This is a genomic window from Obesumbacterium proteus (assembly GCF_001586165.1).
Classification (GTDB): Bacteria; Pseudomonadota; Gammaproteobacteria; order Enterobacterales; family Enterobacteriaceae; genus Hafnia; species Hafnia protea.
Map to the genome: position 1 here is coordinate 1,784,099 of NZ_CP014608.1, position 227,057 is coordinate 2,011,155.

General features: G+C 47.3%; 236 protein-coding genes, 3 tRNA genes, 13 pseudogenes and 1 riboswitch (2 of these 253 running past the window's edge). Of the genes and pseudogenes, 133 read left to right on the top strand and 119 right to left on the bottom strand.

All coding sequences use genetic code 11. From position 1 onward, the window contains the following. The 5 genes in view from DSM2777_RS08165 to DSM2777_RS08185 are tightly spaced (at most 1 nt apart) and all read right to left on the bottom strand, a layout consistent with a single transcriptional unit that may run on beyond the window. Window positions 1-1,149 carry the 5' portion of a lipopolysaccharide biosynthesis protein gene (locus tag DSM2777_RS08165; protein WP_046458329.1) on the bottom strand. The gene continues 66 nt to the left of window position 1, outside the view, so only the first 1,149 of its 1,215 coding nucleotides appear in the window; it begins with the start codon at window positions 1,147-1,149; its stop codon lies off the left edge, out of view. Beyond that, window positions 1,146-3,269 (bottom strand): GumC family protein, encoded by a 2,124-nt coding sequence (locus DSM2777_RS08170; protein ID WP_064645367.1) that lies wholly within the window; start codon window positions 3,267-3,269, stop codon window positions 1,146-1,148. Before DSM2777_RS08170 ends, DSM2777_RS08165 begins: the two co-directional genes overlap by 4 nt. A 1-nt stretch (window position 3,270) precedes the next feature. Then, a complete protein-coding gene (locus DSM2777_RS08175; protein ID WP_061553641.1) occupies window positions 3,271-3,828 on the bottom strand; it encodes a polysaccharide biosynthesis/export family protein in 558 nt (185 codons plus the stop codon). A gap of 1 nt (window position 3,829) precedes the next feature. Continuing rightward, window positions 3,830-5,122 (bottom strand): outer membrane beta-barrel protein, encoded by a 1,293-nt coding sequence (locus tag DSM2777_RS08180; protein ID WP_061553642.1) that lies wholly within the window; start codon window positions 5,120-5,122, stop codon window positions 3,830-3,832. Beyond that, window positions 5,106-6,512 carry an undecaprenyl-phosphate glucose phosphotransferase gene (locus tag DSM2777_RS08185; protein ID WP_046458326.1) on the bottom strand — a complete coding sequence of 469 codons (1,407 nt, stop codon included), beginning with the start codon at window positions 6,510-6,512 and terminating at the stop codon, window positions 5,106-5,108. Before DSM2777_RS08185 ends, DSM2777_RS08180 begins: the two co-directional genes overlap by 17 nt. An 805-nt stretch (window positions 6,513-7,317) precedes the next feature. On the opposite strand from DSM2777_RS08185, the gene ahr reads away from it, so the two are divergent. Continuing rightward, window positions 7,318-8,337 carry an NADPH-dependent aldehyde reductase Ahr gene (ahr, locus tag DSM2777_RS08190; protein WP_040044383.1) on the top strand — a complete coding sequence of 340 codons (1,020 nt, stop codon included), beginning with the start codon at window positions 7,318-7,320 and terminating at the stop codon, window positions 8,335-8,337. A 55-nt stretch (window positions 8,338-8,392) separates the two neighbouring features. Here ahr and DSM2777_RS08195 read toward each other — a convergent pair whose 3' ends face one another. Beyond that, window positions 8,393-9,580 (bottom strand): MFS transporter, encoded by a 1,188-nt coding sequence (locus DSM2777_RS08195; RefSeq protein WP_061553643.1) that lies wholly within the window; start codon window positions 9,578-9,580, stop codon window positions 8,393-8,395. A 99-nt stretch (window positions 9,581-9,679) separates the two neighbouring features. Between DSM2777_RS08195 and DSM2777_RS08200 the strand changes: the two genes are divergently transcribed. Further along, entirely contained in the window at window positions 9,680-10,393 is a 714-nt protein-coding gene (locus DSM2777_RS08200; RefSeq protein WP_061553644.1) for a MurR/RpiR family transcriptional regulator, read from the top strand. Window positions 10,394-10,435: 42 nt separating this feature from the next. Here DSM2777_RS08200 and DSM2777_RS08205 read toward each other — a convergent pair whose 3' ends face one another. Together DSM2777_RS08205 and DSM2777_RS08210 are read right to left on the bottom strand one after the other, a co-directional pair. Next, complete coding sequence (locus DSM2777_RS08205; protein ID WP_061553645.1) at window positions 10,436-11,815, bottom strand: family 4 glycosyl hydrolase; 1,380 nt, start codon at window positions 11,813-11,815, stop codon at window positions 10,436-10,438. Window positions 11,816-11,828: 13 nt separating this feature from the next. Next, window positions 11,829-13,400, bottom strand: a complete 1,572-nt coding sequence (locus DSM2777_RS08210) for a PTS transporter subunit EIIC (RefSeq protein WP_061553646.1) — start codon at window positions 13,398-13,400, stop codon at window positions 11,829-11,831. 283 nt (window positions 13,401-13,683) lie between these two features. On the opposite strand from DSM2777_RS08210, the gene DSM2777_RS08215 reads away from it, so the two are divergent. Further along, window positions 13,684-14,004: a YnfA family protein gene (locus tag DSM2777_RS08215; RefSeq protein WP_346222046.1), complete on the top strand. Its 321-nt coding sequence runs from the start codon at window positions 13,684-13,686 to the stop codon at window positions 14,002-14,004. A 68-nt stretch (window positions 14,005-14,072) separates the two neighbouring features. On the opposite strand, the pseudogene DSM2777_RS08220 reads toward DSM2777_RS08215, so the two are convergent. From DSM2777_RS08220 to exbB, 6 genes and pseudogenes are all read right to left on the bottom strand, one after another. After that, window positions 14,073-16,336: pseudogene (locus DSM2777_RS08220) on the bottom strand (TonB-dependent receptor domain-containing protein). A gap of 53 nt (window positions 16,337-16,389) precedes the next feature. Continuing rightward, window positions 16,390-18,483 carry a S9 family peptidase gene (locus tag DSM2777_RS08230; protein WP_061555357.1) on the bottom strand — a complete coding sequence of 698 codons (2,094 nt, stop codon included), beginning with the start codon at window positions 18,481-18,483 and terminating at the stop codon, window positions 16,390-16,392. A gap of 141 nt (window positions 18,484-18,624) precedes the next feature. Continuing rightward, a complete protein-coding gene (locus DSM2777_RS08235) occupies window positions 18,625-19,407 on the bottom strand; it encodes a TonB family protein (RefSeq protein WP_061553648.1) in 783 nt (260 codons plus the stop codon). A gap of 10 nt (window positions 19,408-19,417) precedes the next feature. After that, entirely contained in the window at window positions 19,418-20,299 is an 882-nt protein-coding gene (locus tag DSM2777_RS08240; protein WP_061553649.1) for a ChaN family lipoprotein, read from the bottom strand. 77 nt (window positions 20,300-20,376) lie between these two features. Continuing rightward, window positions 20,377-20,811 carry a TonB system transport protein ExbD gene (gene exbD, locus DSM2777_RS08245; RefSeq protein ID WP_061553650.1) on the bottom strand — a complete coding sequence of 145 codons (435 nt, stop codon included), beginning with the start codon at window positions 20,809-20,811 and terminating at the stop codon, window positions 20,377-20,379. A 4-nt stretch (window positions 20,812-20,815) separates the two neighbouring features. Then, on the bottom strand, window positions 20,816-21,682 hold the full coding sequence (gene exbB, locus DSM2777_RS08250) for a tonB-system energizer ExbB (RefSeq protein ID WP_074399223.1): 867 nt from the start codon (window positions 21,680-21,682) through the stop codon (window positions 20,816-20,818). Window positions 21,683-22,157: 475 nt separating this feature from the next. Between exbB and yddG the strand changes: the two genes are divergently transcribed. Beyond that, window positions 22,158-23,069: an aromatic amino acid DMT transporter YddG gene (gene yddG, locus DSM2777_RS08255; protein WP_046458317.1), complete on the top strand. Its 912-nt coding sequence runs from the start codon at window positions 22,158-22,160 to the stop codon at window positions 23,067-23,069. Between the two features lie 66 nt (window positions 23,070-23,135). Here the strand turns inward: yddG and DSM2777_RS08260 are convergent, their stop codons facing one another. The 12 genes and pseudogenes from DSM2777_RS08260 to DSM2777_RS08315 form a co-directional block, all read right to left on the bottom strand. Beyond that, window positions 23,136-23,648 (bottom strand): 4-hydroxyphenylacetate 3-monooxygenase reductase subunit, encoded by a 513-nt coding sequence (locus tag DSM2777_RS08260; protein ID WP_061553651.1) that lies wholly within the window; start codon window positions 23,646-23,648, stop codon window positions 23,136-23,138. A gap of 19 nt (window positions 23,649-23,667) precedes the next feature. Then, window positions 23,668-25,230, bottom strand: a pseudogene (hpaB, locus tag DSM2777_RS08265) (4-hydroxyphenylacetate 3-monooxygenase, oxygenase component). 209 nt (window positions 25,231-25,439) lie between these two features. Further along, window positions 25,440-26,327: a 4-hydroxyphenylacetate catabolism regulatory protein HpaA gene (gene hpaA, locus DSM2777_RS08270; RefSeq protein WP_046458316.1), complete on the bottom strand. Its 888-nt coding sequence runs from the start codon at window positions 26,325-26,327 to the stop codon at window positions 25,440-25,442. 155 nt (window positions 26,328-26,482) lie between these two features. Then, window positions 26,483-27,859, bottom strand: a complete 1,377-nt coding sequence (gene hpaX / locus DSM2777_RS08275; RefSeq protein WP_061553652.1) for a 4-hydroxyphenylacetate permease — start codon at window positions 27,857-27,859, stop codon at window positions 26,483-26,485. Window positions 27,860-27,882: 23 nt separating this feature from the next. After that, window positions 27,883-28,686 carry a 4-hydroxy-2-oxoheptanedioate aldolase gene (gene hpaI, locus DSM2777_RS08280; RefSeq protein WP_061553653.1) on the bottom strand — a complete coding sequence of 268 codons (804 nt, stop codon included), beginning with the start codon at window positions 28,684-28,686 and terminating at the stop codon, window positions 27,883-27,885. 10 nt (window positions 28,687-28,696) lie between these two features. Continuing rightward, window positions 28,697-29,500, bottom strand: a pseudogene (gene hpaH, locus DSM2777_RS08285) (2-oxo-hept-4-ene-1,7-dioate hydratase). A gap of 25 nt (window positions 29,501-29,525) precedes the next feature. Further along, window positions 29,526-31,004 (bottom strand): NAD-dependent succinate-semialdehyde dehydrogenase, encoded by a 1,479-nt coding sequence (locus tag DSM2777_RS08290; RefSeq protein ID WP_061553654.1) that lies wholly within the window; start codon window positions 31,002-31,004, stop codon window positions 29,526-29,528. A gap of 77 nt (window positions 31,005-31,081) precedes the next feature. Further along, window positions 31,082-31,465: a 5-carboxymethyl-2-hydroxymuconate Delta-isomerase gene (locus DSM2777_RS08295; protein WP_046458312.1), complete on the bottom strand. Its 384-nt coding sequence runs from the start codon at window positions 31,463-31,465 to the stop codon at window positions 31,082-31,084. Between the two features lie 9 nt (window positions 31,466-31,474). Further along, window positions 31,475-32,332, bottom strand: a complete 858-nt coding sequence (gene hpaD, locus DSM2777_RS08300) for a 3,4-dihydroxyphenylacetate 2,3-dioxygenase (protein WP_061553655.1) — start codon at window positions 32,330-32,332, stop codon at window positions 31,475-31,477. 63 nt (window positions 32,333-32,395) lie between these two features. Next, the gene (gene hpaE / locus DSM2777_RS08305; protein WP_061553656.1) at window positions 32,396-33,862 is read right to left on the bottom strand and encodes a 5-carboxymethyl-2-hydroxymuconate semialdehyde dehydrogenase; all 1,467 of its coding nucleotides are present in this window, start codon (window positions 33,860-33,862) and stop codon (window positions 32,396-32,398) included. Then, complete coding sequence (locus DSM2777_RS08310; RefSeq protein WP_061553657.1) at window positions 33,859-34,623, bottom strand: fumarylacetoacetate hydrolase family protein; 765 nt, start codon at window positions 34,621-34,623, stop codon at window positions 33,859-33,861. The genes hpaE and DSM2777_RS08310 overlap by 4 nt, the downstream gene beginning before the upstream one ends. Next, window positions 34,620-35,264 carry a fumarylacetoacetate hydrolase family protein gene (locus DSM2777_RS08315; protein WP_046458308.1) on the bottom strand — a complete coding sequence of 215 codons (645 nt, stop codon included), beginning with the start codon at window positions 35,262-35,264 and terminating at the stop codon, window positions 34,620-34,622. Before DSM2777_RS08315 ends, DSM2777_RS08310 begins: the two co-directional genes overlap by 4 nt. Window positions 35,265-35,617: 353 nt before the next feature. Here DSM2777_RS08315 and hpaR point away from each other — a divergent pair, with 353 nt between their 5' ends. The 5 genes from hpaR to yjjG all read left to right on the top strand — a co-directional run bounded on the left by hpaR (window position 35,618) and on the right by yjjG (window position 39,740). Continuing rightward, entirely contained in the window at window positions 35,618-36,061 is a 444-nt protein-coding gene (gene hpaR / locus DSM2777_RS08320) for a homoprotocatechuate degradation operon regulator HpaR (RefSeq protein WP_061553658.1), read from the top strand. 395 nt (window positions 36,062-36,456) lie between these two features. After that, a complete protein-coding gene (locus DSM2777_RS08325; RefSeq protein WP_418009236.1) occupies window positions 36,457-36,987 on the top strand; it encodes a hypothetical protein in 531 nt (176 codons plus the stop codon). A 459-nt stretch (window positions 36,988-37,446) separates the two neighbouring features. Continuing rightward, complete coding sequence (cspE, locus tag DSM2777_RS08330) at window positions 37,447-37,659, top strand: transcription antiterminator/RNA stability regulator CspE (RefSeq protein WP_004095506.1); 213 nt, start codon at window positions 37,447-37,449, stop codon at window positions 37,657-37,659. A gap of 312 nt (window positions 37,660-37,971) precedes the next feature. After that, window positions 37,972-38,916, top strand: coding sequence for a kdo(2)-lipid IV(A) palmitoleoyltransferase (gene lpxP, locus DSM2777_RS08335; protein ID WP_046458306.1), 945 nt, complete (start codon window positions 37,972-37,974; stop codon window positions 38,914-38,916). 149 nt (window positions 38,917-39,065) lie between these two features. Beyond that, on the top strand, window positions 39,066-39,740 hold the full coding sequence (gene yjjG / locus DSM2777_RS08340) for a pyrimidine 5'-nucleotidase (protein WP_061553659.1): 675 nt from the start codon (window positions 39,066-39,068) through the stop codon (window positions 39,738-39,740). A 362-nt stretch (window positions 39,741-40,102) separates the two neighbouring features. Here yjjG and nqrE read toward each other — a convergent pair whose 3' ends face one another. The 3 genes from nqrE to DSM2777_RS08355 all read right to left on the bottom strand — a co-directional run bounded on the left by nqrE (window position 40,103) and on the right by DSM2777_RS08355 (window position 41,554). After that, the gene (gene nqrE / locus DSM2777_RS08345) at window positions 40,103-40,702 is read right to left on the bottom strand and encodes an NADH:ubiquinone reductase (Na(+)-transporting) subunit E (RefSeq protein ID WP_025800077.1); all 600 of its coding nucleotides are present in this window, start codon (window positions 40,700-40,702) and stop codon (window positions 40,103-40,105) included. Between the two features lie 158 nt (window positions 40,703-40,860). Further along, window positions 40,861-41,286: a GNAT family N-acetyltransferase gene (locus DSM2777_RS08350; RefSeq protein WP_061553660.1), complete on the bottom strand. Its 426-nt coding sequence runs from the start codon at window positions 41,284-41,286 to the stop codon at window positions 40,861-40,863. A 64-nt stretch (window positions 41,287-41,350) separates the two neighbouring features. Beyond that, a complete protein-coding gene (locus tag DSM2777_RS08355; RefSeq protein WP_004095514.1) occupies window positions 41,351-41,554 on the bottom strand; it encodes a hypothetical protein in 204 nt (67 codons plus the stop codon). Window positions 41,555-41,852: 298 nt separating this feature from the next. Between DSM2777_RS08355 and DSM2777_RS08360 the strand changes: the two genes are divergently transcribed. From DSM2777_RS08360 to DSM2777_RS08370, 3 genes are all read left to right on the top strand, one after another. Then, window positions 41,853-42,179: a DUF2623 family protein gene (locus tag DSM2777_RS08360; protein ID WP_025800073.1), complete on the top strand. Its 327-nt coding sequence runs from the start codon at window positions 41,853-41,855 to the stop codon at window positions 42,177-42,179. A 191-nt stretch (window positions 42,180-42,370) separates the two neighbouring features. Beyond that, window positions 42,371-42,799 carry a TOBE domain-containing protein gene (locus DSM2777_RS08365; protein WP_025800071.1) on the top strand — a complete coding sequence of 143 codons (429 nt, stop codon included), beginning with the start codon at window positions 42,371-42,373 and terminating at the stop codon, window positions 42,797-42,799. A 4-nt stretch (window positions 42,800-42,803) separates the two neighbouring features. Continuing rightward, window positions 42,804-43,274, top strand: coding sequence for a GNAT family N-acetyltransferase (locus DSM2777_RS08370; RefSeq protein WP_061553661.1), 471 nt, complete (start codon window positions 42,804-42,806; stop codon window positions 43,272-43,274). Between the two features lie 79 nt (window positions 43,275-43,353). Here the strand turns inward: DSM2777_RS08370 and DSM2777_RS08375 are convergent, their stop codons facing one another. Continuing rightward, on the bottom strand, window positions 43,354-44,715 hold the full coding sequence (locus DSM2777_RS08375; RefSeq protein WP_025800068.1) for an APC family permease: 1,362 nt from the start codon (window positions 44,713-44,715) through the stop codon (window positions 43,354-43,356). Between the two features lie 728 nt (window positions 44,716-45,443). Between DSM2777_RS08375 and DSM2777_RS08380 the strand changes: the two genes are divergently transcribed. Continuing rightward, entirely contained in the window at window positions 45,444-45,986 is a 543-nt protein-coding gene (locus DSM2777_RS08380; protein ID WP_025800066.1) for a DUF1003 domain-containing protein, read from the top strand. A 38-nt stretch (window positions 45,987-46,024) separates the two neighbouring features. On the opposite strand, the gene yegD is transcribed toward DSM2777_RS08380, so the two are convergent. Then, window positions 46,025-47,377: a molecular chaperone gene (gene yegD / locus DSM2777_RS08385; protein WP_061553662.1), complete on the bottom strand. Its 1,353-nt coding sequence runs from the start codon at window positions 47,375-47,377 to the stop codon at window positions 46,025-46,027. A gap of 194 nt (window positions 47,378-47,571) precedes the next feature. Here yegD and alkA point away from each other — a divergent pair. Beyond that, window positions 47,572-49,007 (top strand): annotated as a pseudogene (gene alkA / locus DSM2777_RS08390) (DNA-3-methyladenine glycosylase 2). Then, the gene (locus DSM2777_RS08395; RefSeq protein ID WP_237087824.1) at window positions 49,004-49,489 is read left to right on the top strand and encodes a methylated-DNA--[protein]-cysteine S-methyltransferase; all 486 of its coding nucleotides are present in this window, start codon (window positions 49,004-49,006) and stop codon (window positions 49,487-49,489) included. Before alkA ends, DSM2777_RS08395 begins: the two are co-directional and overlap by 4 nt. Here DSM2777_RS08395 and DSM2777_RS08400 read toward each other — a convergent pair. The 3 genes from DSM2777_RS08400 to DSM2777_RS08410 all read right to left on the bottom strand — a co-directional run bounded on the left by DSM2777_RS08400 (window position 49,486) and on the right by DSM2777_RS08410 (window position 54,456). Next, window positions 49,486-52,473 carry a diguanylate cyclase domain-containing protein gene (locus DSM2777_RS08400; RefSeq protein ID WP_061553663.1) on the bottom strand — a complete coding sequence of 996 codons (2,988 nt, stop codon included), beginning with the start codon at window positions 52,471-52,473 and terminating at the stop codon, window positions 49,486-49,488. The two genes, DSM2777_RS08395 and DSM2777_RS08400, sit on opposite strands and share 4 nt — an antisense overlap. A 228-nt stretch (window positions 52,474-52,701) precedes the next feature. Next, the gene (gene mgtE / locus DSM2777_RS08405; RefSeq protein ID WP_061553664.1) at window positions 52,702-54,138 is read right to left on the bottom strand and encodes a magnesium transporter; all 1,437 of its coding nucleotides are present in this window, start codon (window positions 54,136-54,138) and stop codon (window positions 52,702-52,704) included. A gap of 93 nt (window positions 54,139-54,231) precedes the next feature. After that, window positions 54,232-54,456, bottom strand: coding sequence for a YfgG family protein (locus DSM2777_RS08410; RefSeq protein WP_046458296.1), 225 nt, complete (start codon window positions 54,454-54,456; stop codon window positions 54,232-54,234). A gap of 544 nt (window positions 54,457-55,000) precedes the next feature. Between DSM2777_RS08410 and DSM2777_RS08415 the strand changes: the two genes are divergently transcribed. The 3 genes from DSM2777_RS08415 (at window position 55,001) to proY (ending at window position 60,707) form a co-directional block, all read left to right on the top strand. Then, window positions 55,001-57,205: a sensor domain-containing phosphodiesterase gene (locus DSM2777_RS08415; protein ID WP_061553665.1), complete on the top strand. Its 2,205-nt coding sequence runs from the start codon at window positions 55,001-55,003 to the stop codon at window positions 57,203-57,205. A 642-nt stretch (window positions 57,206-57,847) separates the two neighbouring features. Beyond that, window positions 57,848-59,167, top strand: coding sequence for a branched-chain amino acid transport system II carrier protein (gene brnQ, locus DSM2777_RS08420; RefSeq protein ID WP_046458294.1), 1,320 nt, complete (start codon window positions 57,848-57,850; stop codon window positions 59,165-59,167). 145 nt (window positions 59,168-59,312) lie between these two features. Beyond that, on the top strand, window positions 59,313-60,707 hold the full coding sequence (gene proY / locus DSM2777_RS08425) for a proline-specific permease ProY (protein WP_046458293.1): 1,395 nt from the start codon (window positions 59,313-59,315) through the stop codon (window positions 60,705-60,707). Window positions 60,708-60,796: 89 nt separating this feature from the next. Here proY and DSM2777_RS08430 read toward each other — a convergent pair whose 3' ends face one another. Then, the gene (locus DSM2777_RS08430; protein WP_046458292.1) at window positions 60,797-61,039 is read right to left on the bottom strand and encodes a hypothetical protein; all 243 of its coding nucleotides are present in this window, start codon (window positions 61,037-61,039) and stop codon (window positions 60,797-60,799) included. 202 nt (window positions 61,040-61,241) lie between these two features. Next, a complete protein-coding gene (locus tag DSM2777_RS08435) occupies window positions 61,242-62,492 on the bottom strand; it encodes a mechanosensitive ion channel family protein (protein ID WP_061553666.1) in 1,251 nt (416 codons plus the stop codon). A 216-nt stretch (window positions 62,493-62,708) separates the two neighbouring features. On the opposite strand from DSM2777_RS08435, the gene malZ reads away from it, so the two are divergent. Further along, window positions 62,709-64,538, top strand: coding sequence for a maltodextrin glucosidase (malZ, locus tag DSM2777_RS08440; RefSeq protein WP_061553667.1), 1,830 nt, complete (start codon window positions 62,709-62,711; stop codon window positions 64,536-64,538). Window positions 64,539-64,599: 61 nt separating this feature from the next. On the opposite strand, the gene DSM2777_RS08445 is transcribed toward malZ, so the two are convergent. Next, the gene (locus DSM2777_RS08445) at window positions 64,600-65,202 is read right to left on the bottom strand and encodes a peroxiredoxin C (RefSeq protein WP_004847724.1); all 603 of its coding nucleotides are present in this window, start codon (window positions 65,200-65,202) and stop codon (window positions 64,600-64,602) included. A gap of 222 nt (window positions 65,203-65,424) precedes the next feature. Beyond that, window positions 65,425-66,006 carry an ACP phosphodiesterase gene (locus DSM2777_RS08450; protein WP_061553668.1) on the bottom strand — a complete coding sequence of 194 codons (582 nt, stop codon included), beginning with the start codon at window positions 66,004-66,006 and terminating at the stop codon, window positions 65,425-65,427. A gap of 187 nt (window positions 66,007-66,193) precedes the next feature. Here DSM2777_RS08450 and queA point away from each other — a divergent pair, with 187 nt between their 5' ends. Then, the gene (queA, locus tag DSM2777_RS08455) at window positions 66,194-67,267 is read left to right on the top strand and encodes a tRNA preQ1(34) S-adenosylmethionine ribosyltransferase-isomerase QueA (RefSeq protein ID WP_061553669.1); all 1,074 of its coding nucleotides are present in this window, start codon (window positions 66,194-66,196) and stop codon (window positions 67,265-67,267) included. Between the two features lie 188 nt (window positions 67,268-67,455). On the opposite strand, the gene DSM2777_RS08460 is transcribed toward queA, so the two are convergent. The 17 genes from DSM2777_RS08460 to DSM2777_RS08545 all read right to left on the bottom strand — a co-directional run bounded on the left by DSM2777_RS08460 (window position 67,456) and on the right by DSM2777_RS08545 (window position 76,546). After that, entirely contained in the window at window positions 67,456-68,502 is a 1,047-nt protein-coding gene (locus DSM2777_RS08460; RefSeq protein WP_061553670.1) for a tyrosine-type recombinase/integrase, read from the bottom strand. Window positions 68,503-68,701: 199 nt separating this feature from the next. After that, window positions 68,702-68,920, bottom strand: a complete 219-nt coding sequence (locus DSM2777_RS08465) for a hypothetical protein (protein WP_061553671.1) — start codon at window positions 68,918-68,920, stop codon at window positions 68,702-68,704. Between the two features lies 1 nt (window position 68,921). Continuing rightward, on the bottom strand, window positions 68,922-69,488 hold the full coding sequence (locus DSM2777_RS08470; protein ID WP_061553672.1) for an MT-A70 family methyltransferase: 567 nt from the start codon (window positions 69,486-69,488) through the stop codon (window positions 68,922-68,924). Next, window positions 69,485-69,724: a DUF4060 family protein gene (locus DSM2777_RS08475; protein ID WP_004091512.1), complete on the bottom strand. Its 240-nt coding sequence runs from the start codon at window positions 69,722-69,724 to the stop codon at window positions 69,485-69,487. Before DSM2777_RS08475 ends, DSM2777_RS08470 begins: the two co-directional genes overlap by 4 nt. Beyond that, a complete protein-coding gene (locus DSM2777_RS08480; protein ID WP_035502976.1) occupies window positions 69,702-69,986 on the bottom strand; it encodes a DUF5405 family protein in 285 nt (94 codons plus the stop codon). The genes DSM2777_RS08475 and DSM2777_RS08480 overlap by 23 nt, the downstream gene beginning before the upstream one ends. Before the next feature lie 46 nt (window positions 69,987-70,032). Then, on the bottom strand, window positions 70,033-70,206 hold the full coding sequence (locus tag DSM2777_RS24420; RefSeq protein WP_156088383.1) for a hypothetical protein: 174 nt from the start codon (window positions 70,204-70,206) through the stop codon (window positions 70,033-70,035). Then, complete coding sequence (locus DSM2777_RS08485) at window positions 70,207-70,698, bottom strand: hypothetical protein (protein WP_061553673.1); 492 nt, start codon at window positions 70,696-70,698, stop codon at window positions 70,207-70,209. 393 nt (window positions 70,699-71,091) lie between these two features. Next, window positions 71,092-71,661, bottom strand: a complete 570-nt coding sequence (locus tag DSM2777_RS08500) for a hypothetical protein (protein WP_061553676.1) — start codon at window positions 71,659-71,661, stop codon at window positions 71,092-71,094. Window positions 71,662-71,671: 10 nt separating this feature from the next. Beyond that, on the bottom strand, window positions 71,672-72,076 hold the full coding sequence (locus DSM2777_RS08505) for a hypothetical protein (RefSeq protein WP_156088276.1): 405 nt from the start codon (window positions 72,074-72,076) through the stop codon (window positions 71,672-71,674). A 9-nt stretch (window positions 72,077-72,085) separates the two neighbouring features. Then, window positions 72,086-72,670, bottom strand: coding sequence for a hypothetical protein (locus DSM2777_RS08510; protein ID WP_237087825.1), 585 nt, complete (start codon window positions 72,668-72,670; stop codon window positions 72,086-72,088). Continuing rightward, window positions 72,670-73,497 carry a PD-(D/E)XK nuclease-like domain-containing protein gene (locus tag DSM2777_RS08515; protein ID WP_061553678.1) on the bottom strand — a complete coding sequence of 276 codons (828 nt, stop codon included), beginning with the start codon at window positions 73,495-73,497 and terminating at the stop codon, window positions 72,670-72,672. The genes DSM2777_RS08510 and DSM2777_RS08515 overlap by 1 nt, the downstream gene beginning before the upstream one ends. Continuing rightward, on the bottom strand, window positions 73,494-73,781 hold the full coding sequence (locus DSM2777_RS08520; RefSeq protein ID WP_061553679.1) for a hypothetical protein: 288 nt from the start codon (window positions 73,779-73,781) through the stop codon (window positions 73,494-73,496). The genes DSM2777_RS08515 and DSM2777_RS08520 overlap by 4 nt, the downstream gene beginning before the upstream one ends. Window positions 73,782-74,035: 254 nt before the next feature. Continuing rightward, window positions 74,036-75,070 carry a hypothetical protein gene (locus DSM2777_RS08525; protein WP_061553680.1) on the bottom strand — a complete coding sequence of 345 codons (1,035 nt, stop codon included), beginning with the start codon at window positions 75,068-75,070 and terminating at the stop codon, window positions 74,036-74,038. A gap of 172 nt (window positions 75,071-75,242) precedes the next feature. Next, complete coding sequence (locus DSM2777_RS24890) at window positions 75,243-75,620, bottom strand: hypothetical protein (protein ID WP_061553681.1); 378 nt, start codon at window positions 75,618-75,620, stop codon at window positions 75,243-75,245. A gap of 32 nt (window positions 75,621-75,652) precedes the next feature. After that, the gene (locus DSM2777_RS08535; RefSeq protein ID WP_061553682.1) at window positions 75,653-75,847 is read right to left on the bottom strand and encodes a hypothetical protein; all 195 of its coding nucleotides are present in this window, start codon (window positions 75,845-75,847) and stop codon (window positions 75,653-75,655) included. 47 nt (window positions 75,848-75,894) lie between these two features. Next, window positions 75,895-76,248 (bottom strand): hypothetical protein, encoded by a 354-nt coding sequence (locus tag DSM2777_RS08540; RefSeq protein ID WP_061553683.1) that lies wholly within the window; start codon window positions 76,246-76,248, stop codon window positions 75,895-75,897. Between the two features lie 10 nt (window positions 76,249-76,258). After that, window positions 76,259-76,546 carry a hypothetical protein gene (locus tag DSM2777_RS08545; protein ID WP_061553684.1) on the bottom strand — a complete coding sequence of 96 codons (288 nt, stop codon included), beginning with the start codon at window positions 76,544-76,546 and terminating at the stop codon, window positions 76,259-76,261. Between the two features lie 343 nt (window positions 76,547-76,889). On the opposite strand from DSM2777_RS08545, the gene DSM2777_RS08550 reads away from it, so the two are divergent. Beyond that, a complete protein-coding gene (locus tag DSM2777_RS08550; protein WP_046450308.1) occupies window positions 76,890-77,081 on the top strand; it encodes a hypothetical protein in 192 nt (63 codons plus the stop codon). Between the two features lie 35 nt (window positions 77,082-77,116). Here the strand turns inward: DSM2777_RS08550 and DSM2777_RS08555 are convergent, their stop codons facing one another. Beyond that, window positions 77,117-77,884 carry a LexA family transcriptional regulator gene (locus DSM2777_RS08555; protein ID WP_061553685.1) on the bottom strand — a complete coding sequence of 256 codons (768 nt, stop codon included), beginning with the start codon at window positions 77,882-77,884 and terminating at the stop codon, window positions 77,117-77,119. 83 nt (window positions 77,885-77,967) lie between these two features. Here DSM2777_RS08555 and DSM2777_RS08560 point away from each other — a divergent pair, with 83 nt between their 5' ends. From DSM2777_RS08560 to DSM2777_RS24900, 46 genes and pseudogenes are all read left to right on the top strand, one after another. Further along, entirely contained in the window at window positions 77,968-78,204 is a 237-nt protein-coding gene (locus DSM2777_RS08560; protein ID WP_020303617.1) for a helix-turn-helix domain-containing protein, read from the top strand. 105 nt (window positions 78,205-78,309) lie between these two features. Beyond that, window positions 78,310-78,603 (top strand): CII family transcriptional regulator, encoded by a 294-nt coding sequence (locus DSM2777_RS08565; protein WP_061553686.1) that lies wholly within the window; start codon window positions 78,310-78,312, stop codon window positions 78,601-78,603. Window positions 78,604-78,672: 69 nt separating this feature from the next. Beyond that, on the top strand, window positions 78,673-79,668 hold the full coding sequence (locus tag DSM2777_RS08570; RefSeq protein ID WP_074399222.1) for a replication protein: 996 nt from the start codon (window positions 78,673-78,675) through the stop codon (window positions 79,666-79,668). Next, window positions 79,665-80,372: a replication protein P gene (locus tag DSM2777_RS08575; protein ID WP_061553687.1), complete on the top strand. Its 708-nt coding sequence runs from the start codon at window positions 79,665-79,667 to the stop codon at window positions 80,370-80,372. The genes DSM2777_RS08570 and DSM2777_RS08575 overlap by 4 nt, the downstream gene beginning before the upstream one ends. Before the next feature lie 84 nt (window positions 80,373-80,456). Continuing rightward, window positions 80,457-80,948 (top strand): hypothetical protein, encoded by a 492-nt coding sequence (locus DSM2777_RS08580; RefSeq protein ID WP_156088275.1) that lies wholly within the window; start codon window positions 80,457-80,459, stop codon window positions 80,946-80,948. Window positions 80,949-80,957: 9 nt separating this feature from the next. Beyond that, the gene (locus DSM2777_RS08585; protein ID WP_061553689.1) at window positions 80,958-81,242 is read left to right on the top strand and encodes a hypothetical protein; all 285 of its coding nucleotides are present in this window, start codon (window positions 80,958-80,960) and stop codon (window positions 81,240-81,242) included. Further along, window positions 81,235-81,462, top strand: coding sequence for a hypothetical protein (locus DSM2777_RS08590; protein ID WP_061553690.1), 228 nt, complete (start codon window positions 81,235-81,237; stop codon window positions 81,460-81,462). The genes DSM2777_RS08585 and DSM2777_RS08590 overlap by 8 nt, the downstream gene beginning before the upstream one ends. Continuing rightward, complete coding sequence (locus tag DSM2777_RS25225; protein ID WP_061553691.1) at window positions 81,449-81,745, top strand: phiTE_015 family protein; 297 nt, start codon at window positions 81,449-81,451, stop codon at window positions 81,743-81,745. Before DSM2777_RS08590 ends, DSM2777_RS25225 begins: the two co-directional genes overlap by 14 nt. Next, on the top strand, window positions 81,745-82,185 hold the full coding sequence (locus DSM2777_RS08600) for a recombination protein NinB (RefSeq protein ID WP_061553692.1): 441 nt from the start codon (window positions 81,745-81,747) through the stop codon (window positions 82,183-82,185). The genes DSM2777_RS25225 and DSM2777_RS08600 overlap by 1 nt, the downstream gene beginning before the upstream one ends. Beyond that, the gene (locus tag DSM2777_RS24425; RefSeq protein WP_096080455.1) at window positions 82,182-82,349 is read left to right on the top strand and encodes a NinE family protein; all 168 of its coding nucleotides are present in this window, start codon (window positions 82,182-82,184) and stop codon (window positions 82,347-82,349) included. The genes DSM2777_RS08600 and DSM2777_RS24425 overlap by 4 nt, the downstream gene beginning before the upstream one ends. Further along, the gene (locus tag DSM2777_RS08605) at window positions 82,342-82,770 is read left to right on the top strand and encodes a phage protein NinX family protein (RefSeq protein WP_061553693.1); all 429 of its coding nucleotides are present in this window, start codon (window positions 82,342-82,344) and stop codon (window positions 82,768-82,770) included. The genes DSM2777_RS24425 and DSM2777_RS08605 overlap by 8 nt, the downstream gene beginning before the upstream one ends. Then, window positions 82,763-83,449, top strand: coding sequence for a metallophosphoesterase (locus DSM2777_RS08610; protein WP_061553694.1), 687 nt, complete (start codon window positions 82,763-82,765; stop codon window positions 83,447-83,449). Before DSM2777_RS08605 ends, DSM2777_RS08610 begins: the two co-directional genes overlap by 8 nt. Beyond that, entirely contained in the window at window positions 83,442-83,732 is a 291-nt protein-coding gene (locus DSM2777_RS08615; protein ID WP_025796672.1) for a DUF1364 domain-containing protein, read from the top strand. Before DSM2777_RS08610 ends, DSM2777_RS08615 begins: the two co-directional genes overlap by 8 nt. Further along, the gene (locus DSM2777_RS08620) at window positions 83,729-84,091 is read left to right on the top strand and encodes a RusA family crossover junction endodeoxyribonuclease (protein WP_061553695.1); all 363 of its coding nucleotides are present in this window, start codon (window positions 83,729-83,731) and stop codon (window positions 84,089-84,091) included. Before DSM2777_RS08615 ends, DSM2777_RS08620 begins: the two co-directional genes overlap by 4 nt. Beyond that, entirely contained in the window at window positions 84,088-84,291 is a 204-nt protein-coding gene (locus DSM2777_RS08625) for a protein ninH (protein WP_061553696.1), read from the top strand. The genes DSM2777_RS08620 and DSM2777_RS08625 overlap by 4 nt, the downstream gene beginning before the upstream one ends. Window positions 84,292-84,407: 116 nt before the next feature. Then, a complete protein-coding gene (locus DSM2777_RS08630) occupies window positions 84,408-84,902 on the top strand; it encodes a hypothetical protein (RefSeq protein ID WP_156088273.1) in 495 nt (164 codons plus the stop codon). 380 nt (window positions 84,903-85,282) lie between these two features. Continuing rightward, window positions 85,283-85,498, top strand: a complete 216-nt coding sequence (locus tag DSM2777_RS08635; RefSeq protein ID WP_061553698.1) for a class II holin family protein — start codon at window positions 85,283-85,285, stop codon at window positions 85,496-85,498. After that, window positions 85,498-86,041: pseudogene (locus DSM2777_RS08640) on the top strand (lysozyme). The gene DSM2777_RS08635 and the pseudogene DSM2777_RS08640 overlap by 1 nt, the downstream one beginning before the upstream one ends. Further along, on the top strand, window positions 86,038-86,487 hold the full coding sequence (locus DSM2777_RS24430; protein WP_043494640.1) for a lysis protein: 450 nt from the start codon (window positions 86,038-86,040) through the stop codon (window positions 86,485-86,487). The pseudogene DSM2777_RS08640 and the gene DSM2777_RS24430 overlap by 4 nt, the downstream one beginning before the upstream one ends. A gap of 42 nt (window positions 86,488-86,529) precedes the next feature. Continuing rightward, window positions 86,530-86,718, top strand: coding sequence for a hypothetical protein (locus tag DSM2777_RS08650; RefSeq protein ID WP_061553699.1), 189 nt, complete (start codon window positions 86,530-86,532; stop codon window positions 86,716-86,718). Between the two features lie 306 nt (window positions 86,719-87,024). Beyond that, window positions 87,025-87,567 carry a KilA-N domain-containing protein gene (locus DSM2777_RS08655; RefSeq protein ID WP_061553700.1) on the top strand — a complete coding sequence of 181 codons (543 nt, stop codon included), beginning with the start codon at window positions 87,025-87,027 and terminating at the stop codon, window positions 87,565-87,567. After that, window positions 87,564-87,968: a hypothetical protein gene (locus DSM2777_RS08660; protein WP_061553701.1), complete on the top strand. Its 405-nt coding sequence runs from the start codon at window positions 87,564-87,566 to the stop codon at window positions 87,966-87,968. Before DSM2777_RS08655 ends, DSM2777_RS08660 begins: the two co-directional genes overlap by 4 nt. Then, window positions 87,955-88,140 (top strand): hypothetical protein, encoded by a 186-nt coding sequence (locus DSM2777_RS08665; RefSeq protein ID WP_061553702.1) that lies wholly within the window; start codon window positions 87,955-87,957, stop codon window positions 88,138-88,140. The genes DSM2777_RS08660 and DSM2777_RS08665 overlap by 14 nt, the downstream gene beginning before the upstream one ends. A 299-nt stretch (window positions 88,141-88,439) precedes the next feature. Further along, on the top strand, window positions 88,440-88,634 hold the full coding sequence (locus tag DSM2777_RS08670) for a hypothetical protein (RefSeq protein WP_061553703.1): 195 nt from the start codon (window positions 88,440-88,442) through the stop codon (window positions 88,632-88,634). A gap of 2 nt (window positions 88,635-88,636) precedes the next feature. Next, a complete protein-coding gene (locus tag DSM2777_RS08675; RefSeq protein WP_061553704.1) occupies window positions 88,637-89,149 on the top strand; it encodes a terminase small subunit in 513 nt (170 codons plus the stop codon). Window positions 89,150-89,182: 33 nt separating this feature from the next. Beyond that, entirely contained in the window at window positions 89,183-90,643 is a 1,461-nt protein-coding gene (locus DSM2777_RS08680; RefSeq protein WP_061555361.1) for a terminase large subunit, read from the top strand. 12 nt (window positions 90,644-90,655) lie between these two features. Continuing rightward, window positions 90,656-92,120 (top strand): annotated as a pseudogene (locus DSM2777_RS08685) (DUF1073 domain-containing protein). Further along, entirely contained in the window at window positions 92,053-93,060 is a 1,008-nt protein-coding gene (locus DSM2777_RS08690; protein WP_061553705.1) for a phage minor head protein, read from the top strand. Before DSM2777_RS08685 ends, DSM2777_RS08690 begins: the two are co-directional and overlap by 68 nt. A 46-nt stretch (window positions 93,061-93,106) precedes the next feature. Beyond that, the gene (locus DSM2777_RS08695) at window positions 93,107-93,301 is read left to right on the top strand and encodes a hypothetical protein (RefSeq protein ID WP_061553706.1); all 195 of its coding nucleotides are present in this window, start codon (window positions 93,107-93,109) and stop codon (window positions 93,299-93,301) included. A gap of 70 nt (window positions 93,302-93,371) precedes the next feature. Next, window positions 93,372-94,745, top strand: coding sequence for a hypothetical protein (locus DSM2777_RS08700; RefSeq protein ID WP_061553707.1), 1,374 nt, complete (start codon window positions 93,372-93,374; stop codon window positions 94,743-94,745). Continuing rightward, window positions 94,745-95,206 (top strand): hypothetical protein, encoded by a 462-nt coding sequence (locus tag DSM2777_RS08705; RefSeq protein WP_061553708.1) that lies wholly within the window; start codon window positions 94,745-94,747, stop codon window positions 95,204-95,206. Before DSM2777_RS08700 ends, DSM2777_RS08705 begins: the two co-directional genes overlap by 1 nt. After that, window positions 95,203-96,252, top strand: coding sequence for a major capsid protein (locus tag DSM2777_RS08710; protein ID WP_061553709.1), 1,050 nt, complete (start codon window positions 95,203-95,205; stop codon window positions 96,250-96,252). Before DSM2777_RS08705 ends, DSM2777_RS08710 begins: the two co-directional genes overlap by 4 nt. A gap of 32 nt (window positions 96,253-96,284) precedes the next feature. Continuing rightward, window positions 96,285-96,554 (top strand): hypothetical protein, encoded by a 270-nt coding sequence (locus DSM2777_RS08715; RefSeq protein WP_061553710.1) that lies wholly within the window; start codon window positions 96,285-96,287, stop codon window positions 96,552-96,554. Window positions 96,555-96,556: 2 nt separating this feature from the next. Beyond that, window positions 96,557-96,937 (top strand): DUF7370 family protein, encoded by a 381-nt coding sequence (locus DSM2777_RS08720; protein ID WP_061553711.1) that lies wholly within the window; start codon window positions 96,557-96,559, stop codon window positions 96,935-96,937. After that, window positions 96,937-97,107, top strand: a complete 171-nt coding sequence (locus DSM2777_RS24660; protein ID WP_061553712.1) for a hypothetical protein — start codon at window positions 96,937-96,939, stop codon at window positions 97,105-97,107. The genes DSM2777_RS08720 and DSM2777_RS24660 overlap by 1 nt, the downstream gene beginning before the upstream one ends. Window positions 97,108-97,266: 159 nt before the next feature. After that, a complete protein-coding gene (locus DSM2777_RS08730; protein WP_061553713.1) occupies window positions 97,267-97,611 on the top strand; it encodes a hypothetical protein in 345 nt (114 codons plus the stop codon). Window position 97,612: 1 nt separating this feature from the next. Continuing rightward, window positions 97,613-97,984 carry a hypothetical protein gene (locus DSM2777_RS08735; RefSeq protein ID WP_061553714.1) on the top strand — a complete coding sequence of 124 codons (372 nt, stop codon included), beginning with the start codon at window positions 97,613-97,615 and terminating at the stop codon, window positions 97,982-97,984. Beyond that, window positions 97,981-98,361, top strand: a complete 381-nt coding sequence (locus DSM2777_RS08740; RefSeq protein WP_061553715.1) for a phage tail termination protein — start codon at window positions 97,981-97,983, stop codon at window positions 98,359-98,361. Before DSM2777_RS08735 ends, DSM2777_RS08740 begins: the two co-directional genes overlap by 4 nt. A 68-nt stretch (window positions 98,362-98,429) precedes the next feature. Next, window positions 98,430-99,182, top strand: a complete 753-nt coding sequence (locus tag DSM2777_RS08745) for an Ig-like domain-containing protein (protein WP_061553716.1) — start codon at window positions 98,430-98,432, stop codon at window positions 99,180-99,182. A 55-nt stretch (window positions 99,183-99,237) separates the two neighbouring features. Continuing rightward, complete coding sequence (locus tag DSM2777_RS08750) at window positions 99,238-99,945, top strand: DUF6246 family protein (protein WP_061553717.1); 708 nt, start codon at window positions 99,238-99,240, stop codon at window positions 99,943-99,945. Window positions 99,946-100,035: 90 nt separating this feature from the next. Next, window positions 100,036-103,371 carry a tape measure protein gene (locus DSM2777_RS08755; RefSeq protein ID WP_470381983.1) on the top strand — a complete coding sequence of 1,112 codons (3,336 nt, stop codon included), beginning with the start codon at window positions 100,036-100,038 and terminating at the stop codon, window positions 103,369-103,371. A gap of 1 nt (window position 103,372) precedes the next feature. Next, a complete protein-coding gene (locus DSM2777_RS08760; protein WP_061553719.1) occupies window positions 103,373-103,870 on the top strand; it encodes a hypothetical protein in 498 nt (165 codons plus the stop codon). Then, complete coding sequence (locus DSM2777_RS08765; RefSeq protein ID WP_008813133.1) at window positions 103,870-104,340, top strand: DUF1833 family protein; 471 nt, start codon at window positions 103,870-103,872, stop codon at window positions 104,338-104,340. Before DSM2777_RS08760 ends, DSM2777_RS08765 begins: the two co-directional genes overlap by 1 nt. A 3-nt stretch (window positions 104,341-104,343) precedes the next feature. Next, window positions 104,344-104,775 carry an NlpC/P60 family protein gene (locus DSM2777_RS08770; protein WP_061553720.1) on the top strand — a complete coding sequence of 144 codons (432 nt, stop codon included), beginning with the start codon at window positions 104,344-104,346 and terminating at the stop codon, window positions 104,773-104,775. Then, window positions 104,723-107,188 carry a host specificity factor TipJ family phage tail protein gene (locus DSM2777_RS08775; protein WP_061553721.1) on the top strand — a complete coding sequence of 822 codons (2,466 nt, stop codon included), beginning with the start codon at window positions 104,723-104,725 and terminating at the stop codon, window positions 107,186-107,188. Before DSM2777_RS08770 ends, DSM2777_RS08775 begins: the two co-directional genes overlap by 53 nt. 57 nt (window positions 107,189-107,245) lie before the next feature. Next, the gene (locus tag DSM2777_RS24900; protein WP_061553722.1) at window positions 107,246-109,231 is read left to right on the top strand and encodes a tail fiber/spike domain-containing protein; all 1,986 of its coding nucleotides are present in this window, start codon (window positions 107,246-107,248) and stop codon (window positions 109,229-109,231) included. Window positions 109,232-109,258: 27 nt separating this feature from the next. On the opposite strand, the gene DSM2777_RS08785 is transcribed toward DSM2777_RS24900, so the two are convergent. The 4 genes from DSM2777_RS08785 to DSM2777_RS08800 are packed head-to-tail and all read right to left on the bottom strand — an operon-like array spanning window position 109,259 to window position 113,717. Further along, entirely contained in the window at window positions 109,259-110,785 is a 1,527-nt protein-coding gene (locus DSM2777_RS08785; RefSeq protein ID WP_061553723.1) for a hypothetical protein, read from the bottom strand. A 3-nt stretch (window positions 110,786-110,788) separates the two neighbouring features. Continuing rightward, window positions 110,789-112,429: a YfhO family protein gene (locus tag DSM2777_RS08790; protein ID WP_061553724.1), complete on the bottom strand. Its 1,641-nt coding sequence runs from the start codon at window positions 112,427-112,429 to the stop codon at window positions 110,789-110,791. A gap of 14 nt (window positions 112,430-112,443) precedes the next feature. Then, window positions 112,444-113,355, bottom strand: a complete 912-nt coding sequence (locus DSM2777_RS08795; protein WP_061553725.1) for a glycosyltransferase family 2 protein — start codon at window positions 113,353-113,355, stop codon at window positions 112,444-112,446. Then, on the bottom strand, window positions 113,352-113,717 hold the full coding sequence (locus DSM2777_RS08800; RefSeq protein ID WP_061553726.1) for a GtrA family protein: 366 nt from the start codon (window positions 113,715-113,717) through the stop codon (window positions 113,352-113,354). The genes DSM2777_RS08795 and DSM2777_RS08800 overlap by 4 nt, the downstream gene beginning before the upstream one ends. 241 nt (window positions 113,718-113,958) lie before the next feature. Here DSM2777_RS08800 and DSM2777_RS08805 point away from each other — a divergent pair, with 241 nt between their 5' ends. Beyond that, a complete protein-coding gene (locus tag DSM2777_RS08805; protein WP_061553727.1) occupies window positions 113,959-114,336 on the top strand; it encodes a HumD family translesion DNA polymerase in 378 nt (125 codons plus the stop codon). A 110-nt stretch (window positions 114,337-114,446) separates the two neighbouring features. Here the strand turns inward: DSM2777_RS08805 and glpQ are convergent, their stop codons facing one another. Then, the gene (glpQ, locus tag DSM2777_RS08810; protein ID WP_418009252.1) at window positions 114,447-115,517 is read right to left on the bottom strand and encodes a glycerophosphodiester phosphodiesterase; all 1,071 of its coding nucleotides are present in this window, start codon (window positions 115,515-115,517) and stop codon (window positions 114,447-114,449) included. A 721-nt stretch (window positions 115,518-116,238) separates the two neighbouring features. Further along, window positions 116,239-117,402, bottom strand: coding sequence for an acyltransferase family protein (locus tag DSM2777_RS08815; RefSeq protein WP_061553728.1), 1,164 nt, complete (start codon window positions 117,400-117,402; stop codon window positions 116,239-116,241). A gap of 343 nt (window positions 117,403-117,745) precedes the next feature. Between DSM2777_RS08815 and DSM2777_RS25230 the strand changes: the two are divergent. Next, window positions 117,746-118,123 (top strand): annotated as a pseudogene (locus DSM2777_RS25230) (S24/S26 family peptidase). Window positions 118,124-118,420: 297 nt separating this feature from the next. Here the strand turns inward: DSM2777_RS25230 and DSM2777_RS24915 are convergent. Then, the gene (locus DSM2777_RS24915; RefSeq protein WP_061553729.1) at window positions 118,421-118,729 is read right to left on the bottom strand and encodes a hypothetical protein; all 309 of its coding nucleotides are present in this window, start codon (window positions 118,727-118,729) and stop codon (window positions 118,421-118,423) included. Between the two features lie 349 nt (window positions 118,730-119,078). Between DSM2777_RS24915 and DSM2777_RS25235 the strand changes: the two genes are divergently transcribed. Both DSM2777_RS25235 and DSM2777_RS08825 read left to right on the top strand, forming a co-directional pair. Next, the gene (locus DSM2777_RS25235; RefSeq protein WP_428838734.1) at window positions 119,079-119,186 is read left to right on the top strand and encodes a DUF7661 family protein; all 108 of its coding nucleotides are present in this window, start codon (window positions 119,079-119,081) and stop codon (window positions 119,184-119,186) included. 411 nt (window positions 119,187-119,597) lie between these two features. Next, window positions 119,598-120,161 carry a DUF4760 domain-containing protein gene (locus DSM2777_RS08825; protein WP_237087827.1) on the top strand — a complete coding sequence of 188 codons (564 nt, stop codon included), beginning with the start codon at window positions 119,598-119,600 and terminating at the stop codon, window positions 120,159-120,161. Between the two features lie 520 nt (window positions 120,162-120,681). Here DSM2777_RS08825 and DSM2777_RS08830 read toward each other — a convergent pair. From DSM2777_RS08830 to DSM2777_RS08845, 4 genes are all read right to left on the bottom strand, one after another. Further along, entirely contained in the window at window positions 120,682-121,128 is a 447-nt protein-coding gene (locus DSM2777_RS08830; protein ID WP_046457884.1) for a VOC family protein, read from the bottom strand. A gap of 598 nt (window positions 121,129-121,726) precedes the next feature. Further along, on the bottom strand, window positions 121,727-121,987 hold the full coding sequence (locus DSM2777_RS08835; protein WP_046457883.1) for a YfdY family protein: 261 nt from the start codon (window positions 121,985-121,987) through the stop codon (window positions 121,727-121,729). 118 nt (window positions 121,988-122,105) lie between these two features. Further along, the gene (locus tag DSM2777_RS08840) at window positions 122,106-122,450 is read right to left on the bottom strand and encodes a GlpM family protein (RefSeq protein ID WP_046457882.1); all 345 of its coding nucleotides are present in this window, start codon (window positions 122,448-122,450) and stop codon (window positions 122,106-122,108) included. Between the two features lie 128 nt (window positions 122,451-122,578). After that, window positions 122,579-122,803: a DUF2594 family protein gene (locus DSM2777_RS08845; protein ID WP_004094789.1), complete on the bottom strand. Its 225-nt coding sequence runs from the start codon at window positions 122,801-122,803 to the stop codon at window positions 122,579-122,581. A gap of 607 nt (window positions 122,804-123,410) precedes the next feature. Between DSM2777_RS08845 and uvrY the strand changes: the two genes are divergently transcribed. The 6 genes from uvrY (at window position 123,411) to DSM2777_RS08875 (ending at window position 126,955) form a co-directional block, all read left to right on the top strand. After that, window positions 123,411-124,067, top strand: coding sequence for a UvrY/SirA/GacA family response regulator transcription factor (gene uvrY, locus DSM2777_RS08850; RefSeq protein WP_025801666.1), 657 nt, complete (start codon window positions 123,411-123,413; stop codon window positions 124,065-124,067). Then, window positions 124,060-125,892, top strand: coding sequence for an excinuclease ABC subunit UvrC (uvrC, locus tag DSM2777_RS08855; RefSeq protein WP_061553730.1), 1,833 nt, complete (start codon window positions 124,060-124,062; stop codon window positions 125,890-125,892). Before uvrY ends, uvrC begins: the two co-directional genes overlap by 8 nt. 57 nt (window positions 125,893-125,949) lie before the next feature. After that, window positions 125,950-126,498 (top strand): CDP-diacylglycerol--glycerol-3-phosphate 3-phosphatidyltransferase, encoded by a 549-nt coding sequence (gene pgsA, locus DSM2777_RS08860; protein WP_046457880.1) that lies wholly within the window; start codon window positions 125,950-125,952, stop codon window positions 126,496-126,498. Window positions 126,499-126,656: 158 nt separating this feature from the next. Beyond that, window positions 126,657-126,732: transfer RNA gene (locus DSM2777_RS08865), tRNA-Gly, on the top strand. Window positions 126,733-126,784: 52 nt separating this feature from the next. After that, window positions 126,785-126,858: transfer RNA gene (locus DSM2777_RS08870), tRNA-Cys, on the top strand. Between the two features lie 10 nt (window positions 126,859-126,868). Further along, window positions 126,869-126,955: transfer RNA gene (locus DSM2777_RS08875), tRNA-Leu, on the top strand. Between the two features lie 244 nt (window positions 126,956-127,199). Here the strand turns inward: DSM2777_RS08875 and DSM2777_RS08880 are convergent. The 26 genes and pseudogenes from DSM2777_RS08880 to DSM2777_RS08995 form a co-directional block, all read right to left on the bottom strand. Then, window positions 127,200-127,418 carry a DNA-binding transcriptional regulator gene (locus tag DSM2777_RS08880; RefSeq protein ID WP_061553731.1) on the bottom strand — a complete coding sequence of 73 codons (219 nt, stop codon included), beginning with the start codon at window positions 127,416-127,418 and terminating at the stop codon, window positions 127,200-127,202. A gap of 122 nt (window positions 127,419-127,540) precedes the next feature. After that, the gene (locus DSM2777_RS08885) at window positions 127,541-128,701 is read right to left on the bottom strand and encodes a phage late control D family protein (protein WP_061553732.1); all 1,161 of its coding nucleotides are present in this window, start codon (window positions 128,699-128,701) and stop codon (window positions 127,541-127,543) included. Next, window positions 128,698-129,174: a phage tail protein gene (locus DSM2777_RS08890; RefSeq protein ID WP_061553733.1), complete on the bottom strand. Its 477-nt coding sequence runs from the start codon at window positions 129,172-129,174 to the stop codon at window positions 128,698-128,700. Before DSM2777_RS08890 ends, DSM2777_RS08885 begins: the two co-directional genes overlap by 4 nt. Before the next feature lie 21 nt (window positions 129,175-129,195). Next, entirely contained in the window at window positions 129,196-131,652 is a 2,457-nt protein-coding gene (locus tag DSM2777_RS08895; protein WP_061553734.1) for a phage tail tape measure protein, read from the bottom strand. Beyond that, complete coding sequence (locus tag DSM2777_RS23690) at window positions 131,645-131,764, bottom strand: GpE family phage tail protein (protein ID WP_071889881.1); 120 nt, start codon at window positions 131,762-131,764, stop codon at window positions 131,645-131,647. Before DSM2777_RS23690 ends, DSM2777_RS08895 begins: the two co-directional genes overlap by 8 nt. 32 nt (window positions 131,765-131,796) lie before the next feature. Beyond that, on the bottom strand, window positions 131,797-132,078 hold the full coding sequence (locus DSM2777_RS08900) for a phage tail assembly protein (protein WP_061553735.1): 282 nt from the start codon (window positions 132,076-132,078) through the stop codon (window positions 131,797-131,799). 64 nt (window positions 132,079-132,142) lie between these two features. After that, window positions 132,143-132,661: a phage major tail tube protein gene (locus DSM2777_RS08905; RefSeq protein ID WP_061553736.1), complete on the bottom strand. Its 519-nt coding sequence runs from the start codon at window positions 132,659-132,661 to the stop codon at window positions 132,143-132,145. Between the two features lie 14 nt (window positions 132,662-132,675). After that, window positions 132,676-133,863 (bottom strand): phage tail sheath protein, encoded by a 1,188-nt coding sequence (locus DSM2777_RS08910; protein ID WP_061553737.1) that lies wholly within the window; start codon window positions 133,861-133,863, stop codon window positions 132,676-132,678. Window positions 133,864-133,999: 136 nt separating this feature from the next. Then, complete coding sequence (locus DSM2777_RS08915) at window positions 134,000-134,413, bottom strand: tail fiber assembly protein (protein ID WP_061553738.1); 414 nt, start codon at window positions 134,411-134,413, stop codon at window positions 134,000-134,002. A 16-nt stretch (window positions 134,414-134,429) separates the two neighbouring features. After that, window positions 134,430-136,343, bottom strand: a complete 1,914-nt coding sequence (locus DSM2777_RS24925; protein ID WP_082790868.1) for a phage tail protein — start codon at window positions 136,341-136,343, stop codon at window positions 134,430-134,432. A gap of 4 nt (window positions 136,344-136,347) precedes the next feature. Next, on the bottom strand, window positions 136,348-136,887 hold the full coding sequence (locus tag DSM2777_RS08925; protein ID WP_061553739.1) for a phage tail protein I: 540 nt from the start codon (window positions 136,885-136,887) through the stop codon (window positions 136,348-136,350). After that, window positions 136,880-137,788 (bottom strand): baseplate assembly protein, encoded by a 909-nt coding sequence (locus DSM2777_RS08930; RefSeq protein ID WP_061553740.1) that lies wholly within the window; start codon window positions 137,786-137,788, stop codon window positions 136,880-136,882. Before DSM2777_RS08930 ends, DSM2777_RS08925 begins: the two co-directional genes overlap by 8 nt. Window positions 137,789-137,791: 3 nt before the next feature. Further along, window positions 137,792-138,139, bottom strand: a complete 348-nt coding sequence (locus DSM2777_RS08935) for a GPW/gp25 family protein (protein WP_061553741.1) — start codon at window positions 138,137-138,139, stop codon at window positions 137,792-137,794. Continuing rightward, window positions 138,136-138,774, bottom strand: a complete 639-nt coding sequence (locus DSM2777_RS08940; RefSeq protein WP_061553742.1) for a phage baseplate assembly protein V — start codon at window positions 138,772-138,774, stop codon at window positions 138,136-138,138. Before DSM2777_RS08940 ends, DSM2777_RS08935 begins: the two co-directional genes overlap by 4 nt. Window positions 138,775-138,873: 99 nt before the next feature. Further along, window positions 138,874-139,341, bottom strand: a complete 468-nt coding sequence (locus DSM2777_RS08945; RefSeq protein ID WP_061553743.1) for a phage tail protein — start codon at window positions 139,339-139,341, stop codon at window positions 138,874-138,876. After that, a complete protein-coding gene (lysC, locus tag DSM2777_RS24785) occupies window positions 139,328-139,594 on the bottom strand; it encodes an Rz1-like lysis system protein LysC (RefSeq protein WP_218917632.1) in 267 nt (88 codons plus the stop codon). The genes DSM2777_RS08945 and lysC overlap by 14 nt, the downstream gene beginning before the upstream one ends. Then, window positions 139,518-139,862, bottom strand: a pseudogene (gene lysB, locus DSM2777_RS24930) (Rz-like lysis system protein LysB); the annotation flags it as partial. The pseudogene lysB and the gene lysC, both read right to left, overlap by 77 nt. Further along, window positions 139,859-140,368 (bottom strand): lysozyme, encoded by a 510-nt coding sequence (locus DSM2777_RS08955; RefSeq protein WP_061553744.1) that lies wholly within the window; start codon window positions 140,366-140,368, stop codon window positions 139,859-139,861. The gene DSM2777_RS08955 and the pseudogene lysB, both read right to left, overlap by 4 nt. Continuing rightward, window positions 140,352-140,573, bottom strand: coding sequence for an HP1 family phage holin (locus tag DSM2777_RS08960; RefSeq protein WP_061553745.1), 222 nt, complete (start codon window positions 140,571-140,573; stop codon window positions 140,352-140,354). Before DSM2777_RS08960 ends, DSM2777_RS08955 begins: the two co-directional genes overlap by 17 nt. Further along, window positions 140,564-140,767, bottom strand: coding sequence for a tail protein X (locus DSM2777_RS08965; RefSeq protein WP_061553746.1), 204 nt, complete (start codon window positions 140,765-140,767; stop codon window positions 140,564-140,566). The genes DSM2777_RS08960 and DSM2777_RS08965 overlap by 10 nt, the downstream gene beginning before the upstream one ends. Beyond that, entirely contained in the window at window positions 140,767-141,249 is a 483-nt protein-coding gene (locus DSM2777_RS08970) for a head completion/stabilization protein (protein WP_061553747.1), read from the bottom strand. The genes DSM2777_RS08965 and DSM2777_RS08970 overlap by 1 nt, the downstream gene beginning before the upstream one ends. 327 nt (window positions 141,250-141,576) lie before the next feature. After that, window positions 141,577-141,762, bottom strand: a complete 186-nt coding sequence (locus tag DSM2777_RS08975) for a hypothetical protein (protein ID WP_061553748.1) — start codon at window positions 141,760-141,762, stop codon at window positions 141,577-141,579. A gap of 101 nt (window positions 141,763-141,863) precedes the next feature. Then, window positions 141,864-144,161, bottom strand: coding sequence for a replication endonuclease (locus DSM2777_RS08980; protein ID WP_061553749.1), 2,298 nt, complete (start codon window positions 144,159-144,161; stop codon window positions 141,864-141,866). Beyond that, a complete protein-coding gene (locus DSM2777_RS08985) occupies window positions 144,158-144,376 on the bottom strand; it encodes a TraR/DksA family transcriptional regulator (RefSeq protein WP_061553750.1) in 219 nt (72 codons plus the stop codon). Before DSM2777_RS08985 ends, DSM2777_RS08980 begins: the two co-directional genes overlap by 4 nt. A gap of 69 nt (window positions 144,377-144,445) precedes the next feature. Continuing rightward, window positions 144,446-144,958 carry a hypothetical protein gene (locus tag DSM2777_RS08990; RefSeq protein WP_061553751.1) on the bottom strand — a complete coding sequence of 171 codons (513 nt, stop codon included), beginning with the start codon at window positions 144,956-144,958 and terminating at the stop codon, window positions 144,446-144,448. Between the two features lie 100 nt (window positions 144,959-145,058). Beyond that, window positions 145,059-145,208: a hypothetical protein gene (locus tag DSM2777_RS08995; protein ID WP_237087828.1), complete on the bottom strand. Its 150-nt coding sequence runs from the start codon at window positions 145,206-145,208 to the stop codon at window positions 145,059-145,061. A gap of 178 nt (window positions 145,209-145,386) precedes the next feature. On the opposite strand from DSM2777_RS08995, the gene DSM2777_RS09000 reads away from it, so the two are divergent. Together DSM2777_RS09000 and DSM2777_RS09005 are read left to right on the top strand one after the other, a co-directional pair. Continuing rightward, entirely contained in the window at window positions 145,387-145,845 is a 459-nt protein-coding gene (locus DSM2777_RS09000; RefSeq protein WP_061553753.1) for a helix-turn-helix transcriptional regulator, read from the top strand. Between the two features lie 165 nt (window positions 145,846-146,010). Then, complete coding sequence (locus tag DSM2777_RS09005; RefSeq protein WP_061553754.1) at window positions 146,011-147,015, top strand: phage integrase; 1,005 nt, start codon at window positions 146,011-146,013, stop codon at window positions 147,013-147,015. Window positions 147,016-147,787: 772 nt separating this feature from the next. On the opposite strand, the pseudogene DSM2777_RS24935 reads toward DSM2777_RS09005, so the two are convergent. Continuing rightward, window positions 147,788-148,036: pseudogene (locus tag DSM2777_RS24935) on the bottom strand (site-specific integrase); the annotation flags it as partial. Window positions 148,037-148,053: 17 nt separating this feature from the next. Between DSM2777_RS24935 and DSM2777_RS25165 the strand changes: the two are divergent. The 5 genes and pseudogenes from DSM2777_RS25165 to DSM2777_RS09020 all read left to right on the top strand — a co-directional run bounded on the left by DSM2777_RS25165 (window position 148,054) and on the right by DSM2777_RS09020 (window position 150,248). Continuing rightward, window positions 148,054-148,487, top strand: a pseudogene (locus DSM2777_RS25165) (C40 family peptidase). A 128-nt stretch (window positions 148,488-148,615) separates the two neighbouring features. After that, window positions 148,616-149,032 carry a hypothetical protein gene (locus DSM2777_RS09010; RefSeq protein WP_061555365.1) on the top strand — a complete coding sequence of 139 codons (417 nt, stop codon included), beginning with the start codon at window positions 148,616-148,618 and terminating at the stop codon, window positions 149,030-149,032. A gap of 94 nt (window positions 149,033-149,126) precedes the next feature. Further along, complete coding sequence (locus tag DSM2777_RS09015; protein WP_156473624.1) at window positions 149,127-149,381, top strand: tail assembly protein; 255 nt, start codon at window positions 149,127-149,129, stop codon at window positions 149,379-149,381. 148 nt (window positions 149,382-149,529) lie between these two features. Continuing rightward, window positions 149,530-149,730 (top strand): S-type pyocin domain-containing protein, encoded by a 201-nt coding sequence (locus DSM2777_RS24440; protein WP_071889883.1) that lies wholly within the window; start codon window positions 149,530-149,532, stop codon window positions 149,728-149,730. A gap of 80 nt (window positions 149,731-149,810) precedes the next feature. Beyond that, window positions 149,811-150,248, top strand: coding sequence for a VOC family protein (locus DSM2777_RS09020; RefSeq protein WP_061553756.1), 438 nt, complete (start codon window positions 149,811-149,813; stop codon window positions 150,246-150,248). Window positions 150,249-150,328: 80 nt separating this feature from the next. Here the strand turns inward: DSM2777_RS09020 and DSM2777_RS09025 are convergent, their stop codons facing one another. Both DSM2777_RS09025 and DSM2777_RS09030 read right to left on the bottom strand, forming a co-directional pair. Next, window positions 150,329-150,793: a GNAT family N-acetyltransferase gene (locus tag DSM2777_RS09025; protein WP_061553757.1), complete on the bottom strand. Its 465-nt coding sequence runs from the start codon at window positions 150,791-150,793 to the stop codon at window positions 150,329-150,331. Window positions 150,794-150,919: 126 nt separating this feature from the next. After that, on the bottom strand, window positions 150,920-151,687 hold the full coding sequence (locus DSM2777_RS09030; RefSeq protein WP_061553758.1) for a Crp/Fnr family transcriptional regulator: 768 nt from the start codon (window positions 151,685-151,687) through the stop codon (window positions 150,920-150,922). A gap of 233 nt (window positions 151,688-151,920) precedes the next feature. On the opposite strand from DSM2777_RS09030, the gene DSM2777_RS09035 reads away from it, so the two are divergent. From DSM2777_RS09035 to DSM2777_RS09050, 4 genes are all read left to right on the top strand, one after another. Further along, entirely contained in the window at window positions 151,921-152,880 is a 960-nt protein-coding gene (locus tag DSM2777_RS09035; RefSeq protein WP_237087829.1) for a nucleoside hydrolase, read from the top strand. Continuing rightward, the gene (gene add, locus DSM2777_RS09040; RefSeq protein ID WP_061553760.1) at window positions 152,880-153,893 is read left to right on the top strand and encodes an adenosine deaminase; all 1,014 of its coding nucleotides are present in this window, start codon (window positions 152,880-152,882) and stop codon (window positions 153,891-153,893) included. The genes DSM2777_RS09035 and add overlap by 1 nt, the downstream gene beginning before the upstream one ends. Window positions 153,894-153,970: 77 nt before the next feature. Then, window positions 153,971-155,119: an MFS transporter gene (locus tag DSM2777_RS09045; RefSeq protein ID WP_162270904.1), complete on the top strand. Its 1,149-nt coding sequence runs from the start codon at window positions 153,971-153,973 to the stop codon at window positions 155,117-155,119. Window positions 155,120-156,058: 939 nt separating this feature from the next. Continuing rightward, window positions 156,059-160,423 carry an autotransporter outer membrane beta-barrel domain-containing protein gene (locus DSM2777_RS09050; protein ID WP_071889885.1) on the top strand — a complete coding sequence of 1,455 codons (4,365 nt, stop codon included), beginning with the start codon at window positions 156,059-156,061 and terminating at the stop codon, window positions 160,421-160,423. An 83-nt stretch (window positions 160,424-160,506) separates the two neighbouring features. Here the strand turns inward: DSM2777_RS09050 and DSM2777_RS09055 are convergent, their stop codons facing one another. Further along, window positions 160,507-160,986, bottom strand: a complete 480-nt coding sequence (locus DSM2777_RS09055) for a hypothetical protein (protein WP_061553763.1) — start codon at window positions 160,984-160,986, stop codon at window positions 160,507-160,509. A 355-nt stretch (window positions 160,987-161,341) separates the two neighbouring features. Then, a complete protein-coding gene (locus DSM2777_RS09060) occupies window positions 161,342-162,307 on the bottom strand; it encodes a saccharopine dehydrogenase family protein (RefSeq protein ID WP_156088269.1) in 966 nt (321 codons plus the stop codon). Between the two features lie 113 nt (window positions 162,308-162,420). Here DSM2777_RS09060 and DSM2777_RS09065 point away from each other — a divergent pair, with 113 nt between their 5' ends. Both DSM2777_RS09065 and DSM2777_RS09070 read left to right on the top strand, forming a co-directional pair. Continuing rightward, a complete protein-coding gene (locus DSM2777_RS09065) occupies window positions 162,421-163,308 on the top strand; it encodes a LysR family transcriptional regulator (protein ID WP_061553765.1) in 888 nt (295 codons plus the stop codon). A gap of 188 nt (window positions 163,309-163,496) precedes the next feature. Beyond that, the gene (locus DSM2777_RS09070) at window positions 163,497-163,781 is read left to right on the top strand and encodes a YciI family protein (RefSeq protein WP_061553766.1); all 285 of its coding nucleotides are present in this window, start codon (window positions 163,497-163,499) and stop codon (window positions 163,779-163,781) included. 49 nt (window positions 163,782-163,830) lie between these two features. Here the strand turns inward: DSM2777_RS09070 and rcnR are convergent, their stop codons facing one another. After that, window positions 163,831-164,103 (bottom strand): Ni(II)/Co(II)-binding transcriptional repressor RcnR, encoded by a 273-nt coding sequence (gene rcnR / locus DSM2777_RS09075; RefSeq protein ID WP_046457826.1) that lies wholly within the window; start codon window positions 164,101-164,103, stop codon window positions 163,831-163,833. 121 nt (window positions 164,104-164,224) lie between these two features. On the opposite strand from rcnR, the gene DSM2777_RS09080 reads away from it, so the two are divergent. Next, a complete protein-coding gene (locus DSM2777_RS09080) occupies window positions 164,225-165,058 on the top strand; it encodes a nickel/cobalt efflux protein RcnA (protein WP_061553767.1) in 834 nt (277 codons plus the stop codon). A 614-nt stretch (window positions 165,059-165,672) separates the two neighbouring features. Next, complete coding sequence (gene brnQ / locus DSM2777_RS09090) at window positions 165,673-166,929, top strand: branched-chain amino acid transport system II carrier protein (RefSeq protein WP_418009263.1); 1,257 nt, start codon at window positions 165,673-165,675, stop codon at window positions 166,927-166,929. 59 nt (window positions 166,930-166,988) lie between these two features. Here brnQ (DSM2777_RS09090) and DSM2777_RS09095 read toward each other — a convergent pair. Then, window positions 166,989-168,173, bottom strand: a pseudogene (locus DSM2777_RS09095) (multidrug efflux MFS transporter). A 274-nt stretch (window positions 168,174-168,447) separates the two neighbouring features. Between DSM2777_RS09095 and DSM2777_RS09100 the strand changes: the two are divergent. Further along, complete coding sequence (locus DSM2777_RS09100; RefSeq protein ID WP_061553770.1) at window positions 168,448-169,020, top strand: hydrolase; 573 nt, start codon at window positions 168,448-168,450, stop codon at window positions 169,018-169,020. A 74-nt stretch (window positions 169,021-169,094) separates the two neighbouring features. Then, entirely contained in the window at window positions 169,095-169,799 is a 705-nt protein-coding gene (locus DSM2777_RS09105; protein ID WP_061553771.1) for a DUF2461 domain-containing protein, read from the top strand. Window positions 169,800-169,806: 7 nt separating this feature from the next. On the opposite strand, the gene DSM2777_RS09110 is transcribed toward DSM2777_RS09105, so the two are convergent. The 3 genes from DSM2777_RS09110 to ftsI all read right to left on the bottom strand — a co-directional run bounded on the left by DSM2777_RS09110 (window position 169,807) and on the right by ftsI (window position 175,428). Then, window positions 169,807-171,171, bottom strand: a complete 1,365-nt coding sequence (locus DSM2777_RS09110) for a GGDEF domain-containing protein (protein WP_061553772.1) — start codon at window positions 171,169-171,171, stop codon at window positions 169,807-169,809. A gap of 513 nt (window positions 171,172-171,684) precedes the next feature. Then, window positions 171,685-173,292, bottom strand: a complete 1,608-nt coding sequence (locus DSM2777_RS09115) for a phosphoethanolamine transferase (RefSeq protein WP_061553773.1) — start codon at window positions 173,290-173,292, stop codon at window positions 171,685-171,687. Between the two features lie 363 nt (window positions 173,293-173,655). Then, window positions 173,656-175,428, bottom strand: a complete 1,773-nt coding sequence (gene ftsI / locus DSM2777_RS09120; RefSeq protein WP_061553774.1) for a peptidoglycan glycosyltransferase FtsI — start codon at window positions 175,426-175,428, stop codon at window positions 173,656-173,658. Window positions 175,429-175,807: 379 nt separating this feature from the next. On the opposite strand from ftsI, the gene DSM2777_RS09125 reads away from it, so the two are divergent. Further along, window positions 175,808-176,311 carry a DUF2501 domain-containing protein gene (locus tag DSM2777_RS09125; protein WP_046457818.1) on the top strand — a complete coding sequence of 168 codons (504 nt, stop codon included), beginning with the start codon at window positions 175,808-175,810 and terminating at the stop codon, window positions 176,309-176,311. Window positions 176,312-176,368: 57 nt separating this feature from the next. On the opposite strand, the gene DSM2777_RS09130 is transcribed toward DSM2777_RS09125, so the two are convergent. The 4 genes from DSM2777_RS09130 to DSM2777_RS09145 all read right to left on the bottom strand — a co-directional run bounded on the left by DSM2777_RS09130 (window position 176,369) and on the right by DSM2777_RS09145 (window position 178,453). Next, window positions 176,369-177,274: an alpha/beta hydrolase gene (locus tag DSM2777_RS09130; protein ID WP_061553775.1), complete on the bottom strand. Its 906-nt coding sequence runs from the start codon at window positions 177,272-177,274 to the stop codon at window positions 176,369-176,371. 85 nt (window positions 177,275-177,359) lie between these two features. Then, complete coding sequence (locus tag DSM2777_RS09135) at window positions 177,360-177,632, bottom strand: GNAT family N-acetyltransferase (RefSeq protein WP_046457816.1); 273 nt, start codon at window positions 177,630-177,632, stop codon at window positions 177,360-177,362. 10 nt (window positions 177,633-177,642) lie between these two features. Next, entirely contained in the window at window positions 177,643-177,873 is a 231-nt protein-coding gene (locus DSM2777_RS09140) for a (4Fe-4S)-binding protein (RefSeq protein WP_046457815.1), read from the bottom strand. Window positions 177,874-178,033: 160 nt separating this feature from the next. Next, on the bottom strand, window positions 178,034-178,453 hold the full coding sequence (locus tag DSM2777_RS09145; protein WP_046457814.1) for a universal stress protein: 420 nt from the start codon (window positions 178,451-178,453) through the stop codon (window positions 178,034-178,036). Between the two features lie 1,104 nt (window positions 178,454-179,557). Between DSM2777_RS09145 and flhD the strand changes: the two genes are divergently transcribed. From flhD to cheZ, 12 genes and pseudogenes are all read left to right on the top strand, one after another. Next, entirely contained in the window at window positions 179,558-179,908 is a 351-nt protein-coding gene (flhD, locus tag DSM2777_RS09150) for a flagellar transcriptional regulator FlhD (protein WP_025801692.1), read from the top strand. A 2-nt stretch (window positions 179,909-179,910) separates the two neighbouring features. Beyond that, window positions 179,911-180,492, top strand: coding sequence for a flagellar transcriptional regulator FlhC (gene flhC / locus DSM2777_RS09155; RefSeq protein ID WP_061553776.1), 582 nt, complete (start codon window positions 179,911-179,913; stop codon window positions 180,490-180,492). A gap of 186 nt (window positions 180,493-180,678) precedes the next feature. Continuing rightward, window positions 180,679-181,572, top strand: coding sequence for a flagellar motor stator protein MotA (gene motA, locus DSM2777_RS09160; RefSeq protein ID WP_061553777.1), 894 nt, complete (start codon window positions 180,679-180,681; stop codon window positions 181,570-181,572). Continuing rightward, on the top strand, window positions 181,569-182,558 hold the full coding sequence (motB, locus tag DSM2777_RS09165; RefSeq protein ID WP_061553778.1) for a flagellar motor protein MotB: 990 nt from the start codon (window positions 181,569-181,571) through the stop codon (window positions 182,556-182,558). Before motA ends, motB begins: the two co-directional genes overlap by 4 nt. A 9-nt stretch (window positions 182,559-182,567) precedes the next feature. Continuing rightward, window positions 182,568-184,613: a chemotaxis protein CheA gene (gene cheA / locus DSM2777_RS09170; RefSeq protein ID WP_061553779.1), complete on the top strand. Its 2,046-nt coding sequence runs from the start codon at window positions 182,568-182,570 to the stop codon at window positions 184,611-184,613. Between the two features lie 77 nt (window positions 184,614-184,690). Next, complete coding sequence (gene cheW, locus DSM2777_RS09175; RefSeq protein ID WP_040046929.1) at window positions 184,691-185,185, top strand: chemotaxis protein CheW; 495 nt, start codon at window positions 184,691-184,693, stop codon at window positions 185,183-185,185. Between the two features lie 242 nt (window positions 185,186-185,427). Further along, entirely contained in the window at window positions 185,428-187,092 is a 1,665-nt protein-coding gene (gene tsr, locus DSM2777_RS09180) for a methyl-accepting chemotaxis protein (RefSeq protein WP_061553780.1), read from the top strand. 251 nt (window positions 187,093-187,343) lie between these two features. Then, a complete protein-coding gene (locus DSM2777_RS09185; protein ID WP_061553781.1) occupies window positions 187,344-188,975 on the top strand; it encodes a methyl-accepting chemotaxis protein in 1,632 nt (543 codons plus the stop codon). A gap of 67 nt (window positions 188,976-189,042) precedes the next feature. Then, on the top strand, window positions 189,043-189,918 hold the full coding sequence (cheR, locus tag DSM2777_RS09190; RefSeq protein WP_025801700.1) for a protein-glutamate O-methyltransferase CheR: 876 nt from the start codon (window positions 189,043-189,045) through the stop codon (window positions 189,916-189,918). Then, window positions 189,915-190,966: pseudogene (locus tag DSM2777_RS09195) on the top strand (protein-glutamate methylesterase/protein-glutamine glutaminase). The gene cheR and the pseudogene DSM2777_RS09195 overlap by 4 nt, the downstream one beginning before the upstream one ends. Window positions 190,967-191,001: 35 nt before the next feature. Beyond that, window positions 191,002-191,391, top strand: a complete 390-nt coding sequence (gene cheY, locus DSM2777_RS09200; protein WP_025801702.1) for a chemotaxis response regulator CheY — start codon at window positions 191,002-191,004, stop codon at window positions 191,389-191,391. A 9-nt stretch (window positions 191,392-191,400) separates the two neighbouring features. Further along, window positions 191,401-192,045, top strand: a complete 645-nt coding sequence (gene cheZ, locus DSM2777_RS09205) for a protein phosphatase CheZ (protein WP_025801703.1) — start codon at window positions 191,401-191,403, stop codon at window positions 192,043-192,045. A gap of 93 nt (window positions 192,046-192,138) precedes the next feature. Here cheZ and DSM2777_RS09210 read toward each other — a convergent pair whose 3' ends face one another. Then, window positions 192,139-192,573 (bottom strand): Rrf2 family transcriptional regulator, encoded by a 435-nt coding sequence (locus DSM2777_RS09210; RefSeq protein ID WP_061553782.1) that lies wholly within the window; start codon window positions 192,571-192,573, stop codon window positions 192,139-192,141. A gap of 524 nt (window positions 192,574-193,097) precedes the next feature. On the opposite strand from DSM2777_RS09210, the gene phoH reads away from it, so the two are divergent. Continuing rightward, entirely contained in the window at window positions 193,098-193,886 is a 789-nt protein-coding gene (gene phoH, locus DSM2777_RS09215; protein WP_025801705.1) for a phosphate starvation-inducible protein PhoH, read from the top strand. A gap of 153 nt (window positions 193,887-194,039) precedes the next feature. Next, window positions 194,040-194,882, top strand: coding sequence for a DMT family transporter (locus DSM2777_RS09220; RefSeq protein ID WP_061553783.1), 843 nt, complete (start codon window positions 194,040-194,042; stop codon window positions 194,880-194,882). A 77-nt stretch (window positions 194,883-194,959) separates the two neighbouring features. On the opposite strand, the gene chaA is transcribed toward DSM2777_RS09220, so the two are convergent. Beyond that, complete coding sequence (gene chaA / locus DSM2777_RS09225; RefSeq protein WP_025801707.1) at window positions 194,960-196,069, bottom strand: sodium-potassium/proton antiporter ChaA; 1,110 nt, start codon at window positions 196,067-196,069, stop codon at window positions 194,960-194,962. Between the two features lie 291 nt (window positions 196,070-196,360). Here chaA and DSM2777_RS09230 point away from each other — a divergent pair, with 291 nt between their 5' ends. Next, window positions 196,361-196,933: a DedA family protein gene (locus DSM2777_RS09230; protein ID WP_061553784.1), complete on the top strand. Its 573-nt coding sequence runs from the start codon at window positions 196,361-196,363 to the stop codon at window positions 196,931-196,933. A 47-nt stretch (window positions 196,934-196,980) separates the two neighbouring features. Here DSM2777_RS09230 and DSM2777_RS09235 read toward each other — a convergent pair whose 3' ends face one another. From DSM2777_RS09235 to DSM2777_RS09265, 7 genes and pseudogenes are all read right to left on the bottom strand, one after another. Next, on the bottom strand, window positions 196,981-197,955 hold the full coding sequence (locus tag DSM2777_RS09235) for a FecCD family ABC transporter permease (protein WP_061553785.1): 975 nt from the start codon (window positions 197,953-197,955) through the stop codon (window positions 196,981-196,983). A gap of 116 nt (window positions 197,956-198,071) precedes the next feature. Further along, the gene (gene hutX, locus DSM2777_RS09240) at window positions 198,072-198,569 is read right to left on the bottom strand and encodes a heme utilization cystosolic carrier protein HutX (RefSeq protein WP_061553786.1); all 498 of its coding nucleotides are present in this window, start codon (window positions 198,567-198,569) and stop codon (window positions 198,072-198,074) included. Between the two features lie 45 nt (window positions 198,570-198,614). Then, on the bottom strand, window positions 198,615-199,451 hold the full coding sequence (locus DSM2777_RS09245) for a heme/hemin ABC transporter substrate-binding protein (protein WP_061555366.1): 837 nt from the start codon (window positions 199,449-199,451) through the stop codon (window positions 198,615-198,617). 2 nt (window positions 199,452-199,453) lie between these two features. Further along, a complete protein-coding gene (locus tag DSM2777_RS09250) occupies window positions 199,454-201,607 on the bottom strand; it encodes a TonB-dependent receptor plug domain-containing protein (RefSeq protein ID WP_061553787.1) in 2,154 nt (717 codons plus the stop codon). A 300-nt stretch (window positions 201,608-201,907) separates the two neighbouring features. Beyond that, window positions 201,908-202,255: a nitrous oxide-stimulated promoter family protein gene (locus DSM2777_RS09255; RefSeq protein ID WP_046457801.1), complete on the bottom strand. Its 348-nt coding sequence runs from the start codon at window positions 202,253-202,255 to the stop codon at window positions 201,908-201,910. 89 nt (window positions 202,256-202,344) lie between these two features. Beyond that, window positions 202,345-202,866, bottom strand: a complete 522-nt coding sequence (locus tag DSM2777_RS09260; RefSeq protein ID WP_061553788.1) for a DedA family protein — start codon at window positions 202,864-202,866, stop codon at window positions 202,345-202,347. 22 nt (window positions 202,867-202,888) lie between these two features. Next, window positions 202,889-204,356 (bottom strand): annotated as a pseudogene (locus DSM2777_RS09265) (MFS transporter). A 119-nt stretch (window positions 204,357-204,475) separates the two neighbouring features. Here DSM2777_RS09265 and DSM2777_RS09270 point away from each other — a divergent pair. Then, window positions 204,476-205,048 (top strand): TetR/AcrR family transcriptional regulator, encoded by a 573-nt coding sequence (locus tag DSM2777_RS09270; RefSeq protein WP_061553789.1) that lies wholly within the window; start codon window positions 204,476-204,478, stop codon window positions 205,046-205,048. Between the two features lie 200 nt (window positions 205,049-205,248). Next, a riboswitch (M-box (ykoK) riboswitch) is annotated at window positions 205,249-205,433 on the top strand. A 57-nt stretch (window positions 205,434-205,490) separates the two neighbouring features. Beyond that, complete coding sequence (locus tag DSM2777_RS09275; protein ID WP_061553790.1) at window positions 205,491-206,504, top strand: magnesium transporter; 1,014 nt, start codon at window positions 205,491-205,493, stop codon at window positions 206,502-206,504. Between the two features lie 88 nt (window positions 206,505-206,592). On the opposite strand, the gene DSM2777_RS09280 is transcribed toward DSM2777_RS09275, so the two are convergent. The 3 genes from DSM2777_RS09280 to DSM2777_RS09290 all read right to left on the bottom strand — a co-directional run bounded on the left by DSM2777_RS09280 (window position 206,593) and on the right by DSM2777_RS09290 (window position 209,106). After that, on the bottom strand, window positions 206,593-207,042 hold the full coding sequence (locus DSM2777_RS09280; RefSeq protein ID WP_237087830.1) for a hypothetical protein: 450 nt from the start codon (window positions 207,040-207,042) through the stop codon (window positions 206,593-206,595). A gap of 162 nt (window positions 207,043-207,204) precedes the next feature. Next, window positions 207,205-208,194: an aldo/keto reductase gene (locus tag DSM2777_RS09285; protein WP_061553791.1), complete on the bottom strand. Its 990-nt coding sequence runs from the start codon at window positions 208,192-208,194 to the stop codon at window positions 207,205-207,207. 60 nt (window positions 208,195-208,254) lie between these two features. Then, window positions 208,255-209,106, bottom strand: a complete 852-nt coding sequence (locus DSM2777_RS09290) for an aldo/keto reductase (protein ID WP_061553792.1) — start codon at window positions 209,104-209,106, stop codon at window positions 208,255-208,257. 455 nt (window positions 209,107-209,561) lie between these two features. Here DSM2777_RS09290 and mqo point away from each other — a divergent pair, with 455 nt between their 5' ends. From mqo to DSM2777_RS09390, 21 genes are all read left to right on the top strand, one after another. Beyond that, the gene (gene mqo, locus DSM2777_RS09295; RefSeq protein WP_061553793.1) at window positions 209,562-211,214 is read left to right on the top strand and encodes a malate dehydrogenase (quinone); all 1,653 of its coding nucleotides are present in this window, start codon (window positions 209,562-209,564) and stop codon (window positions 211,212-211,214) included. A 200-nt stretch (window positions 211,215-211,414) separates the two neighbouring features. Further along, window positions 211,415-212,728 carry a serine hydrolase domain-containing protein gene (locus tag DSM2777_RS09300; RefSeq protein WP_082790870.1) on the top strand — a complete coding sequence of 438 codons (1,314 nt, stop codon included), beginning with the start codon at window positions 211,415-211,417 and terminating at the stop codon, window positions 212,726-212,728. 618 nt (window positions 212,729-213,346) lie between these two features. After that, window positions 213,347-213,937: a winged helix-turn-helix domain-containing protein gene (locus DSM2777_RS09305; RefSeq protein ID WP_046457793.1), complete on the top strand. Its 591-nt coding sequence runs from the start codon at window positions 213,347-213,349 to the stop codon at window positions 213,935-213,937. A gap of 173 nt (window positions 213,938-214,110) precedes the next feature. After that, a complete protein-coding gene (locus DSM2777_RS09310) occupies window positions 214,111-214,347 on the top strand; it encodes a Flp family type IVb pilin (RefSeq protein ID WP_046457792.1) in 237 nt (78 codons plus the stop codon). A 142-nt stretch (window positions 214,348-214,489) separates the two neighbouring features. Continuing rightward, window positions 214,490-214,927 (top strand): A24 family peptidase, encoded by a 438-nt coding sequence (locus tag DSM2777_RS09315; protein ID WP_061553794.1) that lies wholly within the window; start codon window positions 214,490-214,492, stop codon window positions 214,925-214,927. A 19-nt stretch (window positions 214,928-214,946) separates the two neighbouring features. Further along, window positions 214,947-215,768 carry an SAF domain-containing protein gene (locus DSM2777_RS09320; protein ID WP_082790871.1) on the top strand — a complete coding sequence of 274 codons (822 nt, stop codon included), beginning with the start codon at window positions 214,947-214,949 and terminating at the stop codon, window positions 215,766-215,768. Between the two features lie 47 nt (window positions 215,769-215,815). Beyond that, complete coding sequence (locus DSM2777_RS09325) at window positions 215,816-217,168, top strand: type II and III secretion system protein family protein (protein ID WP_418009274.1); 1,353 nt, start codon at window positions 215,816-215,818, stop codon at window positions 217,166-217,168. Window positions 217,169-217,203: 35 nt separating this feature from the next. Further along, window positions 217,204-217,659: a CpaD family pilus assembly protein gene (locus DSM2777_RS09330; RefSeq protein ID WP_237087831.1), complete on the top strand. Its 456-nt coding sequence runs from the start codon at window positions 217,204-217,206 to the stop codon at window positions 217,657-217,659. A 12-nt stretch (window positions 217,660-217,671) separates the two neighbouring features. Next, window positions 217,672-218,286 (top strand): hypothetical protein, encoded by a 615-nt coding sequence (locus DSM2777_RS24945; RefSeq protein WP_237087832.1) that lies wholly within the window; start codon window positions 217,672-217,674, stop codon window positions 218,284-218,286. Window positions 218,287-218,291: 5 nt separating this feature from the next. Then, the gene (locus DSM2777_RS24950; protein WP_237087833.1) at window positions 218,292-218,798 is read left to right on the top strand and encodes a hypothetical protein; all 507 of its coding nucleotides are present in this window, start codon (window positions 218,292-218,294) and stop codon (window positions 218,796-218,798) included. Continuing rightward, a complete protein-coding gene (locus DSM2777_RS09340) occupies window positions 218,799-220,079 on the top strand; it encodes a TadA family conjugal transfer-associated ATPase (RefSeq protein WP_061553798.1) in 1,281 nt (426 codons plus the stop codon). Window positions 220,080-220,082: 3 nt separating this feature from the next. Beyond that, window positions 220,083-220,955, top strand: a complete 873-nt coding sequence (locus DSM2777_RS09345) for a type II secretion system F family protein (RefSeq protein WP_046457786.1) — start codon at window positions 220,083-220,085, stop codon at window positions 220,953-220,955. Further along, window positions 220,955-221,794, top strand: a complete 840-nt coding sequence (locus tag DSM2777_RS09350; protein ID WP_061553799.1) for a type II secretion system F family protein — start codon at window positions 220,955-220,957, stop codon at window positions 221,792-221,794. Before DSM2777_RS09345 ends, DSM2777_RS09350 begins: the two co-directional genes overlap by 1 nt. Beyond that, window positions 221,781-222,518 carry a tetratricopeptide repeat protein gene (locus DSM2777_RS09355; RefSeq protein ID WP_046457784.1) on the top strand — a complete coding sequence of 246 codons (738 nt, stop codon included), beginning with the start codon at window positions 221,781-221,783 and terminating at the stop codon, window positions 222,516-222,518. The genes DSM2777_RS09350 and DSM2777_RS09355 overlap by 14 nt, the downstream gene beginning before the upstream one ends. Beyond that, window positions 222,518-223,009 (top strand): TadE/TadG family type IV pilus assembly protein, encoded by a 492-nt coding sequence (locus DSM2777_RS09360; RefSeq protein ID WP_046457783.1) that lies wholly within the window; start codon window positions 222,518-222,520, stop codon window positions 223,007-223,009. The genes DSM2777_RS09355 and DSM2777_RS09360 overlap by 1 nt, the downstream gene beginning before the upstream one ends. Then, complete coding sequence (tadF, locus tag DSM2777_RS09365; RefSeq protein WP_061553800.1) at window positions 222,972-223,559, top strand: tight adherence pilus pseudopilin TadF; 588 nt, start codon at window positions 222,972-222,974, stop codon at window positions 223,557-223,559. Before DSM2777_RS09360 ends, tadF begins: the two co-directional genes overlap by 38 nt. Then, window positions 223,560-223,931: a hypothetical protein gene (locus DSM2777_RS09370; protein WP_046457781.1), complete on the top strand. Its 372-nt coding sequence runs from the start codon at window positions 223,560-223,562 to the stop codon at window positions 223,929-223,931. It begins immediately after the preceding gene. Further along, the gene (locus DSM2777_RS09375; RefSeq protein WP_061553801.1) at window positions 223,907-225,157 is read left to right on the top strand and encodes a TadE/TadG family type IV pilus assembly protein; all 1,251 of its coding nucleotides are present in this window, start codon (window positions 223,907-223,909) and stop codon (window positions 225,155-225,157) included. Before DSM2777_RS09370 ends, DSM2777_RS09375 begins: the two co-directional genes overlap by 25 nt. Window positions 225,158-225,522: 365 nt before the next feature. Next, window positions 225,523-226,065 (top strand): hypothetical protein, encoded by a 543-nt coding sequence (locus DSM2777_RS09380; protein WP_046457779.1) that lies wholly within the window; start codon window positions 225,523-225,525, stop codon window positions 226,063-226,065. Between the two features lie 53 nt (window positions 226,066-226,118). Beyond that, entirely contained in the window at window positions 226,119-226,634 is a 516-nt protein-coding gene (locus DSM2777_RS09385) for a hypothetical protein (RefSeq protein WP_046457778.1), read from the top strand. A 16-nt stretch (window positions 226,635-226,650) separates the two neighbouring features. Further along, window positions 226,651-227,057: the beginning of a TcfC E-set like domain-containing protein gene (locus tag DSM2777_RS09390; protein ID WP_061553802.1), read on the top strand. 2,158 nt of this gene lie beyond the right edge of the window; the window shows 407 of its 2,565 coding nt (coding positions 1-407); its start codon is at window positions 226,651-226,653; the stop codon falls past the right edge of the window.

Genomic DNA, 227,057 nt, shown 5'->3' on the forward strand with positions numbered 1-227,057 from the left:
ATAACGCAGCAGCGTCAGCAATGAGAAGGTAAGCACCGCAACGGGGTAAGTCTGCCCGAAGTAGGGGAGCGCCAAGAAGGCCAATAGCGTAATCGCCAACTGTTCCACTTGAATTCGCAGAAAATAAAAATGCGAGCCAAAGACCAGTTCGATAACGGTTAATGGGCTAATCGCCAGCGCCAAGAACAGATACGGCAGGATATAGCGAGAGGAAGGGATGGAGGCAATCCACTCTTCGCTAAAGCCAAATTTCATCACCAGTGGATAGAAAATCAATACTCCCAGCGCGCAGACAATGGCGAGCACGAATAGCAATCGGCGTACTTTTTTATACTCAGGGTAGTTGAAAACGTGGTTGCGAAAATCCATCGACCACTTAGAGAAAATAGAGTTACGCACCGCATTGCCAACAATAGTGACCGGCGAGAGACAAAAGCGCATCACCACCGAAAAATACCCAGCCGTTAGCGCCGAGAACCAGAAGTTGATCAGCATGATCGGCAGGTTGTTATTGACCATGGCCAACACTTCCGCGCTGCCGACTTTGCTCAGATGGTGGCGATGTTCGCGAAAGAAACCGAGGTTACTTTTGAGCCCCCAGTGGGATAAACGTAGCGTGCTTAAGCGGAAGGTTTTGATAATGCAGCTAATAATCAGCACCAGCATCGCCGCGGTCCACAGCCAATAGAAGGCCGTGGTATTCGAGGTTAGCAGCAGCGCGGCAATTACCACCACCGACACCATCATGCGTTGGAATACTAAAAAACGATAATTACCGGTACGTAGCGACAGGTTTTCCGCGACCAATACCAGCGCATAGCTGAGCGTGAGCAGATACAGGAACAGCACATTCTGATGAAATAGCCATGCGGTTAACGCAGCATAAGGTGCGGCGATAATCAGGCTTTGTATCAGGCAGAATGCCACGTTACGCGCTAGCTGTTCATCATCAGGCTGGCGCGGAATAAGTAATTGAGAGGCAAAGGTACACACCTGCGCGCCAACCAGCACAATGCTGTAAATCAGTGAGTAAATCCCCACTTCCGCCATGCCATACTTGTGTGAGATAAACCAAATCGACAGCGCGCCAATCAGCTGTGAAACCACCGATGAACTGGCAATCGTCGTAATACTACGCAGAAGATTCATCGTGATTTCACCGGCGTGATGAGTTCACCCACGTGCTGGTGGATCAGGCGGTCGCCTTCTCGGCTTTCAAGATTGTTATCGTTAACCTTATTCAGCACCGCGCCGACTAAGTGGATCTGCTCGCGTTTGAGCGTTTCCAGCATCGCCAGTAATTCACTGGCCTGCGAACGTTCAGCTTGTGCAATTAGCACCACGCCGTCGGTTTGTCGTGCGATGAGCTGGCTATCCTGCGCCTGACTCAGCGCAGGAGTATCGATAATAATGCGCGCATAGCGCTGGCGCAGCGTTTGCAGCAGCGTGACGAAAGCGGATGACGTCAGCATCAACAGCGTTGAGCCGCTCAGTTTACCGCGAGGTAATAGCGTTAAATGAGCTCCCTGTTTGATAAGCACCTCATCCAGCGTTTTGCTGCCTTGTAAAACTTCGGCCAGCCCCGGTGCACTGGCCGTCGATAAACCGCCATTGTTGACATAGTCCATATCGATCAGCAGCGTCGGCTGATCGATAGCGAACGAGAAGGCCAATGCTTCTGCGACCAGTGAGCGTCCTTCACCGGACTCAGCCGACGTTAGGGTTAACACCGTCGGAGACGGAGAGGCCAATAGCAGTTGGGTGCGGATGGCGTGGATCATATCGGCCCGTAGCGGGTCGTTGAGGAGCTGTTGCACCGTTTGACGGCGATCGGTCGATTCGCCGAAGAGCGGCAGTTCACCCAGCGCTTTGAGGTTCAAGCTTTTTGCCAGCTGACTCATGCTGCTCAGGGTATTGTGCAGAGCGGCACCAACAATGAGCCAAACCAAATAAATCAACGTCACCAGCACCACCGAGATGATCCACAGCAGGGCTTTATTCGGTTTTGCTGGGCGTTCTGGCGGTACGGCAGGATCAGAAATAACGGCGTCAGGCTGGTCAAGCGATACGGATAAGGCTAACTCGTGGGCTCGCTGATAAAGCGTTTGGTAAAGCTCCTGCGTTTTGTTCAGCGCCGTCATCATAGTGTTGTATTGATCGCGCTTGCCGGCTAGCTGCTGGAAGTTACCTTTTTGCGCGTCGAGCATCGCCTGATAGCGATTTTCTTCGTCTTGAGCCGTTTGGAATTGCTGGCGAGCACCGCGCGCCAGCTCGCCGATCACCAGACCGATTTGGCCGTTAACCGTGTCAACCTGCGCTTGAGCTTCCAGAATTTTATCGTGCTTAGGCCCATAGCGTTTCCGCAGCTCAGCGAGGCTGCGTCGTGTTTGGGTCAGGGCAATGCGCAGATCTTGAATTTGCGCGTGGCCTGAGAATTCGGGCAAAGAAATGATCTCTTCTGGCGCGTGATCCGCGAGCGCTTTTTGCACTTCATCGTATTGGGATTGTGCCGCGATCCGGCGTTGTGTCGCGTCAGCGAGGCGGTTGGTAATGATCCCCAACTGTTCGGTTTCATAGCCGTCTACACCACGAAACGTCAGCATGTTTTCCTTTTTCAGGAAGGCATCAATGGCCGCTTTCTGATCGACCATCTGCTGCTGCACGCGCTCCATCTGCTGCTGATTCCAGTGCAATGCGTCTTCAGTCGCTTTATGTTTTTGCTCTACCGAATAGTTGATATAGGCCCGCGCGACACCGTTAGCCACGTTAGCGGCCATTTCTGACGACGGTGACTGGAAGCTAATATCAATCAGTTGAGTATTGCGCACGCCGCTGACCGACAAATTATTAACCACGTTCTTGAGCGTTTTTTCCATACGCAGTGCGGCATTATCGGGTGTGATTTGGCTGGCATCAAAGCCGCCGTTGAACGTTGGTTCCTGATCCAATTTCAGATCGGTAATGGCCTTTTGGATCACCACTCGCGATTGCACAATGGCATATTGCGTTTCGTAAAAATCACTGCGAGTCGCATCGTAGCGGCTCAGCTGTGGCAACGGCGTGGTGTCGTCCTGTAGCGCTTTGATCATCACCGCTGACGTCGCAACATATTTTGACGGGATCAATTTGATCAGCGGATAGGCAACCACCGCGGTGACAATCACCACCGCCAGAAGACGCCAGATTTTGCTGCGGATCCGTCGAGTGTATCTGGAAAACTCAACCACGTTTTCCAGCTTTTTCCCTTGTTCAACCATAGATAGTTTCATATCAGAAGAAGCTCATGCCAACGATGACGGTGTCCCCAGGACGTAAAGAATGACGCACATCGACGTTTTCCAGCAGCTCATTGCTGCCTGAAAGACGGATGCTAAGGTCGTGTTTGTCGGCGCGATCGGTAAATCCACCGCCCAGCGCGAGGGCTTTTTCAACCGTTAGGCCAGGCTGCCAAGGATAAGCATCTGGTTTTTCCACTTCACCCAGAATGAAGAAGTTACGGAATTGGCTAACGGTAACGGTAACGGTAACCATCGGGTTATGGAGATAGTCGCCTTTTAGGCGTTGAGCGATCTCGGCGCTAACCTCTTCAGGCGTTTTGCCGATTAAGCGCAGCTGGCCGATGTACGGGAAAGTAATCGTACCGCCGTTATCAAGCATAAAACGCATGGTCATATCAGGCTCACCCGCGACGGCGATATTGATTTGATCGCCTTCTCCAAGCCAGTAGCGGTTATCTTTCGACGGCGTGTCCATCAGCGGCGTAGGCGTGCTGCAAGCGGTGAGAATGCTGCATAGAAATATGAGAAGCGCTGGTATTAAGTTTTTCACGTTAAATTTGTACCCTAGCCGTTAACATAATCAGTTGGTTGTCATAACCCAGCGTTCTGTCTACTTCGCGATCGAAGTTTGGCCCGATAAAGAACGCATCGGTTTTCTTATTTGAATGCAGTGTATCTATCTGATATTTCAGCTCGAAATTAATCGAGGGCCGAAAATCATAGCTGGTGCTCAGCGTCAGTATGCCGTTACGGTCTTTTCGATTATTGACCTGTTTCTTATAATCTTCAGTGACATAAGCGTAATCCACGGTGGTCGAAAAGCGGTCTACCCACCAGTGATGCGTCCAGCCCAATCCATTATCTGTTACCAAGATATAGCCGCCGATCTCAGAAGGATCTTTAATCCGTTGTGCGCTGTGAAACGCAATGGAGGATTGTTGCAGCGGTTTCCATTCCAGTTTGATATCCCAGTTCAGCCCGCTAAAGTCCTGCGCGTTAGGCTCGTTGATAAACTGCTTATAAAGCCAAGAGACGTTGGCATCGACGCTGGTTTTGCCCGTCACTTGAGCCTTATAGCCGTACAACAAATAATATTCGTTGCTGTCTTTGAGCGAGCTGGTTTCATAGCGACGTTGGTTGGTGATGAAGCTGTAGCGAAAGCGGCTTTTCTTGCTGTACATATCAAACAATTCCACCACGAGGCTCGGTTCATGCCATTCCTGATCGCGGATGTACTGATAAAAATCGCGATCGGCCTCGTTAACATCGCCCAGTTTAGTGAAGCGTAATTGTTTATAAAGCAGGGCCGTTTCGACTTTGCCACGTCCTTCCGGAGCCCCAAAACTGTAGCGGAGCTCGTTGCTTAAAAAGCGGGTATTGAGCGGTTTATCAATTCCGAACGCGGTGAACTGCTCTGGTAAAAAGCCTTCGGTGATGCCGCGCCCGCGATTTTCGTGCCCCAGCGTATCTTGTACGTCCAAACTCAAACCATGCATTTGACCGTAGCGCCATTGGCCGGTGAAACGGAAAAAGTGATTGGCATAGTTGTCTGCACTGTCCTGAGTGTAAGCACGGTAGTCACCGGAATACATCAGCAGATAGCGATCTTCATTACGCTCACCGATGGCGCGCAATAACGGACTCACGTTGTAAAACGTTGAGCTGATTTCGTTACGCGACCATGGTTGGTAGGTCACGTTACTGACCTGACCGGTGTCCACGCCTACCTGACTTTGGAAATCGATACCCGCCACACCGACGTGCGATTTCGGCGTGGGAAGCGCCCACGCCGAGGGTATGATAGCCAGCCCCGCGAGCAAGAGGGCGCTAGTAGGCGTTTTCACCGGAAAAACCTTTTGTGATGGTTTGAAAGATGATTTTGATATCCAGCCACAAAGACCAATTCTGAATATAGTTAATGTCGTATTGAATACGTTTTTCCATTTTATCCAGAGTATCGACTTCCCCACGATAGCCGCTAATTTGGGCTAAGCCTGTGATACCGGGTTTTACTTTATGGCGAATCATATAGTTATCAACAAGCTGGCGGTATTCTTCGTTGTGCGCGATCGCATGAGGCCGCGGGCCAACAATCGACATACGCCCTTGCAGCACGTTGATAAACTGCGGAAGTTCATCGAGTGACTTACGGCGCAGGAAGGAGCCGAAGCGGGTGACTCGCGGATCCTTTTTAGTCGCTTGAATCACAACGTCGGCATTTTCCATGACCCGCATGGATCGGAATTTATATACCGTAATTTTCTGGCCGCTTAGGCCATAGCGATCCTGTTTAAAAATAACAGGGCCACGAGAGGTGAGTTTAATACCTATCGCAATCAGCAACATCAGTGGCGCAATGAGCAGCGTGATGATGCTTCCGAGTATTAAATCTTCCGCACGCTTAATGATGGCACCGCCATCGTCAAACGGTGAACTCAGAATACTCACGGCTTGCATATTACCGATCATGCGAACTTCAGTGGTGTACGTACTGTAGGAATAGAGATCGGGGATAATAAACGTATCGACGGTAGTATCTGACATCATAGAAAGAAAATGACGGATCCGCTCTACCGCAGCCATCGGTAGCGCAATATAGATTTCGTCTAAATCGCCTTTGCGCGCCCGCTCTAATAAATCATTGACCTTGCCGAGATAGGGGGCATGAGTGAGGTAACCAAAGCGACTTTCTTCACGATCGTCGTAATAGGATAAATCAATTTTTTCCCAGCTGTATTCTTTCAATAGTTCTCGTTCAGCGGCTAACCCTGCGGGTGTCATACCGACAATCGCGATGCGAATTTTCTTCTGTTTGAACTGCTTGAGTAATATTAGCCTGATAATAAATACGGTCAGCAACGGAACCAAATAGGGCCAGATTAGCGGTGGGAAAAGGTCATATTCCCAAAGGCCGGGAAGACGGAATTTACCGAAGTAGGTTAATAAAAGACGGAGGCATTCCATGAAGACAAAAGCCAGCAGGCAGGTACCCGCAAGGCGGTAAAACTCAGAGAAGCGCAGAGACTTAATGCGGTAGTTATATACGCCGGTATATTCAGCAAACCAGAGAAAAACAATAGAAAACAAAACGCTAAAGATGATTCCACTGTAAAGAATTTGCTGCGAAAATAAACAGAAAAACAAAATGGATGCGAAATTCATTAAAAAAAAGTCCATGAATTTCGCGATGATAGGGTAACCGCGCCTTTTAATTCTGATTCGATGGCTAAGCATTTTTTATCTTATCCCTTAATGAGATTATTCTGTATTTCGTGTGATTTAAGGTGATTTTTTCTATTCTACTGAGCGCTAATCTACCATTTTTTGTGATGAAATTATGTATCAGATAATTCTGGCGTAAATTTATCACACTGAAAATCAGCCTCTATAATCTAAAATATCTAAGATTTTCCAGCGTTAAAGAACCGCGATATTTTTAAGGTGGTTAGAATCCTTATAATTAGTGCGTGAATTGTAACGGGCACCTTGGTGATGTTTTTTTGAGTATGTAAAAACACCAGAGACGGGCATGGATTCATATACAGTGCAGCCTGAGCAGTAGCGTGAAATGTATCTATTATGGTAGTTGATAATGAGATATTTTACACGGCTACAGGCGTGTGATGAGAGCGGGAAATCATCATGGTTACTGTTGTGATTGAATGAGGTTGCGAATAAAAAAATCAGTGGCTTGCATAAACATAGAATCAATAATAAAAAAGCTAAAACCTTATAAAATATGCAGCCTTTAATCATGACTAAGTGCAATTTGGATTGGCTTAAAATATATGATGCCAATAAAGAACATGTTCTCTTTTGGGGGGAATTAATGTTTTCCGAACGCTAATGAGTGACAAGATGTTGGCTTGTATTAGCTCCATTACTCAAACACGCCGCCATGAATATTCTTAGACGTTTTATCTCTGTGCGTACTCGATGTGTGATTTTTAAATTTGCACGGTAAAACTGCCTGCGCAATGTATCGATTTTCATTCGGGTGGCGTAGTCTTGAGTGGGTACTTTCTCAGAGGTCATCAACATGTCAAAAATCAAAAGCTATGCTGCGCTGAAACCCGGAGCAGATCTGGAACTTTATGAGTATGACGCTGGTGCGTTACAGCCAGACGACGTTGAGGTTAAGGTTGAATACTGCGGTATCTGTCATTCAGATCTATCGATGATCGATAACGAGTGGGGATTCTCTGACTATCCTCTGATTGCAGGTCATGAAGTGGTAGGGCATATCCATGCGCTGGGTGATGCTGCAAAAAATAAAGGCCTGAAAGTCGGCCAGCGTGTGGGTGTGGGCTGGACGGCAAACAGCTGTCAGCACTGCGATGCATGTATTAGCGGCAACCAAATTAACTGCCAAAACGGTAGCGTGCCGACCATCATGAATAAAGGTGGTTTTGCCGACAAGCTGCGTTGTAACTGGCAATGGGCTATTCCGCTGCCAGATGATATCGATATGGCAACGGCTGGACCGATGCTTTGCGGCGGTATCACGGTGTTTAAACCGCTATTGATGCATCACATTACCGCAACCAGCAAAGTTGGCGTGATTGGCATTGGCGGTCTGGGTCATATCGCCATTAAATTGCTCCATGCCATGGGCTGTGAAGTGACGGCATTTAGTTCTAATCCAGCGAAAGAGCAGGAAGTTTTAGCCATGGGGGCCGATCGTGTGGTCAATAGCCGCGATCCTCAGGCGTTGAACGCATTGGCAAAACAGTTTGATTTGATCATCAATACCGTCAATGTGTCACTAGACTGGCTGCCGTACTTTGAAGCATTAACCTACGGTGGTCATTTCCATACGGTGGGTGCCGTAATGAAACCGCTCGAAGTGCCTGCGTTTACGCTGATCGGCGGCGATCGGAGTATTTCTGGTTCGGCAACGGGCTCTCCAAATGAGCTGCGTAAGCTCATGAAGTTTGCGGCACGAACAAAAGTTGCACCAACGACCGAGCTATACCCAATGTCGCAAATTAACCAAGCGTTGAAACATGTGCGTGAAGGCAAAGCTCGCTACCGTGTGGTGCTTAAAGCCGATTTCTAATTGCTATTATCTTAGCCACGGGCTTTATCCTGTGGCTAAAAACTAGTGCTAATATTTACTCTAAAACAGAAATAGGCGATGAAGCAGATTTGAGGTGTTTGACTCCCCAACATGCTAACAAGATATAAAGTGCTAATGGCAGTAAAAAGCTAAAGCGCAGTGTCAGAATATCAATCATTAACGCTTGAATATAAGGAATAATCGCGCCCCCAATCCCGGCCATAATCAATACGCCAGCCGCGAAATTTGCGCTATGAGGCACCGTTGCCATGCTTTGGCTAAAAATAATAGGGTACATAATCGAGTTGGCAAAGCCTATTAACAGCAGCAAATAGCCACCTATTGCGTTGTTTAATAGAATGGATAACACAATGAGGAGTGCGGAGATTAACGTCACTGTCAGAAATGCAAATTTTAAACTGATCCGATGGGCAAATACGCCAAAGATAAAACGACCTATTAATGCGCCACCCCAATACAGCGAAATTAATGATATTGCGGTTTCTGTATTCCATTTTCCAATGGTTGATAGATAATTGATGGTGTTCGTTCCTAATGATACCTCCACGCCAACATAGATAAATATCGCCGCCACAGAATAAATAAATTTCCTATTACACCATAGCGATGATGGATATTTTGCCGTTTTTGTATTTTGGGCAATATCCGGCAGTTTGATTAAAATTGTTATTGTGAATAGTCCCGCCGAAAAGAGGGCTAAGACAAGCCAAATCCATTTTATTGGCTCGTTATGATTAACATAATCAATCGGCGATGCGCGTAATGCTAAGGCAATCAGCAGTGGTGCTAGCGTGGTGCCTAATGAGTTAACGGCAGAGGCTAAGGTGAGGTTGCCTACGCGTTTATGTTCTTGGCTGAGCAGCGTGAGATAAGGGTTAGCGACAACCTGCATGGCAGCAACGCCGGTTGCAATCACGAATACGGCAAACAGGGCACCGATAATCGAATAATATCCCAGCGCTAGGCTTAACAGCCCACAGCCGCTCATTGTGAGAAGCAAGGCGCTGCGTAAGAGAGTGCGGTAACCAAATAATGCGATAAGTTTGGAGCAGGGTAGGCAAGTCAAAAAGGGGGCAATATAAAACAGAACATTTACGAGCATCGCCTGAGGCCATGAAAGCTGAAAGTAGTGATAAAAAAATAAAATTAATGTGCTGTTGAAAGCCGTTATTAATCCCCATAAAAAGAATGTTGCGCCAACGGTCGTAAGATGTTTTTTCATATCCCTATTTTCCATTGCGAAGTGAAATAAATTTGACTGATTACTCAGTTATTAATAAATGCCTGTGTTAATATCAAATTTGCTTAACAGGGGCTTATCATGGATATTCAAAATCTATTTCGTAATATTAAACTGAGCAATATTGAAATTGGTGTTCTTCAATATATACAGGCCAATCCTGAACTATGTATTCAGCAAGGGATACGCAGCGTTGCTGAGAAGTGCTGTAGTAATCCCTCATCATTGGTTCGTTTAGCCAAAAAGCTTGAGTTTAGCGGCTGGCTTGAGATGGTTTACTTTATTAAGTTTAACATCACGCTGCCGAAGCTCGATGTTACCAACGATGTTGATTTCATGAATATTCAACCGCCAGAGAAAGTGGATATCCTGCTAGAAAGGCTACAAAACGAACGGATCCTGATCCACGGTAGCGGTTTTTCGCAGCTTATTGCCCAATATATTTATAACAAGTTTTTGGTTACCGGCGTCAACGCCAGCTTAGCGCTATGGCCAGACTATGAAATTCTGGAACAAAAGAATGCCAATAAATTCGATTCGATTTGGTTAATCTCTAAATCGGGTCGGAGTTCATCGGCATTAAGCTGGGTAAAGGCATTAGAGAATAAAAACATTAACCTTGTTTGCTTTACCGGCGATCATCAAAGCCCGTTAGCACAGGCTGCGGACCTGTCATTTATTATTCACGATCCACAAAAATATGATGATGATATTTATTGGTCCAATCCGTTCTTTGGCTACTGCATTCTCGGGTTCGAACATCTTTTGAAACTGTGGTTTATGCAGAAGAAATAATAAAGGGCGTCCTGCGACGCCCCAGAATTTCAATGCTGGGATCTAGTGCCAGTTTTTAAACTGTGGGCCCTGCAAATAGGCGGAAACCAGCTTTTCAGCCAATGACCACGACCCAACCAACGGATGTGCCATTAATGCCTTAACCGCGAGCGTTCTGTCCTGATTCAAAATGGCCTGTACCGCGAGACGTTCATACTCTTTCACGCAGGAAATCATATTTTTCTGCGCCTCTGGTACATGAATCGGCTTAACCGGTTTTAATCCCTCTTTGCTGAGATCGCAGCTGATTTCAATAACATCGTCCGGATGCAGGAAATCCAGCGTATCGTTGTTGGAAAGCGATACCACAATACGCTTAGTGGTATTGCTGTTGACGGCTTCGAGAATATCTAAAGCAACGCCCGCGTAGCCGCCGCTGTCGGGTTCTTCGATGAATTGCTGCAGCGTCAAAGGTTCCCTGGTGTGGAATTTTTCCTGCTGAGATTCATTTTGCATGTAGCTATTTTCACGACGTAGATAATGCTTCATCCAAATATCAAACGCGGTGGCTGGGTTTTCTTTAACGTCGATGCGGCTAAGCTCTTCACGCATATCATGGTTAATACGTGCGATTTGTTCGCCTCGTGTTTCACCTGAATCTTGAATAGCTTTTAGCGCCTCTTCTTTATAGTAATAATAATATAAGTATTCATTTAACAGCTGGTTATCACACAGACGTACTAATTCTGGTGAGAAGTATTGCATGGCCGTTTTTTTATACAGCTCAGGCGAATTAACCAATTGTTCGGTCACATCCTCTCCGCGCACGGTGAAATGCGTGAACCAAGAGAAATGATTGAGCCCATAGCACTCAACCTGCAGTTCACTTTCGTCGCAGCTAAGAATGTCAGGTAGTTCACGGATCAGCTCTGATGGTGCATCGCAGATACCGTACACGCGGCGTTTAAAGCCCGATTTGATAATTGCTTCGGTGACTAAGCCTGATGGATTGGTAAAGTTAAATAAGATGGCATCGGGTGCCGCATGTGCTTCGATTAATTTGCAGTAGTCCAAAATAGCGGGAATAGAGCGCATGGCCATGGCAAAACCACCTGCACCGGTTGTTTCCTGGCCTAAGGTATTGTGGTCCAGCGCAATGCGCTCGTCATGAATACGGCTTTCATCGCCACCGACGCGCAGTGTGGTAATCACATAGTTGGCGTCTTGTAAGGCCGAGACGGGTTCGGTGGTTAAGCTAAATTCAATATCAGGGCGAATAGTATTAAATATATAACGCGCAATTTCGCCAAAGATGGTCAGGTTCTGAGCCGAATTATCCAGAAAAACGACCTGTTTTAATCCGATACGGTGGGCATTATAAGCCAGAGATTTTGCCAGAAATGCGGAACGTACTCCGCCGCCACCTAATACTGTTAGTTTCATATGTACTCCCAATTTAATTATTAGCCAGCCAGGTATCAACTTTCGAGCGTACTTGTCCAACTTTGACACCGTAAATAACCTGAACTTCATTGCTATTACGTACCACGCCGTTCGCACCGGTTGCTTTTAAAGCAGCGTCATCGACGATAGTTAAATCATGAATAGCCACGCGTAAACGGGTAAAGCAATTATCGACAGAAATAATGTTATGTTTTCCACCGAGTCCTTTAATAATTTCATCGGCCTGTGAGCCCGTGTTTCTCTTTTCCTGCTGAACTTTTTCTTGATAGTCTTTTTTGTTATACAGCTTCACATCATCATCGTCTTCGCGACCCGGTGTTTTAAGCTTTAATTTCACAACCACGGTGCGGAATATCACGTAATAAGCAACAAACTGTCCGATGCCAATCACGATATAAAGCGGCCAGCGTGTCAGCGAAACGGGGAGCGGTAGGTTATAGGCTAAAAACTCAATTAATCCTGATGCGCCCCATGGTCTAACCTGTAGCAGATCGCAAATAGCCTGTGATGCTGCGGTCAATGTGGCGTGAATAACCCACAGAAGCGGTGAGATAAACAGGAATGTAAATTCAATAGGTTCAGTAATTCCGGTCAGAATTGAGGTAATAATGGCCGGTAATAAAACGGCTTTCGCGAGCATTTTCTTTTCTGGCTTCGCGGTGTGATAAAACGCCAGCGCAGCGCCAGACAGACCGAAAATAGTGGTCATGCCTTGCTGAGAGAAACGCAGAGCATCGTTCATCACCGGTGTTAAATCGGGATGGCGCATATACGCAAGGAAGATGGCCTGAGTGCCTGAAACCGTCTGCCCATCCACCGTCAATGAACCGCCGATTTGCGTGAGCTGGAATGGTGACCAGACGAAATGGTGTAGGCCGGTAGGAATTAAGAATTTCTCGAAGAAACCATAAACAAATACCCCAGCAACGCCTGCGTTTTTCATAAAGCCGGTTAACGCCGCAATACCGTGGGTCATAAATGGCCAGAACCAGGTGAAAGCCATGGCGTAGATAATCACAACCGGCGTCATGGCGATAAGCGTTAGCTTTGCGCCGCCATACATTGATAACGCGCCAGGGAGTTCTATTTGCGAGACTTTATTGTGTACCCATGCAATGGTGCAGCCGAGAATAATACCGAGGAATATCCCCATATCAACAACCACAAACCCTAATATTTGAGTTTGTCCTGTTCCGTAATATTCGCCGTTTATTTTATTAGCAATGCCGTGGGTATATTCCAACCAAGAGTGGTTGGCACCTAAAAACATAATGAAGCACATAACGGAAACTAAGGCGACTTCCGTTTTTTTGTCCTTTGCTAATCCATAGCTAATACCGACGCAAAAGAGTAAGCCTAAATTACCAAACAGTGGCCAGAACGTGTCTCCTAATAACTGACCAAGTTGATGAAGAAAGCTCGTTTCAGAAATAAGCGTTGGGTTAGTTAAAATTGAACTTAATGCCAGAATTAAACCTATGACTGGCAAAAACAGCACTGCACCGATCATCGCCCTAGAGAATTTTTGCATACTCTCCAGAGTACGTTGCCGTATTCTAGACATAGCTGTTCCTTTATTATTAGTAGGGGGTGTTTGTTATAATAAATTCACTTCCAGTGATGACGTTATAGCAATGGCCTTGGCGAAAAGAAACACGTTGCGAAAAATAGGTACAAATAGCCACAAAATGCATACCTGTTTCAAATTAATGCGTTAAAGGCCTTTATAATAGTGCGGCTAATCAGTTGGGAGAAATGGATGAGACGTGGATCAAATATATTTTTCAGGGCAAAATAGGTTAACTGCCTTGTGTATCACGACTTTTGGTAAAAATACCCTAATGTTAATTGTTAAAGCATTCTTATTATTTAGCCTGACGGCAGTTGCAGAGATCGTGGGGTGCTATCTGCCTTATTTGGTTTTGAAGCAACATAAGCCGCTATGGTTATTGCTGCCGGCTGCGTTGAGTTTGGTTATTTTTGCTTGGTTACTGACCTTACATCCCACGGCGGCGGGTCGAACCTATGCGGCCTACGGTGGCGTATACATTGGCGTTGCGTTACTTTGGCTGCGCTTTGTTGACGGTGTTGAATTAACCCGTTGGGATATGGTTGGTGCCTGCGTTGCGTTGATAGGTATGGCGGTAATTGTTCTGCAACCTTCATAATAAATGAGAGGGTTGTATGGTGAAATTAATGCCGTCATGCCGAAATATTCAGCATGACGGCGTAGTGATTAGAAGCGAATTTCCCCACCAAAGATATAAGTTCTGCCGCGTGCCGTATTGGCCGCGGTGCTGTCATCCCCCTGCATTGGCATCATATTGAGTTTATTCAATGCCTCAGAATAGTTTTTATTCATCAGGTTTTGTACGCTGAGTTTGAGCATCACGTTGCGGTTGATCTCATAAGTGCTGTAGAGATCGATGATGGTTGGGATCTGTGGGAGATCTTCCTTCACCACTGCGCCGGTTTTCTCGTCAAAATCAAAGTTAGGCGATAGGCGACGTGATTTTCCGGTGTATTTAATAATGCTGCCAACGGTTAATGAATTGTCTAGGAATCTGACACCGGTATCGAGCGTCATATATTTTCTTGGCAGCTCGGTAATATCCCCTGCGCCAAAATAGGTGCTGGCAATCGACGTTGGTTGGTCGGTGTGTTGCTGGCTATAAGCCAAACGCGCAAATGCGTAGCCCGCGTCGTAATCCATTTCTAATTCGAAACCGTGAGCACGTACCAGTGATTGGGAGTTCACGTAGATGTACATATTGTCGGTGTAGTCGCTAACGTCGGCCCAGTCATTGGCGTTAACTTCGGTCATATTACATTTACGTCCGTTGGTGCAGACCAGATATGACTCACTGAATATGTAGTTTTTAATCTTGCTACGATAGACCAAGGCTTTTAAGCGCAGTAAATCTTCATCAACCAATAGGCTGTGAGCCTTAATATTAAAACCGGCCTGATAGGTTTCGGCACTTTCTGGTTTTAAGAACGGGTTCATTGACGCGCCGCCGGAGTTCGAGAAAAACATCTCCTGAATATTGGGGGCACGCATTGATTTGCTGTAGCTTACGAACGGCTGGAGCCACGGCGTTACCTGTGCAGAGAGCTCTACAGAAGGATTATAACCACTCTCTTTTTGATCAACATTGTATTCACCCTGTGGAATACAGATAACCCGTGGATCGCAGGCGGGCTTGAAGCCGCTAATCTTATTCTGAGTGTAGTTAAGATTAAAATTAGCCTGATAGATTCCGCGCTTTATCTCAAGGCCGGTATACAGCGCTGAAATATCCTGATCGCCCGACGGGGCAAAAGGATTGTTTTCAATTGATTCTTGCGAAGACTGTGGATCGCCAGCGTTGGATTTGATCAGTTTGTCATAGCGGGTACGCATCAGTTTGCTGCCGATGGTAAAGGCCAGATCGTTATTACCCCGCGTGAAGCGGCTGGTGTTATTCACATCCAGCGCATTAGAACGGTTACGCGCTGACGTGCTATAAAACGTGTACAACGATCCGTCTTGATATTTTTGGTCGCTGCGGCCGGTACTCGCTGTGACGTTGAAATCAATTAATTCAGAAAACGGCGTGTAGTGATACTTGATGTAATAATCGTCGCTGGTGATATCGCGGCGTGAAAACTTATTTTGATAAGTTCGGGCGGAGAGTTCAAAGCTATTAAACTCATTCGGTTTGATATCCATTTTATACAGCTGTGACTTTGGATTCTGTTTCATGAATTCGTCGTAGCCGAACTCTTCGCTATTAATTCCATCGCCGTTGTTAAAGTTGGAATAGACCGAGCTGCCGCTGATTGCGGCCATGGCACCAAAACTGCCGGTGTCTGTGAAAGCATCGGTTTTCCCTGCGGCGGCAATCATTCCGCTGCGCCCAATGCCGTTGCTACCGACGGAAAAGCGTGAGCGCACGCCGAAAGGATTTCCAGCAAACACCACGTCATCAACGCCAATCGTGCGCAGATTGGCACTGCCCGCGAGGGCGTTTACCCCTGAAGAACCGCTGCTGTCGCCGCGAGTCACGTCAACGCCAACGAGGAAGTTGGGGTCGATAAGCACGCCAGCCTGACTGTTGGTAGAACCGTGCACGGCGGTGCCGGAGGTTGAAGTGCCGTAAAAGCTTTGCGTGATGCCATCGACCATGGTGTTTACGCGGCCAAAACCGCTCATCCCACGGATATTCACGCTAACCGAGCCTTGGCCGGGATCGATTTGGGTATAGGTCCCGGGCATGCTGCGTAACGTTGCGTCGAGAGATTCTAAGTTTTTATTGGTGTCGCGTGAGCTGACGGCCCCTGTTTTTCCAAGGCTTCTTGCTCGCTGGTTATTTTACCGGCCGAGACATTGAGTGGAGAAAATACCGCCGAGCCTTTTTTGTCTCCGCTGCTTTCTTCACTGGCTTGTTGTGCGTAACTGCTTGCGCTGAGCAATAGCATGCCCGAGCCGATCACGCCGGCTATTTTATTGAGTTTCATATGTCCCCTTAAAGGTATTAACAGTCTATTTTTATTTTCTTTGCTCGGTTATCTCAGCGTTGATTATCTACGGCCAGAATAAAGTTATATTCCAGCGCGGTATTTTCTACTCGCTTGAGCCGACCTGATTTACCGCCGTGTCCTGCCTGCATATTGGTCAGTAATAATAGTTTTCCGGTTCCTAATTGATTCTCTCGCAGTTTGGCAATCCATTTTGCAGGCTCCCAATATTGCACCTGCGAATCGTTGAGGCCGGTGGTCACTAATAAGTTGGGATAGCGCATAGGCTTTATATTGTCGTAGGGGCTGTAGGCCTTCATTTGCTGATAATCTGCCAGCCGATGTGGATTTCCCCACTCATCATATTCACCGAGCGTGAGGGGAAGGGTGTCATCAAGCATGGTGGTGACGACGTCGACAAAAGGAACCTGTGCAACAATGGCGTTAAATAGCTCCGGCTGTTGGTTCATGACCGCGCCAACCAATAACCCTCCGGCGCTGCCGCCCATGGCATACAGCCGACCGGGCTGACCAAAACCGCGTTCCACCAAGCCGCGTGTTGCATCGATAAAATCATTGAAACTGTTGGGCTTATTCGCCAGTTTTCCCTGTTCATACCATTGCTGACCGAGCTCGCCACCGCCGCGAACGTGGATCATGGCGAAAACGAAACCGCGATCCAGCAGGCTAAGACGATTTGCGCTGAAGGCGGGATCCATGCTCATACCGTAGGCGCCGTAGCCATAAACCAGTAACGGGCTTTGTTTGGCCTTGAACATTTTTTTGTTGTAAACCAACGACACCGGTACTTTCACACCGTCGCGTGCGGTGATCCACATTCGCTCGCTGTGATAGTCCTGTGGCTGCGTGTTTTTAACTTCCTGACGCTTAAGCAGCGTGCGTTTGCCGCTGGATAAATCCCATTCGTAGGTGCTCGTTGGCGTCGTCATCGACGAATAACCGTAGCGTAAACGATCGGACTGTGGCTCAGGGTTATAGCCTAACCATGCCATATGGCTGGCATCGTCGAAGGGCAAGGTGTCTTCGGCGTGAGATTTCCAGTTGATTTTGCGTATCTGGCTCAGGCCATCACTGCGTTCAGCTACGACTAGCCAATCTTTGAATAAGGTAAAACCTTCGATCATTTTATTAGGCTGCGGGGCAACTAAAGGCTGCCATGAATGACCCATCGCGTTGGTTTGGTATAAACCAAAATTGGCATTTTCACGGTTGGAGCGCAGATAAAACGTGTCGTTGAAGTGATCCAGATAATATTCAACGTTTGGCTGGCGTGCGGTAAATAATACGGGCGGCGCATCCGCTTGGTCAGCATCTAATAAACGCACCTCAGACGACGTGTTGGCGCTTAGGGTTATCAGCAAGTAGCGGTTAGATGCCGAGCGTGACAGGCTAAGATAAAAACCACCGTCGTTTTCCTGATAAACCAGTTGGTCTTGTGCCAGCGGCGTGCCAACGCGGTGGCGGTAAACCTGATACGGCACCAGCGTTTGTGGATGATTGCGGACATAAAATAGGGTACGTCCATCATTTGACCACAGCATATTGCCAGATGTGTTTTCGATAACGTCGCTGAGCCACTGTCCGTTGTGTAAATTCCGCAGCGAAATGCGGTATTGGCGTCGGCCTTGGGTATCTTCGGCAGCGGCCATCATCTGATTATCTTGGCTAATCTCCAGACCGCCTAAGCGATAGTAAGCTTGGCCTGCCGCACGCAGATTTCCATCAATCAGTGTTTGCCACACGGCGCAGCCCGCCAGCGGCTGGCGCTGAGTCACGGCAAAATTTTTACCTGACAGATACACGTCTTGGTAGCGATAACCGTTACGTTGGTAAGGCACCGAGCGATCTTCAGGGCTCATGCGGCCGACCATCTCGCGATATAGGGCGTCGTACTGCGCGGAGTACGGTTTTAACACCGCGTTGGCATAACGGTTTTCATCTTGCAAATAGCGCAAAACTTTTGGGTTGGCGCGGCTCTCATCGCGCAGCCAAAAATAGTTGTCGATACGTCGATCGCCATGTTCGATAAGCGCTTTGGGGATTTTCTGCGCCTGCGGCGGCTGTAGATTGGCCGCTAGTGGCTCAGGAGAAAATAATTCAGCAGCAGATACGTGCCAAGAGCACATCGCCGTGAGCGTCATTAATAACAAAAGTTTTTGCCACAATTCACGCATGGTGCGTCCTTTTGGTTTTTTGGGCGAATAGCGTGCCCTGCCAGAAAATTTCAGCATGAAAATAAGTGATTTATTAGTGCCAGCCGCGATGACTTACTGCTGTTTTAATTCCGCTAAATCAAAGTTGATCGGCATTCTTACGCTATAAAGTCCGCCGTTTAATATTTCCGCCGGTGGTTTGGGTAGCGGCTGGGCTCGCTCTAAAACTTCGACCGCTTCACGATCCAACGAAATGGTGCCGGATGAGGCGTAGAGCTGATTACCCTGCACGAAACCTGCCGCATTTACGGTGAACGTTACCACTGCGAGACCAGTACGGGCGCGTCGGCGGGCATCAAGGGGATACTTTTTGTATCGGTTTAGATGACCCTTAACCAAGCTTTCCCACGAGACTCTTTCGCTATTACGCTTGGTGGCATCGCTGTTGAACGGTGCCGCAATGTTTGGTGATAGCGTATTTGCCTGAGGTGCTGCGTTGCTGGCTATAGCGGCATGGCTGGCATCGCTGGTTTGATCTTTAATCTTATTGATCGGGCGCGGCTTTTTCTTTTCCCCGTCAGCCGACTTTTTCTGTTTCGCCACCTCAATGACGGCTTCTTTGGCTACCACCACCTTTGGCTGCGCTTTATCCTTAACCTGTTGTTTTTCCTCTGCTGCCGCCGACTGCTGTTGCGCGATGCCAATCGGCAACGGCGTCGGGGAGGCCGGTGCTTGGATGGTTTCAGACCATTGCAGCATTACCGCCGGAGGGGGCTCATAGAGCGGTGTGGCATCCGATGGATGCCAAACTAATGCTGCTAAAAGTGTGCCATGAACCGCCAGCGCGAAGATAAACCAGCGGCCCCATTTAGGCTGTGCGTTATAGAGAATATCCATAGTGGTTTACTTACTGCTCAGTTTTTGGCTGAGGGACGTACCAAACGTAATCAGCCTGCGCCAAGGTAATATTCATACCTGTCTCAGCCAGCATCAAAACGATCGGGCGCGATGAAGGGGCGAGATCTTGCATATGCAGCGGAGCGCCCATGGTTTTCGCTGCGTGGTAGCCACCGGCAATCAGCATGGCTGGTGCTGGAGCTGCAAGTAGCTGCTGCGCCATAAACCGATCGCGCTGCTGTTGAATGGCGAGCATTGCTTTTAACTGCGTGGGTTCGATTTTCCCATCATGCATCGTGACGATGGTTTCACGAATCGCGTTTTGTACCTGTGGTGCGGTGGAGATTTTCCCAGCAGGAAGCTGTGGGTTTTTATATAAAGACTGCACCTGTTCGCGGGAGAGGTTCGCCACCAGCAGAGGATAGGGGGCACGCAGGGTTTGCATCACTACGCCGTGATACATCTCCCAAGGCCAGCCTTGTTGCCAGTTTATCAAGGTCTGAATACGACCTTCGCGCACCATCGGATCGTCTTTTAACCATTTTTTGAGCTGATCGACGCGCGGCTGTTGATCGATGGTCAGCATTTCTAGCAGTACGCTGCCCTGTGGGCGCTGCTGAGGAAGATTTTTGATTAACCACATTTCAATCAGGTGATGCTGCGCGTTATCGTGTTTTTCTCCGACGATAAGCCGTGGCTGCGGTGCGACACGCGTGAGTAACTCCTGGCTGGTTAGGGTTTCACCGTTGTGCAAATCGATGATGGTGCCCAAGGTGTTTACATCGTTCAACGCGGATGCGCGTGATGGTCGAGTCAATGTTGGTTGGCTGCATGCACTGAGTGCTAATGTGGCTAATATAATCAGAGACTTAAGGCTAAATAGTGTGCTCATGTCTTTGGCCTAAAGGCGGCCGCTTGGCCGCTATATCATAAAATGTTTAATAACGAGTAGGGGTTGCTCAACGCAGGTTAGGGCGCGACCGATTCCATACTGACTAATCCCACCTTGAGATAACCCGCCGTGCGCAGCGTATCCATCACCGTCATTAGTGTGGCGTAGTCCACCGCTTTGTCTGCTTGCAGAAAAATGGTGGTGTCCTTGTCTGCTTTGGTTTGCTCATTGAGCTGCTCGCTGAGCTGATCGCTGGTGGTTAGCGCATCACCGAGATAAAGCTGTTTATCTGCTTTAATGGTCAGATAGACCGGCTTATCTGGGCGTGGCTGCGGCTGGGCCGAGGATGCCGGTAAGTTCACGCGAATATCGACGGTAGCCAGCGGCGCGGCGACCATAAAAATAATCAGCAAGACCAGCATGACGTCGATAAAAGGCGTGACGTTGATGTCGTGAATCTCACGGCTTTCAGCGGATTCGCCAGCGGAATAATCATGAATGTGCAGTGCCATACCGCTATTCCACCTGCTTTTGGGGCGCGTTGAGGTCCAGATCGCGGCTTAGCAGCAACAGAATTTGTGCGGCTGCATCTCCCACCTGTGCGCGATGTTCGTTAATCATGCGGCTGAACAGGTTGTAAATCACCACGGCTGGGATCGCGGCAATCAGCCCCATAGCGGTAGCCAGTAGCGCTTCGGCGATGCCCGGCGCAACGACGGCCAGATTGGTCGTTTGCGAGTGCGCAATGCCGATAAAACTATTCATGATGCCCCAGACGGTGCCGAATAAGCCGATAAACGGTGCAACGGCACCAATGGTGGCGAGATAGCCGTTGCCTTTGGCAAGCTGACGGCCATAGGCCGCAACGCGACGATCGAGGCGGAAATTGGTTCGGTCTTTAATACCGTTGAGATCGGATGCGTGTGCTGAAAGCTGTTTTTCATCCTGAGCATCGCGTAATAGGGCTGCGCTTATGCTGTTCTCGGCGAAGGACTGCGATAATTCACAGGCCGTGGATAAAGAATTAGATGGAAACAGTAAGCGATATTCGCGACGTAATTGTTGTTTAGCGCGTAGCAGCGCAATGCTTTTGGCAAATAAGATGGTCCAAGTGATAACGGATATAACGATTAATCCAATCATCACGCTTTTCACCACAATATCAGCCTGCTGATACATGCCAAAAATAGAAAGATCCAGCGATGAAATTCCACCGGTAGAAACGTTTTGAACGGTGCTTGCCTGCTCGCTAATAAGGGGGGCTGCGCCGGAATATCCAGCTATACCAAAGCTCAGGAATAGCGCCAGAGATTGTTTTAGCATCCTGCTGAACTTGCCGTTAAAAAGGGTGAACTGTGCTAAAAAGTTTTCCGCTAATGCCATGCGGAGCCTCCGTTTTATTTTTTTCATTGGATTGAACTGCATTTATTGCGGACAGGATGCTAGCAAAGATTTAGATCAAATGATACTCATTATCATTCTCATTTAATTAGGTGGGTAATTATTTTTACAATTAAGAATAAATTTAGGTTAATTAATCATTTTGGCGTCTAAGTCTATTTTTCTAAGTCGTATAAATTGTATGGATATTGTCTTTTTGTGGCTTGCTCTTTGGGTGAAAATAAATTTTCAATTTAACATATTGTGCTTAATACCTTTTTTCCCTGAGGTTAGACGATAAATCGGCTGATTTTATGTGTGCCACTGCACCGCCGTTTATGGCTATTTAGATAATATCCATGCTGATGTTGTTGGATTTATCTAACTGAATACGTGAGAATGCTTAACTTGAGCCGCCCAATCAGCGCTATCTTTTTGGGCCAAATTTTTCTCTCTCTTTTATTCACTGCGAGGCAGTATGGATAGCAGTAGCAGAACGAAAGCAAACGCCTGTGGGATCTTGGCCATCTTGCTTTGGAGCACCATCGTTGGCCTTATTCGTAACGTTAGCGAAGGCGTTGGGCCAGTGGCAGGTGCCGCATTGATCTATACGGCGGGTTCTATATTTCTTTTCATTCTGTTGGGTTCTCCCAAACTGCGAGCCTTTAAACCGGTTTATTTGTTAGCTGGGGGCGCTTTGTTTGCCAGCTATGAAGTCTGCCTCTCTTTGGCGCTGGGTTATGCCACCACGCGAGCCCAGTCGATTGAAGTTTCGGTGATTAACTATTTATGGCCGAGTTTTACCGTGCTGCTCTCTTTTTTATGCAGCGGTGGTCGGTTAAAAATCAGTTTATTGCTGGGCGTGTTGCTGTCTTTATTAGGCGTAACGGTGGTGATAAGCGGCGGTTCATTAGCCTCACTTTCTGGAATGGCTGAGAATATCGTTGCTCATCCGGTTAGCTATGTATTGGCCTTTGTTGGCGCTATCCTGTGGGCGGTGTATTGCGTTGTGACGAATAAATACGCCAACGGACAAAATGCAGCGGCGCTGTTCTTCGCGCTCACCGCCGTCTGTTTGTGGATTAAATGGTTATTAGGCGGAGCTGAGAGTTTTACTATCTCTTTGCACAGCGCGTTTTATATCGCGATGGCCGGTGCGGCGATGGGCTTTGGTTACGCCGCGTGGAATATCGGTATGATTCGCGGGGATATTAATCTACTCGCGACGCTCTCTTATTTCACGCCTATTCTTTCGGCGTTATTTGCCTCGCTAATTTTATCTTCTTTGCTGCCGCCAACGTTCTGGCTAGGTGTTTGCGCCGTTACCGCAGGTGCTATTATTTGTTGGCTGTCGACCAAGCCGAAGCGGGTGAGTAAAACAGCTAAATAACAGGCCAAAAAAAGCCAAGCAAACGTGATGTTGCTTGGCTCAATATGTGATTAGCCTAGGGTGAGTTTATACCGCGACGGCTTCGAGCATCACCGGATGAAAATGGCGCTTGAAGTAAATCAGCCCGTGGCCTGCTTCACTTAGCGTAATCTGCTTGATCTGCACCAAATACACCAGATGTGTGCCAATAGTTTGCACCTGTTCAATTTCACCTTCGAGGCTGGCTAAGGTTCCGCGCAGCATCGGTTGGCCGAGCATGCCTTTGGTCCAGATATCCCAGCTAAAGCGTTCTTCCATGCTGGTTCCCGTCATCCCCGCAAAATGTCGTGCCATTAGCTCTTGCTCATGGCTCAGAACGTTGACGCAGAGTTTGCCGTTCTCCTGAAAAACAGGGTTCATCGCGCTGTTACTGTTGATGCATACCATCAGCGACGGCGGTGTATCCGTTACCGAGCAAACGGCGGTGGCGGTGATCCCACAGCGACCTGCAGGGCCATCGGTGGTGACGATGTTGACCGCAGCCGATAGGCTGGACATGGCATCACGGAAACGTAGACGGTGTTCATTTTCTAAAGACATGCTGGCCTCCCGCTACTGGTTATTTCAGCAGCTTGTCTAACATATTAATATCGTTGTTATTGTGCAGGTGTGGAACGGTCCAACCGTGCTGGTCATATTCCGACAGACAGCGATCCACCATAGCCATCATGCGATCCATATTGCCGGAGGTTTGTGCCTGACGCAGACATTGCAGACGGATTTCATCTTGGCTGCCTGAGTAGTTGATTTCATAAAGCTCATGACGACCGCCGAACTCACTGCCGATGGCGTCCCACATCAGTTTTAAAATCTTGATGCGTTCAACGTGATCCATGCCGTTTGAGCCGCGTACATAGCGGGCGAGATATTTATCTATCTCTGGATTGTTGAGATCGCGCGCGCTGGAGGGCAGATAAATCAGGCCGCTGGTGACGTTGCGCTCGATAATGTTTTTGATTTTGGCATAGGCCATTGGAGCCATGACGCGGTAGGTTTGTAGCGCGGCGTGATCGGGTAAATAAGCGCCGTTTACCCACGGAGTGGCTTCTGAACACATTGAATCGCTCAGCGCCCAAAACATATTGCGCCACGCGACGACTTCACCGAGATCGGCCTATACGCCGCGGAACTCAGAAGTTCCGGTACATTCCAGACTCTTTTTCAACAACGCGGTGATGAAGTCGAGCTTAACCGCCAAGCGCACACAGGCTTGAAGGGGATACATGCGCGCAAAGCCACCTTCCATTGTCCAACGGCGACAGCGGTCGAAGTCACGATAGATCAGCACGTTCTCCCATGGAATGAGGACCTTATCCATCACCAGAATCGCATCGTTTTCGTCGAAGCGGCTAGAGAGCGGATAGTCGTAAGGAGAGCCGGTTGCGCCAGCCACCATTTCGTAAGAGGCGCGTGAAATGAGTTTCACGCCGTCGGCGTCCATCGGTGCGACAAACATCAGCGCGAAATCCGGGTTTTCACCCATGACCTGAGCAGAACCAAAACCGATCATGTTGTAGTGAGTGAGCGCCGAGTTGGTGGCCACTACCTTGGCACCGCTGACGATAATGCCGGCATCGGTTTCTTTTTCGAGTTTGATATAGACGTCTTTCACTTCGTCAGCGGGCTTGTGGCGATCGATTGGCGGGTTGACGATGGCATGGTTGAAATAGAGCCCGGTTTCCTGAATACGCTGATACCAGTGACGGGCGTTGGCTTCAAACTGCCCATAAAATGCCGGGTTTGCACCTAATGCGCTGCCAAATGCGGCTTTGTAATCAGGGGTGCGCCCCATCCAGCCATAGCTTAATCGTGACCATTCAGCGATAGCATCGCGCTGCTGGCGTAAATCATCGCTGCTTTTCGCAAAGCGGAAGAATTTGTGGGTGTAGCCGCCGCTGCCGGTGTCGGTTCCCCAGCACAGTTTGTCTTGCATCTCTGGTTTGTGCAGCGCGTCATAAAGTTGGCCTACCGACGCCGCCGCGTTGCGAAATGCGGGGTGAGTGGTGACATCTTTGACTCGCTCGCCGTAGATGTAGATCTCACGGCCATCTTGCAGGCTTTTTAGGTACTCTTCACCGGTTAACGGGCGTTTGGCGTCGGCACGGAAATCTTCAGGTTTCATGTTTACCTCACAGTAGGGTCAGAATCCAAGAACGTCCTTCTGAAAGGCGTTCACTGGCTGTTTGTTAATTTATTGTTTTATTTTTGTTTCTTAATTGAAGCGTTTAAACAGGCTTTCGGGAAGATACTTTTGAGGTAATCACTGGTACTTTTCAGGCGGGAGTGGCGGTTTGTTGGAAGAATGTGATCCAGCACAAATTTTGTACTGGATCAGTGTGAAACGGCGATCTGTTCAGCACGGTAGGCGCTGGGCGAACAGCCCACTAACCGATTAAAAAAACGGGCAAAATAAGCGGGATCTTTGAATCCAAGCTGATAAGCAATTTCACTCACGGCACTGTCGCTAAACAGTAGCAGGCGCTTGGCCTCGCGTAGCTGACGGTCGAAAATCAACCGCTTGGGAGGACGGTTGGCGAAGCGTCGACAGATGTCTGTCAGCCTCGATTCCGTAATTCCAAGCTTATTGGCATATTCCGGCACTGACCAATGCAGGCGGAAGTTTTCGTCGATAAGCTGGTTAAGGCGCTGGAAAACGCGCATTTCTCCGCGCATTCCGCTGGAGGATTGTTCATCGAGCGGAACATTTCGCAACAGTAGGGTGAAAACCGCCTGTGCCAAAAGTACCAGCGTATGTTCTCGTCCTCCTAACTCGCTGGTGGACTCGCGGGCAATCAGTGCCCAGTAGTGGTCTAACGCCGCTAATTCCTGAGGCTTATCGGCCAGTGATAGGCAAATGCCTGGCAGATCGAAAGCATCGCGTTTGCCTGGGTAAAGCACCTCCAGCAGCGGCCAAATCAGCTCTTGGCGAACGGTGAGCACATGGCCGTCGCTGTCTGGCTCGGTGAAAAATGCGTGTGGCACCGAGGGCGGTGTGAGAACAAACAGCGGTGCCTGCACCGAATAGCGGTGGTCGTCGAGCTGTAGCTCAATTTGGCCGGTATTCAGAAAGTGCATTTGGAAAAAACTGTCATGACGGTGCGGCTTCATATCCCGCCCAAAGAATGCCGCCATGCGGGCGAATGACTGGTAATGCACATCATCAGAGCCCTGCGTTTCGTCGTAGTCTTTACTGATGTCGATGTTGGTTATTTGGCTCATGGCTATTCCTTGATGGCGGTGACGCTAACCTCTAGAACCCCACCCCAGCCCTCCCCCTTAGCAGGGGAGGGCGCATAACGGAGACTTATTTTAATCACGAGTCTCGGTCAACCTCTCCCTTGTGTAGAACGGAGAGAGGGAGGGAGTTTTATATCCTACGGCGTTGCCCGTGGTCGTGATCCTTTCATCGGGATCAACCAGATAATGATCGCGCCCAGAATTAGCAGCCCTGCGACAAAGTAGAGCCCCGAATTGAAGTTTCCGGTTTGATCTTTAAGCCAGCCAATCAGCAGCGGACTCACCGCTGAACCAATGTTGCCAGTGGCATTGATTACCGCGATCCCAACCGCTCTGGCGCGCAGGCTGATCGACTGGTCGGGCGTTGTCCAGAAGATCGCCATCGCGCTAAATGAGCCCGTGGAGGCCATGATGATCCCCAATAGCTGGATCATGTTGTGATCGGTGGCGGAAGCCAGTAACCAACCGACGGCGGCGAACAAAAACGGCAACGCGGTATGGTGTTTTCGTTCCTGCATGCGGTCGGAGTGTTTGCTCCACCAAATCATTCCCGCGATGGTGCAAAACTGAGGAATAGCGGCGAGTAAACCGATCGTGATATTGCTGCTCGATTGGTTAAAACTCTGCATGATTTGGGGCGTCCAGATACTAATGGCGCTCAGCGTATTGGTGAGGCAGAAGTAAGCCAGCGTATACATCAGCACGATCGGGGTGAAAATTTCACGCCACATGCTTGGCCGCTGTAAGGCGTTGTGGCTAAGCGCTCCTTCAGGCTGTACTAACTGCAAATTATCGCTGCCCATCATCTCTTGCAGACAGTCTTTATCTTCCTGAGTTAGCCACTTGGCTTTCGACGGCTTATCGTCGAGGTAGTACCAAACGATGATGCCTAATAGCACCGAGGGGAAACCCTCCAGCAGAAATAGCCATTGCCAGCCTTTGAGGCTCAAAATGCCGTCGAGTGACAAAATATAGCCGGAAACCAGCGAGCCGAGCGCGGTGGTGACGGGCATGGCTATCATAAACAGCGCATTGGCTCTGGCGCGGAAATAGGCGGGGAACCAGTAGGTGAGATAAACCAAGATCCCTGGCAGGAAGCCCGCTTCGGTAATACCTACGATCATGCGCAGAACATATAAACTATGCGGTCCGGTGGCGAACATGGTTGCCGTTGACGCCAGCCCCCACAGCACCATGATCGTTGCGATCCAACGACGTGCGCCGACGATGCCCAGCATAATGTTGCTGGGAATGCCGAAAATCACATAGGTGGCATAGAACAGCGTGGTCGCGAGCCCAAACATAGTGGAGCTAAGGCCGAGATCTTTTCCCATCGTTAAACCGGCAAAACCGATATTGATACGATCGAGAAATGAAAATACAAACAGTACGAATAAAAACACGATCAGACGGCGGAAGAGTTTGTTGATAACCCGCTGCTGCTGTTCTGTAAGGTTTTTATGCCGATGGGCTGGCTCGACCTCGTTTGATACCGCTGATGTTGAATCGCTCATTTGCCTTTCCCCTCAGAATGAACTCAGTAAACGCCCGCGGTGGTCGGTGGCTCGTTGCCCTTGCCAAAACGTGCCGCCAGATTTTCAGCTGCGCGTGCCAGCAGGGTGGTATCAACGCCGACGGCAACAAACAGTGCGCCGAGCTGGAGATAGCGATCGGCAACCTCTGGCGATGCCATCAAGATCCCCGGTGCTTTGCCCGCGGCTTTAATCTGTAAAATCGCGTTTTCAATCGCGCTTTTAACTTCTGGGTGTTGAGGATTCCCCGCATATCCCATATCGGCACTCAGATCGGCAGGGCCGATGAATACCCCATCGATGCCTTCAACATCCAGAATATGTGGCAGGTTGCGTAAGGCTTCACGGGTTTCGATTTGCACCAAAACGCACATCTGTTCATTCGCCTGCTGTAGGTAGTCAGGAATACGATTCCAACGTGATGCCCGAGCGAGCGCGCTGCCAACGCCGCGGATCCCCTGTGGCGGATAACGGGTGGCGCGTACCGCCGCCAGTGCTTCGTCGGCATTTTGTACCATCGGGATCAGCAAGGTTTGTGCGCCAATGTCGAGCAGCTGTTTAATTTGTACCGCGTCATTCCATGAAGGACGTACTACGGGTTGGCTAGGGTAAGGCGCAATAGCCTGTAACTGGGTAAGCACGGTTTGTATGTTATTAGGCGCGTGCTCGCCGTCGATCAGTAGCCAGTCAAAACCGGCACCGGCTAGCAGCTCTGCGCTGTAGCTGCTGCACAGACCAAGCCATAAACCAATCTGTGGACGCCCTTCTTTGAGGGCCTGCTTAAAGCTGTTATGTAGGGTCGAGGACATAAGGTTTTCCTTATACAAAGCGGCAGCTAATGCAGCCCATATTGCCGTAATCCACGTGGAAGGTGTCGCCACGTCGGGCAGGGACTGGGCGGGTAAATGAGCCACCGAGAATGATTTGTCCGGCTTCGAGCTGCACATCGTGAGCGGCAAGCTTATTGGCCAACCATGCGACGCCGTTGGCCGGATGATTGAGCACGGCGGCGGCAACACCGGATTCTTCAATGACGCCGTTGCGATACATCAGCGCGCTGATCCAACGCAGATCTAATGCATCGGGTTTGATGGGGCGACCACCTAAAATCACGCCCGCGTTGGCGGCGTTATCGGAAATGGTGTCGAACACTTTGCGTGGACGTTGGCTATCCGGATCGATGTTGTGGCAACGCGCGTCAATGAGCTCCAGCGCTGGGATCACGTAGTCCGTCGCGTTATACACGTCAAACAGCGTGCAGTTTGGCCCACGCAGCGGCTTCGCCAGAACGAAGGCTAGCTCAACCTCAATGCGCGGCACGATAAATTTATCGATGGGAATATCGCTGCCGTCTTGAAAAAACATGTCATCAAGCAGTGCGCCGTAATCGGGCTCGCTGATCTGCTAGCTGGCCTGCATGGCTTTTGACGTCAAACCAATCTTATGGCCCTTGAGTACGCGGCCCTCGTGAATTTTGAGATCGACCCATTGACGCTGGATCGCGTAGGCGTCCTCAATGGTGATCTGTGGATGATCGAGCGATATCTGGCGGATCTGCTCACGGCTTTGCTCAGCCTGATGCAAGCGATGGGCGATCTGGCTTATTGTTTCTTTCGTTAACATTGCGTTATTTGCCGTCATAGGCACCTCAGTTGTTCTCAATTCCGCCAAAGCAGAGATATTTCACTTCCAGATAATCTTCGATTCCGTAGCGCGAACCTTCGCGCCCTAAACCCGATTGTTTAATCCCACCAAACGGCGCGACTTCGTTTGAAATCAGCCCTTCATTGATGCCAACCATTCCGCTTTCCAGCGCTTCGGCAACGCGATAAATACGTCCGATGTCGCGTGAGTAGAAGTAGGCGGCGAGTCCTGATTCAGTTTGATTCGCTAAGCGAATGGCGTCTGCTTCATCGCGAAAACGAAAGAGGGGAGCGACAGGGCCGAAGGTTTCTTCATGCGCAATGCGCATGGATTCGGTGACATGGTTGATAACGGTGGGCTGGAAAAAGAGTCCACCCAGCGCGTGTTGTTCCCCGCCGGTAAGAATGTGTGCGCCGTGCGAAACGGCGTCGCTGATGTGCGCCTGTACCTTTGCAATCGCCGCTGGGTTAATTAAAGGACCTTGCTGGGAAGCGGGTTCAATCGCAGGGCCAACGCGCAGCTCGCTAACGGCGCGGGTTAAACGCTGGGCAAATTCATCATAGATGCCGTCTTGCACCAGAATGCGGTTGGCGCACACACAGGTTTGCCCGCTGTTGCGAAACTTAGCAGCCAATGCGCCTTGGACTGCCGCATCAAGATCGGCGTCGTCAAAAACGATGAACGGCGCGTTGCCACCCAGCTCTAGTGAGAGCTTTTTCACCGTGGCGGCGCTTTGTTGCATCAGCAGCTTGCCAATGCGCGTAGAGCCGGTAAATGAGAGCTTCCGTACCGTTGAACTTTGCGTTAATACCTGACCAATCGCCGCTGCATCGGTGCCGGTGACGATGTTAAACACACCGGCGGGAATCCCTGCTTCATGTGCTAGAACGGCAAGGGCCAGCGCCGATAGCGGTGTTTCCGGCGCGGGTTTTAATACCACGGTGCAGCCCGCGGCCAGAGCGGGGGCAACTTTGCGTGTGATCATCGCGTTGGGGAAATTCCACGGCGTAATAGCGGCAACGACGCCGACGGGCTGCTTGATGGTGCTGATGCGCCGACCGGGTAAGGGGGAAGGAATGGTTTCGCCATAAACGCGTTTCCCCTCTTCGGCAAACCACTCGATAAAGCTGGCACCGTAGGCAATTTCGCCCATCGCCTCGGACTGGGGTTTTCCTTGCTCTAGGCTGAGCAATTCGGCCAGTTCGGCCTGATTTTGCATAATTAACTGAAACCAGCGTTGCAGCGTTTGGCTGCGTTGCTTTGCCGTTTGTTTACGCCATGCTGGCAGTGCATCGGCGGCTGCGCGAATGGCGGCTTCGGTTTCATGCGCGGATAGATCGCTGACTTCGGCAATGGTCTCGCCGTTTGCCGGATTGATGACCGCAAAAGTGCGGCCATCGGTGGCGCTTTGCCAGTGGCCATTAATGTAAGCTTGATGACGAAGCAGCTCACGCGGCGCGAGGGTGGTGAAAGGCGATGCCATGATGGATCCTTATTATTTTTATGATGTTGGCCGCTGATATTTCCCCTCTCTTCGAATGAGAGAGGGGCCGTTTTTAGCTAAGACTTGAACAGGGCATGCACGTTGTTTTGTTTGTAATTAAGCTGCGGGTGGAGCTCTTCAATTTCGAAAGAGAGCGCCAGATAGCGGCTTTCCATCAGCGCGGCGAAGTGCGTTTTGATGAGTTCAAACAGCATTTCACCGACCTGTTGGCGGCTTTCTAAACTGCGCCCCGAGCCAATCTTTAGCGTCATGTGCACGAAGGCATAGTCGTGTTTTCCATCCGCCATTTGCCATGTGTCTAGCCAGATGGCACGGCTGCGGATCCCGCCGATGGGAAAAATACCGGTGGCGGCAAGCGCGGCGTTAACCTTGGCAAATAAACCAGGGAGTTCGGCCTGCTCACGAATGTTGTCAGTACATTCAGCGTAGAAATGTGGCATGGCGTGACCTCATGCGTGTTCTGGTAGAGGGAAAACGGCGTTGACCTGTCCGGTTCCCGAGCTGGCAAAGAGATCGGTAATAAACTCCACTTTGCCGTCGTATTTGTCCCAACCGAGCATGCCGAGCAGCATAACGGTGTCATGCATGTTGCCCTCGCCGTAGCAGTAGTCGGCATATTCGGGCAGCATTTCGCAAAACTCTTTGAACTGACCTTCACGCCACAGCTTGACCACGCGTTCATCCATTTGGTGATCGAACTCGCGGGTGTAGCTGTTCATACCTTGTTCGGCGCGCTGATCGTCAATAAAGCGATGGGAAAGTGAGCCGCTGGCGAGAACCGCCACGGTGCCATCGTATTGTTCGATCGCTTTGAGAATGGCTTCTCCCAGCTTCCGGCTGTCTTCAAAAGCGTGGACGGTACAAAACGCCGAGATAGAGATCACCTTGAAGTGTTGGTCGCTGTTCATATAACGCATTGGAACCAGCGTGCCGTATTCGAGCGATAGGCTAGGAATGTTGTGAGCCTGAGCGCGAACGCCCATTGCGCAGGCTTCTTTAGCGATAAGCTGCCCTAGCTCAGGATTGCCGTTGTATTCATAGGTCATATCACGAATGAAATGCGGCAGTTCATGGCTGGTGTAAGTGCCGGAAAAATGATTTGCGCAGTTAATGTGATAGGCGCTGTTCACTAACCAGTGAGTGTCGAACACGATAATGGTGTCTACGCCCATTTCACGACAGCGCTTGCCAATCTCTTTATGTCCATCAATGGCGGCTTGACGACAACCGTGGTTTTTACCTGGTAACTCAGACAGATACATGGATGGAACATGTGTAATTTTGGCGGCTAAGGCTAACTTTCCCATATTTCCTCGCTTCTCGTTTTAATACATTGCGGAGGCCCCAGCGTGAGCGCTGGGGAAGTGGTTCTATACGCCCCATTTAGGGATGGGGTGATCGCCCATTGAGATACAGACGTTCTTCATTTCAGCAAAGACTTCAAAGCTGTATTCCCCGCCTTCGCGCCCGGTACCCGAGGCTTTAACGCCGCCGAAAGGTTGGCGAAGGTCGCGTACGTTCTGCGTGTTAACAAACACCATGCCCGCTTCGATGCTGCGTGCCAGTCGCAGTACTTTGCTAACGTCCTGCGTCCAGATGTAGGAGGCCAATCCGTACTCCACGTCGTTGGCCAAGCGCAGCCCTTCGGCTTCATCTTTGAAAGGCATCAGGCAGGCAACGGGGCCAAATATTTCTTCCTGCGCCACGCGCATGCGGTTATCAACATCGGCTAATACGGTTGGGCGTAAGAAATTGCCGTTTTTAAGTGAGGCAGGTAGGTCGCTCGGTTTATCTGGGCCACCGGCAAGCAGCGTGGCACCTTCTTCAATGCCTAAACGGATATAGCCGGAGACTTTTTCCCAATGCTGGCGACTGATGAGCGCGCCAACCTGAGTATTAGGATCTTGTGGATCGCCGACGCGCAGGCGGTTAGCGCGTTCTGCAAAGCGTTTAACAAACTCAGGATAGATGCTCTGCTGAATGAAAATGCGTGAGCCCGCGGTGCAGCGTTCGCCGTTAATGGAGAAGATGGTGAATAAAGCCGCATCCAAGGCGCGCTCGATGTCGGCATCTTCAAAAATCAGCACCGGTGATTTGCCGCCGAGTTCCATCGAGTATTTCTTCAGGCCTGCATTTTTCATGATGTTGCGGCCAGTCGCAGTACCTCCGGTGAAAGAGATAGCGCGTACGTCGTGATGGCGAACCAGCGCATCGCCCGCCGTGGCACCGTATCCCTGAACAACGTTAAGCACACCAGCCGGAATTCCGGCCTCAAGCGCTAATTCGCCTAAGCGATCGGCAGTGAGGGGAGAAAGCTCGGACATTTTCAATACCGCAGTATTGCCAAGCGCCAAGCAGGGCGCGACTTTCCATGTTGCGGTCATGAACGGGACGTTCCACGGCGAAACGAGCGCGCAAACACCGACGGGTTGTACGAGGGTGTAGTTGAGCATTTTGTCGTCGACGGGATAGGTTTTGCCGTTCATCTGCTGGCAGATTTCAGAGAAAAACTCAAAGTTATGCGAAGCGCGTGGGATCAGCACATTTTTAGTTTGATGAATCGGTAGACCCGTATCCGCGGTTTCCATAGCAGCAATTTCTGGAACGTTTTCGTCAATCAATTCACCTAAACGACGCATTAAACGCGCACGTTCTTTCATTGGTAGATTGGCCCATTTAGGGAACGCCGCTTTCGCCGCTGCCACGGCGAGATTGATCTCTTCTTCGCCGCCAGAGGCCACCTCCGCTAATACTTCGCCATTAGCCGGATTTGTGGTTTCGAAATACTGTTTACTGGCAACGTTTTTACCGTTGATCCAATGGTTTATTTTTTTCATCGCAGGCTCTCCTCATATTCGGCTTGGCTAATAATGCGGTTAATCAGGCGGCCAACGCCTTCAACCTCAACGATAACTTCATCGTCCGGTACCACATCGGACAGACCTTTTGGCGTGCCGGTGGCGATCATGTCGCCTGGTTGTAACGTCATAAATTCACTTAAATAAGCGATTAGGAATGGGATATCGAAAACAAGGTCGGCGGTGGTGCCGCGCTGGCGTAGCTCGCCATTAACATAGGTGCTGAGCGTTAAATTATGCGGGTCGGGAATGTCTGCTTTATCAACGATCCAAGGCCCGATAGGCGTTAGCGTGTCGCGGCTTTTCACTCGCAGGTTAGGGCGGTAGTAGTTTTCTAAATAATCACGAATAGCGTAATCGTTACAGACGGTATAACCGGCAACGTAGTCCATGGCCTCATCTGGCGTGACCTGAAATGCCTGCTTGCCAATGACAACCACGAGTTCGGCTTCGTAGTGCATGTAATCAACGTTATCGGGGCGAACCGATATTTGCTGGTGGCCGGTTAAAGAGTTCGGCGCTTTGATAAAAATAAGCGGTTCTTCTGGGGCTTTAAAGGCCAGCTCAGCGGCGTGATCGGCGTAGTTCAAGCCTAACGCGAATAGCGTGCCTTCAACGGGGGGCAACCACTGCACTTCATCAGTCTGAATTTTGCTGCCGTTGGGTAAACAGGCGCGATTCTGTTCGTCGATAGTGACACTAACATCTTGCCCTTGATGGCGAATGCGAGCGTGTTTCATGCGGTTTCTCCCGTCCTTTTGAGCTGTAGGCGTGTGCTATTTTCGAGCGTTGGCAGACCTGCTGCTTTAATCGTGATGTTGTCGCCTGCTTGGATATCAACGCGTTGCTGGGGAGTTCCTAATAAAATGACATCGCCCGGCTGTAGAGTGGCGAAGTCGCTCAGAGCACAAAGGAGTTCTGCGGCGCTGCGATTTAGGTCGGCGGTTGTCCAACGGTTGACTTCCTTACCGTTGATTTCGGTGATGATATCGACGGCATCAACGTGGGGCAGAGGGGCTAATTCACCTAAAGGACAGAAACCGTCACGGCATTTGGCCTTGATCGCTGGGCGATAAAAGGACTCTTCTGGCAAGCTCACATCGTTAGCCAGCGCATAACCTGCAATGTAATTTGCAGCGTCGGCGGTGGTGATTTTGCGGGCGGTCTTTCCAACGACTAGCGCAATGGTGGCCCCGCTTTGTACTCTTTCTTCCTGTGGAACAGGGATCGCATCGCCACTGTGGATGACGGTATTACGAGGTTTGATAAACCAAACTGGGGTTTTGGGTGGTGTTTGATAAGGCGGTTGCTGAAATGCATCGAGCCAAGCTTCGGTCTGGCTACGGTGATTGAGCGCAACGGCAAAGACGGTGCCTTTCATGAACGACTCCTTTGCAAATGGTCGTGTCGGTATGAGAAAAGGTTTTTATTAATATGTTAATGATCATGTTTTAATCCTTGTTTAACATTTAGGCAATAAAATCAGTCTGAAGTGTGATCTTAGTAACAATGTTTTTACATTTCATCTTATTAAGTACTTTAAAATCAGTTATTTATATTTTCTTTAAGTTATCGTCTTTATTTATTTGAAACTTAACTGAAACAAATCTAATCTAAAAAAATAATTATTTAGTTATTAATGAGTTTCAATTCAAACTCATGATAAGTACATGTAGAATGCCTAAAATGTACCGAGGGGTGGCCTTGGTCGGTTTTTCTTAAGAGTGTGAATCTATGCATGAATCTTTGACTATTGCCCTTCTACAGGCGCGGGAAACTGCGATGGGATTTTTTCGTCCAATATTGAAAAGTCATAACCTCACGGAACAGCAATGGCGCATTATTCGGGTGTTAGCCGTAGATAACTCAATTGATTTTCATGAACTTTCTTGCAAAACCTGCATTGTTCGTCCGAGCTTGACCGGCATTTTGACGCGTATGGAGAGGGATGGACTGATCCTTCGTTTAAAGCCGATAAGCGATCAACGTAAGCTGTATGTTTCACTCACGCCTGAAGGTAAAAGCCTGTATGAGAAAGCACGTTCGCAGGTTGAAGAGGGATATCAGGCGATTGAGCGGGCTTTTTCAACGGAGAAGATGGTTCAACTAACGAGCTTACTGGATGAGTTAATTGCATTGGGTGATGCGAATTTGTGTCAAAGCGAGAGCAAAGAATAGGCCGAAAGTAGAGTGTTTTTTACTTTGAAAGAACTTATTTTATTCTGTACATAAAATGCGTATTTTTATTTTTGTGTCTAAAACATCAGCTGCATTAGTACAATGTTTTGTTTATTAGGCATATTTTAGCTAAGCAATTTGTGCTGAATTTATATTGCCGTTAACGATAATGATTCTCCCCGCCTAATATTTGCACCTAAGCACAAATTGAAAAATGTCACTGACAAAGCATTGTTAAATTGATAGGACTGCACAATAAATAGATTTTAAAACGCTATGAATATTCCTATTAATATAAATAAAGCACTTTCACCTGCTACGGCTATTCTCGCTGTCATTGCTGTCACATTCCTTTCTTCGCATTGTTTAAACTTCCCTTGGCTCACGGTGTGGTGGTGCAGGTTATTGAAGATGTTCAATCAGCATGGCTACTTTTTGGGGCGATCTTTACATGGTTTTATATGAAACCTTTAACGCTTGCTCCACGCCAAAAGGCCTTTTGGTGCTGGGCGACGGTATGGTGGGTGGTGCTGTTTGGGCGTGGGATCAGCTGGGGGCGGGACTTCTTTCCAGAAACACCTAAAATTTATTTTAGAATAATTTCCGTTATTTTAATTGGCACTTTGCTACTGATGTTATTACTACCTACGTTACGTAAAGAGATTGCAGAAAGAGTAAAACATCAAAGCATTCCACTGTGGACCGTATTGTTGATGGTGGTGTGTTTTCTTATTTCAGATACGATTGAGCATCATCGTTTATTAGCACCAATATTTATTAGGGATAGCCATTATCAGGATTTACTTGAGGAACTCTATGAACTTCCGTTTATGCTGTGCTTATTTGATATCGCTTTGGGCATAATGCGTTCTGATAAAAAAATTCTGAATCAAGAAAATATAGCGTTGATTGAATCTTATAATTAAAGCGGTTTGCGTTGTTAAAATAAGTCACTCCATGAATGCACGTTGAAGAGCCCAGCGTGCATTTTTGCTTATCATAAACACCTCATCGCCATCGTTAATAAATTCGCGTACAAAACAGATTATTTTTTGGATGTATGATTGCGCTGGAAATTATTTCTATTGGTATGATTATTTTTCCATAAAAATGCGGTTTTGTTTCTTTGATTTCATTGTCTTTTTTTTCTTTTGAGAAAATGCTCGTGATAGTGCTTGCGTAAAGCTACCAAACATGAGTTAATGCTCTCGGTTTGTAATGCAGAACCAGTATGAAAGACATTTTAGTAAAGCAGTTCTTTGTTTAGCGATGTGTATCACTTCGCTCATGAATTTCCTTCTTTAGTGCTCCCGTACGTCCTCTGATAGAACAGACCTTTTTCGCCCGAGAGCGGCGACTCTACTTTAAATACATTAGGAAATATCATGTCTGATAAAATGACTGGCTTAGTAAAATGGTTTGACGCTGGTAAAGGTTTCGGCTTCATCACTCCAGACAACGGCAGCAAAGACATCTTCGTTCACTTCTCTGCAATCCAGAGCACCGCATTCAAAACTCTGGACGAAGGCCAGCGTGTTGAGTTCACTGTTGAAAATGGCCAGAAAGGTCCTTCAGCAGCTAACGTTGTAGCTCTGTAATATTGCTTTTAAGTGACCACCAAAGTTTGTGATTTTGGGTAACCTTAAATTGCTAAACCGGTAATCATTTAATTAGAACGGGTCCTGTTTATTCAGGGCCCGTTTTATTTTGTCTGGTTATGTATTCTCAACGTTAATATTTGTAAATCTAGTATCATTCTGAAAATTAAGACAGATAAGATAAATCTGCTGTGCGGATAAAATAAAATTCATTAAGTTTTATTTTGCTGCAACTTAATCAAACGCAGTGAGTCAAACACTATATATGTACCGCTATAGATAAATTCTTCTTTATGCGATACGCAAACTGCTATGTATAAAGAAAGAAGGTCTATTGTGAAACACTCTGGTTTTTCAACAAGCTTGCTGCACCCGCGTCATTGGTCGCTGTGGTTCGGTTTAGGTTTGTTATATTTATTGGTCCAATTACCTTACCCTGTCATTCGCCGCCTTGGCGGAGCGATGGGCCGTATCTCTAAACGTTTCCTAAAGCGCCGTGTCACGATTGCACGACGTAACCTCGAGCTGTGCTTCCCTGACCTGTCATCTGAAGAGCTAGATGCTCGCGTGACCGATAATTTTACGTCCTTAGGCATAGGGCTGTTAGAAACCGGCATGGCGTGGTTTTGGTCTGATGCGCGTATCAAGAAGTGGTTTGATGTGAGCGGGATTGAGAACCTCAATGCGGCCTTAGCGGAAAACCGTGGCGTGATGGTGATTGGCGTACACTTTATGTCGCTGGAGCTGGGCGGGCGCGTGATGGGGCTATGCCGCCCTATGATGGCGATGTATCGCAAGCACAACAATAAAGTGATGGAATATGTTCAAACCCGTGGGCGTTCTCGCTCTAATAAAGCGATGATTGATCGTCGTAACCTACGCGGTATGGTTCATGCGCTTAAAGCTGGTGAAGCTGTGTGGTTTGCGCCGGACCAAGATTTCGGGCCGAAGGGAAGTTCGTTTGCTCCGTTCTTCGCTGTCAAAAAAGCGGCTACCACAAACGGTACGTTTACTATTGCCAAACTGGCTAAGCCTGTTCTGCTGACAACGGTGTTGATCCGTAAACCAGACGGCAGCGGCTATCACCTTATTATTCAGCCTGGTCTGAAAGATTATCCTTACGATAATGAGCAGGCGGCCGCTGAATTTATTAATGGTGTAATTGAAAAAGAGATTTTACGTGCGCCAGAGCAATATCTATGGCTGCACCGCCGATTTAAAACGCGGCCTGTTGGAGATACTTCTCTCTACGCCTAATAACTCATAAGTTAATTTAATTAAATATTAAACCCCGAATCATTTATTAAGCGAATGTTCGGGGTTTACGCTATTCTAAGCCCCGGATTTTTAAGTCTGATAATATCAGTGCTTAGTGAGTGAAAAAAATGACGAGAGAGGCAAGTACCATGAAGTACAGTTGGGTTCTTTTTGATGCTGATGAGACGTTGTTCCGGTTTGATGCTTTTCAAGGTTTAAAGCTGATGTTCTCTCGTTTTAACGTTGATTTTACCGATCAGGATTATGCAGAGTATCAGGCCGTCAACCAGCCACTATGGGTGGATTATCAAGATGGTCGTATCAACGCGCAGCAGCTACAGGTCACGCGTTTTGAGCTATGGGCTCAACGCCTCGGTGTAACTGCATGCCAAATCAATAACGCATTTTTACAGGCAATGGCCGATATTTGCGATGTGTTGCCTGGTGCGAGAGAGCTTGTGAATGCGCTGAGCGGTAAGGCCAATATGGGCATTATTACCAATGGTTTTACGCAGCTGCAAACGGTGCGTTTAGAGCGAACTGGGATGAAGGACGCGTTCTCTACGTTGGTAATCTCTGAGCAGGTGGGGATTGCGAAACCAGACGTTGGGATTTTTGAATATGCGTTCTCACAGATGAATCATCCACCCAAAGAGCGAATTTTGATGGTGGGTGATAACCCTCACTCGGATATCTTGGGGGGCATCAACGCCGGTATTGATACCTGTTGGCTAAATACATCCGGAGCGGCTTTGCCAGACGGCATTTCGCCAAGCTATCAAGTGAGCTCGTTAAACGAGTTACAGAAAATATTGTTAGCTTAATGCAGCCAAAAAAAATCCCCTCCGTTGGGGATTTTTTTTGGCTAGGAGTCACTCTAGGAATTCATTTACCAATACATCTTGGTTAGCAAAACGCAGGCGACAACACCTAGCGCAGCGACGCCCCAGCAAAAGCGTAGAACAATTGTGTCGATAGTTGATTTATTGTCTGAGATATAATTCTTTACTGTCGTAGTCATGAGCTTTGCCTTGAAATATGAATCGGTATAGAGCCTTTTTATACTTCAAAACGGTGTTTCATTGTGACGCTGCTCACATTACGTACGATAAGTCATACAAATGACGCATTCCTGTACAATTGATGCGTCATTTCGCACTTATGGCTAACCGAGTTTCTGGTCAGCTCAAAGATTGATTCCGGCAAAAGACATAAACCCAAGTGACATCAAGCCAGCCGTGCAAAACACTGCACCTAACCCACGCATCCCTTCGGGGATATTAGAATACTTCATTTTTTCCCGCAGGCCTGCCATTGCAACAATTGCAAGTAACCAACCAAGCCCACATCCGGTGCCATATACAAATGACTCTGTGAAGTTATATTCACGCTGAACCATAAATATGGTCGCACCAAAAATTGCGCAGTGAATGGTTAAAAGCGGCAGAAACACGCCCAATGAGTGGTGTAACGCAGGTAAGAAACGATCCAATATCATTTCTAATATTTGCACCAGTGCGGCAAGAACGCCGATGAAAGTAATAAAGTCGAGGAAGCTTAAATCAAGGCCTTCAATTAAAGCGCCGTCTTTTAGCAGGTAGTTATAGATGAGATTATTTAGCGGCGTAGCAACGGCCAATAATACGGTGACGGTGAGGCCAAGCCCGAATGCGGTTTCGATTTTTTTTGAAACAGCCAAAAACGTACACATGCCTAAGAAGAAATTTAGGGCCATGTTTTCGACAAAGACAGCGCGAAAAAAAATATTTAGGTATTGCTCAAGCATCATGCTTTTCCATAAGCGTCAATCAATTTAATATCCGAAATAATAGATTAACAATCAGGAAAAACCGAGTATTGAGCGCGATCAGTTTTCAATCACAAACCATTCATAGAGTGGATGTTTATGATAAATTTGTGATTGAAATAGGGTTTGGCGAGAAATCAGATAAGGTGTTCGGCGGTGCAGGTCCAGGCACTTGGGTGTTGATCGAAGCCTAAGCGTGGATAATATTCCTGCGCGAGCGGTGCTGCCAGCAGAATAACTTTGCAGTTATGTTTTAGCTGGCGGCACGTCATCTGTATTAATGCTTTACCTACGCCGCTTTTTTGAACCGACTCTGATACCGCGAGATCGGATAAGTAGCAGCAGTAGTGGAAATCCGTCACTGAACGAGCAATGCCAATCAGGCGCTCACCAGCCCATGCAGTGACTAAGATATCTGCATGTTCTAACATCCCTGCCAAACATTCTGGGTTATCTAACGGGCGTCGTGGCCCCAGCGTTGTTTCCGACAACAATTGAGAAAACTGTTCAACAGTGATCGACTTATTGACGTGGTAACGTATTTCGGTTGGCGTTGATGACATCTCTGACCTTCCCGTTAGTTTAGTAAAATAGTGACGTTATATTATTGATATTAAGTCAAAAATATTAACGCTGGCGCTGCGACTTAGCCCATTGCGCTTTCTGCCAGTCTTCACAGCAGTCTTTATCACAAAAGTTGCCACTTTCAATTTTTTCGTGGCAGTTGTAGCACATACCTGTAAATGGCATCTGCGTCTTTTGGCGGTTTGCAAGAGCGAGGTCACGCTCTAATTCTTCCAGAGCACTGGCGTTGTCAAACTCATCAGCCATTTTCTTCCCCTATGTAGTCGTGACAAAATTGAGTAGTAACAGAATTTCGCGATTACATCATAGCGTTATGATGCGGTTCTCGAATCAAGCGCGTGATTATACTCGGTTGAACGATGATCGTCATACACTTGAATTACTCCCCATTCGATTCTCAGACTTGTCTTTAGCCTACCTCGCGAAGGGTATACCTTTCATTGATATATTCGTTGTATAATAATTTATATAACGATTGCTATTTGTTCAATGATAGCGATTTATTGAGGCTATCTCTCATGGTGAATGAGTCGTGGAGGATGATGTGAAAAATCATTTTGGCGAAGGTGTGATGGACGGCGTAAGGGCTTATGAACCTAAATCGGCCAATGAGATGAGCCAGCACTGTTTCGACTATCGACGTGGTTTTGTTTGTGGCTTCGCGCACAGCTTTGGCAAACGGGTGGATAATCGTTACATGGCCGCCTGCCGAGCGGGGGAGCTTGCGCGTGACTACGGGCTGGAGCGGGATGCTATTGCTGATTTTTTCCACGGCAGCGAAGATCGGGGTTTGCAGGAATATTATTATTCCGGCTATGAACGTTCACGCCGCGCAGACGAAATTTTCTTTGGTGCTGAAGCGACAGGCTGAATAGATCGGGTTGCTCTCTGTTGTTACGATTAACTTCTGTTAGTATTAAAGACCGATGTAGATTCGTTAATTTCAAGCGGCATCAATGTGAATTCAGCCTATCAGACTGACTTACCTCCTTGATGTTATGTGATTTTTCAAAGTCTAAATCATTGTGTCTCAATACAGTTTGTTTAATCAAGGAGAGCAAAATGTCTGTTTCAGCACGCAACCAATTAAGTGGCGTCATTTCAGCAGTCGCGGATGGAGCCGTTAATGACGAGGTTGAATTGACCTTAAACGGCGGCGCGAAAATCGTGGCGGTTGTCACTCATGCTAGCAAACAAGCCATGGGGTTAACGAAAGGCAAAGAGGCCGTTGCGTTAATCAAGGCACCTTGGGTTATTCTGGCTTCAGAGGATTGCGGTTTAGTCTTTTCTGCCCGTAACCAATTCGCCGGTGAAGTGAGTGCCTTTCTTAAAGGGGCCGTAAACTCAACGGTGCATGTGAAAACCGATCAGGGCATTGAACTCACTTCTGTTGTTACCAACGAAAGTGCCGAAGAAATGGCGCTAAGTGCTGGTAGCCGCGTGATTGCATTGATTAAAGCCTCCAGCGTTATGTTGGCTACCAAGGCATAACCCTATGCCGCAGATTCAATTTCGCCTTTTTGAGCATTCCGATGCGCTATCTTTGCGGCAGGTATATGAGTCTGCGGTTTCCCAACTCACCGTGGGTGAATATAACCTCGCTCAGCGAACGGCATGGATTCAGGCCAGTGCGGATCCTAAATATTGGCTGCGCGTGCTTGAACGTATCCAACCAACCGTAACCTTGGTGGACGGTAAGATCGCTGGATATTTTGATTTGCAGCCTGATGGATTAATCGATCATTTCTATGTGGCGGCTTCATTTGCGCATCAGGGCGTAGCCCGAGCGATGATGGATGAAATTCTGCAACGAGCGAAGCTGCGCGACCTTTCTGAAATTTATGCGTATGTTAGCCTCACGGCTCAGCCTTTCTTCACACGCTATGGTTTTGAGGTGGTTTATCGCCAAAACGTTGAGGTGGGCGGACAGCAACTTGAAAATGCGTGCATGTGTAAACGATTTTAAGCGTACTTATCGGTTGTTGAAGAGATATAAAAAAAAGCCCGTTCAGTGAACGGGCTTTTTAGTTTATCAGGTTGAGTTTTTACTGAGCGATTTCAGCGTCATACTGCGGAGGCGGCTGACGGAAGCGGCGAGTCAGGAAGGTTAAGTAACCCAGACCGATAGCGCCCCAAATTAGGCCTAACGTCATAGAGCTCTCTTCCAAGTTAACCCACAGTACACCAACGGTTGCAGCCCCTAATACCGGCAGCAGCAGATAGTTGATGTTGTCTTTCAGTGTACGATTACGTTTTTCACGAATGTAGAACTGAGAGATAACTGACAGGTTCACGAAAGTAAACGCCACCAGAGCACCAAAGTTAATCAACGCCGTGGCCGTCACCAGATCAAACGATACCGCTGACAAGGCAATGCAACCGACCAACAGTACGTTGAACGCTGGGGTACGCCATTTCGGATGAATGTATCCGAACAGACGCTCAGGGAACACGCCATCGCGGCCCATTACGTACATCAGGCGAGAAACACCTGCGTGTGCGGCCATACCCGAAGCCAGTACGGTAACGCAGGAGAACACCAGAATGATGGACTGGAAGAACTTGCCTGCGACAAACAGCATGATTTCTGGCTGTGATGCATCTGGGTTAGCGAAGCGTGAGATATCTGGGAAGTACAACTGCAAGAAGTACGACACCACGATAAAGATCACACCGCCAATCAGCGCAGTCAGGAAAATCGCTTTCGGGATAACGCGCCCCGCATCTGGCGTTTCTTCGGACAATGAACTGATACCGTCAAAGCCCAAGAACGAGAAGCAGAGTATCGTCGCCCCGGTTATCATTGGCACCACATGCGCATTTTCAGAGATGAATGGACGGCTGCTGATCAGCGTACCGGCACCTTCACCACCGTAAATACCGTGGATAACCAGACCCAAGAAGATAACCATGATAGCAACCTGAATCACCACAATGATGGAGTTCAAGTTTGCAACGAGGTTAATGCCTCGTAGGTTAAACAGGGTCATCAGCGTGACTAAACCACCCACAAAGATCCAAGACGGTACGCCTGGGAAAATTGCTTCAAGGTAAATTTTAGCCAGCAAAATGTTGATCATCGGCATGAACAGATAATCAAGTAGAGAAGACCAACCCACCATAAAACCAACGTGCGGGCTAATCGCCTTCTGCGCGTAGGTATAGGCTGAGCCGGCTGACGGGAAGCGCTTAACCAGCTTTCCGTAACTAACCGCAGTGAACAGCACTGCAATCAGTGCAATAGCATAAGATGTGGCAACGTGACCATCGGTAAGACCGCTAACGATACCAAAGGTATCAAAAATGGTCATCGGCTGTAGATAGGCCAACCCCATCATGACGACTTGTACAAGCGTCAATGTTTTACGGAGTTCGACACGTTTTTGAGGTGCGGTATTAATCGCCATGACGCAGTCCTCCCATGCTCTCGACTTTTTGGTTCGATGTTGCGCAAAGCGGAGAGATCACAGGAAAACTTCGTGTGAAGATACTACTAATAATTGAATAATATTCGGACAGGGGAGATGTAAAAGAAGCGCGAGCGGAGAAAGAAGCTCCAGCCCCGTAGTCGCTGCTGCTGCAGCGCATGCCAGTGAATCCCGGCGCGAAAGCGAATGATTGCCCCATCTAAGTTTCCTCAGTAGTAGCGCGGCTAAATGTGCCGCTAAATAGCGATTATCATGTCCGGTTTTAAGCCGGCCTCAGTTATAAAACTCATTACCTGATGCAAAAAAATAACCGATGTCATTTTATACATCGGCCATTTGCAGGGCGCGTATTTTGCCCCAAGGGGGACAATCTGACAAGATGTCTAAGCGTACTTGAGGCCTTTCTTTTTTGCTTTTCGTGCTATTTTTTCGTTTTATTTAGCTCCGGCAAAAAACATGCCCAAAAAGCTAACAAATTCACAACCGATTTTGGCCTTAATCGTTCACTGAAGTACTAAATTTCAATCTTAATTCGTGATTTGAATCATGTAACGCAAATGAGAATAGATGCCTGATTGGGCTTTTTTTATCGACTTTGCGGCGGCATGTTTGACGAATTCGGATGTCGTTGCCAAAGTGGGAGTATCCTGTCATCGGTTTGATTGCCCCACGATGAAAGCTACTGATGTTTGATACAGAGAAACTCCATGAATATTAACGATAACTCATTACTACAAAAGCTGCGTGAATCGCGTCGTTTACGTCGAGAAAAGTTCCTGAATCAGAAAAAGGCCGCGAATGTAGCAGGTACATCGGTGCCGACTCTAACGCTAGGCCAACGTATGGCAGATGGCGTTACCAGCGTGATTGGCTCGTGGCGGTTTATCATTATCCAAAGTATTTTGCTAGCGTGCTGGATGGTCGGTAATGCATGGTTTGGCCATAATGCGTGGGATCCCTATCCATTTATCCTGTTGAATTTGCTGCTTTCATTTCAGGCGGCCTATACGGCACCCGCCATTATGATGAGCCAAACGCGGCAAAGTGATATGGATAGAAAAAGGGCGGAGAATGATTTTGAGATTAACGTTAAAGCTGAGTTAGAAATCGAGTTGTTGCACGAAAAAATTGATCTGCTGAAAGAGAAAGAGATTCAGGCACTCACGGAAGCGATTCGCCGTCTGACAGAGCGTCTTGACGCCGCCGCCCAACAGACAAAAAACGTGGCACCTACAGATGATGTTCAATAGGTGCCATATTTTATGGGTAAGTTGGTAATTACTTACGTTTAGCGATAAATACGCTGCGCCCAGCGCGCCAAACCGGCGGTAACTGAGCCAAAGTCATTGCCGCCGACGATAGGGATCCCCGGTAGTTGGCGCGCCAGAGCATCACGAATCAGAGGTGAGCGAGCACTTCCTCCGGTGAGATAGATGACCTCAGGCGTGATGTTGCTGACGGTTAAGGCACTGCTGACCTGTTCCTGAATGCGTTCGAGAGGCTGAGTGATGGCTTCGGCTAACTCATGAACGTTGAGGTGCTGTACCAGACCGTTGGCGATGAAATCCAGCGCCGTGCTGATGCTATCCTGCTGAGAAAGCGCAATTTTGCTCTCTTCCGCGCTACGTACTAAGCGATAGCTTAAACGCTGCTGGTAAACTTTCAGCAGAAGTTCAACCTTGTTAGGCTCGGCGGCATCACGGATTAAATCTCGTAACATGCGGCCATTCGCCGTGCTGTAAAAATCGCTTTGTGCGGGAACGTCGTTGGTGGCAACTGCATTCCAGTAAGGTAAGGCCGGTAGTGCGGTGCCTTTTTCGGTGACGCCACCCGCGCCCAACAGCGGCATTAGCTGCTTAAAGGCCAGCATGATATCCAAGTCGTTACCACCCACACGGCAACCACTGTGCCCAAGCAGGCTCTCATGGCGATCGGTGCGATCGCGCCACTGTGGACCCATCAGCAGCACAGAACAGTCGGTTGTACCCCCACCGATATCAACGACCAGTACTTTTTTCTCTTCGCTTAGCGTTGCTTCAAAATCCAGCCCCGCGGCAACGGGCTCAAATTGGAACGTCACATCCTGAAAACCTGCGCGGTGGGCGGCACGGTCAAGAATGCCTTGCGCCTGCGCGTTGGCGTCTTCGCCGCCGGTGCCTTGAAAGTTGACCGGACGTCCAATAACCGCTTGGGTAATTGATTGATTCAGCGTGCTCTCTGCCTGACGCTTGATGTGGAACATCATGGCGCACACCAAATCCTCAAACATCGCGATTTGCTGAGGTTTTAAGCCGTTGGCACCCAAGAATGACTTTGGTGATTTGACGAAGTAGACCTCTTCTGGGTCTTCTACATACAGGCTGAGGGCCTTTAGGCCAAACTGTAGGCTGTCTGCGGTGACGGGAATATCTTCTTCCCGATTAAAATTTATCGCACGGCGCAATAATTGTTGGTTTTCATCGCTGCCGGTTGGCACTTGCCAATGGCGATGTAAGCATTCGCTTACTGCTTCACGCGTAGGCGCGCACAACATTGAGGGCAGATACGGAGAGTCCTGCTCAAGCGGTAGTAATTCAGGTTGGTCACCTTGCATGACTGCGACGGAGCAGTTTGCGGTACCGTAATCAAATCCAATAAACATATGTTCTCCTGCGTTCCCCATGCCATGAAGGGCGGCGACTTTACTCTATTGCGCCGTTTTCATCAATGAACTCCTCCCGTCATTCCTTTTTAAGCGCGCGCTGATGCCAATCTTGTGGTGATATCAATGTCCGATTTCCGCGAGTCAGGATGGATAATTAAGGATAAGCTGTATACAGAACAAGCGGGGGAAATATGAACGGTAATCATGAGATCTGGTATGCCGCATTAAAAGCACGCGATCCCAAATTTGATGGGCGTATTTTTGTCGGTGTCTCATCAACAAAAATATATTGCCGCACGGTATGTGGAGCTCGCACGCCGAAAGCGGAGAACTGTCATTTTTATCCGAGCGCGGCGGCGGCGGAGCGAGAGGGCTATCGCCCTTGTTTAAAGTGCCGTCCAGAACTTGCTCCTGGACTGTCCATTGTCGATCTCTCTAATCGCTATATACAGGTTGCGGTTCAACTTATTGAGCAGGGCTATTTAACGCAGCACAGCTGTGAAGCGTTAGCTGCTCGCCTTGGAATTTCAGATCGCCAGCTGCGGCGGGTTTTTGCCGAGCATTTTGGTGCTTCCCCGATTGAGTATGCACAGTCTTATCGCTTGCTACAGGCTAAACGACTGTTGATGGATAGCCATCTGCCGCTGGAGGAAGTGGCGTTCAGCGCGGGCTTTGGTAGTTTGCGACGTTTCAATGAATTATTTAGTGCGAGGTATCGAATGACGCCCAGCTCTTTGCGCGCCAATAAGAAGGAACAAGAAGAAGGTCTCATGCTTTCAGTCAGCTATCGCCCTCCCTATGACTGGGGCTGGATGTTAGGGTTTCTACAGGCTCGCTGTGTGGCCGGTGTAGATAACGTGACGGCTGATGGGGCGTATCAGCGCACGTTACGCGTGGGGCAGGATTCGGGATGGATTGCTTTGCGTCCTGATGAGTCGCGATGCCGGGTTAACGTGCAAATTTCGAGTTCTTTAACGGCGCATGCGCCAGAAGTGCTGCGCCGGGTTCGTCAATTGTTAGATTTAGATGCGGACCCACAGGCCATTGCAGAGGGCTTAGGCAAGCTTGCCTTGCACAATCCGGGGTTACGCTTACCGGGATGCATGAATGCGTTTGAACAGTCGGTACGCGCTATTTTAGGGCAGGTGGTTAGCGTAAAAATGGCGGCGAAATTTGCGTCGGCAATCGCTGAGCGGTGGGGGATTTTGTCGATACGCCGTTAGACGGTTTGAATGCCATATTCCCCAATACCGATCGGCTGGCTGCGCTTTCTGCGGAAGAGCTTAAAACCATCGGCATCCCGCTTAAACGTGCTGCTAGCATTGTGCAGTTGGCGCAGGAGGTTAGCGAGGGACGTCTGATTTTAGACGATGTTCTGGATATTGAAGGGAGTATTGCGGCTATCACCGCTATTCCGGGGATCGGCAGTTGGACCGCCACCTATATTGCGATGCGTGCGTGGAGCTGGCCAGATGCTTTCTTGCAGGGCGATTATCTGATTAAGCAGCGTTTCCCGCAGATGACGCCGAGTAAAATTGTGAAATATGCCGAACGATGGCGGCCATGGCGTGCCTATGCCAATTTACATCTTTGGCATAACGACGCTTGGACAATGGAGACATTATGATGAATTACAGCCAGTTTAAAACGCCGCAGGGCCAGATGTTTATCTTGTTTGATGATAACAGCGTGCACGGCGTCTATTTTGAGGGGCAAAAATACCTGCCTGATTTTAGTCAGCATCAGGAACTCAATCATCATCCCGTGCTTGAGGGTGCGCGTCAGCAGCTACAGGCTTATTTTTCCGGTGAAAGCGATAACTTTGACTTTCCACTGGCGGTGCGTGGCACACCATTCCAACAGGCCGTATGGCAGGCGTTAAGCGAAATCCCGTGCGGTGAAACCTGCACCTACATGGCCGTGGCGTTAAAAGTGGGTAATCCCAAAGGCGTGCGCGCCGTTGCTCAGGCCATTGGGCATAATCCGTGGTCGGTTGTGATCCCATGCCATCGCGTGATTGGCTCCTCGGGAAAATTGACCGGCTACGCGGGCGGCATCGATAGAAAAGCCTGGCTTTTGAAGCGAGAAGGAGCCGATATTACGCTTTAGTTTATGCCGAAATATCCGCCCTGTAGAACGGACGGAAGCGGTTTAACTTCTTGAATCATATTGCCAAAGGCTAAATCGATTTTGATACTGTCGAGAGTCAGCAGGGAGGCCTGGATGTCGGCGGGTCCTGCGATAGTCTGTGCGCCGTGTCGCCATGCATTTCCATGGATGATCGAAACCAGCACTTCGTCCATTTGGTTGCAATGTACGTTGGTGATAAGCGTTGGCGTGATCATGACATATTCGATTTTGACTGACTGCAAACGTTCGATCACGCTGAGGTTGCGGCCAAAGTCTTCAACAATCAAGCGACAGCCCAACTCCGTGAGTGCATTGAGCGCCGACTGTGCCTGTGCGTAATCATCATTGAGGGCGCTTTCAGGCACCCTAATCAATAGTCGACTAGACGGAAGCGGTGACGATTGAATCATCTCAAGCATATGAGCGGTAAAAGTGGGGGTGCACAGGCTGCTGGTGGCAATAGGGATAGCTATGCTGATGCCTTTGCCTTTCAATGCTTGCGCTTGGTTCACGAGTATTTCATGCAGCAGCCAACGATCGACTTCTTCACGGCGATGGTTTTGGAAGCAGGATTCCTGAAAGAGCTCAGGTAAAATGTTGATGCCCGCGCTGCTATGAGGAATAAGTTCGAGATTATAAAAAGCAATCGACTGAGGTGTTTTCGGCGGAGCAATTCCCTGAGCCTGAATGTTGATGCGGTTTTGAGTCAAAATATCATCAATTTCTTCAGCGCTAAGCAACCCTTTGCCATAGTTTATGTGTTGCTTGTGTTTGGGTTCATAGCTCATCAATTTGCCACGTCCGCTGTGCTTCGCGGTGTAACACGCAATATCGGCCTGATTCATCAGATCGACGGCCAGTGCGTTGCCTACGTTGATAAATGTCATGCCCGCACTAGCGCCCACGCGATGAATTTTTCCTTCCCACTCAAAGATGTAATCATTTATCTGGTTGATGATACGTGTAATGATCTCTTTGGCTTTGTCTGCTTCGCAATCGATAAGGATAAAGGCAAATTCATCGCCACCCAGACGGGCTAACATGTCCTGAGTGCGGATATTTGAATGCATGAGCTGGCTGATTTTTTGCAATAGGGCATCGCCAGCGGCATGGCCTGCGCTGTCGTTCACTGCTTTAAATCGGTCAAGATCGAGGAATATCAGCGCATGGGATCGCTCTTCCTCCACGGCCTGACGAAGGGCTCGTTTCAGCGCCTGTTCAAAGCTAACTCGGTTTGGCAGCCCCGTCAGTGGGTCATGCAATGCGCTATAAGAGAGCTTGCGCAGCAGTTCTCTGGATTCGCTGACATCTTGGAATACCAGTACATAGCCCATTAAGTTACCGTTGATGGCGGTGAGCTCTGAAACCCTGCTTTGCACATCGAAATGCGCACCTTGCAAATTTTTGAGGATTAAACGGTCTTCGGCTCGTCTGGCGTGGCTGTTCTCATCGGTGCGTAGCGGGTAAACGCTGTCACCATCAATGCCGTCATACAAATGCACGATGTTGTCGATGGGTAAGCCAAGTCCTTCCTCCTGCGTCCAACCTGTCATCTTTTCCGCGACGGGGTTCATGAACGTTACCCGCATCAGGCTATCGGTGCTGATTACCGCATCGCCGATCGACGTTAGCGTGATATGCAGACGTTCTTTTTCTTCATGCAGTTTGTCTAACAGCTGTTGTTTATATCTTTCGTTATTTTTTATTTCGCTGATGTCTTTTATTTGCGAGACGAAATACAGCGGTTCGCCTTGTGGGTCGCGAATTAAGGAGACGCTAAGCAGGGTCCAAATACTGGTACCTGAACTGTGTAGGTAGCGTTTTTCCATGCTGTAACTGCTAATTTTCCCTTCAACTAACGCGTTTAATTGATTCAGATCGGATTCCAAATCGTCACGGTGTGTGATGTCTTGAAATGTCATATCGGTTAGCGTGCGAGCTGGGTAGCCCAGCATCTGGCAAAGCGCGGGGTTTACTTGGATCCAACGGCCATCTAGACCAACCAACGCGGTACCGATGGCTGAAAATTCGATCACGTTACGAAAACGGGTTTCGCTTTCTTCGATGTGGTCGCGCTCTAAGCGGAATGCATGCATCAACACAGCAACCGAGTTGACCGGCAATAGCACCAGCAGAAGCGGGGTATAAACCAGAACATCGTTGACCGAAGGGTAGGCCGAACGTATATCGACGACGTGATAGGCCATCATGATTGCCAGCAGGATAATCACACATAAAAAACTGGTGAAAGCCTGTAGCAGCGGTAAGCGAATCGCGGCCCAAAGCATGGGAATAATGGCGAAAGTGAAGGGGAAAGGCAGGTACTGCATGGCGTAAAAGCAGGAAACCATCGCAATCGCTATGATCATGATGCTTTCTGTCAGCGTTCGCTCATTCAGGCTCTTACGCCAAAAACCACGATAATAAAGAAGGCCCACCGGCGTCAGCGCCATTACGCTGATTGATTCGGACATAAACCAGACGCCAAAGATCTGGTTGAATGGCGCAAGCCCGTGCAGCGAAACAATGGTGGCGGCTAACGTTGCGCTAAATAGCGGCGCGAGTATCACGCTGCAAATAACGAATCGGAGCCAAGTGTAGAGGCCATTTATCGGCGATTTGTGATTCAAGAAGCGGCTCAACAGCAAGGTGCACACCACGGCTTGAACCTGATTAATCAGGGCTAGCTGAACCGAAAAAAGACTGATCGGGAAAAATGTCCAGTTGGCTGCCATGGTCGCTAGCTGAGCCGCGATCAGGATAAAAGGCCATTGATGCTTTCTATGGTGGAATAAAAAGGCAATGGTCGCCGCCGTGGGGAACCACAGAGAAGCCAGATTGGTGTCGTGCTGAGTGAGTGTGATGCAGAAGCAGGCAAGCAGGTAAATCAGACCGGCGAAGACAGTAAGTGTCACAATAAAATAGGGCTTTTTTTCATCGCCTACATCTAAACTGACATCCATACCCCTGCCTTAATGACGTGTAAAAGACACGTTCAATACATTAATTTAACTGATATTTCTAGCGCTAGCATTTTCACGAATATTAGTCTAAATGTCACCATGTGCAACATTAATTAGCATAGCAAATGAATTTTGATTTATCTCTGGCTCGGTATTTAGCTATAGCGCACAACTCGACGAAAAATAACGTGCGCTAGCTTGAAAGTTGACGAGGCGTTAGAGCAAACGTTAAAGCAAGAATAGAGTTGCCAAGCCCAGGAAAATAAAGAATCCACCGGTGTCGGTGATCGCGGTAATCAGCACGCTGGAGCCAACGGCAGGGTCGCGACCAAAGCGCATCATCGTCATCGGGATAATGACACCCATGAGCGCCGCCATCAGCAAATTTAGCACCATCGCCAGCGTCATGACGCCGCCCATCGCTGCATTGTGGTAAAGCAAAAAAGTGACAATGCCCATAATGCCACCCCAGACCACGCCATTTATCAGCGCCACGCCGAGTTCGCGTAGTAATAGGAATGAGACATTCCCTGCTTGAATGTGCTGTAAAGCGAGAGCACGAACGATCATAGTGATGGTTTGATTTCCAGTATTCCCGCCGATCCCAGCAACTATCGGCATCAGTGCCGCCAGCGCCACCAGCTGCGAAATAGTGTGTTCAAATAAGCCGATAACGCGCGAAGCCACAAAGGCCGTACAGAGGTTGATGGCTAACCAAGCCCAACGGGTTTTGACCGCTTTTGTTACGGGAGCAAAAACATCTTCCTCAGCGCTTAAACCGCCCATACGGCGCAAATCAGTGTCGCTTTCTTCATAAACCACATCAACGATATCTTCGATAGTGAGGCGTCCCATCAGCTTGCCTTTACCGTCGACAACGGCTGCGCTGAGTAAGTCATCACGTTCAAAGGTACGCGCTGCATCTTCGTCATTGTCTTCGGGATCAAAGGTGGCAGGATCTTTGTCCATGACCTCACCAACCAGCGCCTCTGGTTTATTGAGCAAGACCGTGGTGAGAGACAGCTCGCCTAGTAGACGATTAGTGCGGTCCGTGACAAACAGTTTGTCGGTGTTGAGCGGAATGGTTCCTCGCATGCGCAAGAAACGCTGCACGGTAGCGAGAGAAATATCAGGGCGCACGGTAATGATTTCGAAGTCCATGATTGCGCCAACGGTATGTTTGCCGTAGCGAATAACTTCTCGAACCTGTGCGCGTTGCTCAGGCTCCATGGACGTCAACAGACGCCCCATCAAATTGCGGGGAAGATATTGTCCGAGATAAACCTGTTCATCAATATCCAGCGATTGCAGGGCCTTGAGTAACTCTTTGTCACTCATCTCGTCGATCAGGCTATCCCAGACGCTTTCTGAGGCTTCAACCAGCGTTTTGCCGCGCTTTTCTTTTCCAACCAGACGCCATAATGCATGTCTTTCTTCTGCGGGGAGTGCTTCTAGCGTATCAGCCAGATCGGGCGCAGGAAGTTTATTTACCAGCGTTTTTATTTCAACGGTCTGGTCGAGAAGTTCGGGATTGTTGAGCTGCGAGGGGTCTTCAAGCTTGCCGAGTATCCCTTCAGACAACGATTTATTATTGAGTAATAACTGGAGGATGCGGAAGCGATCTTCTGCGCGCTGTTTGACGCTATTTTTTGCAATGACGGGCATTGGAAAAGTCATTCCTTTTTCTTATTAATTATTAAGCAGCAGGTGGGAATTGAACTCTTATTGGACGACTTAAAAGTAGTCGTCAGATTGGGATTATGCCCCTTTTTTATCCGCTGGCGATGCTTCTGGGGTGTTCATCTGCAGAGGCTGAGATTGTTCAGTTGGCGCAGGCGTGGCGTTTTCTTTTTTATCCTGATGATGGGATATCGCACCAAAAGAGGCATAAACCAAGCGGCCAATCAAAATAAAGAAGCTGATTAGCAATACAATTTTGGTCATGTGGACGTTAGTACGTCGTTTTAATTTATGAATATTCATCGCTGTCTAATCATCTCGTTTTAGAGATATCAGCCTCTGATTTAGGCATAGTCGGGCTCGGGCGTCAATCATAGGATGTCGTGTGGTAAAAATATTTCATACTATGAGTGAGTTATCTCATCACGCTGCTTAACGTTGGATAGGGCAATTTTCGATGTTGAAAGCGTCTAGCATTTTAGTCGCTTTTTAAATGATGGTTTAACATTGGTTCAATATTTAATCTTTTTGTGTCATGGATGCTGAGAGCCTCTTACAGGATAAATCTGGATTAAGCATAATTTATGATTGAATTTAGTGTTTTTTGATCATTATCAAAAGGTAGAATGCGCCGTTACATAATATTTCAGGCCGCTCTCAGATGTATTTCCATACAATGGGCTTGGGTTGACGTTCTGAACTCCAAAGGTTGAGTTCAAAAGAGTGATTAGGAAGCCACTTTTCATTATCATTGTTTTTTCATCGGTCTCTATTTTATAAATTGCTTTAATGACCGAGTTAGAACATGTAGCAAGGAGTGACCTCGGGACCTATTGAAGTCTAATCCATGAGCCAATTACAACATCTACTGCATCGTTTGAATTATTGGTGGGGGACTCCCCTGCTTTTTACTCTTGTATTATTACCTTTTAGCCTTTCTGCATCTCCTCGTCTCGTTACGGGGGATGGCGTCGTTTATCTTTTATTCCTACCGATGGCGGTTTCACTTTCGCTATTAATGGTTTTTAGCTGGCGCGTGATGCCAGCATTAGCCGTTGTCTCCTACGGCCTTTATATTCATAAAATAGGTTATTTGCCGGGGGCATTGGTTGCCACCGCTCTAGTGCTTTCTCTGGGTATTAGCTGGTATGGCTTTCTGAAACATGTTGGACGGCGTTGGTCATGTGGCTTTGGCCGAATGCAAACCATGCTGCCGCGGCTGTTTTGGATGGTTGTTGTTTTGCCGCTTATTTTCTTGATGCTGATTCAGATTATTGTTGCTCTGGGTATTTTTGAACCCGTTGAGAAGATGGCCGCATCTGCACCATTTTCTATTAGAACATTGATTGGCTATCAAGCTTTGGTACTTGCTTGTCTCGCTGGTGTGCCTGCGTGTTATTACCTGATGCGTGTTGTGCTTAAACCGCGTTTTATTCGCGTTATTGTGAATCGCTGCCGTAAGGAGCTCGCGAAAGGCGTTACGGCATGGGAGATTCAGATCTGGCTGTTGTTGCTGGTGGCGATGATCACCGTGCTGGCTATTCCTGCCACCGACGATGGCAGTATTTTTTATACTGATTACACGTTAACGCTGTTGCTTCCATTAATGCTCTTTGGCGCTATGCGCTATGGATATCAGCTTTCTAGCTTGGTGTGGTCTGCATCGGTGATCACATTACTCCTCAACTATGAGGGTTTTGTGCAATGGAATAACTTGGTTCATAGCCTTGCATTGATTATGTCGATGATGGTGATGTTCACGCTGACGATTATTTTGATGGCGGCAGTGAATACGCGTCAGCGCCGTCTTTATGAAAAGACCCAGCGCGCATCAATGATCGATCCTGTGATTCAACTACCTAACCTTCGTTGCCTGCAATATGATCTGCAACAGCATGAGCGCTCAGTTGTTTGCTTCCTACGTATTGCGAATCTCGACACGCTTTGCCGCACGTATGGCATGCAGCTTAAGCTCGAATATAAGCAGCGATTAGCCTGCATGATCAAAAAGGTGCTGGCGGCCGACGAAGATGTGTATCAGCTTCCGAGCTACGACCTCGTCTTGCGTCTCAACAATCGAAATGCGTCTGAAACGATTAAACACCTTAATGATGCGATGAAGTTATTCCGTTTGTTGTGGAACGGTTTACCGCTCCGTTTGCACTATGGTATCGGCTATTGCACGGTTCGCCAGCCGCTGGTTCATATCTATAGCGTTATCGGTGAATTGAGTTCTATGGCAGAACGTTCTTTGCTGACGGGGAATGCGGAATCTACTCATCTTAACGCGCAGAGCTTACAGCAGGGCATTCATAGTAAAGTGGCGATGCTGCATCATATTCAGCAAGGACTGGATAAAGACCGGTTTATGTTGATGGCTCAGCCGATTGAAGGGTTTCGTGGTGACCGCTATCACGAAATTTTACTTCGTCTGCACGACGAAGATGGCAATATCATCATGCCCAATGACTTCTTCCCGGTGGTGGCCGAATTTGGCCTGAATTACGATGTCGATTTCTGGGTACTGGCTCATGCGCTGGAATTTATTAATTTGAACCGTGAGCGCCTTCCCGCTGCGTGCTTCTCGATCAATCTTACCCCTTCAACGCTGGCTAGACCTACGTTGGTGCAGGATATTTCCCGTTTGTTGGCTCAACATCAGGTTGAGGCTTACCAGATTATCCTTGAAATAACAGAAAGTAATATTACGCAGTCTAAAGAGCTCACGGCGAAAACGCTGTCGCAGCTTCGTCAGATGGGGTGTCGAATTGCTATCGATGATTTTGGCACTGGTTTTGCCAGTTATGATCGCTTAAAGAATATCGAAGCGGATATCTTAAAAATTGACGGTAGCTTCGTTCGTGAATTGATCGATAGTCCGATCGATCAGCAGATTGTTTCAGCAATGTGCCAGATTGCGCGTCTGAAAAAGCTATCAGTGGTCGCTGAGTACGTTGAAGATGAAGCACAGAAGTTTCAGTTAAAAGCACTGGGTGTTGATTATATTCAGGGTTATCTGCTAGGAAAGCCCCAACCTCTCGCTTCTCTCTAAGTTAAACCATAACTCAACGAAATCTACGTTTTATGGCCGTCGGTATTTTCTGACGGCCATTTTTGTTTCTTAAAAAATTAACTTTTTGATTTATATTAATTTTATCGGTATGAGTTTAACGGTTTAATGGTCATATATATTCTTTTTTTGCGTTCAGTGTTAGTAGTGTAAAATTCTTTGTATGGATTACTTTTTGAACAATCATCCGCAGAGAACACCACTCTAAGGGGCAATTTATGTATGGTGATACTCTTAAAATGCCAAATCATTAACTGGTCTGCCAACTTTCTCTGGATGATGATTCCGCAAGTGAATTTAGCTCTTGTCTTTTACCTGCCAGAACGTGTTTACTTATCCATGTAGTCGCCATATAACGTCAGCTAATAACTTATACAGTAATCATCTGTCGGGTGGTGTAACCCACACCAATGGCTTTTCTCAGGGGAAGTCAGGGTTATGAAATCTAAGACAGAGCGACGTTTATGTGTTGGTGTGAATTATGAAGTTATGAAGAAAAAGGCGATTGTCCTAAAACGCTATTTTCTTCTGTCGGCATACCTCTCATCTGTAAGGATATTTCTCTGCGGCTCACTATTCGATTGAAACTCTTTAAACTGTTATAAGGCAGCACGACATCTCATTATGACTCATCGTTTAACTTCCAAAGATATCCTGGCATTAGGATTCATGACCTTCGCGCTGTTTGTCGGCGCAGGTAATATCATATTCCCTCCGATGGTAGGGTTGCAGTCTGGCGAGCATGTCTGGATTGCGGCTATCGGCTTTCTTATCACCGCAGTAGGTTTACCTGTTATCACCGTCGTCGCGTTGGCGAAAGTCGGTGGCGGTATCGATGCGTTAAGTACGCCAATTGGTCGTAAGGCGGGCTTGCTGCTGGCAACTGTTTGCTACCTCGCCGTAGGCCCCTTGTTTGCGACTCCGCGTACCGCAACCGTTTCTTTTGAACTTGGTATTGCCCCTCTGACCGGCGACGGCGCAGCGCCATTGCTGATTTATAGCTTGGTGTACTTTGCGTTAGTAATCGGTATTTCTCTGTACCCGGGCAAATTGCTGGATACCGTTGGGCATATTTTGGCTCCGCTGAAAATTGTTGCGCTGGCCGTTCTGGGTATCGCCGCTGTTATGTGGCCTGCCGGTTCACATGTACCTGCGATTGAAATTTATCAGCAGGTGCCATTCTCTAGCGGTTTTGTTAATGGCTACCTGACCATGGATACGCTGGGTGCCATGGTGTTTGGTATCGTTATCGTTAACGCGGCTCGTTCCCGCGGTGTAAGCGATAGTCGTTTGCTGACGCGTTATACCATTTGGGCCGGTCTGATCGCCGGTATCGGCTTAACACTGGTTTACCTGAGCCTGTTCAAACTGGGTTCGAGCAGCGGTGAGTTGGTGCCAGATGCACAAAACGGTGCGGTGATTTTGCACGCCTATGTTCAGCATACCTTTGGTGGTATCGGTAGCTTGTTCTTAGCCGCGCTGATCTTCATTGCTTGTATGGTCACGGCGGTTGGCTTGACCTGTGCGTGTGCCGAATTCTTCGCGCAGTATTTACCATTTAGCTACCGGACGCTGGTGTTTATTCTGGGTCTGTTCTCTATGGTGGTATCGAATCTGGGCCTGAGCCATTTGATTCAAATTTCCATTCCAGTTCTGACCGCGATTTACCCACCGTGTATCGTGCTGGTGGTATTGAGCTTCACTCTGCGCTGGTGGAATTCCGCTCCGCGCGTATTCTCGCCGGTAATGGTTATTAGCTTGGTGTTTGGTATCTTGGATGCGCTGAAAAGTTCTGCGTTGTCTTCCCATATGCCTGCATGGACTGAGCATTTGCCGCTGGCTGGCCAAGGGTTAGCATGGTTACCACCGTCATTAGCGGTTCTGGTTGTGATGGGTATTTACGACCGTACCATGGGCGCGCGTAACGTTGCCGTGCATAACTAAAGATGACTCCAGACGGAACTCATTACATATTTAGATAGTGTATTCAGAAGTCTGTGCATTTATAATCAAAAAATATGAGTTTATTTGCAGCACGGGCGTATAGCGCCCGTGTTTTTTTTGACAGGTACTAACGGGTAATTTTTGTATGCAACAACAACCCAACCAGCTGAAACGTGGGCTTAATACGCGTCACATTCGCTTCATGGCGTTAGGCTCTGCCATTGGTACTGGACTGTTCTATGGCTCCGCTGACGCCATCAAGATGGCGGGGCCGAGTGTTTTACTGGCTTATCTGATTGGCGGCGTTGTCGCTTTTATCATCATGCGCGCGCTCGGTGAGATGTCGGTCAATAACCCTCAGGCCAGCTCCTTTTCTCGCTATGCGCAGGATTATCTGGGCCCAATGGCGGGTTATATCACCGGATGGACTTACTGCTTTGAAATCCTGATTGTCGCCATTGCCGATGTTACCGCGTTCGGCATCTATATGAGCGTCTGGTTCCCTGCGGTTCCGCATTGGATCTGGGTGCTCAGCGTCGTGCTGATCATCGGTGCGGTTAATCTGATGAGCGTGAAGGTGTTTGGCGAGCTTGAGTTTTGGTTCTCCTTCTTCAAGGTCGCCACTATCATCATCATGATTGTAGCGGGTATTGGTATCATCTTCTGGGGCATTGGAAACGGCGGCCAGCCTACGGGGATCCACAACCTGTGGAGCAACGGCGGATTCTTCAGTAATGGCTTTATAGGAATGATCTTCTCGCTACAGCTGGTGATGTTTGCCTATGGCGGCATAGAAATTATCGGTATCACCGCGGGTGAAGCTGAAAATCCAAAAGTGTCGATTCCTAAAGCCATCAACTCGGTGCCGCTGCGAATTCTTGTGTTCTATGTGGGCACGCTGTTTGTGATTATGTCGATCTACCCGTGGAATCAAGTGGGAACGCAGGGGAGTCCGTTCGTGCTGACGTTCCAGCACTTGGGGATCACCGTAGCAGCCGGGATTTTGAACTTCGTCGTGATTACGGCATCGCTGTCTGCGATTAACAGCGATGTGTTTGGTGTGGGGCGAATGCTGCATGGTATGGCTCAGCAAGGCCATGCGCCGAAGATTTTCTCTAAGGTTTCTCGCCGTGGTATCCCGTGGGTCACGGTATTGGTGATGGTTTTAGCCCTGCTGATTGCGGTGTACCTAAACTACATCATGCCTGAAAATGTCTTCTTGGTGATTGCTTCTCTGGCCACGTTTGCAACCGTCTGGGTATGGATTATGATCCTGTTCTCTCAGATCGCATTCCGCCGCAGTTTAAGCGCAGAGCAAGTTAAAGCGCTGGAATTCCCATTACGTGGGGGAATATTTACCTCGGTCATCGGTATTATTTTCCTCGTATTTATTATCGGCCTGATTGGTTATTTCCCTGATACCCGCGTATCGCTTTATGCCGGGCTGGTTTGGGTGGTGGTGTTGCTGGCGGGCTATTGCTTAGTGAAGAAGTCAGCCAAAGTGGCATCGCAGGACAAAGAAAAACACATCGCTGATTAATATCAAACCTTGATGAAATAAGAACGGAGCCAAATGGCTCCGTTTTTTTATGGGTGTTTTTTTATGGGCTAAGCGATGTCGAGGTCATATCAACCTAAACGGAGATTTCTGCCTGATTCTGCATTTGTCGCGGGTGCAGTGATCTCATGGTGCTCTTCATCTTGTTCTTCCCGCCGAGACTCACGCACGCTGAGAATCAGGGCTTCACGAACGTCATGTAAATCGCTAGTGAGTTGAGAGTAGTTTTGAATATTTTGGCTGGCGAGTTTACTGATATCGACGTCGGCAGAGTGCAGACTGGTAATCAGGATCAGCGCAGACAAAAATGGCATTAGGTGTGCCCTTAGCTTACTAAGGCAAAATGTACTGAACAAATTCCCCTCCGTTGATTTGAATAAATGGAGTGCTATTGATAACAGGTTTTGATTGGAAGGGAAGGGGACGGACATTTTTAGCCATGTTTGACATCGCTCCCTTACCTTCAGAAACAATTCTGTGGAGAAGTGTCAGTTGAAGGTAAGGGATGTGAGAGTCTTAGTTTAGCTGTGTATGGCCGATTGCCCGCATGTCGTTGCCCGTTGGGGTTTGATGTACGCGTAGGCCAAATTCGGAAATAATCGCGAAAGTGTGATCAAAAATATCGGCCTGAATGCTTTCATACTGCGCCCACACCGTTGTATTGGTGAAGGCGTAGATTTCCAGAGGCAAGCCGTCAGACGTTGGCGCAAGCTGACGAACCATGAGGGTCATGTCTTTGCGGATCTGCGGGTGCGCATTCAAATAGGCAATCAGATAGGCGCGGAAGGTGCCTAAATTTGTCATCCGTCGACCGTTTAGCGGTGAGCTGAGATCGGCATGCAACCCGTTGTTATAGGTTTTGATCTCTTGGATTTTGGCATCGATATAAGGTGCCAACAGCGCACTTTTCATCAGCCGCTGATGCTCTTCATCTGAAATAAAGTGAACGCTAGTGGTATCAATATTCAAACTGCGCTTGATTCGACGTCCACCAGACTCTGACATGGCACGCCAGTTGATAAAAGAGTCAGATACCAGCGCATAGGTTGGGATCATGGTGATGGTGTTATCAAAGTTGCGTACTTTGACCGTCGTCAGACCAACGTCAACAACGGTGCCGTTCGCACCATATTTTGCCATTTCCAGCCAGTCACCCAGCTTAAGCATGTTGTTTGCAGAGAGCTGAATGCCGGCAACTAAACCTAAAATAGGGTCTTTAAACACTAACATCAGCACCGCAGCCATCGCACCCAAGCCGCTAATTAGCAGCAGCGGTGACTGTCCTATCAGCAGCGAAATCATCAAAATGCCGATGATGATTGCCGCACCCAGTTTCAGACTCTGGAAGATCCCGCGTAACGGCAGTTGCTCCGCGATAGACATGCTGCGCGTGAGGTCGAGCAGGGTATCGAGCAGTGAAAAGAATGAGAGTAGCGCGTACAACATTACCCACATTTGCGCGCAGATAATCAGAGCATCGCCCGCGTCAGTGCCAGGATGCAGCCAGAATACCGCTTGAATATTGACGATAACGCCTTGTAACGTAAAGGCTACGCGATGAAAAAGCTTATGCTGGGTAATCACTTTCAGCCATAGCATTTTGCTATGTTGACCGCGCTTTTCTAAGCGAGAAAGTAGCACCCGATGCAAAAGCAGATGAATGATGACCGCGGTCACCATAATGAGGCCAATAACAAGAATCAGCGAAGTCACATGTGTGAATTCGATACCGTATTGTTCTAGCCATCGTCTCAGTGTGTTGTGCATTGAGCTTCCCTTTTCTTTCAAATAATTTGACGCAATAAGCTGACATAGGCTAACGACTTGGCGTTTTCAGTCAACCAAAAGCGAAGCAAAGCACCAATATAAACATCATCATCGCTATCCTCCCCCTCGCTCATCCCTATAAAAAATGGTTATAGAGGAGTGCGGCCTAATCGCAACGTGGCATGCTCAGCGTTAATCACTCGTGGGGGAAATTTTATGTTGTTTGCCTGGCATCTACCGGTACCACCGTATGTACGTTATCACGCGGATCACCTTGAGATCCGTCTTTGGGTGCAGGGAGACGATGAACTGCCGCAGCAGGTTATGTTGAGATGTGAGCCAGATAATGAGGAGTGGCTGTTGACGATGCAGCCAGAAAAGCAGGGGAGTTTTACCTGCTATCAGGCCGATCTCACGCTGTTGGCCGGTGAGGCTGTTCGTCGCTACTGTTTTAAATTTCTATGGAACGACCGACAGCAGTGGTTTGGGCCACAGGGTTTCAGTGTTGTACCCCCAGCGCAGGTGGAGCAATTTGCAATAGAGATCCCAACTCAGTCGCCGGAGTGGGTTGCCGATCAGGTTTTTTATCAGATCTTCCCCGATCGTTTTGCGGCCAGCGGACAGGATCATACGGTAAAAAATGACAGCTATTATCACCATGCGGTGCAACGTAAGGTGATCCGTAAAGAATGGGACGAACCTTTAACAGAAGAAAATGCCTCTTCCACTTTTTACGGTGGTGATTTAGACGGTATTGTCGAACGTTTACCTTATCTACAGGAGCTTGGCGTTACGGCGCTGTACCTTAATCCGATCTTTACCGCGCCCAGCAATCATAAATATGACACTGAAGATTATTATCAGGTCGATCCCTATCTTGGCGGTAATGACGCTTTGGTACGCCTGCGTGAGGCAACGCAAGAATTCGGTATGCGTTTGATCCTTGATGGTGTGTTTAACCACACCGGTGACACTCATCCGTGGTTTGATCGCTATCAGCAACGAACGGGTGGGGCGTTTTACGATCCAGCATCTCCCCATCGTATGCGTTTCACGTTTACTGCTGACGGCCGCGTGCTTGATTGGAAAGGAAACGCAACGTTACCTAAGCTCGACTTCTCGAGTCAGGCGGTGGTGGACAGCGTGTATCAGGCAGACGATAGCATACTGCGGCACTGGTTGAGAGAGCCTTATCAGATTGATGGTTGGAGACTTGATGTGGTGCATATGCTGGGGGAAGGAGGGACTGCCCGAGGTAATTTGCATCATCTTGCAGGGATGTATCGTGCGGTTAAAAATGAAAATCCTCAGGCTTATGTATTTGGTGAGCATTTTGGTGATGCACGGCGCTGGCTGCAGGCCGGTGTGGAAGATGGCGCGATGAACTATATGGGGTTTGCTCTGCCGGTGCGCTCGTTTTTAGCTGGGGTTGATGTGGCTTATCAGCCGATCCAGCTTGATGCTCAGCAGTGTGTCGAGTGGATGAACGGCTACCGAGCGGGCTTATCGCATACTCAGCAGTTAGCTATGTTCAATCAACTAGACAGCCATGACACCGCGCGTTTTTTAACGTTATTGGCCGATAAACCACAGCGTATGCGTATGGCGCTGGTTTGGCTCTTCACTTGGATTGGTGTGCCGTGCCTCTATTACGGTGATGAAATTGGTCTTGATGGTGGCAACGATCCGTTTTGCCGTAAGACATTCCCGTGGGATGAATCACGTTGGGACGGTGACTTATTAGCGTTAACCCAGCAGATGGCTGCGCTGAGGCATCAAAGTACTGCATTACGTCGCGGTGGATGCATGGCGGTTCACGCACGCGCTGATACGCTGGTGTTTGTTCGTCAGTATGAAGATGAAACGCTGCTCGTAGCGCTACAGCGAGAGGGGAAAGGGCGTTGTGTTTTACCTCATTCGCCAATCCTTCCAGCGGGCTGTTGGGAAAACGTCGTCGGTGAGGGGAAATTGGTACGAGAGGCAGATTATATCGAACTGACGTTGCCTACTGAAAGTGCAACCGTATGGCGATGGGCTGCGGTCTAATACGATCTTTAGATAATAAAAAAGCGGCCAATCGGCCGCTTTTCTCACATTGCTAACTGAATTACAGTTTAGCAGCGTTTTCAGACAGGTATTTAGCGACGCCGTCTGGAGACGCGCCCATACCTTCTTGGCCTTTTTCCCACTGAGCTGGGCAAACATCACCGTGCTCTTCGTGGAACTGCAGCGCATCAACCATACGCAGCATTTCATCGATGTTACGGCCCAGAGGCAGGTCGTTAACAACCTGGTGGCGAACCACACCTTCTTTGTCGATCAGGAATGAACCGCGCAGCGCAACGCCAGCTTCTGGGTGTTCGATGCCGTATGCCTGCATGATTTCGTGTTTGATGTCAGCAACCAGTGGGTACTGAACTTCACCGATGCCGCCATTGTCGACAGGGGTTTTACGCCATGCGTTATGTACGAATTCAGAGTCCATTGAAACGCCAACAACTTCAACGCCACGGGATTTGAATTCTTTGTAACGGTGGTCAAAAGCAATCAGCTCAGAAGGACATACGAAAGTGAAGTCCATTGGCCAGAAGAAGACAACCGCTGGCTTGCCTTTAGTAAATTCTTTGAAGTTGAAGTTTTCAACAATTTCACCGTTGCCCAGTACGGCAGCGGCAGTAAAGTCAGGGGCTTGACGAGTAACCAGGACCATATTAACTCCTGTTAATTGTATGTTGGATGGATGATTAAATTCTTAGGTCGGGAGTCACTATACGTATTAAACGTTGGTGAATAAAGCGTAAAGCGCCGATTGATAAGATAGCTTTTACCTATCAATAATGCAAAAGGGTAAAAGTAAAGATTGGTATATAACATAGCGCTTTTGTAAAAAAGGGCAATAGGGAAACGCACTAACTGTTAACAGCGTCAGTGTTTATAGGGTCTTTGCCTTGGCTTGGGCGATCATTTGCGGATAAAACTGCCAAAATGTTTGCTCAAGAAGCGTGTAGTTGTTTTCGATATCGTTAAAAGATCCCGCCAGCGCGCCGAGTTTCGGCCTGCGGTTTGCCATACCTTGTAACACTTTGGCAATAAATGGTAGTTCAGCGTAGCGTTCTAGCCAGCGCTCTTGCCACATATAGGCATTGAGGTTCTGAAAACGCTCTGGGGAATTCGGCAGCATCGGCACAATTTCAATTTGAGCACGGTTGACGAAAGAGTGAAGCGAGATTTCTGGCTCCAATTCTTGCCAGTGCAGAGCGAGAAAATGATCCCATACAACATCAAGGGTAATGGGGGCAACGCGGCGAAACTCTTCGCGAAATAGGCGTTTCGCTTCCAAGACTTGCGGAAGGCGATCGGTCATGACATCGACTCTGCGATGCATGAATATGCCGTCGATAACCTGTTCTGAATAATTTCCCTGTGGGTTACCGCGGACAAAATCGGCCAAAATATTGCCATACAGCGAGCTGTTGGCTAGTGAGGCAAGGTGAAGATGGGCAAGAAAGTTCATTCGATCATTATAAATGAGAATGAAGATGTTTAATCCATGTTTTTTGTATGGTTAAAAATTCCTATTAACAAAGACTAATCACATCCTTAACTGCTTAACAGTTGCAGCCGAACGCTTGCGGCTCTAGACTAAGCGGCCTGTTTTTTGCGTGCTCCTACGTCTGCTATATATAGAGTGAATACTAACCATGCGTGTTTCTGATTTTTCGTTTGAACTTCCCGATAACCTTATTGCTCGATATCCACAAGCAGAGCGTAGCGCGTGCCGTTTGTTATCGCTGGACGGACCAACGGGAAAATTAGAGCACGGCGTTTTCACCGACGTTTTGGATAAAATCGAAGCAGGCGATCTGCTGATTTTCAATAATACCCGCGTTATTCCTGCGCGACTGTTTGGCCGTAAAGCCAGCGGTGGCAAGTTAGAAGTGTTGGTTGAGCGCGTGCTGGATGATACCCGCGTATTAGCGCACGTGCGTGCCTCGAAGTCACCTAAGCCAGGGGCTGAGCTGCTGTTGGGCGATAACGAAGATATTCGCGTCACCATGGTTGCACGCCATGACACGTTATTTGAACTGCGCTTTGACGACGGTCGTGATGTGCTGACGATCCTGAATGCGGCGGGTCATATGCCATTGCCACCTTATATTGACCGTCCTGACGAAGATGCTGACCGTGAACTGTATCAAACGGTCTATAGCTCCCGCCCTGGTGCAGTTGCTGCGCCGACTGCGGGTCTGCACTTTGATGAGCCGTTGCTGGAAAAACTACGCGCCAAAGGTGTTGAGATGGCCTTTGTGACACTGCATGTTGGCGCGGGGACGTTCCAGCCAGTGCGTGTTGATACCATCGAAAACCACACTATGCATTCTGAGTATGCCGAAGTGCCACAGGATGTGGTTGATGCTGTACTGGCGTGTAAGGCACGTGGCAATCGGGTTATTGCGGTAGGAACAACGTCCGTTCGCTCGATCGAAAGTGCGGCCGCGGCGGCAAAAGACGCACTCATCGCGCCATTTTTTGACGATACGCAAATCTTTATCTATCCGGGCTACCACTATCAGGTGATTGATGCTCTGATAACCAACTTCCATTTGCCTGAATCCACGCTGATCATGTTGGTGTCTGCGTTTGCGGGTTATCAAAATACCATGCATGCGTACCACGAAGCGGTGGCAAAGGAATATCGTTTCTTTAGCTATGGGGATGCCATGTTTATTACCCGTAGCGAGCTGGCAGAGCAAGAAAAAGTCTCTGCTGAGTGATTTCGTGGCCCGTGTCGCTGTTGGTATGACGCAGCATACGGGCCAATTTTTGCCCATATAATGTTTAGCTTCCCGCTCTGACGGGTATGTTGAATAGGGCTTCTTTCCATTAGGAATGCAACATCAGACTGTTTTTCTGATGCTGTCCAGATTTAAATTCTGAATAACGCCTTTATTCTCATTTTAAATCAGTAGTTTACAAGTGATAAGGCTGGTCGATTTTCCTTACCGATTTCGTCTTGTGCCAAAAACGTGACAATTCCACTAAAACGACTCAAATGCTCAGTGCTCAGGTGAGCGTATTTATTGACCATTTCTAGCTTCTCCCATCCTCCGAGTTCTTTCAGTGTCATCAGCGGTGTTCCGTTCTGGACGTGCCAACTTGCCCAAGTGTGCCTTAAGTCGTGGAAGCGGAAATCGAAGATGCCTGAAACCTTCAATGCGTTTGCGAAATCAGCGCGGCTGATCTCCTTAATGACGCCGCCGTCTACTGAGAAAACATATTCAGATTCACGGCTACGTCCAGAGATAATTTTCACGGCCTCATCATTGAGGGGGATCGGTCGCGCTTTCCCTGACTTCGCATTTTCTGCCGTAACCACGGCAATACGACGTGATAGGTTAACGTTTTCCCATTTCAGAGAAAATATCTCTCCTTTCCTCGCGCCAGTAAGCAGCGCAAATGAAACCACATCCTTCATCCAATCCAGACGCAAAGCCCCAATAAGCATCCTTGCCTGTTCCTTCTCAATCCAACGCACACGAACCTTTGGCTCTCTCTGCGTTGATAGGTGAGGCATTCCATTAAGCCAGCCAGACGCAACAGCCAGAGAGAATGCTCGCATAATAAATGCCCTGTACCGGTTACGGGTGGCATTAGATAGCTTGCACTTCTTTGCGGTAGAGTGAGTGGGGAGGTTGTTTGCTATATCCTCCCCTGTGATTTTAGAGATGATCCGCCCACGGAAAACAGATAACCAGTATCTGGCGTAAATCTGCTTATTTTCAAAGCAAGACTGGTTCTCCGCATCACGTAATGCAAGGATAACTATATCCTCAAAAATACGGTCAGGTATCTTATCCAGCTTTGCAACCTGCCATAGTTCATGCTTTAGCTTGTCGTGGTACTCCTGAGCTTTCGTTTTTTCCTCGGTGCGAGTAGAACGCCTAATTCGCGTTCCGTCTGGAGCGGAGATATCGACCCAGTATATGCTTCCTCTTTTGACGATCGGCATTTCTTTGACTCCTTACCGACCACACCCAGCCGGATGGCATTGTTAACTTTGCTTGATAAACTTTCCAGACTTTCTTCTCTTGCACGCCATGAACCACCCACCTTGAACATGTTGAACTTGACAGGGTTCCTGTAGATTGTGTGAGGTGAAACATTTAGCCGTTCGGCGACGGCTGATACCTTTAGATATTGCTCATCCATCATTTATCCTCAAACTGCCCATTCAAAATGCCAATAGTCCAAAGGAACCTAACGAATGGAATTCCGAGAGGTTTAATGGTTTCGTAGTGGCTGAGAAGAATCGGGCGGGTGATTGTGTCGATGTTGGTTTTTTTGGGCGCGGACTTTATTGCAGATTTCATTGCTTCGTTGCATCGTCGCGCAACATTGCGGATCGCGTTGTCTTGTTCTGCTGTCATGTCATGCCGCTTTCACTCCTTGCTGGAACTCGATATTGCAACCGACCTCGTTGCCCCACGAATGCCAACATTCAGCCTGCTGACGCGCAAATAGCTCAATGCGAGGCACGTCGCCTAGCAAGCTAACAAGCAGATCGCGAAACTCTGGGGGCTTGGCGCTATGTTCAGCGCGGTGGAAAGTTTGATGCTGGCAGATCGCTGCGTTAAATCGCTCTGGCAGCCTGCCACGAACCGCAAACAAACAATCTTCGCTATTGGCTCTTGTCATGTGGCCCATGCCGATCGCACTGTTTCCTTTGCGTCGATTTGTCTTGTGCCATGTGAATCCCTTCATAGTCATCAATCTAAATCCCCAAGCATCGACAACCTTCAACGCTTCGGCTGGCATCGTTGGCACCCACCACATCGCCAGCAGACAAGACTCATCAGCTAAGTCCCATACCGGTAAGCGACATATATCCAATATGCTCATCGTGGGATATTTGAATGATGCACCACGCTCGCCATCTGCTGCCTTATCTCTGTATGTCCACGGTGGGTCTGCATAAATCAGTTTGTATTTTTTCACGCTGCATTCCCCCACACTTTGGATAAATCCCTAGGCCGCATCATCGATGTAGCCACATATGATTTCTCTCGGTTGATAATCTCGATGAAGAATTTCTCTTCGCTAACTTTGATTGTGTACGTGACGCCTTTCTTGGTTGGCCCATAGTCGCCGTACTTGGATTGATGTATATCGAGAGCAGCTTTCATCGCCGCTCTTTCTTTACGCTCTGGATTACCCTTGATGATGTGTCGCATTGTTAAAGTCCTTGAAAGCCTTTTCACACTGCAATGAAACTCGCTCTATTAATTGCTGCATTGCCTGCAATGACTGGGCGTCAGAGAGCAGAACCTCGCGCTGAATTAATGCAGAGATAAGCGTGGAGATTTTTGAGTAGAACCCGATGGACTGAAGCCTCTCTTCACCTGCAGATTTACCTTCCTTTGCTACCTTTTTCTCGTTGAGAATCAGGTTATATGTGTCGCTCGTAATGACGTATTCGCCGATTTCGATTTGCATATTTTCTCCAAACTTAGGCAATAAAAAACCCGCTGGTTAGCGGCTATTAATCTTGGTTAACTGGTAAGCACATCAGAACGTGGTTAGGCCGCTTCTCATGAATCAGCTTTATCCATTGTTCACAGGTTTCTTTTGGCATGACTTCAGGTGTAACGGGGAGGGCGTCGCAAGCATCTAATCCGCAGGCGCTGACTAGAAGGATATAACCGGCTATCAGCATCTATTTCTGCTCCTGTGCTGGGGCTGAAACCTCAAGGTCTGAAATAATGTCAATCACAGAACTTAATCGGATAGCCATTGCCGAGGCTTTTTTAGTCGGAACTGGAAGCTCTTTTAATATCCAATTCAAGATTCTATTTAGTATTTCCACCTGCTGACTCAAATCTACAGGCTCGGTCTGTTTAGGTATTACCGGTGCTGCATAAAGCGGCGTAGAGTGAATGCCGTGCGTGGCCTCACCAAGCCCAACAAAGTCTCCATCAGTGGTAAATTGATCGCCTGTGCGCATGTGAACAATCCAAGCAGCGGGATTCTTAGCTGCTTGCTCGTATGCCAGAATCTTTTCTTTCGCGATTTTAAACTCATCAATCACATGAAGAGCATCAACAAATATGTCGTAGTTCTCTTTGTCTGCCGGATCGCTGTATGAATCTTGAAACTGCAATAAATCGTCTTGCAGCTTCTCTAACCGCTCAGTTGTTAACTTAGTCATTGCTCTGCTCCTTTGCGTCGATTCCCTTCGCTGTAATTGAGTATCCAACAACGGTTCTGGTTATTAATCCTTTTCGCAGTAATGCGTTGAGAGTTTGCCGCCAGATAGCGTAGGTTTTTTCCCCGTTGCAAACGCAAGATAAGACCTCAATTTGCTTAGGTGTTAACTTAGTCATGTTTTATGTCCCAGCAGATTTGAGTTTTATAGACGCTTTTCACGCGCTGAACCTTTCCGGCCTTTTCCAACTTTTTTAATCGACGCAATACTGCTGGTGTTTCGATTTTCTTATCAAAATCACGGAGCCAGTTCGTAACAACGTAGGTCATGCATCGGCCGTGAGATTTCATAACTTGGATAATTTGGTCATCGATAATCGCTGATAGGCCTTTGCTGTTACTGTGCATCATTAATCCCCTTGCGAAGCTGGGCTGCGAATTTATTAGCCTCTTTGATTACCGACTCAAACTCTTGCTTTAATGCACCGTATGCGATGGTATCTGGATGCATGGTTTCAATCATGTTTCTGTATTTCACAGCTAAAGCATCAACACCTTTTGCCATCAGCTCACGGGTGAATGCGTCGGTGGCTGGAACCCTTGTTTTAATCGCTTCCTCTGCTTGTTTGTGGCTAAGGAAACCGTTATTCCCGTCATTGCTCACCATCTGGCTATCGAACCATTCTTGAAGCTCAGGAATGGTCATTCCGTCAGGAATCTCTGCTCCTGCTTCGTCAGTTGTTCCCTCCAACCAATCACGCGCTGATTGAAAGTCTCCATTGACTACACAGAAAAGGGCGACTTGAGCCCCAAGCATTGTTTTATGCAGCATCCATGACGTATTAAGCTCACTAGCAGCACTTGGTAGTAGATAGGCATTCTCTTTGCCTAATTCAGCCAGCTTCTTCTCCAGCGCATCACGCTGCTGAACTACTGATTCGTATGTCTCTATTGGTAGGTTGTTCATGAATATCTCCTTAGTCCATCCAGTCTCTGTATTCACCAGATGCAATAAGCTTTGCTCGGCGCTTGGCTGCGTCGATATGCTTTTGCTTCATTCCGTTTGTTATTGAATCTAATGACTTGAGACTGATGGGGATTGTTTTCTTTGGTCGGGGTGGGATGAGTCGTTTTGCTTTTCGCTCTATCGAATAGATTCGGTCCCTGATTCCTTCTTTCTCAGCCCATTCCGTGGCTACGACTTTCACAACCTTGGTGTCAATGAGGACTTGGTATATCTTTTTATTGAATTCAGGCAACCTCATTCCGAAATGCTCAGCTAACTCTAATCCTGTCGCTGGCCTTTTCCCGAGCATCCTAACTACGCTTTCCTTGAACCCTGTGGAGTTATGAGGCCGCCGATAGAATGCTAATCGGCGCATTTACACCTCTTACGATATATTTTTAATTTTTTCTGAGCAGGATTTATAGACTTCAAGAGCTGCTTTTCTATCTGAATCACTGATAGTCAATTTAGCCAACTTTTCTCCCAATTCTTTTAGCTCTTTTGCTGTCTGGCATAATCCCATTTTGTTGATTATGTCATCGTATGCGGCACTATCTTCGGCTGACATAACAACCGTAGGTTGAATTACTAACTTTTTAACTCGATGTTCTACCCGCTTACCTCGAGATACAGATAGCATCATTGAAAAATCAGCCTCAACATCACTCATTGCTTGAATCTTAATCCCACCAACTGCGACACCACCGAACCTGACGTTTGGGTCACCTATGAGCAACAGCGTTTTACCAACCCATGAATGCCCATCGTTTCCCCATCCGCCTATTAGCACTCGTCTCATTGACTTAGATGGTTTGTATGGGCGTCCATCAAACCCATCTAAATCAATCCAAACAGGCTGTTCTTTGTTTCCAGACCTTACCGACTTAATTTTTGCTGTGATTGGCGAAGACTGAACGTCTTCAAAATTTATTTGGTCTGATTTAGGGATAATTGTGTTTGATAAGTCCATTACAGGTATACCTCGTCAGCGTATTCGTCATCGAACATATATGATGGAAGGTTAATTTCAGATGACTGAAGAGCTATTCCATCCCTCTTATCTAACTCACCTTCTATGCAACGTTTCAGCGTGGAAAGTGATCTCATCATTTCTTTTCGTCCAAGCTCTAGAGAGTCATCGCCTATGTAATACATACAGTTTCTGTATGGGGCTTTATTTTCTTGGGCAAAGAAACAAAATTGATTTACATCTCTCCCCGTTACCAATTTCAGAACATATAAGTAAAACGCAGCTTGAATGTGATAGTGATACTTACCGAATGCTTGGCTAAATCCACGCTCTGATGCATCTTGGCAGCTCTTAACATCTAATGGGTATGGAAGCGAGTCAGAAATCCTGTCAAAGCGACATTTAAGCCTTAGTCCAGTTTCTGGGCATGTGGTAAACATAGATACTTCAGATTTTCCAGATGTCCCCATGTAGTACATAAAATCTTCGTTAAGTTGTGATGCCTCCACCATTCTATTAATAGTTTCCACTTCACTACCTATGAATATATGTTCTTCCTTCATACCAGATGAGATTAGTGATTTATATTCTTTAGAAGCCCTTGTTTTTAACGATTCATCAAGAATAAATTCTCTTTCAAAAACATCAGGTTCTAATAGAGCAGCATGTATCGCTGTTCCTATATTGGCAGACTTACTACCTTTAAATTTGTTGAAGTAAAGGTTGGCAGGGCTAACGCTGATCGCTTTAATGCTTGTTGAACCGATCGCTTCATCTGCATGGTATTCCTCGTTTGACATTCCGTAATAGATTCCAGATTCAATCATGCTGCCTCCTGCATGTGTTTAAGCTCGATGGCTGTTTGGTACTGGCTTGCTGATTGGAGAATAGAGAATAGGGCGGTAGCTAATATTTCTGGGTTATTGCCGTGTTCAAGAGCTAGCTCTAATGCTTCGTGGGAGAGTCCTGACAGATGGCTTAATGCTTTGATGATGTGATACTGCTTTGTTTCTTTTTCCCACGCCTCGGCCTGCTGGAGAACTAATTCACTGGTCTGTTCGCTAAAGCCGCTGATGATTTTATTTAGCTCGATAATCACTGATGCATTCATAACGGATCACCTTTGATAAATAAGTGCTTAACTACCGGAAGTCGTTTAACCCAGCGCAGAAATCGACAAGCTCTCACCGCTTGGATTCGGCGTGGTTCTCTCATGAAATCAGTCATAGTTATTTGCTCCAGAGTGGTGAGAAGAATTGAGTGACGATACGAACGATGCGGTCTAGTTGTGATTCGCGAAGAGTGCCCATGCGAGGGCACCCTGCAAAGCTGAGTTCTTGCATGGGGTTACTCCTGTTTGATTGATTAGTAGTTGATGCTGATTGCGGTGATGTTGCCTTTGGCTATAGCCGTGATGCACAGCTTGGCGCATTCTTCCGGCACACCTGCGGCGATAAGGTCTTGTAGTGCTTTGTTGTTTACTATTTTGCGGTGTTCTTTATCTGCGGCGCGGCGAGCTTCTTCATCCTTGATGCGCTTTTCTTCAGCTAATCGAGCCTGTTCCTTCTGCTCGTTTTCACGCTTAATTCGCTCGGCTTCTTCGTGAGCTTTTCGTTGCTCTTCGGCAATGGCTTCCTGCTTTTCACGTTCAGCACGCTCAGCGGCTTCCTGCTTCTCGCGTTCGGCTCGCTGCTCCGCCTCTATGCGGTCGCGCTCCGCCTTCTCCGCCAGCTCTTTGGCTTCACGTTCGGCGCGTTCCTTCGCCAATGTCGCTTCACGTTCTCTGGCTGCTGCCGCTTCGATTTCACGCTTTGCCGCTTCATCTGCTTCGCGCCGTGCTTTCTCTTCGGCCTCACGCTTAATACGTTCTTCATGCTCGCGTTTGGCTTGCTCGGCTTTCTGTCGTGCTTCTTCGCGCTCACGGTCAATCTTCTCGTTCATGAGTAAAGCCATTTCATGATCGGCTTCAATCTTGGCTGCGCGTTGGCGGTCGAACTCTGAATTCATTACCAGCGCTTCTTCATGCATGGCATTCATGGCTTCCTCGGCCTTGATACGCTCCTGCTCAGCTTCCCACTCAGTAAGTGGTCGTCGAACCTCATCCTTCAGCGCATCCAGCCGCTCACGCACTAATCGGCGGCTTTCATCAATCTGCTTTGGCAGCGCCTTTAGTTCGGCTACGGGGTCTTTACCAGCGTTGTCGATATAAGTTTTCGAACGGGCAACTTTATGTGCCATAGATGCGATAGCGTCTCGGCCTTTCTTTGTCGATAAATCCGGCACCAGACTGCGAGCCTCTTTCTCGATAGCCTCAATAAGTGGGTCTAGCTGCTCTTGGCTGGTGAAGACCGCTAGAGCATTGGTCTTCTCAATGACGACTAAATCTGTAATCTCGCTCACTGGCGATCTCCTTTGTTGGTTTCATTGCAAAACGCCTACGCTTTGCGATGAAGCGGGTATAAAAAAGCCCCTAACGAGAGGGGCAAAACGTGTCAGCTAACCAGAGCAGTCATTCTCCAGTTATGAGCGGGATTGCTCACAGCAGATACTCAGTGAATACCTGCTAGGTGCATTACTCGTCACGGGCTTTTAACATTGCGTCGGCCATTAGATAAGCATCCTTCGCTACGCCATCTCTCCAGCCTTCTTGAACACCATTCTCAGCGGCGTAGTTAAGGTAGTCCGCATAACACAGGCCGAGCGCCTTCGATGCGAAGTAATCGCGAGCAGTTAATTCATCTACAGAATTTGATTTTTCCTCTGGGTATGGCTCATCGTCGAAACGATAAAGCAGGTCGTAATTGCCAGAATCATCGAATGTACTATGCTCATACGCCCATCGGTGACCATTAAACAGGAATGATTTACCTATGCTTGTTTTATCAAAACGGACTTTCATGTAATCAGGGTATTCTTTGGAATCTTTATAAACTTTTAGTGTGTGCTTCATATCTATCTCCATTCTGGGTATAAAAAAGACCGCTAGGCGGCCTGTTCACTATTCTTTGCCAGTGCTTTTGATTTAGCTCTCCATCCCTTTAAGAAGAAGCGCCATGCCTGCTGGGTTTTGGCATCACGATAGACAACGCCAGCATTTGCAGAAAGAATGATTGGGTTATCTTTCTTCAATCCGTTGAGCGGACATAAAAGCTCAAACTCTTTTCTTGCTTCTTCCATCTCACACCCCTTGTTCAGGCAATAAAAAAGGCCGCCTAAGCGACCTGTTAATCTGCTTCCACACTCTCATGTAGAGCTGTAATTCCACCGTGTTTCTCAATCAACTTCTCAACGACATTCCGAGGGACATAAGCGTAAACGGTACCTGTCGGATCTTGAACGTCTTCACACCAATCCATAATGATTTCGTCTTTTTCACTCGGAAATCCAAGCTCAAAAGAGTGATACATAGCAATATCTTTAAAGTCGCTTCGAGGCTGGCAGTATGCAGAATCACTAGCCTGAATTGACACGCTATAACCATCTGCGCAAATCACTCGGCGATTGAAGTACCAGCGATCTTCAAATCTCGGCGCTCTGGCCTCATTTAGCCAGTCATTCATGGTTTTTGTACCGCTCATACCTACCTCTCTAAATTAAGGGAATGCTCTTCCCGCGTGATTTCTGCACCGCATGAATCTTGCTACCAAGCGGGTTCGTGTCTTTGTACCAAATACGGTGGTTACTTCGTTTCACCTCAACCTCAAGCTCTTTAGCAGCTCTCGGTGTCTGTAGTGATAGTGCTTTTACTGTTCTCTCTGAGCATCCAGAGAGCGTGGTAGCGATTTTGCTTGCCAACCGGCGCTCTGCATTGGCAGAATTTCTTTCTTCACTACGGCGCTCTAAACGACGTAATTTGCAGCGTTGTTTTGCGTTCATGGATTTCTCCGTTAGTTAGCTTTGGCTGTGATGCGCCAGATGCTTATCTTCTGTTTGGGTCTTAGCCCTGCAATTCACATCACCGCCAAAGCCAACTTAACTTTGGTGTACACCTCTCGGCATACCTTCTGATTGTTAAAGAGCATCCAACTTCCTGTTGGTTAGTGCGTCCTGCCGTGTTGATGGAGTAGATTATTAACCAGTGGTTATTTTCAGTCAATAACCAATGGTTAATAAAGTTAAGTTTATAAGTTAACTATATGAACCTAGTGATGTTTTATTTTTTATGATTGGATATCTGGGCTGTTTTTGGTGGTAAAGTGAGCAAAAAAAAGGAGGGCATATGGAAAAGAACGCGATCGGCTATAACGACCTATGCGAAGCGGTGGGAAAGGCAACGCTGAATTTGGTGTCTTACAAGCAAGAGGTGAAGAAGGAATACATCATTTCGATGTTGGAATCTTTCGCTCAGATAGAGTATGACGAGAAGAGAAGGGCGACGTACATAATGGCAGCGGAGGCGATGAAGGAGTGAGGGCAATAAAAACCCCGCTCGGCGGCGGGGTGTTACTAGACTAGCATCACAGAGTAATGAATTACTCGACCAATTATTTCAACGCTATCTTGATCGGCTTCTTCATCTGGGAAGTCTATTTTGTTGTAGCTTCTGATGCTTAGCTTCTTATTTGGCAATCTGAATAATTGCTTAACTCTCAATAGGTCACCATGGTCTATTGCGTAAATAGCCCCATCTATAATTCTTTTATTGGCTAGATCAACAGTTACCGTAGTTCCCTCTGGGATTACTGGTTCCATGCTGTGCCCATGCACTGGGAAAGCGATGGTACAGGCTGGATCTGCGCCAGCGCGACGAAGTGTTGCTTTAGAGAATCTAAGCTTAAATCCATTATGGTCTTCGTTATTCACGCATCCGTGTCCTGCTGCTAGCTCAATACTTTTGAAATAAGGGATCTCCACCTCATCATCACCGAGAGGTGTATCGCTATCCCACACGTCAACGCCACTCCACTGGTTCTGTGGAGGCATATCTGGTTCTTTTTGAGCTATAGCTGCATCTTGGCTCATAGGTTCTACTCCATACTCAAGCCATTCAGCCCTAACATTCAGCCACCGGCTAAGCGCAAGGATGTTTGTTGAGTCTGGAATTGCCGCTCCATTTCTCCACTTCCAGATAGCGGGTTCGCTAATTTCAATACCCTGTTTTTTTAGGGCTGCTTTAATTCTTCCGGGCAATCCCCTACCTGCCACGCCTGCATCTAAACAAGCCGCATCAAGTCTCCGAGAGAACGCCTCTTTCACATCGTCTTTTTTAACCATGCGTTAATTATCCAAAGAATTGACATAACTGTCAGTTAAGATATATTCTTAACCCGAAGTTAATTTAGTTAATAAGGATGCTTATGAACCCTGTACAAATTGCAGTAAATGCGGTTGGCGGGCAGACAGCAGCAGCTAAGTTATGCGGTTTATCAGTTGTGGCAGTTCATAAATGGGCTGTAAAGGGGACGCTTCCCCGTACCGAGTACACAGGTAAAACCAATTATTCAAAGCTGTTAGCTAATGCCTCAAATGGAAAATTCACTTCTGAGTGGCTGTTGAACGCAGCAAACCCAGATAAAACAAGCTTAGCAGCTTAAGCAACACCGCTCTTTAACAGTCATAGCCTCCCTGCCGCAATGTGGGGAAACCCCAACCACCTAACCGGTGGTGTAACTATTTATTCAACAAAGGAAGTATCACAAATGGAACATGCAAGTTATAGCAAGCGCATCAATGAAGTGGAGACAGAACTCCGCTGCCGGATGATGCAGAAGACTAACCGAGAGTTAGCGAAGGAAGCAGGGTGGCACGAATCGAAAGTAAGCCGCCTAAATATCCGCGACATGGCAACGATGTTCGTACTGCTAGAGAAGGTATGGGAAACCAGTTTGATTCGTGAGGTAGCGCGTCAGGCTGTGGAATCGGTATTGCCACAAAAGAAAAAGTCGCCAACTGCGGTAACAGCTGACGACTCTCAGATCACTATGACTTTCTAGTACTGGATCAATTCACAGGAGTAATTATGGCACCACATTCTAAATGTGTAAACAGCAAAGGGGGAGGCAATGTCTACAGCTGAGCTCTTTGACTTTAATGCTGAACGTAAGCGCAGGAGCAACCGGATGGAAAACCAGAAGCTTGGTTATGTCCCGTTGTACCGAAGCGTTAAGAAGACATCATGGTCAAAGGATGTATTCCTTCGCACTCTCTGGGAAGACCTGTTATTAGGGGCTCAGCGAAAGCCCCGTACAGTTAATTTCAAAGGTAACCTATGGGATCTTCAAGTCGGTCAACTGGTCGTGACACCGGCTGAATTAGGGCTTTCCCTTTGTGATAGAAATGGGAAGCCAACCAGTCGTGATGCAGTGGTTAGGATGCTGAACTTTTTCGTCAAGGAAGGGATGATTTCTGTGGACGGAGAGAAGCGAAAAGGGACGGTGATAACCATTCTAAATTACGCTGAATATGCCGAAAAAACAGACAATTTACCCGCACATAAAGGCGCACATAAACCCGCACATAACAAACCCAGTGATGGCGCGGCTTCCGGCAGTGATGCCGCACATAAAGGCGCACATAAACCCGCACATCATGAACAAGAAGGTAATAACAATAATATTAAAAGACTATCGTCTGAGAATTCTCGCGAATCCTCAAACGCCGCTTTGGAAAAGTTTCTCTCAGCTCATCCAGATGCGTTTGTTTACTCAGCCACTGGAGCCAAGTGGGGGACTCAGGAGGATGACAGGGCTAGTCGCTGGATTTACGAGAAGGTCTGCGTGGTTGATGCCTCAGCCAAAGAGCCTAACTGGGCAGACTGGGCAAACGTAGTTCGACTGATGAGACAACAAGATAACCGAACGCACAAAGAGATTTGTGAGTTATTCCTCTGGGCAAACCGAGATTCGTTCTGGTGCTCAAATATCCTATCCCCAGCAGCTCTGCGGAAAAAATGGGGAACCCTATCTGCCCAGATGGGCAAACCAAACCGAAGCCAACGACCAAGCGCTGATCCGGTACCGCACTGGAACAGCAAAGAGTCATGGGAGGATTTCATATGACACATCGACTGATGAGCGCTATCGCAAACCGAGATGGTTCGGCGCTGGCCAGAATGTCCAACCCAGCTACACAAGCAATGCAGGGGGTAGTGAATCCTGATGCTGAAAACTTGGTTGACGCTCTGTTTCGCCAACTCAAACAGGTGTTTCCAGCGGCAAGCCAAACCAACCTGCGTAGACCTGAAGACGAGAACGCAGCAAAAAAACAGTGGATTGCTGCATTCGCTGAAAATGGAATCCGAACCAGAGAGCAGCTATCGGCAGGTATGCAACACGCCCGATCCAGTGAGTCTCCGTTCTGGCCTTCACCCGGTCAATTCATCGCATGGTGCAAACAAGGTGTTCTGAAAGCTAACGGCTTGCCAAGTAGCGAAGAGCTGTATGGCCTAGTGATGGAGTACTGCGCTAACCGTGGATTGTATTCGTCACCCGAGTCATATCCGTGGCCTAGCAACGCGGCGTACTGGATGGTGACAAAGTTATATTCGCAGATGCGCGGCAAGAACCAGTCTGAATCAGAACTCCGCAAGAGTTGCACTGAAGAGTTGGTGATCATGGGGCGGCGCATTGAGTCTGGTGAAGAAATACCAAAGCCGGTTGTTCAGTTGGAAAAGCTACACATTCCGATCAGCAATGAAGCTGGGCTACAGAAAATTGCAGATATTCGCAAAAAGCTAAACCTACCGCGCAGAGGTCAGCAATGAGCAAGTGTTGCATGTGTCACCAGCATCTCGAATACGGCGACGGCCTCACGTATCACGGATTCACATCATGTGAGACGCACTACGATGGAATGGTTGATCGCGTTGATTCTTGGCGAGCAGATGCCTTTGAAACAGAAGCTCAGGAGCTGCGTGATGTCAAAAATTAGAACGGTTATCTCCCACATCGAAAAGCACGGCGCGTCTCCAATGGGGGAAATATGCAGAGGTACTGGATTTAGCGTCAGAGAAGTTAACTCAAGTCTGAGATATCTAGCCAGAATCGGAATGCTTACAAAGACTGGGGATCGCGGTCACTATCTGTATGGAATCCCAGAAGCACCAAAACATGCAAAAACCAAGCCGCCAATCCGCAAGAAAACAGTCATTACAGCAAAAGACAATACAGTAACCATCGGGTCCAAGAAGCAGGAAATCGAGCAGTTGATTAATCGTGGATTGGTTCGTCGAGCACAAACGGCAATATCTAGTCTTATTGCTGAAGCTCGGGATCTGGACACCGTAAATTGGGCTATGGACAAGGGCAACGCTTGCGGCTTCAGAGCCAAATACTTTTAGGAGATAGTCATGACAAGCCTACCAGATTGCATCAAGCTCACCCTGATAACAGATCCGCGCCTAAGCCAAGCGATTGAAGCTAGCTTAGAGGAAGATGAGCTTATCTCAAACTTTGAGCGCATCTACGGCGTATACAGGCCGAGAAAACCGCGCAACGGTATTGAGTTTATGGTTGATAAAGCCGCTGGATACACCCCTGATCCTGAATGGAATGTATTCCTGAGCGAGTTTATTCAGTTTGTTTACAGGTGTGTTTATTTACCGCTATACGGAGATGGAGATAGTCATGAATAAGTTAAAATTGATATTTTTAAAGAATATAGGGCTAAGCCCATACTCTCCAAGATGGTTAAAAGTATTTTTTCTAAAACTTGTGATGCGAGAGATTAGCAAAGGATTCGATAGGTTAATTAAATCCCATGTTCAAAACATCTCGTCAGAAAAAAAAGATGAAATTAACAAATTGATTTCAAAAATGAATACAGCTAGGGGTGCCTGTCATGACAAGTCGTGAACAGTTTGAAGCGTGGTTACGCGCTCAGCCTCATGTTTTAAATGTAGGTGTTGAGCAAGACGGAACCTACACCTTGCACGAAGATAGGGTGGCATGGGAGGCATGGCAAGCAAGCCGCGAGGCGGTGGAGTTAGATATTGACTGGCCTGAAGCCAACGATGATACATGGAAAGATGGTGAAGAAGGTGCTTATGCCATGGGTCATGAGGACGGGAAGGATAAGGTTATCATCGCCGTACGCAAGGCGATCCGCGCAGCTGGCATCAAGGTTAAGGGGGAGTGATGAATAAACAGGCCTATTTTCTGATAGACCGACACCGACAGCAAAACGCCATACAGTTCATCCAGTCACTCCCAGTCAATCCAGATTCACCCCTCGTAGTAACCATCCAAGAGCGAACCAGAACCCTAGACCAGAATGCGCGCCTATGGGCAATGCTTAACGATATCAGTGAGCAAGTCGTTTGGCATGGTTTAACTCTCAGCAGTGAAGACTGGAAGCACATATTCACTGCATCACTCAAAGGTCAGCGATCGGCGCCTGGCATTGAGGGCGGGTTCGTTGTGCTTGGGCAATCAACTAGTCGAATGACTGTGGGTGAAATGCGTGACCTGATAGAGCTGATACAGGCATTTGGTGCAGAGCATAACGTTAAGTTCGGTGATGATGCCATAGCCGCGATGCGCTGGGCTCAACAACACAACAGGAGTTCAGCAGCATGAAGCGACAGCGAAGTCCGACACAAATAGCGATAGACAACTTAATCTTCAACAAATCCACTCCACGCAGTAAACCACAACCCATATCAACAGTAACTTTCAACTACAGCGCCCACCTGCATGATGTGCGTTGGCTGAGAGTGCGAGCGAGGAATAGACATGACTGATTACAGCAAGATGAGCGACTTTGAGATTAACTGCAAAGTTGCCAATGCACTTGGTATGACTAAACACTTCTTCTTCCTTGATGCAGAGGACGAATTTGATGATGACATTGAACCAAGCGAACGGGGTCCGATCTGGCAAACTAGGGAGCATTTCGTTAATGGATACAGGCCATCGAACGGAAACCCATTCAACCCCTGCAACAACCCATCAGACGCATGGCTGATTATTTGTGAATCCCTTATAAGTATTAGTCCTCATTATAAATTCACAGATGAATCAGAGGAATACATAGCACATAGCAATGAGTGGGTAGCTGATAATGTCATGAGTGATGGAAAGTCATTTAGATATAAAGATATCAACCCCCTCCGTGCCGCCATGATCGTCTACCTGATGATGAAGGAGAGTGAGAATGGCTAAAGGCGAAACGCGCGAAGGGATATACCTCCGCATTAACGGAACTGAATATCGAAAGGTTTACGTAGTAGGCGATTTACACGGCTGCCACGGCATGCTGATGACGCACCTCGAAGAGATTGAGTTCGACTTTGACGCAGACCTGCTTATCTCAGTTGGTGACCTAATCGACCGTGGTGGGCAGAACGTCGAATGCCTAGACCTGATTACTCAGCCATGGTTTAGAGCTGTACGCGGTAACCATGAGCAGATGGCTATTCAGGCATTAAACGGCACCGGCAATGTAAATCACTGGCTGGCTAATGGCGGTGGCTGGTTCTTTTACCTCGATTATGACCAAGAGGTTCTCGCTAAAGCATTAATCGCATACGCGGAAAGTTTACCGCTAATTATCGAAGTCAATTTCCCCTGCAAGAGCTATGTGATAGCCCATGCAGACTACCCATCAAACGAATACATATTTGGCAAACGTGTCGATGAGAATGATGTGGTTTGGAATCGAGAGCGGGTGAGTAACGCAATGGACGGGATCGGCTGCAACATTACCGGTGCGGACGAGTTTATTTTTGGACACACGCCAGCTCGCAGCCCCATGAATTTTTTCAATCAGCGCTATATCGACACAGGTGCGGTGTTTGGTCACGGCCTGACCGTTATCCAGATAGGAGATAACAATGGCTAACCTTCGGAAAGAAGCCCAAGGCCGAGAATGCCAAGTGCGTTTACCCGGCATATGTAACGGTAACAGCGAGACGGTAGTGCTGGCTCATTTTCGAATGGCTGGATTATGCGGCGTAGGGATGAAGCCTAACGACTTATTCGGCGCTTGGGCATGCTCTGCATGTCACGATGAAATAGACCGCAGGACAAGGCGCACAGACGCTGGTGAAGCGCATATGGCACACCTTGAGGGAGTAATACGAACTCAGGCCGCGCTGATTGCAGAGGGAAAGCTAAAACTATGAAGGAATACCGGCTAACGCTGCCGTACCCGCCGAGCCTAAACACATATTGGCGACACGCAAGGCAACGGCACTACATCAGCGAGAAAGGCACAAAATACCGACAAAACATTATCACCATCATCCAGCAACAAAACCTCGATATTAACACCACCTCCAGACTCAAATTCTCAATCACCGCCCACGTACCAGACAAACGCCGCCGAGACTTAGACAACCTGCAAAAGGCTGTCTTTGATTCGCTTGTGCATGCTGGATTCATGGAAGACGACGAGCAGATTGATGATTTCAGGGTGCGGCGCGGTGAGATGGTGAAGGGCGGAAAGCTGGAAGTAGTCATCACCGAACTGGAGGGGATATGAATGCCGAAATCCGAACCATACCCGACATGCTAGTCGATACATACGGCAATCAGAGCGAGCTAGCACGACGGCTGCACATCAACAGAGAAACCATATCCAAATACATTCACGACAAAGAGGCCAAGCACCACGCAATAGTGAATGGCGTATTCATGACAGCTCGCGGGGATTGCGGGAAAAATAGGTGGGGTAAGCGATGAGACCAATAGACGCGATTTACACACTGCCCATGGTATTTAGACAGGCAGATTTACGACGACTCTGGTGCCGAGGGAAGAAGACCATCACGCCATCACAGCGAGTGTGGACGCGCTATATGTTGTCGCTCTGGGGCCATTACCTCGGCGGTGATGATGCTCCTTCAGGATGCGTTAACGTAATTGGTCGATTAATGGTTCGTTCAGAGTGGAGCGAAACACAGTCTGAGCGGATAGTTGAAGTGGTGAACAGTCTTCACAAGCAAGGTTATCGAGGTGAAGAGTTGTTCAAGAAGTCCCGTGAAATTGTGATACCAGCATCCTCAGCAAGCAACATCATCGCTCTCGCCAAAGAATCAGATGATGCCGCTTTTGTTGAGTCAGTCATGAAGAAAGCAATTAAGCGTGGAAGCCTGATCCGCGATGTAGCTATTAAACGATATTGCGATCGCAAATGCCCGCAAGACATTGCACGGATGATTTCATACATCACTGGTGCAGATGTTCAATTTTGCCGAAAGCGGGTTATCTGGTGTGAAGAGATACTGGAAGAGGAAATGTACTATGCAATGAAGCATGCAATGGAGAAGGAAATACTTCAAAATGCAGCATGAGTAAAAATATTTTCTATTTCTCTTGATTTTGGGAAATGAAAGTGTATATTTTAGTGCATGCTCGGGAGCAAAAGTGAAAGAGCGCAGTAACAAAGAAAAGGCTAGCTTAATCGCTGGCCTTTTTGCTTTCTGGATAACCGGTGCGACGCCAGAAAAACAATCGCACAGTGGGTAAGTTCGTCTCATTGACTGCTATCACCACCTAACCGGCTGGAAGGTCGGTATCAATTTCAAGCCTCGCCACTGTGCGGGGCTTTCTTGCATTTAGCGTCATCCAAAACCAACCAACCGCACTCACACATTCCTTGTCTGGCATGGATACGGGTGACGCTATTCCCTAATTAATTACACAGCGCCTAACCCTACGGGGAGGTGAGACGATGCTACGTATGGACAAAATCACAACAGGTATTTCCTACGGAGCGTCAGGCGGTAGCGCCTTATTCTGGCTTAAACAACTCCTTGATGGCTTCTCACCTGAACAGTGGGCAGCGTTTGGCGTTCTTGGAAGCCTGCTATTTGGCCTCCTGACGTTTCTAGCGAATCTCTACTTCAAGGTAAAAGAAGACCGGCGCAAAGCCTCAAGGGGTGAGTAATGAATCCATCCCTGAGAAATAAATTAAGCGCGGCAATGATTACCCTCATCGTATCAGGTGCATCGGCTCCGGTATTGCTTGACCAGTTTCTCAATGAGAAAGAAGGAAACAGTCTAACAGCGTACCGAGATGGCGGTGGAGTCTGGACGATATGCCGTGGTGCAACGATGGTTGATGGTAAGCCAGTCGTTCAGGGAATGAAGTTAACGCAGCCCAAATGCGACCAAGTAAACGCCATAGAACGCGACAAGGCATTAGCTTGGGTAGAGCGGAATATTCACGTCCCCCCTTACCGAACCACAGAAAGCAGGCATTGCATCATTCTGTCCTTACAACATTGGCCCCGGTAAATGTTTCCCTTCAACGTTCTATAAGCGACTTAATTCAGGCGATCGGAAAGGTGCTTGTGAGGCAATCCGTTGGTGGATTAAAGATGGTGGACGTGACTGCCGACTGACAAAAGGCCAAAAGAATGGCTGTTATGGTCAAGTGGAGAGACGTGATCAGGAAAGTGCGCTGGCGTGCTGGGGATTGGATGAATGAGCAAGTTAACCACCGCGTTACTTTCGATCATCATCGCTCTACTAGTTGGCATGTGGTACACGACAAGCCAGATGCAGTCGCTAAACACCCAACTGAAAGAAATCACTCAGGTATCCAATCAGCAGAAAGCAGACCTCGAAAACATCCAGCGGCAACGAGTACAGGCCGCCGAGCTCGATATCAAAGTCACTCAGGAATTAGCTAATGCAAAAAGTGAAATTGAAACTCTTCGTGTTGGCCTTAACACTGGCACTAAGCGGCTGCGCATCGCGGCCAGTTGTCCAAAGCTGCCCGAAACCACCGCCGCCACCGGCAAGCCTGATGCAACCAGCCCCCGATATGATGCAGAGTTTGAACGCAATTATCTCAGTCTCGTCGAACGAATCAAACAATCCGAAACAATGATTAACGGGTTACAGAGTTATATCCGCACACAGTGCCAATAGAGCCTCACTTCGGTGGGGCTTTTTACATTCAGAGGAAATAAAATGGCTGCACCAATCATGAAGTATTTCGCATATGAACATCTTCCAGCTCATCTACAGGAAGTTAGCAAGCCAATCGGCGAGCTAGCAAAACTGATGGATGAGTCATTGGCTGATGGTGCTGAAAAATCAGCAGGTCTGCGCAAATTACTTGAAGCTAAAGATGCTCTGGTTCGCGCTAAGCTCGGCTAGGAATTACAGATCTATACCCACGCCCAGTACTTAAAATAATAGGAGGTGACCATGCGGGAAGAAGAGCTAAAAAGGCTTGAACCCTTAAATCTCCTGATTTATCAGGGTAAAGCATCCGTTACCACTTTATAGCCTCACTTCGGTGGGGCTTTTTTACAACTGAAGTAAACCATCAGCGCCACGCTCGGCGCAATTCTACCGTAGAACCTTTCAGGATAAGCCTTGAGGAGATCAGCAGTGGTCTGATGAACCCTCTACGGGCTGGTTCTTCCTGAGCGCAAGGTTTATCACTAAAAGGAAGTCATCATGCAATATCCAACGAATATTGTTATCGAAAATATGCCAGTTCGAAATACAGAATTTGGTACTTACAATCTTAATGATTTACACAAGGCGGCAGTGGCGGCTAAGAAGGCCAAGCTTTGGCAAAAGCCAAGTAAGTTCCTTAAAGCAGATGGTATCAAGGGTTATGTCGATGAAGTGACCAAGGAGCTAAAAAGCACCTTGGAACAAAATCAAATACTTAGAACCATTCATGGAGGCTCCGAGCGAGGTACGTGGGCGCATGAGCTTATTGCTCTCAGATACGCAGCTTGGTTATCTCCAGCATTTGAATTGAAGGTATATCAAACATTCAGAAGCGTGATATTAGGGCAGGTTAGTAAGTTTGCTCAGGCAAACCTGCTAGAGCTTAAATATCAGTCTAAAAAGCGTCGCGTGAGTACTGCCGCCAGAATAATGAACAAATGGGGTGTTGGTGGTGAGAAAAACCAATTGGAGTCTCAGCGTAAATTACTAGCTGAAGAGATTCAGGTTACGATCCCCGGTCTGCCGGAGGGAAAGCCATGATGAGTAATGAAACCTCATGTGATTTCTTCTGCTCTCGCGTGGCAGAGGCTTATTTGCTTCATCTAATGGCATTATGGCGTCGTCCAATCTACCGATATGAAACTGGGGATATTGAAGTAAGCGACTCATTCTTATGGGGTCTACTCGACGGATATCCAAAAGACCGAATGACAAGTAGCTATAGAGCAAAGTTTTACTCAAAGCTCCTGAAAAAATTTGATCCCACTCCAGCCAAAGGCGCAGTGATATGCGGCGGTAAAGTTCCAGAGCTAAGCAAGCGCGGCATAAAATATATGAACGCCTTAGTTCATGGATTTGGCGACATGCTAGAAGATATTGGCGACAGGGATGAATATGGGCTGCTAACGATACCCAAAGGTGAGCTCAATGACCAAATCTGAATACAACCGTATTGATTACATAGAAGAGGTCATGGGGAACGCATTTGATCTTCTCGACACGGGAAGGGTGGCAGCGGCTAAGGAAATTATTCGCGCAGTAAATCTTCAATTACGAGTGCTAAAGCGCACAGGCGAAAAGCGATACGGTAATCCAAGTAAAGCGGAAGAATGAAGTCAGTTAGCACCTCTGCGAAGCGGGGCGAGTCTGGCTAACCAAATCAAATTGCGTAGGGTTGTCGCAGCATCTCTGTATTAGCAATAACCGGTGCCTCTCCTAGCCGCTAGCGTACAGAGACATCAATAACGACCAATGCCGAGCGAATACCACTCGCTCTCATGGCGGTTACATGAACCGTGGCAGAAGAATCATGGAGCAATACAGTGTGTTTTCACTGAGAGCACACGATATTGCAGCATAAGTTCACATGGCGCCCGAGGGCGGATGCTCACAAATTAGAGGAATGTTCGCCAATGGCTGATAAATACAACGTCAAAGCAACAAAGAAAGACGGAACCACATACGAAGGCATCATGACAACAAAAGAACCAAGACTGGTTAACGGTCTGTTTGCTATTGCAGGACATGACGGCTCATGGACATACATTCAGCCTGATGAGTTGAGTGAGATCACATTCAAGCCGGTAGTGGAAGAAACTCAGGAGTAATTATGGCGCTCAACGACAAACAAGAAATGTTTTGTCGCGAGTACCTCGTTGATTTGAACGCAACACAAGCGGCCATTCGTGCGGGGTACAGTGAGAAAACTGCCCGAGCAACTGGTTGTGAAAACCTAACAAAACCAAACATTGCCGAACGTATTATTCAGCTTAAGCAGGAGCGTAACGAGCAGGTTGGCATTGATGCTGCTTACGTTCTAAAACGCCTTGCTGAAATTGATCAGATGGACGTAGCTGACATTCTGCTTGAAAACGGTGAGCTAAAGCCGATTAAAGATTGGCCCAAGGTATGGAGAACCACTCTTTCAGGGATTGACGTGGTTGAGTCATCCGGCGATGTGCCTTCTCTGCTTAAGAAAATCAAATGGCCTGATAAAGTGAAGAACCTCGAATTGTTAGGCAAGCATATCAGCGTTCAGGCCTTCTCCGATAAGTTAGAAACTAAACACTCCATTGATGACGAGATGGCTGAGCTTCTGCGGGAGATATCATCAGAGGCGTGATCAATGTCAGCAATCAACCAGCGTTTTGCAGAGATGAAAAAGAACCTTAAAAACAGGTTCTGGCGATTAAATAATCTTTATTACATCACCGATAAGAGTGGTAAGAAAGTTAAGTTCAGGATGACTACTGAGCAGCTTGAGTACTTTGATGGGGTGCACACGCGCAACATCATACTCAAGGCCCGTCAGTTAGGATTTACCACTCTAGTTTGTATTGTTCAGCTTGATGCGGCGCTATTTGAGTCCGCAAAGTGTGCACTGATAGCTCACACGCTGAATGATGCTAAGCGCCTATTTCGCGAGAAAGTGAAATACGCATATGACAACCTCCCAGCGATCATCAGGAAAGCTAACCCAGCAAAGAATGACTCTGTTGGGGAGTTGGTGTTCAACAATGGTGGTTCGCTCTACGTATCCACATCATTTCGTGGCGGCACACTGCGCTACCTACACGTTTCCGAGTTCGGGAAGATATGCGCTAAGTATCCAGACAAAGCCCGTGAGATTGTCACTGGTGCTTTCGAAGCGGTATCCACTGATTGCTTCACGACAATCGAGAGCACTGCCGAGGGGCGCGCAGGCTACTTCTTTGACTACTGTCAAACGGCAGAGAAAGCGGCGATACAGAAGAAAGCATTATCTAACCTCGACTGGAAATTCTTCTTCTTCTCATGGTGGAAGAATCCACTCTATGCCATCGACCCAGTAGAGCAGCTACCAGAACGGCTCTGCGAATACTTTGCTGAGCTACAGGGTAAGTACGGAATAGCGCTGAATGAGCGCCAGAAAGCGTGGTATCTCGCGAAAGAGAAAACGCTCGGCGACGACATGAAGCGTGAATATCCTTCGATACCCTCTGAGGCATTCCAACAGTCAGTTGAAGGCGCGTATTACGCCAAACAATTCCGATGGCTGTACGAGAATGGCCGAATCGGCAAGCTACCAGACAACTCACACCTACCGGTTCACACGTTCTGGGATATCGGCGTGGGCGACTCCACGGCTATCTGGTTCGTGCGTGAAGTTGGTGAAGAGTTCCATGTCATCGACTACTACGAGAACTCTGGCGAAGGTCTGAGGCACTACATGAAGGTGCTGAAGGATAAAGGCTACGAGTACGGCGAACACTGGGGCCCACATGACATCGATAACCGTGAGTTTGGCTCTGATGCGAAGTCTCGCCGCGAGCTGGCCAGAGAGGGTTATGAGATTGACGGGCAGATGTACACGATGACATTCAAAGTCGTGCCAAAGGTTGGTGTTGATACCGGCATTGAGTCAGTCCGTGAAATCCTACCGCGCTGCGTCTTCGATGAAGATAAGTGCTCAGAAGGCATATCTCATCTGGAAGGTTACCGCAAAGAGTGGGATGGCAAGCGCGGCTGCTGGAAAGATAAACCACTTCATGACTTCACATCACACGGTTCCGACGGATTCCGTTATTTCGCAGTGGCGAAGAACAACCGCAAGCAGATCGGAACAGTATTCTTTTAAGGAGCATCGCCAGTGAGCGAACAAAATAACGGCCTTCAGATGGCTGTGAACAACCTCGCCACTGAAATGCGGCGAGCTAATTACCTTAACTCCATTGGAATTGGTGGTGGTAACACAAAGCGCCCGACGCTTTACCATGAATTTGGGTATCCGCGCACGATAACCTTCAACGACTTCTACAACATGTATCGCCGCAATGCCGCTGGCTTCGCTGTGGTGCATCGTCTGCTTGATGGTTGCTGGCAAGATTATCCAATCATCGTTGATGGTGACGAAGCTCAGGAGGCTGAAAAAAACAAACGCCTGGGAAAAGAACGTTACCAAATTTATGAAGAAGTGGTGGCCAAAGGTGAAGGACGCCGATCGCCGTAACATGGTTGGGCGTTATTCTGCGTTGCTTCTGCAGGTGAAAGATAATCGAGACTGGGATCAGGAAGTTGACACGGCCTTGGTTAAAAGCCTGGGTGAGGCTGCTCTGGTTAAGCTTATTCCAGTATGGGAGCCGCAGCTAACCGTCGCTGAGTGGGATAATGACAGGCAGTCTGAAACATTCGGACTGCCTAAGATGTTCAACTTCAACGAGCAGCCGGTTGGTGATGAGGCTTTCGTTGGGCCGATGCGAGGGGAGCCGGTACACCCGAGCCGCGTAATTCTGTTCTGTGAAGGCTCCGAGGATGACAATGTCCTGTCTGGCATCCCTCTGCTTGAAGCTGGCTACAACAAAGGCCTCGATCTTGAGAAAGTATCCGGTGGTGGGGCAGAAGGCTTCCTTAAGAACGCTAGTCGTCAGATTGCCGTTGAGTTCAGCAAAGAAACCGACATGAACACGCTGGCAGACCAGGCTAAGAAAGCTGGATATGCCGACCTCGGCGAAGCAATGGGCGACAAGGTTAACAAGCTTAACCGAGGCACCGACGCTGCGGCAGTCATGCAGGCTGGACAAATGCACGTTCTGAGCGTGACACCGGGCGATCCTGGTCCAACATGGGAGGTCACGGCCAATGAACTTGCAGCTTCAGTGCAAATCCCTTTCACAATTCTGTTCGGTCAGCAGACCGGGCGATTGGCTAGCGACGAGGATAAAACAGACTGGGCAATTCGTCGTAATACTCGCCGCAATGGCTTCCTGACTGACCGCATCACTGCACTGCTTGAACGCTTATGGACGCTGGGAGTTATTGAACCACCGACAAAAGGCGAGGTAACCATCTCATGGAGCGACCTGCTAGCACCCGGCGAGAAAGAGAAAATCGAGAATGCTTCTAAGCTTGCCGACATCGTGCAGAAAACATCTGGCTTCTATGGTGGTGAACCACCATTCACGGCCAATGAGTTGCGTGAGATTGTTGGGCTTGACCCACTACCTGAGCCGCAAGAACCACAGAAACCGGATGAGAAGGTGATAACCGATGACCCACTGGCCGATGACACCCGATCAGAAGGAAAAGGTGGGCCTGCCGATAGTTCCGCGCAGTAAGGTTGACCCTACGCGCTCGGCGAAGCAGGTGAATGCAATGTTTCGTGATATCGAGGAAAGGTATCTCGGCATCAAGCGCTCGCTGAAAGCTCTGTTCGACCAGCGCCTGACAGGGAGAGAGCGAGAGGTAAATAGCCACAACTGGCACTTTCTTTGCCACGATAACGGCGAGGATATGCGGCTCTATCAAGTCAACGCTGGCAAGTTCATCTACGACATGTCGGCGCAAGAGCTGGCTGACTTGCTAGAGGCGGTGCAGGGCATTCTCGACGATTACCTGCTGGATGGCGGAGAACAAAACCTATGGGCGATGGATTTCGTCGCCGTAGAAGCACAGCGCGGCACGCTAGAGGCGTTCAACAACCTCTCACAGCAGTCGCAGGTGTACGCCAGCCAGACGACGTTACAGCAGCTTTTAAACAGCCCTGGTTATCTAAACCAGATTGCAGCGGCAAGGCTGACAACATTCAGTGACTGGAAGGTCATCAGCGATACCGCTCGCGGCGATTTGACCAACATCATCACCGATGCAGTGGCTAGGGGCGTTAACCCGCGAGAGACGGCCAGCGTCATCAGTAAGCGCCTCGATGTCAGTATGTTGAAGGCCAAGACCATCGCTCAGACTGAGCAGGTCGGCGCACTTCGGCAGGCACAATGGAACGAAACGGACTGGGCCGCTGAACGGCTAGGTCTTAATACTGGGCTCCTGTGGCTGTCAGCGCTCAAACCAGCCACGCGATTCTGGCACGCCAGCCGTCATGGAAAAGTCTACACCACTGAAGAGGTGCGAGACTTCTATGCTGAGAACGGCAACCGGTATAACTGCTACTGCAGCCAGATTCCGGTGCTGCTCAACGACGACGGTAGTGTATTTAACGAAGGGTTGGTCGATAAGTTGGCGAAAGAGCGCAAGCAGTGGACGAAAGCAGAAGCAGCTTAATGTATAATCATTGCAATCTAATGGCGAGATTAAAGGACAGGTTGTTATGCTAAAAGACAGCGAAATAGATTTCGATAAAACCTCTCTGGAGGTGGCAGATATGATTGCTGATGCGCTCGCTAATTTTGCAGATGAGATACGGCAAGACCCGAAGAAAATTTATGATAGTGAGTGGTCATGGGCTGATGTTAATGCCAGCAAGAAATTAACCATTGATTATCTGGATATAAAATTTAAGTAGAAATATCAAGTAAAACAGGTCGCTCAGGCGGCCTTTTTTATTGCCTGAAATCCACCAATGAGGACGCAACGTGAAGCTATCCAGCATCCACGTTAAATCCCTCGCCATCAACGCCTCCAACATCTCAACGACAACCATCAACGGTCAGGAACACTACGTCATTCGTGGTGCGGTCCCGATCGTCGATGACATCGTGATGAATGGTGGCCTGTACTCGGCGGAGGAGATTAACAACAGTTACCAGACGATGGAGCGCAAGTTAATGCCGATCGGCCACCCGATGGTGAACGGCAAATACGTCAGCGCTAATGACCCGCAGGCGGTCAATGATTACTACGCCGGTGCATGGGCTCAGAACGTCAGTAAGTCAGGGGATAAGACGGTTAATGACGTTTATGTCAATAAGGCAGTAGCCGAGACAAAACCAGATGGTAAGCGCCTGATCGCCAGGCTCGACGAGATGATTGCAGGGACAAATTCAGAACCGATTCATCTCTCTACAGGGCTACTTCTTAACAAAGAGCAAAAGGCTGGGGAGTCGAAAGGCAAGAAATACTCCTGGGTAGCTCACAACATGCAGTTCGACCATATCGCCATCCTGCTTGATGAGCCTGGCGCTGGCACACCGGAAGATGGCGTGGGTATGTTCGTTAACGCTGACGGACAGGAGGGTGAGGTTGAAACCGCCAGCATTGTCGAAGCTGCCAACAGCATGAAAGACGGATGGTGGAACAAAGTTAAGTTCTTCATGAGTAACGCTTCAGAGATGTCTTTCGACGATATCTACCAGGCGTTACGTATGTCAATCAAGCAGGACGACAAGAAGTGGCGCTATGTCGTCAGTGTCTGGCCTGACCATTTTGTTTACGAAGAGGATGGAGATAACACCAAACCTAAGCTCTTCGATCAGAAGTATCTCATCTCTGACAAGGTCGTAACGCTTGTCGGCGATCCCCTAGAAGTCGTGCGCAAGCCAACCGAGTACGAAGAAGTAAAAACCACAAATAAGGAACTAAACCCGATGAAAGAAAAGATGATCGCCGCGCTCAATGCCGCAGGCGTTAAAACCGAGGGGCTGACCGACGATCAGGTCTGGGACGCCTATAACAAGCAAGCGCTTAAGAAAGAAGGTGGTGACCCTGGTCAGCCTCAGATTAACTCTGAAGCGATTACCGCAGCTGTCAATCTGGCTCTGAAACCACTGACCGATGAAATCAGCACCCTGAAAACTCAATTGCAGGCCAACGCCGAGAAAGACCTAAAAACGAAGCGTGAAGCGGTAAAGACGAAATTCCCATTCATGACCGAATCTGCGATCAACTCGCTTTCAGGCGATGCGCTGAATGACATGTATTCACAGTGCCAGACCAGCACAGGTCTTAACCCTGCTTTCCAGGGCAACAGTGCACAAAGCGACATTCTCACTATGGAGGCACCTGAATAATGGCACTCGCTCCTCGTTTCCATACCGTAATCGCGGGCCCAGCCCGTAAGAATGACCCTCAGGTCATTGAAGCAATCATGGCTGCTGATGTTATGCCTGGCTCTCTTGTGATGCTAGATAGCACTGGGAAGTTGGCAGTTCACTCTACTGCCGGTGGAGCAGGCGTTGCTCTGGCACTTCAGCATAACTATATCGGTGGTGGCGATATTCGTGATGCCGTTCCTTCCGGTGACACTGGCGCAGCAATCACGTGTGAAGACGATGTTGATTATCACATGAGAGTTAAGGCCGGCGAGGTACTGCTGGAGAACGAAGGCTTAGTATCTTCTGGTGACGGCACACTCAAGAAATCAACTGCTCCAGACACTGATGTTGTCCTCTTTTACTCACGCGAAAAAATCACCGTTGGCGCTGAAGTTCAGCTTGTGAAAGTTCGCAAATCAGGGAAAGCAACCGCATGATCGTATTCAATAAGAAGTTGGTCACCGAATATAACCAGGTGAAACAGGCGTGGAATCAGCTGCTGATGCAGCGCGAGTCTTTCAACGTTAACCAGAACAACATTTCTGCACAGTACGGTGGTGCATTGGAGGTTAACCAATCGGCGCTGATCTCCAAAGATTACTGGCGCGAAGTGGACAATATCACTACCCGCGTATTCCGTAACGACGAAGGTAATGGTTTGCTAGATGACCTGTTGGGTCTTGGTACGCCGATCTCCATCGGTAAGACCGCCGCCCTGTATCGAGTATCAAGTGATGCTGGTAAGGTTCACCGTACCCTCACCGGTCACGTTCCGGAAGAGTTGGATAAAGTCATCTACGATGAAGCTGGCGACCCAATCCCAATCTTCAACACTGGCTATAGCCGCGAATGGCGTGAGTGGAACGGCATGCAGTCAGAGAACCTAGACGCTATGGCTGATGATCAGGAGGCGCATGTTGCCGCCATCCGTGAGGACATGGCTGATTATATGTTGTCGGGTGACGCTAAGGTGAAGGTGAAAGGTTACGTCGGCGCGGGTATTACCAACCATGCTAATACCAATCAAGTAGATTTAAGCGCATCTGGACTGAACATCGACCTGACCACCTCAACACCTGACCAGACCGTCGCATTCTTCACTGGTCCGTTTGCTAAGCTGCTTGACGACAATTACGTACAGGAAAAGGTTAAGTTGTGGGCCTCTCCTGACATCATGCGTAACCTGAACAAGCCATATTCCGACGCTGCTGGATTTAAAGAAGGTACAGTGCTGGAGTATATCCTGCGTTACGGCCGTATTGAGTCTGTTAACCAGACCTTCAAGCTGACTGGCAACCACTTCATTGCCTATGTGCGCAACTCTCAGTACATCAAAACACGCATTGCGGCCCCAGTGGGCACCTTCATGATCCCGCGCCAAAATCCGTTCGACAACTACAACACTCTGGTTTGGAGTGCTGTCGGTCTGCAGATTAAGCGCGATTTTAATGGCCGCTCGAAAGTATTCAACGCACAGGGCTAAGGGGCTTCGGCCCCTTTTCTACGGGAGAGATCATGAAAAAGTTAAAAGTCGAGAAAGCTGGCTGCTGGGGAGTGATTGATGGTGTTTTTCAGCAACTTCCGGTTGGTCACGAGTTCGTCGCAGTAGATGTACCGGCAGCGTTCGCTGGTCGAGTATCTATCGTGGCAGAAGTTGGTGCGCAGGAGCTTGAAGTAGCGACGCCAGGCGATAATCCTGCAGAGCAACCAGAGCAACCAGAGCAACCAGAGCAACCAGAGCAACCAGAGCAACCAGCCACTACCAAATCGAAAAAGGGTAAATAACTATGGTTAACCCAATTACAGCGGCAGACGTGCAACAGTTTCTCGGTGAGTTGGGTTATTCCATACCTAAAGCTCTACTGGAGCCGATTCTCTGCGTCGTGAACAAGATTATTCCGTGCCTCAATGGTGCGGGATATGACGATTGCTCCGCAAAACTCATCCTGATGTATGCGGCTGCATTAATGGCTACATCTTCTGGTGCTCGCCGTATTAAATCGCAGGGTGCTCCGTCTGGTGCGTCCCGTTCCTTTGAGTATGGTGATGACAGTATCACCTGGCTGCGAGACTCGCTGGCGAAACTCGATACCAACGGATGTACTAGTGAGCTACCGATTAGTGCGGGTAACAGTGTTGGCCTCTTTCTCGTTGTCGGAGGTTGCTGATGGTGTGGATTGAGGTAACAGAGCGCAGTCCGAAACCTTTCGCCCGCGTATGGGTTCTCACCGATACCGGACGTGAAACCACCGGCTATGTGAACAGATCAGGTGAATGGGTGATTAACTGCAAGCGCATTCGTGATAGCGGTGCAAAGGTCGAGAGGTGGCGAGAATGACAAGAACTGGCGGCCTCTTAAAATATGACTCTCAATACGTTATGGGTGAGTCACTAAACGGCTACTTAATGCCAGCAAGACACACTAAACACCACGATGAAGGCTCCCGCATGAGTGGTGCGGTTAATGTGTCAATGGCTTTATCAATTGGAGTTTGTGATGAGCAGCGTTGCAAATTGGAGCTATACCGCACAAGCCACAATCTGGCGTAGCATCGGAACTGATGAGTGGAATAAGCCATCATTCGCCGCACCTTTCACTATTGCATGCGACTATGGGGGCGACTCTAAACGCGGTAATGCCGATGTTGGCCGCGAGTTCGTGGTGAAAGATACCGTTTGGACTGAGTACGCAGAAGCTAAAGAGGGTGACTACCTGCTGATCGGAGTTTCTACCGAGGCCAACCCTATCGACGCCGGTGCCGATGAGATTAAGCACATCATTCGCTATGCGGACACATTTGATCGCGTTGCTGATGATTATGCATTGATAACCGGAGTCTGATATGGGCGTTAAGGTGAAGGGTATCGCTAAGGCAAAAGCCAATATGAGTAGGCTTATTGGTGATATTCAGGGGAAAAAGGCTGTTCGGGCGGTGTACTCTGGCCTTTATGTGGGCATGGAACTAACCGCGCTTTATACGCCGATCGGTAATACGTCAAACCTGATAAACAGCAGATACTCATTCGTTGATGTAAAGGGAACTAAGCTAATCGGCGAGGCTGGGTATACCGCTGGCTACGCACAGTATGTACACGACCCCAACGTTAAGCAAAATTTCAGGCGCTCCACGGCCAAGAAGGAATTCCTAAAGCTGTCATTTGAAGAATCTCGGTCAAGGATTGATGCTGTGATGAAAAAGGAAATGAGCCTATGAGCACACCAGTTTTCATTAAGTTTCGCGAATGGTTGGAGGATGCTGGGCTAACTGACGGATACAAAGTGCAGATGGTGCAGTGGGTAGAGCAGAAGAGTGACACTGGGAACATGAAGTACATGGTATTTCAGCCAAATGGTGGCACCCCACGCGTTAAAGACCTGAGTGCTGATGATAATGTTCAGGTTGTTCTCGTTAGCGCTAAGAATGACGCTCAGACTGTAGTTCAGCGTGCACAGGACATTCTAGATCATGTGACAGACAGCCCCGAGGACTCTTGCCTCAATTCAGTCTTCAATCTCGGCGGGATGCCAACGCCAATACCTACGGAAGAGGGAAGAACTGTCATCAGACTTTTGTTCCGCTGCACAGCATAACAACATTCAAAACTAACAGGCTGCCTTATGGCGGCCTTTTTTATTTCCAACAAAAGAGGTAAGTAACCATGGCAGATTGCCAGAATGATTACGGGAAGTTAATTGGCCGCGTCGCTATTCTGCGTCTTGCCGAAGGCTGCCCAGATACAGTCCCAGAACAATCAGAGTTCGTGCGCATGGGCGCTCTGACCACCAAGTCAATCGACTATTCAATGAACACTGTTACTTCTGAGGCTGACGATACCAAGGGTCTGGTTGAGAACCTTGTCACTAACATGGATCTGACGATCAGCTTTGATGGTGAGTGGCGTAAGCGCGATAAGCCAACCGACTTTGGCCCAATCAAACTTTCCAAAGAGCTATTGGCAGAAACCAAATCTGGCCGTCAGCCTACTTACTGGGTTCAGTTTGATTTCACCGGTGAAGATGCTGTAGTTCTCCAAGGCTATATGGCTGCGACTTCATGGTCTGGCGAGTTCGGAGCATCTGACATCGCAACTTACTCCGGCGAGTTCAAGGTGGCTGACGCTGATACTGTCGAATATCTGGAAGAGGAAGTTCCTGTTACGGGTGTAACTGTCACTCCGACCAGTGGAAGTGTTGCCGTTGGCGCAACGACCACATTTACGGTTGATGTAGCTCCTGCTGGCGCAACCAATAAAGCATACACGGTAACGTCATCAGCTCCATCAAAGGCGACGGCAACACTTTCTGGAACTACGGTAACGGTAACAGGCGTGGCCGCAGGTACGGCAAACATTACTGTCACCACAACCGACGGCGCAAAGTCTGCGGTATACGCGGCAACAGTAACTGCTTAGTAAGCACTACAGAGGGTATCGATGATGCCCTCGATACTGCTCACAAGGAATTCACATGACACCGATCACCGACATTGGCGAAATGCTTATTTCAGACCGTGAGAGGGACTATTTCTTTCGGCCTTCCCTAGTTGCCATGGCAAGAATCGGATCCCCGTCTGAAATCGTCGCTGCGCACGCAACCATGAATGGATTTGAGGTTTTTAGGCTAATTTCACAAGCCTCTGATGCATGGGGAAAGGTCCCTGAATGGCTGTTAAAAACAATAAAGACTCCCGTATATGGCCGCCCCGTCTTGGCTACAGCAATGAGCATAATGCAGGCGTGCTGTGACGATGATTTAACCTTGCTGATTGGAGAGTGGAGGCCCGGTAAAAAAGGTGTCGTCTACCGCAAAGGCAAAATGGGGATTGGGGAGATAATCATCATTGCGCGTGAGCTAATCGAGCATGGTGTTATCGGTAAGGCCAAGCTCAGAAAGCTACAAAAGCATGAAAGCAAAGATGAGTATTCAGCAGAGTTTCGAGTGGTCGATTATATAAACGCGGCGCGGGCTCATTTCAACATGCCTAGAGGCGAAGCTGAACAGCTAACCATGACAGAGTTCCAGCTTATGCTTAAAGCTAAGTATCCAGAAGAGAAAGGGTTCACGAAGGAAGAGTATGACGCGGTGATCGACGCGGATGATAAACGAACGGCTGAATTGCTCTCTGGTCGCAGAAGGCTGGTCAAGTCTAAGAAGTTACCGGCTAAGGCCGCTTAATGTCACAACCTGCTCCGGCAGGTTTTTTTATGTCTGGAGATCGTAATGGCAAGCGAGCAGGAAGTCGGGAATATCGTCTACACCGTCCAAATGGATGTTGCAAAGCTCATTAGCGAGCAACAGAAAGTTAACGATCGCCTGGATAAGATGAACAGCCAGTTTGAGAAGACTGGCAAGACGGTAGACAACACAAGTAAATCATTCGCGTCGCTTACAAAGATAGCTGGCGCATTAACTGCCGCACTTTCAGTTTCAGCAGTGGCTCAATATGCAGATGCATGGACGTCCTTAAATAACAAACTAGCTAACTCAGTTAGAGCAGGGGAAAGCCTTGTAGGGGTCACTGAGCGAGTATTCAACATAACTCAAGCTACGAGGTCTAGTCTTGATGCGACGGCATCACTATATGCAAGATTAGAAAGGGCGACCCGAGAATATGGAACCAGTGCGGGCGATCTTGCTAAGTTAACCACAATCATAAATCAGGGATTTGTTGTTTCAGGCGCAACAGCACAAGAGGCTGAAAACGCAATTATTCAGTTATCTCAGGGCTTAGCTTCCGGCGCGTTACGCGGAGAAGAGTTCAACTCTGTTAACGAGCAAGGCAACAGGCTGATAGTTGCTTTGGCGGATTCTTTAGGCGTTACAACTGGTGAAATGCGTAGCCTAGCTGCTCAGGGAAAATTAACCACTGATGTTGTTGTTAATGGTTTACTGTCTCAGGGCAATAAAATTGGTAGCGAATTTGCGCAAACAACAACGACTATCTCTCAGGCTCTTCAGGTCGCAGGAAACAATATCACCAAGTTTTTTGGGGAGTCATCTTCAGTCAAAACTGGTGTTTCTATATTCAATGATGTCGTAATTACGTTAAGCCAGAATATAGATGTTTTGTCAGGCGCGTTAACTATCGCGGCAGGCGTTATGGGCTCTCGCTACGTTGGCGCTCTTTACTTAGCCACTAAGGCAAAAGTTACTGACGCCGCCGCTACCGTTAATCAGCAGGTTCAAGAATACAAAGCCGCAAAAGCTGTCATGGCTTCCGCTCAATCTGAAATAGCTAACGCTCAGGCTATAAAAGCATCGGAACAAGCTAAAGCAAGGGCATTGGCAACACAATCTGCAGTTAATCGCCAGCTCGGCCTGAATGTAAGTTACCAGCAAGAATATGCAGCGATCCAATCAAAGATTATTGCTGCTGACAATGCAGAGGCTGCGGCTAAAACTAGGTTGGCCGCGGCAACAACGCAAGCATCAGTAGCCACTAGAACTTATGCAAGTGCAGTCTCTCTTGCGAAAGGTGCTCTTGGATTAGTTGGTGGACCGGCAGGCGCTGCCATGCTAGCTGGGGCGGCTATTTTCTATTATTACCAGCAGGCACAACAAGCCAAGCAAGAGAGCATTGCGTTCGCCGATTCTCTCGACGCGGTCATTTCCAAAATGAAGGAGATGAACAGCACTCAGCTAGGTGCCGAGATAGCAAAGGCAGAAATATCGATTATCAACCAGAAGGATGCCATCGTTGATTTGCAAGCTGAAATGGACAACCTTCAACAGAAGAAGGCTTTCATTGAACAAGCTGCAAATATCCGAGGTGCAGAGTCGGTTGCAGAGGATTACGCAAGTATTCAGCGCGACATCGATATACAAGCAGGTAAGGTAGATGCCGCCGAAACAAAACTAAGTCAGACCATCAGTAAAACAGGCATTCTTCGTGCTCAATTAAATGGGACACTTCAAAGCGGCATTGAGCTTCTGAAGCGAGACGGCGAAGAGGCCGGTATTGCTGCGGGAATGATGAATCATTTGGGTAATTCTTTAGATTTCGCTAGTCGAGCTAAAGACAAATTCAATTCCTCAAGTATTCAAATCCCCGTAAGCAAAGAGGCTGATAAATTTAATTCTCAGCTAGAACAGCAAAATGAGTTGCTATCGATTACGGACAAAAGACTCAGAGCAGTAACCAAGGCAAGAATGGAGGCAGAGAGCCGAGGTGGCAACGTTAATCAGGTTAACACCGCAGGCGAGCTTGCAGGAAAACAATACGATCTTGAGAAAGCAGAGTCTGAGAGAGGGCAGACAACGAAGAATACTGCTAAAGCAGAATCTCAAGCAGAGCAGGCCGAGAAGAAAAGAGTCAAAACACTTCAAGACCTCTCCAATGAGATAGAAGTTGCAGCATTGAAGTCGAAGGGATTGAACAGGGAGGCTGCGCAATTAGCAGCAGTTCAGGAACTTGGCGCCGGAGCTACTCAGGCTCAAATCCAAGCGGCTAAACAGCAAGCAGGGCAAATATTCGATATACAGCAGCAGGCAGCAGATAAGAAAGCCGCTATAGATGCTGACTCGGCAGCAAAAGCCAAACAACAGCGTGACTTGGATAATGCTCAACTTGATCGGCAGCTTAAAGCCGGTGACGTCACGTTTGAGCAATCTCAACAACGCCGCGCTCAAATTGCTGCGGATTACTCCAAGGCGATTGCCAATGCCAGCTCTCAAGCGGTAGTCACACCTCAGCAGCAACTCGCCGGACAGGTTGATCCGGTGCAGCAACTTGCAAATGAGAATGCGCAAAAGCTTGCTCTTATTAAAGAGTATACAGCTCAGCGTGTAATCACCGAGGAGCAGGGGCTAGCGCTGATGAATGCTGCTAACACTGAGTATGAAGCTCAAAGAACGGCAGCACAGTGGCAGTTGCTGAGTCAGCAAGGGTTGGGCTATGACATGTTAACCAGCGCTGTAGATGCCTTCGCTGGTAATGCATCAAACGCAATCACCGGGCTTCTCACAGGAACAATGTCAGTCTCTGACGCTATGCGTTCGCTTGGTAGCACGATACTGAATAGCGTTATCAACTCGCTGGTTCAGGTTGGTGTTGAAGCGCTCAAAAACTTCATTGTCGGTCAGACGATGGGTACGGCGGCCACTGCTGCATCAGTAGGGCAAGCTGCGGTTGTCGCTTCTGCTTGGGCTCCTGCGGCTGCAATGACATCGCTTGCAACCTTAGGCGCAAACTCCGTCCCAGCTGCTGCTGCGATAACAAGCACAGTCGGGTTATCCAGCGGGCTGGCATTGGCCGGTATGCGTAAAAATGGTGGGCCCGTGTCTGCCGGCTCTATGTATCGGGTCGGTGAGGGCGGTGCACCAGAGCTTCTGCAATCTGGCGGCAAGAACTACATGATCCCCGGTGACGGCGGGAAAGTGATTAGCAATGCTGACTTACAGACCGGTGGTGGTGGAAATATACAGGTATCAGTCGTCTTCAACGATTACACATCTGGAAGCCACTCATACGACGCACAAACATCGCAAGATGGAAACAATCTCACCATTCAGGCATTTGTCATGGATATGGATAACAAAGGGCCTATGCATTCTGCGATAACCCGCAATACCACAGCAACTTCACGCGCCACAGGAGGCTAAGATGGCTATTCCATATCCTGATTGGCTGCCACTTGCGCAGAAGTCTGACAAGAGTCCGGCGACGGATACCGGATTTAGAACAGATCAGCCACTTGTCGGTGCGCCAATCTTCCAGAAGTTAACCGACGACCTGAAGACGTCATTCTCTCTCAAGTGGATATTCACGTTCACACAGCACCGCGCCTTTATGCAGTGGCTGCGCAGCCCGAACTATCTCGATAACTGTAACCAGTGGTTCTCTATGCGCCTTAACAACGGCACCGGAGACACTGGCATTGAGATTCAGGAGCTGCACTTCACTGCGTGGCCAACGTGGAACCATACAGGGAATATTTTTACTTGGTCGGGAGATGTCATCTGTCGGAAGCTGAATAACGCTGATGATGAGTTTGACGACATCATTGTCGAGCTGCCACCGCCGTGGGATAGCTGGCTGGATATTATCGTCACTGGCTATCCTGATGACCGCGATCCGGAATCATTACCGAGGGTGCCATAATGCCAACGCTAAGAGAGTACCGGGCTCAGCGCCCGAACCGGATAATCTACGAGACCATTGAATTTCATCATGTATCGTTTGGCAGTTTCTATCTAGTAAATAACCAAGTTTTCCCGAAGACGCTCGGCGGCGTGGAGTATAAACCATGCAGATTTGAGCTTTCGGAAAGTCAGCAAAGCAGCACACCAATCATCGATTCAACGATTAAGTTCAGTCGTTTGGCGCAGGACTTTAAGCAACAGTTGAAGGTCTGGCGTTCGTATAGTCGAATTGAACCAATAACTGTGACTTATCGGCTGTTTGACTCTAAAGACATGACAACTGCGATCAAAGAATGGCAGCTGTACGTCAAAGACTGCTCACTTGATGCTGATAACGTCAACGTCTCTCTATCAATGACAAACCCGCTCAACACCAACGTGGCCTTGCTGTATGACCCAGCAGATTGGCCCGGTCTCGAAATCGGATAAACAATGACTAAATCTGACTTTATCAAACGGATGATCGGCGTTCCGTGGGCTAACCGCGCCTGTTCCATGGAATCTTGTGACTGCTGGGGTCTAGTCGCGCTGTATTACAGGCATGTTCTCGGCAAAGAAGTGCATCACAAAGCTGGGTATGAAAGTAACCGAGATTTTCTGACTTGTTACAGAGAGGAAGTGGTGTTCTGGCAGCGGGAGAAAGCACCCATCGAGGATGGTATTTTTGTTGGCTACATGGGGCGTAGAGCGGAGCACGTAGGTTTAGTTCTCAGTGGGATGGCATTACATAGCCGCGGACTCAATGGCTCTGTGAGGCTCGACAAGCTGCGCGTAATGGAAAAGGTGTTCACTAAAGTGGAGTTTTATTCGTATGGCACTTCTAGAAATACAGCACTTGCCCGGAGTGCCGAAGGAGAGAATTGAGCTTGCCAACGGCTCTAACTTTTACACGTGGTTGGAGCAGCAAGCGTTTGATAGGGATATTGCGATCGTCATCAATGGCGTGTTGGCAGACGAAGAGACCGAGCTTTCGTTTGAACTCACAGAGCTACATCGCATCCAGATATTCAATCAGCCGCGGAGTATCGTTAGCGACATTCTGAGTCCTGTTTTCAAACTCGTCACCAAGGTATTCTCGTTTCTTGCTCCCAAGCCTTCTTTCTCGTCAGCAGCGGATAACAACGCTAAAGAGAGCCCAAATAATAAGCTGACCGGTCAAACAAATATTGCCCGTACATATCAGGCGCGTCCTGATATTTACGGGCAGGTTCGCTCATTTCCCGACTTGATTCAGCAGTCTATGTTCGAGTTTACTGACAACATCAAGTACGTCACTGAATGGATGAACTTCGGGATCGGGAATTACACGGTAGAGAGCGTGCGCTATTCAGAGTCAAGCTTGGGTTCTATTGCCGGTGCCAGCTACCAGTTTTATCCTCCCGGTACCGTCATTCCAGAAATCATTCAGGGATTCGAATTTGATGATGTAGACGGGCAGGAGGTGCTGGGGCCTAATGAGAGCAATAGCGAACAAGTAGCCACTGCAACTACTAATGATGTAGTGTCAGGCACGATTACTGGCACATCCGCCGCGGTTAAAATCGTTCAGTCATCTGATTTCGACTATTTCTATGACATCCCTAAGCCTCTACCGGTGCAAGTTACCGTCAATGTGACACGCCATTTAGCATCTGGTGATGTTACTGAGAATGTCACGTTTTCAGCGTCTTTGGATGCTGCGACTGAGTCAGATGATAGCTCTGTTATTGACCCAGTTAAATACTTCACCTTCCAACTATCAGCGATCAACAGCCCAGTCGAGATACCATCTGGTTCGACTATCAACAACACGATATTCACGCTGACTGAAAACAAAGGGAATATTTCTGGGCCATACTTCGCGGCAATTGAAGGCGATGAGCTTTGGGTGCACTTGCAGGCTCAACTTGGCAAGCGAGAGGGTGCTGACTTCTTGCTGGAGTATTGGGCTGTAAATGACGATAACGATAGGATTTCACCGACTTATAGCTACTCGAGCTATGTTTTCAACGCTAGTGATAGTCGCGCTGATTACATATACGGCACATTCAAGTTCACACCTCCATACGGTAAAGCGCGATATGCGTTCCAGCTGCGAAAAACTAACAACAGTTCTGACAGCAATCTTCTGCAAATAGCAGAGGCGCACTCAGTAACACGCCGGACGAATGTAACTTATCCAAATGATACTTTGGTAAAAGTCACTGTACGCGCAACGGAACAAGCTACCAGCTCACGTGATCGCAAATACAACGCACTCGTTACGCGTCACACAATCAGCTATGACATAAACACTCGCATAGTTGATTATACGCTTAGACCTTCACGCAGCTTTGCTGATGCAGTCGCGCATGAGTGGCTGGTCATAGGGAAGCAGCCAGCAGACACGATAGACCTGTATGAGCTTTACAGTATCTATCAGTCATTACCGGATCCGCGGCTTGGTTATTTCGACTACACGTTTGACGACGAGGACGTTTCCCTTGGTAACCGCATAGAGACTATCTGCAACGCGGCGCGAGTAATCGCGTACTGGGATGATGGTGTGCTTACGTTCGCCAGAGATGAGCGCAAAGAGTACCCATCTGCTGTATTCAACCGTGCAAATATCGTCGCTGATGAGTACAAAATAAGTTACGACATGACCATGCCAGGAGGATATGACGGTGTAGAAATTGAGTATGTCAGTCCGAAAACAAACAAGAAGACCTATATCCGGTATCGCATTACGGACACAGGTATTGTTGAGCAAGCGGCATTATCTCCTCTGAAAATATCGCTTAGTGGATGCCGTAACGAGTACCAAGCAAAGGATAGGGCGCTTCTGGAAGTTAACCGGCTGGTCAGCTCACGCATGAAGATGAACATGAAGACGCTGGCGGACGGAGAGTATGTTTCACCGGGCGAGATGATTGTTGTTGCCGATACTTACGACACAAACCAGCAAGCTGGTTACATCGTTGCGCGGAACGGCAATGACTTTGATACGAGCGAGCAAATTAGCTTTGCTGGCGACATGTATGTCAGGGTAACCGACTCGATCGGCAACTCTACGGAAAAAATCAGAGCATACCCACGCTCAGACACCACGTTTGGATTTACGGCCGCGGTGCCGAACATCACACTCAATATCTTCGACGGCTACAACGTTCAATCCCCATCACGCTATGTCATTGCCACAACCGCTGAAATGGAGGCCATGCGATGGCGAGTATCAGACAAGAAACCTAACTCTGACGGCACGTTCTCACTGACCTGTGACGAGTATTTCGACGCGAAACCAGACTACAACGTCTAAACCAATACCAACTATCAATAACCCAGCCATAGCGCTGGGTTTTTTTATGGAAAAATTATGACTACTACACCAACCAATCTGCCAGTCCCAAGTGAATCAGCCCGTGACCTGAAATTTAACGCAGGAAAAATCGATGAATTCGTTACCTCGCTTGCCCTGCAATATATTGACCGATTTGGCGGAAAGCATTACACGATTGAAGGTTTACGCAAGCTAGCATTCGATGCCATTAGTGGCTTTGGCTGGATATTAGTTGAATCATTTGAAGATGGAGCAACACTGACGCTGCCAAACCAAGCGCTGCTTTGGGAATCAAATGGCGAGTATTACCGCTGGGCTGGAACATTGCCTAAAACCGTACCTGCCGGATCAACCCCTGACTCTACGGGGGGAGTGGGGCCTGATGCATGGGTAGGAATTGGGGATGCTGCGTTAAAAACAATGCTGGCCACTTCTGTCGGCTCAAGCATGATTGGCATGGCAGCAGGCGGAACATTAGATCAGGTGATCCAGTACGTCACCCCTGAGCAATTCGGCGCAATTGGTGACGGCACCGTTCATCCACTTTCCGAGCGTTATTCAACTCTTGCTGCGGCACAAGCTGTTTATCCATTCGTGACGGCGTTAACTCAAACTATCGATTGGGCTGCGTGTCAAAAAGCGGATGACGACAACAAAGGAATTAACCCTATTCGCTGCCCGTTCTACGCGCAATATCATTTAGGTAATAACTATCTGCAGTTAAACGATGGCTCTAAATGGTACGGAAACACTAATCCAGCTAACGACCGCGTATGTACTACATTTATCCGTGAGGGTAGCGTTCCAACGTTTGGTCAAGACTGTATCGTCCGCGTTATTAACTCAGTGGATGCCGGAAGTTCTGACGAGTTCGTTAGAAACTTGTCGTTCGAAGGGTTCAAGTTAACTCGAAAACGCCCACGTCGCTATGCGAGTAAAGGCGACAAAACAATTGGGTTCCATGCTAACTTTGCTATCGGCCTGAAAATAAACGTAGCCATTAGCGGCTGCGAATACGGGCTACTCGGTTACGGTAGTTGGAACATGGTCGGTACAATTATTGTCGACTCATGTCATAAGGGCATCTGGTTAGACCCTGACACGGCAACACCAGAGCACACATCTCCAGGCGGTTCTATTACGGCCCTAGATTTGCGCGTGCAGGTTGACGCCTGCGTATTCGGGCTTGTATTGCGACATGTCCAGTACAGCAAAATAACTGGCTGGGTCGAAGGGATGTTAATTAACCCTACCATTTACCCAATTTACGACTACACAAACGAAACAGCGATTGCCGTTACTGCTTACGGATGCGATGGCCTTGATATCGAATCACTGGGCATTGAAGCATGGCAAGGGGTTATGATTTATGGCAATAGCAGCACTGTAACATCTAGCATTAAGTGGAATCAGGGCGCGCTATTAACTAACACGACAGGTAAACACGGTCCGTACTATTCCATGTCGCAGCTTATGTCTAACGCGGAGTTATTCACACTACCGGCAACAAATAACTCTTATTTTTACTCTTTAAATGGTTGCCTGTTAACCCTGCGTAATATGACTGGTGACATGTCATCATCTTCATTTGCAAATACATTCCTCATAACTGTAGATGCAAATGCTAGATTCACGATGCAAAACACAGGGATATACTTTGGGTCAAGCCGTATTATCGCACCAGCAAACTGGGTAAACATAATTCCAGTTGGTGATAGATTCATGCCTGACTACTTGGTGCCAAATGGGTTTACTTATGAAAGCAATGGACAATGCATATCTACGAACTGGACATTGAAAGCGGTTAATTCTGGGGATGGAAGGGTTGTTATCGACGCACCTGCTGGATGGAAAATAATTGATTTTACTGTTGGTCTAGTAATTGGAACCCAATCTCAAGCAAGATCATATGCCCCAATAGGGATAGTATCAACAAACGATAGTCAAATCATATTTCAGACTGGAGTAGATACCACTGGATTTTCAATTTGTTACAAGCTAAGAATGAAAGTTGTAAAGTAAAAATGCCCCTATATGGGGCATTCTAGTTTATAAGCTAGTATTAATTGGTGAATTATAAATCAAAAACTTGATGCCGTGGTAATTGAGAGTTTCATCAGGCTTACCAATTTGTTTTTCAACTCCCCTTACGCACAGGTCTACATCTTTACATCTATCACCAGTGTTACCTTTACTTATTGCGATAAATTGTCTACTAGGTTTATTAGTTGTAATAAATTCTCTAGTGTGCCAAAACTTCATGGTTTGGACTCTGGCATCTTTAAAATTAACCTCCCCAGTCTTATGATGAAAGTATACTGGGGTGATATGTATATTCCCTTCGGATAGCCAGTTGACTCCCATTGTCATCCCCCAAAAACTCCCGTAGCCATATTTTAAATCATTCTTTTCTAAGAAGAAAATATAGTCCTCAACAGGGTTGCTTTTTAATTTAAAGTTTGGTCCTGAATTTATATATAATGCAAGTGATGTAGCTAATGTGACAACTAAAGGTAAAATAATTAATTTGCCGCCGCGAAGTTTTACAGATGAGGCGCATAAAACAACAATTATAGGAACGATATTGAGATAAAATCTCTGATGAGGTACTTGGTCCCCGATTATCGACGATGAGTAGATACCTGCTATTGAAAACACAGAGAATATAGCTAAATATCTTAATTTCCCCCCAGCTTTAAAACATAAAAATGCGGAAGTTATCACCACCAGAAACCAAACAAAGAAAACAAAATATGCGGCAATCCCTTCATTAATCGCAAAAATTGGTAGGATTTTTGATGTCAATATTACAGCAGTATTGATGTTTTGTAACATCATTTCAAATGTTGTGATTTTGAAACTATGAACAGGTAAGTCCAGTGCATATTGGACAATATTACTTGCTGCTATTATAAAAAATGAAACATATAAAAATAAGTCACGTTTGTTTTTTCTTTCGAAAATAACAATGCTTATTTCTGTGAGAATCATTGGCAAAAAAAATGAAGCTAACAACCAAGGATCCGAAACGCTAGCAGTTAGTGATAATGTAGCGCATATTATTGGTATTATGATATTTTTTTTATGTATATTCCATAAGTAAAGAGCAAAAATAATAAAACCATACGCATTCGTAGAGTTATGTGAGAACGGATGAGACAAGTAACCATTCGAATAAAGATCTGGAGATGTAAATGTTAAGGTGGCAATCGCTATAATAGATGCAAATAGGCCAGAAAACTTATATGATATATAAAAACAAGTTGTGTTAATTAAAAATATAAATAATATACTTGACAGTAATAACGGATAGAGACCGTCATCACCGAAGATTGCGAAAAAGAGAAAATTAACTGGATATACAGTGAAATACCAATTATCAAAGGTTGGTTTCCATTGAGTGAACGCATCGAAACCGCGATCTAAAAATGCTCGCCATACGATAGGACTATTAGCAGCATCAGCATCTCCAGACCATAATACACTATATCTAGATGCTAAGTAACTGGTAATAGAAAGCGATATTAGCATGATTAATAATAGTAGCAATTTATTATTAATTTGTTTTATAGACATATCTTAACCTTTAGCCTTAACATTTATTACATCGCGAATATTTAAATTCTTGAATTTGAATCGATTGGACAGGAAATATATAGATAAAATTAGCAAAGTAAGGAATGAAACTACACCTCCCAAGTAAATGTAATTATCATTATACTTTAAACTTACAGTGTGTTTACCAGCTTTAAGATCAAAGCTTACTAGCCCTAAAGATGATTTTTCAACAGTGCTACGTTTCCCATCAATATCAACATAATATCCATAATAGTAAATTATAGGTAGAATTATAGATGAGTCATTTGTTGCATCAATTGTGTAAGATGGATATCCATTTGAATAACTTAACAATTCTATACTATGTGATTTTTCTAAATTTAATTTTTGTAGCTTGACTTTGTTTTTTGCTGCATTCATGTTCAGATAATCAAAATACAAGACATCTTTCATCATCTCTGAATGTCTGTACTTAACTGCATTATACATTCCTTGCATTGACATTGAAATAAAAATTAAAATCACTAAAGCTACTGTGAAATTATTTCTAGAGGATAAATAATAGGATGAAGTTATAGAAGCGCAAATGGCGGCGGCTGCAAGTAGTCTCCAGGGGAATTGGATTGCGGGAAAGATAGGAATATGATCACTAAACAGATACCAAGGAAATGCTTTTGTGGATAGAAGTATTAATATTAATGAGCTTGCGGATAAAATTTTTATTTTTGGGTTTTTAGTTGAAAAGAAACAAATCGTTGAAATAATCAACGGAATTATACCTATTGATAGAAGTAAACCGCGTCCTGATTTTCCTGTCGAAGTGGGTATTTGTAATAATGATTCATATATCTCAGGGTTGAATAAATACATATCATCAAAAGATTTACCCATTTCTGTAAAAGCATAAATATCTGAATGCAAAAAATTGTAGAACAGTGGGTAAATATAAAAGAAGCACAACAATATTATCAGAAAGGAGTTAATTAAAAGATGTTTTGAAATATGTAAATAATTTTTTTTCTTAATGGTTAACAGAAGCACGAAGAATAATATAACAGCAACAATAACAGATGGTATGTTTGATAAGAAGATAAGCGAGGAAGATAGAATAAATAGAACATTTCCCCCTCTATTACTTATCATCTTGTAAGATGCAACTAAAAATAATGGCAGAAAGGCCATTGCATAGACTTCACCTAGAGAAAATCTTATATATATATCACTAATTAAGTAAGGTGATAAGATGAAGAATATAGCAGATATAAATGCAGGTTTATCTAATTTTAAAAATTGTTTCCCGGCATAATAAGAATTGAAGAAAGCAAGTATTATTCCGCATGCAAAGATAGCCTTTATTTGAAAAATATCACTACCAGTTACAAAATATAGAGGGTAGCTTATCAGCATCATAAAAGATGTCAGTGGAGGGTAGAATAAACTCCATGCGTACCCAAATTGTCCATTGGTCCAAAAATCGAATGTAAAAGGGAACTGTCCATGAGTTATTTGACTATTTAATGATGCCAATCTTAGTGCGTGCGGTTTCCAGTCATGTCCACTCCATATCCCACCAATAAATATTGGTAATAAAACCACCAACAAAGAAATGGCTACCAGTGAGAATACGATAGCTTTATCTGGCAAGTACTTGAAGTTTTTCATTTTTTATAATATCCCTATTTTTTTAATAGATATCTTGGTCTGCTTTTACTTTCGGCATATATCCTACCGATATACTCACCTAATATTCCTATCCCTATTAACTGAACCCCGCCTAAGAATAAAATTGCTGTCATCAACGATGGATAGCCAGGAACTGGGTTTCCCCAAAGGAGCTTGTCAATAATCATCCATGCGGCATAAATAAAGGCGAAAGCAGAAACACCGAGTCCAATATAAGTCCAGATACGGAGTGGGAACGTAGAGAAGCTTGTTATTCCCTCAAGGGCAAGGTTCCAGAGCTTCCAGCCGTTGAACTTAGATTCTCCCGCACATCGTTCCGCCCGAGAATACTCAACCACTTCAGTTTTACCACCAACCCAAGAAAGGATACCCTTCATGAACAGGTTACGCTCTGGAAGCTTCTGAATATTTTCGACCGTCTCACGAGACATCAGCCGAAAGTCACCCACATTCTCTTCGATTTTTGGCGAGCTGATTTTGTTGTGGAGTTTATAGAACATTTCAGCAGATTTACGTTTCAGATGCCCGTCTGTAGATCTGTCTGTGCGCTTGGCTAGAACCATATCTGCGCCATTTTTCCACTTCTCAATAAGGAGTGGGATGACTTCAATAGGGTCTTGTAGGTCGACATCAATTGGAATGACGGCATCACCAGAAGCATGGTCAAGCCCAGCAAATAGAGCAGGCTCTTTGCCGAAGTTTCGCGTAAAGTTTAAGGGTTTAACTAAATTATCTGAAATAGATAGTGCGTTAATAATATCTTCTGTTGAGTCTTTACTACCATCATTGATGAAAACAATCTCAACGGCATACTCTTTTAGCGGCTCATATTCACGAACTGCTTTATAGAAAATAGGTATCGTGTCCTCTTCATTGAAGACTGGAACAACCAACGAGATTTTCACTGCTTTTCACTCCGGAAAACGATGAATTTAGAATAGAAAAATCCACACACAAGGCTGATAGCCGAGAAGGCAACCAGTGTAAATATTGGGGGGAAACCACATGCTTCAGATGCCCATCCTGTAGCGACGCTTAGTGCTCCCATGAACCCGATATAAAGAATATATCGCATGGTCGTAGTTTGAGCCTTGAATGTGAATCTGGCGTTTGCAAAGAAAGAGAAGGTGACCGCAACACAGAACGCAGCAAAGTTGCTGAGGGCTTGATCATCCTTAACGCCATAGAAAATTATGGCAAAAACCATCCAATGAATGGCCGTGTTCACAACACCCACAGATATGTATCTGGAAAATAGCTTAAGCATTTGTCAATAAGAGTAATTTTAAGTGATGGGAGAGTTTAGCATTTGAGAGGCTTTTGATCAGCTATTGATCGCATGTTGCCCTCACTTATGAGGGCGCCATCGGGTTCAGAGCTTATTTTGTGTACTGTATCTTTATTTCCTGCATATTCATAATCTTCCTAGATTTTACAACTGAACCCCTTCACAGCATCCCATTACATAAATACACTGTATATATGAACAGTTATTTTGTAGGTGACATATGGGCTTCCCATCCCCAGCAGCTGACTACACAGACAAGCCAATTAGTCTTGATGAGCTATTTATCAAAACACCGCACGCGATATACTTCATGAAGTGCCCAGACTATTGCCCAAGCGCTGGAATACTCAAAGATGCGCTACTGGTCATCGACAGCTCGAAGCGACCGGTCCATGGAAGTATTGTTGTTGCAGCGCTATGCGGTGAGTTCGTTTTGCGCCGGTTGCTAACTATGCCTGTGCCGTGTTTAGCGAAGCTGGAAAATTATGATGATGTGACGTTTGCTGATGAAGAAACAGGATTTGAGATATTCGGAGTGGTGACGCATGTCGTCAATGAAATGTCGATGAGCGAGTTCGATGACAACCCGTGTATTTGATGGAGTATTAATTATGTTCATTCTAAGGTGCCATCATTCGTAATTGGCACCTCAAGTTTATTGTATTAAAGCCAAAGGCTGTGTGGTTTTTTATCCTAGGGATTATATAACTATTTCCTGTTGTTATTTTTAAGGAAGTTAACAGCTTTATCTGGAAAATCAGTGAATAGGCCGTCAACGTGTTCTTTATTATATAACAGAGAATACAATTGATTTACGTCTTTGGTGTATTTGGGAAGTCGATCAGACAAAACAGAAAAAGGGATAACTTGTAGATGATTGGCATGAGCAGCCTCAGCTAAACCTGTAGACGACACTGCGGTTTCACCATCTTTATTATTTAAAAGCATATGATAGTCAGGCGAAATAGCATCAGCGTATTGAGAGATCTCTTTCATACTGTCAGGTTTCATCATCAAATCATAGTTATAGTTTATCCATTGACCATGTTTTTTCTCTTTGGTTTCATTCCAGTCTGTATAGGCAATTAATTGAACTAGCTTAACATTCACGCCAAGACGAGGTCCTAACTCTATTTTAATGCGCTTCAGTTCATTGGGGTCGAAGCATTGCAAATATACATTATCATTTTTAGTTGTGTAGCCATATTCTTTTAGAACGGAGAGGACTTTAGCAGTAATATCTTTTCCTTCTTTCATATGAAACCAAGGCGCTTTAATCTCTGGGAAAATGCCGACATTCCTTCCTGTTGAAAAATTTAAGCCTTGGATGAATTCAATCTCTTCTTGGAAAGAATGCATATGGAAATCTGACTTGAAAATAGGAAATCTATCTTTGAATCCGGGAGTGGCTTTCCCATCGACGTAATGAAACCAGTTGGTTGCCTTTAAAGCTTTAATTTCAGCAAGAGTGAAGTCTATGGCATAAAAATGACCATCTTTTCTTGCTCTATCAGGGTAACGAGTCGCCACGTCTGTGACATTATCTAAAACTAATCCGTGAAGAACTAATAGCTGGTCATCCTTTGTCATGACCAAATCTTGTTCGAGATAGTCAGCTCCTTGAGCAAAGGCTAATGCCTTCGCTGGTAATGTATGCTCAGGGAGGTACCCGCTAGCACCACGGTGAGCTACAACAAACTGAGGTGCAGCATAAGCTGACACGCTGATAGTTAACAAAAAAGCTACACTCAAAACTCTACAAAGCATTTTCAGACTCACCTAATATCAGTTTAGTCTTACAGATTGGACAATGTTGATGGGATAATCAAGAAAGGCATTGAAAGATATTGGCCAGTTAGTTGGTGTTAAAAGTTAGGCAAAATCGCGAAACTGTAGAAAACCCGATGGAGTGGGCTGCGGCAATTCTCTGTGTCGTTTATGTGTCGTGACCACACGATGCGATAGATAGTTTATATGGTGAGATATACAGGCATGGCACAGTGTGAATGCGGTTAGCACCTGTTAAAACAATGAGTTATGAGTGGTTCTAGCCACTCTTAATCAATTGGTCGGCGGTTCGAACCCGCCACGACCCACCAACAAATTTAATTTGTTATATCGCTTATGTGATTTTTCATTCATCCAGCGCAAGCATGCTTCTTCGAATAGCTTAACTGGTGCTTCTCCCTGCTTCTCAGTTCGCCACATCTCAGCCTTTAGTTTGTCGCGCAACTCCTTTATTAGTGATCCATACTTAGAGACATGTGTGGTTCCAAATAATAAACAGTGGTGTCTGTATGGTCTAAATTACCGATCCAATTGGATAAAAAGTTGTTTATATAGTATTGTTTTCTGATTCAAATCAAGGAGCATATACATGCACTGTGTTATCTGCAGCATCGGATGGTTCTAGCGTTGTTTTCCGAACCAACGTGACCACGACTGGGCAAACGATTTTTTATAAGCTCACCATCATGGTCATAAAGTAATAAATTAGATTCTAAATCTGCTTAATCATCATCTTGGTTTTAATTAAATTAGAAATTTTCACGCTAATGCTATCAACATACTTTTGATATGGTATTGATACTAAGTAAACAATAACCATTGTAGTTATTGATGAAAGCAGAGCGGACATAGAATAAGATAATCCATTATCTCGCGTGAAGTTGAATAAAACTGTGCTAGTTATGTGCATTATAGGCTGGTGTAAAACATATACCAAAAATGACAAGGCTCCCAATTTTACGAATAAATCACGCGAGAATATTTTGGATATAATTTTTGTTCTTAGTACAGAGAAAACCACTATAAACCCACCTATATTGTTAAAGAGTGTATAGTTATCTATGTGTTTGTTATATATGTTTATATTAATTAGTGAATTAAATGATTTGTAAAGGTAACCATTTGTATGGTATCCACAAAAAAACAAACCAATAGCAAAAAGTATTACTCCAAGCTTGTTAGGGAAGTTAATGTCAAGCATGTAAATTAAGACGCCTGAGAAGAATGCAGCATAATATATCTCATCGCCTGATTTTACATTCATGAAAAAAGGCATAACCATAAAAATAACTATAAGAGTTTTTTTATATTTTACTTTGGGAATAATACAGCATAAAAAGAAAACCGACAGTGACCCAAAAAACTCAATCTTCATTGTCCACAATGACCAGTTATATGGGGCACTACCTGATAAAAATGATGATATAGTCCCATTGTATATAGCATCAAGAAATGATGGGTTTGAAATGTTATAATTCTGAGCCCAATCACCAAGAGCAGATTTATCAAAAGTGAAATGCTTTAGGGCGAAATATGCGATTATGCACGATCCTAGTGCTGGAGGCATTAGTCTAAAATATCGCTTTATTGTCATTCCGGCCGCATTTGTAACGGCATCACCCTTGTTGAGTATACAGTAGCTAAGAATGAATCCACTAAGCACAAAGAATATTCCAACAGCTGCCGCACCAGAATATAAAAATGCAAATGGAGAACTATGCATGATTATATCAATAGGTGTTCTAGCATTTGCAATATTACCAGTATGCATCGATGGAGCAAATGTAGATGATAGATGTGATAGGAATACCATTAGACATGCCACACCTCGAATTCCCTCTACTGAACCTAATTTTTGTTGTGTCGAAATGGTCATATTCACTCATTCGTGATTGAAGTGGTTAGTTATTAAACTAATTTAACTAAAATTAATAAATAAAACAAAGCCAGGAAACTTGCGTGGCTGGGGAGTACGCTGTCAGCTAACAGTGAAGAAAACTAACAGGAATTATTTTACCACGTGGTAAGTTTCTGATCAGCTATTGATCGCATGGTACCCTCACTTATGAGGGTACCATCGTGTGCAGAGTTCGTTTTGTGTGCTGCATCTTTATTTTCTGCCTAATCATAATCTTCCCACATTATCCAACTGCTCCCTTTCACAGCAGCTCATTACATAAATTCACTGTATTTGTAAGCAGTGTTTTGATGGGTGACATATGGGATTTTCATCTCCAGCAGCAGACCACACAGACAAGCCAATCAGTCTTGACGAGCTATTTATTTAAACACCACACGCAACATACTTCATGCGTTGCCCCGATTATTGTCCAAGTGCTGGCGTGCTTAACGATGCGCTACTTGTGATCGACACTTCTAGGAGACCAGTCCACGGAAGTGTTGTTGTTGCAGCGCTATGCGGTGAGTTCGTCTTACGCCGATTACTGACTATGCCAGTGCCGTGTTTAGCGAAGCTGGAAAATTATGATGATGTGACGTTTGCGGATGAAGAAACAGGATTTGAGATATTCGAAGTGGTGATGCATGTCGTCAATGACATGTCGATGAGCGAGTTTGATGACAACCCGTGTATGTAATGGAGTATTTATTATGCTCATTCTAAGGTGCCATCATTCGTAATTGGCACCTCAAGTTTATTGTATTAAAGCCAGAGGCTGTGTAGTTTTTTGAACCTAGAGATTATATAACTATTTCCAATTGTCGTTTTTAAGGATGTTAACAGCTTTATCTGGAAAATCAGTGAATAGACCGTCAACTTGTTCTTTATTATATAACAGAGAATACAATTGATTTACGTCTTTGGTGTATTTGGGAAGGAGATCAGACAACAGAGAAAAGGATAACTGGCAAATGGTTAGCATGAGCAGCTTCAGCTAAACTTGTAGACGACACTGCGGTTTCCCATCTTTATTATTTAAAAGCATATGATAGTCAGGCGAAATAGCATCAGCGTATTGAGAGATCTCTTTTATACTGTCAGGTTTCATCATCAAATCATTGTTATAGTTTATCCATTGACCACGTTTTTTATCTTTAGTTTCATTCCAGTCTGTATAGGAAATTAATTGAACTAGTTTAACATTCACTCCAAGACGAGGCCCTAACTCTGTTTTCATGCGCTTCAGTTTATTGGGGGGCAAAACATTGCAAATATACATTATCATTTTTAGTTGTGTAGCCATATTCGTTTAGAACGGAGAGAACTTTAGCAGTAATATCTTTTCCTTCTTTCATATGAAACCAAGGTGCTTTAATTTCTAGGAAAATCCCTACATTTTTTCCTGTTGAAAAATTAATCCTTGAATGAATTCAATCTCTTCTTGGAAAGAATGCATATGGAAATCTGATTTTAAAATAGGAAATCGATCTTTGAACCCGGGAGTAGCTTTTCCATTGACGTAATGAAACCAGTTGGCTGCCTTTAAAGCTTTAATTTCAGCAAAAGTGAAGCCTATGGCATAAAAATGACCATCTTTTCTTGCTCTAGCTAATGTATCAAGCGCGGAATATTAGTGTTCGCGAATATACGATGTGATTATTCCTGACTTCATTGCCGAAGATGAAATATCTCAATGGTTTGATAGTATATATCATGAGGCTACAACGATGAAACATTCTGACGTTTATCGCGTTGAATAGCAAAATCCGCAATGAGCGGACTTTTGTAGATTCGGAATAAGATAAAGTGTTGAGAACTGGCTGATTGAGTCTTTGAAATGATTATTGTTTATAATGCTAATTAATTTAGGTTGAACTTATTGGAAGTATCTTTTTTGTTCAGATTAACCGTAATGATTCTTTAATTCAGCTCATGCTTGGCATTTACACTATGAGTTAATTAATTGAAAAACTGACGTTCGCATGCCATCATATTAACCATGCTTGATAGTGGGTGTTTTACATACAAATAATCTCCAGGCATAACAGCGAATAAATGTTATGGCGGGAGGTTGTTTTATTAACTTAAAAGCAATATATGTATACTATTTTAATAAAATAAACGTGTGCGTGTGATATCAATATTTTAACAAAAAAGATCTGGAGGCTTTCTTGAAACATAAATGGCATCTATTCTGGGTGATAATTATACTATATACGTTTGGGACATTAGGCCTAGGTTATATCGCCTATACCAATCCCCCACCCTTGAACAGCTCAGTGTTTATCGAGGTTACAAAAACCGTTTTTCTTTGCCTAGGTGGCCTTGGGGTAATGTTACCTGTATATATCAATGCAACTAATTCGCTTGAAAACCGAGCTGTAGATAAAATCGAGAATACTTTCTCGTTGATTGAAAACTGGGATGACCCTCATTTGTTCTCGGCGAGAAAACTGACCAGAGAAATACGAGACTCCCGTTCGTCTTTAAGTGATGACCAATTGGTTTTGAGAATTAAGGAAGATCAAGAACTCTTGCAATCGGTTGTTCTTGTATCAAATTATTTAGAGAAGGTTCGATTTTCAGTCGTTAATGAACGAGTTGACGTCGAGCTATTTAAATCTACTCTTGGCCCAGTGATGATCGACATCATTGAACGTTTTGAACCTTATTTCAAGACATTTGGCAAGCTATACATGGATGATTTTAATCAACTAAAAAGATTGATAAGTTAGCAGGGCACATAACGCTAATCTCGCGCATAATTGTCTATGGAATTTAATTTTTTCTGTAGTTTCTCATTGAGTACAAATGCATAGCCTTAATGACTCAATGAGAAATTCAGATATCATCCTCTCAACAATTTTTTAATGCGATACGCGAAACCCCGATTTCGGGTGTATATTATTGACTTTCTTGAATGGCTTTTCGTGAAATCAGTGCATTCATAACAGAATTGCTAGGTAGTCTAAAAATTTCTTAATACCGTTAGCTTCTGTGTCTGATGAGTTAGTTGCTGGGGTATCGTTTTTGTGTTGTGACTATCTTGTATAACAGTTATTTTACATGGAAATATACAGGTATATTTTCATGTGTATGCGGTTCAAATCCATCATAACCAATCCCAAAAATCCAAAGACCTGCGGTCATTCGCTGGCCTTTTCCACTAGACCGTTCAGAGCATGTGCCTGGTTGTAAACCCATTCATTTATTTTCATATTTTAATGACGAAAATGAACAAAAGGATGGCTCCTATTATATCTTCTGCGCAATATCCCAAATAAAGCCAAAGGGATCTTTCACGCGTGCTTTTAAATCACCCCAGAACATTTCTGCTGGTTTACTCAGTACGGTAGATCCGGATTTTTGCATACTATCTACTAGCGCCACTGCGTCATCAACATACATATAGAAAATGAATGGCGTTGAGGAGCCAGATGTTTGTGGGCTGCTTAAGTCAGAGTCCCAGCCCTCTTTATTGATCGTAAAGTTCGTACCTCGGTAGCGAATACGCGCAAATAGCATCTCTCCATCGTCACCTTCTAATTCTGCAATCGCCACCATCCCCATTGCATTGGTATAGAAATCAACGGCAGCGCTAACATTGGGCACATTAAGCGCGGTGGTTAACCATGTGAGTCCCATTCCTTCCCATGGATGGGTACGATCTTCAACATTGTTGAACCAGGTGAGTTTGTCCATTTTTGTTTCCTTCAAAAATTAGCTGTTAGACATTGATGTACAGGCATTCATTTGTGGGGCTGAAATCGACGTTATTCTATCGAGACTTAAAAAATAACACTGTATATAAATACATGCAGAAAGTTATTTTTTGTTGCTGAATTTGTCTGTTTTTTAGTGGGAGTGGGTAGTCCTCGCTTTAAATTGCATCAATAGAACTCATCTCCTTTTGTTCATACAGTGTTTAGCTGATCGTCTATATAGTGCGTTGGCGTTCATATAGAGAGCTAACACCGCGAAAGTGAGTGCCGGAGATAAGCGCCGGATTGAACGTAGTTTATTGATGTTCAGGTTGCGACTTGCGTAGTGAGTAAATCTATTAGCATGCTAATTGCCAAGTGAGATAGCAATAATTGCTAATTATAACTCCCGGTATTATGACATAGTGATTTTGCCCCGTTAAAGAGCTAACACCGTCGAGAATGAGTGCCGGAGATAAGCGCCGGGATGGGGCGGAAGTCAATAAAATAAGGCCACCAAGCGGTGGCCTCATTTTTTTGTTCTGTGGCAAATCTAAGATCCCTTTCTGCCGATATTTACCTTAGCAACAATATGCTTTTTATTCATTATCATTGCGTATTCCATAGCTAGTGGTAAACACAATTAGCGCGCCAGCAATAGGCGCTAATAAAGTGGATATTCCTGCAGTAAGTTCAGCGCCATCCGAGATAAAAAGCGCTCCGAAGTAAAGCGCAACGGCAAGGATCGCCATACCTAGGCAGCTAAATGCTGCGTACACTGCGCCTCGGCGAGAATATGCAAACAAACTAACGGTAAGAATGGCGAGTAACAGAATTACAAATCCGTAGAGAGGTTCCATCGTCAAGCTCCTTTAGCTAAGTTTCTTGTTTACATGATGGCTTTTAATTTGCATCAAAACATTAACCTTAGTCATGAGATGTTTGACTTTATTGGCGATAAAAACTTAGGAGAGGCAGTCACCCAACACCATGAAATTTATTCCACAATGTCACTAAGGCCCATGCAGAGCCAACCCAGCAAAATACGGCGATAATGAGGGAAAATGAGAGGCGTAAATGCGCTATCAGAAAATAGAGGGACAAAAGATAGATAAAGTAGGGGATGATGGCCCATATTCCAAAGATGATGGTTGAGCGTAATGCTTCAATAGACCGCTCTGTGCCAACAATGTAGTGGGCGATAAGCGCAAAGGTAGGAAAAAGGGGAATCAAGCCAGCAATATAATAGTTTTTACTTCGAGCCAAAATGGCAATCAGCAAAACAACTAATGCACCCAATAATGCTTTGAACAGCAATCCCATCTTTAGTTACGCTCATGTTTATATACTTAAGCATTATCATTGCATAATAAAACAAGGCGAAAAACTAGTCAGAGGTAAAACAGTATAAGATTTGGCCTACAGCGTGGTGCAAGCCAAATCTAAGCAGATTATTGACGGTAAGCGTGTTTAATCTGGCAAATAGCATGCTTGAAAGACTCTGACTGAGAGGCATCTTCGAGCTGAGCCGCAAATTTTTCCATGTTAATAATAACTTTACCCGCATCGGCTTGGCCCATGGCTTTTAACATGAAGGTCAGAGTGGCTTTTAAGCACGCGACTTCATTGGCCAGAGTTTCGATAGTGGATTCGGTTGAGAAATCTACGTTGCTCATATTGTACCTTTAGTGGAGTGTTTTGCCCTTGATGAAGTTAAATGGGTCAACGCATGAGAAGAGCTGTTCATCAAGGACGGATTTTTTAAGCCCTAGAGTATACCACAGGTTAAAAACTTTGAGGATGCATGAGCACGATCGCTTTTATCGACGCATCGGTTTAACTTTTATCTGCCGATGAATTAAATAGTTTCAATTGGTTAATGTTTGTTCTGCGTGAGTAAAATATATTCAGATTGTTATTGGTAATAATAGTTTTCATTACTAAGACGATATTTTTTGTTGGAAGCTATACAAGGTTATAGCAAAAAAAACTATTAACCTCACGACTTGTTTACGTTTAATTATACAAAGATATTGTCAATGTTATTTTATTATTAACTTGTTGATTTGTAATGGCATGCATGCATTTTTATCTTTTTCTGTATTCGTCTGCGATACCGTTTCTGCGTATCAGCAGAGATATGAAATAGAAAGCGGTACCGTTAAGAAGATAAAATCAGTATTAAGTGATTAAACTATTCATTCTTGCCTAAAAAAACAGTATTATCGAAGCTTACTGGCAATAAAAACATGTCATTAATTCCTTCTTTGGGGAGACTTTTCTTTGATCAGCGTTCTTCTTGTTGATGACCACGAACTGGTGCGCGCAGGGATTCGACGCATTCTTGAAGATATCAAAGGGATCAAAGTTGTTGGTGAAGCACAATGTGGCGAAGATGCTGTCAAGTGGTGCCGCAGTAACAGCGCAGATATCGTATTAATGGACATGAATATGCCAGGCATTGGCGGGCTTGAGGCGACGCGCAAAATATTGCGTTATAACCCCGACGTCAAAGTTATTATGCTAACGATTCATACCGAAAATCCGCTGCCGGCGAAGGTTATGCAGGCGGGTGCGTTTGGGTATTTAAGCAAAGGCGCTGCGCCGCAGGAAGTGGTGAACGCCATACGAGCCGTTCATTCTGGGCAACGTTATATTGCGTCTGATATCGCACAGCAGATGGCTCTGAGCCAATTGACGCCGCAGACAGATTCGCCGTTTGGTTGCTTATCTGAACGCGAACTCCAAATTATGCTGATGCTCACTAAGGGCAGCAAAGTGACGGAGATTTCTGAGCAGCTCAATTTGAGTCCGAAAACGGTAAATAGCTATCGCTATCGTATGTTTAGTAAACTCAATATTAACGGTGACGTCGAGTTGACTCATTTAGCAATTCGCCATGGATTGTGCAATGCAGAGAACCTGTTAAACAGTGACTGAGCGTTTTGATTCTGTAGAGTTTCTAAAAACGGTGACCAATCAGCCCGGCGTCTATCGTATGTATGACGCCACTGAGACGGTTATCTATGTCGGTAAGGCCAAAGATCTCAAAAAACGTCTATCGAGCTATTTTCGCCAAAACGTAGGAAGTCGTAAGACGGAAACGTTGGTGAAAAATATCGCTCAGATAGATGTTACCGTGACCCATACGGAAACCGAGGCTTTGCTGCTTGAGCACAACTATATAAAGCTTTATCAGCCGCGTTATAACGTATTGCTACGCGATGATAAATCCTATCCCCTTATTTTCCTCAGCGCTGACAATCATCCTCGGTTATCCATTCACCGTGGAGCAAAGCATGCGAAAGGGGAGTACTTTGGCCCATTCCCAAACTCCTATGCGGTGCGTGAAACTCTCGCACTTTTGCAGAAGCTTTTTCCTATTCGCCAGTGCGAAAATAGCGTCTATCGCAACCGCTCACGTCCTTGTCTGCAATACCAAATAGGTCGTTGTTTAGGCCCATGTGTCAAAGGTTTGGTGAGCGATGAAGAATATGAGCAGCAGGTAAACTACGTCCGCTTATTCTTATCGGGTAAAGATAACCAAGTGCTCGATTCACTTGTTGTTCGAATGGAAGAGGCGAGTAAAGCGCTTAAGTTTGAAGAAGCAGCGCGGATCCGAGATCAAATTCAAGCCGTAAGACGAGTTACTGAGAAACAGTTCGTTTCGGGCAACAGCGATGATCTTGATGTTATTGGCGTTGCGTTTGACTCCGGTATGTCGTGTGTACACGTACTCTTTATCCGACAGGGTAAAATATTAGGCAGCCGTAGTTATTTCCCTAAAGTACCGAGTGGAACTGAACTGAGTGAAGTAGTGCAAACCTTCGTGGGGCAATTTTATTTGCAAGGCAGCCAAATAAGGACGCTACCGGGTGAGATTTTGCTCGATTTCACGCTGCCTGAAAAAGATATTTTGTCTGACTCTATTTCAGAACTCGCTGGTCGTAAGGTTAATATTCAAACTCGACCACGAGGCGATCGCGCTCGCTACCTAAAATTAGCGAAAACAAATGCGCAGACGGCACTGATCACTAAACTGTCTCAACAGTCGACTATTCATCAGCGGCTAACTGAGCTCGAGAAAGTACTGCATCTGTCTGATATTCGTCGTATGGAATGTTTTGATATCAGCCATACTATGGGTGAAGAAACCGTTGCTTCCTGCGTGGTCTTTGACCAGCATGGACCGGTTCGTTCTGAGTATCGACGCTACAATATTACCGGTATCACGCCGGGTGATGACTACGCTGCGATGAATCAGGTATTGCGCCGCCGCTATGGCAAGGCACTTGAAGAAGATAAAATTCCAGACGTTATCTTCATCGACGGCGGCAAAGGTCAGTTAGGGCAGGCGAAAGACGTTTTTGCTGAACTTGATGTACCTTGGGATAAAAATCGTCCTTTATTGCTGGGCATCGCGAAGGGCAGCGATCGTAAAGCCGGTTTAGAAACACTGTTTTTACAACCGGAAGGGGAAGGTTTCTCCTTGCCGCCTGATTCTCCAGCACTGCACCTGATACAGCATATTCGCGATGATTCTCACAATCATGCGATCACGGGGCATCGTAAGAAACGTGCAAAGGTGCGCAATACCAGCTCTCTTGAAACCATAGAGGGTGTTGGGCCAAAACGTCGTCAGACGCTTTTGAAGTATATGGGTGGTCTACAACCTTTGATGAATGCAAGCGTGGAAGAAATTGCAAAAGTGCCTGGTATTTCACAGGCTTTGGCAGAAAAGATCCACAATGCATTGAAACACTAGGGGCATTGTAGCAACATACAAATAATATCCACATATGGAAGATAGTTACCTCACGCTATGCGATTAAATATACCGACCTTACTCACTCTGTTTCGCGTTGTCCTGATCCCATTTTTTGTTGTGGCGTTTTACCTTCCGTTTACTTGGGCTTCTTTCGCCTGCGCATTGATTTTTGTGTTTGCCGCGGTAACGGACTGGTTTGATGGTTTCCTCGCCCGCCGGTGGAAGCAAACAACGCGGTTTGGCGCATTCCTTGATCCAGTTGCTGACAAAGTGATGGTCGCAACGGCGCTGGTGCTGGTGTGCGAGCATTATCACGTTTGGTGGATCACTTTACCGGCTGCGACGATGATCGCCCGTGAAATCATTATTTCGGCGTTGCGTGAATGGATGGCTGAAATTGGTAAGCGCAGCAGCGTTGCCGTTTCTTGGATCGGCAAGGTAAAAACCTCAGCTCAAATGCTGGCCTTAGTAGGGCTGCTATGGCGTCCAGATAGCTATGTGATCATTGCAGGTGTCATCGCACTGTATATTGCGGCAGTACTGACATTCTGGTCAATGTTCCAATATTTGAACGCTGCGCGGAATGATTTGCTCGAACCGTGATCGAAATGCGTTAAAAATCAGCAAACAGTCGTTGTGAGTTAAAAATGATGTTGACGCGGTTCGTGAGATAAGTAGAATGCATCGCATCAGACGGCAACGACGAAAAGTCAGAAGATACAAGCAGCTAAGTTAGTGAAGTTTACTAGCTAAAATGCTAAGCGGGAATAGCTCAGTTGGTAGAGCACGACCTTGCCAAGGTCGGGGTCGCGAGTTCGAGTCTCGTTTCCCGCTCCAAATTTAAAGGCTGGCATGAAAGTGCGGGTTTAGTTAGAAAGCTAAAGATTTTGGCGCGTTAACAAAGCGGTTATGTAGCGGATTGCAAATCCGTCTAGTCCGGTTCGACTCCGGAACGCGCCTCCAAATTTCCTTAGCCCGGGTGGTGGAATCGGTAGACACAAGGGATTTAAAATCCCTCGGCTGTAAGGCTGTACGAGTTCAAGTCTCGTCCCGGGTACCAAGGAAATTTACTAGAATAATCAAAGCAATAAAGCAGTGTCGTGGCCGCCGAGAGGCGGTTTTTTTGTGTCTGCGATTTGCCCCAGTGGCGGCAGATCGGCGACGCCCAGGTTTTATCTCGACTCCCCTCATCATATCTCGCTATTTATCTAAATAAATTCTCAACTACGTTTTAGTTTTTTGTGCATTTTAGAGCATAAAAAAACCTGCAAAAGCAGGTCTTTAGTAATGGTACGAAATAAAAACTAGATGCTCATTTTAATTTGCTGTTCTTTAGCGGGGTGAGGAGGCACGGGGATGATTTCTCCTGGCGTCATGATGTGGCGCTCGACGGATTCCATCGTGACAAACGTGCAGCTGCAGTTGATATTACGGCACTGATAGTAGCGTTCTTTAGTTTTTTCACTTAGATAGCGACTTGAGCGCGCATGTGCAGCATGGCGACAAACTGGACAATGCATCATAATAATCTCTCATTATCAATTTTCAACGTCTAAATTTTACCATGCAATTCAAAAAACGCCATTATTAACTCACAATTGTGAGTTTCTGTCTTTTTAATTCACCTTTAACAAGGTTGTGGTGATTATGATGATGCTGAGTTATCGGCCTCTTCGTACTTAACATCCGAAAGCTTCATCTCGAGTGATAACTTTGTGGTAAAGCCATCCCGCGTCAGGCTATGTTCAAGTTTAATAATGGTCCATTCTTGTTGGTCAATGATGCTTTTAAAGCCTTTTACTCTTAAAGGCATTTCAGGATAAAGCAGCGGATTTCCTCTAGCGAGACTGATAGTGAACTTAGCCACCAACCGTTGTTGTTGATCCCACTCTGCCTGAGCTGCTTGCATAGCCTGCTCCTTAGCCGCATAAATTGTCGGTAGCACAAGAACGTTATTCACGTCGCCAACAAGATATTCATTCCCTGTTGATGGAATAGAGTGATCCGCTGATGCTTTTGCGTTTGGATGCGAAGGTGCACTTTTGGTGCTAGGCTCGTTTTTCCGTTGTAGCTTAACTTTTTGTTTGGCCTGTTTAGCTGAATCTGTATCCAACCACCTTGCTACAACACCGCTGTAGGCCAGACGGTCAGCTATTGAGAACTGATGTTTATCACCGTCAGCCCGCTCTACAGTTGCGATAGGAATTGGTTGGCCGCTTGCTGTTAGATTGCTTCCCGGCTTGAGAAAAAGAAGCTCGCCGTTCTTAACTGAAACTTCAGCCCCATTACGCTTTGCTAAGCGAACTAAAAATTGGCTGTCGGATTCTTGTGACTGATCGATGTGCTGAACGGCAATGTTGGCAAAAACCTTAGCCAGATTCGCTTTGAGCTTGTTGCGTTTCGCGATGAGCTCAATCACCGCACCCAGAGTCGTATCGTGATAAGACTCTTCTCGACTCGTATTCATGGCCCCACGAAAATCAGCGCTTCTGGCTCTAATCGTCATGATGTCCGGAGCACCAGTGTATTCGATTTCATCGACGGTAAATTGACCTTTGCCAATCAGTGCGGAACCTTTCCAGCCCAGAAATAATTCGAGAACCGCGCCCCGGGCAGGCATTGCTAGAAATCCATCGCTGTCGTCGAGCGTTATATCTAGCTGATCTGCCTCGAAACCGCGGTTATCCGTCATCGTCATCGCAATTAGGCGAGAACTAATATTCTCCGTGATGTTGCGCCCGCTTAAGGTGAGCATAAAGGCGGGGGCCAAATCTGCGCCGATGGCGATGGCATTATGGGTGATCATGAGAACAATCCCCCGGCCGTTTCTTGCCCAAGCTTGATTGCTCTATTGACCATATCTTTTGCCTGCTGCTGAAGATCGCCAAACATAGCACTGAGTGATTCATCTACCCGTACAAGATTCATCGTAAAATTAATCTGACGAGCACTACCATTGGCAAAGAAAATGCTTTGCGTTTGATTAATATTTTTGACGACATACATGCCGTATATAGCACCATCACCACCAATGAGCGGCCACGCCTTTCCTTGCTCAGCCATGGTCTTTAGCGCCAACAGCGAGAGTGGGCCCCCCGTGATCTCTGGAACCAGTACGCCGTCTAATGTAATGCTATCTTCACCAACACCTAGAAACTGGTAGGCAGCGCGCTGACCAATTCGGTTATTGGATGACCAGTTGTACTCGAGATTTTGTTTTAACGTTTGATAGGGCAATGTTTGGCGCTGAAACACAAATAGCCCAAGCGTAAGCATCATGGTTTGACTCCTCAACGTTCGTTACATGTGCGACAAGCTGTTTGCATAGCGTTGACGCTCATAGCTTTCGACCCAATCACTGAACATTTTCTTAGTGACTTCAGGCCCTTGCCCCGGAGGAACATGAATATCGATTTGGAAATTATGTTGGCTCTGATCTCGATAGCTAGAGCTTCCAGCCGCAAGAGGTGCGTAGTTTGCATTCAAGATACCGCCAGTTGGGGAGATAGCTTGAACATTCGCTTTTTGGCCGGAGTTTATGGCGTTGGCATCAATATCTGCCGATTGGCTCTTGATAATGCCAAGCCTTTCCAGCAGCCAGTCGACCTTTTCACCGAGAAAATTAAAAGCCTTCAATGGCAACGTTAAGGCGAGTGATAACGCTTCGCCAAAGAGTATTCCTGCATTTTTGCAGTTGTTGATGGCTTCCTGGGAGGACTCTACTGGGGATATTAAATCTGTAAACCAGCCCCATAGCTTTTGTAATCCTTCACTCGCTAAATCGAATTGCGCTTTCCAGGGCATAAACATTTCCGCCATCGGTGCAAACACAGTTTGTAGCCCCTCAATAACGCCACTAAAGAAGGCACCGATCGGCTCCCAATATTGACGAATGAGTAAGGCTCCTGCGACTATAGCTGCTGCAATAGCCACTATTGGCCACGTTAACGTGCCTAGAATGGCTAAAATAGCGCCCCCAGCGGCGGAGAATGCTGTCCAGAGTAGTCCTGCACCTGCCACCACCAGATTCATTCCTGCCACCACTTGCGACGCGATGATGCCAACTCCACCGAGTAGGCCAATTAGTGCACTACCAGCGCTCACGACGGCGATGATTGTTTGACTCAACGCCTGATTGTTTTGTATCCACTGTTCAAGCTTGTTGACATAGCGACTTGCTGTTTGTACCAATTGTCTTAACGAGCTTTCCTGCTGCTCAAACAGGTCAATTCCAATAGATTCATAGGCTGACTGGAAGGTTCTAATATCTCCACTGAGGTTGTTTTGTGAAGCAGTCGCGGCCGAATCTGTTTTGCCGTCAGATTTTTGCAATGCGGTGCTGATACCCGCGAGTTTTCCTGATGACGCATCGTGCATCAATACAGATGCAGCGGCGCTGGCGTTATTGCCAAAAATTGCCTTGGTGTATGCTTCTCGCTGCGCTTCACCTAGCTTATTGCTTGCAAAGCTGTGCTGAATTTCTTCAAGAATGGAGAAAATAGGACGCATGTTTCCCTGATTGTCGTTCGTTTTCACCCCGAGTTTGCTAAATATTTCGCGCGCGTTATCTGTTGGAGATTGCAAACGGCGGATGACATCATGGTTTCCAGTCGCCGCAGCGGAACCGGTGATATTGGCATCGGCGAGTGCGCTTGCCATTGCAGCCGTTTCTTCGATGCTTACGCCAGCACTGCTTGCCGCAGACGCCGTATAATTGAGCGTTTTATTCAGGTTATCGAAACCGATAGTGTTGCGGCTTAACGCTGCGGTAATAACATCGCTAATGTGTGCTATTTGGTCATTGCCGAGGCCAAATGCAGACTCCATCCCAATGAGTAACGCAGCGTTATCCTCAACGCTATGTTGGTTGGACTGCGCCATTTTTAATGTGGGCGCGGTAGCCGCAAGAACCCCATCCTTATCAGCACCAGCATTGGCGATAACAATCTGCGCCGTGGTGGCTTCAACGGCCGATCCCGCACTGTGGCCACTGAGCTTTTTCGCCTGTTGGCGAAGGGCTTGCATTCCCGAACTTGATTTATCTAATCCCAAGATAGTTTGAAGCTTGGTATTTTCCTGTGACAATGCGTAGCCAGGTGCTAATACTGAAGTCCCGAGAGAAAGTGCCGTTTTGGCGACGCCAACGCCACGATTTCCTAAGTTACCGAGATTGTCTGCGAGCACTTTACCTGATTGATAACGTTGTTTAATGTTTCCCAATTGAGTTTGGCGCTGTTTGATTCGCTCAAGGTTATTCTGTTGCCGATTGTTTTCGGCAAAGGATTTACGCTGTTGTGCGAGCCTATTAGACGTTTGCTCAATAGTATCTTTCAGACGCTGTTTGTTAGCGGGTAAGGCTTGTGGATTAATACCGTTTTGTCTCAGCGTATTACGCTGTTCCTTGGCCGATTTATGTAGGGCACGATATTTCGTCTCCAGATGAGAAACAGCCTGATTGGCATTATCCAAAGATTTAATTTGCGAGCGTGTTGGCGCTTCGGCATTTTTTATTTCTGCTCTGAGTTCGGCCGCTTCTTTTTTGGCTTTTTTGAATGCGTTACTAGTCGCTGACAGCTGGGCGCTTGTTTTGCGAAAACCATCAATTTTTCCCATTTTCGCATCAAGCGTATCAAGGTATTGCTGTGTCGTGCGTATGTCGTCAGACAGCGCTTTGTTAGCCGCCTTAATCGCTTTTAACGGGCGGCTGGCTTGGTCGACGGCAGTAAGAAGTATCTGTAATTTTAGACTGTTACTCATCCGTATTCCCGCTTCGTTGTAGCGCTTTTTGGCGCCATGAAATAAGTTCGGTAAGGCTCATGGGATTTAACTCTGATGGCGGCCAGTGGAATATCACCGCAATGTCCGCCATCAGGTCATCTACCGATAATTGGGCGGGAAACTCTAACGAACCGAATTCGGTGACAAAAAACCAATCACCTTGCCCGCTAGTGCAATCATATCTGGCAACTCCAACTTCAAGACATCGCTTTCAAGTAGCTGAGGGCTGGTCATTCGAGGTAAAACCTTCACCAGGGCGTCTACGTCCGAATTGGCTACCGCCGCGAGACTTACACCACGCAAGGTTCCTGCCGTCGGTTTGATTAGGGTGACTTGTTCAATCAACAGTTCACCGCGCTGAATCGGAGATTCTAGGAGAACGGTATTTTCATTTTCGGTATTCATGCGACTCTCTCAATTTGAATTCGGGTTAATCGGCCAGCGCAAGCACTGGCCGTCAATCGTGGGATTACAGACCGAGGTGCTGGCGATGTTGCGCCAGTCGATCAATGCCGTTAACTTTTTCAATCATATTGATGACGTCGATCTCAATGAGCTCCTTGCCATCCACGATCAGTTTGTAGTAAGTGCACTGAGTCGTGATTTTGGTTTCGGTATTCTCGCCTTGTTTATTTTCGCCACCGTCGATTTCCTTATGGCGACCTCGCAGTACGATCTCTACGCCGCTAACGTCACCAGTGTCGTCGCGCTGGTATGAGCCAGAAAAGCGTAAAGGCACATCCGAAGCGCCAGGAACGGCATATTGGCTCCACAAATCATCATCAGGAAGGCCGCCAATGGTCCATTCAACGGTCAATGCATCATCATCAAGGCCCATATCAATTGAGGTTGAACCGTTCATGCCTGCGCCACGATAGCTTTCCAGTTTTCGGGTTAGCTTCGGCAGGGTGACCGAATTGACAACGCCCATGTAGCTCAAACCATCATTGAAAAGGTTGAGGTATTTCAGTTTGCGCGGTAATGCCATGGTGTCTTAGCTCCTTAACTGTTGGCCATTGAGCCCAAGCTCACCAGATATTTATCGGTGATGCGCTGGCGCAGGGTGAGGTTTTCCAGTGGTGGCACTGGGGTGTAGTCGTAATCGATGTAAAGCTTGCCTGCCTTTAAGCTCTCTTTATCGTTCGAGCTTTCGTCATACCAGCAGTCAGCATCGATGATGTAGCCGTTAGATTTCAGCTCGCGGAATTTTGCTTTGATGCCTTCTACGATGTCGCGAATTAGTGTGGCGGTCATTGGTTTGTCGACGGCCCACTGGTGTGCTTCAGCCATGGTGTCAGCGAGTACTTGTGCGGTACGGACATAGTTCTCAAAGATAAATAGCGGTTCATCAGTGCAGGTGCGGTTGCCCCAGAAACGGAAGCCGTCGGAACGCACCGGCGTGGTGACACCCGCTTCATTCAACAAATCAGCATCGGTTCCTGGTGCTTGTAAGTCCCAAAATACTGAAGCACTCATGCCGGTGACACCGTTCACCCCGACGTTGGATAAGGTTTTATGCCACCCTTGCTCTTGGTCAATTTTTGCGCGCAAGCCTAAAGCTCGTGCAGTTGCAAAAGCCGTGGCACTGGTATTTGTTTTGGTGTCCCATGCCAAGAAATCGGGCCAAATCAGCATCAGTTCACGCTGGCTGAAGTTGTCGCGATACTTAATGACATCCGCTTTGGTTTTGCAGCCCCATGCGCTGATATAGCCAAAGGCACGCAGCTGCTGGCAAATCGAGGCCAGTGCAACAGCTACTTCCTGTGTATCCAGACCAGGCACACCCAAAATGCGAGGTTTAACACCGGTAACGGCTTTGGCCGTCAGTAGGGCTTTTAAGCCGGTATATTGGCCGTTCTCATCGGCACCGCCGATGATGTTGGAGAGGGTGGCGGCCTGAATGGCTTCTTCATCCTCGCCTTCGCCTTCGGCAACGCGTACAACGACAGTAACAGGTTTGCATTGGTCGCCAATGGCTGCCAGGGCGGCAGACAGGGTGCCTTTGGTTCCTGCTTTACCAGCGGCAGCGATAACGTCGGTGATCAATACAGGAACGTTGAGTGGAAAGGTTTCGGCATCTGCATCCGGGGCGGTGCAGACCATGCCAATAATGGCAGTTGATACGGTTGAAATGACGCGTGTACCTTCGTTAATCTCCAGTACTTGCACGCCATGTTTGAAATCGGGCATCGTGTTCGCTCCATTAGAAAGTTGCAAGGCTATTGTGCTGTGTGCCGAGCAAGTCTACGAGCGATGTAGGATGTACTGACGATAGTACAACAGGCAGTAAAAAGCCCTCGAGTGAGGGCGATAAATAATAGGTAAATCAGGCGGGGATTGGTGGCCAGTCAATGTTGGGGGCGTGAGATGTGTCTGCTCGGCTGAGTAGCACACGGTAAGTTTTCCACGCTTTGAGTTGTGCTGGTTCCTCATCCGTTGCCATCTCTAAGTCAATTGCATCTTGTAGCGTGCTAATTATGATAGTAGCTTCGCTCAGCTTATTGGATTTAATCGACTCTGCCTCACCGCTGGTTAACGTGGGCTCAATATAGGACTGGATCTCCCCATATTTTCCTGCTATTAAATCTTGATAAAATATGCGGCCATAATCTTCTATATCATCCATACATGCCGTAAAAGGCACTAGCTCAGCATCCGCACGACCTAATGAAACCATGCAGCCCACGGCAGTTTTTAACGTATCCGTATAGCGTGCGTCAGTAATATTAAAGAATTCCATACAACCTCTTATTTGATTAAGCAGAGCGGTAAGCCATACCATAAAACCATGTGCCACCTATGCCAATAGTATGCCCTAACCAAATCCACGTTCCGGCTAGCGCGGAGCCAGCATAATAGCGCTGGTTCGCATCAAGCATCGCTAGCTTTGCCCCTTGCATCGGCTTGCCAAAAGTCACCGTTTGGGTTGTGTTGGTAGCCACTAAAGTATAAGTTCCCACACCGCCAGCCCCTGCAAACGGCACCGCTTTAGCGTAACGGGTATCAGATTCAGCTTTGGTATAGGCTTGACCTGCGGGGGTGTAGCTACCTTTGGGCTGGAATCGCACATCGCTTTCAGCCTTGGTATAAGCCTGTCCCGCTGGGGTATAGTTTCCTTTCGCTTGATATTTAACATCAAAGTTGGCGTAGTTTGCGGGAACAAATTGACCATCCTTGTAGAACGAAAACAACGCACCGCTCCCCGCAGCATCTTGATAATGCACAATGAATCGATTCGCATTAACTAACGTCCCTGCTGACCACGTCGCATTAGCCTGTTTATATTTTTGCTTAATAAGCGGCCAATACTCCGATGTTCCCGCCGTGTCGATGTACTGGAAAATCGGTGCTTCATTACTATTTTGACTTGAGAAGGCGCCGCGTCCAATGCCTGAAACTTTTATAGCCCCCGCCATCGTACCGCCTGCCAGTGGCAGCGCCCCAACATCGTTAGCGGTGGGTTTATTCCCAGTACTATAGAGTGTAAATAGGCTATCTTTATTTCTAACAGCTATTTTTTTACCTTCAGGTCCATTTTCTGGAGCCAACCATTCAACCAAATTCCCGCTAGGAGAAATACCGCTAATCCCGATTAAATATACTGAACCATCGGAAGATTTATATTCACGGATACCGTTGAATGGTATTCCCGGCATTTTAGATAAGTCAGAATTTGACGTTGTCGTAATCGGTATGGAATTGCCATCTAGCCCAAACGCGCCCACTTTTAACACGGCGTTCGGCGAATTATCTGTCGGGGATGTTTGAACACTGGACGTTGCTGCCGAGCCCAGCTCTAAACTCTTCCGTGCTTCAGCTTTATTTGTCAGGTCAGACAAATTCTTGCTTTTTTCAAGACGTGTGTTGGCGTTTTCATTGGCTTTCCCAGCGTTAGAATCCGCCGTTTGCGCATTATCATTAGCGGTTTTTCCCATATCATAAGCTGCCTTTACCGCCTTCGGCGTGGAAGCTAGCATCTCACTAGTGCTATCGGTGGCACTGCTAAGCTGAACAATCCCTTTTCTGGCTGTAGTAGCATCCTGTGCGGTGTATTTGGCATTCGCCAAGTCATAAGCCACTTTCACCGCCTTCGGCGTGGAGGCTAACACCTCGCTGTCGCTGTTGGTGGCGCTGCTCAGTTGGGTGAACCCTTTATCTTTGAGCGTGGCATCAGGATGGCGGCGCGATTGCTCGTGTTCAAGCAGCTTATCATCGACGTATTCCTGGGTGGCTAGCACCGTGGAGGCATCGATCTGTAAATTTACGGAATCCATATCGCTGACAATCACCACCATGCGCAGGGTCTGCGCACGGCCAGATCCTTCGGATAACAGTGGCTTGTAGCTTTCGGCCATGTTACTGACCGCAATCAGCGCGCCAGTGTCGTCATACAACCCCAGTTCACGCATCCAAAAGCCACCGGTTTCTGGTGGGATAACCAGCTCGGCAACCAAATAATTTTTGTGTTTAGGATCAACAATCACTTTGTTGAGAACGGCCCGATGCTTTTCAGCAATCAGTTTGGTCTGTGCTGGGTCAGGCATGGGCAGCGTACCGCCGCCATCGCCAACGGCCATCTGCTTCAGATTGACTTTAGCACCGCCAGCGGTCGCGGCGGCAATTTTTGCCGCCCCAGTGGTAGTCAGTACGGCTTTATATTTTTGTACCATCACATTAGCTCTCTAGGTCAGGATAAACGGTAAGGATGTCGCCGTCATACAGGGCGCTGCCAATGTAGGCGTAACCGGCGACATCTTGCATAATAGTGAGGCCGATCAGGTGACGGCTGGCGGGTTTGGCATCTGCAATGAGTCGTTCCATTTCGAGATACATCTCTTCGCTGATGCCGCTTTCCAAAACGCCAATATCGAGGCGGAACGTACCCGGAGGATCGTCGGTTTCCCACCACTCGTTGACATTAATGACATAGCCGAGGGGTTCCACTACCCGACGAACGGCGCTGATAGTGCCTTTTCGGCTGTGGATGTAATACGCCGCGGTTATCACGTCACGTTTGGTCTCATCAGGCCAAGCGGCATCCCACCGATCAACCGAAAATGCCCAGGCTAAATAGGGCAATAAATTGGTTGGGCAGGTTTGTGGATCCCACAGCTGGCGCAGAGGAATCGGCGTTTGTGCTATCTCCGCACAGGCGGCAGCGGCTGCGACCTCCAGTGACGATGAGCCCATCGGCAATAGGCGGTTATCATTCATCGGCGCCGCCTACGGTAAGGGTGTAATCCGAGCAATAGGAAGCTTGTGTTTCATCTAGCACGATATCGGCGACCGGTTGGGCAAGCTCAACGCGTTGTACGCCTTCAACGTGAAGCGCGGCATAAATTGCTGATTTGCGAATATCTCGCCCGAGTCGGTGCTGTGCGCTGATGTAGGCTTTCAATTTATCTTCCGCAGCCTGTCGAACGGGTTCAACTTCGGGGCCTGGATAGAGATAAAGAACGGCGTTAATTTCATAGGTGACAATCTTGGCCGACTGAACCGTAACCCGATCTGCAACGGGTCTCACGTCTTCAGCATTCAGAGCGAGATAAACGATATCCGTGAGCTCCTGACTTGCGGCACCGTTCCCTTCGCGTGAAAGTACAGATATGGTGACGCTGGCGGGAGAGGGGCTGACTACGGATACATCGGCAACACGGCCATCGGCACTTCGCCCATGAAATTGATAGGAGCCTACTGAACCCGCGACGCTTAGGCCTTCAAAGGCTTGCTGAATACGTACGCGGAAATCACTATCTGATTCAAAAATTGCCGGAACAGGTGGAATCACTGTTTCGTCGGCGGGCGTGATGACCAGCCGCAGTATGTTGTAGTTAGCGCCCAAATTATCAAGATCTGAGCCTGTGGCGTAGGCCAGCATATTGGCACGTGCGGCTTCGTTGACGCGCTGACGCCAGATAATTTCTCGATAGGCGCTTTCCTCTAACAATTTAGTCAGCGGCTCAGACTCCAATTGCAAAGTACGAGCGACGGCATCACGCTGACTTTCGTCACACAGCGATAACAGCGTCGTTTTTCGCTCGGATAAAACACTTTCATAGTCTAGAACCTCAACCACGTCAGGCGCGGGAAGTTGGCTCAGGTCAATGGTTGCCATGATTTAGCTCACTGGAATGTTAAGAGAGAAGGCGCCGCTGTTGTCAGCAAGGGTGCCGGTGATATCAACAAACATTTCGCCATTAAAGCGGTTGTCGAACGTGATGGAGGTCAGGCTGATGCGTGGCTCCCATTTCAAAATAGCCATGTAACAGGCGGCCATCAGTTGTAGGTTGAGCGCCGCGTTTTGCGGCTGGTCAATCAGGGCTGACAGTAGCGAACCGTAATCTCTACGCATGACGCGGGTTCCTATCGGGGTAATAAGAATGTCGCGTATGCTTTGACGAATATGGTCAGTATCTATCCGTTGTCTGCCATCATTGCGATCCATGCCGGAATAGTTGGCTGTCATTTTGTCCCCTCAGTCCATTCGCCACCGCTCTTAACTCCGCCATGGCCATGTTTATCAATTTGAACGCCGTTTGATGTAAATGCGCCGGTATGGTCAATGGTTCCCTCCATTTTGCCGCCACTTTTGACCTCAATAGAGCCGGTGGTCAGTTTGTTGGTGCAAATAACTTCAGGCGTATCAAGCGTAATGGTTTGGCTGGCAATCACGGTGACCGCCGGTGAGGTCACCACTACCGATTGAGTTGCCGTAACGTCTGCGGTTTTTACGTTGTTGACGATTAGTGCACTGGTGGCCGGTTCATATTCAATAATCGCTCCATCGGGGAACGCGACGTGATAGGCATCTGCTGATGAAGACGGCGCAGAGAAGTCATCGCAATAAATGCCTGGTAGCACGAAGGCGGTATCTAATTCGCCGCCCACGGCAAGCAGCAATACCTGCTCTCCCACGGAGGGAGCCCACCAATCACGTGAACGTCCTGCCCGACGTGTTAACCAGTTAAGCCAATCCGTTTGGATTTCGCCGGTTTGCACGCGACAACGGGCGCCTTTGGTATCAACTTCAGAGACGACACCGGTGCGGATAAGGTTGCGCATTAGGCGCTGAAGGTCAGAGATTTTAGATAACGTATTCATGGTAAGAAGGATGCCGCCTTGTGCATTCGGCGGCAATTCAGCGGCGTCGTGTGATGGCGTAAACAACGAACAGTGTAATTGCCGAGAATAAAACGCGAGCTAGTCAACCCAGCGGCTGACTAATTCTCCGTTGATATACAGTGCTGTTGGCCTGTCTACCGGCTGTGGGGGGAGGGGTTCTGGCAGCGTGGTTACTTGCAAAGTGCCGTCTTCGCACTTAACCAATGTACGTTCCGTGAGATGCAGGGCAATGGTGATATTTTGGCCAGCATCGCCATCGCCATCGATTCGGAAGGTGAAGCCGTTTTGTTTATCTTCGTTGAGCACCATAATGTCTGGCTGATTTTCTCGTAACCAAAGGTTGATTGGTGCGAGTAGCTGCTCGATGTCATCGGAATAATTAGTAAACTTCAAATTCAGCTGGTACTGCTGCTCAAAAGAAAGTGATGCTGCAAGCGTCGATGTCACGCTGCCGCTATCAATCGACATTTGCAACATTTTGGGATTGCTCGTTAGCGCAGGCACGACTTTTTCCAGTGCGCTACGTAGGCTCTTAGGTTTTAACATCGAGTATCTCCTGACATTGTTTAACTGTTTCAATTTGCAGCGCGCAGCTGATCAGCGCATGCTCCAGTTGGCGATTATCGTCACTCAAATCACCGTTCGTTTTGGGCTGACTCTGTGGAATGGGGCAACTGACTACTTTCGGACAACCACTGTAGATAATCGGTGGGGGTATCGAAGGCGGGGCGGATGTGCAACCGGGCAATATCATCAGGCAGAGGAGACTGAAACCAACCTCGGAGATCTGCGTTTTCATTGAGTAACCTTTTCATTTTCAAATCATTGCGATTGACTAGCTGCTGTGCCCGGTCTCGCTGTTGGCGTAAAGCGGCCTGCGCACGCTCGTTGCGAGCCGTGTTTTCTCGTAAGGTGGCGAGCTGATGAGCGGCAGTATCGAGGCTAATTTTTTGTTCATTGATGATCTTCTGAGCACTTTCAAGACGATGTATAAGAGCCTTATTTTCAAAGTTCATCCAAAACAAACCTGCAATGGTGAGGGTTAACAGAATAGTTAACGTTTTCATGTCACCCCCTCCATGCAGCGAGTGAGCTCAGCATTACGGCGGTTATTCACGCCTTTATTCCAGGTACCGTTGACAAATGACCAACGCGGCAGCTGCTGACAGGCTTCGCGCCACTGCTGGCGTTTAATTAATGTGGCTAACGTCGAACCACAGGCAGCGCCTGTGCCGACGTTAAAGGCAAAGCTGACGACGGCGTCATACACAGGTTGAGGCATCGCCACCGGCATACAGGCTGCGAGTTTTTTCTCTACTTGCAGCACGTCGCTGACTAAATTCACGGCCGAGGTATGCTCGTTGATGGTTTTTTCCGGCTTCACTCCGATTGTGTGGCCGATCCCTGATGTCCATACTCCGGCGCTGCATTGATAAGGCGCCAACCGGCAGCCTTCTAAGTTGGCAATCAAAGTGAGTCCCTGTGGCGAGGTTTTCAGCTGTGGGTAGTTGGGAAGCGTGGCTGCAAGCGCTAGCACCACGGCAACGCTACAACGTTTAACGATTGAGCTCATCGAAAGTCCTCTTATCGAGGGTGACACGTTCCAATAGCCGATAGCTTTTACGTCGGTAGTACCAATTAACCAAGAAGGTTCCAACGCCGACGGCGGCACCGATTAAAAACGCGATATCTTGCGGTGTTAACGCACCGAGAAACATGCATATTGCTGAGACGCAGTAGGCGACAAATGAGCTGATTCGCTCGACACTCAGTCCCATAGATTAAGAAATTCCTTTTGCGATTCAGCGTTCACAACGGGGAGTTCGACGGCTGTACCGTGGGGGAGCAGGGTTCCGATATCCGCAAGCCCAGGATTGCTACCCAGAACCTCTTCAACCACGCCTTCGGTGCGGCCATAATGACGATAGCAAAGCGCATCAAGGGTATCGCCTTGTAAAGCAATAACTTTCATTAGAATCCCTCTGTACGGCAGCGTTGATGTGCCCTTATGAGTCTGACGGACCACTGCGCATCTCGGCACAGATCCGCAATGGCCCGATGCGTATTCGCTGCAACGGGGCTATTCGTTTTGTCGACAATATGTTTAACGAGGTTCGCACTGGCTAATGCGGCAACGGCTCGATGGTAGTGAAAACACTTTTCGCTTTCGCCATCGAGCTGCAGAGCAGGAACACAATTCAGAGAGGGATAACCAGCCGCTATTTGGCGTTGTCGATAGTCATATAACGTGGCATTGGCTTCCGAGATGCCCGTCATTATCGCGTTACGAAATGCGGGCTCAGTGGGGACATGTTTGACATGTGTCGCCTGCATTAACTCGTAGATACGAATAGGATCAATATCTGGCCAAAAATAAGTATTCCGTATCCACTTCTTACTCGCCTCTTGCTGGGTGGCGGGTGTTGGGCTCCGGTTTTTCAAAATAGTATTCATAACAACCTCAAAATGAAGGCGGGGTATTGGCCTAAAAACCAGATCGCGCTGTCATGGCGAATTGTGTTGGTTTTAACGTGAGATTAGTTTCGCTATGCAGCAGCGGTGCCGCCATCTATTGCTGTTTGGCAAGCGGCTAAACAACATGAGTAGCCAATAAGACGGTCGTTTGTGCGATCGCTACGGAGAGTTATGACGAAAGGAGCATGTATGGCGATAACACTGGGGTAGGTGAATGGCGTTTTAGGCGTTTGTGCAGTCTTGTAGGACTGCACATTAACAGTAGGCAGTAGGGCGTGAGTATTAAGAGCTTAAATCGAGAGATTTTTATGAATCTTTAGCCTTATAAAAAATCTCTTCATGATCGTTATCTGGCAAGCATGCGTCTGCGAGATCAGAGATCATTGATAAGGCCATCTGCAGTTCCTGAACGCTAAGGTCTGCAACGAGAGAAACTTCGGCGATGAATTGTACTCTCGAGAGAGCGAGGTGTGTGCGATCGTTCAGTTCCATTGTTGTCTCCAGTGTATACTGTGTATTTATACAGTTATGTTGGGATTATCTGAGTAATTAGTCAAGCCTGCAATGTATGGATATTTGATTTACTCCATGATTTATAAGACTCTTGCTGAATAATTGTTCGTAACTTCCTCCCTGATATCGCTTTTTCTATAGTGGAACGTCAGATCCCCAAAGCTCACTTTTGCCCCGCGAGCGAGCACTTCCAGTTCCCAACGTTGCGGATGAATGCCTTTGGCCGTGAGGTCAGCGTGAATTTGTGGCAGGCGTTGCCGTTCGGCTTGGGTTAAACGTGCCGAAGGTGCAGGCTCTGGCCGGTGCAGTTGATCGTAACTTCGCTGTTTTCGGTTCACTTTTGGCGCTTGCTCCTTCAGAAGCGCTCTTATCAGCAGCACGTTGCCGATGTCATCCCATGCTATTTCGTCTACAGGGGGCAAACTGATGCGTTTTGAGTCCTGTTCAGGTGCCTTATTGGCGGTTTCTTCGGTGGCTGCTTTTTCAGCAGATCCACAGTTATTGACAGGACTCCGAGGCGCGCCAGAGGCGCTTTTTAAGGTCAAAGGCTCAAGGTCAACGGCTTTAGCGACGATGCGCCATTGAGTGTCACGGGTGGTGTGAATGTGGTTTTCACCGAGGTGCGGGGCGAAGATGCCCACGATTTTCTGAACGTCTTCATCATATTCGTTAGGTTCATCGGCAACCTTGCGAGCCACGCGCACGGTTTGTAAATCACGAGACACATTAGCGCCACCTTGTGCCGCGATATAGGCAGCAAAATCGCCGCCTGATGCCGCAGCACGCACGGCTTCGACGCGCTCATCAAAGCTTTCGGCCAGACTGATATAACGCAGATTTCGACTACGGCACTCACGGTAGGCGCCCATGGTCGGCACCCCAATGGCTTTAAACTGCGGGATGCGCCACGTAGACGCCCACGCGGTAACCGCGGCGGCAGTGTCTGACAACGGTTTACCGGTTTCGCTATCGATCTCGCCGTCGAGGGCATAGCCGTCGATATTTTTGGCGATGTACTTAGCGATATATCCCGCCGCGCCGCCTCGGTTGAGGTGCTTACACTCGAAGCGGTTTTCCTGTGCGCCGCGTTCGTCACCGTCTTCCATCAGCGCGTAGCGCTTCATAATGGCAACGATTGAAGGGCGGTGCTTCGGTTCGCAAAACAGCATCATGTGCCAGTGAGGCGTGGCGTCGTGGTGTGGCTCGACCACGCGCATTCCGTAGACCTTTAGGTTTTGGTCTTTGAACGCGGTGCGCATTTTGCTCCAGATATTGACCAAATAGCGCTGGCCGTCTTTAGGCGAGAACGCGGCTTCATCCCATTTGTGATTGAGTTGCACGCGGATGTTGTCTTTCTTACCTGTTTTGCGCATCGGGTGATATTTCGAGGGCGTGGTGATAGTCAGGAACATGCCGACGTGTTTCATGCTGGCCGCGTATTTCTCGATCCCCGCGATGGTGCTCATGAGTTCCATACGACGGATTTCAGGATTCGAGATACTGGCCATGACCTTATCGATCAGGGAAAAACGCTCGCCGGTGTCGACGTTCTCCAGCTCGCAGGATTTCAGATATTCCATATTCGCCAAGCGGCGCGCCTGCACGTCACGGATCGCCTGTTTGCTGGCATAGCCGGATTTATTGCAATGTACTTCACCGGCGGCAATCAACAATGCCTCACGCCACTGCGTGCGCTGGGCTTTGAGCTGGCTAATCCACCATTCATCATTTAGCAGACGCGCAATGCTGGAGAACGCTGAACGGATATCCAGCGTGCCTTTGTGGTATTTCGTCCAGTTCAGCGGGGTGATGTTGAAAGCGCGAGCTGCGCCAGCAACGTGGCCGTAAATCTCGGCCTGTGCTTCGTCGGTGAAAAGCTCTGCTTGGGGGCTGTGCAGCAAAAACGCATCGCTAAGTTCTTCGTAAGCTGAAAAGAGCTGTCCCGCGATGCGACCGGCGAGGCGCTCAAGTTCACGATCGTTCATGCCGGGTAAACGGCGATAAATGTCGCCTTCTGACATAAAGCACTGTGAGGCGCTGAGGTTCATGGCGAACTTGCGGTTAACGATATCCAGACGCGGCCAGATGCGTGGCTCAACGGTGAACACCAGAAACTTATTCGCTGCGTGCAGGCTTTTGTTCTTCAGTAGCCACGCATGGCGGTTTAGCAGAATGGTGCTCAGAAAACGCGGTAGGGAATCGATACGACGCAAAACAGCTTGCCCTTGCTGGTATTCGGCAAGGGTAAGCTGTCTTTCTCGGCCTATCGCTTTTTTAGGCGCGTTCCATGGGAAAAGGCCGACGAAGGCGTCGGCTTGGGTTCCGGTAAACTGTGGCGGCGGCGAGGGGGCGATGCGCCCCCGATGAGGTTGGCTCATGCGCGAAAATGCTTGCGAGTGAGCTCGCGGATCTGCTGGCAGTGAATGCAACACTGCACACCGGCGATAGCCATGCGGCGCGCTTCAGGGATAGGGGCGTCGCAGTCTTCGCAAGTATCAGCCGAAACAGAATGATGAGACTGTCTCGCCGCGGCAATTTGTCTTTCAAGTTGGTGCTGTTGCAATTCTTGGGCGCGATCGATGATGTCAGCCATGATGATTCCTTAAATTTTGAGCGCACGAAACCCGGCGGGTTAACACGCCATAAATTGAAAATGGGTTATTTAGTTGAAATAGGTTTCAGGTTTGACCGAGGTCAGAATGTCAGGTACATCGGCGAACATATTGAGTAATTCACGGATTGCTTTAAGTACTTTGTCTCGCCAAGCGCAGGTCTCATCCTCGATGCGCCAAACAGGTTGATTGAATTCGGCCTGCGTCAGTCCAGCATGAAGAAATAACGTTTTGCGCACGCTAATCGGCAAGCGCTGAACATAGGCGGCGTTGCTGATGGCATGTTTGCGGTATTTGGCAAAATGGCTGCGCAGTTCGTCTAGTGCATTAATTACACGCTCGCGCTCGGAGTCATTCAGCTCAGACAAGCGCATTAGTGGGTGGTGTTTTTTTAGACCGGCATGAAAGCACACTGTCGAGCGATAGCGTTCTGGCATGGCATCATAAAACTGGCAGCTTTCTTCCCAGCGCGAGCTGGCGAAGTGTTTGCCGATAAGTGAACGTAGACGGATCGGTATGGTGTGTACGTGTTCAGAACTCAATGCTAGGCGTAGGGTCATCATGCTGCCTCCATCAGAATTAGAATATTTCATTGTTGTCCCTGTTATTCAAAAAGTGGCAGGTAGCTAATACTTTGCCAATCAAGAATTCACAAATATGAATTTAATGATTAACCAACGTGCTTAGCTCAGCTTCTTTCAGTAATGCCAGCATGTTGATTAAAACGCGTTCTGCTTTACCATTTTTAGGGCGAATAGGCAGTTTCCCTAGATGGATCCAGTTATAGCAGGTACCAATCGGTAACCCGGTCAATCGAGAAAACTCCTCAACGGTGACAAATGGAGTCGTTAGAGATATTGAAAGTGGCATTTGCGTAAGGCATTCTGTCCTATGGATTAAGTAATGTTGTAGATAGCTTTTAAATTCATATTTGCCATTTAAGCTACCTCCATCATTTCATATTGTCAATTTTTAGTTGGGATTTTGAGAAATGAAATTTCAAGGTGGCGAAAGCGCGGTTCAGCGCCTAATGCAGGCTTATGGCTTCACGATGAAGAAGCAGTTAGGTGATCATCTAGGAGCGGGGACTGGGACGATTAGCACTTGGGTTAAAAGAGATTATTTCCCAGGTGAGGCGATTGTGAAATGTGCGTTAGAGACAGGAGCCTCTTTGGAGTGGCTTGCCACCGGAGAAAATGGATATGATGCTAAATCAATTTCACCGGGCAAAAAAAATATCCTAAGTGTTCCGAAAAAAATCCTAAAGAAGGGGATACTCGAAGACTGTGGTACTTATTTCCTTGATCTGGACTCGATAGACCGCACGGTTGTAGATCCCATTTATATTGTAAAAGATGAAATATCTTGGTTGTTTGATAAAAAATTGAGCAAGTTATTGATGGGACATGGCTGCTTAAAAAAGGTGACGTCGTCGAAGTTTCAGACATGAAAATTTTACCGCGTGATGAGCTTCTGATTAAAGATATCGTCTGGCCAAAAGATGACATCGATATCCTCGGTATGCTTATTTTTACACAGATTAATGAAACCTAAATATTGATTACTGTTTTTATATACAGTAAAAACTCTTTATGACCACGTGATGGAGTAAAGAGTGACTGTACGTAAATCTTCAAATGGCAAATGGATCTGTGAAACTTACCCTGAAGGCCGACAAGGAAAGCGGATTAGAAAGCAGTTTGCTACTAAAGGCGAGGCGCTCTCGTATGAGCGTCAGCTTAAGCTGTATTCTATCAGCGTTGATACATCAGATGCAGAGAACAGCGGCCAGACACTATCAACGTTAGCTCAGCGATGGTACGACATGCATGGTCGTTCTTTAGCTGATGGTGAAGCACGTTTGCGTAAGTTAGAGCAGCTATGCGGAAGTCTTGGTGATCCGATTGCTAGTATGTTTACCAAGTCTGACTTTGCAGAGTATCGTAAACAGCGCTTAAGCGGTAAGTTTGGCCGATTTACCAAACCGGTAAAAGAGTCGACGATCAACCGTGAACATTCGTATCTCAATGCGGTATTTAATGAGCTCAAGAGGCTAGGTGAATGGCAGGGGGATAATCCGCTTGATGGCGTTCGCCAGTTTAAAGAGAGTGAAAACGAGTTAGCTTTTCTTTACCAGGATGATATTGAGCACCTGCTAGGTATTTGCGATCAGTCTGCGAATGCTGACCTGGGTAATGTGGTTCGGATTTGTTTGGCTACCGGCTCCCGTTGGAGTGAAGCTGAAGGGCTGAAACAATCACAAGTTGTTCCGCACCGTATCACCTATATCAATACTAAGGGAAAACGGAACCGCACAATTCCAATATCTGAGTCGCTTTATAACCGACTACCGAAGAAACGTGGGGCACTGTTTTCTTCATCCTATGACGCATTTCGTCGTGCTTTAAAGCAAGCAGATATCGAGTTACCTGAGGGGCAGTTAACCCACGTACTACGACATACCTTCGCAAGTCATTTTATGATGAATGGAGGTAATATCTTGGTGCTAAAAGAGATACTGGGGCATACCTCCATACAGATGACAATGCGGTATGCGCACTTTGCACCGGATCATCTTGATGCTGCGGTGCAGTTGAATCCGTATGACAGATTGCGTTAGGCATCATTGGTTATGCCCCAACAACGCGAATATATTTTAGTATGGGCTTAAAGTCCTATTTAGAGGGTGAGAAATTGGCAAATTCATTGAGTGGAAAACTAGCTATAGAGCATGGTTTTGAAGAAATTCCTGATAAGGATGCCTACCTTGGTTTCGTCTATATTAAAGATGAAAAAAATGGATTCACGAGATTGATGCTCTGAAAAAAAAACTGCTTGTTTCAACCGATGCTCAATTGGTTGAATTGGGGTATGACGTTGAAATGTACCGTTCTATAACGGGAACGCGCTCAGAAGCCAACGAGATGGAAGAGCTTTATAGAGATCTTTCTGTGAATGATGGAGAAAAAGTATACCTGTCTGATGGGATGTATCTTTATCCAGATGGCTCTATCAGGTAAAAGGAAGACAATGAATAGCTATCTGCCTACAACGAGGCTAATGGATAATGTATAAATTCGTAATTTTGTGGGTCTTTCAGTGGCGGCATAAACGCAGCTAACAAAAACATTCAACAATATTCAGAATGCATCATTGCTTTTATAACAGTAACTTATTGATTTATCTAAACCTATTCAGGTTTTTAAAATCCCTCGGCTGTAAGGCTGTACGAGTTCAAGTCTCGTCCCGTATGCCAAGGAAATTTACTGGAATAATCAAAGCAATAAAGCAGTGTCGTGGCCGCCGAGAGGCGGTTTTTTTGTGTCTAAAATCCGCCTTTTCTAATATGATTTTCCTCTAGCATCACACAAAAGCAGGAATGTCTTAGAAATTTATTGCCCGCCAACTACCGGCACAATCTCAATTTTACGATCGTAGCGTGCAGTTTGTGATGTGGTTTTATGTCCTGAAATTTTTTTCTTATCAGAAATATACTCCTCCAGATCCGAAATTCCCTTTGCTTTTAGAACATGAAAAATAAAATCAAAAGCCAGCTCAGAAAATGCATTTTTTGCCGCCTATCGTGCTTTTTACCAACGACGATTAAATCCATCGCGAGTATAGCGTTGTCTATGTTGCTGGCGGGGTTGGTGCCGATATTGTGGTCCATGCCGTAGAAGTTTATCCGGCTGAATGCTGTAGTGTGGTAGCGTAAGAATCACGCATGGAGCGTTACTTTACCTGCCATAATATTGCAGAAAATCCAATGGAACAGTTTCATTTATCTCCGGAGGATTATATAGCAGCTGAGGAGTGGAGAGCCATAACGGGGATTGTTCGTCGCCACTCTGAAGCTTAGATAAGGAGCCGTGTGATGCGATGGTGATACCGTGGCATATCGCGTGTTACTTCCTGTAAAGGCATGGCATTGTGCTTAATGAGATTATCCATTGTGGGAGTCGGGCCGGTATTCTGTTAGATGATGGCATGTTATTACATCATATGTACGGCGTGGTGAGTCAGCGTGTTCCTTATGGTGGATGTTGGCGTGAAAGAACAGTCAAAATTCTAAGACATATATACCTGCCGTGATCTATCAATATATTACATTGTAGATAGATAATTCTTAGTTAATTAACTAAGAATATTAAATGACATAACTAATTACATTTGCTAATATCCGCCGCCATTGATAAGTAATACAAATAATGGCCGTAATGATGAAAAAACTAGCAGTACTATCTTTGGTATCTATGCTCTTTTTAAGTGGATGCGCAACAATTGTTGGTGACAACTCCCAACTAGTTCAGGTTAATAGCGATCCCAGTGGCGTTGACTTTCAAGTCAAGGATGATAGTGGTCGAGTAGTTGCACAAGGCAAAACTCCTCAGGGAGTTATGTTAGCAAAGTCTGATGGAAGTTATTTTGGAAAGAAAAACTATCAAATTACCTTCTCTAAGGCTGATTTTCAGCCAGTGACATTACCAATTAAAGCTAGTGCTAATGGATGGTATATTGGCGGTAATATTTTGTTTGGCGGATTAATTGGATGGTTGGTAGTCGATCCGTTTAACGGTGGAATGTATTCGCTATCTCCAAAAGAAACGAATGCTATGTTGGCACCTGTGGCAAAATAAAATACTTATTTAATAGGTAAGTCTTGTCCAACAAGATAAATTAACTAATTAACAAAAAAGCTCGCGAATGCGAGCTTTTTTATTTGAAGAGCATATGAGTTCTGTTTCTATCAAGATTAGGACGCTTTGCTTTCACGGACCATTAGTTACTGAGTTTGGACTGGCGGTTAAATATCGAGCCAACGGCGCTACAAAGGTGATTAGTACGGCGAAAAATCTGTTACCCAGCCTTGAGCATTATATGTTGGCAGTGGATAAGTGCGGGTTAACCTTTGCGGTATTTGTTGGAAAAAGAAACATCAAAGAGGATGAACTAGAACTGACGTCAGGCTCTGGCGATAGCGTCTGAGAGAAGCTCATCGATACAACAATCAACATGAGTGCCGCAACATCTGCTCAGGCGGCTAAAACGTCTGAAGTGGAGACGATTACGGTTGTCATAATCGGCATGATGTCTCGAACTGCTTAATAGTGGATAGCAGGATTTTATCAGCCAGATGAGATTGGCTCAGTTGGCAGAGTTTGGCGGTAAAGCGCCAACGCGAGTGCGTTTTCGTTGGGAGGATGATGGCAATGGGCACTTATCTCCGAAAGGCTGTCGCACACCAACGGAAAGCGGTTTATCCGAAGTACCCGTGCGTGGCAAGACCGCTATGAGCGAGAAACAGACGTCATTGCTCCCGCCCATACGGCACTGAGATGTCAATATTAGACGTGGTGATTCAGTTCGCCGTAGTATAAATTTAGGATTCAATTTCAGATAATTAGGGAAGCAGACATGTTGCAGAATTTACCGGGAATTGAAGTCTTATTTGTCGCAGGGTTTGGCCCCATCTCGCAGAATACTGAATCTAGCTCCGAATTTTATGTGCAGGTACTCGGTCTACCGCTTAAGCCAATGGAAGGTAACGGCGATTACCTGCTATCGGAAGAGTCTATGCTGAAGGGCGTTAAGCATTTTGCCGTCTGGCCGTTATCACAGGCCGCAAATTCATGTTTTGGTGCTGACCAGTGGCCAACCGAATATCCAATACCGCAGGGGTGGATTGAATATGAGGTACAGGATCTCGCTTCAGCCACCCGCATCTTGAGCGAGAAGGGGTATCGCCTGTTGGTGGCTAACCGCATGGAGCCTTGGGGGCAAACAGTGACTCGTCTGCTTAGCCCTGAAGGGTTGCTCACAGGGCTTACAATAACCCCATGGCTTCGTGGGTAAACAACGTCTGCTTCAGACTCAGGGCCGCCAGCAATAACGCTTTGCGACGGCTAAGAGTGAGAAGCGGACATTCCTGATTTTTAATCTAAAGCATCCGCAAACACCATGTCCATATGGGGGATGCCGTCATCTAGGTATTCACCGGACACCGTTTTAAACCCGAATCCCTCATAGAATCTGACCAGATGAGACTGCGCCGAGAGCTTTATCGCCTTGCCTGGCTGATGATCGTGGATAAGGGACATCGTTTTTTCCATCAATCTGACGCCCAGTTCCTGCCCCCTGAATGTGTCATCAACAATCACCCGCGTGATTTTAGCCGCATCCGGAGAGTCATCCACATGCAGCACTCTCGCGTAGGCGACAAGCTTTTCGTTGCTGTAGCCCGCAACGTGGAGGGTGCTCTCGGGCAGATCCTGCCCGTCAATATCCTGAAAAGGGCACGTCTGCTCCACGACAAAAACCGCGATGCGCAGTGCCAGAATATCATGCAACTGCCGTGCGCTGAGGCTGCTGCCCCGCAATGCCATCCAGCTTATTTCCATCTTTAATCCTTATCTACTATCTGCCTTTCACCACGGTGCCGCCATTGGCTTTCGTCACTTATTGGCCACCCACCAACATTGGATATCCCTTTTTGCCTTCAAATTATGGAGGCTGAGGGCTTATTCTTAATATTTTACTGCTGCTCTCCACAATAACTGAATGGCGCTGTACAGCCAATGGTGTCGTAACAACTTCGAAATTGCGGGGATAGGGTTAAAGGTTATCAGGGGCATGATGAATGACCACCGATTTATTTTATGGCTGATCATGCCGGCCCTATTTAAATTATCCAGCGCCCGCGTAAGCTGTCTGACAGAAATGCCCAGCATTGATGCTAATGTTTCCCGCTTGATTAACTGAAAACTATTACCATAAATCATTGATTGTATATAAAGATAACGATGTAGCCTCTCCGAGGCACTCAGCAGCATAGATACTTTATTCTGAGAGGTTTCAAAAACTTTTTTAGCCAGATGCTGGCACAGGAATTTGAGAAACCTGGCGTCATTCAGGCCAGAAGTCTGCAAAGCCTGTTCTGGGAATAAAATAACGCGTGATGCCTGTAACGCCTGCACTGTACTGAATGTGCTGTGTTGGCAATCATCACAAAACAGTTCTAAGTCACCCACCACAGACAGTGCATTCTGCACGGTAAAAATAATATTGCCGCCATCTTTATCATACTGGCTAATCTGAAGCATACCATCGACGAGAAGATATATGCCTAGAGGTCGGCTATTCTGCATAATCAAAAAATTATTTTTATGCAGGGTAATTAATTTCGCTGCGGACAATAGACCTTCAGGAATTATGGTATCAATGCTGAATGACCGGAGATAGTCTATTATGTGATGTTCTTTGCCCTGATGACTTCTTAACACTGGCATATTCATCTTATCTTTCCCCGTTATATTCCGGTGGTTCCGGAATGGCTTTGCTACTTTCCTGATATCCAATCAACATAATTCTGAATATGTATTCCAGCTATGGGTAGGTTATGCATGGTCGTGATGAAGCATAGCTGAGTCGCATCTGTATCGGCAATACCGGTAGCAAAAAATGGACACATGTCCTTTTTCCGCTGTCAGGCTAATGCCAGAGTTAAGCCATCCACAGACAGGAGGGCATGATGAGAAAACTACTTATTGATACAGATACGGCTTCTGATGACGCAGTGGCATTACTGATGGCTTTGCGAGAACCATCAGTAAAAGTGGAAGCTATAACGGTGGTCGCGGGCAACTGTAAACTGGAACAATGTGTGCGTAATGCGCTGGTTAGCGTTGAAAGAGCCGGTACATATATCCCGCCTGTTTATGCAGGAATGCCCCGTCCCCTTATGCGAGATCCTTTTGTGTCTCATCATATCCATGGGGCTGACGGAATGGGGGATATGGACATTCCATCACCCGCTCTGAAACAGGAACCTCTGCATGCGGTTGATGCAATTATTGACTATGCCGAAAAGTACGCAGGCGAACTGGAGATCGTCACACTTGGGCCGCTGACAAACTTGGCGATGGCCGTACTGAAGTCACCAGAACTCATCGAGAAAATAAAGCATGTGTACGTTATGGGCGGTGCCGGGCTGACACCCGGGAATATAACGCCGCTCGCTGAGTTTAATTTTTATGTCGATGCCGAGGCTGCCGACATTGTTATCAAATCAGGTTTAGCGCTTACCGTGGTTGGTTGGGAAATAGGCATGGGTGAGGCATTTATTAATGAGCAAGATATCGATTATCTTAACCGACTGAGCCCTCTGGGGCGCTTCACTGTGCGCTGCAATAAAACCCTGATGGAATTTAATGCGGGAAGAACAGAGCGCAAAGGCTTCGATTTGCCCGATCCCACCACGATGGCCGTAGCGCTGTATCCCGACATTATTCAGGAGGCCTTCGTTGGTTATTCCTGGGTGGAGTATAAAAGTCAGTCTTCATATGGACATTACGTTATTGACTCGACGAACCTTACCGGCAATGCCCCTAATGCCAAGATCGTGCTCAAAGTGAAAAGCGGATTATTTAAGGAGAAATTATTCGGATTGCTGGCTGAACCAGTCAATATGTGCGGAGAAAACAACTAATGAATTTTGACGCACGGAACATTCCCAAAATTGAACTACACGTTCATCTGGACACCTGTATCAGCTATCACTGCGCGCGGATGCTCATGCCATCGCTCAATCTCAGAATGTTCAGAACGCAGTTTATCGCCCCCGAAAAATGTAATGATTTGGGCGATTTCTTAAGCAGAATTACACCGCAGTTAGATTTATTACAGACCACTTGCGCATTGCGTCAGGCGGTTGATGACATCTTCGATCAGTTACATGCGGATGGTGTTATTTATGCTGAATTACGCTTTGCCCCCTTATTACATTTGAACCAGAACCTGACGGCCGAGCAGGTGGTTGAAACAGTTCTGGGAGCCATGCAGGCCAGAAGTCAGATATATGGCATAGAAGCTAATCTGATCCTGTGTACCTTGCGTCATTTTTCGGCACAGCAAAGTCTGGAAACCGCGAGGCTTGTAGCCCGTTATCTGGGAAAAGGTGTTGTTGCGTTAGATCTGGCGGCGGATGAAGCGCGTTACTCTCTGGAAAACCACATAAAGGCATTTGAGTATGTCCGGAGTCATGGTGGTGACTGTATTGCTCATGCTGGAGAAGCACGCGGGTTTGCCAGTGTGAATGAAACGCTGGATAACCTGAACGTATCGCGTATCGGACATGGCGTTAGGAGCGTTGAGGATAGAGCAACGCTGGACCGGCTCCTCCGAGATAACATCCATCTTGAGGTGTGCCCGGGGTGTAACATTGTCTGCAATATCTATCCGTCCATCGCGGAGCATCCTGTTAATACACTTTTTCATAAAGGGATCTCCCTGAGTATCAACACGGATGCAAGAACGGTAGCTAATACAACTCTGAATGAAGAGTACCAGCGTTTACATCATATTTTTGGATGGAAGGACGAGGAGTTTCTGACCTGTAATCTGAACGCTGTACGCGCGTCCTTTGCCCTGCCGCGGGTCAAACAACGCCTTGAAAAGATCCTGCGGTGCCAGACGCTCTTGGATAAGCATGACGTGGTTTAAAGCCTGATATTTATGATTTGCTCCTAATGTAGGATTTTAAAAACGGCTGTTGTGCGCGATAAGGTATGGGGAGTGAAGTGAAAAAGGTGCCAATATTTTTTTGTCTTGTTCTTTGTGTGATGACGTCGATTGCAGGTACCGATCTGGTATTGCCTGCAATTCCGCAACTGATAAGGGTCTTTCATACCACGCCAGATGTATCTCAGTGGATACTTTCTGCCTATGTGGGGGGCAATGCTTGTGGCTTATTATTATTTGGCCGTCTTTCCGATTATTTCAGCAGAAAGAAACTACTTTGTTCCGCATTGTTTATCTTCTCACTGGCTTCGTTCGGATGCGCATATGCACCTAGTATATCCGTATTGGTAGCCATCCGGTTTGTCCAAGGAATGGCTTCAGCAGCAGCACCGGTATTCATTCCTGGCTTTATCCGGGAATTATTTGATGAGCGCAGAACCGTCCGGGCTATTGGCCTTTTGGGGAGTCTTCAGGCACTGGTCCCAGCCGCAGCTCCACTGGTTGGGGTCATCTTGCTGGCTTTATTTGACTGGAGCATTTCGTTCAAGTTGCTGGCGATACTGACTGTCGCTGCGGCTGGAATGGTAATGCTTCAGAAACTTCCTGAGAGACACCACCGCGACCGTTCCTCAGGAGATTTCATAGGTCTATTGCGAAATCCAATCTACCTGCGTTATGCGCTGACTCATGCTCTGACGGTAGGAGGGATGATCACATTTGTTTTTGGCGCGCCAACGGTTATCACGCTGACGATGCACGGTAACCTCAACGATTTCATCATCATGCAGGTCACCAATATCGCTGGATATATCGTGGCTGCAAATCTCTCCCCAGGGCTAGCAGAAAGATACGGTGCCGATAAAGTTATCATGGTAGGTACATGTCTGGCCTTATCAAGTGCCATCGCACTTACCGGGTATGGCATGCTGAATGGCACTGGCACCAATGTTTTAGCCGCGCTGTTTGCCCCCATGGGGATTGCAATTGGGCTGAGAGGCCCGACTGGATTTTACCGTGGTATTGTGATTTCAGGAGACAATAATGCAAGAGGGGCCGCTCTGATTGCGTTTTTCACTTTTACTATGGTGACACTGGGGTCACTTGTGAGCGCAGAATTTATTACTCATGGTCTGATGGCGCTGGCAGCCTTTGTCATGGCTATGCATCTGTTGTCATTATTGTTATTTGTGATGCTACCCCGACAATAAATCAGTCCCTGCAAACCGCATTCCGCGTGTTTATCTCGCGACATAAGCGGTGCACTACGCATAATCTCGTTTGGGGGGCGATGCTCCCTGAACCGTCCAATGGTTACTGAGTGTCCCCCTGAGCGAGGGAAAACACGCGCCGTCGCAATGTTTTTCCCGTGGGTTGCAGCGTTGTTGAAGTCGATGGCATTCCTAAGGGATATATATCAGCTATCTCGAAACGGATAAAATCATTCGTAACTAGTAGAAGGCTAATACATTTAAGTTATTCAAGCGTTTATTGTCAGGCGCGGATGCTACAGAGGTAAATTAGAGTGATAATAATATGTAGTCTTACATAGTATTAAATTTTCCTCGATCTGGATTCTCCGTTTAATAAGATTTTTCCCAGTCACCTAGAATTTTCCTATATTATTTATAGCAAGATCTACCCAATAACTTACTCGTTAATAAGATCGTGGAAATAATAAGGCCGACGTGTGATTTTCATTTCCTAAAACAGGCTATATGACGAGCTCAGACTATCAGTGTTGAATGATGATTGATGAAGATAAATCCTTTATATACAGTTTGTTACATTGTCTTTGCGCTATATGGTGAGGCTGTGTGATGGGCTAATTTGCGATGCTGGCACCATGCTGCATGACACTTAGAATTCGAAAAATCTTAATTAACTTTCTATGTTTTATGGGATTAATCTTAGCGTTTAGCTATCACTCAGCATATTCTTGCGTGGTATAGTAATGCAAAATAAAGCACATTTTGATTCCCGCCTATATAAGTATTTGCTTCATTAGCAAAGAAAGTGTTTTGTGTGGTTTATATATAAATCTTAATGACTTATTGAGCATTTCGTTATGTTAGTACGTCAGTTTTATTTATATGGCGAATAAAAATAATATGCTGAGAAGTTATTTCTTGGTTTGATTTGTTGAGGCAATGATGAATAAAATTTACCGTGTTGTATGGAACTTCGCCGTAATGGCATGGGTTGCTGTTTCTGAGCTAGGGAGAGGGAAGACTAAAACTTCCTCTCCCAAAAAACTGCAGCGACCTCGACTTTGCAGCTATGGACTTGCTTCATCTATGCTGTTGTTCTCCGCTGGAGAAGCATCAGCTTTAGACGTCAATGGTTATACTGACTTTACGTCATCAACATCTATCTCGGATGGCCTGCAATGGAATACCACAGCAACAGTACAGGTAGATGCTGGTGCTGATGTCAATGTTTCAAATCCATCAGGTAGCTCAGCATTGAATATGGCTCCAGCTGCTGGAGGCAACACCTCTCTATGGATAAATGGCGGAACATTAACGGCCAATAATAATGGCAATTTACTGATGGGCAACAACAGTATGTTGCAAATAGGCGGCGCCAAGTTGGGTGGTTCGAGTGCTGCTCAGCAAGGTGGGGGCGGAGGAACATTGTCCGTTGGCGAATTAAAAACAGCGCCAGGTGCAACGGATGCAAACATCTGGATGTTTGGCTCCGCTACATCGACCGCAAAACTAAATGTAGATAGCATTGATCTGGAAGCCGACAAAAATGATTTCTACATTGCCACGGCAGGCGCTCCGGAACTTGGCGCGGATATTCATGTTAAAAACGACATGACTATAATCAATAAAACCGCAGGTGAATTTGTTTTTTCTGGGGATTCCGATCTCAGCGTTGGTGGCAATCTTTATCTCGATACTACCAATGGCTCCTTGCTTTTTACCAATAGTGGAAACCACGGTGTTAATGTTGGCGGTGACTTAACATTGACAAATAATTTTAAATTATCGTCCGATCTCAATTCAGTTAACGTCAATGCATTGATCGCTGGCACCGTTTTTAATGTTAATGGCGATATCAACGTCATCGGTAAAAACGTTGGAAGTACAGGCTTGCAGATTATGAATTATGCGGTCACAGGAGTAACCACTCTTGGTGATTTTAATATTTCATCACTTGTAAGTGATAATACGACTGACGTTATTTTTGCTCATGGCGCTAAAATAACGAGTGCTAACAATATTAATCTTAGCAGTGTGAGTGGTGGTGCCGTAAATCTTTTCATTGGTGACTCTAAATATGGTGCGCCGGTAGATATTCTAGCAAAAAGTATTGTCATGAGCGGTGCGGGTAAAAACAAGGTTATTTTTAATAACAACCAAAAAACTCAACCAGGCACTGACGGCTATTTATTTGATGTTTCAATCAACGGCGTAGGTTCGGTTGAACAACAGTCTGGCCATACAACGCTTGAGAAGGCTTCTAATTACAATGGTGGAACCATAATTAATGGTGGCCTGCTCTCTATTGCAAATAATAAAGCGTTAGGTAGTGAAAGTGTCTCTATCAATACCGATCCCAATGATAATAATACCGGACTTGATATTGCATATACTGATGGCTCCTCGTTTGAGAATAAATTATTAGGTAACGGCGATACGACGGTTTCCGGTAATGCACAGATAACAGGGGCTAACGATACTTATGCTGGTAACTGGAATATAACCGGGAAAGCGGCAACAGATAAAATCGTATCTTCTACGCTGAGTAATTTTGGTTCAGGAAATATCAATGTAGAAAGTGGCGGCTACCTAACCGCGAATACAACGGGCAAGTTCAGTTTCGATAATAAATTATTGGGTACGGGCTATGTTGTTGCCGACAATAACGGCAATGAGTTTAAATTCAGCTCTGCAACAGGAACGGGTTTTGCGGGTGATGTTCTTCTTAAGAACAACCTGTTCGCATTAGAAGGCGATAACTCTGCTGCGTTAACGAATGCTACGCTGCATCTCGGTAGCGGAAACGTGACTTCAGTCGGCACAGGAAATCAGAACCTAGCAGGACTCGCGTTTGATGGTGGCACACTTGCGTTTGGCGATGTTAATCCTGGTGATACAACGAGCGATCGTTTTGTTGAGACGACCAAAGATCTTAATTTAACGGGCAAGGGACAGATTCAGATTACCGACGGCGGAGACTTCGAAAACACGGTACAGCATCCTGACACATCCTTGCCATTACTCCAGCAAGATGACATGGGGGGCGTCGTTAAATTGGCTGATAGCCAGGGGACCGTGACCGGGGCCGGGGGTAATCTGAGCTTGGTTGATCAAAACGGTGCTGTTATCTCGCAAAAAGTAACCTCTCAAATTACACAAAATGGCGAAACCGTTGCTAACGGTGAGTATGACTACCGCCTTACCAGCGGAGACAATAGTGATGGCCTATACATTAACTACGGATTGACTCAGGTTGAATTACTGGCGCAGGGCGACAATGCGCTGACACTCAGCGCTGAAGGAAATACCGGTAACGCCGCCGACCTGAGTGCCAAGATTATTGGTACTGGCGATCTGCGTATCGACACTGATACAGATCTTTCTTTGTCTAACAGCGATAACAACTACACCGGTATGACGGACGTTGTTGCTGGCACCCTAAAAATGGGTAACAACAATGTATTGGGGCAGACCCGACTGCTTCACCTCAATAGTGGCAGCCAGCTCAATATGAACGGCTATGCTCAGATGTTGCAGAATATCCAGACTGATGCAGGCAGCACGCTCGATTTCAATCAAGGCAGTCTAACCGTTAACAACGGCACGGTAGATGGCAATATGACCGGTGCCGGTAGCCTAACGGTGGCTGGTGGAACATTGACGGTTAGCAGTGATAATTCGGGGATGAGTGCTGACACGACAATCGCATCGGATGGTGTTATTCGTATGCTGTCTAGCCAAGCGCTGGGAACGGGCAGTGTGAATAACCAAGGTTTACTCTATCTTGGTGAAGATGATGATAGTCATATAACGCGTAATTCGGTAACAAACTATCAAACGGGTGCATTAACCAACAGTGGTACGGTCGTTATTGGTCATAGCGATGCATTGGGCCAAGCGATCGCGGGAACCACTCTGACGGTGAATGGCAACTATACGGGCGAGAATGGGCACCTGCAGTTCAATACCGCGTTAGGCAATGACAGTTCGGTCACGGATAAGCTCGTTGTGACGGGGGATACCTCTGGCGATACTGGAGTAAGCGTTAAGAATGCGGGGGGAGTCGGAGACAAAACCCTGAATGGCATTGAGCTAATTAGCGTGGGTGGTCAGTCTGACGGTACTTTCACCCAAGAAGGCCGTATTGTCGCTGGCGCATATGATTACTCTTTAGTACGCGGTGAGGGCAATAATCATGGTAACTGGTATTTAACCAGTCAAACCCCGCCAGTCGACCCTGTAGATCCTCCGGTTGATCCGGTTGACCCTCCAGTAGACCCCGTTGACCCGCCGGTGACACCACCGGCTGGAGGTGATCACGTTAATCGACCTGAAGGCGGGAGCTATATTGCCAACCTTGCAGCGGCAAATACGCTGTTTAATACGCGTTTGCACGACCGCTTAGGGGAAACCCAATATATCGACGCGCTGACCGGTGAGAAAAAAGTCACAAGCCTTTGGTTACGTCAGGTCGGTGGGCATAACAACTGGCGTGATAGTAGTGGTCAACTGAAAACACAAAGCAATAGCTATGTGGCTCAGCTGGGTGGCGATGTGGCTCAGTGGTCAACGGATGGTTTAAACCGAGGCCATCTGGGGCTAATGACAGGTTATGCCAACAGCCATAGCCAAACCCATTCTTCAGTCACCGGCTATGATTCTAAAGGTTCTGTCAGTGGCTACAGCGCTGGGGTTTACGGAACATGGTTTGCAAATGACGCCGATAAGAGCGGGTTATATGTAGATAGCTGGCTGCAATATAGTTGGTTTAATAACCACGTGAACGGTGAGCAATTGGCCAGCGAGTCCTATAAATCCAAAGGGCTAACAGCGTCACTAGAAACGGGCTATACCCTGAAAATGGGAGAATTTACGGGCAGCAAAGGAACGCTTAACGAATGGTTTATTCAGCCACAGGCACAGGCGACGTGGATGGGCGTAGAGGCAGATAAACATCGCGAAGATAATGGTACGCGTGTGAACAGCGAAGGCGATGGCAACGTACAGACCCGTTTAGGTATGCGCGCTTATCTGAAGAGTCATCATGCTATGGACGAAGGCAAAGGTCGCACATTCGAACCGTTTATCGAAGCTAACTGGTTGCATAACACCCGTAGCTACAGTGCGAAGATGGATGATGTCCGTATCAACCAAGCTGGAGCACGTAACATCGGTGAAGTAAAAGTGGGTGTAGAAGGGCAAATCAATCCACGCCTGAACTTATGGGGCAATGTGGGAACGCAAGTCGGTGATAAAGGCTATAACGACAGCTCTGCAATGATTGGGGTGAAGTATAACTTTTAGTTGATAGCTCTGTTTGAAAGGCACCTCAGGGTGCCTTTTTTAATGGTTAGGCGTAGCGTTTGGCTAAACTAAGGTGTTGTCACTTAATCCACCCAAGGCACAGGCTCACCAATATAAGTATGTGTGCAGCAGCGGCAAGTCACCTTAACGTCCTTTCCCGTAATCGAAGGATTTACCTGTTGCAAAATTCCATTCTCATCAACAAACAGACCCGGATAAAAGCTGCTTTCGCCAATGCAGACCAAATCCCTTTGCTGATGCTCATGCAGCGCGACCAACCAGAATACAGGCTCGGTGGTATCAAGACGTCCACATACTTCGCTGAATATGTCACCCCACGGTTTTCCAATCTGTTTGATCAGAAAGTAAAATAATGGCGTGTAATCCCGACCACGGTTTTGCCTGCCATGCATTGTCTCGCGGTTTACCAGCAGCTCATCATCGGCTTTTTTACGATTGCGTTCCCAACGATACTCAGCACCTGGATTATTAGAACGATGCCGCGTAGTCGTGTTGACGCTGCGATACAGTTTGCGAGACTTATTCAGTTGATGAGTACGCATAGCGCGATCTCCTGCATCCTTTCTTTGGTGAGTGGGTAACGCCTACCGGAGCCAGATTCAATAGTTTGTGACTGTATACACAATAGTCATGCTTAAAACAGTCTCATTTTGCTGAAATATGTCCCATCGGGCAACTAGCAAAAAGATCACGGCTGGTATTTAGTCGTCAAGTTGATGGGGGCAGGGGCTGGTATGAGCGAGGAGCAGGCATTGAATAAAACCTTAAAGGGGGATGCTGGTGACTTCTAGTGAGTTCGACTTACTTGAAGCGTTTTGACTAGCATCCATCCCCTGCAGGTATAAGTTTCTCTTGAGTACCAATCAATAGCTCATCTATGACGAGTAGGAAAACGGGTTAGGCCGTAATCAATACAACACCAGCATCCTGCATCGTTGTAAGCGCCGCCTCTTGATCCATGATCTGCTCAGGCAACATAAAACCGGTCAATCGGCTTTTGAGTAGTGCTTCGATAACGATGATAGCGCCAAGAGCGGTAAAATGCGCTTGTCCTTGTGGGTCTGAGGCGATAATCCGTTTGGACTCTGAAACGCCTGAAACGGTAACGCCCTGTAGATCAACATACAGTTCTACCGACGCTTGAGAGGCCTTTCGCTTACCTTCTGAGGTCCCAACGGCAACATCCAGCCGGATATTGTCAGCACGTGTCATCGCTGCAATAGCGCTGATATCAAGAATACCAAACGGTGTAGTCTCGACACATTCACCACTGATAAGGCAAATGTTACTCTGCTCAGCGGTATAACCCCAGATGCCATCTTCCCGAACAAATGCAGGAGCTATCGCCTGACTAAGCTCTTTTTCAGTCATTTTGCCAATAGGATCTTCTGGGTCGTGCAATGCCGTTAGCCGTACACTTTCAACAGAATTAAACTGGCGGGCAAGTTTATCAACCAGCGGCAAAAATATTCCTGCCTCATAGTAACCTAATGGTACGATCGGCGAAGTCGCATGATGGAACATCGCCATATTCAACAGTGGGGCATAGCCGTCGGCGGTTCCTACAGTAATATCAATAAAAGCGATATTGTTGCGGATAGCGTATTCACCTAACGTATGTTTTGGATCGGGTACGGCGCTGATAATCAGTTGTGAAGTCGATACCAACGACGGAAGTTCCCCACTCATCAAATCAAGGCAAACCGTCATGGTGTTTCCCAACTGGGCCGCAAGTTTTTCGCCATTTTGCGGCGAGCGGCCTGCCAGAATTAATTTTGCGTCTGGAAAACGCGCCCGTAGCTGGGTAGCCAGATTGCCGCCTATCATCCCATAGCCACCGGCGATAAAAATCTGCTGTGTCATTGTGAAATTCATCATGTTCCTCATTTAGGTGTTACTGATGAGGTGACTTTAGAACACAAATAAAGTTTAATTAAGCTCATTAATCTTCATGGGCTAGTGAGTTTAAATCAGTAATGAATGTGAAAATTTCCGATTTTGAACCCTTTATCGCAGTAGCTACTTTTCGTAGTTTCCGGCTGGCGGCAGAAGCCGCAGGCGTGACATCTTCGGCAATGAGTCACTCGATTCGCCAGCTTGAAGAACGATTAAAGATACGATTATTTAATCGCACAACTCGCAGCGTATCTCTGACAGATGCTGGGCATAAGTTATTTGAATCGCTTCACCCGCTATTCGATCATGCGATGGATGCCATTGAAGCAATAAATGATTACCGTGATACGCCCATGGGCACACTACGTATTAACGCGGTTAGGCTGGGTGGGCGTTACAGACTCGCTCCTTTAGTTGCTGGATTTTGCAAGGTCTATCCTGATGTTAGAGTGGAAATCATTCAGGATGATAATCTGGTTGATATTGTGAGTAGTGAATACGATGCCGGAGTGAGGCTGAGGGAAATAATTGAAAAAGATATGATTTCCATCCCACTTGGACAGCCAGTTCGTTACGCTGTTGTGGCAAGCCCAGAATACCTGCAAACGCATGCCAGCCCAAAGCAGCCTCAGGATCTTCTGGATCACTCCTGCATCCAGTTTCGCTATCCCAGTGGGCGCAGCTATCAGTGGCAATTCAGCCGCGATAACGAACGCACTGGTATTAATGTGAAGGGAATGCTCGAAGTTAATGACCTTGATGTTTCAATCGGTCTGGCACTGGATGGAGCCGGTATCAGCTACGTGTTGTATGAAATGGCTGAGCCTTATATAAACAATGGCAAACTCGTTTCGATACTAGAGGATTGGATGACAGAACTTCCCAGCTTCTACCTTTACTATTCAAACAGAAAATATGCTTCTGCGGCATTTCAGGCTTTTGTTGAGTATATAAAAACGCATCACTAATACTTGTAACATTATTCTTATGTGGTTTTTGTGTTGCCGTACAATGACAAAAATGAAGTCAGATCTTACCTACCTCTCAATAACCACCATCAGTTTTCGTGATATGCATCAATCCGCAATACTAACGGTGCGCTACGCTAGTTGCAGCAAGCAATACTGTTTATGTGATTCATTGAATTGGAGGTAGCGTGTTTATTGTTTCTTTATCGTATATAAAGCCCCTTGCCGAAGTGGAAGCGTGTCTGGATGCACATAGACAGTTTTTGGATGCATGTTATTCGCAAGGGCACTTTATTGCGTCAGGGCCGAAAGAGCCAAGAACGGGCGGGGTGATTCTGGCAAAAGGAATGACTCGAATTGAATTAGAATCCCTGATCAAGGAAGATCCTTTTCATCGTGCAGGTGTTGCGCAATATGAGATCATCGAGTTCACGCCGGTGAAACACGCGCAGGGATTTGAGCGTTATATCTAATGCTGAAAGGTACTCTCTTAGTACGAAGGCCGATTATTTGAGCCGGGGGTTATTTGATGTAGGAATCCAGCACTTTTAACACAACGTCGAGATCTTCCTCGCGCTGTACCACGTTATCTTGATGAACAATATGTTCGGTCAGATGCCCTTTAATCACCTCGCGCATTAATCCATTCACCGCGCCGCGAATAGCGGCAATCTGCTGTAATACGGCTGAGCACTCATGGGGTTCGTCGAGCATTTTATTGAGTGCCGCAACTTGCCCTTGAAGCTTGCTGGTTCTGGCTTTCAGCTTTTTTTTATCTCTAATCGTATGTGACACAGCAATACCTTAATAACATTCTGAATGTGTTCAATATAGCACTCCATTTATACTGGGGGGTAGTATTTGATACTGGGGGGGAGTATGCTTTTCTGCACCCGTAATAGTAAGAATTATTATCATGAACGATTTTGCGTCAGTGTTTCAGCAAGGTAATGCGTGGTTCTTTATCCCTAGCGCTATCCTTTTGGGGGCGTTACACGGATTAGAGCCGGGTCACTCAAAAACGATGATGGCTGCATTTATTATTGCCATCAAAGGCACGGTTCGACAGGCTATTATGCTGGGGCTTGCGGCAACGCTCTCTCATACCACGATTGTGTGGTTGATCGCATTTGGTGGAATGTATGTTAGCCAGAAGTTCACCGCGCAGTCTGTTGAACCGTGGCTTCAGCTGATATCAGCCATTATCATTTTATCCACCGCCGTTTGGATGTTTTGGCGCACGTGGAAAGGTGAAAAAAATTGGTTGGCGAATATAGAGTCTGGCGATCATCATGGTCACGACCACGACCACGACCACGACCACGACCACGACCATCAATTTGATGGTTTGCTGCAAGGGAGCAAAGAGTATCAAGACGCTCACGCTCTGGCTCATGCCAATGACATCAAAAAGCGGTTCACGAATAGCTCGGTGACTAATGGACAAATTCTGCTATTTGGCCTGACGGGAGGGTTAATTCCATGTCCTGCGGCGATTACCGTACTTCTTATTTGTATCCAACTGAAAGCGTTGGCATTGGGCGCCACGATGGTTGTCAGTTTCAGCATTGGCCTTGCACTGACATTGGTTGCTGTTGGCGTTGGCGCCGCGGTGGGCGTGAAGCAGGCACAAAAACGATGGCACGGATTTAACACGCTAGCACAAAAGGCACCTTATCTATCTAGCGCTCTGATTGGCTTAGTTGGCGTGTATATGGCGATACATGGTGGGTTGGCGATCGTCAAATAATAGTCAGATATACCACGTAGTAGGTTGCATCGAATCTATTATTTTTTACCAAGCCCTGATGTGGATTAGGGCTTTCTTAGCTTAGAAATCTACCTCGATAGGGCTGATTTGCGGCTACTCTTTCGCGCGAGTAGTGAAAGCGAGTAATGAAATATTCACATCAGATTAGATGCCAAAATAATGATATAGAGCGTCAGCATCACGATGGTGGTTCCGGCGACAAGATACTGGTCTTGGCGTTGGCTGTCGGACTTGGTTTGGTTAGGCATATCGGGCCTCAAAAGATGGATGAGTCGGCTAAGTCTAGGTCAAACTGCCGTAGCAGGCAGATTGTTGGTATGACATACGGTACGGAAACGAACCTTATCATAGGTTTATTTTTCAACGCAATGTTGATTTTTCAACTTCTCGTTGATAATTTGAATCAGACACATCATCGGGCAGCGATGTGATAAATTATGTATATATCGAGCTGATGTTTTAGCTTGAATCATTTCTGATTACTTTAGATGAGTGCGCACGCCGCGTGGTCGGTAAGGTTTTGCTCAGAGAACACCCAGACACGAAGCGGCTTATAACCTATGAATGTTAGACAAACTATTACACTTGGATTTATGACTTTTGCGCTCTTTGTTGGCGCGGGTAACATTATCTTTCCCCCCTTTATTGGCCTGAGAGCCGGTGAGAATTTTTGGTATGCCACCGGTGGATTTTTAATTACCGGCGTGGGTTTACCGGTGCTGGCATTGATTGCGATGGCACGTAACAACGGCTCATTGGTGGAATTGACTAAGCCTGCGGGCAAGTTGTTTGGTCTGATCCTTTCACTGATCTGTTATATGGCGCTTGGTCCGCTGTTTGGCGCACCGCGTACCGCCACGGTTTCTTACGAAATCGGTATTAATCCGCTGTTTTCAGGCCATGTGCCGCTCAGCATCTTTAGTCTATTGTTCTTTATTGCCGTGGTTCTTTGCTCGTTGAACCCGCTAAAGCTGATTGATATTGTCGGTAAATTCCTCTCACCAATCAAAGTGGCTTCGCTCGGTGCTTTAGGGCTATATGCGTTTTGGCGTCCGGCAGGGAACGAGCTATTCACGTTTCCTGAATATGTTGAGAATCCGCTCTCCAGCGGCATGATTAACGGCTATCTCACCATGGATACGCTGGCTGCACTGGTGTTTAGTATTATCATCGTGAATGCCATTAAGTCACATGGCGTTGATTCATCGCAGCGGATCACGCGCTACATGGTAATCACGGGGTTGATTGCCGCGGTAGGGCTGACCTATGTTTACATCAGTCTGTTTTACTTAGGCGCCTACAGTCTGCCTTTGGCGCGTTCAGCGACTAACGGCGCTGATGTGCTACATGCCTTCATCGTGAATGGGTTTGGCTATCAAGGCAGCGTATTTTTGGCCTTTATCATCACCGTTGCTTGCTTGGTGACGGCGATTGGTTTAACCAGCGCCTGTGCTTCCTATTTCAGTCAGATAACCGGTAAATCCTACAAGATGTTCGTGGTGATTTTGGCTGCGGTTTCCATGTTGCTGTCTAATCTTGGGCTGACCGAAATTATTCACTTCTCGCTGCCGGCGTTAACGTCAGTTTATCCACCATTCATTGTGCTGGTGATCTATGGCGCGCTGGCGAAACCGGGTGAGCATTCTGTTGCCCTGTGCATGCCTGCAACGCTGGTTGCGTTCATCATCGGGATTTTACAAAGCGTAGTTCCCGCCGAAGATCTGCCTTGGGTGGCCGGAAACCTGCCATTCTATAAAGAAGGTATGGCGTGGATTATTCCAACTATTGTGGTCTTTATGCTTAGCGCGGTATGTTTGAAATATAAGAAGCCGGTACCGGTAGAGAATTAATTAGCTGCACGATGACGGCAACATGATGCTGTGTTGCCGTCATGCGAAATCGTCAGCCTTCAACGTATTTTTTTGAATGCGTGGCGAATTTGCAGCATGTTGATCAGCACGAGCACGGCGGTAAAGACAAAGACCCAGCGGAAACCCAGTACCGCTGAAACGCTGGAGCCAAGCATTGGGCCGATCACGTTGCCTAAGTACATGAACGATTGGTTATAGCCGAAAATTCGCCCCGTTACGCGATCGCTTGAGTATTTCAGCAACAGGGTTTGCACCGCAGGCATTAAGGCTCCATCGGCAAATCCTAGCATAAAGCGCAGCATCCCCAGCTGTAGCTGGCGATCTTACCCAAGCCATCATGGCGAAGAGCACCACCGTGAATCCCAGCGCAAAAATTAAAATACGGCCGGTACCGATTCTGTCGCCCAACCCACCTAATCGTGGTGCAGATATCAGCGCAGCGATGCCTGGCACGGCGGCGATCATCCCACTGACAAAAGCGATATTATTGGTGTCCGCGGCGAGTCGGCGGATGAATAACGTCAGAATAGGGCTGATTGAGGCATTCGCTAATTGGATCATCAGCGTGGTGACAAATAGGGCGATGATAAGCGTTGGATAGGGTAGTGAACGAAAAACTTCTTTCCCGCTAAGCTGATCTTCTTTACGCACCACCACACGGCGTTCTTTGATTAAAAACAGCGTAACGAAAAAGCTGACGAACATCATGATCGCGGTGGAGAAAAATACCGTGCGTAGCCCCAAATGGTCAGCCATCAGGCCGCCTAGCAGTGGGCCTGCAATCACCCCGCAGATTTGCCCCGTCGACAACGTGCCTAACGCCCAACCGCTTTTTCCCGAGGAACCTGAGAGGCTACCAGCGCCATGGCATTAGGAATATAACCAGAGGTCAGCCCCATCAGCGCACGCAGCGCAAACAGCTGCCACACGTTAGTTGCTAATCCTTGTAACGCGATCACCACGCCCATGCCCAATGAAGCGCGCAGCAACATGAGTTTACGCCCTTTGCGGTCGGCTAAACTTCCCCATAGCGGAGCGACGAGCGCCGAAACCATAAAGGTGGCGCTGAATACTAACCCGGACCATAGGCTGAGTGATTCGTGATTGTGAACCCCAAGCTGTTCAACGTACAGCGGCAGGAAGGGCAAGATTTGGCTCATCGCTAAGCCAGTAAAAAAGCAGCCAAACCACACCGAGATGAGGTTTATTTTCCAAGATTCCATGACGTCTCAATATGCGGGGAGAGGGCTAAACGAAAAGATTTGCGCTGTAATAATATCACTTGTAACGACATGGCGGTTACAAAAAAGAGTAAAAAGAAATGACGTTTTATTTTCAATTCATTGAATCAACGAGTTTTTATCACATTTACTAACACTTTCTCGCCGTGGGTGAGGTTTTATTTACACCTTGAGTATCGCCTAGCGCCTAAACTAGAAACCGTATATAGAGTCAAATTTGGCATGATAATTTATTCAAGTGATAACGGGAGTTTGTATGCTGACATTGAATGCCGCTGAAACCGTGCTGGTGCTTATCGATCTGCAAGAGGGCATTTTACCCTTTGCTGGCGGCCCCCATTCAGCCAGCGACGTAGTGGCACGCTCGGCGCGGCTGGCGGAACGTTTCCGTGAACTGAATGCGCCGGTGATTTTGGTGCGTGTAGGTTGGAATGAGTCATTTGACGAAGCGCTTAAGCAGCCTGTTGATGCACCATCGCCAGCGCATGCGCTGCCAGAGAATTGGTGGAACTTCCCTGAAGCGCTGAATGCGCAGCCGGAAGACATTGAGGTGATCAAGCATCAATGGGGCGCATTTTACGGCACCGATCTGGATCTCCAGCTTCGCCGCCGGGGTATTCGTAATATCGTCTTGGCGGGGATTTCCACCAATATTGGCGTAGAATCTACCGCGAGAAATGCGTGGGAACATGGTTACGCTTTGGTGATAGCCGAAGATGCCTGCAGCGCTTTTGATGATATTCAGCACCAACACAGCTTTAAGTACATTTTCCCGCGTATTTCACGGGTATCTGATAGCGAAAAAATCATTGCAGCGTTGAAGCCTTAATTCTATAACGGCTGCTATTGATAGGCCATTTCCACAGACGAGATGTCTGTGGAAAGATAAGCAGGGAATAGGGTGTGAAAGAGACAAAATTCAACGGTTTTACCCAACAGGGATTAAACTTTTTACAACAGGTACGTATAGAGAATAGTAAGGACTGGTTCGAAGAACACCGTCCGATTTACGATCAACATATTCTGACGCCGTTTCGCGCTTTAGTTGATGAACTTGCGCAGCCCATGCTGAAAATCGATCCGCTGTTTGAAACGCGCCCGGCGATTGGCAAAACACTTTCTCGTATCCATCGCGATACCCGCTTTTCACATGACAAATCTCGCTACCGCAGCCGGATGTGGCTGACGTTTAAACGACCGTCCAAAGAATGGACCGATGCGCCGGTATTTTTCTTCGAAATCAGTCCCGATATGTTGCGTTATGGTCTGGGCTATTACTCGGCGTCGAAGGGGACGATGGATCGTTTTCGTCATTTGGCGCTGCGCCAATCCGAGGAGTTCGCCGCAGCACGAGCCTGCTGTAAGGTACCTTTTGAGCTGGTGGGCGACAGCTATAAGCGCCCATTAATAAAAGACCAAGCCCCAGAGATTGCTGATTGGTATAACCGTAAAACGTTTGCGGTGATGGCAACAGATAATCAAGTCGAGCAGCTTTTTACGCCTGAACTGGCCACTATGCTGGCAAAAAAACTGACTAAGCTGGCTCCGCTGTATCAGTTTTTGATGAAGGTCGAGGCGCTAAAACAGGTTCCACTTGAGGATCTGTAAGCGCAGGTTAAAGCTGTTCACTCATTTGTGGCGTGAACTCGCCTTCGCTAATGGTTTTTGACTGATTACGGCCCTGTTTTTTGGCCAGATAAAGCATTTTATCGGCAAGGTTCATGGTGCCGCTGATGTCGAGAGCGGTTTGGCTGGGATCAACTAAGACCGCGCCAATGCTCATGCTGACGAAGTGATCCCCCTCAGGGTTTCCAACATGGGGGATCTTTAACTCCGAAATGGCTAAACGAACCCGTTCGCAAAGACGTGCTAACTGCTGTTTATCCGTTGACGGAATAAACATCGCGAACTCTTCGCCACCCAAGCGCGCTACCAAATTCCCATCAAGATTGCCTGAAAGATCCAGCGCATGCCCAATTTTGGCTAAGCAGCGGTCACCGGCTAAATGCCCGTAGTGGTCGTTATATTTTTTGAATTTATCGACATCCAGCATGATCAGCCCAATGTGTTGACCAGTGGCTTTATTTTCTTCCCAAAGCGCCGGCGTATTTTGTGCAAAATAACGACGGTTATGTAATCCAGTGAGATCGTCCGTGATAGATTGACGATAATGGCGGCGATTATTCTCATCAATGAGCTTGTAGTCGTCCATCATGCGCAGCAACACAATCATCAACATCGCCAGTTTTAATAGCATAATCATGATCTTCCACGTATACCAACCAACGGTATAGCGGGCTTGCCACGATAGGCTGAAGGCGTCATCCAGAACCAACAGGAACAATGTGAATAGAAAGCACTGTTCGATGAGTCCTTTGTTTTTTAATTTAAACCACAAAAATGCCAGACAGAGGAAATTCACCAAACCAGAGATATAAACTAACCCCGATCTAATCGTGAGTTCACAGTGATAGTGATTGCACTTTTCAGTGAGCAATGGAATAAATCGAGAGACTAACGGCCCAATAAACGAAGCGAGCAGACAGCCTAATAATACGAAGGCAACGGTACGTCTGAGACTGAGTGATTGAGGTAACGAGATAAGAATTGCAGCGCAAATGGGGGCGCTGATTTCTAATAAAAACCATAACCAAATCGAGTTGCTATCGTAATTAAACGTAGCGCCCACGGCTAATGCCGTCGGGTAATCTGCAATAATAAAGGCTGCTAATATTGCGGATGCTAAATAAGCACCGCCAATTGCGTAGGTTTGTCGATTATTAAAAGCACGCGAGTGACTAAACGCAATGGTAGTAATAATAATATCGCACAGCACACAAACGGCCAAAAATACCGGCATAAAGTAAAAATTGACAGGCGCACTTTCACTGCGATAGCTGCCAGCTAAAATAAACACCGCCAGAGTGAAAAAAATGAGAAGCGGTGTATGAAGTCGCTTAGGGGCTAACTTCAAAAACATATCCATTACTCCATTAGTGCAATGCGTTTACAATATATCAATGGTTAATGACTTCATTTTAACATTATAGTTTTAAGTGAGCGTCTTGCTTCCTGTTTTGCACTTACCCAAATTCAGTCGGGCTGGCTTACAGAAATAATCAATATAAAACATGGCATTAATGTTTGTTAATGAGCAAAAAATTATTGAGCGAAAAGCCACATTCTCTGCGTTAGTTTAACTTATCTGAAGAGGTGGAAGAAATAATTCTCAATAGGAATTTTCTGGGTTAAATTCGTGGTGGCTGTAAAAATAGCGCTACATTGAGTGTTTTCTGCGTGACAGAAATATTAATATTCGCATGAGCTAATATCGTTATTTACTCAGCTATAAGGAGATAAAGCATCGCGTTATAATAGTAGAAATAGAGTGGGGAATAACTACAATGAGTGATTTTTAACGGTAAGTTTGATGATATAAAAAAGCCCCACAGTGCAGTTAACAATGTAGGGCTGATTAAATCCAAACCGATAATTATTTATGCATGGTTGCCGGTGTTGCTTTAGGGGTAAAAGGGTCGTTCCCCAAAGAACTATAAGGTACCTGTTTTAATGCAAAATTCATTACCGTTGGTGAAGGGCGCTTTTGGTTAGAAATAAACTGATACTTCGCCGCAATTTCTTGGCTTTTAATTCCCGTCCACTCCGAGAACAACACTAAAAAATCTTCAGCCGAGCGGCGCGCTTTTATCGCCCGACGACGGGTGTCATCAGAAGATAACATCATTAACGGCACCTGATAGTTTTGCTGGTATTTGTCGTCATGAGACAGGAATTCATTGCTGGTGCCTTTCTCGTGGAAGGCTAATCCATGATCGGAGAAATAGATCATCGAGAAGTTTTGCCCGCTACTTTTCAGCTGGTTATACAGCTGGCTGAGGAAACTATCCGTTTGCGTAATGCTGTAGAGATAGCATGAGGTTTCTTTTGAATGAACGAAAGTCTCATAGCGGTCACCGGTACGGTCGCAAGCCTTAGGATGCGAGCCGATTAGGTGGTATACCACCAGCTTTGGCCCTTCGGTGGTTGCCTGCAAAGCATCATCGGTAAAGCGTAGCAGATCGAAATCAGAGGTGGCTTTACCATCCTCAAAATCACCTTTCTTCAAGAAGCGTACATCGTCTGCGCGCTTCGCAACGCTGGCCACCACGGTGTCATAGCGCCCAATCTGTCCCTGATTAGAAAACCAATAAGTATGAAAGCCCGCAGATTTGGCCAGCGTAATAATACTGTTTTGGTACTCAGGTTTTCCGTCACGCACCAGATTCAGCGTTTGGCCGAGTGATTTCTGTGTCGAAGGTGCCGCAGAAAGATAATCGTTAAAGAATACGCCTGGAACCTTGCTCTCGAACGGTGTATTGGCCCATTTACCGCCAAAACTGCCGTGTGCATCGCGGCGAGCGCTTTCGCCAATCACGAGCACATAAACTTGGCGATTAGCTTTAACGCTGTCGACATGCCAAGTTGCTGGCACAGAAGATAGCTCTTTCATGCGAGCCATTTCGGCTTCGACTTCTTTCTTCCCGTGCGATACGTCTTCGACAAAACGCACCACCGGATAACCGGTATCGCTTAATTTGAATTCGCCACCGGCTCTCAGGTTTGTCACCGGCGCTAGCAGTAAAGCGCCTACGAAAGCAAATAAGAACAGAGATTTAGCCATTGTCCAACGGCGTATTTGCGGCGTTTTTCTGCGCAAAATAAAGATGCCAAGGATCATGATAAAGACGGCGATCAGATAGTCCCAATAAGGGAAAATCTGCATCATTTCACTGGCTTCTTCGGGGTTAGTCGAGTAAAGCGAAAGGATCGAGTTGAAGTTCGGCGGGCCGAAAACGCGGCCAAACGGATAGTAAAATGCTGCGGTTAAGGTGCAGACAAACAGCGCCGTTTTTTGCAGGCGTGGTAAGTAGCTGCCGAGCAGCAAGAAGAAACAACCGAGGCCAACGGCGTAGATAACGCTAAATTCGTAGCCCAGACCCAGATTAATCAGCGCGGCGAGAACAAAATAGAGCAGGGTATAAGGGCTCAGCAATTCACGAGCCTTATTTTTTGGCTCAAAAGGATTTGATGTTAAGTTCATTTTTATTATCTGAAAGGGTGCAGTGCACCAAAGTTAACCGCGGGATACATCTCCACTCGCATGTTGACGGTCACTGTCATCATTGTCTCTGGTGTGTCATGGGGGAGTTTCCATTTTACTTTTTGCGCTATGCCTAACGACGAGACACAAAGCTGCAAGAAGATATGCCGAGCGAGCCCGAATAGCAACAGAAACTGCGGGTTCTTAGTGTGATTTAGGAAGCAAATTTTATAGTACAGCGAATTGCAGAAATTTAGTCGGGGTTTACAGCGAAAAGTTTGAGTGCTCAGAGGGTTAACAGAACAAAAAACCACCCTCACCGGATGACACCAACGTGGTTGATGTCAGCCGGTATGAGCTGTGCTAAGCGCCTTTGTGAGCGATGTTGGTGCTTTGTGTGTTATGTGTCAGTGTTTGGTTATTTAAATTGATAGCCTGCTGGTCTGTTAAAGCATCAGGAGGAATATTCATGTGGCGCAAAACGTCGCCCATGATCTGACCGAACACCGGACCTGCTACTGAACCGCCGAAGTGCTTGCCTGCATTCGGATGGTTGACCATCACCACCAGTGCAACGCGAGGATCGCTAGCGGGGGCCGCGCCAGCCGTATAGTTGACGTAGCCGCCGTCGTATTTACCGGTGTCACCCATTTTTTCGGCAGTACCGGTTTTGATGGCCAGTCGGTAGCCCGGTACGGCAGCCGTTACGCCGCTACCGCCGGGTAGGGCATCACTTTCCATCATATGAACCACGGTACGCACGGTTTTTTCATCCATGACCCGTGTCCCCAATACCGGCGGGGTCACTTTAGTAATAGATACTGGACGGAAAACGCCAAAAGAACCGATGGTGGCATATTCACGCGCCATCTGCAGCGGTGTTACACGTAGGCCATAGCCAAAGGAAAAGGTCGCACGTTCAATATCAGACCAGCGTTCGCGGTGTAATGGGAAATAACCGCTGCTTTCGCCGCCGATGCCCAGACCGGTGGATACCCCTAAGCCAAAGCTATGATAGAGATTCACTAGCACGTCAGACGGCATCGCCAGCGCAATATGTGACACGCCGATATCGCTCGATTTTTGCAAAATGCCGGTAATAGTTAAGCGTGACCAGTGGCCCACGTCTTTAATCAAATGTCCATTGACGGGATACGGCGTGGTGTCGATAACCGAATCAGGGCGAATTAAATGCCGCTCTAAACCAGCCATAACCACCAGTGGTTTTACCGTTGATCCCGGCTCGAAACTGTCAGAGATAGCCACGTTACGCATATCTTTCTGCGGTACGCCCTGATAGTTATTCGGGTTGTAGGAGGGATAGCTCGCCATCCCTAAAATTTCACCAGTGTTCACGTCTACCAGTACCGCAGCGCCGGAATCGGCTTTATTGAGCAGCACGCCTTCGCGCAGGTGGGAATAGAGCGCGTACTGCAAATAGCGGTCGATGCTCAAGCTGAGCGTCGGAGCCTGCTGCGCAGGGTCGTCCTCCATCAGGCTCACCACGTTACCGTAGCGATCTTTACGGTACACGCGATGCCCCGGCTTGCCTTGTAGCAGGTTATTAAACCCACTTTCGATGCCATCCAGCCCCTGTTGATCCATACCGACGATACCAATCAGGTTAGAGGCAGCGTCGCTCATTGGATAATAACGGCTAGAATCGGCTGGGGTGGTAATGCCGTAGATGTGCAGCTTATTCACATATTCAGCGATATTTGACTCAACCTGACGGCCAAGATAGAGGAAATGCTTATGGGCGTTTTCTAATATCTTCGCTTTAATATCACTTTCTGGCATAGAAAGGGCCGTGCTGAGATAAGGCCACTGTGCACTGGTGAGATTGGGATCGCGTTCAAGCACATGAATAGGGTCGGCAATAATATCGTTGGATGCCACGCTAACGGCCAGCGGTTGGCCTTCTCGGTCGGTTATCGTGCCACGTAGTGGCTGAGTAATGAGCGAGCGCAGCGAACGTTGATCGGCTTCTTTTTCCAACAGGGGATGGTTCATCAACTGCAGATAGCCCACTCTGCCAAGTAGAAGAACAAGAAAAACGACGATACCAAAACAGATGAGAACAAATCGTCCTTGAAAATAATTGCCACGTGAATTCGATGGGCTTTTTTTGCGCATAGTTCTGCCAGTAGAAAACAAAATATTAAAAGCGAGAAGCTGGAATGCGCTAACTATAAAAGAGACTGGCTGGAAAGGCAGGAAAATGAAACATTTATTCGCACTTCAATTATCATTGAAATAAATGTAACAATTGAAAATATGATGCTCAAAAATACTCCATCTCTTATCGCATAGGCGCTCTAGGCCTGAACATGACGGTTTTCTGCGATACCGCCAGAAAATGAAAAAGAGGAATAGTGAGAATTCTCTGGTGCATTGTACTGATAATGAACCATGGATACAGATTATTCTTTAATAGATGGATTATATTAAACAAATATTGATCTCTCTCAGAGGCAATCCTATTATCCGTCTCACTAAGAGAATGAGGTTAAATATGAATCAAAAATTAAAACAACTGAGCCGTGCAGCTCTGATTTTAGCTGGCGTTATGGGTATGAACGCAGCTCATGCAGATCTCATGGGCTCACTGAAAAGCGCAAGCGAACAGCTTTCGTCTAACAGCTCAACGACTTCTACTGGTGCAAACAGCACATCGCTGCTGGGCGGCGCGCTGGGCTCATTGATGGGTGGAAACTCTCAGGCATTACAATCTACCAGCAGTGCAAACATTGGTGGCGTGCTGAACTACTGCGTACAGAACAACGTGCTGGCAGCGGGTAACCAAAAGATCGAATCCGTTAAAGACTCTCTGTTGAACAAACTGGGTACTCAGACCGAGAGCCAGTCTTACCAGAATGGTTTGAATGGGATCTTGGATTTGCAGGGTAAAGATGACGTTAACCTGAACAACTTAGGTTCTCTGTCTACCGACATGAAGGCGAAAATTAAAACCAAAGTGTGCGGTATGGTATTGGATCAGGCGAAAAAATTCATTTAATCATCATTGATGACCACCATTGTTGCGGGGGAGTGGGCATAAGCGCCACTCCCTTTTTTATTTAAGCTGTGTACGACAGAAATCACCAATCTCGGTAATGGCCATGCGTGACTCTTTCATGCGCGGCACCAGATATTGCCAAACATGCCACATTCCCTGCCAACGAGATAAGTGTACGTCAACGCCCGCGCTTGCCGCTTTTTGGGCGAAACGTTCGGCATCGCTATACAGAATCTCTTCACTTCCCACCTGAATCAATAACGGTGGAAACCTCGACAAATCACCGAATAATGGAGAAACGCCCGGGTCGGTCAACGCGGCAACGCCACTGTACGCGTTTACACAGCGCTCGGCGTGGTGAAGATGGTGTGCAAAGAAAGGATCGCGCGTCAGGCGTGTTTTCACTGATTCACCACTCATCGACAGGTCGGTCCAAGGGCTTAAAACGGCAACGCCTGCGGGAAGAGGAAGCGCCGAATCGGATTTTATCCGCAGTGTTAGCGCCAAGGCTAATCCACCACCGGCGGAATCACCCATCACAAAAATGCGCTTGGGGTTAATGTTAGATTGAGTCAGCAACCAACGATAAACAGTTTCAGCATCATTGAGCGCGGCGGGGTAAGGGGATTCGGGCGCTAAGCGATAATCGGCCAACAATAAAGGGATGTTGGCGGCATCCGCTATATATGACGCCATCGATCTGTGGCTGGAACAGGATCCCATATGATAGGCGCCACCGTGCAAATAGAGAATTGCGGCATCTGAATGTGCGTGGGATGGGATAAGCCATTCAGCATAAATGCCGGATGGCTCAACGCTTTTAAGGCGCGTTCCCTGAGCGAGAGGAAGTCGCTCACCCAATTCATCCATTTGTTTACGCATAGTCGCCACATCGTCTAGATCGGCCTGCGCAAAATGTCGCTTAATAGCATACTTAAACAGATGACTTTTAAAGCTACGCATGTGAATTCCTTTTCTGTCTTGAACATTGGGCGCTCGCCGAGAGAAAGCGCCCCAAGACCTATCATGGCACCAAAGTGAAAAACGATCAGGCGCGGATATCTTGATATTCTGGCGTAGTGTCAAATTCATGTTTGGCGAACGGGCACAGTGGAATAATTTTGCGATTTTCTTTACGCATTTTCTCAACCACTTTAGCGACTAACAGTTTACCAACGCCTTGGCCCTTCAAACTTTCATCTACGTCGGTGTGATCGATAATGGCCAGATGTTCACCGGTTGGCACGAAAACAACCTCAGCAACCAAGTTACCTTGGGCATCATTCACATAAAAATTGTTGTTACCTTCAAGAATTTCCACCGTAAGCTCCCTATTTTTGACGATATTTCAGTGCGCCGCTGGGGCAGGTATTGATAACGCTAATGACGGTTTTAGCATCGACGTTGTCGGGCATAATCCAAGGCTGGCGGTTCAGTTTGAATAGGCTGCTATTGCCTCTGACACAGTTGCCGGAATGTTGGCAAATGCTGAGATTAAAATAGACGTCAATTTCTTTGCCGTGATACAGGCGGTAACCTGCATCTTGTAGATCTTGATCCATGGGTGTTCTCCTACGACATTGCAGTGAGCAGACTGAGTCGATCTGCTTTTCTATTGTTTATAACCCGATCAAGATTAGCCAAAAATGACCCTCGCGGCATTAACGTCGTCGCCTTGCTGGTGGATAAGTATCCAAACAGGGTAGAAATTAGGAATCGCCCTTAAAGCGGTACGATTAAAACATCCGTATGCGTTTTGTCGATAATGTGGGTGGCCGAGTTTAAAATGCGCTTGAGAAAACCTTCACAGTGGTTACCGCAAATCACTAAATCTACGGGGCTCTCGCTACAGGCATAAATCACGCCATCAGCCAACTCACCGTTACAAACGATAGTGCGGCTGATGGGATAGTCTGCCTGTGAACGCAGCTGTTCTAAAAACAGGTTGGCCTCTTCATGAATAAGCTCGCGCAAAGAGCCTAGCATCGATCCTGCAAAACTAGAGCAAAGGTCAGCCTCATTGCACAAGGTCAGTAGTGTAATTTCCCCCTGATAGGGGCGAACTATTGCGATGGCTTTTTCAACCAGTTTGATGCTGTCCGGCGCTTGAGCAACCGCAACGAGTACTCTCCTGTAGCTCATATCTGCCTCCATTCCCTATGACAATGTAACCATGATAAAGAATAGACCACAGATAAGCTGTGGGGAAAATCACAACCAGTTTTATCACTTGGGGAAATAGCACTTATATCTAAGCAAACGTTTGTCGATCGCGAGTATCGATTTGAAGGGGATAAAACGGTTAGCAGAAAAAGTATTGATAGAATTTAGCGTATTCTATCTAACTCTTTATGGTTATTTTATTGGATGATATTGCGGTAAACAGTCAGGGGAAATGTATTTTTTCGCTAAAAATGATTATGCAATTAGATATAAATATTGAACATATAAGTAATAAAAAAGGGGAAATCGGCCTAATCAAACAAAAAACAGAGGTATTATTTTGGTTTTTTCATTCACAATGAAACCGATTACACTGTGACGCATTTCACATTATTTACGCTTATTCAACATTCAACAAAACATAGTTTAAAATTATAAAATGTTGTTTCGATTTAACATCTAAATTGCTCGTTAAAATCTATACTAGCAGCAACATAATTTACATGGGTTATTTATAGAAAACATACTTTCAACATGGGTTTAGGACTAAATGTCTACAAAAGCTATATAAGTAGAGTTTTAAGCTTTTAATTTAAGATTTAATGATTTTTAACTCGAAATACCTGCTTTTTATATGTGTTTTTTTGGATGTGATGTGTTTGAGATTCAAGCGCTTAGCTCTTCTGTAGGCATGTTGTACGTTTTGACGGATTAATGAACTATTAAATCATTCGTAATATTTATTTACCGATTTTATGTGATCCACGTCACGTTTTTCTTAAATTAACCTGAGGCGCTCGTTGTATATATCTCTTAATCGGGGGTAGAGTTGCCACGAATCAGGAATATTCTTATGTTGATTGTAAAATTCCTAAGCATTGTCAGTCTGAAAAATTGTACATCTAAGATACAACCTCCAAAGAAATTACGGTTTACCCCTCGATTTAGGGGGTGACCTCAATGAGGTCGGACTTTCATTTGAGTAGATAGTTATCAGGCGCCATTACTTTTTCGCTCCGCCGGAGCGTTACAGGTTAATGGTGCGTTTCATTATGTTGGCAAACAAATTTTACAGGGGGAGTAATGAGTACCTCTGAAATACTCAAGCATATTTATGACATCAATTTGTCATATTTGTTATTAGCACAGCGCTTAATTCATGAAGAGAAGGCCTCAGCGATGTTTAGACTGGGGATTAACAATGAAATGGCGGATTCTTTGGCTCTTTTAACCCTGCCACAAATGGTTAAATTAGCTGAAACAAATCAATTGGTATGCCAGTTCCGTTTCAGCGATCACGAAACGATTCAAAAATTGACGCAAGAGTCTCGCGTTGACGATCTCCAGCAGATACATACTGGAATTATGCTTTCCAGCCATTTGCTGAAGCAGCTCTCGCCAACAGATGCCTGCCCCCCTCACAAAAGAGTCTGATAATGAGTGAAAAAAGCATTATTCAGGAAGCACGCGACATTCAGCTAGCGATGGAACTTATCTCTCTGGGGGCCCGCCTCCAGATGTTAGAAAGTGAAACGCAATTGAGCCGCGGCCGCCTTATTCGGCTCTACAAAGAGCTGCGAGGCAGTCCTCCGCCGAAAGGCATGTTACCGTTTTCAACTGACTGGTTTATGACGTGGGAACAGAACATTCATTCTTCGATGTTCTATAACGTCTATGCCTTCATGATTAACAGTAAATCATGCCGTGGCGTGGAGGCAGTGATTCGTGCCTACAAACTCTATCTTGAACAATGCCCTGTCATGCCAGGTGAACAGCCTATTTTGGCGTTGACTCGCGCTTGGACATTGGTTCGCTTTGTGGATAGCGGGATGCTGGAGTCTTCTCCATGCTCTTGCTGTGGTGGTTCGTTTATTGCCCATGCACACCAACCGCTCAGCTCGTTTGTTTGCAGTTTGTGCCAACCACCGTCACGAGCAATAAAAAAACGTAAACTTTCTGACAATCTTGCCGATATGTTCCCACAATTGCTCAATGAGCAAGAGAAACGCGTGGTGTAACTTGATTGAGGCAATCAGTCTTATAGGTCGGCGATCGGTGGAGTAGCAAGAGCAACGATGTTGTTTAGCTAAACCACCGGTTAACTTCCTTTCGAGCCGTCATCTGACGGCTTCTGAATTCTCCTTCTCCGTCCTCCTGGACAGCGCGTTACACCCAATTTCCATTCTAAGCATTAAGGAATTCGCGTGCTTATTCTATTGGGTTATGCCGTTGTAACTATCGCCGTGCTCGGCGGTTACATGATCGTTGGGGGGCATCTTGGTGCTCTGTATCAGCCCGCTGAGCTGCTCATCATTGCCGGTGCTGGTATTGGCGCATTTATCGTTGGCAACAACGGTAAAGCCATCAAAGCGACGTTGCGCACGCTGCCCAAACTGGGGCGCGGTGCTAAATACAACAAAGCACTGTACATGGAAGTCATGGGGTTGATGTATCTCTTACTGGCGAAAGCACGCCAGCAAGGCATGCTCACGCTCGAACGCGATATTGAAAACCCGCAGGAAAGTGAACTTTTCTCTAATTATCCCCGAATTCTTGCCGATAAGATCCTCATCGAGTTCATCACGGACTACATGAGATTGATGGTAAGCGGCAACATGAATGCTTTTGAAATTGAAGCACTGATGGACGAAGAGATTGAAACCTTCGAAAGCGAAGCCGAAGGCCCAGCAGACAGCTTGGCCATGGTCGGGGATTCGCTGCCGGCCTTTGGCATCGTGGCTGCGGTCATGGGGGTTGTTCATGCCTTAGCCTCAGCCGATCGTCCTGCCGCAGAGCTGGGCGCGCTGATTGCTCATGCCATGGTTGGTACGTTCTTGGGGATTTTGTTGGCGTATGGGTTTGTCTCGCCGCTAGCGTCTCTGATGCGTCAAAACTGTGCCGAAACCGTCAAGATGATGCAGTGCGTGAAAACCACGTTGCTTTCAAGCCTGCATGGCTATGCGCCGCAAATCGCGGTCGAATTCGGACGCAAAACGCTGTACTCCACCGAGCGTCCTTCGTTTATCGAACTTGAAGAGCATGTGCGCCAGGTGAAAGCGCCTGCGGTACAACCGTCGGCGGTGGAAGAGGAAGTATGAAAAATGGCAACCGCCCGATAATTCTGGTTAAAAAACGGAAGTCCTCCCATAAGGGGGGGCATCACGGCGGCTCATGGAAAATCGCCTATGCCGATTTTATGACGGCAATGATGGCGTTCTTTTTGGTGATGTGGTTGCTGGCAATTGCTAGCCCGCAAGAACTGACCAAGATTGCGGAGTACTTTCGAACGCCGCTGGCCGTTGCGCTAACTCACGGCGATCGTTCAAGCGCCAGCACGAGCCCAATTCCGGGCGGTGGTGACGACATGATGCAAAAAGAGGGCGAGGTTGCGAAATCCATGCCGGACCCAGCGACCAAAGCAGACAGCGAACGACTGAAGAAACTGCGCAGACAAATCGATCAGCTCATCCTGACCGATCCAAGACTAAAAGCATTACAGCCGCATTTGCTGATTAACATGATGGACGAAGGTTTACGTATTCAGATTATTGATAGCCAGAATCGCCCGATGTTTGAAAACGGCAGTGCCAAAGTTGAGCCTTATATGCGCGATATTTTGCATGCCATTGCGCCGATTCTGAACGATGTGCCGAACAAAATTAGCTTGTCGGGACACACTGATGACTTGCCTTATGCCAGCGGCGAACGCGGCTACAGTAACTGGGAGCTATCCGCCGATCGCGCCAACGCATCGCGTCGCGAACTGATTGCCGGTGGGCTTGCCGAAGGCAAAATTCTGCGCGTGGTTGGCATGGCCGACACCATGAGTTTGAAGTCGCAATCGAGTGACGCTGCGATAAACCGTCGTATCAGTATTTTAGTTTTAAACAAAAGCGCCCAGCACAACATTGAACATGAGAATTCAGAAAGTCAGGAGATGGATTTTTCTAATCCTGCGGCAATGAAGCAGTGGAGCGTAGGAGGCGCGGTAAACCTTGCGCCACAGGCGTCACCGGTGCAAGCCAGTCCATTAGCACCGATGAATGACCATATTATTACAACAACACCGACCGAAAAGAGGTGACCTGTGAGCATGGATATTACTGCGTTTTATCAAACGTTTTTTGATGAAGCCGACGAACTGCTGGCAGATATGGAACAGCACCTGCTGGAGCTGGATCCTGAAGAGCCAGATATTGAACAACTTAATGCAATTTTCCGTGCCGCGCACTCCATTAAAGGGGGCGCGGGGACGTTTGGTTTCAACATTTTGCAAGAAACCACCCATTTGCTGGAAAACTTACTCGATGGTGCACGTCGTCATGAAATGCGACTGAGCACTGATATCATCAACCTGTTTCTGGAAACCAAAGATATTATGCAGGACCAGCTCGATGCCTATAAATCCACTCAGGATCCCGATCACGCTAGTTTTGAGTATATCTGTCAGGCATTAAGGCAACTGGCGTTAGAATCTCAAGAAAACAATGAGCCCGAGGCCGCCGACGGCCAACATCTCAAAGTGGTCGAGCCAGAGAGTGAAGCTACCGTAGGCAACCATAACGAATCCGGCGAAATGGCAGTGCCAGAAGGGTGTATTTCTCTTTCCCTATGCGGGCTGAAGTCGCAAGAAGTGCCGCTGATGCTGGAAGAACTGGGCAATTTAGGCACCATCCGCGAACACGCTGAAACCGAGCACGGGCTTGACGCCATTCTGGAGACAACGGCCAGCGAAGATGACATTGCTGCCGTTCTCTGCTTTGTGCTGGAACCTGAGCAAATTTCGTTTAACCACGGAGCGCCAGCGCCAGCTGAAAATACCACGGCTCCCGCTCAGCCTGCATCACCTGCCGCAGAAGCGAAACCTGTCGCAGCGCCAGAACTAAAACTGGTTCCTGAGCAGGCTGCGCCGCGTCAGACCGAAGCGCCAAAACGCCCAGCCAAAGCGACCGAAAGCACCAGCATTCGCGTTGCGGTGGAGAAGGTCGACCAGCTGATTAACATGGTTGGCGAGCTGGTGATCACCCAGTCCATGCTCGCGCAGCGTTCAGACATGCTCGACCCGGTAGAGCATGGTGATTTGCTCAACAGTCTTGGTCAGCTAGAGCGCAACGCGCGTGACCTGCAAGAGTCGGTGATGTCGATTCGTATGATGCCGATGGAATACGTATTCAGCCGCTTCCCACGGCAGGTACGCGATCTGGCCAGCAAGCTCAACAAGCAGGTCGAAATTACCCTGCTCGGAAGCTCAACCGAATTAGATAAGAGCCTGATCGAACGCATTATTGATCCGTTAACCCACTTGGTGCGCAACAGCCTCGATCACGGCATTGAAACGCCAGAAGTTCGTGTTGCAGCGGGGAAAAGCGCGGTAGGAAATCTGACGCTTTCTGCGGAACATCAGGGCGGCAATATCTATATCGAAGTTCGTGATGACGGCGCAGGCTTGAACCGTGAGCGTATTTTGGCCAAAGCGCGTTCTCAGGGAATGGCGGTGAGCGACAGCATGACCGACGACGAAGTGGGATTGCTGATTTTCGCACCGGGCTTCTCCACCGCAGAACAGGTCACCGATGTGTCTGGACGCGGCGTGGGTATGGACGTTGTGAAGCGAAATATTCAGGAGATGGGCGGCCACGTTGAAATTCAATCGCAGGGCGGGAAGGGCACCACGATCCGCATCGTGTTGCCGTTAACGCTGGCAATTCTCGACGGCATGTCCGTCAAAGTGAATAACGAAGTGTTCATTCTGCCATTAAATGCGGTGATGGAATCCCTTCAGCCTCGTGAAGAAGATCTCTATCCGTTAGCGGGCGGCGAGCGCGTGCTGCAAGTGCGTGGCGAATACTTACCGCTGGTTGAACTGTATAGCGTGTTTGAAGTGCAAGGCGCCAAAACCGATGCCATGCAGGGCATTGTGGTTATCTTGCAAAGCGCCGGTCGTCGCTATGCCTTGCTGGTCGATCAGCTCGTTGGGCAGCATCAAGTGGTGGTGAAAAACCTCGAAACCAACTATCGAAAAGTACCAGGGATTTCTGCCGCTACGATCCTCGGTGATGGCAGCGTTGCGTTGATTGTGGACGTCGCTGCGTTGCAGAACATTAACCGTGAAAAGCGCGTAGCGGTGTCTGCGGCATAGCGTGAATGTTTTATTTTAGCCAGCAGGTGACTGCTGGCTCTTATACCCAAGTAATTTGTGCATAAAGGTGAACTAACATGACAGGACTGGCTTCTGTAACCAAACTGGCGGGAGAAACTGTAGGGCAGGAGTTTCTGGTTTTCACTCTCGGCGATGAAGAATACGGCATCGATATTTTAAAAGTACAAGAGATCCGTGGCTACGATCAGGTAACGCGCATTGCCAATACGCCTGCGTTTATCAAAGGTGTTACCAACCTGCGCGGCGTCATCGTGCCAATCATCGATTTGCGCGTGAAATTCTTACAGGAAAACGTGACCTACAACGATAATACCGTGGTGATCGTGCTTAACTTTAGCCAGCGCGTGGTGGGTATCGTGGTTGATGGCGTATCTGATGTGCTGTCGCTAACCACCGATCAAATCCGTCCGGCACCTGAATTTGCCGTTACGTTATCGACCGAATATCTCACCGGCTTAGGCTCGCTGGGCGAGCGTATGCTGATTTTGGTTGATATTGAAAAGCTGTTAAGCAGCGAAGAAATGGCGCTGGTAGAGAGTGTTACAGTGTAACTTTTATATTACCCCATTGAAATGACCCCACCCCAACCCTCCCCTTCGCAGGGGAGGGAGCCGAACTTAGCTCTATTTTATCATCAGCGCTCGGTGTGCCCCTCCCACTGAGAAGGGGGAGGCTGGGAGGGGGTATGCAAAAATTCCGCAGCAAAAATTCCTAATAAAAAATATTTTCCCCATAAAGTTTTTCTTAGCTACGCCGATATCCCTTCTATCCGACGTACCGAGAATGAGAAACCATGTTAAACCGTATAAAAGTTGTCACCAGTTTGCTGTTGGTGCTGGGGTTGTTTGGTATTTTGCAAATGACATCCGGAGGATTGTTCTTTAACGCCCTGAAAAACGACAAGGAAAACTTCACTGTTTTACAAACCATCCGGCAGCAGCAGTCTACGCTGAACGGAAGTTGGGTCGCCTTGCTACAAACACGAAACACGCTAAACCGTGCTGGCATTCGTTACATGATGGATGTTAACAAAACGGGCAGCGGTGCGACGGTTGATGATTTACTGCAAATTGCTAAAACGACGCTGCAACAGGCAGAAGGACGCTGGGCTGAGTATGAAGCGCTGCCTGTCGATCCGCGTCAAAGTCTAGATGCGACAGCCGACTTAAAGCGTCACTACGACATCTTGCACGGTGCGCTGTCTGAACTTATTCAGCTGTTGTCTACCGGCAAAATCAATGAGTTCTTTGACCAGCCAACGCAAAGCTATCAAGACGGCTTTGAGAAAAGCTACGTCACCTACCTAAATCAAAACGATCATCTGTATCAAGAAGCCGTTGATGATAACAACAGCCCTTACAGCATGGCGATGTGGATCTTAGTCGGCGTCCTCGCCTTAGTGGCCGCCGCCATTATTCTGGTTTGGTTTGGTATCCGCAGAACGCTGATCGTGCCGTTAAATCGCTTAATTGGCAGTATCAAACATATCGCCAATGGTGATCTGGCGCGCAGCATTGATGTTAGCGGCACCAATGAAATGGGGCAGTTAGCCGCAAGCCTTAAGCATATGCAGGGCGAGCTGGTGCGCACCGTGGGTAACGTTCGCCAAGGTGCTAACGCGATTTACAGCGGGGCGAGTGAAATCTCAGCCGGTAACAACGACCTCTCTTCTCGTACCGAGCAGCAGGCCGCATCGTTGGAAGAAACCGCTGCCAGCATGGAACAGCTGACGGCAACGGTGAAACAAAACGCCGAAAATGCGCGTCAGGCTAGCCATCTTGCACTGAGTGCCTCTGAAACCGCGCAGAAAGGCGGCAAAGTCGTGGCTAACGTGGTGCAAACCATGCACGAAATTGCGGGTAGCTCGCAAAAAATTGCTGATATCACCAGCGTGATCGACGGCATTGCTTTCCAAACCAATATTCTGGCGCTGAATGCGGCCGTTGAAGCCGCACGTGCCGGTGAACAAGGTCGCGGCTTTGCGGTTGTGGCGGGTGAAGTGCGAAACCTCGCCCAGCGCAGCGCTCAGGCCGCTAAAGAGATCAAAGGCCTGATTGAAGATTCCGTCAACCGCGTTGATATCGGTTCTACCTTAGTGGAAAGTGCAGGCGAAACCATGGGCGATATCGTCAATGCAGTTACGCGTGTTACCGACATTATGGGTGAAATCGCTTCCGCGTCGGATGAGCAAAGCCGCGGGATCGATCAGGTTGGTCAGGCGGTATCTGAAATGGACCGCGTTACCCAGCAAAACGCCGCGTTGGTTGAAGAATCAGCCTCGGCCGCTGCTGCTTTGGAAGAGCAGGCCAGCATGCTAACGCAGGCGGTATCTGTCTTCCGTATCCAACAAGACTTTAAAGAAGACATCGGTGAAAGCCGCAGTGTCAAACCGGCTATTTCTACGCCTGCTCCGCGTATCGCGGCGGCAGACACCGGAGACAACTGGGAAACGTTTTAAGTTTTCTTAATGACGATCTAAACGGCTAAGCGGTGGCGAAGATCACCCTCTGTGTGGCAGACAAAACTGCCGCACAGAAAGCTGAAATGTATTTATGTGCTTTATGTTTAAGCGAGCTGCACCTTGAAAATATGAGTATGTCTTCCACGCATTGGCGCTGTCGCTGGCAACACGGCGTCAATGGCGGTGGAAATCATTAAACGTGACAGCGCCGGGACCCTACAAACGAACCGGCCCAAAAGGAAAGCATCGTGTTTAACCGAATCCGAGTATCAACCAGTCTATTCCTGCTGCTGATGGTGTTCTGTCTGCTGCAATTAGGATCTACCGGCTTGTCGTTTATGTCGATTCGTTCCGATAACAACAACTTTTCTAACGTTCAGATCGTTAACGATCAGCGAGAAGCGCTGAATCAGTCATGGGTCGCCCTATTGCAGGCACGTAATACGCTTAACCGCGCCGGTACGCGGGCTGCGCTGAAAGTCCCGCAGGAAAAAGTGAATGAGCTGATGGCCGGTACTCGCTCATCGTTGCAAAAAGCGGATCTCTATTTTAATCAGTTCTTAGCCATACCGCGTGTGACCAAAGAAGGTATTGAGCTGACTGAAACCACCAAAGCGAGCTACGAGAATCTGCGTACCACGCTACGTGAGCTCATTGCGTTATTAGAGAAAGGCGATCTGCAAGGCTTTATGGATCAGCCAACGCAGAAAGTCCAAGACCTGTTTGAAGTTCAGACGCAGGCCTACACCCAGCACGTAGATGATGTGCTGGCGAAATCGGCAACGGAAAATAAAAACTCATACACCCTCTCAATGCTGATGGTGGTGGGTGCCGTAGCAATGCTGATTGTCGTGATTTTAAGTTCGCTGTATTGGTTACGCAAAATGCTGATTTCTCCGCTGAATACCATGCGTGCGCATTTTGATCGCATTGCTGAAGGCGATCTTTCAGCTGAAATTCGCGTAATTGGCCGTAATGAACTGAGTCAGCTGTTTGGCAGCCTGCAAAAAATGCAGCAGTCGCTGGCCAAGACGGTATTAACCGTCCGCCAAGGATCTGACGCGATTTATAACGGTCTGCAAGAGATTGCATCGGGTAATAACGATCTCTCTTCGCGTACTGAACAGCAGGCCGCTTCGCTGGAAGAAACCGCGGCCAGCATGGAACAGTTGACCGCAACGGTGAAACAGAACGCCGATAACGCTCGTCAGGCGGCACGCTTGGCCAAAGAAGCTTCGGGAACCGCAACCTCCGGCGGTGAAATCGTGGGTAACGTCGTGCGTACCATGCACGAGATTGCCACCAGTTCACAGAAAATTGGCGATATCACCAGCGTGATCGACGGCATTGCTTTCCAAACCAACATTCTGGCACTGAATGCGGCGGTTGAGGCGGCACGTGCCGGTGAACAGGGGCGTGGTTTTGCCGTGGTCGCCGGTGAGGTTCGTAACCTCGCGCAGCGCAGCGCGCAGGCAGCAAAAGAAATTAAAGGGCTGATTGATGATTCGGTCAGCCGCGTGAAGCAGGGCTCGGTGCTGGTTGAAAACGCCGGTAGCACCATGGATGAAGTGGTGCGTTCGGTGGCTCGCGTCACCGACATTATGGGGGAAATCTCCTCTGCTTCCGATGAACAGAGTCGAGGCATAGAACAGGTTGCCTTGGCGGTAACGCAAATGGATCAGGTGACGCAGCAGAACGCGGCACTGGTCGAAGAGGCTGCATCAGCGACGCAGGCGGTGGAAGAACAAGCAAATGCTCTAACCCGCTCTGTTGCCGCGTTCCATCTGGTATCAGCACCCGCTGCCCGAGTTGTCGATAATCCTATTGCCAGCTTAGAGCAGTCGCTGCCCAAGGACAAAGATGTATGGCAACCGATTTAGCAGCGGCTAAACGGTAGTTAATCGCGGGCGGTGGTTTGCTGCTCGCGTATTGCAAATTGGGTGAGTGATGGCGAATTTATTTACACAGTCAGGAAACGATGATGCTCAGGTACCTGCATTGATGATGCAGAGAGTCCCTCTGGCAGACGCCCATTTTCGTCGCATCAGCCAACTTATTTACCAACACGCAGGGATTGTGTTGGCCGATCATAAGCGGGAGATGGTTTATAACCGACTAGTGCGGCGTTTACGCGCGCTGAATCTGAATGATTTTGGCGCGTATCTGGCGTTATTGGAAAGCAGCCAGAGCCACGGAGAGTGGCAAACGTTTATTAATTCATTAACCACGAATTTAACCGCTTTTTTTCGCGAAGCGCACCACTTCCCGATTTTGGCGGAACACGCGCGTAAGCGGCCACACAACTACTGCGTGTGGAGTACGGCGGCTTCTTCGGGAGAAGAGCCTTATTCGATCGCGATGACCTTAGCGGAAGCATTGGGCACAACGCCTGTGGGGCCGCAGGTCTGGGCGAGCGATATTGATACGCAGGTGTTAGAGAAAGCGGTGCGCGGCGTTTATCGACAAGAAGAAACTAAGCATCTTACGCCTTCGCAGCTGCAACGCTTTTTTCTGCGCGGTACAGGGCCGCAGGAGGGCTTTGTCCGTGTCAGGCCAGAGCTTGCCCAGCGCGTACAGTTTCAAATGCTGAATCTGTTGGCTCCGCAGTGGGATTTGCCTGGGCCGTTTGACGCCATATTTTGTCGCAACGTAATGATTTATTTTGATAAAGAGACTCAGGCACGCATTCTCAATCGCTTTATCAAACTATTGAAACCCGGCGGGTTGCTGTTTGCGGGGCATTCGGAAAACTTTAGCCATATCAGCCAAGAGTTTTATTTGCGCGGACAAACCGTGTATGGGCTGTCCAAGGAGAGTCGATGAGTAAAATTCGGGTGTTGTGCGTTGATGATTCAGCGCTAATGCGTCAATTGATGACCGAGATTATTAATAGCCATCCTGATATGGAAATGGTCGCGGTGGCGCAAGATCCGCTGGTGGCACGCGATCTAATCAAAAATTTAATCCGCAGGTGCTCACGCTAGACGTTGAGATGCCGCGCATGGACGGCATCGATTTTCTTGAAAAGCTGATGCGTTTACGGCCGATGCCGGTGGTGATGGTGTCGTCGCTAACGGGTAAAGGCTCAGAAATTACGCTTAAGGCGCTTGAGCTTGGCGCGGTGGATTTCGTCACCAAACCGCAGCTTGGGATCCGCGAAGGCATGCTGGCCTACAGCGAAATGATTGCCGATAAAGTGCGTGCGGCGGCGAAAGCGCGTCTGCCTGCGCGTGGCACGATGCCGGTAAAACCTGTGACGCTCAGCCATACCCCGTTGCTCAGCAGTGAAAAACTGATTGCGATTGGTGCTTCAACGGGCGGAACCGAGGCGATTCGCCATGTGCTACAGCCGCTGCCGTCATCAAGCCCCGCGCTGCTGATTACCCAGCATATGCCGCCGGGCTTTACGCGTTCGTTTGCCGAGCGCCTGAACAAACTGTGTCAGATCACCGTCAAGGAAGCCGAAGAGGGCGAACGCGTGTTGCCAGGGCATGCCTACATTGCACCGGGGGATATGCATCTGGAGCTGGCGCGCAGCGGTGCCAACTATATTGTGCGCCTGCATCAGGGGCCTGCGGTTAACCGTCATCGGCCTTCGGTTGATGTGCTGTTTGACTCGGTGGCGCGCTATGCAGGACGCAACGCGGTGGGCGTGATTTTAACCGGTATGGGTAACGATGGCGCTGCGGGGATGCTCAAAATGCATCAGGCAGGGGCTTATACCATCGCACAAAATGAAGCCAGCTGTGTGGTGTTTGGCATGCCGCGAGAGGCCATTTTAACGGGCGGCGTCGATGAAGTGGTCGATCTGCAACAAGTCAGTCAGCGAATGCTGACGCAAATTAGTGCCGGACAGGCGCTGCGTATTTAACGTTCCCTAATGAGGGGGACTTTTGAGGAGTCAGTATGGCGGATAAGAATCTGCGTTTTTTGGTTGTCGATGATTTTGCCACAATGCGCCGCATCGTAAGAAACCTGCTTAAAGAGCTGGGTTTTAACAATGTAGAAGAAGCGGAAGATGGCGCGGACGCGTTAACCAAGCTACGCACAGGGGCGTTTGATTTTGTGGTTTCTGATTGGAATATGCCCAACATGGATGGTCTGCAACTGTTGCAGGCGATTCGCGCCGACGGCAGTCTGGGAACATTACCGGTATTGATGGTGACCGCGGAAGCGAAAAAAGAAAACATTATTGCAGCAGCGCAGGCAGGTGCCAGCGGCTACGTCGTTAAACCGTTTACGGCAGCAACGCTAGAAGAAAAGCTGAATAAGATTTTTGAAAAGTTGGGGATCTAAGGAGTCACAATGAACGAACATCCTATGCCAGCAACTGATGCGGCGACGGCCAACGATATTATTGCTCGAATTGGGCAATTAACTCGCATGTTACGCGACAGCCTAAAAGAACTTGGGCTGGATCAGGCTATTGCGCAGGCGGCAGAAGCGATTCCAGATGCCCGCGATCGTTTAGATTATGTGGTGCAGATGACGGCTCAGGCCGCAGAGCGTGCTTTAAACTGCGTTGAAGCGGCTCAGCCACGTCAAACGACGTTAGAAAAAGGGGCGACAGATTTAAAAGTGCGTTGGGATGAGTGGTTTGAAAATCCTATCGAGCTTTCTGATGCGCGCGTTTTGGTTTCTGACACCCGTAGCTATTTGGCTGCGGTGCCGGAACACACGGCGTTCACGCATGCTCAGCTGCTTGAAATTATGATGGCACAGGATTTCCAAGACCTTACAGGTCAGGTTATCAAGCGCATGATGGGCGTGGTGCAAGAAATCGAAAAAGAACTGCTGGCGGTGTTGGTCGAAAACATTCCAGACGTTACGGCAAAACCAAAACGTGACAACGATGGTTTGCTCAATGGTCCGCAGATGAACCAAAATGGCCCAGGCATTGTGGCAAATCAGGAGCAGGTGGATGATTTGCTGGGAAGTTTAGGTTTCTAATCACCTAAGGCTGGCATAGCACTGATGTGTTTGTGACGTTCTGACGGTATTTATCAAGGCGGGGAGGAGAAATGTGTCCCGCCTTGATGCTTTTTACTCTGCGGGAATGCCCAGAATCGCGATAATCTCGCCGCGATTGCTGACCAAATCGGCTAGTGTGAAGTCTTCCATCGCGGTTAAAAATGCTTCCATGCCGACCTTTAGCGCGGCCTGTAGCTTGCAGACTTTTATCAGTTTGCAGCCGGGCGAATTGCAATCAATGCCGCTGAGATTGCTCTCTAGTGCACGGATCACCTGACCGATATTGATTTCTGCCGCTGGCTTGCCCAGTTCTATGCCGCCGCCTTTGCCGCGTACTGCATGGATGTAGCCTAACCCCACTAATTGCGCCACCACTTTGACCATATGATTACGTGAGATATCGTAATGCGTGGCAATTTCGCCCACGCTGGTGCGCTGGCCGTAGGGCATTGAGGCCAGATACATCAGAGCGCGTAAGCCAAAATCGGTGTAGGTGGTTAATTTCATGAAGCCGCGTGAAAGAAAGAATATTAGGCATGTTTATAACATAATTATGGCGCTTTTGGCTGGCTATCAGAGAATTAATAGTAAAGTTAAAACTTTATTAACAATAAAAGATGAAAGTATTAACATTGTCATTATACTGTCATTATTAAGCAGTACATTTTCATGAGGCGACGGAAGTATTCACATCAACGCAGGTTATTGAACCAGCAGGTTTGTGAGGAGCGCGGATGAAACAGTCCTTACCTGGGCTAGCACGATGTCAAATCAGCACCATTCAACAGGTTGTCTCTGACAGCCAAAAAGTCGACGCAGCAAAATGGGCGTCACGGCTTTCTTCCCCGAAAAATTTATCTATTCCTCTCTTTTCACTTTACCGGCTACGACTGCGCGCCGCAGGGATTGGCTTCGCGCGTGGGTTCGTATTAAGCACGTCTCTATCCTATAAGGAGGTTCTCAGATAAGCGAGTGACAGTTCGTTCATGAAACGTGGAATGACGATTGAAACCAACTGTAAGGTGCCAAAAATGGGAAAACAGAAAGCTGTTATCAGAGCGCGCCGTGAGGCTAAACGTGTGGTCAAACGTGATGGTCGTAGTCAACGTCAGCGCGAGGAAGATCAGGCTGCCTCTCTAGTTCAGATGGGCGGTATCGAAACCATTGGCATGGCGCGGGAAAAACGTGATAACGCGCCAGTCACGGCCAGAACGGAAGCACAGGTCGCTTATCTGTCTGCAATTGAATCCAAACAGTTAATCTTCGCAACAGGCGAAGCAGGCTGCGGTAAAACCTTCATCAGCGCAGCGAAAGCGGCCGAAGCTCTGATCCATAAAGAGGTCGATCGTATTATCGTTACGCGCCCCGTATTACAGGCCGATGAAGATCTCGGTTTCTTACCCGGTGATGTATCCGAGAAATTTGCACCGTATTTCCGCCCAGTCTATGACGTTCTGGTTCGACGTTTAGGGGCTTCATTCCTGCAATACTGCTTACGTCCTGAAATCGGCAAGGTGGAAATTGCACCTTTCGCTTATATGCGTGGCCGCACCTTTGAAAACGCTTTTGTGATCCTCGATGAGGCGCAAAACGTCACGGCTAGCCAAATGAAAATGTTCCTAACCCGTCTGGGGGAAAACGTCACCGTGGTGGTTAACGGCGACATTACCCAATGTGATTTGCCTCGCGGAGTGAAATCCGGCCTCGAAGATGCGCTGCAACGCTTCACCGAGGATGGGATGGTCAGTATTATCCGCTTCGACAGCCAAGACTGCGTTCGCTCGGCGCTTTGCCAGCGCACCTTAAACGCATACCAATAAGCTTTTCCCAATCCAATTTTGTTCTCAGGGCCACCTTCGGGTGGCCTTGCTTATTTAAGCGCCTAGACATAACACTTCTATGACATATTTATGACAATCCAGCGTGGAGACTTTATGCTGTTGGTATCTCGATTAATTTAGTGAGAAGTTGGTATGACGACCACGGTTTTTCTGGCGGTGCTGTGTGCCGCATTGCTGCATGCGAGCTGGAATACCCTTGTTAAAATCGGTGAGGAACGCTTTGTTGGCGTGGCGCTGATTGCGATTTTCTCCGGCGCAGTGTCGCTGTGCGGTTTAGCGTGGGTCGGTTTACCTAACTTTTTATCGCTGCCGTGGTTGTTACTCTCTCTGGTACTGCATACCGGCTACTGCCTGTTTCTCAGCCGTGCCTATGGACAAGGCGATCTGGGCCAAATTTACCCGTTGGCGCGTGGCAGCGCACCGCTGTTGGCGATGATGCTCAGCGCGCTTTTTTTGCGTGAATATCCGCCTCTGTTAGGCGTTATCGGTGCGCTGGTATTGGTTTCAGGCGTGCTGTTAATGGCGCTACGCGGCGGCGGGCGCAGAAAGTTGAATGGTAAAGCCGTGCGCTATGCCTTAATTACCGCCATGTTTACCGCAGGATATACGCTTTCAGATGGTGCCGGAGCCCGCGCTGCCGAAGCTCCGCTGACCTATACACTGTGGCTGTTTACGCTCAACGGTATCATCATGCTGCCGCTGTTATGGCTGCATCAGCGAGGGAAAACCTGGGGGCAGATTAAGCGCAATTGGCGGGTGGGTTTAGCGGGGGGAACGATGTCGTTGCTGGCCTACGGCATTGTGATTTGGGCATTGACTCAGGCGCCGATTGGCGTTGTGGCCGCGCTGCGTGAAAGTAGTGTGTTATTCGCCATGATATTTTCGGTGTGGTTGCTGAAAGAACCGATGGGAAAAGCAAGGATCGCCGCCAGTTTGGTGATTGTGACGGGGGTTATGCTGTCTCGGTTGGGGTGACCACACAGGGTAAAACGCGCATAGTCAGAATAAAAAAAACGGCGCGATAATTGCGCCGTTTTTTCAGTTTGAATCAGTTACAAGAATATCGTCATCAGGTAAGCCGCAAACAGAGCCAAGTGAGCGGCACCGTTCAGAACGTTAGTACGTCCGGTGCTAAATGAAACCTGACACAGCATCAATGCGGCGACCATCACCACCACCTGTGGTGCATCCAGCGCAAAGATCAGCGGTTGGCCGGTCAAGGTAGCAATAATCGTAACCGCAGGCACCGTCAGTGAGATGGTGGCTAGCACAGAACCGAAGAACAGGTTCATGGCGCGCTGCACCTGATTAGCCAATACGGCTTTCAATGCTCCCAATCCTTCCGGCGACAAAATCAGCAGAGCGACTAAGAAACCGGTGAACTGCTGCGGCGCATTCAGCGTGCTTAGCAGGCTTTCAAGCGGGTTGGCATTGAATTTAGTGACCGCAATAACGGCAATCAAATGCACCACTAACCAACCGGCGTGCCATGCGCTGCTGTGAGCCGAAGGTTTGCCATGATGCGGATCGCTCGGATCATCGCCGTCATCTTCATGCTCGTAAACAAACAGGCTTTGGTGCGTTTTGGTTTGGATCAGCAAGAACACGCCGTACATTGCGGCGGAAATAGCTGCCACCATAAGCGCTTGACCCGTGGTGAAGTTTCCACCGGGGAAGGTCATCGGTAACACTAAAACGATGATCGCCAGCGGGATCAGCGTAATTAAATACTGTTTAATACCGGCCAGATTGACAAACTGAGTGGCAAATTTACGCCCACCGAGCAGCAATGAAAAACCAACCAAACCACCGGTGACGATCATCACGATGGAATAGAGCGTATCGCGCATCAGCGCCGGAGCCGCATCGCCGGTAGCCATCAACGCAGAAATCAGACTCACTTCCAGAATAACCACGGAAAGGCTCAGAATTAATGAGCCGTAGGGTTCACCTAAACGGTGTGCTAACACGTCAGCGTGACGCACTACGCTAAACGCACTGCTCAATATAGCGATCAGCGCGAGGATATTAATGCCAGCGACGGCGGGTAAACTCTGAGTATTGCCCCACAGAGTCAGGACAACTAAGGCGATAACAGGTAGAGCTAACGAGTACTCGCTATGCCGTGTTTTCACGCGGCATGCTTCAGTTTCTGACTTCATTATGATTATTCTCCGTGTAACGATGCGCAGGCGGTCAATCGCAAAATCCAATCAATAGTTCGATAAAACTATATATAGCCTATCAAAAAAATGTGTTTTATCGATTAGTTTTTACCTAGCTTTACTTATTTTATGAATTTTTATCACGGTCTGCTCAATTAAATCATGCTAGTTCGCGATACGTTTAACCTCTCGAGAAATGCTGAGAATACATTCATTAGTTTTCTGAAACCAAAGGGAATGACTTTTTTGCGGTATCATTAGAGGGATATACGTGAGAGGAACCTAAATATGACGGATGCAGGCCAGTGGATTTCAGATTACGGCTATGTTGCGGTGGTGATTGGCAGCATTATTGAGGGCGAAACGATCGCTTTTCTGGCAGGCGCAGCGGCTCACAAGCATCTACTCTCCTATCCTTTAGTTTTGTTGATGACCTTCTTGGGCGCCACGGCGGGGGATTTTACGCTGTATCTGGTGGGGCGACGGTTTGGTCGTCAGATCTTGGCGCGTTTTAAGCGACAGCAGAAAAAGATCCAACGTTTCCAACAGCGGGTGCGTGAGCATGAGACGCTGCTCATCCTAGGAATGCGTTTTGCCTACGGTTTTCGCACCATTGGCCCGATTATCATCGGATCTTCGGGCGTCAAGCTACGCAAGTTTGTGCTGCTGAATATTATCGGTGCGGCGATTTGGGCATTTATCATCGTTACGCTCGGTTATGCCGCCAGCGAAGTGCTGTTCCGCCTGTTTGCCCACGAGCATCAACGACGCATCGCCTTTGTGGTGCTGATGGTCGCGTTGCTGGTGGGATTAATCGGCGTGAAGTGGTATCGCTCAAAACAGTCTGACAATGAGGCATAAAATACAAAGGGCATTGCGCCCTTTGTATCCGGTGTCATGGCACTGATTTAAAGCCCGCGGCGGCATCTAAATATCAGCCATAAAAAATAGGGTCCACCCAGCAGGCTGGTGAGTAATCCCACCGGCATTTCGGCAGGCTGAACCACGGTTCGAGCCAAGGTGTCCGCCAGCAACAACAAACAGGCACCGCACAGCGCAGAGCAGGGGATTAGCCAGCGATGGTCTGAGCCGATCGTCATGCGTACCAGATGCGGTACCACTAATCCGACAAAGCCGATCACGCCGCTGATGGCGACGGATGCACCCACTAATAATGAACTTAGCACCAACAGCATTTGGCGTTTACGTTTTACATTCACGCCAAGATAGTGCGCCTCTTCATCACCCAGCTGTAGCAGGTTTAACGTTCCTGCATTGCGCCAAGTGACAAAAATCGCCGGGAGCGCCAACGAGGCGGACACCAGAAGCGTGGGCCATTGTGCCTGTCCCAAACTGCCCATCATCCACAGCGTTAACTGGCGTAGCTGCTGATCGTCACCGACATAGCTGAGGATCCCAATCGCTGCGCCGCACAGCGCGTTAATCGCGATGCCGGCCAGTAGCAGATGCAGCATGCCACCGTGGCTGGAGCGACCGCTGAGGAAAAAGATAAACGTGCAGATAAGCAGGCTGCCTAACACGGCAAACAGCATGTGTTCGTACATTAAAAACAGCGCAGGCAGGGAGACGGGAAAAACAATAGCCATACCGACCATCAATGCCGAGCCGCTGCTAACCCCTAATAAACCCGGATCGGCCATCGGGTTGCGAAATAAACCCTGCATGATCACGCCCGACGTTGCCAGCGCCGCACCCACCAACACAGCCAGCAAAACGCGTGGCATACGCACGTTGAGCCAAATATCGAGATAATAATCCTGTAGTTCGCTGTTCCACAGCACTGAAAACGGCATGCTGATCGCGCCGAGATTCGCGGCACATAGCACCAAGGCCAACAGGATAAAAGTCAGTCCCCAGAACATCTAGGGAGATGAGAGTGAGCTATTCATCACTCAGGATCTCCATCGCATCGATAAGTCACTGCGCCACGAGGCGCAGTGATATTGAGCTATCCCGTCATGATTGACGGCAACCACGTTTAGATCGCGTCTGTTTTAAGGCGTAACGCCAAGGCACGGAAGGCGTCTACCTGTGAAGCGAGCAGTTTGCGATGTTCGTCGCGACCCAAGAAAATTTTAAACATGGCGCTGCCTTGCTGGTTCAAGAACAGAATAGAGGCGGTGTCCATGCCCATAAACTGACGTTCAATCAGCGCAATGTGGTGACAGTTTTCGGCTTTAATATGCCCGGTAAGCCCTTTTTTGCCGCGCAGGTTAAAGTAACCATGGCGGTGGAAACCGGTAGGTAATTCTCCGGTGAACTCCAAAATAACATCGGCGGTGTGTGCCAGCGTGGTTACGCAGCCCCATTCCACGACGCTATCCCACACTGCATCGAATTTATCGCCAGAAACTAAGGTATGCTCCGGCAAATGCTGGATCACCTCAAGCAGCGTGGTATTGAATTTTTCAGCGATGGCCTCCAGCGTGCCATCAGGACGGGTTTGCATGAAAGCATGCAGTTCAGAATGTGTCATTGTTGTTGCTCCTTGTTATAAATACTTGTCGTATCAATGAAAAAATTAAGCTGGATTGGGATAAAGCTGCTGCTGAAGGAATTCAACCGCATCAACGATGCGTGGCCCCATCCCCAAAATGAGCGACTGATCGATTTCAACGATGCGCTGATTTTTCCATGCGGCGGTGCGAGTGACACCAGCTACGTTGCCCAGCTGCTTTTTACCGTCGGCAGAAGCCAAGCTTTGGGTAGTGACCACGATCACGTCGGGATTAGCCGCAATAATCGCTTCACCGCTGTAGGTTTTATATTCCGCGTGGCTCGCGATATTTTGCCCACCGGCCAACGATAAAATGGTGCCCGCCACGCTTTCGGTTCCGGCAATTTGCGGTACGCCGCCGCCCGGCGATAGCAGGAACATCACGCGCACGGGCTTAGCGATTTGCTGGTTTTTTTCAGCGGTAGCGGCCAGCCGTTTCTGGAGGCTGGCGACTAATTCGTCGCCCTGCGCTGTTTTGTTCACGCTGCTCGCCAAGGTATGAATATTGCTGTACATCCGTTCCACGGTGGCAGGCGTGCGCGGCAGCGTCAGCACCTTCACTTTTTGTTGCACGAGTTGGTTAAGCACCAGCTTGGGTTCGGCGTCTTGCCAAGTAATAAAGGTGGTCGGCGCCAGTGACAAAATGCCTTCGGCACTCAGCTGTTTCCAATAGCCGATGTGCGGCAGCGCTTTGGTTTCTGGCGGATAGGCCGTGGTTTCATCTACGCCAACGAGCGTGTCACCCGCGCCAAGCGCGTAGAGCAGTTCCACCAACGAGCCGCCAGCGACCACTAAGCGCTCTTGAGCCATCGCACCGCTGGTGAGAAGGAGTGCCAGTGCGCCGATAATCAATTTTTTCATCATCAGAATTTCCAAGCAAAGCCAACGGCCGCATTAATGCCCGCCGCAGGAATAGACTCATGCGCGGTTTGATAGCGTTTGTTGGTGAGGTTATTGAGCTCAACGTTGACCTGATACTGATCGTCGGCACCAAATTCGCTGTTAAACGCTAGGTTTAAGGTTGCCCAACCGGCGTGATTTTCCGTTTCGCTACCGGTGCTGTCCGTGGCTTTGGAAGCTGCGCGAATATAAAGATCGGAGGTCAGGTTCATCGCATTAAACAACATCGTATTTTTTACCCCCAAACGTCCGGTTACGCTCGGATCGCCGGTATCCCATGTTTTCATGGTTGGGCTGATGAACTGACGGCGCATGATGTTGCCGCTGGCATACGGTGAAATCATCCAGCCGTTATATTCGGCGGAGAGTTCCATCCCGTAGGTTTTGGCGCGGTCGACGTTATCGTAGTAGTAATAATCGGTACGTGATGAGTTGCTGTTGCCGTTACAGATTTTCTGCCCAGAGCAAGCAATAGAAGCGATATAGTCTTTGGCTTCGGAGTAGTAAATCGCGCCGTCGATGTACCACATATTGCCGTTATAGCGCGCCCCAAATTCGAAGTTGTTGGAGTGCTCCGCATCCAGATCTGGGTTGCCATAGGTCACGCCGCCGCCCGCGGATGTCTGCATAAACTGCTGCGTCAGGGTTGGGAAAACATAGCCCTGAGCGAAGGCCAAACGAAGTTCGGTATTGGCGATACCGGAATAACGCAGGCTAGTGGCGGTTACAAACGCGCTGTCGCTGACGGACTGCGAGCCGAGCGTGGTGGTGGTTGTGCCTTGGGAAGAGTGAGAAACCGTTTCGTCGCCGTTCAATAGCTGAGATTTCAACCAATATTGGCGCGCACCGAGCGTCCATTTCCAGTTATCGGCAAACTGCCACTCATTTTGTCCAAAGGCTGACCAGTTGGTTTGTTCCGAGCGGTTGTGCGCCAGTGTATCTTTAGTGTAATTCACGGCGGCAGGGAAGCCGTGTGAACTACTGGACTGCGTGCTGCCGTTGGAGGTCTGTTTGACGCGGTCTTCTTGGTATTGAGCGCCGATCACCAGATTGTTATTCGCAGGTAGCTCGAAGTTAGATTGCAGGGTGAGCCCGCGCGTATTCTGCGTGTCTTCGGACTGCGTTTGGTTAGCCACACGTAGATCGCCGATCATCGGGCTGCCGGTAGGCGTGACAACCGTGACCTTATTTTCGAATTTACGCTCAAGCTTTTGGCTGTACGCGTCGAGGTGAATATTTTTTAAATATTCGCCGTCTACCGCGTAGTCATAAAACAACCCAATCTTTTCGCGTTCCAGCTTCGGTATTTTAACGCTGAATTCTTGATAGGACGGATCGTCATAATAGGTTTGCGTAGAGAGCTTATAGCGGTCTAGCGATAGGCCAAACTTATGCTTATCCAGCGTGTAGCCAAGCCATAGGCCTTGGCTATTATTGTTGAAGCCGGTATTGGGCAAGCGGCCGTCTGGGGTGTCTCTATCACCGTGATCGGCATAGCTGCCGTTCAGGCGGTAGTCTAAATTACCGATGCTGCCATATGCGCTGGCAGACTCACGCCAGCCGTTGGTGGCGGTATCATAAACCGCCTTGACCGAACCGCTGACCGGCTTATCGCCGCCTTTGCGGGTGATGAAGTTGATCACGCCACCGATGGCTTGAGAGCCATATAGCACCGAGTAGGGGCCTTTGACCACTTCAATGCGCTCTAGTGACGACTCATCAATCAAAATACCGGGACCGAAATCTTGTCCTGCGCGTTGGTAGGTGACTTCCTGCCCATCGATCAGTAACAGCACGCGTGAAGAGCCTTCACCGCGAATGCGCACCTGTTTACGGCCAGCCAAGCCGTTATCGGTGATTTCAACGCCGGGAATATCTTGTAACTCATCTGCTAACGATAAACGGGTAGAACGCTCAAGCTGCTCGCTGTCGATAACTTGAATGGTTGCAGGGCTGTCCCACAGGGTTGTTTCGCTACGGCTGGTGGTGGTGACATAAATCGGATCTTCGTCAACGCTGCTACCGGACTGCTGGGGAGCCGATGCCGCGCCAAGCTGTTGTGAAACAAACAGAGATAAAGCTGAAAGTAGAAAGCACGTATTCCTTGTACTGAACATAGTCTTTAACCTTAAAGCGAACAATAATAATTATCATTTGGCTTTATAGTTAAACTTGTATCTAACGTCTACAAATAAAGGTGTAAATCAAATGCATAATTGATTTAGGTCAAAAAAGAGAGGGGGAGATATTTTCGCGGTGAGAGTTTTTAGTTCTGATTCTTGGTATTTAAAGCGAGTAAAAATACAGTAAGTACTTTCTATATAGATTTAATACGAGGTTTATAGCTTCCAAGCATCTTAGTTCGGAAGTGATGAGAACAGCAATAGCGCAGGTTGATCGCCCACGCGTTTCATCGCTTAAGGTTTTTTGGGACGATACTTTTCCGGCAATTCAGGTACAGGGCGTTTGTCGTCAATCAGGTGACGCACGGTAAGGATAGGGTGCCGCCACAGCATTCTCGGACCCGACCAACGCATAATTTGCTTCATTTCTTCGCGCTTGGCGGGTTGATAGCAGTGCACAGGGCATTGCTTACAGGCCGGTTTTTCTGCGCCAAACACACAGCGGTCGAGGCGCTTTACCGCATAGGCATACAGGTTATCGTAGTGTTCGTCGTCATGCTGAGCATCGGGGCAGCGGCGCTGATAAAGCGAGATCATTTTTCTGATCGTCAGCTTTTCTCGTTGAATTCGGCTATCTGGCATCGCTAAGTCTCCCTGCGTCATCGCTATATAATATTCATCTATAATACATGTATTGATGAGCCTGATTCTATACCCCTAAACGCTGATGGCTAGATGATAGGAGCGGCGAAATAGAGCGCGCCTGAAACGATACCGATAAATAGGCACGCCCACACGGCAGCTGAAAATGCGGTGACACAGTAAACGCGCGTGCGGCTAAAGGTCATCATTCCAGCGGCCATGGGCACCATATAGCGCAGTACGGCTATAAAACGTGACGTGAACAAAACCAGCAGGCCGCCTTTATGCTGTAGCTTTTCGCTGATGCGCTGCAACTTACTGTTATGACGAGAGAAAAAGCGTGGGAAAAGCATTTTCTGGTTAATCAATTGGCCAAAATGAAACGTCAGCACCGAGCCTAATGTCGCTCCCAGCGTAATCGCAAGCCAAACCTGCGTGATGGAAAGTGAAGGCTGGCTGACGGCGATTGCCGCCAGCAACATCAACGACGCGGGTGGCAGGATCGAGGAGATCATCACGGTGGATTTACCGAGTGCGATAGCAAACAGCAGGGCAAAAATTTGAACCGGGTGATCGGCAATCTGTGACAAAAAGGTTTCTAACCATGCCATGATAATCTCCAAAGCAGCGGCATTATTGGGTGCGCTTTAGCGTAACGGCGCTCAACAACAGCAAAAGGGACGCGGAAATCAAAACGGAAACAAACGCCTGATCAAACGCCATGTGGGCAAGGTGAGTCAGGGTTTGCGCCTGCTCAATATCCATGTTTCCTGCTAGCTTCAACGTTTCGTCGATACTGTCGTAGGCTTGGATATTGTCCTCAAACTCCGCGGGAAGAATTAGGCTGTTGCTATAGATGGCCGTCATCATTCCACCCAATAGGGTAATCCCAAGGACGCTGCCCAATTCATACGCCACGTCTTCAATGGAGGCGGCCATACCCGATTTTTCGTTCGGCGCGTTGAACATAATCGCGGTTGAAGACGCGGTAAATGCACCGCCGATACCGTAGCCAATAGCAATTAAATAGCCGAAGATTTCGATAATACTTTCCTGATAGCGCAGAGCTAAACCAATGATGCCGATGCCGGTTATCAGCAAGCTGCCCAGTACGATTTTCTGCTCGCCATATTTTGGTAGCAAAAGGCCAGAAAAAGGCCCCGCCAGCGCGGAGGCGAGCGGGATCGGCAGGATGTATAACGCCGCCTGTAGCGGGGACAATCCAACCACCAACTGAAGCCGTTGGCTAAGCACCAGTTCGACGCCGACCATCGCCAGCATGGCCACCAACGCAATACAGACGCCGCTGAAAAACATTCGATTACTAAACAGCGAAAAATCAATCATAGGTGACGCGGATCTGCGCTGGCGTTTATAAAAGAGAACTAAAAATACGATGCCAATCAGGGCGGATAGCAACATTATCGTCCACGACGCATCCGGTTTACTTAGCTCCTTCAAGGCGTAGATCGATGCAACGAGTCCTAGCATGATCTGAACGGAGCCTAGGTAATCGCAAGGACGGTTACTGGTGCTGCCACATGTTGGGATCAGCTGTTTCGCCAGTGGGAGAACCAGCAGAACGACCGGCACGTTAATCAGGAAAACGGACCCCCACCAGAAATATTCCAGCAAGGCTCCCCCAATGACAGGGCCGATAGCCGCGCCGCCGGAGGCGACAGCAGACCAAATACCAATGGCCAAGGCACGCTCTTTAGGATCGGTAAACGTATGGCGAAGAATCGAAAGCGTAGGCGGCATCATCATGGCTGCGCCCACGGCTAAAAACACGCGCGAGGCAATGAGCATCGAAGCGCTTGGTGAAAATGCGGCGCACAGCGAGGCGGCGGCAAAGACCGGAAGGCCATAGATAAATAATTTTTTATGCCCAATGCGATCGCTTAACATCCCCGTCGCAGGCAATAAACCAGCCACAACCAGCGGATAGGCATTAATAATCCACAATTTTTCTGAAGCATTTGCATCCAGTGACAGCGTTAGTTTAGGGAGCGCGGTGTAAAGTACCGTCATATCAACAACGATTAAAAAACAACGCACTGGATACCAGCGTGAGTGTTAACCAGCGATAGTGTACGTTCATCATCTTGTCTCTAAAATTTGTGACGCCGGAGATGGCGACAATCATTCAGCTAACAGAGTTTATGAATGACAATGTATAGTTTCAATCCATACGTATGTATTTAAAACGAGGGTGCTTAAATGGGACGTCAACGCAGTATCGATAGAGAAAAAGTGCTGGATGCAGCGGAAGAGATTATTGCGAACCACGGCGCTGCGGCACTGACTATCGACTCTGTGGCGCGTGCGATGGGGATCTCAAAAGGCGGCGTACAGTACTGTTTTGGCAACAAAGACGCGCTGATTGATGCCATGTTTGAACGCTGGGGAAATGCCTACGATCGGGTATTTGATCTGGTGGCCACGCAGGATGACTCGCCGGTCAATCGCGTTGCGGCACATGTGGTTGCCACGCATAAATACGATCAGGCCTCCAGCGCCAAAGCCGCTGGGTTACTGGTCAATTTGTTGCAAACCAAAGAGCATCTGGAAAATACGCGTGGCTGGTACCGCGAGCGTATCGAGAATTTAGACCTTGATTCCGAGCAAGGCAAGCAGGCGCGCATCGCGTTTTTAGCGGCCGAGGGCGCATTTATGCTGCGCTATTTTGGTTTAATGGATATAGATCAAACCGAGTGGGAATCTATATTTCATGACATTGAAAAGATTATTTTACCGGCAGATAAAAATACAGATAAAGACATCAATAAATAATGTGAAGCTGACGCTTATAGAGCGCAATAGCTGCACAAAAAATGATTCATTAATAACTAATAAGACGTAAGTTCGACCGCGGCGTTGTTTAAGTTAATTAGATTTCGTTTAACTTAAAAGCATTTTTCTAAATATTCAATAAACCAAAAAAGGATTATGAAAACGGGTTTATTTTTGCAGTGTAGGATTTCCGTGTTTTATGACGATCTCGTTATGGCGAGGCTCCTATACAAACACAAGTTATCGCCCTGATGGCATCGAGAGAGACCACACAGGGAAATACAGGCATCCATCGAATCAAGGTGTTGCCAAGGTAACTTTCAGTAATATCAATGCATTACTGAATACGTTGTATAGTGCTAAACCCAAGACGTAGGGATCTATTTTCCTATCTTAGTCTTGTTCGCCCCTATGAGGTTTTAATTCTATAGGGAATCAAACTATGTCTTACCATGTAAAAAATGCTATCCACAACCATAATGATGAGTTTGAAGATGACGCCATTGCTCAATATATGAGTACAGACTTCATCACGCTGCCTCATATCCTTAGCGTGCAAGAAGCTCGCAAGGTTTTCCTTTCTCAACTCAAAAGTAATGATATACCTACGCAGGTTTTTGTCGTATCCGGTGAGCAATTATGCGGAGTATTAGCCGTTAAAAAATTGCTACAGGAAACGAATGATACTCAGATTATTCAGAGCTTGATGGATCATCATTTTTTCCATGTTAGCCCTGCGGATGAAAGAACTAAGGTTATTTCCCGTATTTCCAAAGAGGATGTCGATATTGTTCCCGTCGTTGCGGGCGGACAATTAGTGGGATGTCTTACCGAGAGAGAAATTGCGCATTTATTAGAGGATGAAGTGACTGAAGATGCGCAGCGTCAGGGTGCCAGTTTGCCATTGGAAAAACCGTATCTCGAAACCAGCCCAATAACGCTGTGGAAGAAACGTTCGGTCTGGCTGTTACTGCTGTTTGTTGCCGAAGCTTACACCAGCAGCGTGATCCAGCATTTTGAAGAGGCGCTGGAATCTGCTATTGCCTTGGCTTTCTTTATTCCGTTGCTGATTGGCACGGGCGGGAACAGTGGCACACAGATAACATCAACCTTGGTGCGTTCGATGGCGCTAGGCGAGGTGCGGTTACGCGATTTGGGTAAAATTATCCGCAAAGAGATGACGACGTCACTGATGATTGCGGCGACGTTAGGACTCGCGGGGTGTGTTCGTGCGTGGATGATGGGGATCGGCCCCGAAATTACGCTGATTGTCAGTTTAACATTGGTTTGTATTACGATGTGGAGCGCCGTGGTTTCCTCCGTGATCCCAATGGTATTAAAGCGTGTGGGAATTGACCCTGCGGTAGTGTCTGCGCCGTTTATTGCCACGTTTATTGATGGAACCGGTTTGATTATTTATTTCAAAATTGCGCAGTACACCTTGGGACTCAATTAAAGGCGACTCGGCTATAGATTAAACGAAGTTCGAAAGAGAGTGACGATTACAAATATCCCTTCCCGTAGGGGAAGGGATAATCATTAGGTTATTTGAGCAAGATTAAGAACAGAATGAACCAAATCTGCCAGTCGGACACGGCAGCATATTGATATGCACCGAGTCGGGATGCAGGGTATACATGCCCCCCCCAAAAAGGATCGATCAGCCAGCCCGCGCCTAATGTGCTCAAGTTACCAAAGATGTACCAAGCATTAGGACGCGTTTTGAGTGGCATGATAACGGGCTGAAAATCAGCCTTGGAAAAAGTGATCTGATAGCTCAGCCACCCCAAATAAGTGCCATCTGATTTTGGCAGCGTCACCGTCGTGGGCGTGGTTCCGGTGGCGGCAACTCGGCCGTTATTATCAGAAATAACAAATAGCGCCTGAGACGGTGAGCTGTCTACAAAAACAGTTTGAGATTCATCACCAACGATGGCGGCACATCCCGTCAGTGATAATACGGAGCCTAAGGCGAGAGCAGATAGTTTTTTCATGTTAGGACTTATTATCAAATGGGTACTGAACTAAGAGCGACACATGAGGTGGCAAACTTTAAATGTTCAGACCGCAATTTTTGCCTTACACAATCAAACAGCGTGAAAGATCGAAATAGTGAATGAAGGCAGGCAGCTCAATGGCCGCCTGCCATTAATCCCTTATCGTCCTACGCGCGCCATCAATGCAGCAGGGTAGCGATCGCCCACGATTTTCACCGTTTCTAGCGCGTTGGCGATTTTACGCAAATCGTCTGCGTTCAGAACCAGTTCGGCTGCGCCAAGGTTTTCAGTTAAACGATGTAGTTTGGTGGTGCCTGGAATTGGCACAATCCATGGTTTCTGCGCTAACAGCCACGCTAGTGCGATTTGTGCCGGAGTGACATTTTTCTCTGCGGCTAATGCAGCAAGCAGAGACACGAGTTTTTCGTTGGCTTCTATGGCTTCGGCGGCAAAGCGCGGCACTTTGCTTCTAAAATCGTCAGCCCCAAACGTCGTTTGTGCGTTGATTGCGCCAGTTAAGAAACCTTTGCCCAGAGGGCTAAAGGGAACAAAACCAATACCTAATTCTTCTAACACCGGCATGATTTCTTGCTCGGGTTCACGCCACCACATGGAGTATTCGCTTTGCAGTGCCGTAACGGGCTGAACGGCATGTGCGCGGCGAATGGTTTGAATACCGGCTTCAGATAATCCAAAGTGTTTAACTTTGCCTTCAGCAATCAAATCTTTCACGGTTCCAGCGACGTCCTCGATAGGCACCTCAGGATCCACGCGATGCTGGTACAGCAGATCGATCACGTCGGTTTTCAACCGGCTCAGTGAGCCTTCAACGGCGGCACGAATATGCTCAGGACGGCTGTTTAAAATCTGCTGCTTATTATCGTTGCCGAAGGTAAAACCAAATTTAGTGGCAATAACCACGCGATCGCGGAAGGGCTCAAGCGCTTCGCCAAGCAGTGATTCATTTAAATAAGGGCCGTAGACTTCAGCGGTGTCAAAAAAGGTCACACCTTGTTCAACGGCGGCACGGATCAGTTCTATCGCTTGTTTCGTGTCGGTGGCAGGGCCATAGCCAAAGCTCAGCCCCATACAGCCCAGACCCATGGCTGATACTTCTAGCCCAGACTGACCAAGAATACGTTTTTGCATTTTAATAGCCTTGTTATTGAGGTAATTATTTTATTGAGGTAGTTATTCAAAGGAACGGGATTAGACGTCAAGTTTGCGCTGGGTGAGCCATTCCACCATCGCCGGATCGCGGTGGGAGAAAAAGGCGCTGGTCGCGGTGTCCAACGCGGCGATTTGCGTCATGTCAGCATCAGAAAGTGCAAAATCCAGAATGTTGATATTTTCTTCCATCCGCGCTTTGCGAACGGATTTCGCCAACGACACGATGCCTCGCTGATATAGCCAACGCAGCACCACCTGTCCGACGGTTTTGCCATACTGGTTGGCGATAGCCGTTAGTACCGGATGCTGAAACAAACCATTTTTGCCTTCTGCAAAAGGTGCCCAAGCCTCAGGCTTAATATGGCGGCTGTTCATCCACGGCACGGCATGAAGCTGCTGATTAAAGGGATTCACCTCCACCTGATTCACCGCTGGCACAATACGGTTAAACGCCATCAGATCGGCAAGTCTATCGGGATGGAAGTTACTCACGCCGATGGCGCGAATTTTCCCCGCCTGCTGCAACTCCTCCATCGCCCGCCACGCGCCGTGCACGTCGCCATATGGCTGATGAATTAAATACAGATCAACGTAATCAAGCTGTAGACGATTGAGTGAACGCTCGAACTGCGCTTTTGCGCCTTCATAATTGGTATCTTGCAGCCAAAGTTTGGTGGTCACGAAAAGCTCATCGCGAGCAATCCCGCTTTGCCGCAGGGCATTACCCACCTGAGTTTCGTTTTGATAAGAGGCCGCAGTATCAATGAGGCGATATCCCGTTTCGATAGCGTCAATCACCGCACGTTCGCATTCGGTGGCATCAGTCATTTGAAAGACGCCAAAGCCGAGTAAAGGCATTTCGATACCGTTGTTAAGTGTGACCGTTTGCATGATGCAGTCCTCCGTTTGTTACGATAGAGAAAGCATAACGCAAATAGATTTATTCGATTAGATGCCTAAATCCGCTAGGCTTTATGAGTTTAATTCATTAATTGAAGGCGCTGCTATTAATGCAGGATGAACAAAGGTAACCACCTGTTGTTAGGCGACTTTATTCGTTATATGCCTCATCAATGCCGTGAAATAGGAAATCTATTCTGTTTACTATCTCAAAGATATATATCCAGAACAACAGCCCTCAATGAAGGAGGGCTTTACGTACACAACGGTGGTTGATTTATACCCTCATTAAGATTGCTACATTTATCAATGAGCCTTTATTTCGTGAGTTTAGAAACGTGTATAAACCCTAAGGATTAATAGAATTGTGAATGCAATTTTAAATTAAGGTAAAATTGGGTAGCATGTATTCACTGAATATATCTTAGAAATGTAAAATTATTATTATGCCTGCACTAAAAAAGACTATTGTTTCTCTAACCGCGGTCGCGCTGTTCGTCAGCACGGCTACCTGGGCGAAAGATGATGCGACGCAAAAGACCGATTTTCTGCTGATCGGCGGCGGCATCATGAGTGCTTCACTTGGCACTTGGCTACAAGAACTGCAACCTGAATGGAAACAGGTGATGGTAGAGAAACTCGACGGCGTTGCGCTCGAGTCTTCCAACGGCTGGAATAATGCCGGAACGGGCCATTCTGCTAATATGGAACTGAACTACACGCCGGAGCGACCAGATGGCACCATCGATGTCAGCAAGGCGCTGGATATAAACGAACAGTTCATGATCTCCCGCCAATTCTGGTCTGCTCAGGTTAAGCGCGGTGTTTTAAATGATCCTCACGCTTTTATTAATTCCACGCCGCATATGAGTTTTGTTTGGGGCGATAAAAACGTTAACTATCTGCAAAAACGTTACGCTGCCTTGCAGCAAACCACGTTATTCCAAGGCATGAAATTCTCAACCGATCACGCTCAGATCCAACAGTGGGCTCCGCTGGTGATGAACGGTCGCGATGCCAACCAAAAAGTAGCCGCGACGTGGACGCCTGTAGGGACCGATGTTAACTACGGTGAAATTACCCGCCAGCTGATCGGCAGCCTGAAGAAAAACAGCAACTTCTCTTTGCAAACCTCGGCAGAAGTGACTGAATTTAAGCGTAACGATGACAACTCATGGCATGTCACGATCAAAGATATCAACAACGGCAGCGAGCACGCGATTGACGCCAAATATGTGTTTATCGGTGCGGGCGGTGGCGCGTTGAAATTGCTGCAAAAAACAGGGATTTCTGAAGCGGAAAACTATGCCGGTTTCCCTGTCGGTGGCTCTTTCCTGATGACGGAAAATCCTGAGATTACCAAGCAGCATTTAGAAAAAGTGTATGGTCAGGCATCAGTCGGCGCACCGCCGATGTCAGTACCGCATTTAGATGCTCGCTTTATTGATGGTAAACGCGTGGTACTGTTTGGGCCATTTGCGACGTTCTCGACTAAATTCCTGAAAAATGGCTCCATCTTTGACCTGCTGAGCACCACCACAACCAGCAACTTTATTCCAATGACGGATGTCGGCTTGGATAATTTTGATCTGGTTAAATACCTCATTAGTCAGGTTATGCTGAGCGATGATGATCGCTTTGCTTCGCTGAAAGAGTACTACCCACTGGCGCAAAAAGCCGATTGGAAACTCATCCAAGCGGGTCAGCGCGTACAGATCATCAAAAAAGATCCTGAGAAAGGTGGCGTACTGAAGCTGGGTACTGAAGTGGTTGTTGATAAGCAAAGAACAATCTCAGCGTTGTTGGGCGCTTCACCTGGAGCTTCGACTGCCGCACCAATCACGTTGAATGTGATTAAGCAGATGTTCCCAGAACAGTTCAATTCCCCAGAGTGGCAGAGCAAAATCCGCGATATCGTACCTAGCTACGGTCAGAAGCTAAATGGTAACGCGGCGTTAACGCAGAAAACATGGGATGACACCGCGGCAGCGTTGCAATTAACCAAACCACCGGTGATTCAAATGAACGATCAAGGCCATATGGCGATACAGGCGGAAGAAAAACGCCAAGATTCTCCACAGCACGATATGGCGTTGTAAATTGAGATGCCCTCGGCGTTAGCCGGGGGCGTTTATCTGCAAAAACTCTCACTCGATTCCTTTTCAATCCTTTCCAAATCTCAACGAATTTAAACCCACTTTTGTGTGGGATTTCCCCTCACTATCCGCCTCGGTACATCCCTGAACTCGTCGTAAAGTGGCCTTACAAACCAGACCATGATCGAAACTAAGGGAACACCATGACTAATATTAAAACCGGTATCTGCCTGCTGGCATTATGTTTGGGAGCTGCGCTGCAGGTGAATGCAGCGCCAGCGACGAACGATTGTGCCAGCTTGAAACTCGCAGTTTGCCCAGCGCCGACAGACACGCAGCTACCCGATGTCAAAGACATGCTGACGTGGAATCAACAGCAGCGGGTAGTCGGATTTCGTAACGACTATCGCTCCTATGAAGGTGATGTTTTCAAAGCCGGAGAAGCGAAGCCCATCCCGCGGGCGGCACAGGACTTATCTGGTGTAACTTACCAATATCATGGCGTGAACATTGGGTTGAAAGATTACCTCAAGCGCAACAGCGTTACGGGCATGATAGTGATTAAAGATGGCAAAATTGTGTGGGATTATTATGGCCAGGGGAATACGCCAACTACGCTGTGGACATCGCGCTCGGTGGGGAAATCCGTCGTATCAACGCTGGTGGGAGTGGCGCTAAAAGAGGGGAAAATCACCTCGCTAGACGACGAAGTAGTCAAATATAACCCAGATGTACGCGGCACGGCGTGGGAACATGTCACGATACGCCAGCTATTACAGCACACTTCAGGCGTCACCTGGGGCGAAGATTACACCAACCCTAAATCAGATTTTGCGCAACTCACCCAGTGTGAGGCTAACAGCGACACTTATCAGTGTGTTAATAAATTGGTGAAAGACCCACAGCGAAAAGCCTACGCTAAGCCGGGACAGGCATGGTCTTACTCATCAGGCGGGGCGTGGTTGCTGGGTGATACGCTAGAAAAAGCGACCGGAAAATCCTTGGCGCAGAACCTGCAAGAAAAGATTTGGCAGCCCGACGGAATGATCCACGATGGTGTATGGCACAGCTATCAGTTGGGCAAGCACGATGTTGGCGCCCATGGATTTAACGCCACGCTTGAAGATTGGGGCAAGTTTGGCCTGTTTATTATGAATGACGGCGTGCTGCCTGATGGAACCAAAATGTTGCCCGACCATTGGGTGATGGATGCACGCACATGGAACCGAGCAGAGAAATCGGTGACCGCAGCGCACCCTGATGGTAGCTACGGCTATGAATGGTGGAATAATAGTGTTCCCGCCAATGCCGTTAACGTAGGGCCAAAGCAGGGGTTAGAAAGCAAAGATACCCTGTGGGCGCTAGGCATTTTTGGTCAGATGATCGTTGTGAATCAAAAAGAGAAACTGGTTATCGTGCAATGGTCCACATGGCCACAGGCGGAACCCTCCTTCAGCGCACAGCCGCTTGAGGCCTCGCTGATGTTTAATGCTATCGCTAATCATTTAGCTAAATAGCAAGACTCATGTTCTGATGTTTAAACCACGCTTAGGCGTGGTTTTTTTATATTTAAGACCTTGGCATTGGGGAAGTAAGAGTGCGTTCTATACACGCAAAAATGGCGTAGAAACATGGAAAAACCGTGCCCAACCTTGCAGATATCTTCAATAACTCTCAGTAAATAATTATAAATCTCGTGAGGTTCAGTATTTTCTTATTAATAATTTTCGCCAAGAGTATAGATTATACCTTGTGGTAAAGAATTAAGCGTTCTAAAAACTATAGTGCTATTTAAATTCCTAAAGAATATTGTGATTTATAACGGTTATATTTTTTATCAACACGAGGTTATCTATGGTTATTTTGAAATAGTGATAATGATTAATCTTTATTTCGAATTGTCGCGATCTTACATCCTTTTAAAAAAGATATATTGATATAATTCCGCTATATTATTCTTAATTTTTATGAATGAGATTAAATGAGGTCTATAGGGTTTATTCGAATATTTCTCTCTTGTATAATTCGAGCTTAAATAGGCTATTCGATAAGAAAGATGAGGATAATGAGATTCTGTTTTTTACAGCGAAGGCTAATAATAGTGAAGATCTAAGTCACACTGGAGCTTACGGCTAATGAATGATGTAAGTAAGGATGACACGATATTCATCCTTGGGGATGGCATTCGGTTTGAGCCTGAAAAGCGTTGTCTGATAAATGACTTTGGCACAGTGATTAACCTGCCAGAAAATAGCTATCGGTTTTTGCTTCTTCTATTGGAAGGCGAAACTGATAAACAAAATATTATCAACCAGGTATGGCATGAGCAGCGAGGTTCGGTTAGTGACAGTAGCTACTATGGCCAAATCTATATGTTGAGAAAGTCATTTGAACAGATCGGTCTTTCAAGCGCATTTATAAAAACGATCCCCAGAAAAGGGGTTAAGTATATGGGGAGCGTGCTGCGTGAAAAAGAGTTCCTATCCGTTAGTAACTCAGAGGAAAAAACGCCAGCACTATCTTTAGCTACATCGATTGGAATGGGGGACGCGCTAACATCTCCCTTAGAGAACATAGGATATACACACCGTAAGGAGTCATCAAATAGCGGCAAAGAATGGTATCACTCGCGTCGCTGGAATGTTTTTATCTCAGTATTATCACTGCTTGCAGTGTGCTGGATTTCGACCCTTGTCGTTGTGGTTATCCTATTTTTTGCTAAATAACTCTCATTGTTGTTTATCAATCATAAATTATAAAAACAAATATGACCTCAATAAGGACTCTTAAGGCCCATTATATTTTAATAGCTCCGTCGTTACCTATGGGGCATCGGCAAGAACAAGATGGTTATTAACACGCCACCGAAATGGCGGATTTAAATTTACAAGGAATATCAATGAATACTTTTTTGACTAAATGTTATGTGGCTGCTCATATTCGTTTTCATGAGTTTGGTAAAGATCAGCGTGGTGTCACTGCGATTGAATATGCATTAATTGGTGTTGCCATGGCGACTCTGTTGGCATTTATTCTGGGCGATCAAGACTCCGGTTTCTTGGGCGCGTTGAAGGACACGTTCGAGAAAATTAAAGAGGCAATTGAAAGCGTTACTATCAGCAAAACTACGCCTTAAGGAAAGACAAAATCTTAACGTGATAACAATAAGTTAGAACGTATTTTTTGTAAGACTCTCTGTTTAGCAGCAAGAAAATCATGGACGATATTCTTGCTGCATTTTTGTCGATTATCATAATAACTAAAGTGGGAATGCACACATGGTGTGGTTAATCAAAGCTAATTTTATTGTCGTCGGCATAATATTGATCTTCATTATGTGGCAGGACATTTTATTTAGAAAGATTACACACACGAGTCTTTTGTTACTCGCCATATTTCTGTTGCCATTGATCCTACTGCAAACTCACCTGCCTAATCTTATGCTCGGCCTCATCGCTTTAGTCGGAGGTTTTATCCTTTTCATCGCCCGCTTATGGGGCGGTGGTGATGCAAAACTGGTTGCCGTATTAGCGCTTGCTTTTCAGGGAAGCGTGTTTTATGACTTCTTATTTTTAACCGCATTTCTCGGTGGCGTTATCGCTATTATTGGTTTTGCTTTTTTCCGCAACAATCTGCGTAGTCACGGCGTGCCATACGGTGTCGCTATTTCTTTGGCATTTATTCTTATCTATCCCGTGCCATCTTTTTATCATTAATCCTGCTTAGGACATCTCAATGAACCATCGCATGCTTTTTTTTCTTTCAATAATTGTTATTGCAGTTGGTATTACCGGCATTTTTGTGCAAAAGAAAACGCCAGAAGTCTCTGAGGTCAAATCCGCACCTCAAGCAAGCCATACCATCATGGTTGCTGAGGCAATAAGAGAATTAAAACCTTATGACATCTTAGGTCGTGATGATTACAAAATAACATCGATTGAGATCTCCAAAGAAAGCAAAGATCGCCGTGATATTTCCTCATTAGATAACGGAGATCTTCAGGGATACTTAATTAGACACAATATATCAAAAGGCAGCATTATTTTACCTGAAATGGTGGAGTCACCGAAGAGTCCCACGTTCTCAGCCCACTCACTGAGAAGCAATGAGACACCTTACAGCTATAAAATTAAGTCGGAAGATGAGTATCTTCTTTCCTCTCTTTCTATTGGTGATGAGGTTTCTCTCTACATTCGATTAGTTGAAGTGGATAAAAGCAAAAAAAATAATATCGGACTGGTCACTGAGGGCAGCAATAGCCCAGATAAAAATATGAAGCGTTATGCCATTAGCCGTGTGATGGGGCCGATCTCTATTGTTGATATTAAAAAAATGCCCAAAGCAACCTCGAAGAATTACAACGGGGATGACTCTGTAGGAACGGTAGTCTTGAGGCTTGACAGCCAACAGTTATCCGAACTTAAGGTCGTTGAGAAGGCTGGTGAGATCTTATTATTCCCGTTTGATGAATATGAGGATGAGAGCAACCAAAAAATTAGAATGGATGAAGTGTTACCCCAATTTAATTCCGTTAAAGAGTTGAGAGGTGGAGAGTGAGTTTTTGTCTAGTAACGAAAAAAAATAAATACAAAAAAGCAGGATATGTGAATTCGAAAGTTTCATGGTTGCTGGGTATGACGGGATTATTTCTCTCCTATGGCGTGCATGCCCAAGAGGTATACATGGAGGCTGGCGAATCTCAGGTTATTCAGGTTGATGGAAGTATTGACACTATTTTTATCTCAGCACCTAAAGTTGCTGACTATGAAATTATTGGTGACCGCGGTGTCATGGTGTATGCCAAAAGCGACGGCCAAACCGATCTTATTGCTTTTGATAAAAATGGCGACCAGCTCATTAAAACGACGCTCGTGGTTGATCCTATTTTGAGTGCAGTACAAAAAAAGGTCGGCCAGCTGGTGCCGGATAGTCAAATTTCGATTCAAAAAGTGGGTAAAACCTACATTTTGAATGGAACCGTGCCCACAGAAGAAGACCGCGACCGTGTTTATCAAATCGTGGGTGAAGGCGTGGGCGCTAAACGCACAGCGAATAAAAAAGATGTACCGAGCACGAGCGGTGGAAGCGGTGGTGGAAGCGAGGGCAGCAATGCTTGGCTCGATGAGGTGGTTTATCAGGAAGTGATCAACAAGCTAAAACTGCCGACCACCAATCAGGTCAACGTAAAGCTCTCGGTCGTCGAGGTGACTAAGACATTCAGCGATAACGTGGGCATCGACTGGGGAACCATCAGTGGCACCAGCGGCAATATCACACCAGGCACATTCCGCTTTGTGAAATTCAACGCCGACACGCTGAGCTCGCTGGTGCATGCCATCAGCAATGACTCGATAGCGCGCGTGCTGGCTGAGCCGAATCTTTCCGTATTGTCGGGCGAATCCGCTGAGTTTCTGGTCGGCGGCGAAGTGCCGGTAGTCACCAGCTCTGCCAATGGTTCTAACGTCCAATATAAGGATTTTGGTATCAAGCTCAACGTGGGCGCTAAAGTCAGCAGTAGCCAACGCATCCGCGTGACGCTGGGTGAAGAGGTCAGCAACGTCGATAGCACCTACAGCACTAACGCCGGTGACTCGTTCCCCGCATTTCAAACGCGTCGCGCAAAAACCACCGTTGAGCTGGCCGACGGAGAAAGTTTCCTGCTCGGCGGCCTTATCAGCAATAACGAGCGCGAAGATCTGTCTCGCTTACCGTTTATTGGTGATGTACCGATTCTCGGGGCGCTATTTAGAAATGCCAAAACCGAGCGCACACGCGGCGAACTGGTGGTGGTGGCCACCGTTAATCTGGTTAAACCCGTCACCATGCGCGATATCGTTTTGCCTGATTTTCAACGCACCTCAACGCTTGCTCGTTTTATGAATTTTGAAGGCATTAGCAATCTACGCGATAGAAAACTGGCTGAAGGTTTTGTCGAGCAAGGAGGGTTTATTAAATGAGGATCTCCCATCTATTCCATGGTGCGCTTTTATTCATGATGATGGCATCGCCTGCTGGTTGGGCTAGCCAATTAGAAAAGCATGGCTCACCACAAATAACCGAGCAGATTATTGAGCTGGCTTCAAACGACCAAATTTCTAAAGAAATTGCGGTTGGCAAAGTGATTAACCAAGCCAGCGGGGGATTTAATGGCTATATCCGCCTGGAATGGTTTGATGATGAATTTTCAGCCACGGCCAAACAGGTGAGGCAAGACCTGATTGCCAAAGGCATCACGCCGGAGAGGATCTCTTTATCCTATCAGGGCGGCGGTTATCGCACTAAAGAGGCGTCGGGTATTCAGGTTCATATTCAAAAAATTATTCTACGTTTACCTGAGTGTCGGTATTCGACACAGAATTATAAATTCGATCTTTATGATGATACGGGATGTGCAATTAACAATAATCTCGCCTCCTCATTAGTTAGCCCATATAAATATTATTTCTGAGGAAGCGCAAATATGCTGTTATTCCCACAAAAGGACGATGTTAAGTCAGCGCAGAATGAGAAAGCATTTTATGTTTTATCCTCGCGAAAGGTCATTAATGAAGAGCTAAGTCAATTATTGCGATTAGCCGGTTTTAATCAGGTCACTAGCGTACTGCAAGATTTAGATTCAAACCCTAACCTTGCTATCTCTGAAAAAGACTATGGCATTGTTATTGATATTGGCCGCCAAGAATATATCGATAACATTGTACCGGCGATTTTAGCCATGGTACCGCGTGGCGTATGGTGCTGCGTGGTGGGCGACAGCGATTCAATTATGCTGGCGCAGGCCTTCTTGCGCGACGGGATCCAATATTTCAATTTAAATTCTCAGCGTGAGCTTTTTGTTCAGTCGGCTATTTCGAGCACCAACCTAAAATCAATGCGTTGGGCGGTAAGCATTAGCATATTGGGCTGTAAAGGCGGGGTGGGTAATAGCTCTATTGCTTACCAGACCATCAGTAATATTGTGCAGGCCAAAGCAATGCCTTCGCTCTTTGTTCAGGGAGCCAACGGTTCACGTGACCTTGATTTGCTTACGGGCAAAAAAATGGTGCAGGAAATTGTGGCTGGGCAAAAAATTTAGATCTCATGAGTAGCGGTAGTCAGCTCTATCCCGATCTCTCGTTAGATAGCTTCCAAAAATATAACTTCGTGCTGTTTGAAGAAGCCATTAATACCGCTAATAAAGAAACGCTGCGTCAGCTGGTTGAAAGCTCATCGTGTTTGGTTTTAGTGATGGATCGTTCAATGGCATCCGTGCGCGTTGCGCGCGGCATGATTGAAGTGGTTGAGTCGCTCAATCGATCTCAGCTTGCACCACGTCGGTTATTTATATGCCTGAATGACAGTCGGCCATTTAGCATGAATATGCTGAGTATTGAAGACTTACAATCGCTATTAGGGCGACCGCTTGATGTGGTCTTTCCCTATAACAAACAAAAAGAGGGCGTCACACGTTTTGTTGGACTCAGTCGCAAAATTGCACCTATTGACCAGCTCACCCGTTTAATCCTTGGCGGCGCGCCGATCCATAAGGGATCGCTGATCAACCGCTTGGTGAAAAATGGGCTCTTGAAAAAAAGTCAGGTGGCATAAATGGATATCAGCATTGAAGTTCAAGAAGCCCTGCGCGATGGCGTATTACAAAATATCGAGATTAATACCATTGAAGCATTAGTTGGCGACCGCCTACAGCTGCTCGCCGAAATGAATCGTGTGCTGGAACGTGTGGTTGAACAGCAAAACATCTATTTAAATTCCCAAAACCAAAATAGTTTTGCTGAAATGATGGCGGATGAAATTCTTGGCTACGGTCCATTAAGACCACTGCTGGAAGACGAAACCGTCAGTGATATTTTGGTTAATGGCCCTGAGAATATTTATATCGAGCGAGCGGGCAAGCTAGAGCTCACAAAATGCCGCTTTATTAACAATAACCAATTAACGGACATTGCCAAACGGTTGGTACAACGTGTCGGTCGTCGTCTCGATGAAGGGCGGCCATTGGTCGATGCGAGGTTACATGACGGCAGTCGTTTAAACGTGGCGATTCCGCCCATTGCATTAGACGGAACCTCTATTTCGATCCGTAAATTTGGTAAAAGCAATATTGAATTATCAGATCTTATCCGAATGAACGCCATGAGTGGGCAGATGGCCAATTTCCTGATTATCGCTGCTCGGTGTCGAGTCAATATTATTATTTCTGGCGGGACAGGCTCGGGGAAAACCACGCTGCTTAATGCGCTGTCAAAGTATATCGACCCTAGCGAACGTATTATTACTATGGAAGATGCGGCAGAGTTACGCATGATGCAGCCCCATGTTTTAAGGATGGAGATGCGCTTGGCGGGGGTCGAAAACACCGGCCAAATTACGATGCGAGCGTTATTGATTAACTCACTGCGAATGCGACCCGACCGCATTATTGTCGGGGAGTGCCGTGGCGAAGAATCATTTGAAATGCTTCAGGCAATGAATACGGGCCATGATGGTTCTATGTCAACACTGCATGCCAATAACCCTCGAGATGCCATTTCGCGTTTGGAGAATATGGTCATGATGGCTGGAATGAATATTCCCATAGAGTCAATCCGTCGCAATATTGTCTCTGCTATTAACATCGTTATTCAAGTATCGAGATTAAATGATGGCAGCCGAAAAGTAATGAACATTAGTGAGGTTATGGGGATTGAAGGCGATCGTGTAATTCTGCAGGATATTTTTACTTTTCAAAGTCAATCAGATCGTGACGAAAATGGAAAAATCAAAGGCGAGTTTATCAATCATGGTCTGTTAATGCGTTCTACGGTGATGCGCAATGCGGTGATGTTCAACGTGAGCGATGACCTAAAGCATATATTTGGCATGGAGTGAGAGATGTCTTTTCTGATTCTATTTATTGGCTTGGTAGTCTTTAGCTTTAATTTTTACAACTGGCGAAAGCTTACCAAGATAGCCTCTAAAAGTACGTTTAACCCCAGACAATCCCTTGTATTTAGCTATATCAAAAATACGTGGCAAGAGTGGAAGCTTTATGCCCTAGGGGATTACAGTCTGAAAGGTATGAAGGGCGGAATAATTGCTTTCTTGCTGCTGCTGGTGTTGCTATTCCTGAATGCCAATTGGCTACAGTTTGATGTTTCTTTTTTTCTGCCTGTGACGTTAATCGTTATGTTTATTGCACAGCTGCGAATTGGACGCAGCCTGCATCGACGCTATTTTGAAGACCGTTTTCCTGAAGTGCTATCGGTGGTGAATGCGGCGGTATCAGCGGGCAATAGCATCCATCAGGCACTACATCGCTGTGGTGAAGGTATTGATGGCGACTTGGGGGCGACGTTTCATCGTATCGATCGTCGTTTAAATCTTGGTGAAGAACCCGAGCGTGTCTTTAATGATGCATGGCAAAACTACCGCTATCGAGAGTTTTATTTCTTTGTGGTGGTGATGCTCGTCAGCCTGCAACACGGTGGTCAGCTGCGCACCTTAATTGGCCGGTTATCTCGGATTGTGAATAACAGCAAAAATATGGCGCGGCGAAAATCTGCCATGACCTCTGAGGCCAGAACCTCGGCCAAAATCGTGGCGTCGATTCCATTGCTATTTTTCTGCGGCATGAAGTATTTCAGCCCGCAAAACTTTGATTTTGTGGTTCACGATCCTATTGGTCGCCTGATTCTTTATTACGTCATTGCCAGTGAGGCGATCGGCATGATCATCATCTGGATTTTGCTAAGAAGGGCGCTCTAATGACGATACTGTATTTGGTGATGTTACTTCTCGGTGTTTTGTTGGTGCTGGTGGCGATACGCCAACAGCAGCACTGGAAGAAACAGCGAGATATTATTGAGCCGAAAAAAGAGGGCAAACAGCAGAATCAGTTTTCCATTATCGACTATCGCGCAATGATTATTAGCAATAGCACTTGGCTAACCTTTCTGGATGAGTTGGAGAAAAGCCTGCCGTTAAAAGCACGTATTTGTGGTGCTATTGGCGGTGTATTGCTGCTTCTTACTTTTATTGGCGTTCTCTCCATCAGCATGAAAGTACTCGCCATGATCATGTTATTTGTATTCATGATTATTTTAGTGCTACCGGCCATGATGCTAAAACCTGCGATTAATACGCGAATCAAACTCATGATGGATGCGCTTCCCTATTTTGTTGATTTGATCGCCGTATGTGTTCAAGCAGGGATGACGGTGGAGAGTTCTGTGAAATTCATTGCTGAACGCTCTGACGATCTGGATAAGAATTTGGCCGACTTAATGTCGCATTTAGTCAGACGAGCCGAAGTGAGTGGTTTGGAAGAGGGATTAACGGATCTGTATCGCTCAATGGATATGACTGAAATGCGCATGTTTTGTGCCACGCTGCAACAAAGTGTCCATTACGGAACCTCGTTGTATGAAAATCTGATGGAACTCTCTAAAGATATTCGCGATATGCAGCTGCTGAGTTCGGAAGAAAAAATAGGCAAGCTGTCAGCCAAAATGAGCGTGCCTCTTATTCTTTTTATTATGTTCCCTATTACTATTCTGATTGCTGCACCAGGTATTCTAAGGATTATGCAAAATGCGAATTTCTAAAAAAATTACGATGGGACTTCTGTGTGTCGCGTTATTAAGCGGATGTGTGCAACGAACGCCAACTTCTACGAGTGATATGAATTATCAAGAGGATATTCTACTCAAAGCAAAAAATTATAATGGCCTGATTAACCTTTACCGTAGCTGGCTGAAGAAAAAAGAAGATCCTGCCGCACGTCTTAAACTCGCGCGTTATTACTACCAGTCAGGTGATTACAAGTCATCGATCTATTTTATGCAGCCGCTATTTAAAACACCGGATCTGAATGTTTATACCCTACAGGCGCAAAATATGATCGCACTAGGCGATTATCCTCAGGCTATCCGCGTCACTGAAAAGATGTTGCAGCGTGAACCTCAGAGTGCAGAAGCCTATAACCTTAAAGGAATTGCGTTGGCTCAGTCAGGAAAGCTCACTGAAGGTTATGCGGCGATTGAGAAATCACGCAGCTTATTTATTGCGGATGATGTCGCCATTAATAATATGGCGATGATCGCGATTTTAGACCACCGCTATCAAGACGCGGTGAGTCTGTTGTTGCCGCAGTATTTACGCGGGCGCAAGCAATCTCAGCTTCTGCATAATTTGGTCTTATCTTTGGTTAAGGTCGGCGATCGTCGTTATGCCAGAGATATTATTCAAAATGAGAGTTTATCAGAAAAAAGTGATGAATTAATTGATGCCTTGGCAATGATTAATCCGGCTGAAAAAGGAATTGGATAATGAAACAATGTAAAAATTTCGCCAGAAATAATAAAGGAGCGGCCACCATTGAGTTTGCTTTGACCATTATACTTTTTATTACCTTAGTCCTATTCGTTGCTGAGATTGCAAGAATGGCCTACATATCCTCCGTGATTGATTTAGCCGTTTCTGAAGCGGCTAAGGAATCTAAGAATGCGTCAGCCTCCGATAATGGAGGCTATGACAACCGCTTTCAGACACGTATTACTGAACAAGGTGGCGCAATATGGGGATTTCTTACCCGCCCTGATGCCGTCACGATGAACATTACTTATGCCGACTCAATAAATGACATGATTAATACCGGTGGTAGTGCAGGTAACTCTCGTTACAAACCACTGGCCCGTTATTACTTGGAATATAAGTATTCACCGATGTTTTTTCCATTCCCAGAAATTTGGGTTGATAACTTATTAAATAGGGAGGTGATTTTTGTTCAAGAATATGAACGTTCTAAATTTATGGACTGATAGACGCGCAGCAGTATCCGTTGAGTTTGTTCTCATTTCTATTGCATTGATATTTTTCATTTTCTTTCTCACCGATCTGGTGATCCGTCAGGCAACGATTGGGAAATTAGACCGTGTTTCCTATTCAGTCGCGGGTATTTTGCGTGAAAGAATACAGTTATATGACGCAAGAGAAACGCTCAGCCAGCAGGATGTTGACGCAACGGCAGAACTGGCGAAAAAAATTCTCACGGATATGAATAGCACTATCGATCTTTCTCAAATGAGCTTACACGTTGAAGAAATGCACTTTGAGGATCCGATTCGTCTTGGCGATGACAGAAAGCAGATCAAGCTCTATAAAACGTGGGATAGCGGCAGCGCGGGACAATGCACGCCCCCGCAGCCACTTAACGAACAGCAGCAGCTCACGCCGCGCGGTAGTTACGGAAGGTGGGTGCCGCTGTATCAGGTGACCGTTTGTTTGCCGACGTTTAGCTGGTTTACGCGTTTAACGTCGACGGAAGAGACGCCCTTAATGTCTTCTTTTGCCATTGTGATGTTGCGATAGATGATGCGCTACGGATTTTTATTTAGCCTACTGTTCTTTTTTACTCCCGCTCACGCGGCAAAGAATCAGGCTGTTATTTTTATTGATTCATCCAAGGTAAATCAGCAGGCATTAATTGGTGAAATAAACCAAATGCTTTTTTACAGCCCAACGCTGAGGGCGAAGATTAGCATTAACGTTTTTGATATCAACCCTGATGGACCAGAGTTCATCGGAGAGATTAAATATATCCATGACCGGACTGGACGTGCCGTCGCGCAATATCGTCCGGGGCCGTTGCCTTTTTTAATTTGTCAGACTGGAAAGAAAGTCAGCAGCCGTGGAACCTTGAATACTAAGGAGCAACTATGTTTGTGTACCAATCATTGTTAGCCAGTATCCGACGCTTTAAACAGGATCGTAGTGGGGCATTTGCGATTAGTTTCGTCATGATGTCTGGTTTTTTACTCAGTATGGCGGCTTTTGGACTGGAAGGATCGCGCTATATTACCGAGCGCGCACGTCTTTCTGATGCGATGGAACAAGCCGCCCTGGCATTAACCGCAGAAGATAACGGCGACGGTGCGCAGCGAAATTATGATCTGTCGAGTGACTATTTTCGCGCCTATATGCGTCATGACGTTGACGTGTTTAAACCCACTGTCATTGTGAAAAGCGGTATTTCACCGAATAACCAAAATCTGTCCTACGTGGAATATCGCGTCAGCGGGCAGACGCTACAGGACTCTTGGTTTTCTTCTACTTTTTTCCCGAGTTTTGATGCTCAAGTGGTTATCGGTGATAACGGCGCTGCGCGTAAATTTCGTTCAAATATGGACGTTATTTTTGTGACTGATTTTTCTGGCTCAATGAACGACGGATTCGGCGGCAGCAATAAGCTGACTGAATTAAAACGTATTGTATTAAAGCTGTCGGATGAGCTGTTTTCCTACAATATAGACAATAAAGTCGGATTTATTCCTTTTGGCTGGGGCGGTAAAGAGGGTGCAAACTGTGATTTCCCTTTTGTCAGCACTGGCCCAGTGCCACCGGATATACTTTCCGGCGGTAATTACAAAGCGTTAGAGCAATATGTGAACATTGCGGGCAGCGTGGCAGCGATTCCCAATCCTGTGCATGATATTCAAATCCCGCTTTCAGCCGTTAGCTCAGGCACCTGTTTAGAACAAAGTTCTTCGTGGAAAGTGCCGCTGACCAGCAATCCTAGCGAAATTAATCAAATTAATAATATGACAGCCTCCGGTGGTACGTTGGTGAGCTCTGGCGTTCTACTGGGAGTCCCTTATTTAGCCTCAGGAACGGCCTCACGTAAGGTTATGGTGATAGTCTCAGACGGCACTGACGATCCGAGTGATGTTCATATTACGCCAAACCTGATTGGAGCAGGCATGTGCGATAAGATCCGCCAAGTACTCAGCACGAATGAGTCTGTCGGCAAAATTTCATTTATCGGGATTGCTTATTCTCCTACCGTTGATTGGAAAAGCTGCGTGGGTGATAAAAACTTCTATCTTCCTCAGACGATTAGCGAGTTAGAAGACGACTTACGGCGAGCCGTATTTGAAGAGGTCGGGCATAATATTCTTAAAGATAATTAAATTTCATCTTAATTCATTCGTCTTACTTGCATTGCTTTAATTACTGCTGAAGCTTTGTGAGGAAAAGTGAGGTTTTTTTCAAGAATTAAATTAATCCATTTTGTAAGCTTGCTTTCGTAATATAACGACGCCGATATGTAAAAAGGTAAATGTGTAATAAGGATTATTGCATCGCAACGTTAAATGGGAAAGTGAACGTTTATTTGACGATGCGTAATACCTTTGCTCAGTCTTGTTGTCTGCCTATTACGCAATGAAACAGAATAGAACGGATAAATATTATTGTGGGGAAACGCTTTATTTTCCTGTGAGGTATTGCTCTATCTGTAAAGAGAAATTTTATATAACAAGGATTTAATTTTTAAATGAAAACCAAAACTATGTTGTCTGTATTGGCCGGTTTAGTGATGTCTGCTTCTGCAATGGCATCTACACCTGCCAGCTATGATACCAAATTCAACGTTAGTGCTAACGTTCCTGATAGTGCAACCATCACCGATCCAGGTGGACGTCCTATTACTGATATGGACGTAGAGCTGACGCCAGCGGCATCAGGCTACATGGAAGCACAAACCTCGGCGTTGAAACTCTGGAACAACGACGTGACCAAGCTGGAAGTCGCGCTGACCATGGATGACAGCCAATCTGTTACCGGCGACGCGTTCACCCTGTATAGCACTCAGGGCGGCACGCTCAACGATATGACCTATAAAATCAGCAGCATTACTTCTGCCGGGAGCCAGGAGTTCGCTGCATCGGGTGATTCCAAGGACTTTACTCTGAATGCAAACGGCACTCACGGCGAACTGCCAGTGATGTTTAAATTTGTCTCAGATAAAACCTATGACTCATTGGGCCAAGGTCGTTATACCGGCGTTGTATACGCTAACGTAAATGCCAAGCCTTAATCCTCTTCATTAAATCAGGCCAGGGCCAGCATTATGCTGGCCCTGTTTAAAACATGATTAAAAATAACTGTGCCGCCGGAATTATTACCGTGCTTTTGTTATGGAGTCAGGCAGCGTTATCGATACCCAACTCACAGGTTGATTTGGATATCTCTGCTGAGTCGATAGCAAGAATTGCCTTGTATTATGAAGATAAACCTCTGAGTGGTAACGAGTTCGACTTTCCATTACCAATTAACGGTATCTCTCAGAAATTTGAAAAAACCTCGAGTTTCTTTCACCTAGTGGGAAATGTAGATAATGCTGAGATTGTTTTTTTAGAGAAACAATTCGTGCTACCTCAGGTGTTTGGCGGAAATACCCATATTAATCTTGATGGGAGCTTTATTCATCAGGGAATTGAAAGCGACGCGACTAAAAATCTACCCATGCCCGTTTTAAAAAACATCAGTCAGGCCACGACGGCAAATGGCGTAAAGGTTAAATTTATTTCTGAACTGCTAGCCGGAAATTATACCAAGGGTAAATACGCAAATACCTTTACATTAATTGTAATGCCTATTTTATAGATAGAGACAGAGAATAATGAATAATAAAATAACTGCCAGCATTGTTATTCTTGGTGTCGGTTTTAGCTGTGCATTTACTCCGCTAATGGCGTCTTCGATTCCACTTCCTGCGGGTTTTGAAGATATTTTCAATGCCAAGCAAAGCGGTGTGCTTGATATTATTTATGCAGATTCATCCATTGGTTCTATTGGCGTAGAGTTCGATCAAAACGATGTTTTGTTGATGTCACCGCAGGTGATTGTTGATCAAATAACCGCCGTGGATATGCCCGCACTCAGCGTATCCGCAGCTGAGCTGCTCAAAAAGCTTTCAGTTCCGTTACGTCGGGTGAATAAGCAGGGTTTTTCGCAAGATGAAATTGTCGCAACGGTCAATGAATCAGATGCGTCTGTGCACCTGATATTTCCCGCCTCATTGTTTAA

What these genes read in the sequence shown, in the direction of transcription:
- DSM2777_RS08170 (WP_064645367.1), bottom strand. Translation starts at nt 3,269, where the DNA reads ATGAAACTATCTATGGTTGAACAAGGGAAAAAGCTGGAAAACGTGGTT.
- DSM2777_RS08185 (WP_046458326.1), bottom strand. Translation starts at nt 6,512, where the DNA reads ATGCTTAGCCATCGAATCAGAATTAAAAGGCGCGGTTACCCTATCATC.
- ahr (WP_040044383.1), top strand. Translation starts at nt 7,318, where the DNA reads ATGTCAAAAATCAAAAGCTATGCTGCGCTGAAACCCGGAGCAGATCTG.
- DSM2777_RS08195 (WP_061553643.1), bottom strand. Translation starts at nt 9,580, where the DNA reads ATGAAAAAACATCTTACGACCGTTGGCGCAACATTCTTTTTATGGGGA.
- DSM2777_RS08200 (WP_061553644.1), top strand. Translation starts at nt 9,680, where the DNA reads ATGGATATTCAAAATCTATTTCGTAATATTAAACTGAGCAATATTGAA.
- DSM2777_RS08205 (WP_061553645.1), bottom strand. Translation starts at nt 11,815, where the DNA reads ATGAAACTAACAGTATTAGGTGGCGGCGGAGTACGTTCCGCATTTCTG.
- DSM2777_RS08210 (WP_061553646.1), bottom strand. Translation starts at nt 13,400, where the DNA reads ATGTCTAGAATACGGCAACGTACTCTGGAGAGTATGCAAAAATTCTCT.
- DSM2777_RS08230 (WP_061555357.1), bottom strand. Translation starts at nt 18,483, where the DNA reads ATGTGCTCTTGGCACGTATCTGCTGCTGAATTATTTTCTCCTGAGCCA.
- DSM2777_RS08235 (WP_061553648.1), bottom strand. Translation starts at nt 19,407, where the DNA reads ATGGATATTCTCTATAACGCACAGCCTAAATGGGGCCGCTGGTTTATC.
- DSM2777_RS08240 (WP_061553649.1), bottom strand. Translation starts at nt 20,299, where the DNA reads ATGAGCACACTATTTAGCCTTAAGTCTCTGATTATATTAGCCACATTA.
- exbD (WP_061553650.1), bottom strand. Translation starts at nt 20,811, where the DNA reads ATGGCACTGCACATTCATGATTATTCCGCTGGCGAATCCGCTGAAAGC.
- exbB (WP_074399223.1), bottom strand. Translation starts at nt 21,682, where the DNA reads ATGGCATTAGCGGAAAACTTTTTAGCACAGTTCACCCTTTTTAACGGC.
- yddG (WP_046458317.1), top strand. Translation starts at nt 22,158, where the DNA reads ATGGATAGCAGTAGCAGAACGAAAGCAAACGCCTGTGGGATCTTGGCC.
- DSM2777_RS08260 (WP_061553651.1), bottom strand. Translation starts at nt 23,648, where the DNA reads ATGTCTTTAGAAAATGAACACCGTCTACGTTTCCGTGATGCCATGTCC.
- hpaA (WP_046458316.1), bottom strand. Translation starts at nt 26,327, where the DNA reads ATGAGCCAAATAACCAACATCGACATCAGTAAAGACTACGACGAAACG.
- hpaX (WP_061553652.1), bottom strand. Translation starts at nt 27,859, where the DNA reads ATGAGCGATTCAACATCAGCGGTATCAAACGAGGTCGAGCCAGCCCAT.
- hpaI (WP_061553653.1), bottom strand. Translation starts at nt 28,686, where the DNA reads ATGTCCTCGACCCTACATAACAGCTTTAAGCAGGCCCTCAAAGAAGGG.
- DSM2777_RS08290 (WP_061553654.1), bottom strand. Translation starts at nt 31,004, where the DNA reads ATGGCATCGCCTTTCACCACCCTCGCGCCGCGTGAGCTGCTTCGTCAT.
- DSM2777_RS08295 (WP_046458312.1), bottom strand. Translation starts at nt 31,465, where the DNA reads ATGCCACATTTCTACGCTGAATGTACTGACAACATTCGTGAGCAGGCC.
- hpaD (WP_061553655.1), bottom strand. Translation starts at nt 32,332, where the DNA reads ATGGGAAAGTTAGCCTTAGCCGCCAAAATTACACATGTTCCATCCATG.
- hpaE (WP_061553656.1), bottom strand. Translation starts at nt 33,862, where the DNA reads ATGAAAAAAATAAACCATTGGATCAACGGTAAAAACGTTGCCAGTAAA.
- DSM2777_RS08310 (WP_061553657.1), bottom strand. Translation starts at nt 34,623, where the DNA reads ATGAAACACGCTCGCATTCGCCATCAAGGGCAAGATGTTAGTGTCACT.
- DSM2777_RS08315 (WP_046458308.1), bottom strand. Translation starts at nt 35,264, where the DNA reads ATGAAAGGCACCGTCTTTGCCGTTGCGCTCAATCACCGTAGCCAGACC.
- hpaR (WP_061553658.1), top strand. Translation starts at nt 35,618, where the DNA reads ATGCATGAATCTTTGACTATTGCCCTTCTACAGGCGCGGGAAACTGCG.
- cspE (WP_004095506.1), top strand. Translation starts at nt 37,447, where the DNA reads ATGTCTGATAAAATGACTGGCTTAGTAAAATGGTTTGACGCTGGTAAA.
- lpxP (WP_046458306.1), top strand. Translation starts at nt 37,972, where the DNA reads ATGTATAAAGAAAGAAGGTCTATTGTGAAACACTCTGGTTTTTCAACA.
- yjjG (WP_061553659.1), top strand. Translation starts at nt 39,066, where the DNA reads ATGAAGTACAGTTGGGTTCTTTTTGATGCTGATGAGACGTTGTTCCGG.
- nqrE (WP_025800077.1), bottom strand. Translation starts at nt 40,702, where the DNA reads ATGCTTGAGCAATACCTAAATATTTTTTTTCGCGCTGTCTTTGTCGAA.
- DSM2777_RS08350 (WP_061553660.1), bottom strand. Translation starts at nt 41,286, where the DNA reads ATGTCATCAACGCCAACCGAAATACGTTACCACGTCAATAAGTCGATC.
- DSM2777_RS08355 (WP_004095514.1), bottom strand. Translation starts at nt 41,554, where the DNA reads ATGGCTGATGAGTTTGACAACGCCAGTGCTCTGGAAGAATTAGAGCGT.
- DSM2777_RS08365 (WP_025800071.1), top strand. Translation starts at nt 42,371, where the DNA reads ATGTCTGTTTCAGCACGCAACCAATTAAGTGGCGTCATTTCAGCAGTC.
- DSM2777_RS08370 (WP_061553661.1), top strand. Translation starts at nt 42,804, where the DNA reads ATGCCGCAGATTCAATTTCGCCTTTTTGAGCATTCCGATGCGCTATCT.
- DSM2777_RS08375 (WP_025800068.1), bottom strand. Translation starts at nt 44,715, where the DNA reads ATGGCGATTAATACCGCACCTCAAAAACGTGTCGAACTCCGTAAAACA.
- DSM2777_RS08380 (WP_025800066.1), top strand. Translation starts at nt 45,444, where the DNA reads ATGAATATTAACGATAACTCATTACTACAAAAGCTGCGTGAATCGCGT.
- yegD (WP_061553662.1), bottom strand. Translation starts at nt 47,377, where the DNA reads ATGTTTATTGGATTTGATTACGGTACCGCAAACTGCTCCGTCGCAGTC.
- DSM2777_RS08395 (WP_237087824.1), top strand. Translation starts at nt 49,004, where the DNA reads ATGATGAATTACAGCCAGTTTAAAACGCCGCAGGGCCAGATGTTTATC.
- DSM2777_RS08400 (WP_061553663.1), bottom strand. Translation starts at nt 52,473, where the DNA reads ATGGATGTCAGTTTAGATGTAGGCGATGAAAAAAAGCCCTATTTTATT.
- mgtE (WP_061553664.1), bottom strand. Translation starts at nt 54,138, where the DNA reads ATGCCCGTCATTGCAAAAAATAGCGTCAAACAGCGCGCAGAAGATCGC.
- DSM2777_RS08410 (WP_046458296.1), bottom strand. Translation starts at nt 54,456, where the DNA reads ATGAATATTCATAAATTAAAACGACGTACTAACGTCCACATGACCAAA.
- DSM2777_RS08415 (WP_061553665.1), top strand. Translation starts at nt 55,001, where the DNA reads ATGAGCCAATTACAACATCTACTGCATCGTTTGAATTATTGGTGGGGG.
- brnQ (WP_046458294.1), top strand. Translation starts at nt 57,848, where the DNA reads ATGACTCATCGTTTAACTTCCAAAGATATCCTGGCATTAGGATTCATG.
- proY (WP_046458293.1), top strand. Translation starts at nt 59,313, where the DNA reads ATGCAACAACAACCCAACCAGCTGAAACGTGGGCTTAATACGCGTCAC.
- DSM2777_RS08430 (WP_046458292.1), bottom strand. Translation starts at nt 61,039, where the DNA reads ATGCCATTTTTGTCTGCGCTGATCCTGATTACCAGTCTGCACTCTGCC.
- DSM2777_RS08435 (WP_061553666.1), bottom strand. Translation starts at nt 62,492, where the DNA reads ATGCACAACACACTGAGACGATGGCTAGAACAATACGGTATCGAATTC.
- malZ (WP_061553667.1), top strand. Translation starts at nt 62,709, where the DNA reads ATGTTGTTTGCCTGGCATCTACCGGTACCACCGTATGTACGTTATCAC.
- DSM2777_RS08445 (WP_004847724.1), bottom strand. Translation starts at nt 65,202, where the DNA reads ATGGTCCTGGTTACTCGTCAAGCCCCTGACTTTACTGCCGCTGCCGTA.
- DSM2777_RS08450 (WP_061553668.1), bottom strand. Translation starts at nt 66,006, where the DNA reads ATGAACTTTCTTGCCCATCTTCACCTTGCCTCACTAGCCAACAGCTCG.
- queA (WP_061553669.1), top strand. Translation starts at nt 66,194, where the DNA reads ATGCGTGTTTCTGATTTTTCGTTTGAACTTCCCGATAACCTTATTGCT.
- DSM2777_RS08460 (WP_061553670.1), bottom strand. Translation starts at nt 68,502, where the DNA reads ATGCCGATCGTCAAAAGAGGAAGCATATACTGGGTCGATATCTCCGCT.
- DSM2777_RS08465 (WP_061553671.1), bottom strand. Translation starts at nt 68,920, where the DNA reads ATGACAGCAGAACAAGACAACGCGATCCGCAATGTTGCGCGACGATGC.
- DSM2777_RS08475 (WP_004091512.1), bottom strand. Translation starts at nt 69,724, where the DNA reads ATGCGACACATCATCAAGGGTAATCCAGAGCGTAAAGAAAGAGCGGCG.
- DSM2777_RS08480 (WP_035502976.1), bottom strand. Translation starts at nt 69,986, where the DNA reads ATGCAAATCGAAATCGGCGAATACGTCATTACGAGCGACACATATAAC.
- DSM2777_RS24420 (WP_156088383.1), bottom strand. Translation starts at nt 70,206, where the DNA reads ATGCTGATAGCCGGTTATATCCTTCTAGTCAGCGCCTGCGGATTAGAT.
- DSM2777_RS08485 (WP_061553673.1), bottom strand. Translation starts at nt 70,698, where the DNA reads ATGACTAAGTTAACAACTGAGCGGTTAGAGAAGCTGCAAGACGATTTA.
- DSM2777_RS08500 (WP_061553676.1), bottom strand. Translation starts at nt 71,661, where the DNA reads ATGAACAACCTACCAATAGAGACATACGAATCAGTAGTTCAGCAGCGT.
- DSM2777_RS08505 (WP_156088276.1), bottom strand. Translation starts at nt 72,076, where the DNA reads ATGCGCCGATTAGCATTCTATCGGCGGCCTCATAACTCCACAGGGTTC.
- DSM2777_RS08510 (WP_237087825.1), bottom strand. Translation starts at nt 72,670, where the DNA reads ATGGACTTATCAAACACAATTATCCCTAAATCAGACCAAATAAATTTT.
- DSM2777_RS08515 (WP_061553678.1), bottom strand. Translation starts at nt 73,497, where the DNA reads ATGATTGAATCTGGAATCTATTACGGAATGTCAAACGAGGAATACCAT.
- DSM2777_RS08520 (WP_061553679.1), bottom strand. Translation starts at nt 73,781, where the DNA reads ATGAATGCATCAGTGATTATCGAGCTAAATAAAATCATCAGCGGCTTT.
- DSM2777_RS24890 (WP_061553681.1), bottom strand. Translation starts at nt 75,620, where the DNA reads ATGAAGCACACACTAAAAGTTTATAAAGATTCCAAAGAATACCCTGAT.
- DSM2777_RS08535 (WP_061553682.1), bottom strand. Translation starts at nt 75,847, where the DNA reads ATGGAAGAAGCAAGAAAAGAGTTTGAGCTTTTATGTCCGCTCAACGGA.
- DSM2777_RS08540 (WP_061553683.1), bottom strand. Translation starts at nt 76,248, where the DNA reads ATGAGCGGTACAAAAACCATGAATGACTGGCTAAATGAGGCCAGAGCG.
- DSM2777_RS08545 (WP_061553684.1), bottom strand. Translation starts at nt 76,546, where the DNA reads ATGAACGCAAAACAACGCTGCAAATTACGTCGTTTAGAGCGCCGTAGT.
- DSM2777_RS08550 (WP_046450308.1), top strand. Translation starts at nt 76,890, where the DNA reads ATGGAAAAGAACGCGATCGGCTATAACGACCTATGCGAAGCGGTGGGA.
- DSM2777_RS08555 (WP_061553685.1), bottom strand. Translation starts at nt 77,884, where the DNA reads ATGGTTAAAAAAGACGATGTGAAAGAGGCGTTCTCTCGGAGACTTGAT.
- DSM2777_RS08560 (WP_020303617.1), top strand. Translation starts at nt 77,968, where the DNA reads ATGAACCCTGTACAAATTGCAGTAAATGCGGTTGGCGGGCAGACAGCA.
- DSM2777_RS08565 (WP_061553686.1), top strand. Translation starts at nt 78,310, where the DNA reads ATGGAACATGCAAGTTATAGCAAGCGCATCAATGAAGTGGAGACAGAA.
- DSM2777_RS08570 (WP_074399222.1), top strand. Translation starts at nt 78,673, where the DNA reads ATGTCTACAGCTGAGCTCTTTGACTTTAATGCTGAACGTAAGCGCAGG.
- DSM2777_RS08575 (WP_061553687.1), top strand. Translation starts at nt 79,665, where the DNA reads ATGACACATCGACTGATGAGCGCTATCGCAAACCGAGATGGTTCGGCG.
- DSM2777_RS08580 (WP_156088275.1), top strand. Translation starts at nt 80,457, where the DNA reads ATGGAATGGTTGATCGCGTTGATTCTTGGCGAGCAGATGCCTTTGAAA.
- DSM2777_RS08585 (WP_061553689.1), top strand. Translation starts at nt 80,958, where the DNA reads ATGACAAGCCTACCAGATTGCATCAAGCTCACCCTGATAACAGATCCG.
- DSM2777_RS08590 (WP_061553690.1), top strand. Translation starts at nt 81,235, where the DNA reads ATGAATAAGTTAAAATTGATATTTTTAAAGAATATAGGGCTAAGCCCA.
- DSM2777_RS25225 (WP_061553691.1), top strand. Translation starts at nt 81,449, where the DNA reads ATGACAAGTCGTGAACAGTTTGAAGCGTGGTTACGCGCTCAGCCTCAT.
- DSM2777_RS08600 (WP_061553692.1), top strand. Translation starts at nt 81,745, where the DNA reads ATGAATAAACAGGCCTATTTTCTGATAGACCGACACCGACAGCAAAAC.
- DSM2777_RS24425 (WP_096080455.1), top strand. Translation starts at nt 82,182, where the DNA reads ATGAAGCGACAGCGAAGTCCGACACAAATAGCGATAGACAACTTAATC.
- DSM2777_RS08605 (WP_061553693.1), top strand. Translation starts at nt 82,342, where the DNA reads ATGACTGATTACAGCAAGATGAGCGACTTTGAGATTAACTGCAAAGTT.
- DSM2777_RS08610 (WP_061553694.1), top strand. Translation starts at nt 82,763, where the DNA reads ATGGCTAAAGGCGAAACGCGCGAAGGGATATACCTCCGCATTAACGGA.
- DSM2777_RS08615 (WP_025796672.1), top strand. Translation starts at nt 83,442, where the DNA reads ATGGCTAACCTTCGGAAAGAAGCCCAAGGCCGAGAATGCCAAGTGCGT.
- DSM2777_RS08620 (WP_061553695.1), top strand. Translation starts at nt 83,729, where the DNA reads ATGAAGGAATACCGGCTAACGCTGCCGTACCCGCCGAGCCTAAACACA.
- DSM2777_RS08625 (WP_061553696.1), top strand. Translation starts at nt 84,088, where the DNA reads ATGAATGCCGAAATCCGAACCATACCCGACATGCTAGTCGATACATAC.
- DSM2777_RS08630 (WP_156088273.1), top strand. Translation starts at nt 84,408, where the DNA reads ATGTTGTCGCTCTGGGGCCATTACCTCGGCGGTGATGATGCTCCTTCA.
- DSM2777_RS08635 (WP_061553698.1), top strand. Translation starts at nt 85,283, where the DNA reads ATGCTACGTATGGACAAAATCACAACAGGTATTTCCTACGGAGCGTCA.
- DSM2777_RS24430 (WP_043494640.1), top strand. Translation starts at nt 86,038, where the DNA reads ATGAGCAAGTTAACCACCGCGTTACTTTCGATCATCATCGCTCTACTA.
- DSM2777_RS08650 (WP_061553699.1), top strand. Translation starts at nt 86,530, where the DNA reads ATGGCTGCACCAATCATGAAGTATTTCGCATATGAACATCTTCCAGCT.
- DSM2777_RS08655 (WP_061553700.1), top strand. Translation starts at nt 87,025, where the DNA reads ATGCAATATCCAACGAATATTGTTATCGAAAATATGCCAGTTCGAAAT.
- DSM2777_RS08660 (WP_061553701.1), top strand. Translation starts at nt 87,564, where the DNA reads ATGATGAGTAATGAAACCTCATGTGATTTCTTCTGCTCTCGCGTGGCA.
- DSM2777_RS08665 (WP_061553702.1), top strand. Translation starts at nt 87,955, where the DNA reads ATGACCAAATCTGAATACAACCGTATTGATTACATAGAAGAGGTCATG.
- DSM2777_RS08670 (WP_061553703.1), top strand. Translation starts at nt 88,440, where the DNA reads ATGGCTGATAAATACAACGTCAAAGCAACAAAGAAAGACGGAACCACA.
- DSM2777_RS08675 (WP_061553704.1), top strand. Translation starts at nt 88,637, where the DNA reads ATGGCGCTCAACGACAAACAAGAAATGTTTTGTCGCGAGTACCTCGTT.
- DSM2777_RS08680 (WP_061555361.1), top strand. Translation starts at nt 89,183, where the DNA reads ATGAAAAAGAACCTTAAAAACAGGTTCTGGCGATTAAATAATCTTTAT.
- DSM2777_RS08690 (WP_061553705.1), top strand. Translation starts at nt 92,053, where the DNA reads ATGACCCACTGGCCGATGACACCCGATCAGAAGGAAAAGGTGGGCCTG.
- DSM2777_RS08695 (WP_061553706.1), top strand. Translation starts at nt 93,107, where the DNA reads ATGCTAAAAGACAGCGAAATAGATTTCGATAAAACCTCTCTGGAGGTG.
- DSM2777_RS08705 (WP_061553708.1), top strand. Translation starts at nt 94,745, where the DNA reads ATGGCACTCGCTCCTCGTTTCCATACCGTAATCGCGGGCCCAGCCCGT.
- DSM2777_RS08710 (WP_061553709.1), top strand. Translation starts at nt 95,203, where the DNA reads ATGATCGTATTCAATAAGAAGTTGGTCACCGAATATAACCAGGTGAAA.
- DSM2777_RS08715 (WP_061553710.1), top strand. Translation starts at nt 96,285, where the DNA reads ATGAAAAAGTTAAAAGTCGAGAAAGCTGGCTGCTGGGGAGTGATTGAT.
- DSM2777_RS08720 (WP_061553711.1), top strand. Translation starts at nt 96,557, where the DNA reads ATGGTTAACCCAATTACAGCGGCAGACGTGCAACAGTTTCTCGGTGAG.
- DSM2777_RS24660 (WP_061553712.1), top strand. Translation starts at nt 96,937, where the DNA reads ATGGTGTGGATTGAGGTAACAGAGCGCAGTCCGAAACCTTTCGCCCGC.
- DSM2777_RS08730 (WP_061553713.1), top strand. Translation starts at nt 97,267, where the DNA reads ATGAGCAGCGTTGCAAATTGGAGCTATACCGCACAAGCCACAATCTGG.
- DSM2777_RS08735 (WP_061553714.1), top strand. Translation starts at nt 97,613, where the DNA reads ATGGGCGTTAAGGTGAAGGGTATCGCTAAGGCAAAAGCCAATATGAGT.
- DSM2777_RS08740 (WP_061553715.1), top strand. Translation starts at nt 97,981, where the DNA reads ATGAGCACACCAGTTTTCATTAAGTTTCGCGAATGGTTGGAGGATGCT.
- DSM2777_RS08745 (WP_061553716.1), top strand. Translation starts at nt 98,430, where the DNA reads ATGGCAGATTGCCAGAATGATTACGGGAAGTTAATTGGCCGCGTCGCT.
- DSM2777_RS08750 (WP_061553717.1), top strand. Translation starts at nt 99,238, where the DNA reads ATGACACCGATCACCGACATTGGCGAAATGCTTATTTCAGACCGTGAG.
- DSM2777_RS08755 (WP_470381983.1), top strand. Translation starts at nt 100,036, where the DNA reads ATGGATGTTGCAAAGCTCATTAGCGAGCAACAGAAAGTTAACGATCGC.
- DSM2777_RS08760 (WP_061553719.1), top strand. Translation starts at nt 103,373, where the DNA reads ATGGCTATTCCATATCCTGATTGGCTGCCACTTGCGCAGAAGTCTGAC.
- DSM2777_RS08765 (WP_008813133.1), top strand. Translation starts at nt 103,870, where the DNA reads ATGCCAACGCTAAGAGAGTACCGGGCTCAGCGCCCGAACCGGATAATC.
- DSM2777_RS08770 (WP_061553720.1), top strand. Translation starts at nt 104,344, where the DNA reads ATGACTAAATCTGACTTTATCAAACGGATGATCGGCGTTCCGTGGGCT.
- DSM2777_RS08775 (WP_061553721.1), top strand. Translation starts at nt 104,723, where the DNA reads ATGGCACTTCTAGAAATACAGCACTTGCCCGGAGTGCCGAAGGAGAGA.
- DSM2777_RS24900 (WP_061553722.1), top strand. Translation starts at nt 107,246, where the DNA reads ATGACTACTACACCAACCAATCTGCCAGTCCCAAGTGAATCAGCCCGT.
- DSM2777_RS08785 (WP_061553723.1), bottom strand. Translation starts at nt 110,785, where the DNA reads ATGTCTATAAAACAAATTAATAATAAATTGCTACTATTATTAATCATG.
- DSM2777_RS08790 (WP_061553724.1), bottom strand. Translation starts at nt 112,429, where the DNA reads ATGAAAAACTTCAAGTACTTGCCAGATAAAGCTATCGTATTCTCACTG.
- DSM2777_RS08800 (WP_061553726.1), bottom strand. Translation starts at nt 113,717, where the DNA reads ATGCTTAAGCTATTTTCCAGATACATATCTGTGGGTGTTGTGAACACG.
- DSM2777_RS08805 (WP_061553727.1), top strand. Translation starts at nt 113,959, where the DNA reads ATGGGCTTCCCATCCCCAGCAGCTGACTACACAGACAAGCCAATTAGT.
- DSM2777_RS08815 (WP_061553728.1), bottom strand. Translation starts at nt 117,402, where the DNA reads ATGACCATTTCGACACAACAAAAATTAGGTTCAGTAGAGGGAATTCGA.
- DSM2777_RS24915 (WP_061553729.1), bottom strand. Translation starts at nt 118,729, where the DNA reads ATGGCTACACAACTAAAAATGATAATGTATATTTGCAATGTTTTGCCC.
- DSM2777_RS08830 (WP_046457884.1), bottom strand. Translation starts at nt 121,128, where the DNA reads ATGGACAAACTCACCTGGTTCAACAATGTTGAAGATCGTACCCATCCA.
- DSM2777_RS08835 (WP_046457883.1), bottom strand. Translation starts at nt 121,987, where the DNA reads ATGGAACCTCTCTACGGATTTGTAATTCTGTTACTCGCCATTCTTACC.
- DSM2777_RS08840 (WP_046457882.1), bottom strand. Translation starts at nt 122,450, where the DNA reads ATGGGATTGCTGTTCAAAGCATTATTGGGTGCATTAGTTGTTTTGCTG.
- DSM2777_RS08845 (WP_004094789.1), bottom strand. Translation starts at nt 122,803, where the DNA reads ATGAGCAACGTAGATTTCTCAACCGAATCCACTATCGAAACTCTGGCC.
- pgsA (WP_046457880.1), top strand. Translation starts at nt 125,950, where the DNA reads ATGCGATTAAATATACCGACCTTACTCACTCTGTTTCGCGTTGTCCTG.
- DSM2777_RS08880 (WP_061553731.1), bottom strand. Translation starts at nt 127,418, where the DNA reads ATGATGCATTGTCCAGTTTGTCGCCATGCTGCACATGCGCGCTCAAGT.
- DSM2777_RS08885 (WP_061553732.1), bottom strand. Translation starts at nt 128,701, where the DNA reads ATGATCACCCATAATGCCATCGCCATCGGCGCAGATTTGGCCCCCGCC.
- DSM2777_RS08890 (WP_061553733.1), bottom strand. Translation starts at nt 129,174, where the DNA reads ATGATGCTTACGCTTGGGCTATTTGTGTTTCAGCGCCAAACATTGCCC.
- DSM2777_RS08895 (WP_061553734.1), bottom strand. Translation starts at nt 131,652, where the DNA reads ATGAGTAACAGTCTAAAATTACAGATACTTCTTACTGCCGTCGACCAA.
- DSM2777_RS23690 (WP_071889881.1), bottom strand. Translation starts at nt 131,764, where the DNA reads ATGGCGGACATTGCGGTGATATTCCACTGGCCGCCATCAGAGTTAAAT.
- DSM2777_RS08900 (WP_061553735.1), bottom strand. Translation starts at nt 132,078, where the DNA reads ATGAATACCGAAAATGAAAATACCGTTCTCCTAGAATCTCCGATTCAG.
- DSM2777_RS08905 (WP_061553736.1), bottom strand. Translation starts at nt 132,661, where the DNA reads ATGGCATTACCGCGCAAACTGAAATACCTCAACCTTTTCAATGATGGT.
- DSM2777_RS08910 (WP_061553737.1), bottom strand. Translation starts at nt 133,863, where the DNA reads ATGCCCGATTTCAAACATGGCGTGCAAGTACTGGAGATTAACGAAGGT.
- DSM2777_RS08915 (WP_061553738.1), bottom strand. Translation starts at nt 134,413, where the DNA reads ATGGAATTCTTTAATATTACTGACGCACGCTATACGGATACGTTAAAA.
- DSM2777_RS24925 (WP_082790868.1), bottom strand. Translation starts at nt 136,343, where the DNA reads ATGGTACAAAAATATAAAGCCGTACTGACTACCACTGGGGCGGCAAAA.
- DSM2777_RS08925 (WP_061553739.1), bottom strand. Translation starts at nt 136,887, where the DNA reads ATGAATGATAACCGCCTATTGCCGATGGGCTCATCGTCACTGGAGGTC.
- DSM2777_RS08930 (WP_061553740.1), bottom strand. Translation starts at nt 137,788, where the DNA reads ATGGCAACCATTGACCTGAGCCAACTTCCCGCGCCTGACGTGGTTGAG.
- DSM2777_RS08935 (WP_061553741.1), bottom strand. Translation starts at nt 138,139, where the DNA reads ATGACAGCCAACTATTCCGGCATGGATCGCAATGATGGCAGACAACGG.
- DSM2777_RS08940 (WP_061553742.1), bottom strand. Translation starts at nt 138,774, where the DNA reads ATGAATACGTTATCTAAAATCTCTGACCTTCAGCGCCTAATGCGCAAC.
- DSM2777_RS08945 (WP_061553743.1), bottom strand. Translation starts at nt 139,341, where the DNA reads ATGTTAAAACCTAAGAGCCTACGTAGCGCACTGGAAAAAGTCGTGCCT.
- lysC (WP_218917632.1), bottom strand. Translation starts at nt 139,594, where the DNA reads ATGAAAACGCAGATCTCCGAGGTTGGTTTCAGTCTCCTCTGCCTGATG.
- DSM2777_RS08955 (WP_061553744.1), bottom strand. Translation starts at nt 140,368, where the DNA reads ATGAGCTCAATCGTTAAACGTTGTAGCGTTGCCGTGGTGCTAGCGCTT.
- DSM2777_RS08960 (WP_061553745.1), bottom strand. Translation starts at nt 140,573, where the DNA reads ATGGGACTGAGTGTCGAGCGAATCAGCTCATTTGTCGCCTACTGCGTC.
- DSM2777_RS08965 (WP_061553746.1), bottom strand. Translation starts at nt 140,767, where the DNA reads ATGAAAGTTATTGCTTTACAAGGCGATACCCTTGATGCGCTTTGCTAT.
- DSM2777_RS08970 (WP_061553747.1), bottom strand. Translation starts at nt 141,249, where the DNA reads ATGAATACTATTTTGAAAAACCGGAGCCCAACACCCGCCACCCAGCAA.
- DSM2777_RS08975 (WP_061553748.1), bottom strand. Translation starts at nt 141,762, where the DNA reads ATGGAACTGAACGATCGCACACACCTCGCTCTCTCGAGAGTACAATTC.
- DSM2777_RS08980 (WP_061553749.1), bottom strand. Translation starts at nt 144,161, where the DNA reads ATGAGCCAACCTCATCGGGGGCGCATCGCCCCCTCGCCGCCGCCACAG.
- DSM2777_RS08985 (WP_061553750.1), bottom strand. Translation starts at nt 144,376, where the DNA reads ATGGCTGACATCATCGATCGCGCCCAAGAATTGCAACAGCACCAACTT.
- DSM2777_RS08990 (WP_061553751.1), bottom strand. Translation starts at nt 144,958, where the DNA reads ATGATGACCCTACGCCTAGCATTGAGTTCTGAACACGTACACACCATA.
- DSM2777_RS09000 (WP_061553753.1), top strand. Translation starts at nt 145,387, where the DNA reads ATGAAATTTCAAGGTGGCGAAAGCGCGGTTCAGCGCCTAATGCAGGCT.
- DSM2777_RS09010 (WP_061555365.1), top strand. Translation starts at nt 148,616, where the DNA reads ATGAAAAAACTAGCAGTACTATCTTTGGTATCTATGCTCTTTTTAAGT.
- DSM2777_RS09015 (WP_156473624.1), top strand. Translation starts at nt 149,127, where the DNA reads ATGAGTTCTGTTTCTATCAAGATTAGGACGCTTTGCTTTCACGGACCA.
- DSM2777_RS24440 (WP_071889883.1), top strand. Translation starts at nt 149,530, where the DNA reads ATGAGATTGGCTCAGTTGGCAGAGTTTGGCGGTAAAGCGCCAACGCGA.
- DSM2777_RS09020 (WP_061553756.1), top strand. Translation starts at nt 149,811, where the DNA reads ATGTTGCAGAATTTACCGGGAATTGAAGTCTTATTTGTCGCAGGGTTT.
- DSM2777_RS09025 (WP_061553757.1), bottom strand. Translation starts at nt 150,793, where the DNA reads ATGGAAATAAGCTGGATGGCATTGCGGGGCAGCAGCCTCAGCGCACGG.
- DSM2777_RS09030 (WP_061553758.1), bottom strand. Translation starts at nt 151,687, where the DNA reads ATGAATATGCCAGTGTTAAGAAGTCATCAGGGCAAAGAACATCACATA.
- DSM2777_RS09035 (WP_237087829.1), top strand. Translation starts at nt 151,921, where the DNA reads ATGATGAGAAAACTACTTATTGATACAGATACGGCTTCTGATGACGCA.
- add (WP_061553760.1), top strand. Translation starts at nt 152,880, where the DNA reads ATGAATTTTGACGCACGGAACATTCCCAAAATTGAACTACACGTTCAT.
- DSM2777_RS09050 (WP_071889885.1), top strand. Translation starts at nt 156,059, where the DNA reads ATGATGAATAAAATTTACCGTGTTGTATGGAACTTCGCCGTAATGGCA.
- DSM2777_RS09055 (WP_061553763.1), bottom strand. Translation starts at nt 160,986, where the DNA reads ATGCGTACTCATCAACTGAATAAGTCTCGCAAACTGTATCGCAGCGTC.
- DSM2777_RS09060 (WP_156088269.1), bottom strand. Translation starts at nt 162,307, where the DNA reads ATGACACAGCAGATTTTTATCGCCGGTGGCTATGGGATGATAGGCGGC.
- DSM2777_RS09065 (WP_061553765.1), top strand. Translation starts at nt 162,421, where the DNA reads ATGAATGTGAAAATTTCCGATTTTGAACCCTTTATCGCAGTAGCTACT.
- DSM2777_RS09080 (WP_061553767.1), top strand. Translation starts at nt 164,225, where the DNA reads ATGAACGATTTTGCGTCAGTGTTTCAGCAAGGTAATGCGTGGTTCTTT.
- brnQ (WP_418009263.1), top strand. Translation starts at nt 165,673, where the DNA reads ATGACTTTTGCGCTCTTTGTTGGCGCGGGTAACATTATCTTTCCCCCC.
- DSM2777_RS09100 (WP_061553770.1), top strand. Translation starts at nt 168,448, where the DNA reads ATGCTGACATTGAATGCCGCTGAAACCGTGCTGGTGCTTATCGATCTG.
- DSM2777_RS09110 (WP_061553772.1), bottom strand. Translation starts at nt 171,171, where the DNA reads ATGTTTTTGAAGTTAGCCCCTAAGCGACTTCATACACCGCTTCTCATT.
- DSM2777_RS09115 (WP_061553773.1), bottom strand. Translation starts at nt 173,292, where the DNA reads ATGAACTTAACATCAAATCCTTTTGAGCCAAAAAATAAGGCTCGTGAA.
- ftsI (WP_061553774.1), bottom strand. Translation starts at nt 175,428, where the DNA reads ATGCGCAAAAAAAGCCCATCGAATTCACGTGGCAATTATTTTCAAGGA.
- DSM2777_RS09125 (WP_046457818.1), top strand. Translation starts at nt 175,808, where the DNA reads ATGAATCAAAAATTAAAACAACTGAGCCGTGCAGCTCTGATTTTAGCT.
- DSM2777_RS09130 (WP_061553775.1), bottom strand. Translation starts at nt 177,274, where the DNA reads ATGCGTAGCTTTAAAAGTCATCTGTTTAAGTATGCTATTAAGCGACAT.
- DSM2777_RS09140 (WP_046457815.1), bottom strand. Translation starts at nt 177,873, where the DNA reads ATGGATCAAGATCTACAAGATGCAGGTTACCGCCTGTATCACGGCAAA.
- DSM2777_RS09145 (WP_046457814.1), bottom strand. Translation starts at nt 178,453, where the DNA reads ATGAGCTACAGGAGAGTACTCGTTGCGGTTGCTCAAGCGCCGGACAGC.
- flhD (WP_025801692.1), top strand. Translation starts at nt 179,558, where the DNA reads ATGAGTACCTCTGAAATACTCAAGCATATTTATGACATCAATTTGTCA.
- flhC (WP_061553776.1), top strand. Translation starts at nt 179,911, where the DNA reads ATGAGTGAAAAAAGCATTATTCAGGAAGCACGCGACATTCAGCTAGCG.
- motB (WP_061553778.1), top strand. Translation starts at nt 181,569, where the DNA reads ATGAAAAATGGCAACCGCCCGATAATTCTGGTTAAAAAACGGAAGTCC.
- cheA (WP_061553779.1), top strand. Translation starts at nt 182,568, where the DNA reads ATGGATATTACTGCGTTTTATCAAACGTTTTTTGATGAAGCCGACGAA.
- cheW (WP_040046929.1), top strand. Translation starts at nt 184,691, where the DNA reads ATGACAGGACTGGCTTCTGTAACCAAACTGGCGGGAGAAACTGTAGGG.
- tsr (WP_061553780.1), top strand. Translation starts at nt 185,428, where the DNA reads ATGTTAAACCGTATAAAAGTTGTCACCAGTTTGCTGTTGGTGCTGGGG.
- cheR (WP_025801700.1), top strand. Translation starts at nt 189,043, where the DNA reads ATGGCGAATTTATTTACACAGTCAGGAAACGATGATGCTCAGGTACCT.
- cheY (WP_025801702.1), top strand. Translation starts at nt 191,002, where the DNA reads ATGGCGGATAAGAATCTGCGTTTTTTGGTTGTCGATGATTTTGCCACA.
- cheZ (WP_025801703.1), top strand. Translation starts at nt 191,401, where the DNA reads ATGAACGAACATCCTATGCCAGCAACTGATGCGGCGACGGCCAACGAT.
- DSM2777_RS09210 (WP_061553782.1), bottom strand. Translation starts at nt 192,573, where the DNA reads ATGAAATTAACCACCTACACCGATTTTGGCTTACGCGCTCTGATGTAT.
- phoH (WP_025801705.1), top strand. Translation starts at nt 193,098, where the DNA reads ATGGGAAAACAGAAAGCTGTTATCAGAGCGCGCCGTGAGGCTAAACGT.
- DSM2777_RS09220 (WP_061553783.1), top strand. Translation starts at nt 194,040, where the DNA reads ATGACGACCACGGTTTTTCTGGCGGTGCTGTGTGCCGCATTGCTGCAT.
- chaA (WP_025801707.1), bottom strand. Translation starts at nt 196,069, where the DNA reads ATGAAGTCAGAAACTGAAGCATGCCGCGTGAAAACACGGCATAGCGAG.
- DSM2777_RS09230 (WP_061553784.1), top strand. Translation starts at nt 196,361, where the DNA reads ATGACGGATGCAGGCCAGTGGATTTCAGATTACGGCTATGTTGCGGTG.
- DSM2777_RS09235 (WP_061553785.1), bottom strand. Translation starts at nt 197,955, where the DNA reads ATGTTCTGGGGACTGACTTTTATCCTGTTGGCCTTGGTGCTATGTGCC.
- hutX (WP_061553786.1), bottom strand. Translation starts at nt 198,569, where the DNA reads ATGACACATTCTGAACTGCATGCTTTCATGCAAACCCGTCCTGATGGC.
- DSM2777_RS09245 (WP_061555366.1), bottom strand. Translation starts at nt 199,451, where the DNA reads ATGAAAAAATTGATTATCGGCGCACTGGCACTCCTTCTCACCAGCGGT.
- DSM2777_RS09250 (WP_061553787.1), bottom strand. Translation starts at nt 201,607, where the DNA reads ATGTTCAGTACAAGGAATACGTGCTTTCTACTTTCAGCTTTATCTCTG.
- DSM2777_RS09255 (WP_046457801.1), bottom strand. Translation starts at nt 202,255, where the DNA reads ATGCCAGATAGCCGAATTCAACGAGAAAAGCTGACGATCAGAAAAATG.
- DSM2777_RS09260 (WP_061553788.1), bottom strand. Translation starts at nt 202,866, where the DNA reads ATGGCATGGTTAGAAACCTTTTTGTCACAGATTGCCGATCACCCGGTT.
- DSM2777_RS09270 (WP_061553789.1), top strand. Translation starts at nt 204,476, where the DNA reads ATGGGACGTCAACGCAGTATCGATAGAGAAAAAGTGCTGGATGCAGCG.
- DSM2777_RS09275 (WP_061553790.1), top strand. Translation starts at nt 205,491, where the DNA reads ATGTCTTACCATGTAAAAAATGCTATCCACAACCATAATGATGAGTTT.
- DSM2777_RS09280 (WP_237087830.1), bottom strand. Translation starts at nt 207,042, where the DNA reads ATGAAAAAACTATCTGCTCTCGCCTTAGGCTCCGTATTATCACTGACG.
- DSM2777_RS09285 (WP_061553791.1), bottom strand. Translation starts at nt 208,194, where the DNA reads ATGCAAAAACGTATTCTTGGTCAGTCTGGGCTAGAAGTATCAGCCATG.
- DSM2777_RS09290 (WP_061553792.1), bottom strand. Translation starts at nt 209,106, where the DNA reads ATGCAAACGGTCACACTTAACAACGGTATCGAAATGCCTTTACTCGGC.
- mqo (WP_061553793.1), top strand. Translation starts at nt 209,562, where the DNA reads ATGCCTGCACTAAAAAAGACTATTGTTTCTCTAACCGCGGTCGCGCTG.
- DSM2777_RS09300 (WP_082790870.1), top strand. Translation starts at nt 211,415, where the DNA reads ATGACTAATATTAAAACCGGTATCTGCCTGCTGGCATTATGTTTGGGA.
- DSM2777_RS09305 (WP_046457793.1), top strand. Translation starts at nt 213,347, where the DNA reads ATGAATGATGTAAGTAAGGATGACACGATATTCATCCTTGGGGATGGC.
- DSM2777_RS09310 (WP_046457792.1), top strand. Translation starts at nt 214,111, where the DNA reads ATGAATACTTTTTTGACTAAATGTTATGTGGCTGCTCATATTCGTTTT.
- DSM2777_RS09315 (WP_061553794.1), top strand. Translation starts at nt 214,490, where the DNA reads ATGGTGTGGTTAATCAAAGCTAATTTTATTGTCGTCGGCATAATATTG.
- DSM2777_RS09320 (WP_082790871.1), top strand. Translation starts at nt 214,947, where the DNA reads ATGAACCATCGCATGCTTTTTTTTCTTTCAATAATTGTTATTGCAGTT.
- DSM2777_RS09330 (WP_237087831.1), top strand. Translation starts at nt 217,204, where the DNA reads ATGATGATGGCATCGCCTGCTGGTTGGGCTAGCCAATTAGAAAAGCAT.
- DSM2777_RS24945 (WP_237087832.1), top strand. Translation starts at nt 217,672, where the DNA reads ATGCTGTTATTCCCACAAAAGGACGATGTTAAGTCAGCGCAGAATGAG.
- DSM2777_RS24950 (WP_237087833.1), top strand. Translation starts at nt 218,292, where the DNA reads ATGAGTAGCGGTAGTCAGCTCTATCCCGATCTCTCGTTAGATAGCTTC.
- DSM2777_RS09340 (WP_061553798.1), top strand. Translation starts at nt 218,799, where the DNA reads ATGGATATCAGCATTGAAGTTCAAGAAGCCCTGCGCGATGGCGTATTA.
- DSM2777_RS09345 (WP_046457786.1), top strand. Translation starts at nt 220,083, where the DNA reads ATGTCTTTTCTGATTCTATTTATTGGCTTGGTAGTCTTTAGCTTTAAT.
- DSM2777_RS09350 (WP_061553799.1), top strand. Translation starts at nt 220,955, where the DNA reads ATGACGATACTGTATTTGGTGATGTTACTTCTCGGTGTTTTGTTGGTG.
- DSM2777_RS09355 (WP_046457784.1), top strand. Translation starts at nt 221,781, where the DNA reads ATGCGAATTTCTAAAAAAATTACGATGGGACTTCTGTGTGTCGCGTTA.
- DSM2777_RS09360 (WP_046457783.1), top strand. Translation starts at nt 222,518, where the DNA reads ATGAAACAATGTAAAAATTTCGCCAGAAATAATAAAGGAGCGGCCACC.
- DSM2777_RS09370 (WP_046457781.1), top strand. Translation starts at nt 223,560, where the DNA reads ATGATGCGCTACGGATTTTTATTTAGCCTACTGTTCTTTTTTACTCCC.
- DSM2777_RS09375 (WP_061553801.1), top strand. Translation starts at nt 223,907, where the DNA reads ATGTTTGTGTACCAATCATTGTTAGCCAGTATCCGACGCTTTAAACAG.
- DSM2777_RS09380 (WP_046457779.1), top strand. Translation starts at nt 225,523, where the DNA reads ATGAAAACCAAAACTATGTTGTCTGTATTGGCCGGTTTAGTGATGTCT.
- DSM2777_RS09385 (WP_046457778.1), top strand. Translation starts at nt 226,119, where the DNA reads ATGATTAAAAATAACTGTGCCGCCGGAATTATTACCGTGCTTTTGTTA.